General features: G+C 73.1%; 212 protein-coding genes, 1 pseudogene and 1 riboswitch (2 of these 214 running past the window's edge). Of the genes and pseudogenes, 124 read left to right on the top strand and 89 right to left on the bottom strand.

Translation table 11 applies throughout. The annotated features are described in order from the left end of the window. Positions 1-113, top strand: the end of a protein-coding gene (locus AB0J53_RS06790) for an FAD-dependent monooxygenase (protein WP_364169279.1). 1090 nt of this gene lie to the left of the window's left edge; 113 of the gene's 1203 nt are visible here — the last part of the coding sequence; its start codon lies beyond the left edge, outside the window; it ends in the stop codon at positions 111-113. Between the two features lie 4 nt (positions 114-117). On the opposite strand, the gene AB0J53_RS06785 is transcribed toward AB0J53_RS06790, so the two are convergent. The 4 genes from AB0J53_RS06785 to AB0J53_RS06770 form a co-directional block, all read right to left on the bottom strand. Further along, entirely contained in the window at positions 118-717 is a 600-nt protein-coding gene (locus tag AB0J53_RS06785; protein ID WP_219507769.1) for a response regulator transcription factor, read from the bottom strand. Beyond that, positions 714-1835, bottom strand: coding sequence for a histidine kinase (locus AB0J53_RS06780; protein WP_364169274.1), 1122 nt, complete (start codon positions 1833-1835; stop codon positions 714-716). The genes AB0J53_RS06785 and AB0J53_RS06780 overlap by 4 nt, the downstream gene beginning before the upstream one ends. Beyond that, positions 1832-2953 carry a histidine kinase gene (locus AB0J53_RS06775; RefSeq protein WP_364169271.1) on the bottom strand — a complete coding sequence of 374 codons (1122 nt, stop codon included), beginning with the start codon at positions 2951-2953 and terminating at the stop codon, positions 1832-1834. The genes AB0J53_RS06780 and AB0J53_RS06775 overlap by 4 nt, the downstream gene beginning before the upstream one ends. A gap of 74 nt (positions 2954-3027) precedes the next feature. Next, entirely contained in the window at positions 3028-4059 is a 1032-nt protein-coding gene (locus tag AB0J53_RS06770; RefSeq protein ID WP_364169268.1) for a hypothetical protein, read from the bottom strand. A gap of 121 nt (positions 4060-4180) precedes the next feature. Between AB0J53_RS06770 and AB0J53_RS06765 the strand changes: the two genes are divergently transcribed. From AB0J53_RS06765 to AB0J53_RS06745, 5 genes are all read left to right on the top strand, one after another. Continuing rightward, a complete protein-coding gene (locus tag AB0J53_RS06765; protein ID WP_364169265.1) occupies positions 4181-5095 on the top strand; it encodes an LLM class F420-dependent oxidoreductase in 915 nt (304 codons plus the stop codon). Positions 5096-5144: 49 nt separating this feature from the next. After that, entirely contained in the window at positions 5145-6602 is a 1458-nt protein-coding gene (locus tag AB0J53_RS06760; protein WP_364169262.1) for a 3' terminal RNA ribose 2'-O-methyltransferase Hen1, read from the top strand. Continuing rightward, the gene (locus tag AB0J53_RS06755) at positions 6595-9054 is read left to right on the top strand and encodes a polynucleotide kinase-phosphatase (RefSeq protein ID WP_364169259.1); all 2460 of its coding nucleotides are present in this window, start codon (positions 6595-6597) and stop codon (positions 9052-9054) included. Before AB0J53_RS06760 ends, AB0J53_RS06755 begins: the two co-directional genes overlap by 8 nt. Then, positions 9051-9176 carry a hypothetical protein gene (locus AB0J53_RS06750; RefSeq protein ID WP_364169256.1) on the top strand — a complete coding sequence of 42 codons (126 nt, stop codon included), beginning with the start codon at positions 9051-9053 and terminating at the stop codon, positions 9174-9176. The genes AB0J53_RS06755 and AB0J53_RS06750 overlap by 4 nt, the downstream gene beginning before the upstream one ends. Before the next feature lie 64 nt (positions 9177-9240). Beyond that, positions 9241-10641 (top strand): sugar porter family MFS transporter, encoded by a 1401-nt coding sequence (locus AB0J53_RS06745; protein ID WP_364169253.1) that lies wholly within the window; start codon positions 9241-9243, stop codon positions 10639-10641. 6 nt (positions 10642-10647) lie between these two features. Here AB0J53_RS06745 and AB0J53_RS06740 read toward each other — a convergent pair whose 3' ends face one another. Continuing rightward, the gene (locus AB0J53_RS06740; protein ID WP_364169853.1) at positions 10648-11148 is read right to left on the bottom strand and encodes a DUF1707 domain-containing protein; all 501 of its coding nucleotides are present in this window, start codon (positions 11146-11148) and stop codon (positions 10648-10650) included. Positions 11149-11160: 12 nt separating this feature from the next. Then, a complete protein-coding gene (locus tag AB0J53_RS06735) occupies positions 11161-11862 on the bottom strand; it encodes a PadR family transcriptional regulator (protein ID WP_219507785.1) in 702 nt (233 codons plus the stop codon). Between the two features lie 283 nt (positions 11863-12145). On the opposite strand from AB0J53_RS06735, the gene AB0J53_RS06730 reads away from it, so the two are divergent. Both AB0J53_RS06730 and acnA read left to right on the top strand, forming a co-directional pair. Further along, the gene (locus tag AB0J53_RS06730) at positions 12146-12874 is read left to right on the top strand and encodes a metal-dependent hydrolase (protein WP_219507787.1); all 729 of its coding nucleotides are present in this window, start codon (positions 12146-12148) and stop codon (positions 12872-12874) included. Between the two features lie 140 nt (positions 12875-13014). Next, the gene (gene acnA, locus AB0J53_RS06725; protein ID WP_364169249.1) at positions 13015-15753 is read left to right on the top strand and encodes an aconitate hydratase AcnA; all 2739 of its coding nucleotides are present in this window, start codon (positions 13015-13017) and stop codon (positions 15751-15753) included. 213 nt (positions 15754-15966) lie between these two features. Here the strand turns inward: acnA and AB0J53_RS06720 are convergent, their stop codons facing one another. Together AB0J53_RS06720 and AB0J53_RS06715 are read right to left on the bottom strand one after the other, a co-directional pair. Continuing rightward, positions 15967-16722, bottom strand: coding sequence for a neutral zinc metallopeptidase (locus tag AB0J53_RS06720; protein WP_364169246.1), 756 nt, complete (start codon positions 16720-16722; stop codon positions 15967-15969). Positions 16723-16733: 11 nt separating this feature from the next. Continuing rightward, entirely contained in the window at positions 16734-16874 is a 141-nt protein-coding gene (locus AB0J53_RS06715; RefSeq protein WP_364169244.1) for a hypothetical protein, read from the bottom strand. A gap of 67 nt (positions 16875-16941) precedes the next feature. Here AB0J53_RS06715 and AB0J53_RS06710 point away from each other — a divergent pair, with 67 nt between their 5' ends. Beyond that, positions 16942-17667 carry a sulfite exporter TauE/SafE family protein gene (locus tag AB0J53_RS06710; protein WP_364169241.1) on the top strand — a complete coding sequence of 242 codons (726 nt, stop codon included), beginning with the start codon at positions 16942-16944 and terminating at the stop codon, positions 17665-17667. 75 nt (positions 17668-17742) lie between these two features. Here AB0J53_RS06710 and AB0J53_RS06705 read toward each other — a convergent pair whose 3' ends face one another. Continuing rightward, positions 17743-19185 carry a DUF5685 family protein gene (locus tag AB0J53_RS06705; RefSeq protein WP_364169238.1) on the bottom strand — a complete coding sequence of 481 codons (1443 nt, stop codon included), beginning with the start codon at positions 19183-19185 and terminating at the stop codon, positions 17743-17745. 127 nt (positions 19186-19312) lie between these two features. Here AB0J53_RS06705 and AB0J53_RS06700 point away from each other — a divergent pair, with 127 nt between their 5' ends. The 5 genes from AB0J53_RS06700 to AB0J53_RS06680 all read left to right on the top strand — a co-directional run bounded on the left by AB0J53_RS06700 (position 19313) and on the right by AB0J53_RS06680 (position 25225). Then, on the top strand, positions 19313-20647 hold the full coding sequence (locus AB0J53_RS06700; protein ID WP_364169235.1) for an amidase: 1335 nt from the start codon (positions 19313-19315) through the stop codon (positions 20645-20647). A 145-nt stretch (positions 20648-20792) separates the two neighbouring features. Then, a complete protein-coding gene (locus AB0J53_RS06695; RefSeq protein ID WP_219507790.1) occupies positions 20793-21908 on the top strand; it encodes a substrate-binding domain-containing protein in 1116 nt (371 codons plus the stop codon). Positions 21909-21969: 61 nt separating this feature from the next. Further along, entirely contained in the window at positions 21970-22722 is a 753-nt protein-coding gene (locus tag AB0J53_RS06690) for an ATP-binding cassette domain-containing protein (protein ID WP_357591538.1), read from the top strand. Next, positions 22719-23981, top strand: coding sequence for an ABC transporter permease (locus AB0J53_RS06685; RefSeq protein WP_364169231.1), 1263 nt, complete (start codon positions 22719-22721; stop codon positions 23979-23981). The genes AB0J53_RS06690 and AB0J53_RS06685 overlap by 4 nt, the downstream gene beginning before the upstream one ends. 35 nt (positions 23982-24016) lie before the next feature. Further along, the gene (locus AB0J53_RS06680) at positions 24017-25225 is read left to right on the top strand and encodes an ROK family transcriptional regulator (RefSeq protein ID WP_357591535.1); all 1209 of its coding nucleotides are present in this window, start codon (positions 24017-24019) and stop codon (positions 25223-25225) included. Here AB0J53_RS06680 and AB0J53_RS06675 read toward each other — a convergent pair. Continuing rightward, entirely contained in the window at positions 25222-25959 is a 738-nt protein-coding gene (locus AB0J53_RS06675) for a neutral zinc metallopeptidase (protein WP_364169228.1), read from the bottom strand. The two genes, AB0J53_RS06680 and AB0J53_RS06675, sit on opposite strands and share 4 nt — an antisense overlap. 142 nt (positions 25960-26101) lie before the next feature. Continuing rightward, positions 26102-26956: a neutral zinc metallopeptidase gene (locus AB0J53_RS06670; RefSeq protein ID WP_364169225.1), complete on the bottom strand. Its 855-nt coding sequence runs from the start codon at positions 26954-26956 to the stop codon at positions 26102-26104. 147 nt (positions 26957-27103) lie between these two features. Between AB0J53_RS06670 and dxs the strand changes: the two genes are divergently transcribed. After that, positions 27104-28984, top strand: coding sequence for a 1-deoxy-D-xylulose-5-phosphate synthase (gene dxs, locus AB0J53_RS06665; protein ID WP_364169850.1), 1881 nt, complete (start codon positions 27104-27106; stop codon positions 28982-28984). A 40-nt stretch (positions 28985-29024) separates the two neighbouring features. Then, the gene (locus AB0J53_RS06660) at positions 29025-30482 is read left to right on the top strand and encodes an amino acid permease (protein ID WP_364169222.1); all 1458 of its coding nucleotides are present in this window, start codon (positions 29025-29027) and stop codon (positions 30480-30482) included. A 37-nt stretch (positions 30483-30519) separates the two neighbouring features. Here AB0J53_RS06660 and AB0J53_RS06655 read toward each other — a convergent pair whose 3' ends face one another. From AB0J53_RS06655 to AB0J53_RS06640, 4 genes are all read right to left on the bottom strand, one after another. Beyond that, the gene (locus AB0J53_RS06655) at positions 30520-30951 is read right to left on the bottom strand and encodes an SSI family serine proteinase inhibitor (RefSeq protein ID WP_364169220.1); all 432 of its coding nucleotides are present in this window, start codon (positions 30949-30951) and stop codon (positions 30520-30522) included. 92 nt (positions 30952-31043) lie between these two features. After that, positions 31044-33137 (bottom strand): 3-hydroxyacyl-CoA dehydrogenase NAD-binding domain-containing protein, encoded by a 2094-nt coding sequence (locus AB0J53_RS06650; RefSeq protein WP_364169217.1) that lies wholly within the window; start codon positions 33135-33137, stop codon positions 31044-31046. Beyond that, positions 33134-34318: an acetyl-CoA C-acyltransferase gene (locus tag AB0J53_RS06645; protein ID WP_364169214.1), complete on the bottom strand. Its 1185-nt coding sequence runs from the start codon at positions 34316-34318 to the stop codon at positions 33134-33136. Before AB0J53_RS06645 ends, AB0J53_RS06650 begins: the two co-directional genes overlap by 4 nt. Positions 34319-34357: 39 nt before the next feature. Continuing rightward, on the bottom strand, positions 34358-35284 hold the full coding sequence (locus AB0J53_RS06640; protein WP_364169211.1) for a hypothetical protein: 927 nt from the start codon (positions 35282-35284) through the stop codon (positions 34358-34360). Positions 35285-35428: 144 nt separating this feature from the next. On the opposite strand from AB0J53_RS06640, the gene AB0J53_RS06635 reads away from it, so the two are divergent. Further along, positions 35429-36871 (top strand): LCP family protein, encoded by a 1443-nt coding sequence (locus tag AB0J53_RS06635; protein ID WP_364169208.1) that lies wholly within the window; start codon positions 35429-35431, stop codon positions 36869-36871. Here AB0J53_RS06635 and AB0J53_RS06630 read toward each other — a convergent pair whose 3' ends face one another. Continuing rightward, positions 36872-37597 (bottom strand): SDR family oxidoreductase, encoded by a 726-nt coding sequence (locus AB0J53_RS06630; protein ID WP_219517994.1) that lies wholly within the window; start codon positions 37595-37597, stop codon positions 36872-36874. 83 nt (positions 37598-37680) lie between these two features. On the opposite strand from AB0J53_RS06630, the gene AB0J53_RS06625 reads away from it, so the two are divergent. The 6 genes from AB0J53_RS06625 (at position 37681) to AB0J53_RS06600 (ending at position 45513) form a co-directional block, all read left to right on the top strand. Beyond that, the gene (locus tag AB0J53_RS06625; protein WP_219517995.1) at positions 37681-38238 is read left to right on the top strand and encodes a TetR family transcriptional regulator; all 558 of its coding nucleotides are present in this window, start codon (positions 37681-37683) and stop codon (positions 38236-38238) included. Between the two features lie 168 nt (positions 38239-38406). Beyond that, positions 38407-39510 carry a hypothetical protein gene (locus tag AB0J53_RS06620; RefSeq protein WP_364169204.1) on the top strand — a complete coding sequence of 368 codons (1104 nt, stop codon included), beginning with the start codon at positions 38407-38409 and terminating at the stop codon, positions 39508-39510. 100 nt (positions 39511-39610) lie between these two features. Beyond that, entirely contained in the window at positions 39611-40603 is a 993-nt protein-coding gene (locus tag AB0J53_RS06615) for a LacI family DNA-binding transcriptional regulator (RefSeq protein ID WP_364169202.1), read from the top strand. A 557-nt stretch (positions 40604-41160) separates the two neighbouring features. Next, positions 41161-41937 (top strand): TIM barrel protein, encoded by a 777-nt coding sequence (locus AB0J53_RS06610; RefSeq protein ID WP_364169199.1) that lies wholly within the window; start codon positions 41161-41163, stop codon positions 41935-41937. Between the two features lie 8 nt (positions 41938-41945). Next, positions 41946-42866 (top strand): alkaline phosphatase family protein, encoded by a 921-nt coding sequence (locus tag AB0J53_RS06605; protein ID WP_364169196.1) that lies wholly within the window; start codon positions 41946-41948, stop codon positions 42864-42866. A gap of 61 nt (positions 42867-42927) precedes the next feature. Further along, the gene (locus AB0J53_RS06600; RefSeq protein WP_364169193.1) at positions 42928-45513 is read left to right on the top strand and encodes a PEP/pyruvate-binding domain-containing protein; all 2586 of its coding nucleotides are present in this window, start codon (positions 42928-42930) and stop codon (positions 45511-45513) included. Here the strand turns inward: AB0J53_RS06600 and AB0J53_RS06595 are convergent. From AB0J53_RS06595 to AB0J53_RS06570, 6 genes are all read right to left on the bottom strand, one after another. Next, positions 45500-46354, bottom strand: a complete 855-nt coding sequence (locus tag AB0J53_RS06595) for a sugar phosphate isomerase/epimerase (RefSeq protein WP_364169190.1) — start codon at positions 46352-46354, stop codon at positions 45500-45502. The genes AB0J53_RS06600 and AB0J53_RS06595 overlap by 14 nt on opposite strands. Continuing rightward, the gene (locus tag AB0J53_RS06590) at positions 46351-47514 is read right to left on the bottom strand and encodes a dihydrodipicolinate synthase family protein (protein ID WP_364169187.1); all 1164 of its coding nucleotides are present in this window, start codon (positions 47512-47514) and stop codon (positions 46351-46353) included. Before AB0J53_RS06590 ends, AB0J53_RS06595 begins: the two co-directional genes overlap by 4 nt. Beyond that, the gene (locus AB0J53_RS06585) at positions 47511-48656 is read right to left on the bottom strand and encodes a Gfo/Idh/MocA family oxidoreductase (protein WP_364169184.1); all 1146 of its coding nucleotides are present in this window, start codon (positions 48654-48656) and stop codon (positions 47511-47513) included. Before AB0J53_RS06585 ends, AB0J53_RS06590 begins: the two co-directional genes overlap by 4 nt. A 66-nt stretch (positions 48657-48722) precedes the next feature. Continuing rightward, a complete protein-coding gene (locus AB0J53_RS06580) occupies positions 48723-49943 on the bottom strand; it encodes a ribonuclease D (RefSeq protein ID WP_364169181.1) in 1221 nt (406 codons plus the stop codon). Between the two features lie 45 nt (positions 49944-49988). Further along, positions 49989-50585, bottom strand: coding sequence for a DUF3000 domain-containing protein (locus AB0J53_RS06575; protein ID WP_049567020.1), 597 nt, complete (start codon positions 50583-50585; stop codon positions 49989-49991). A 60-nt stretch (positions 50586-50645) separates the two neighbouring features. Further along, positions 50646-50801, bottom strand: a complete 156-nt coding sequence (locus tag AB0J53_RS06570) for a hypothetical protein (RefSeq protein ID WP_219518012.1) — start codon at positions 50799-50801, stop codon at positions 50646-50648. A gap of 467 nt (positions 50802-51268) precedes the next feature. Between AB0J53_RS06570 and hemE the strand changes: the two genes are divergently transcribed. Continuing rightward, positions 51269-52216 carry a uroporphyrinogen decarboxylase gene (hemE, locus tag AB0J53_RS06565; RefSeq protein WP_364169847.1) on the top strand — a complete coding sequence of 316 codons (948 nt, stop codon included), beginning with the start codon at positions 51269-51271 and terminating at the stop codon, positions 52214-52216. Positions 52217-52371: 155 nt separating this feature from the next. Continuing rightward, positions 52372-54555 carry a BTAD domain-containing putative transcriptional regulator gene (locus AB0J53_RS06560; RefSeq protein ID WP_364169176.1) on the top strand — a complete coding sequence of 728 codons (2184 nt, stop codon included), beginning with the start codon at positions 52372-52374 and terminating at the stop codon, positions 54553-54555. Between the two features lie 34 nt (positions 54556-54589). Here the strand turns inward: AB0J53_RS06560 and AB0J53_RS06555 are convergent, their stop codons facing one another. Beyond that, a complete protein-coding gene (locus AB0J53_RS06555; protein WP_364169173.1) occupies positions 54590-55606 on the bottom strand; it encodes a DUF4349 domain-containing protein in 1017 nt (338 codons plus the stop codon). 106 nt (positions 55607-55712) lie between these two features. Between AB0J53_RS06555 and hemG the strand changes: the two genes are divergently transcribed. The 8 genes from hemG to AB0J53_RS06515 all read left to right on the top strand — a co-directional run bounded on the left by hemG (position 55713) and on the right by AB0J53_RS06515 (position 62896). Then, on the top strand, positions 55713-57116 hold the full coding sequence (hemG, locus tag AB0J53_RS06550) for a protoporphyrinogen oxidase (protein ID WP_364169170.1): 1404 nt from the start codon (positions 55713-55715) through the stop codon (positions 57114-57116). Positions 57117-57121: 5 nt separating this feature from the next. Beyond that, positions 57122-57823 (top strand): hydrogen peroxide-dependent heme synthase, encoded by a 702-nt coding sequence (gene hemQ, locus AB0J53_RS06545; RefSeq protein WP_219518729.1) that lies wholly within the window; start codon positions 57122-57124, stop codon positions 57821-57823. Between the two features lie 103 nt (positions 57824-57926). After that, positions 57927-58685: a hypothetical protein gene (locus tag AB0J53_RS06540; RefSeq protein WP_364169166.1), complete on the top strand. Its 759-nt coding sequence runs from the start codon at positions 57927-57929 to the stop codon at positions 58683-58685. 309 nt (positions 58686-58994) lie between these two features. Continuing rightward, positions 58995-59396 (top strand): peptide-methionine (R)-S-oxide reductase MsrB, encoded by a 402-nt coding sequence (msrB, locus tag AB0J53_RS06535; RefSeq protein WP_219518735.1) that lies wholly within the window; start codon positions 58995-58997, stop codon positions 59394-59396. Between the two features lie 208 nt (positions 59397-59604). After that, on the top strand, positions 59605-60600 hold the full coding sequence (ligD, locus tag AB0J53_RS06530; protein ID WP_364169162.1) for a non-homologous end-joining DNA ligase: 996 nt from the start codon (positions 59605-59607) through the stop codon (positions 60598-60600). Positions 60601-60810: 210 nt separating this feature from the next. Beyond that, complete coding sequence (locus AB0J53_RS06525; protein ID WP_219518740.1) at positions 60811-61170, top strand: RNHCP domain-containing protein; 360 nt, start codon at positions 60811-60813, stop codon at positions 61168-61170. A gap of 11 nt (positions 61171-61181) precedes the next feature. Further along, complete coding sequence (locus AB0J53_RS06520; RefSeq protein WP_219518742.1) at positions 61182-61583, top strand: RNHCP domain-containing protein; 402 nt, start codon at positions 61182-61184, stop codon at positions 61581-61583. Positions 61584-61669: 86 nt separating this feature from the next. Then, entirely contained in the window at positions 61670-62896 is a 1227-nt protein-coding gene (locus AB0J53_RS06515; RefSeq protein WP_364169158.1) for a low temperature requirement protein A, read from the top strand. On the opposite strand, the gene AB0J53_RS06510 is transcribed toward AB0J53_RS06515, so the two are convergent. Continuing rightward, complete coding sequence (locus AB0J53_RS06510) at positions 62862-63749, bottom strand: tetratricopeptide repeat protein (RefSeq protein ID WP_364169155.1); 888 nt, start codon at positions 63747-63749, stop codon at positions 62862-62864. The genes AB0J53_RS06515 and AB0J53_RS06510 overlap by 35 nt on opposite strands. A gap of 153 nt (positions 63750-63902) precedes the next feature. On the opposite strand from AB0J53_RS06510, the gene AB0J53_RS06505 reads away from it, so the two are divergent. The 3 genes from AB0J53_RS06505 (at position 63903) to AB0J53_RS06495 (ending at position 66961) form a co-directional block, all read left to right on the top strand. Beyond that, positions 63903-64490: a GNAT family N-acetyltransferase gene (locus AB0J53_RS06505; protein WP_364169152.1), complete on the top strand. Its 588-nt coding sequence runs from the start codon at positions 63903-63905 to the stop codon at positions 64488-64490. 158 nt (positions 64491-64648) lie between these two features. Further along, on the top strand, positions 64649-65353 hold the full coding sequence (gene pgeF, locus AB0J53_RS06500; protein WP_364169149.1) for a peptidoglycan editing factor PgeF: 705 nt from the start codon (positions 64649-64651) through the stop codon (positions 65351-65353). A gap of 387 nt (positions 65354-65740) precedes the next feature. Further along, positions 65741-66961 carry a beta-ketoacyl-ACP synthase II gene (locus tag AB0J53_RS06495; RefSeq protein WP_364169146.1) on the top strand — a complete coding sequence of 407 codons (1221 nt, stop codon included), beginning with the start codon at positions 65741-65743 and terminating at the stop codon, positions 66959-66961. Here the strand turns inward: AB0J53_RS06495 and AB0J53_RS06490 are convergent. Genes AB0J53_RS06490 through AB0J53_RS06475 form a run of 4 tightly spaced genes read right to left on the bottom strand, consistent with a single transcriptional unit; the run spans position 66958 to position 71447 of the window. Further along, a complete protein-coding gene (locus tag AB0J53_RS06490) occupies positions 66958-68121 on the bottom strand; it encodes an ATP-dependent DNA ligase (protein ID WP_364169143.1) in 1164 nt (387 codons plus the stop codon). The two genes, AB0J53_RS06495 and AB0J53_RS06490, sit on opposite strands and share 4 nt — an antisense overlap. Continuing rightward, positions 68118-68837, bottom strand: coding sequence for a pyrimidine reductase family protein (locus tag AB0J53_RS06485; protein WP_364169140.1), 720 nt, complete (start codon positions 68835-68837; stop codon positions 68118-68120). The genes AB0J53_RS06490 and AB0J53_RS06485 overlap by 4 nt, the downstream gene beginning before the upstream one ends. Before the next feature lie 30 nt (positions 68838-68867). Further along, positions 68868-70988, bottom strand: coding sequence for a glycogen debranching protein GlgX (gene glgX / locus AB0J53_RS06480; protein ID WP_357589540.1), 2121 nt, complete (start codon positions 70986-70988; stop codon positions 68868-68870). A 33-nt stretch (positions 70989-71021) separates the two neighbouring features. After that, entirely contained in the window at positions 71022-71447 is a 426-nt protein-coding gene (locus AB0J53_RS06475; RefSeq protein WP_219519331.1) for an OsmC family protein, read from the bottom strand. 169 nt (positions 71448-71616) lie between these two features. Between AB0J53_RS06475 and AB0J53_RS06470 the strand changes: the two genes are divergently transcribed. Next, the gene (locus tag AB0J53_RS06470; protein ID WP_219519328.1) at positions 71617-72174 is read left to right on the top strand and encodes a sigma-70 family RNA polymerase sigma factor; all 558 of its coding nucleotides are present in this window, start codon (positions 71617-71619) and stop codon (positions 72172-72174) included. Next, positions 72174-73067, top strand: coding sequence for a maleylpyruvate isomerase family mycothiol-dependent enzyme (locus tag AB0J53_RS06465; RefSeq protein ID WP_246647068.1), 894 nt, complete (start codon positions 72174-72176; stop codon positions 73065-73067). The genes AB0J53_RS06470 and AB0J53_RS06465 overlap by 1 nt, the downstream gene beginning before the upstream one ends. A gap of 18 nt (positions 73068-73085) precedes the next feature. Here the strand turns inward: AB0J53_RS06465 and AB0J53_RS06460 are convergent, their stop codons facing one another. Further along, positions 73086-74429, bottom strand: a complete 1344-nt coding sequence (locus AB0J53_RS06460) for an ankyrin repeat domain-containing protein (RefSeq protein ID WP_364169135.1) — start codon at positions 74427-74429, stop codon at positions 73086-73088. A 154-nt stretch (positions 74430-74583) separates the two neighbouring features. On the opposite strand from AB0J53_RS06460, the gene AB0J53_RS06455 reads away from it, so the two are divergent. After that, on the top strand, positions 74584-75246 hold the full coding sequence (locus tag AB0J53_RS06455) for a DUF1707 domain-containing protein (RefSeq protein ID WP_219519322.1): 663 nt from the start codon (positions 74584-74586) through the stop codon (positions 75244-75246). Between the two features lie 85 nt (positions 75247-75331). Here AB0J53_RS06455 and AB0J53_RS06450 read toward each other — a convergent pair whose 3' ends face one another. The 6 genes from AB0J53_RS06450 to AB0J53_RS06425 all read right to left on the bottom strand — a co-directional run bounded on the left by AB0J53_RS06450 (position 75332) and on the right by AB0J53_RS06425 (position 79239). After that, entirely contained in the window at positions 75332-76192 is an 861-nt protein-coding gene (locus AB0J53_RS06450; RefSeq protein WP_364169131.1) for a CbiX/SirB N-terminal domain-containing protein, read from the bottom strand. 83 nt (positions 76193-76275) lie between these two features. Next, positions 76276-77004: a phosphoadenylyl-sulfate reductase gene (locus AB0J53_RS06445; protein ID WP_219519602.1), complete on the bottom strand. Its 729-nt coding sequence runs from the start codon at positions 77002-77004 to the stop codon at positions 76276-76278. After that, complete coding sequence (locus AB0J53_RS06440; protein ID WP_219519600.1) at positions 77001-77144, bottom strand: Insertion element protein; 144 nt, start codon at positions 77142-77144, stop codon at positions 77001-77003. Before AB0J53_RS06440 ends, AB0J53_RS06445 begins: the two co-directional genes overlap by 4 nt. After that, the gene (locus tag AB0J53_RS06435; RefSeq protein WP_219519598.1) at positions 77141-78814 is read right to left on the bottom strand and encodes a nitrite/sulfite reductase; all 1674 of its coding nucleotides are present in this window, start codon (positions 78812-78814) and stop codon (positions 77141-77143) included. The genes AB0J53_RS06440 and AB0J53_RS06435 overlap by 4 nt, the downstream gene beginning before the upstream one ends. A gap of 103 nt (positions 78815-78917) precedes the next feature. Beyond that, positions 78918-79001: a putative leader peptide gene (locus AB0J53_RS06430; protein ID WP_311132608.1), complete on the bottom strand. Its 84-nt coding sequence runs from the start codon at positions 78999-79001 to the stop codon at positions 78918-78920. Positions 79002-79110: 109 nt separating this feature from the next. After that, positions 79111-79239, bottom strand: coding sequence for a hypothetical protein (locus AB0J53_RS06425; protein WP_281427552.1), 129 nt, complete (start codon positions 79237-79239; stop codon positions 79111-79113). A 61-nt stretch (positions 79240-79300) separates the two neighbouring features. Between AB0J53_RS06425 and AB0J53_RS06420 the strand changes: the two genes are divergently transcribed. The 4 genes from AB0J53_RS06420 (at position 79301) to glyA (ending at position 83581) form a co-directional block, all read left to right on the top strand. Continuing rightward, positions 79301-79675, top strand: coding sequence for a YccF domain-containing protein (locus AB0J53_RS06420; RefSeq protein WP_364169125.1), 375 nt, complete (start codon positions 79301-79303; stop codon positions 79673-79675). A gap of 60 nt (positions 79676-79735) precedes the next feature. Beyond that, positions 79736-80668 (top strand): YihY/virulence factor BrkB family protein, encoded by a 933-nt coding sequence (locus tag AB0J53_RS06415; protein WP_219519592.1) that lies wholly within the window; start codon positions 79736-79738, stop codon positions 80666-80668. Between the two features lie 25 nt (positions 80669-80693). Then, positions 80694-82199 (top strand): serine/threonine-protein kinase, encoded by a 1506-nt coding sequence (locus AB0J53_RS06410; RefSeq protein WP_364169122.1) that lies wholly within the window; start codon positions 80694-80696, stop codon positions 82197-82199. Positions 82200-82222: 23 nt separating this feature from the next. Next, positions 82223-82305: riboswitch (ZMP/ZTP riboswitch) on the top strand. A gap of 25 nt (positions 82306-82330) precedes the next feature. Continuing rightward, positions 82331-83581, top strand: coding sequence for a serine hydroxymethyltransferase (glyA, locus tag AB0J53_RS06405; protein WP_364169119.1), 1251 nt, complete (start codon positions 82331-82333; stop codon positions 83579-83581). A gap of 273 nt (positions 83582-83854) precedes the next feature. Here the strand turns inward: glyA and AB0J53_RS06400 are convergent, their stop codons facing one another. Together AB0J53_RS06400 and AB0J53_RS06395 are read right to left on the bottom strand one after the other, a co-directional pair. Next, on the bottom strand, positions 83855-84571 hold the full coding sequence (locus AB0J53_RS06400) for a zf-HC2 domain-containing protein (RefSeq protein ID WP_364169116.1): 717 nt from the start codon (positions 84569-84571) through the stop codon (positions 83855-83857). Then, positions 84568-85107, bottom strand: coding sequence for a sigma-70 family RNA polymerase sigma factor (locus AB0J53_RS06395; protein ID WP_246645137.1), 540 nt, complete (start codon positions 85105-85107; stop codon positions 84568-84570). The genes AB0J53_RS06400 and AB0J53_RS06395 overlap by 4 nt, the downstream gene beginning before the upstream one ends. A gap of 298 nt (positions 85108-85405) precedes the next feature. On the opposite strand from AB0J53_RS06395, the gene rsgA reads away from it, so the two are divergent. Together rsgA and AB0J53_RS06385 are read left to right on the top strand one after the other, a co-directional pair. Beyond that, a complete protein-coding gene (gene rsgA, locus AB0J53_RS06390; protein WP_357589526.1) occupies positions 85406-86503 on the top strand; it encodes a ribosome small subunit-dependent GTPase A in 1098 nt (365 codons plus the stop codon). Positions 86504-86838: 335 nt separating this feature from the next. After that, positions 86839-87468 carry a phosphoribosyltransferase family protein gene (locus AB0J53_RS06385; protein ID WP_364169111.1) on the top strand — a complete coding sequence of 210 codons (630 nt, stop codon included), beginning with the start codon at positions 86839-86841 and terminating at the stop codon, positions 87466-87468. An 8-nt stretch (positions 87469-87476) separates the two neighbouring features. Here AB0J53_RS06385 and AB0J53_RS06380 read toward each other — a convergent pair whose 3' ends face one another. After that, positions 87477-87950 carry an ATP-binding protein gene (locus AB0J53_RS06380; RefSeq protein ID WP_219506741.1) on the bottom strand — a complete coding sequence of 158 codons (474 nt, stop codon included), beginning with the start codon at positions 87948-87950 and terminating at the stop codon, positions 87477-87479. A gap of 208 nt (positions 87951-88158) precedes the next feature. On the opposite strand from AB0J53_RS06380, the gene AB0J53_RS06375 reads away from it, so the two are divergent. Beyond that, the gene (locus AB0J53_RS06375) at positions 88159-88989 is read left to right on the top strand and encodes a helix-turn-helix transcriptional regulator (RefSeq protein ID WP_357589524.1); all 831 of its coding nucleotides are present in this window, start codon (positions 88159-88161) and stop codon (positions 88987-88989) included. A gap of 125 nt (positions 88990-89114) precedes the next feature. After that, positions 89115-89348: a DUF397 domain-containing protein gene (locus tag AB0J53_RS06370; protein WP_219506737.1), complete on the top strand. Its 234-nt coding sequence runs from the start codon at positions 89115-89117 to the stop codon at positions 89346-89348. 195 nt (positions 89349-89543) lie between these two features. Here the strand turns inward: AB0J53_RS06370 and AB0J53_RS06365 are convergent, their stop codons facing one another. From AB0J53_RS06365 to AB0J53_RS06350, 4 genes are all read right to left on the bottom strand, one after another. Beyond that, complete coding sequence (locus AB0J53_RS06365) at positions 89544-89855, bottom strand: WhiB family transcriptional regulator (protein ID WP_125634885.1); 312 nt, start codon at positions 89853-89855, stop codon at positions 89544-89546. Positions 89856-89956: 101 nt separating this feature from the next. Continuing rightward, on the bottom strand, positions 89957-90871 hold the full coding sequence (locus AB0J53_RS06360; RefSeq protein ID WP_364169106.1) for a sucrase ferredoxin: 915 nt from the start codon (positions 90869-90871) through the stop codon (positions 89957-89959). A gap of 53 nt (positions 90872-90924) precedes the next feature. Next, positions 90925-92454, bottom strand: a complete 1530-nt coding sequence (locus AB0J53_RS06355) for a glycerol-3-phosphate dehydrogenase/oxidase (protein WP_364169103.1) — start codon at positions 92452-92454, stop codon at positions 90925-90927. Next, positions 92447-92956 (bottom strand): helix-turn-helix domain-containing protein, encoded by a 510-nt coding sequence (locus tag AB0J53_RS06350; protein ID WP_357589520.1) that lies wholly within the window; start codon positions 92954-92956, stop codon positions 92447-92449. The genes AB0J53_RS06355 and AB0J53_RS06350 overlap by 8 nt, the downstream gene beginning before the upstream one ends. A gap of 31 nt (positions 92957-92987) precedes the next feature. On the opposite strand from AB0J53_RS06350, the gene AB0J53_RS06345 reads away from it, so the two are divergent. Next, a complete protein-coding gene (locus tag AB0J53_RS06345; protein WP_364169843.1) occupies positions 92988-94562 on the top strand; it encodes an FAD-binding oxidoreductase in 1575 nt (524 codons plus the stop codon). Here AB0J53_RS06345 and AB0J53_RS06340 read toward each other — a convergent pair. Further along, positions 94559-94966, bottom strand: coding sequence for a hypothetical protein (locus AB0J53_RS06340; protein WP_364169099.1), 408 nt, complete (start codon positions 94964-94966; stop codon positions 94559-94561). The genes AB0J53_RS06345 and AB0J53_RS06340 overlap by 4 nt on opposite strands. A 132-nt stretch (positions 94967-95098) precedes the next feature. On the opposite strand from AB0J53_RS06340, the gene AB0J53_RS06335 reads away from it, so the two are divergent. Together AB0J53_RS06335 and AB0J53_RS06330 are read left to right on the top strand one after the other, a co-directional pair. Then, positions 95099-96583, top strand: a complete 1485-nt coding sequence (locus tag AB0J53_RS06335; protein ID WP_364169096.1) for a metallophosphoesterase — start codon at positions 95099-95101, stop codon at positions 96581-96583. 30 nt (positions 96584-96613) lie between these two features. Continuing rightward, a complete protein-coding gene (locus AB0J53_RS06330) occupies positions 96614-98167 on the top strand; it encodes a bifunctional 3'-5' exonuclease/DNA polymerase (RefSeq protein WP_364169840.1) in 1554 nt (517 codons plus the stop codon). A 6-nt stretch (positions 98168-98173) separates the two neighbouring features. Here AB0J53_RS06330 and AB0J53_RS06325 read toward each other — a convergent pair. Together AB0J53_RS06325 and AB0J53_RS06320 are read right to left on the bottom strand one after the other, a co-directional pair. Then, positions 98174-98371 (bottom strand): annotated as a pseudogene (locus tag AB0J53_RS06325) (transposase); the annotation flags it as partial. Between the two features lie 152 nt (positions 98372-98523). Then, complete coding sequence (locus AB0J53_RS06320; RefSeq protein WP_357589514.1) at positions 98524-99129, bottom strand: hypothetical protein; 606 nt, start codon at positions 99127-99129, stop codon at positions 98524-98526. Positions 99130-99873: 744 nt separating this feature from the next. Between AB0J53_RS06320 and AB0J53_RS06315 the strand changes: the two genes are divergently transcribed. After that, on the top strand, positions 99874-100032 hold the full coding sequence (locus tag AB0J53_RS06315; RefSeq protein ID WP_364169092.1) for a hypothetical protein: 159 nt from the start codon (positions 99874-99876) through the stop codon (positions 100030-100032). A 219-nt stretch (positions 100033-100251) separates the two neighbouring features. Here AB0J53_RS06315 and AB0J53_RS06310 read toward each other — a convergent pair whose 3' ends face one another. Then, on the bottom strand, positions 100252-101211 hold the full coding sequence (locus AB0J53_RS06310; protein ID WP_364169089.1) for a hypothetical protein: 960 nt from the start codon (positions 101209-101211) through the stop codon (positions 100252-100254). A gap of 354 nt (positions 101212-101565) precedes the next feature. Here AB0J53_RS06310 and AB0J53_RS06305 point away from each other — a divergent pair, with 354 nt between their 5' ends. The 3 genes from AB0J53_RS06305 to AB0J53_RS06295 all read left to right on the top strand — a co-directional run bounded on the left by AB0J53_RS06305 (position 101566) and on the right by AB0J53_RS06295 (position 106303). Continuing rightward, positions 101566-103137 carry an FAD-dependent monooxygenase gene (locus tag AB0J53_RS06305; RefSeq protein WP_364169086.1) on the top strand — a complete coding sequence of 524 codons (1572 nt, stop codon included), beginning with the start codon at positions 101566-101568 and terminating at the stop codon, positions 103135-103137. 561 nt (positions 103138-103698) lie between these two features. Next, complete coding sequence (locus tag AB0J53_RS06300; protein ID WP_364169083.1) at positions 103699-105123, top strand: hypothetical protein; 1425 nt, start codon at positions 103699-103701, stop codon at positions 105121-105123. A 925-nt stretch (positions 105124-106048) separates the two neighbouring features. Beyond that, on the top strand, positions 106049-106303 hold the full coding sequence (locus AB0J53_RS06295; RefSeq protein ID WP_364169080.1) for a hypothetical protein: 255 nt from the start codon (positions 106049-106051) through the stop codon (positions 106301-106303). Here the strand turns inward: AB0J53_RS06295 and AB0J53_RS06290 are convergent. The 7 genes from AB0J53_RS06290 to AB0J53_RS06260 form a co-directional block, all read right to left on the bottom strand. Then, entirely contained in the window at positions 106275-107102 is an 828-nt protein-coding gene (locus tag AB0J53_RS06290; RefSeq protein ID WP_364169077.1) for an IS5 family transposase, read from the bottom strand. The two genes, AB0J53_RS06295 and AB0J53_RS06290, sit on opposite strands and share 29 nt — an antisense overlap. A 106-nt stretch (positions 107103-107208) precedes the next feature. Continuing rightward, positions 107209-108492, bottom strand: a complete 1284-nt coding sequence (locus AB0J53_RS06285) for an MFS transporter (RefSeq protein ID WP_364169075.1) — start codon at positions 108490-108492, stop codon at positions 107209-107211. 63 nt (positions 108493-108555) lie between these two features. Beyond that, positions 108556-109368: an MOSC N-terminal beta barrel domain-containing protein gene (locus AB0J53_RS06280; protein ID WP_364169072.1), complete on the bottom strand. Its 813-nt coding sequence runs from the start codon at positions 109366-109368 to the stop codon at positions 108556-108558. Positions 109369-109391: 23 nt separating this feature from the next. Then, positions 109392-111662 carry a protein kinase gene (locus AB0J53_RS06275; RefSeq protein ID WP_364169069.1) on the bottom strand — a complete coding sequence of 757 codons (2271 nt, stop codon included), beginning with the start codon at positions 111660-111662 and terminating at the stop codon, positions 109392-109394. Positions 111663-111790: 128 nt separating this feature from the next. After that, positions 111791-113161 carry a DUF1116 domain-containing protein gene (locus AB0J53_RS06270; protein ID WP_364169837.1) on the bottom strand — a complete coding sequence of 457 codons (1371 nt, stop codon included), beginning with the start codon at positions 113159-113161 and terminating at the stop codon, positions 111791-111793. After that, positions 113161-114771: an FdrA family protein gene (locus AB0J53_RS06265; protein ID WP_364169066.1), complete on the bottom strand. Its 1611-nt coding sequence runs from the start codon at positions 114769-114771 to the stop codon at positions 113161-113163. The genes AB0J53_RS06270 and AB0J53_RS06265 overlap by 1 nt, the downstream gene beginning before the upstream one ends. Positions 114772-114909: 138 nt before the next feature. Then, on the bottom strand, positions 114910-115761 hold the full coding sequence (locus AB0J53_RS06260) for a DUF2877 domain-containing protein (protein ID WP_364169063.1): 852 nt from the start codon (positions 115759-115761) through the stop codon (positions 114910-114912). A gap of 130 nt (positions 115762-115891) precedes the next feature. Between AB0J53_RS06260 and AB0J53_RS06255 the strand changes: the two genes are divergently transcribed. From AB0J53_RS06255 to AB0J53_RS06215, 9 genes are all read left to right on the top strand, one after another. Continuing rightward, positions 115892-117520 (top strand): PucR family transcriptional regulator ligand-binding domain-containing protein, encoded by a 1629-nt coding sequence (locus AB0J53_RS06255; protein ID WP_364169060.1) that lies wholly within the window; start codon positions 115892-115894, stop codon positions 117518-117520. Positions 117521-117531: 11 nt separating this feature from the next. Further along, on the top strand, positions 117532-117741 hold the full coding sequence (locus AB0J53_RS06250) for an RNA-binding S4 domain-containing protein (RefSeq protein ID WP_219506709.1): 210 nt from the start codon (positions 117532-117534) through the stop codon (positions 117739-117741). A gap of 57 nt (positions 117742-117798) precedes the next feature. Then, entirely contained in the window at positions 117799-119118 is a 1320-nt protein-coding gene (locus AB0J53_RS06245) for a solute carrier family 23 protein (RefSeq protein ID WP_219506702.1), read from the top strand. Between the two features lie 108 nt (positions 119119-119226). Next, positions 119227-120585: a solute carrier family 23 protein gene (locus tag AB0J53_RS06240; RefSeq protein ID WP_364169056.1), complete on the top strand. Its 1359-nt coding sequence runs from the start codon at positions 119227-119229 to the stop codon at positions 120583-120585. After that, on the top strand, positions 120582-121418 hold the full coding sequence (locus AB0J53_RS06235; RefSeq protein WP_364169053.1) for an FAD binding domain-containing protein: 837 nt from the start codon (positions 120582-120584) through the stop codon (positions 121416-121418). The genes AB0J53_RS06240 and AB0J53_RS06235 overlap by 4 nt, the downstream gene beginning before the upstream one ends. Continuing rightward, a complete protein-coding gene (locus AB0J53_RS06230) occupies positions 121415-121912 on the top strand; it encodes a (2Fe-2S)-binding protein (protein ID WP_219506696.1) in 498 nt (165 codons plus the stop codon). Before AB0J53_RS06235 ends, AB0J53_RS06230 begins: the two co-directional genes overlap by 4 nt. After that, positions 121909-124263, top strand: a complete 2355-nt coding sequence (cutA, locus tag AB0J53_RS06225) for an aerobic carbon-monoxide dehydrogenase large subunit (protein ID WP_357589484.1) — start codon at positions 121909-121911, stop codon at positions 124261-124263. The genes AB0J53_RS06230 and cutA overlap by 4 nt, the downstream gene beginning before the upstream one ends. Next, positions 124260-125282: a leucine-rich repeat domain-containing protein gene (locus AB0J53_RS06220; RefSeq protein ID WP_364169049.1), complete on the top strand. Its 1023-nt coding sequence runs from the start codon at positions 124260-124262 to the stop codon at positions 125280-125282. Before cutA ends, AB0J53_RS06220 begins: the two co-directional genes overlap by 4 nt. Positions 125283-125329: 47 nt before the next feature. After that, entirely contained in the window at positions 125330-125803 is a 474-nt protein-coding gene (locus AB0J53_RS06215) for a hypothetical protein (RefSeq protein ID WP_364169046.1), read from the top strand. Here AB0J53_RS06215 and cydB read toward each other — a convergent pair. The 3 genes from cydB to AB0J53_RS06200 all read right to left on the bottom strand — a co-directional run bounded on the left by cydB (position 125775) and on the right by AB0J53_RS06200 (position 129063). Next, positions 125775-126680, bottom strand: coding sequence for a cytochrome d ubiquinol oxidase subunit II (gene cydB / locus AB0J53_RS06210; protein WP_219506690.1), 906 nt, complete (start codon positions 126678-126680; stop codon positions 125775-125777). The genes AB0J53_RS06215 and cydB overlap by 29 nt on opposite strands. 10 nt (positions 126681-126690) lie before the next feature. Continuing rightward, complete coding sequence (locus AB0J53_RS06205; protein WP_364169043.1) at positions 126691-128034, bottom strand: cytochrome ubiquinol oxidase subunit I; 1344 nt, start codon at positions 128032-128034, stop codon at positions 126691-126693. Positions 128035-128205: 171 nt separating this feature from the next. Then, positions 128206-129063, bottom strand: a complete 858-nt coding sequence (locus AB0J53_RS06200) for a polysaccharide deacetylase family protein (RefSeq protein WP_364169040.1) — start codon at positions 129061-129063, stop codon at positions 128206-128208. 98 nt (positions 129064-129161) lie between these two features. On the opposite strand from AB0J53_RS06200, the gene AB0J53_RS06195 reads away from it, so the two are divergent. The 3 genes from AB0J53_RS06195 (at position 129162) to AB0J53_RS06185 (ending at position 131591) form a co-directional block, all read left to right on the top strand. Beyond that, positions 129162-129851, top strand: a complete 690-nt coding sequence (locus AB0J53_RS06195; RefSeq protein ID WP_364169037.1) for a carbon monoxide dehydrogenase subunit G — start codon at positions 129162-129164, stop codon at positions 129849-129851. Positions 129852-129964: 113 nt separating this feature from the next. Beyond that, the gene (locus AB0J53_RS06190) at positions 129965-130861 is read left to right on the top strand and encodes a hypothetical protein (RefSeq protein ID WP_364169034.1); all 897 of its coding nucleotides are present in this window, start codon (positions 129965-129967) and stop codon (positions 130859-130861) included. Positions 130862-130919: 58 nt separating this feature from the next. After that, positions 130920-131591 carry a DsbA family oxidoreductase gene (locus tag AB0J53_RS06185; RefSeq protein WP_364169031.1) on the top strand — a complete coding sequence of 224 codons (672 nt, stop codon included), beginning with the start codon at positions 130920-130922 and terminating at the stop codon, positions 131589-131591. On the opposite strand, the gene AB0J53_RS06180 is transcribed toward AB0J53_RS06185, so the two are convergent. Then, on the bottom strand, positions 131576-132208 hold the full coding sequence (locus tag AB0J53_RS06180; RefSeq protein ID WP_364169028.1) for a thymidine kinase: 633 nt from the start codon (positions 132206-132208) through the stop codon (positions 131576-131578). The genes AB0J53_RS06185 and AB0J53_RS06180 overlap by 16 nt on opposite strands. A gap of 126 nt (positions 132209-132334) precedes the next feature. Here AB0J53_RS06180 and AB0J53_RS06175 point away from each other — a divergent pair, with 126 nt between their 5' ends. The 7 genes from AB0J53_RS06175 (at position 132335) to AB0J53_RS06145 (ending at position 140375) form a co-directional block, all read left to right on the top strand. After that, on the top strand, positions 132335-132706 hold the full coding sequence (locus tag AB0J53_RS06175; RefSeq protein WP_219506681.1) for a hypothetical protein: 372 nt from the start codon (positions 132335-132337) through the stop codon (positions 132704-132706). Positions 132707-132713: 7 nt separating this feature from the next. After that, positions 132714-134717 carry a hydantoinase/oxoprolinase family protein gene (locus AB0J53_RS06170; protein ID WP_364169025.1) on the top strand — a complete coding sequence of 668 codons (2004 nt, stop codon included), beginning with the start codon at positions 132714-132716 and terminating at the stop codon, positions 134715-134717. Further along, positions 134710-136515 carry a hydantoinase B/oxoprolinase family protein gene (locus AB0J53_RS06165; protein WP_219506679.1) on the top strand — a complete coding sequence of 602 codons (1806 nt, stop codon included), beginning with the start codon at positions 134710-134712 and terminating at the stop codon, positions 136513-136515. The genes AB0J53_RS06170 and AB0J53_RS06165 overlap by 8 nt, the downstream gene beginning before the upstream one ends. Before the next feature lie 45 nt (positions 136516-136560). Then, positions 136561-137130 carry a hypothetical protein gene (locus tag AB0J53_RS06160; protein WP_364169022.1) on the top strand — a complete coding sequence of 190 codons (570 nt, stop codon included), beginning with the start codon at positions 136561-136563 and terminating at the stop codon, positions 137128-137130. Between the two features lie 174 nt (positions 137131-137304). After that, on the top strand, positions 137305-138189 hold the full coding sequence (locus AB0J53_RS06155) for a Gfo/Idh/MocA family oxidoreductase (RefSeq protein ID WP_364169020.1): 885 nt from the start codon (positions 137305-137307) through the stop codon (positions 138187-138189). An 82-nt stretch (positions 138190-138271) separates the two neighbouring features. After that, entirely contained in the window at positions 138272-139279 is a 1008-nt protein-coding gene (locus tag AB0J53_RS06150; protein WP_219506676.1) for an NAD-dependent epimerase/dehydratase family protein, read from the top strand. Positions 139280-139301: 22 nt separating this feature from the next. Beyond that, entirely contained in the window at positions 139302-140375 is a 1074-nt protein-coding gene (locus AB0J53_RS06145; RefSeq protein WP_364169018.1) for a dihydrodipicolinate synthase family protein, read from the top strand. 7 nt (positions 140376-140382) lie between these two features. Here the strand turns inward: AB0J53_RS06145 and AB0J53_RS06140 are convergent, their stop codons facing one another. Next, positions 140383-141588 (bottom strand): hypothetical protein, encoded by a 1206-nt coding sequence (locus AB0J53_RS06140; protein WP_364169016.1) that lies wholly within the window; start codon positions 141586-141588, stop codon positions 140383-140385. Between the two features lie 74 nt (positions 141589-141662). Between AB0J53_RS06140 and AB0J53_RS06135 the strand changes: the two genes are divergently transcribed. From AB0J53_RS06135 to AB0J53_RS06110, 6 genes are all read left to right on the top strand, one after another. Then, the gene (locus tag AB0J53_RS06135) at positions 141663-142811 is read left to right on the top strand and encodes a DegT/DnrJ/EryC1/StrS family aminotransferase (protein WP_364169014.1); all 1149 of its coding nucleotides are present in this window, start codon (positions 141663-141665) and stop codon (positions 142809-142811) included. A gap of 86 nt (positions 142812-142897) precedes the next feature. Beyond that, positions 142898-144145, top strand: coding sequence for a sugar ABC transporter substrate-binding protein (locus tag AB0J53_RS06130; protein WP_364169012.1), 1248 nt, complete (start codon positions 142898-142900; stop codon positions 144143-144145). A gap of 25 nt (positions 144146-144170) precedes the next feature. Further along, positions 144171-145037: a sugar ABC transporter permease gene (locus AB0J53_RS06125; RefSeq protein WP_219506669.1), complete on the top strand. Its 867-nt coding sequence runs from the start codon at positions 144171-144173 to the stop codon at positions 145035-145037. After that, the gene (locus tag AB0J53_RS06120; protein WP_308125814.1) at positions 145034-145894 is read left to right on the top strand and encodes a carbohydrate ABC transporter permease; all 861 of its coding nucleotides are present in this window, start codon (positions 145034-145036) and stop codon (positions 145892-145894) included. The genes AB0J53_RS06125 and AB0J53_RS06120 overlap by 4 nt, the downstream gene beginning before the upstream one ends. A 10-nt stretch (positions 145895-145904) precedes the next feature. Then, entirely contained in the window at positions 145905-146798 is an 894-nt protein-coding gene (locus AB0J53_RS06115; protein ID WP_364169009.1) for a dihydrodipicolinate synthase family protein, read from the top strand. After that, entirely contained in the window at positions 146791-147345 is a 555-nt protein-coding gene (locus AB0J53_RS06110; RefSeq protein WP_364169007.1) for an NUDIX hydrolase, read from the top strand. Before AB0J53_RS06115 ends, AB0J53_RS06110 begins: the two co-directional genes overlap by 8 nt. Here the strand turns inward: AB0J53_RS06110 and AB0J53_RS06105 are convergent. Genes AB0J53_RS06105 through AB0J53_RS06085 form a run of 5 tightly spaced genes read right to left on the bottom strand, consistent with a single transcriptional unit; the run spans position 147326 to position 152756 of the window. Then, positions 147326-148318 carry a S66 peptidase family protein gene (locus AB0J53_RS06105; RefSeq protein WP_364169005.1) on the bottom strand — a complete coding sequence of 331 codons (993 nt, stop codon included), beginning with the start codon at positions 148316-148318 and terminating at the stop codon, positions 147326-147328. The genes AB0J53_RS06110 and AB0J53_RS06105 overlap by 20 nt on opposite strands. Positions 148319-148359: 41 nt before the next feature. Continuing rightward, positions 148360-149223 carry an NAD(P)-dependent oxidoreductase gene (locus AB0J53_RS06100; RefSeq protein ID WP_364169003.1) on the bottom strand — a complete coding sequence of 288 codons (864 nt, stop codon included), beginning with the start codon at positions 149221-149223 and terminating at the stop codon, positions 148360-148362. A 57-nt stretch (positions 149224-149280) separates the two neighbouring features. Beyond that, complete coding sequence (locus tag AB0J53_RS06095) at positions 149281-151230, bottom strand: hypothetical protein (RefSeq protein WP_364169002.1); 1950 nt, start codon at positions 151228-151230, stop codon at positions 149281-149283. 54 nt (positions 151231-151284) lie between these two features. Then, positions 151285-151995 (bottom strand): amidohydrolase family protein, encoded by a 711-nt coding sequence (locus AB0J53_RS06090; RefSeq protein WP_364169001.1) that lies wholly within the window; start codon positions 151993-151995, stop codon positions 151285-151287. After that, positions 151992-152756: an amidohydrolase family protein gene (locus AB0J53_RS06085; protein WP_364168999.1), complete on the bottom strand. Its 765-nt coding sequence runs from the start codon at positions 152754-152756 to the stop codon at positions 151992-151994. Before AB0J53_RS06085 ends, AB0J53_RS06090 begins: the two co-directional genes overlap by 4 nt. A gap of 86 nt (positions 152757-152842) precedes the next feature. Between AB0J53_RS06085 and AB0J53_RS06080 the strand changes: the two genes are divergently transcribed. The 4 genes from AB0J53_RS06080 to AB0J53_RS06065 are packed head-to-tail and all read left to right on the top strand — an operon-like array spanning position 152843 to position 157455. Next, on the top strand, positions 152843-154813 hold the full coding sequence (locus AB0J53_RS06080) for a PQQ-binding-like beta-propeller repeat protein (RefSeq protein WP_364168997.1): 1971 nt from the start codon (positions 152843-152845) through the stop codon (positions 154811-154813). A 10-nt stretch (positions 154814-154823) separates the two neighbouring features. Beyond that, positions 154824-155588, top strand: a complete 765-nt coding sequence (locus AB0J53_RS06075) for an amidohydrolase family protein (protein WP_364168995.1) — start codon at positions 154824-154826, stop codon at positions 155586-155588. After that, positions 155585-156304, top strand: a complete 720-nt coding sequence (locus AB0J53_RS06070) for an amidohydrolase family protein (RefSeq protein WP_357589457.1) — start codon at positions 155585-155587, stop codon at positions 156302-156304. The genes AB0J53_RS06075 and AB0J53_RS06070 overlap by 4 nt, the downstream gene beginning before the upstream one ends. Next, a complete protein-coding gene (locus AB0J53_RS06065; RefSeq protein ID WP_364168993.1) occupies positions 156301-157455 on the top strand; it encodes a DegT/DnrJ/EryC1/StrS family aminotransferase in 1155 nt (384 codons plus the stop codon). Before AB0J53_RS06070 ends, AB0J53_RS06065 begins: the two co-directional genes overlap by 4 nt. On the opposite strand, the gene AB0J53_RS06060 is transcribed toward AB0J53_RS06065, so the two are convergent. Beyond that, complete coding sequence (locus tag AB0J53_RS06060; RefSeq protein WP_364168991.1) at positions 157452-157646, bottom strand: hypothetical protein; 195 nt, start codon at positions 157644-157646, stop codon at positions 157452-157454. The two genes, AB0J53_RS06065 and AB0J53_RS06060, sit on opposite strands and share 4 nt — an antisense overlap. A 179-nt stretch (positions 157647-157825) precedes the next feature. On the opposite strand from AB0J53_RS06060, the gene AB0J53_RS06055 reads away from it, so the two are divergent. The 3 genes from AB0J53_RS06055 to AB0J53_RS06045 are packed head-to-tail and all read left to right on the top strand — an operon-like array spanning position 157826 to position 160691. Beyond that, on the top strand, positions 157826-159826 hold the full coding sequence (locus AB0J53_RS06055) for a hypothetical protein (RefSeq protein WP_364168989.1): 2001 nt from the start codon (positions 157826-157828) through the stop codon (positions 159824-159826). Positions 159827-159869: 43 nt separating this feature from the next. Then, the gene (locus tag AB0J53_RS06050; protein ID WP_364168987.1) at positions 159870-160004 is read left to right on the top strand and encodes a hypothetical protein; all 135 of its coding nucleotides are present in this window, start codon (positions 159870-159872) and stop codon (positions 160002-160004) included. A gap of 9 nt (positions 160005-160013) precedes the next feature. Beyond that, a complete protein-coding gene (locus AB0J53_RS06045) occupies positions 160014-160691 on the top strand; it encodes a histidine phosphatase family protein (RefSeq protein ID WP_364168985.1) in 678 nt (225 codons plus the stop codon). Positions 160692-160694: 3 nt separating this feature from the next. Here the strand turns inward: AB0J53_RS06045 and AB0J53_RS06040 are convergent, their stop codons facing one another. Beyond that, on the bottom strand, positions 160695-161225 hold the full coding sequence (locus AB0J53_RS06040; RefSeq protein ID WP_364168983.1) for an AAA family ATPase: 531 nt from the start codon (positions 161223-161225) through the stop codon (positions 160695-160697). Positions 161226-161302: 77 nt separating this feature from the next. Between AB0J53_RS06040 and AB0J53_RS06035 the strand changes: the two genes are divergently transcribed. Next, a complete protein-coding gene (locus AB0J53_RS06035; protein WP_364168981.1) occupies positions 161303-162466 on the top strand; it encodes a CoA transferase in 1164 nt (387 codons plus the stop codon). 70 nt (positions 162467-162536) lie between these two features. Beyond that, a complete protein-coding gene (locus tag AB0J53_RS06030; RefSeq protein WP_219506642.1) occupies positions 162537-164027 on the top strand; it encodes a carboxyl transferase domain-containing protein in 1491 nt (496 codons plus the stop codon). Between the two features lies 1 nt (position 164028). Here the strand turns inward: AB0J53_RS06030 and AB0J53_RS06025 are convergent, their stop codons facing one another. Genes AB0J53_RS06025 through AB0J53_RS06010 form a run of 4 tightly spaced genes read right to left on the bottom strand, consistent with a single transcriptional unit; the run spans position 164029 to position 166597 of the window. After that, on the bottom strand, positions 164029-164421 hold the full coding sequence (locus tag AB0J53_RS06025; RefSeq protein ID WP_219506640.1) for a hypothetical protein: 393 nt from the start codon (positions 164419-164421) through the stop codon (positions 164029-164031). Then, positions 164418-164864 (bottom strand): hypothetical protein, encoded by a 447-nt coding sequence (locus AB0J53_RS06020; RefSeq protein ID WP_364168978.1) that lies wholly within the window; start codon positions 164862-164864, stop codon positions 164418-164420. Before AB0J53_RS06020 ends, AB0J53_RS06025 begins: the two co-directional genes overlap by 4 nt. 10 nt (positions 164865-164874) lie before the next feature. Next, positions 164875-165666, bottom strand: a complete 792-nt coding sequence (locus tag AB0J53_RS06015) for a carbon-nitrogen hydrolase family protein (RefSeq protein ID WP_219506638.1) — start codon at positions 165664-165666, stop codon at positions 164875-164877. Continuing rightward, on the bottom strand, positions 165626-166597 hold the full coding sequence (locus AB0J53_RS06010) for a DUF418 domain-containing protein (protein ID WP_364168976.1): 972 nt from the start codon (positions 166595-166597) through the stop codon (positions 165626-165628). The genes AB0J53_RS06015 and AB0J53_RS06010 overlap by 41 nt, the downstream gene beginning before the upstream one ends. A gap of 32 nt (positions 166598-166629) precedes the next feature. Here AB0J53_RS06010 and AB0J53_RS06005 point away from each other — a divergent pair, with 32 nt between their 5' ends. After that, a complete protein-coding gene (locus tag AB0J53_RS06005) occupies positions 166630-167796 on the top strand; it encodes a pyridoxal phosphate-dependent aminotransferase (protein ID WP_219506634.1) in 1167 nt (388 codons plus the stop codon). A gap of 62 nt (positions 167797-167858) precedes the next feature. Here AB0J53_RS06005 and AB0J53_RS06000 read toward each other — a convergent pair whose 3' ends face one another. Continuing rightward, on the bottom strand, positions 167859-168971 hold the full coding sequence (locus AB0J53_RS06000) for a ring-opening amidohydrolase (protein WP_364168974.1): 1113 nt from the start codon (positions 168969-168971) through the stop codon (positions 167859-167861). 100 nt (positions 168972-169071) lie between these two features. Here AB0J53_RS06000 and AB0J53_RS05995 point away from each other — a divergent pair, with 100 nt between their 5' ends. Next, positions 169072-169740, top strand: a complete 669-nt coding sequence (locus tag AB0J53_RS05995) for an alpha/beta fold hydrolase (RefSeq protein ID WP_364168972.1) — start codon at positions 169072-169074, stop codon at positions 169738-169740. Positions 169741-170039: 299 nt separating this feature from the next. On the opposite strand, the gene AB0J53_RS05990 is transcribed toward AB0J53_RS05995, so the two are convergent. Then, entirely contained in the window at positions 170040-170579 is a 540-nt protein-coding gene (locus AB0J53_RS05990; RefSeq protein ID WP_364168970.1) for a TetR family transcriptional regulator, read from the bottom strand. Between the two features lie 122 nt (positions 170580-170701). On the opposite strand from AB0J53_RS05990, the gene AB0J53_RS05985 reads away from it, so the two are divergent. Together AB0J53_RS05985 and AB0J53_RS05980 are read left to right on the top strand one after the other, a co-directional pair. Then, the gene (locus tag AB0J53_RS05985; protein ID WP_219506626.1) at positions 170702-171787 is read left to right on the top strand and encodes an FUSC family protein; all 1086 of its coding nucleotides are present in this window, start codon (positions 170702-170704) and stop codon (positions 171785-171787) included. A 176-nt stretch (positions 171788-171963) separates the two neighbouring features. Then, positions 171964-172497, top strand: a complete 534-nt coding sequence (locus tag AB0J53_RS05980; RefSeq protein ID WP_357589444.1) for an SseB family protein — start codon at positions 171964-171966, stop codon at positions 172495-172497. 37 nt (positions 172498-172534) lie between these two features. Here AB0J53_RS05980 and AB0J53_RS05975 read toward each other — a convergent pair whose 3' ends face one another. After that, a complete protein-coding gene (locus tag AB0J53_RS05975; RefSeq protein ID WP_364168967.1) occupies positions 172535-172687 on the bottom strand; it encodes a hypothetical protein in 153 nt (50 codons plus the stop codon). A gap of 48 nt (positions 172688-172735) precedes the next feature. Between AB0J53_RS05975 and AB0J53_RS05970 the strand changes: the two genes are divergently transcribed. The 5 genes from AB0J53_RS05970 to AB0J53_RS05950 all read left to right on the top strand — a co-directional run bounded on the left by AB0J53_RS05970 (position 172736) and on the right by AB0J53_RS05950 (position 177003). Beyond that, positions 172736-173371, top strand: a complete 636-nt coding sequence (locus tag AB0J53_RS05970; protein ID WP_364168965.1) for an A24 family peptidase — start codon at positions 172736-172738, stop codon at positions 173369-173371. 43 nt (positions 173372-173414) lie between these two features. Further along, entirely contained in the window at positions 173415-174596 is a 1182-nt protein-coding gene (gene aroC / locus AB0J53_RS05965; RefSeq protein ID WP_364168963.1) for a chorismate synthase, read from the top strand. Beyond that, a complete protein-coding gene (locus AB0J53_RS05960; RefSeq protein WP_364168961.1) occupies positions 174593-175093 on the top strand; it encodes a shikimate kinase in 501 nt (166 codons plus the stop codon). Before aroC ends, AB0J53_RS05960 begins: the two co-directional genes overlap by 4 nt. Beyond that, positions 175090-176178, top strand: a complete 1089-nt coding sequence (aroB, locus tag AB0J53_RS05955) for a 3-dehydroquinate synthase (RefSeq protein ID WP_364168959.1) — start codon at positions 175090-175092, stop codon at positions 176176-176178. The genes AB0J53_RS05960 and aroB overlap by 4 nt, the downstream gene beginning before the upstream one ends. Before the next feature lie 69 nt (positions 176179-176247). Continuing rightward, the gene (locus tag AB0J53_RS05950) at positions 176248-177003 is read left to right on the top strand and encodes an SGNH/GDSL hydrolase family protein (protein WP_219506616.1); all 756 of its coding nucleotides are present in this window, start codon (positions 176248-176250) and stop codon (positions 177001-177003) included. A gap of 51 nt (positions 177004-177054) precedes the next feature. Here AB0J53_RS05950 and AB0J53_RS05945 read toward each other — a convergent pair whose 3' ends face one another. Then, the gene (locus AB0J53_RS05945; RefSeq protein ID WP_364168957.1) at positions 177055-179022 is read right to left on the bottom strand and encodes an ATP-dependent DNA helicase; all 1968 of its coding nucleotides are present in this window, start codon (positions 179020-179022) and stop codon (positions 177055-177057) included. Between the two features lie 225 nt (positions 179023-179247). Here AB0J53_RS05945 and AB0J53_RS05940 point away from each other — a divergent pair, with 225 nt between their 5' ends. Further along, entirely contained in the window at positions 179248-180495 is a 1248-nt protein-coding gene (locus AB0J53_RS05940; RefSeq protein WP_364168955.1) for a hypothetical protein, read from the top strand. A gap of 70 nt (positions 180496-180565) precedes the next feature. Then, positions 180566-182134, top strand: a complete 1569-nt coding sequence (locus AB0J53_RS05935) for a Na+/H+ antiporter (protein WP_364168953.1) — start codon at positions 180566-180568, stop codon at positions 182132-182134. Here AB0J53_RS05935 and AB0J53_RS05930 read toward each other — a convergent pair. After that, positions 182131-182388 (bottom strand): UBP-type zinc finger domain-containing protein, encoded by a 258-nt coding sequence (locus AB0J53_RS05930; protein WP_219506612.1) that lies wholly within the window; start codon positions 182386-182388, stop codon positions 182131-182133. The two genes, AB0J53_RS05935 and AB0J53_RS05930, sit on opposite strands and share 4 nt — an antisense overlap. 86 nt (positions 182389-182474) lie before the next feature. Here AB0J53_RS05930 and AB0J53_RS05925 point away from each other — a divergent pair, with 86 nt between their 5' ends. From AB0J53_RS05925 to AB0J53_RS05905, 5 genes are all read left to right on the top strand, one after another. Next, on the top strand, positions 182475-182867 hold the full coding sequence (locus AB0J53_RS05925; RefSeq protein WP_219506611.1) for a hypothetical protein: 393 nt from the start codon (positions 182475-182477) through the stop codon (positions 182865-182867). 46 nt (positions 182868-182913) lie between these two features. Next, the gene (locus AB0J53_RS05920; RefSeq protein WP_219506609.1) at positions 182914-183240 is read left to right on the top strand and encodes a DUF202 domain-containing protein; all 327 of its coding nucleotides are present in this window, start codon (positions 182914-182916) and stop codon (positions 183238-183240) included. Positions 183241-183291: 51 nt separating this feature from the next. Continuing rightward, positions 183292-183621, top strand: a complete 330-nt coding sequence (locus tag AB0J53_RS05915) for a DUF202 domain-containing protein (RefSeq protein WP_364168950.1) — start codon at positions 183292-183294, stop codon at positions 183619-183621. A gap of 57 nt (positions 183622-183678) precedes the next feature. Then, positions 183679-183984: a hypothetical protein gene (locus AB0J53_RS05910; RefSeq protein ID WP_364168948.1), complete on the top strand. Its 306-nt coding sequence runs from the start codon at positions 183679-183681 to the stop codon at positions 183982-183984. Between the two features lie 125 nt (positions 183985-184109). Next, positions 184110-184529 (top strand): hypothetical protein, encoded by a 420-nt coding sequence (locus tag AB0J53_RS05905; RefSeq protein WP_364168946.1) that lies wholly within the window; start codon positions 184110-184112, stop codon positions 184527-184529. Positions 184530-184658: 129 nt separating this feature from the next. On the opposite strand, the gene AB0J53_RS05900 is transcribed toward AB0J53_RS05905, so the two are convergent. Next, positions 184659-186479: an ABC transporter ATP-binding protein gene (locus tag AB0J53_RS05900; RefSeq protein ID WP_364168944.1), complete on the bottom strand. Its 1821-nt coding sequence runs from the start codon at positions 186477-186479 to the stop codon at positions 184659-184661. After that, positions 186476-188197 carry an ABC transporter ATP-binding protein gene (locus tag AB0J53_RS05895; protein WP_219511378.1) on the bottom strand — a complete coding sequence of 574 codons (1722 nt, stop codon included), beginning with the start codon at positions 188195-188197 and terminating at the stop codon, positions 186476-186478. The genes AB0J53_RS05900 and AB0J53_RS05895 overlap by 4 nt, the downstream gene beginning before the upstream one ends. Before the next feature lie 150 nt (positions 188198-188347). On the opposite strand from AB0J53_RS05895, the gene AB0J53_RS05890 reads away from it, so the two are divergent. The 4 genes from AB0J53_RS05890 to AB0J53_RS05875 all read left to right on the top strand — a co-directional run bounded on the left by AB0J53_RS05890 (position 188348) and on the right by AB0J53_RS05875 (position 193928). After that, positions 188348-188827, top strand: coding sequence for a nucleoside deaminase (locus AB0J53_RS05890; RefSeq protein ID WP_357589427.1), 480 nt, complete (start codon positions 188348-188350; stop codon positions 188825-188827). A gap of 173 nt (positions 188828-189000) precedes the next feature. Further along, a complete protein-coding gene (locus AB0J53_RS05885; protein WP_364168942.1) occupies positions 189001-191295 on the top strand; it encodes a tetratricopeptide repeat protein in 2295 nt (764 codons plus the stop codon). 163 nt (positions 191296-191458) lie between these two features. Then, positions 191459-192613 carry an FxsB family cyclophane-forming radical SAM/SPASM peptide maturase gene (locus tag AB0J53_RS05880; RefSeq protein WP_364168940.1) on the top strand — a complete coding sequence of 385 codons (1155 nt, stop codon included), beginning with the start codon at positions 191459-191461 and terminating at the stop codon, positions 192611-192613. Positions 192614-192623: 10 nt separating this feature from the next. Beyond that, positions 192624-193928, top strand: coding sequence for an HEXXH motif domain-containing protein (locus AB0J53_RS05875; protein WP_364168938.1), 1305 nt, complete (start codon positions 192624-192626; stop codon positions 193926-193928). Here the strand turns inward: AB0J53_RS05875 and fxsT are convergent. Beyond that, the gene (gene fxsT, locus AB0J53_RS05870; RefSeq protein WP_219511368.1) at positions 193918-196416 is read right to left on the bottom strand and encodes an FxSxx-COOH system tetratricopeptide repeat protein; all 2499 of its coding nucleotides are present in this window, start codon (positions 196414-196416) and stop codon (positions 193918-193920) included. The genes AB0J53_RS05875 and fxsT overlap by 11 nt on opposite strands. A 192-nt stretch (positions 196417-196608) precedes the next feature. Between fxsT and AB0J53_RS05865 the strand changes: the two genes are divergently transcribed. Both AB0J53_RS05865 and AB0J53_RS05860 read left to right on the top strand, forming a co-directional pair. Then, on the top strand, positions 196609-196761 hold the full coding sequence (locus tag AB0J53_RS05865) for a hypothetical protein (protein WP_219511366.1): 153 nt from the start codon (positions 196609-196611) through the stop codon (positions 196759-196761). Between the two features lie 424 nt (positions 196762-197185). Then, positions 197186-198436 carry an MFS transporter gene (locus tag AB0J53_RS05860; RefSeq protein WP_364168935.1) on the top strand — a complete coding sequence of 417 codons (1251 nt, stop codon included), beginning with the start codon at positions 197186-197188 and terminating at the stop codon, positions 198434-198436. 33 nt (positions 198437-198469) lie between these two features. Here AB0J53_RS05860 and AB0J53_RS05855 read toward each other — a convergent pair whose 3' ends face one another. Then, entirely contained in the window at positions 198470-199585 is a 1116-nt protein-coding gene (locus tag AB0J53_RS05855; protein ID WP_364168933.1) for a ferritin-like domain-containing protein, read from the bottom strand. An 84-nt stretch (positions 199586-199669) separates the two neighbouring features. Here AB0J53_RS05855 and AB0J53_RS05850 point away from each other — a divergent pair, with 84 nt between their 5' ends. Beyond that, on the top strand, positions 199670-200356 hold the full coding sequence (locus AB0J53_RS05850) for a TetR/AcrR family transcriptional regulator C-terminal domain-containing protein (RefSeq protein WP_364168931.1): 687 nt from the start codon (positions 199670-199672) through the stop codon (positions 200354-200356). 2 nt (positions 200357-200358) lie between these two features. Here the strand turns inward: AB0J53_RS05850 and AB0J53_RS05845 are convergent, their stop codons facing one another. Then, entirely contained in the window at positions 200359-200826 is a 468-nt protein-coding gene (locus AB0J53_RS05845) for a transglycosylase SLT domain-containing protein (RefSeq protein WP_219511356.1), read from the bottom strand. Positions 200827-201203: 377 nt separating this feature from the next. Between AB0J53_RS05845 and AB0J53_RS05840 the strand changes: the two genes are divergently transcribed. Continuing rightward, the gene (locus AB0J53_RS05840; RefSeq protein ID WP_364168928.1) at positions 201204-201689 is read left to right on the top strand and encodes a glutathione peroxidase; all 486 of its coding nucleotides are present in this window, start codon (positions 201204-201206) and stop codon (positions 201687-201689) included. An 18-nt stretch (positions 201690-201707) separates the two neighbouring features. Here the strand turns inward: AB0J53_RS05840 and AB0J53_RS05835 are convergent, their stop codons facing one another. Then, a complete protein-coding gene (locus AB0J53_RS05835; RefSeq protein WP_219511352.1) occupies positions 201708-202772 on the bottom strand; it encodes a LacI family DNA-binding transcriptional regulator in 1065 nt (354 codons plus the stop codon). Between the two features lie 177 nt (positions 202773-202949). Between AB0J53_RS05835 and ugpC the strand changes: the two genes are divergently transcribed. After that, complete coding sequence (gene ugpC, locus AB0J53_RS05830; protein ID WP_219511350.1) at positions 202950-204167, top strand: sn-glycerol-3-phosphate ABC transporter ATP-binding protein UgpC; 1218 nt, start codon at positions 202950-202952, stop codon at positions 204165-204167. 126 nt (positions 204168-204293) lie between these two features. Here ugpC and AB0J53_RS05825 read toward each other — a convergent pair whose 3' ends face one another. Beyond that, entirely contained in the window at positions 204294-205043 is a 750-nt protein-coding gene (locus AB0J53_RS05825; protein ID WP_357589413.1) for an SDR family oxidoreductase, read from the bottom strand. A 428-nt stretch (positions 205044-205471) separates the two neighbouring features. Between AB0J53_RS05825 and AB0J53_RS05820 the strand changes: the two genes are divergently transcribed. Next, positions 205472-206527, top strand: coding sequence for a PQQ-dependent sugar dehydrogenase (locus AB0J53_RS05820; RefSeq protein ID WP_364168924.1), 1056 nt, complete (start codon positions 205472-205474; stop codon positions 206525-206527). On the opposite strand, the gene AB0J53_RS05815 is transcribed toward AB0J53_RS05820, so the two are convergent. Then, entirely contained in the window at positions 206487-206813 is a 327-nt protein-coding gene (locus tag AB0J53_RS05815; RefSeq protein WP_219511344.1) for a carboxymuconolactone decarboxylase family protein, read from the bottom strand. The genes AB0J53_RS05820 and AB0J53_RS05815 overlap by 41 nt on opposite strands. A 231-nt stretch (positions 206814-207044) precedes the next feature. Here AB0J53_RS05815 and AB0J53_RS05810 point away from each other — a divergent pair, with 231 nt between their 5' ends. The 3 genes from AB0J53_RS05810 to glnII all read left to right on the top strand — a co-directional run bounded on the left by AB0J53_RS05810 (position 207045) and on the right by glnII (position 211738). After that, positions 207045-207722: a hypothetical protein gene (locus AB0J53_RS05810; protein WP_219511342.1), complete on the top strand. Its 678-nt coding sequence runs from the start codon at positions 207045-207047 to the stop codon at positions 207720-207722. A gap of 10 nt (positions 207723-207732) precedes the next feature. Then, positions 207733-210618, top strand: coding sequence for an AAA family ATPase (locus tag AB0J53_RS05805; protein WP_364168922.1), 2886 nt, complete (start codon positions 207733-207735; stop codon positions 210616-210618). A gap of 100 nt (positions 210619-210718) precedes the next feature. Beyond that, positions 210719-211738, top strand: a complete 1020-nt coding sequence (glnII, locus tag AB0J53_RS05800; RefSeq protein ID WP_219511337.1) for a glutamine synthetase — start codon at positions 210719-210721, stop codon at positions 211736-211738. Between the two features lie 45 nt (positions 211739-211783). Here glnII and AB0J53_RS05795 read toward each other — a convergent pair whose 3' ends face one another. After that, the gene (locus AB0J53_RS05795; RefSeq protein WP_364168919.1) at positions 211784-213319 is read right to left on the bottom strand and encodes an aldehyde dehydrogenase family protein; all 1536 of its coding nucleotides are present in this window, start codon (positions 213317-213319) and stop codon (positions 211784-211786) included. A 34-nt stretch (positions 213320-213353) separates the two neighbouring features. Further along, complete coding sequence (locus AB0J53_RS05790) at positions 213354-214952, bottom strand: ABC-F family ATP-binding cassette domain-containing protein (RefSeq protein ID WP_364168917.1); 1599 nt, start codon at positions 214950-214952, stop codon at positions 213354-213356. Between the two features lie 348 nt (positions 214953-215300). On the opposite strand from AB0J53_RS05790, the gene AB0J53_RS05785 reads away from it, so the two are divergent. Continuing rightward, positions 215301-216908 carry an FAD-binding protein gene (locus tag AB0J53_RS05785; RefSeq protein ID WP_364168915.1) on the top strand — a complete coding sequence of 536 codons (1608 nt, stop codon included), beginning with the start codon at positions 215301-215303 and terminating at the stop codon, positions 216906-216908. Here the strand turns inward: AB0J53_RS05785 and AB0J53_RS05780 are convergent. Further along, positions 216898-217887 (bottom strand): LLM class flavin-dependent oxidoreductase, encoded by a 990-nt coding sequence (locus AB0J53_RS05780; RefSeq protein WP_364168913.1) that lies wholly within the window; start codon positions 217885-217887, stop codon positions 216898-216900. The genes AB0J53_RS05785 and AB0J53_RS05780 overlap by 11 nt on opposite strands. 121 nt (positions 217888-218008) lie before the next feature. Between AB0J53_RS05780 and AB0J53_RS05775 the strand changes: the two genes are divergently transcribed. The 3 genes from AB0J53_RS05775 to AB0J53_RS05765 all read left to right on the top strand — a co-directional run bounded on the left by AB0J53_RS05775 (position 218009) and on the right by AB0J53_RS05765 (position 221118). Beyond that, the gene (locus AB0J53_RS05775; protein ID WP_219511327.1) at positions 218009-218902 is read left to right on the top strand and encodes a sulfotransferase; all 894 of its coding nucleotides are present in this window, start codon (positions 218009-218011) and stop codon (positions 218900-218902) included. Between the two features lie 94 nt (positions 218903-218996). Beyond that, entirely contained in the window at positions 218997-220607 is a 1611-nt protein-coding gene (locus tag AB0J53_RS05770) for an arylsulfatase (RefSeq protein ID WP_364168910.1), read from the top strand. A gap of 25 nt (positions 220608-220632) precedes the next feature. Continuing rightward, positions 220633-221118 (top strand): MarR family transcriptional regulator, encoded by a 486-nt coding sequence (locus AB0J53_RS05765; RefSeq protein ID WP_364168909.1) that lies wholly within the window; start codon positions 220633-220635, stop codon positions 221116-221118. Between the two features lie 3 nt (positions 221119-221121). Here AB0J53_RS05765 and AB0J53_RS05760 read toward each other — a convergent pair whose 3' ends face one another. After that, on the bottom strand, positions 221122-221487 hold the full coding sequence (locus AB0J53_RS05760; RefSeq protein WP_219511320.1) for an STAS domain-containing protein: 366 nt from the start codon (positions 221485-221487) through the stop codon (positions 221122-221124). A 147-nt stretch (positions 221488-221634) separates the two neighbouring features. Here AB0J53_RS05760 and AB0J53_RS05755 point away from each other — a divergent pair, with 147 nt between their 5' ends. Next, the gene (locus tag AB0J53_RS05755) at positions 221635-223107 is read left to right on the top strand and encodes a fatty acid--CoA ligase family protein (protein WP_364168907.1); all 1473 of its coding nucleotides are present in this window, start codon (positions 221635-221637) and stop codon (positions 223105-223107) included. On the opposite strand, the gene AB0J53_RS05750 is transcribed toward AB0J53_RS05755, so the two are convergent. Next, positions 223094-224311: a hypothetical protein gene (locus AB0J53_RS05750; RefSeq protein ID WP_364168905.1), complete on the bottom strand. Its 1218-nt coding sequence runs from the start codon at positions 224309-224311 to the stop codon at positions 223094-223096. The genes AB0J53_RS05755 and AB0J53_RS05750 overlap by 14 nt on opposite strands. A 112-nt stretch (positions 224312-224423) precedes the next feature. On the opposite strand from AB0J53_RS05750, the gene AB0J53_RS05745 reads away from it, so the two are divergent. Further along, entirely contained in the window at positions 224424-225455 is a 1032-nt protein-coding gene (locus tag AB0J53_RS05745) for an alpha-hydroxy acid oxidase (protein WP_219511314.1), read from the top strand. Next, positions 225452-226108: a sulfotransferase family protein gene (locus tag AB0J53_RS05740; protein WP_364168903.1), complete on the top strand. Its 657-nt coding sequence runs from the start codon at positions 225452-225454 to the stop codon at positions 226106-226108. The genes AB0J53_RS05745 and AB0J53_RS05740 overlap by 4 nt, the downstream gene beginning before the upstream one ends. Before the next feature lie 17 nt (positions 226109-226125). Here the strand turns inward: AB0J53_RS05740 and AB0J53_RS05735 are convergent, their stop codons facing one another. Together AB0J53_RS05735 and AB0J53_RS05730 are read right to left on the bottom strand one after the other, a co-directional pair. After that, positions 226126-226644, bottom strand: coding sequence for a sigma-70 family RNA polymerase sigma factor (locus tag AB0J53_RS05735; RefSeq protein WP_364168901.1), 519 nt, complete (start codon positions 226642-226644; stop codon positions 226126-226128). A 136-nt stretch (positions 226645-226780) separates the two neighbouring features. After that, positions 226781-226944, bottom strand: the 3' portion of a protein-coding gene (locus AB0J53_RS05730) for a cupin domain-containing protein (protein WP_308126059.1). The gene runs 382 nt beyond the window's last position; only the last 164 of its 546 coding nucleotides appear in the window; its start codon lies beyond the right edge, outside the window — the gene reads right to left on this strand; its stop codon occupies positions 226781-226783.

Here is a 226944-nt window from a genome sequence, read left to right as displayed (position 1 = left end):
ACCTCATCATGTCGGCCGCGCTGAAGCGGATGGCCCGCCGGGGCGAGGACCCGAGCCGGTGGATCTACGACTACCGCGTCGACTGGGAGGAACCGGTCCGCGCGGACGCCTGACCCGTCACAGCCAGCCCATGCGCTGGGCGGTGCGGATGGCCTCCAGCCGGTTCTGGGCGTTGAGCTTGGTCATGGCGCTCGACAGGTAGTTGCGCACGGTGCCCTCCGTCAGGTGCAGCTCCCCGGCGATCCGGGAGATGGCCATGCCGTCGGCCGCCAGGCGCAGCGCGTCCCGCTCCCGGTCGGTCAGCGGGCTGTCGCCGGCCGCCATCGCCGCCGCCGCCAGCTCGGCGTCCAGGTAGCGCCCGCCCGCCTGCACCTTGCGGATCGCCATCGCCAGCTCCTCCGCCGAGGCGTCCTTGCCCAGGAACCCGCTCACCCCGGCGGCCATCGCGCGGCGCAGGTAACCGGGCCGGCCCAGGCTCGTCAGGATGACGATCTTGCAGTCGGCGCTGATCCGCTCGGCGGCGCTGAGCCCGTCCATGCCGGGCATCTCGATGTCGAGCACCGCCACGTCCGGCCGGTGCTCCGCGACGGCCGCCACGACCTCGTCGCCCCGGCCGACCTGGGCGACGACCTGGATGCCGTCCTCCAGGTCCAGCAGGGCGGCGATGGCGCCGCGGATCAGGTGCTCGTCGTCGGCCAGCAGCACGCGCGTGGTCATGCGGGCACCTCGACCCTGAGCAGGAAGGCGCCGTCGGGGGTGGGCGCGGCCGAGAGCGAGCCGCCGGCGGTCGCGACGCGCTTGGCGAGGCCGCCGAGACCGTTGGGGGCGTGCTCGCCCACGGCCCCGCTGACGCCGTCGTTGGACATCTCGAGGATTCCTTCCCTGATCGTGATCGTGCAGCGTTCGGCCCGGCTGTGCTTGAGGACGTTGGTGGCGCCCTCGCGGACCACGGTGGCCAGCAGCGTACGGGTTTCCGGCGCCAGGCCGGCGGTGTCGCCGGCCTCGACCGTGCAGCGCACGTCGGCGGCCTCCAGCACGGCGCGGACGCTGGCCAGCACCTCGTCGAAGTCGAGTGCCCGGTAGCTCTGCACGGTGGCGCGCACCTCGCGCAGCGCCTGCCGGGCCGTGTCGCGCACCTCGAACATCTCGCGCGCCGCGTCCTCCGGGTCGGCGCGCAGCAGCTCCTGGGCGCCCGCCGCGCGGGCCGCGATGCCGGTCAGGCTCTGGCCGAGCAGGTCGTTCAGGTCGCGGGCGAACCGCAGCCGCTCCTCCGACACCGCCAGCAGCGCCTTGGCCTCCTGCCCCTCGTGCGCCTCCTTGGCGAGGCGCCACAGCCACATGTTGGCCTGCATGCCGGCGCCGAGCGCCACGCTGAGCGCGCTCTGCACGACCAGCGGCAGCGGCTGGAGGTCGCCGGCGATGAGGAGGTTGGCCGTGGTCAGCCCGAGCGTGGCCAGCGTCGCCGCGGCCAGGGTCCGGCGGCGCACGAACGGCGCGATCGTGGCCAGCCACACGGGAGCGGCCCAGATGACCGGGATCACCAGCTGCAGCAGCGTGATCACCCCGCCGGCCACGAGCATGGCGGTCGGACGCCGCTCGCCGCGCACGGCGATCCGGACCGCCCGGCTCGCCATCACGATCAGGGCCAGCTGCAACGCCCCGGAGATCACGGCCACGGGCACCGGGAGGCCGTACTCGAGCACCAGGAGCGCCAGGTGCAGCAGCCCCACCAGGCCGATGAGGAAGCCGATGTCGCCGGAGTAGACGACGATCCAGCGGATCTTGTCCAGCTTGGTGGCCGCGCGCACCCGGCCGGCGCGGGCGGGCCGGCTCATACGGGCACCTCCGCGCGCAGCAGGAACTCCCCGGCGGGCGTGGGCGAGGCGGAGAACGAGCCGCCCGCCGTCGCCATCCGCTCGGCCAGCCCGCGCAGCCCGCTCCCGGCGCCCGCGGGCGCGTCCGGCGGCACCCCGTCGTTGCGCATCTCCAGCACCCCGCGGGCGATGGTGATCTCGCAGCTCGTGGCCTTGCTGTGCTTGAGCACGTTGGTGGCCCCCTCACGCACCGCCCAGGCGAGCAGCGTACGGGCCTCGGGCGACAGGTCGTCGGCCCGGACGTCGGTCACGCAGCGGGCCCCGGCCCCCTCCAGCGCGGCGCGCACGCCCCTCAGCTCCGCGTCCAGGTCCAGCATCCGGTAGCCGTCGACGGCCACCTGCACCTCGACCAGCGACTCACCGGCCAGGCGGCGCACCTCCGCCATCTCGCGCCCGGCCTTGGCGGCGTCCTTGGTGGCGAGCTTGGCGGCCAGCTCGCTCTTCAGCGTGATCACCGACAGGCTGTGGCCGAGCAGGTCGTGCAGGTCGCGGGCGAAGCGCAGCCGCTCCTCGGCCACGGCGAGGCGGGCCTTGGCGGCCTGGCTGTCGTGCGCGTCGCGGATCGTCCGCCACAGCCAGCACCAGATCCAGGTGGCGGCCGGGATGAAGACCGCGCTCAGCGCCTGGCTGCCCAGCACCGCCTGCCAGGGCTGGTCCAGCGCGGCCGAGACGTACACGGTGATCGCGGTGACGAGCGTGGCGCCGGCGCAGACGGTCACCCACAGCGGCATATACAGCGCGACGGAGGAGAGCCACACGTACGTCAGCGTCTCCCAGGTGCCGCTGGCGTCGGGCGGCAGGGGCAGGACCGGCAGCATCGCGGCGGCGGTGAGCAGCCCGCCGGCGACCAGCTTCGCCGTCGGCCGGGGGCGCTCGTCGTAGGCGTCGCGCATCACGAGGGAGTACAGGACCATCACGCCGGCCATGGACAGCAGGCCCACGGCGGTGGTGACGGGGGACTGCCGGCCCTCCGTCGTGGCGTTCACCATCACCGCGACGAGGAAGAAGCCCAGGAGGACGACCATGCCGTCCATCCAGTAGAGCAGGAGCTTCTTCGCGGTCTCCGGCCTGGTGGACACCCGCCCATCCCCCTATCGCCCAAAAGCACCCCGTATCGGGACAACCTTATAGTTTCAGCGGGGGTGCGCCGAGGTCACGCGGAGAAGCCGTGCAGGACGCGGGCCGCCTCCGGGGCGGGCTCGGCGCCCCGTGCGGACAGCCACGGCACGCCGTAGCGGGCGGCGAAGGCGGTGAGCTTGCGGGCGTCGCCCTCGCTCAGGTCGTCCGGGCCGGACAGCACGCAGGTCACCGCCATCCGCCGCCAGGCGTCGTCGGGCTCGGCCGGGCCGTACACCTCGGCGAGCTGGGTGCGGGCGGCGCGCAGCGCCTCGGCGAGCCGCTGCATCCGGCCCTCGGGCGCGCTCTGCGGCTCGATCTCGGCCAGCAGGTTGACGCCGGAGACGTCGGCGCCCGCCCGCCGGGTGAGCCGCAGCGTCTCGACGTCGCGCGCGGCCAGCCCGTACGGCTTGAGCGGCAGCGTGAAGCCGACCCGCAGCCGCCGTTCCTGCTGCAGCGCCCGGATCGCCCGCGCCCGCCGCAGCACCGTGGCCTCCCCGGCGCCCGAGCGCGGGTCGAGGGCGGCGTCGGAGCGCAGGTCGAAGTCGATGTAGGCGGCGTCGAACGCGCCGACGGCCCGCCGGTAGGCGGCGGCGAGCGCGCCCGGCCTGGTGCAGGTGGCGGCGGCCTCCCGCCCGTCGGGGCCGCCGAAGACCAGCCCGGCGTCGCCGCCCCTGGCGCGCAGCCGCCCGATCTTGTTGGCGACCGGGTCGTGGCCGAAGTCGAGCCGCCCGGCCCAGCGCACGCCGCACCCGTCGGGCCCGGCGACCAGGTGGCCGAGCGCGTACCAGCGCACCCCGGTGCGGCGCGAGTCGGCCGGCAGGTCGAAGCCCGGGTCGGCGGCGGTGTCGACGAAGCCGACGTAGCCGCCGGGCACGGGCGGCGGCGTCGGCGAGGGGGACGGGGAGGGCCGCGCGGCCGGGGGCGGCGGGTCGGCCGGCTGGAGCGTGGCGCGGGCGGGCAGCAGCGAGACCGCCACCCCCGTCGCGCCGGTCAGGGCCAGGGCGAACAGGACCGCGAAGGGCCGCGGGAGCGTGCCGGTGGGTCTTCTGCGCCGCGAAGCCGACATGTCGACCACCCTCCGTGTTCGCAAAGCTACAGGGTGCGCTTGAGGGTGGACGTTAGCAAGCGTTCGCGGTGTCGCGGGGGCAATCTCCGGATGACGTCCGTTGTGTGGCGATAATGGCGACATGAAGTTGCGGATCTTCACCGAGCCCCAGCAGGGCGCCACCTACGACGATCTCCTCGCCGTCGCCCAGGCCACCGAGCGCCTCGGCTTCGACGCGTTCTTCCGGTCCGACCACTACCAGCGCATCGGCGCGGGCGACCCGGGCCCCGGCTCGACGGACGCGTGGATCACGCTGGCGGGGCTGGCGCGGGAGACGTCCGGGATCCGGCTGGGCACGCTGGTGACACCCGCGACGTTCCGGCTGCCCGGCCCGCTGGCGATCAGCGTCGCCCAGGTCGACGCCATGAGCGGCGGGCGCGTCGAGCTCGGGCTCGGCACCGGCTGGTTCGACGGCGAGCACGCCGCGTACGGGATCCCGTTCCCGCCGGTGGCGGAGCGGTTCGGCCGCTTCGAGGAGCAGCTGGAGATCGTCCGGGGGCTGTGGGCGGCCGGCAAGTCGTTCTCCTACGACGGCCGCTACTACCGGCTCGTCGACTCGCCCGCGCTGCCCAAGCCGGCGCAGCGGCCCGGCCCGCCGATCATCATCGGCGGCGTCGGCGCCAAGCGCACGCCCCGGCTGGCCGCCACGTTCGCCGACGAGTACAACGTGCCGTTCCACCGGCTCGGCGACACCGGCGCCGCCTTCGACCGGGTCCGGCAGGCGTGCGAGCGGACCGGACGCCAGGTCGTCCTGTCGGCGGCGCAGACCGTGTGCGTCGGGCGCGACCAGGCCGAGCTGGAGCGCCGGGCCGCCGCCATCGAGCAGCCGCTCGAAACGCTGCGCGAGGCCGGGCTCGCCGGGACGCCCGCCGAGGTGCTGGAGAAGATCGGCAAGCTCGGCGAGCTGGGGGCCGAGCGCGTCTACCTCCAGGTGATGGACCTGGCCGACCTGGACCACCTGGAGCTGATCGCGGCCGAGGTGTTGCCGCACGTCTGATCGGATATGCGGTGGCATGTCCCAGCCGGGCTGCGGCACACTTGGCGGGGTGTTGCTGACGATCTCCACCACCGTGTCGCCTGCCACCGACCTGGGCTTCCTGCTGCACAAGCATCCCGACCGGGTGCAACGGTTCGCCCAGTCGTTCGGCGAGGCGACGGTGTTCTACCCCGAGGCGGGCGCGGAACGCTGCACGGCGGCGCTCCTGCTCGACGTCGACCCGGTCAAGCTGGCCCGGTCACGGGGCAAGGGATCGCCCGACTTCAGCCTGTCGCAGTACGTCAACGACCGGCCCTACGCGGCCTCGTCGCTGCTGGCCGTGGCGCTGGCCGACGTGTTCCGCACCGCGCGGGCCGGACGCTGCAACGCCCGGCCGGAGCTGGCCGCCACGCCGCTGCCGCTGCGGATCCGGCTGCCCGCGCTGCCCTGCCGGGGCGGCCCCGAGCTGGCCGGGCGGCTGTTCACGCCGCTCGGCTGGCACGTCACCGCCGAGCCGGTGCTGCTCGACGCGGGCTTCCCCGAGTGGGGCGACTCGCGGTACGTGCGGCTCACGCTCGACGGCACCGCGCGGCTGGCCGACGCGCTCAACCACCTGTACGTGCTGCTGCCGGTGCTGGACGAGGCCAAGCACTACTGGATGGCGCCGGACGAGATCGACAAGCTCGTGCGCGCCGGGGAGGGCTGGCTGCGCGACCACCCGGAACGCGGGCTGATCGTCCGCCGCTACCTGGGGCGGCGCTGGAGCATGGCCCGCGTCGCGCTCGCCCGCCTGGCCGAGCTGGGCGACGACACCGAGGAGCAGCTGGAGCCCGCGGTCGCGGAGGACGCCCCGGCGGGGGAGACCGCCGCCGACGAGGCCGCCGAGGCGGAGGCGGAGGCGGACGGGCTCGGCGAGCGGCCCGCCAGGCGCACGCCGCTCAACACGCGGCGCCGCGAGACCGTGCTGGAGACGCTGGAGGAGCTCGGCGCCGTCAGCGTGATCGACCTGGGCTGCGGCCAGGGCGAGCTGGTCGGGGCGCTGCTGTCCAGGCCGCGCTTCGCCAGGGTCGCCGGCATGGACGTCTCGCCGATGGCGCTGACCATCGCCGCCCGCAAGCTCAAGCTGGAGCGCATGCCCGACGCCAAGCGCGCCCGGCTCACGCTGTTCCAGGGCGCGCTCACCTACACCGACAAGCGCCTGGCCGGCTACGACGCCGCCGTGCTGATGGAGGTGATCGAGCACGTGGACCCGCCCCGGCTGGCCGCGCTCGAACACGTCGTGTTCGGCCACGCCAGGCCCGCGCACGTGCTCGTGACCACGCCCAACGTCGAGTACAACGTCCGCTACGAGTTCCTGACCGGCCTGCGCCACGCCGACCACCGCTTCGAGTGGACCAGGGCCGAGTTCGCCGCCTGGGCCCAGGACGTGGCCTCCCGGCACGGCTACCGGGTCGCGTTCCGGCCCGTGGGCGAGGAGGATCCGGAGGTCGGCCCGCCGACCCAGATGGGGGTGTTCACCCGTGATTAGCGTTCCCGAGCTGTCGCTCGTCGTGCTCGTCGGCGTCTCGGGCAGCGGCAAGTCGACCTTCGCCGCCCGCCACTTCAAGCCGTCGCAGGTCATCTCGTCCGACTTCTGCCGCGGCCTGGTCTCCGACGACGAGAACGACCAGAGCGCCACCCCCGCCGCGTTCGACCTGCTGCACCACATCGTCGGCGTGCGCCTGTCGCGCGGCCTGCTCACCGTGGTCGACGCCACCAACGTGCAGTACGCGGCCCGCAAGAGCCTCATCGACCTCGCCCGGCAGCACGACGTGATGGCCGACGCCATCGTGCTCGACGTGCCGGAGGAGGTCGCCGTCGAGCGCAACGCCGGCCGCCCCGACCGCGACTTCGGCGCCCGCGTGGTGATCCGCCAGCGCAAGGACCTGCGCCGCTCGCTCGGCAAGATCTCCCGCGACGGCTTCCGCAAGGTCCACGTGCTGTGCGGCGTCGAGGAGATCGAGCGGGCGGAGATCACGTACGAGAAGGCGTGGTCCGACCGGCGCGAGCTGACCGGCCCGTTCGACATCATCGGCGACGTCCACGGCTGCCGGGCGGAGCTGGAGGCGCTGCTGGCCGAGCTCGGCTGGCAGGGGCTCACGCACCCCGAGGGCCGCACCGCCGTGTTCGTCGGCGACCTCGTTGACCGGGGCCCCGACACGCCGGGCGTGCTGCGGCTGGTCATGAGCATGGTCGCGGCCGGCACCGCGATCTGCGTGGCCGGCAACCACGAGCAGAAGCTCGTGCGCGCGCTGGCAGGGCGCAACGTCAAGGTGGCCCACGGGCTGCAGGAGTCGCTCGACCAGCTCGCCGCCGAGCCGCCGGAGTTCGTCGAGTCGGCGCGGACGTTCATGGACTCGCTGCTCAGCCACTACGTGCTGGACGAGGGGCGGCTCGTGGTCGCGCACGCCGGGCTCAAGGAGGCCTACCACGGCCGCGCCTCCGGCCGCGTGCGCGCCTTCGCCCTGTACGGCGACACCACCGGCGAGACCGACGAGTACGGGCTGCCCGTGCGCTACCCGTGGGCCGAGGAGTACCGGGGCCGGGCCATGGTCGTCTACGGCCACACGCCGACGGTGCAGCCGGAATGGGTCAACAACACGATCTGCCTCGACACCGGCTGCGTGTTCGGCGGTCACCTGACCGCGCTGCGCTACCCGGAGCGCGAGCTCGTCCGGGTCCCGGCGGAGAAGGTGTGGTACGAGCCGGTCAAGCCGCTGGCCGCCCCGGCGCGTGACGCGGTCATGCTCGACATCGGCGACGTGCAGGGCACCCGCCACGTCGAGACGCGCTTCGCCGGCCGGGTCAAGGTGGCCGAGGAGAACGCCGCCGCGGCGCTGGAGGTCATGAGCCGCTTCGCGGTCGACCCGCGCTGGCTCGTCTACCTGCCGCCGACGATGGCGCCGTCGCAGACGTCCGCGCTCGACGGCTACCTGGAGCACCCGGAGGAGGCGTTCGCGGAGTTCGCCGAGGCCGGGGTGAGCGAGGTCGTGTGCGAGGAGAAGCACATGGGCTCGCGGGCCGTGGCCGTGCTCGCCCGCACGCCCGAGGTGGCGGCGGCGCGGTTCGGCGTCACCGACGGCAGCGCGGGCGCCGTCTACACGCGCACCGGGCGGCCGTTCTTCGACGACCTGACGCCGCTGGTCGACCGGCTGCGGGAGGCGTGCGCGCCGCTGTGGGACGCGCTCGGCTCCGACTGGGTGGTGCTCGACTGCGAGCTGCTGCCCTGGTCGGCGAAGGCGGACGGGCTCATCAGGTCCCAGTACGCGTCCGTGGGCGCCGCCGCCGGGGCCGCGCTGCCGGAGGCGGTCTCGGCGCTGGAGGCCGCCGCCGCGCGCGGGCTGGAGGTGTCGGAGCTGCTGGAGCGCACCCGCCGCCGGGCGGGCAACGCCACGCTGTTCCGCGACGCCTACGCCCGCTACTGCTGGCCGGTCGACGGCCTGGAGGGGGTGCGGCTGGCGCCGTTCCAGATCCTCGCCTGCGAGGGCCGGGCCACGGCGCTGGAGCCGCACGCCTGGCACCTGTCGACGCTGGCGCTGCTCGACGCGCCGATCATCGCGCCGACCCGGCACGTGTTCGTCTCGCTGGACTCGCCGTCCTCCCGCGCCGAGGCGACGGCCTGGTGGGAGGCGATGACGGCGGCGGGCGGCGAGGGCATGGTGGTCAAGCCCGCCGCGCACACCGGCGGCCGGGTCCAGCCGGGCGTCAAGGTCCGGGGCCGCGAGTACCTGCGCATCATCTACGGCCCCGACTACACCGAGTCGCTGGACGTGCTGCGCCGGCGCTTCCTCGGCAAGAAGCGGTCGCTGGCGCTGCGCGAGCACGCGCTCGGCCTGGAGGCGCTGGCGCGGCTGGCCGACGGCGAGCCGGGCTGGCGGGTGCACGAGCCGGTCTTCGCCGTGCTCGCGCTGGAGTCCGAGCCCGTGGACCCGCGCCTGTGACCGCCGACCGGCACCGGCCCGGCTACCTGCGCCGCCGCCTGGGCCGCGCCGTCCTGCTGTACGGCGTCGCCCTGGCGGTGGCGGCCGTGGTGGTGGCGGTCTTCTGGCTCGCCCAAGTTTGAGTAATTGGAGCAGTACGTAACGTAGTAACGGGTATGTCCCTCAGCCAGAGGGGGAAGGACCCGCATGGCTACTCAGCACGCCCATCAGGAGAACCTGGGTCACGTCGTCTTCATCGCGGCGGCGGCGGCCATCGGCGGGTTCCTGTTCGGCTACGACAGTTCGGTCATCAACGGCGCCGTGGTCGGCATCCAGCGCCACTTCGCGGTCGGCGCGGTCGAGACCGGCTTCGTGGTGGCGATCGCGCTGCTCGGCTCGGCCGTCGGCGCCTGGATCGGCGGCCGGCTCGCCGACCGGTGGGGGCGCACCCGGACCATGCAGGTGGCCGCGGTGCTGTTCGCCATCAGCTCGATCGGGCAGATGCTGCCGTTCGCGATCTGGGACCTGGCGCTGTGGCGCGTGCTCGCGGGCGCCGCGATCGGCATGGCCTCGGTGCTCGGGCCCACCTACATCGCCGAGGTGGCGCCGCCCGCCTACCGGGGCAGGCTCGGCTCGTTCCAGCAGCTCGCGATCGTGCTCGGCATCGCCGTCTCCCAGCTCGTCAACTACGTGATCGCCAGGCTGGCGGGCGGCGACGTGAACAACCAGTTGTGGGGGCTGGAGGCGTGGCAGTGGATGCTCGGCGCCTGCGTCGTGCCCGCGCTGCTCTTCCTGCTGTTCGCCTCGACGATCCCCGAGTCGCCGCGCTACCTCATCATGGCGGGCCGCACCCGGCAGGCCCGCGCGGTGCTGGCCGAGGTCGAGGGCGAGGACGTGGACCTGGACGAGCGCGTACGGGAGATCCAGCACGTGCTGAGGTCCGAGGCCAGGCCCACGATGAAGGATCTGCGCGGCCCGGCGCTCGGCCTGCTGCCGATCGTGTGGATCGGCATCGTCCTGTCGGCCTTTCAGCAATTCGTCGGAATCAACGTCATCTTCTACTACTCGTCGGTCCTGTGGCAGTCGGTGGGCATCAACCAGGCCAACTCGCTGCTGATCAGCTTCTCCAGCTCGATCATCAACATCATCGGCACGTTCATCGCCATCTCGCTCGTCGACAAGATCGGGCGCAAGCCGCTGCTCCTCATCGGCTCCGCCGGCATGGCGATCTCGCTGGCCGCCGCCGCCTGGGCGTTCAGCTCCGCCAGGCCCGTCGGCGGCGACGTGTCGCTGCCCGACCCGCAGGGCATGATCGCGCTGATCGCCGCCAACCTGTTCGTGCTGTTCTTCGCGCTGTCGTGGGGAGTGGTGGTCTGGGTGCTGCTCGGCGAGATGTTCCCCAACCGGATCCGCGCCGCCGCGCTCGGCGTCGCCGCCGCCGCGCAGTGGATCGCCAACTGGCTGATCACCGTCACGTTCCCGGCCCTCGCCGAGTGGAACCTGCCGCTCACGTACGCGATGTACGCCCTGTTCGCCCTGCTGTCGTTCGCCTTCGTCCTCAAGTGGGTCAAGGAGACCAAGGGGCGCCGGCTGGAGGAGATGGGCTGAGCCCGCTCACCTCCGGTCGCACGCCCGCTTGACCAGCGAGAACACCATCGCCCCGAGCGCGACGAAGAAGAGCAGCTTGAACAGGCCCGCCCCGCCGGTCACCACCATCGCCACCATGAGCAGGACCAGGATCGGCACGAACCGCCCCGGGCCGTGGCCGTGGCGGCGGCCCGGGTGCCGGGGCCCGCGCAGGTGCTGGCTCATGCCGGGGTGCCGCTGGGCCAGCTCCCGCATGCGGTCGCGCTGCTCGCGCATCGCCGCGTGCCAGGAGTCGACCGTGTGCGGCGGCACCGGCCCGGCCTGGGCGACGGGGCCCTCGCCGGGCAGGTCCTGCGTGATCGTGGCCAGGTCCCGCCGGGTGCGGGCGGCGAGCGTCCGGTCCAGCCGCTCGTCCAGCTCCTCGTGTGTCAGGCGCCCCAGCGCGAAGTGCTCGCGCAGGGAGGCCATCGTCCGCTCGCGCTCGGCGTCACCGATGCGCAGGTCGCCGTGGTCCATGGCGGTCGCCACCCCCTTCAAGGCTCACTCCTCACCCGGGTCGCCGTCGGCCAGAATCTGGTAGAGCCTGCGCCGGGTCTCCACCAGAGTCTTACGCGCTTCGCGGATTTGCGCATCAGTGCCGGTCTGCAGAACCTGCATCAGCGCGAACGCCGACTGGCGCGACAGGTCCCAGAGGTCGGCCGTGCTGTCGTCGATGTCGGGCCGCATCTCGTCCCACGGGGCGCGGACCTCGTCGGCGTGCGCCTCGATGTAGGCGCGGCCGGTGTCGGTGAGCCGGAAGGTCTTGCGGCCCTCGTTCTCCTCGGAGATGACCAGGCCCTCGTCGCTGAGCTGCTGCAACGCCGGGTAGACGGCGCCGGGGCTGGGCTTCCAGCCGCCCTCGCTGCGCTCGGCGATCTCCTGGATGATCTGGTAGCCGTTGCGCGGCTCCTCGGCCAGCAGGGCCAGGATCGCGGCGCGCACGTCGCCCCGCTTGGCCTTGCGCGGCCGGCCGCCCCAGCCCCGGTGTCCGCCGAACGGGCCCTGACCCCACGGCCCCCGGCCCAGGTCGAACGGGAACGCTCCCGGCCCGCGGCGCCCCCGGTGCCGGTGCTCGTGCGGGCCGCCGCGGTGGTGGTGGCCCTGCTCGAAGGCGTCGGCCACGGCCTTGATCGCCTCCTTCGCGGCTTTCTTGAACTCGTGCGCGTCGGGCCACTGGCCCCCGGCCGCCTGAGCGGATGTCATCGTGGTGCCTCCTCGCGATCGTTCTCGATGCTTCAACGATATATCGGAAGAATGTCGCCATCAAGGGTGATGCTCAAGTGAGACAGATCACCAAAAACTTCCGGGAATCCGGGAACAGGATCCGGGAGGCGTCCGTTGTTCACAGCAGACGAGGTCGTTCCGCGTCGGCAGGGCTGGGGGGTGCTGTCGCCGCGGAGACGACCTCGTCTGCGTTTGCGGGACGTTTCGCGGGGTCCGCGCCCGGGCACCGCACACCGGCGCGGATTGCCGTACAGTCCCGATCATGATGGGGCACACGCACGCGCTCACCGGGGTCATCGCCTGGCTGGGGCTGGCGCCGCCGCTCGCGGCGCTGCCGCTGCTCAACGAGTCCTCCCGGTTCATCGACACCGGCATCATGGCCACCGCGCTGAGCCCGGCCGAGCTGATCGCCGGGGCCATCATCTGCGCCGGCGCCGCCATGCTGCCCGACCTCGACCACCCCAGCGCGACGATCGCGCAGACGTTCGGCCCGGTCACCTGGTTACTGAGCAAGGGCGTGTCGTGGATCAGCGGCGGGCACCGGGGGGCCACGCACTCCCTGGCGTTCGCGGTGGCGGTCGGGTTCGGCACGCACTGGCTGGCCAACACCTATCCGATCGGCCGCGACATCATGGTCGTGCTGCTCATCGGGCTGGCCCTGCGTGCCATCGGCATCGGCATCCCGGGTAAGAAGCTCGGCTCGGCCATGGTCAACATCGGCCTGACGGCGGGGCTCTACGCCGTGTTCCTGTCGCTCTCGGTGGGGTACGCCTGGCTGGGGCTGGCCGTGGGGATCGGCTGCCTCATGCACGTGGTGGGCGACTGCATGACCGAACGCGGGTGCCCGGTGCTGTGGCCGCTGTCGATGAAGTTCGTGCTGCCGTGGAAGATCGGCATCAAGACGGGGCGCAAGTTCGAGCAGAAGATCCTCGCTCCGCTGCTGTCGCTGGCCATCGTCGGCCTGCTCTTCTGGCGGCTCGCCCCCGTTTAACTTGATGTCGAGATACTTTTCGAGATATCTTGACATCGAGAGACCTGTGCGGCCGACTTAGGGTGACCTGAGGTCGAGAACGCTTCCCGCGTGCGGCAGGATCTCAAGTGAGCAACTGTCTATGGAGGAGGCGAATCACCGTGTCCGCGAACAGCTTCGGCAGCCGTGACACGCTGCGCGTCGGCGACGCGTCATATGAGATTTTCCGGCTGGACGCTGTCGAAGGCGCTGCCCGCCTCCCGTACAGCCTGAAAATCCTGCTGGAAAACCTCCTCCGCACCGAGGACGGCGCCAACATCACCGCCGACCACATCCGCGCCCTGGGCTCCTGGGACCCCAACGCGGCGCCGAGCGTGGAGATCCAGTTCACCCCCGCCCGCGTCATCATGCAGGACTTCACCGGCGTGCCCTGCGTCGTCGACCTGGCCACCATGCGCGAGGCCGTGCGCGACCTCGGCGGCGACGCCGCCCGCATCAACCCGCTCGCCCCGGCCGAGATGGTCATCGACCACTCCGTCATCGTCGACTACTTCGGCCACCCCGACGCCTTCCAGCGCAACGTCGAGCGCGAGTACGAGCGCAACCGCGAGCGCTACCAGTTCCTGCGCTGGGGCCAGACCGCCTTCGACGAGTTCAAGGTCGTCCCGCCCGGCACCGGCATCGTCCACCAGGTCAACATCGAGCACCTGGCCCGCGTCGTCATGACCCGCGACGGCAAGGCGTACCCCGACACCTGCGTCGGCACCGACTCCCACACCACGATGGAGAACGGCATCGGCGTGCTCGGCTGGGGCGTCGGCGGCATCGAGGCCGAGGCCGCCATGCTCGGCCAGCCGATCTCCATGCTCATCCCGCGCGTCGTCGGCTTCAAGCTCAGCGGCAAGCTGCCCGCCGGAGCCACCGCCACCGACCTGGTGCTCACCATCACCGAGATCCTGCGCAAGCACGGCGTCGTCGGCAAGTTCGTGGAGTTCTACGGCGAGGGCGTCTCCTCCGTGCCGCTGGCCGACCGCGCCACGATCGGCAACATGAGCCCCGAGTTCGGCTCCACCTGCGCCATCTTCCCCATCGACGGCCAGACCGTCGACTACCTGCGCCTGACCGGCCGCTCCGAGGAGCAGATCGCGCTCGTCGAGGCCTACGCCAAGGCCCAGGGCCTGTGGCTCGACCCGCACGACCCCGAGCCCCAGTTCTCCGAGTACATCGAGCTCGACCTGGGCACCGTCGTGCCGTCCATCGCCGGCCCCAAGCGCCCGCAGGACCGCATCGAGCTGTCGGCCGCCAAGGAGACCTGGCGCCGCGACGTGCGCGCCTACGTCGACGACCCCGACGGCGTCGACGAGGCCGTCAAGGAGAGCTTCCCCGCCTCCGACGCGCCCGCCTCCAACGCCGACGCCAACGGCGCCCGCCCGCACAAGCCGGTCGCGGTCACGCTCGCCGACGGCACCTCCTTCGAGATCGACCACGGCATCGTCTCCATCGCCGCGATCACCTCCTGCACCAACACCTCCAACCCGTACGTCATGCTCGGCGCCGCCCTGCTGGCCCGCAACGCCGTGGAGAAGGGCCTGACCCGCAAGCCGTGGGTCAAGACCTCCCTGGCGCCCGGCTCCCAGGTCGTCACCGGCTACTTCGAGCGCTCCGGCCTCCAGCCGTACCTCGACAAGATCGGCTTCAACCTCGTCGGCTACGGCTGCACCACCTGCATCGGCAACTCCGGCCCGCTGCCCGCCGAGATCTCCGAGGCCGTCCAGGCCAACGACCTCGCGGTCACCGCCGTGCTGTCCGGCAACCGCAACTTCGAGGGCCGCATCAACCCCGACGTCAAGATGAACTACCTGGCGTCCCCGCCGCTCGTCGTCGCCTACGCGCTGGCCGGCACCATGGACCTCGACCTCGACACCGAGCCGCTCGGCATCGGCACCGACGGCGAGCCCGTCTACCTGCGCGACATCTGGCCCTCGCCGGAGGAGATCGCCGAGGTCGTCCACTCCTCGATCGGCCGCGACATGTTCGAGCGCGACTACGCCGACGTGTTCAAGGGCGACGACCTGTGGCGCTCGCTGCCGATCCCGACCGGCGACACCTTCGAGTGGGACCCGGCCTCCACCTACGTGCGCAAGGCCCCCTACTTCGACGGCATGCCGCCGGAGCCGGAGCCGGTGACCGACATCGCCGGCGCCCGCGTGCTGGTCAAGGTGGGCGACTCCGTCACCACCGACCACATCTCGCCCGCCGGGTCCATCAAGGTCGGCACCCCCGCCGCCCAGTACCTGCAGGCCAACGGCGTCGAGGTCAAGGACTTCAACTCCTACGGATCGCGGCGCGGCAACCACGAGGTGATGATCCGCGGCACGTTCGCCAACATCCGGCTGCGCAACCAGATCGCGCCCGGCACCGAGGGCGGCTACACCCGCGACTTCACCCAGGCCGACGCGCCCGTGTCGTTCATCTACGACGCCTCGGTCAACTACGCCGCCGCCGGCACCCCGCTGGTCGTCCTGGCCGGCAAGGAGTACGGCTCCGGCTCCTCGCGCGACTGGGCCGCCAAGGGCACCGCGCTGCTCGGCGTCCGCGCCGTCATCGCCGAGTCCTACGAGCGCATCCACCGCTCCAACCTCATCGGCATGGGCGTGCTGCCGCTGCAGTTCCCCGAGGGCGCCACGGCCGAGTCGCTGGGCCTGACCGGCGAGGAGACGTTCGACATCACCGGCGTCGAGGCGCTCAACGACGGCTCCATCCCGCAGACGGTGCACGTCAAGGCGGGCGACGTGGAGTTCGACGCGGTCGTGCGCATCGACACGCCCGGCGAGGCCGACTACTACCGGCACGGCGGCATCATGCAGTACGTGCTGCGCTCGCTGCTCGCCAAGTCCTGACCCGCTCCGCTTCCCCGCCCGCGCCCCGGTCATCAGCCGGTGGCGGGCGGCGGGAGCCCGGCCGCCCTCACGCGGCCGGGCCGGGCGCGCGCACCTCACGCGCCCACCTCGGGGGAACCACCCGACCGTCACGAGCCGCCCGGCGCACCACCCACCGCCGGGCGGCTCTTGGCATTCACGAGGCGCCCGTGCGCCCCGCCGGGCGGGCGGGGCTCAGGCGACGCGGGCGGGCGGGGCCGCCCAGGTGTCGCAGGAGCCGGGCCGCTGCGTGGTGAAGCCGCGCTTGAGCCAGTAGGCGCGGTTGGCGCCCCTGCCGTGGCTGCGCCGCTCGCCGTCGTCATCACCGCTGGCGCGGGTCGCGTCGAGCAGGAGCTCCCAGTCGCCCCGGCCGCGGCCGAGCGAGCCCCACACGCTGCCCAGGAACACCCCCGACAGGCAGTCGGCCTGCAGCTCGTAGCGCCGCCCCAGCTCCGCCTGCCGCGCCCGCCCGGCCCGGGCGGCGGCGCTCTCGTAGTGCTTCCTGATCCCGGTCAGGCTCTGCACGTGATGGCCGTACTCGTGCGCGGCCACCTTGAGGGGATAGAGGTCCGTACGGTCCTCGATCCAGCGGCCCGTCAGCGGGAACACCAGCGTGGCCCGCTCGGTGCAGTAGAAGGCGGCGGCCCCCTCGGGCCAGTCGAGGCCGCACACGCGCGGCGCGGGCTCGTCGTAGAAGCGCACGATGGGCTTGCGGAACGTCCGGCGCGTCCCGGCGAGGTGCTTGGCCCACGACTTGTCCAGACATTTCGTGATCGCGGTGAGGTACTCGCGGGTGCGCGGGATCCCGCCCTGGACGATCTCCGGCTCCGGGCACGCCGCCGCCGCCATCCTGCCGGTCGCCGCCAGCGGATCCACGTACGGCCTCTGGGCCTGGGCGGGCAGCGCGAACCCGGACGACAGGAGGAGCGGGAGGGTGAGAAGCAGACGCACGATCACGCAGCTTAGGCGATCTCCAGCCGGCCCGGCCGCCGGCCCGCTCCGGCCGCTCCGGCCGCCCCGCCCGTCCCGCCCGTCCCGCCCGCCCCGCCCGCCCCGCCCGCCCCGGCCGTCCGCCTGCTCGCCTCGGCGCGCACCCCGTCCACGTGCCCGTACGCCCGCCCCGGTCGTCCGCCTCGGTCTTGGGGAGGTTGTGGTGGTTGACTCCTCTTCGTGACTCATGAGGTGCTGGTCCTGGTCGTCGGCGGGGCGGCGGTGCTCGCCGGGGCGGTGGTGCAGGGCAGCGTCGGGTTCGGGCTGGGGCTGGTGGGCGTGCCCGTGCTCACCATGCTGGACCCGGGCGTCATGCCGGGCGCGATGCAGGTGGTCAACATGACGTTGCCGCTGTTCACGCTCGCCGCCGAGTGGCGGCGGGTCGACTGGCGCGGGCTCGGCTTCGCGCTCCTCGGCCGCCTCCCGGGCAGCGTGGTGGGGGCGTTCATCGTCGTGTACGTGTCCATCCACGCGCTCAGCGTCTTCGTGGCGGTCATGGTGCTGGCCGCCGTGGGGCTCACCGCGCAGGCGTTCAGCGTGCCGCGCAACGGGGCGACGATCACCTCGGCCGGGTTCCTGTCGGGCGTCACCGGCACCGCAACCGGCATCGGCGGGCCGCCCCTCGCCCTCGTCTACCAGAACGCCAGGGGGCCGCAGATCCGGGCCACGCTGGCCATGTTCTTCTTCCTCAGCGCCGCCCAGTCGATCGCCGTGCTCGCCCTGGTCGACCGCCTGCCGATGCGCGCCCTGGCCACCGGGGGCGCGCTCGTCGTGCCGATGATCCTCGGCTTCGCCCTGTCCGGGCCGCTGCGCCGCCACCTCGACCAGGGGCGGGTCCGGGTCGCCGTCCTGGTCGTCGCCGCGGCCTCCGCGCTCGGCCTCCTCGTCGTCACCGCCCTGGCCTGACTCCCGCCGCCGGGCCGGTCGTCTCCGGGCCGGCCATCTCCGGGCCGGTCGCCTTCGGGGCGATCGCGGCCCGGGTCAGTCGCAGCCACAACTGCAGCCGTCGCAGCCGCATCCCCCGTCCTCCGAGCAGCAGCAGCCGCAGTCGCAGTTCGAGCAGCAGTCCCAGCCCGAGCAGTCGCACCGCTGGCAGAACGAGCTCTCGTGCTCCTCGTCCCACTCCGGCCGGTACAGCCCGCACGTACAGCAGGTCAGTGACGCGCACATGAACGACAGCAGGCCGCCCGGATCCTGCCTGCGCCGCCCCGGCGCCTTCGGGTCGTCCACCGGGGACTGCCCGCTGCCGGTGGCGAAGGCGCGGGTGACGGCGCGGCCGGTCTCCCGCACCAGCAGCGCGCGCGCCAGGCCCGGCCGGGGCAGGTCCAGCTCGTCCACCGCCTCCCGCAGGGCGGTGTGCGCGGCGTCGCAGTGGCGGCGCGCCTCGGCGAGACCGGTGCCGGTGGCGTCCAGCGGGTTGTACGCGCCGTTCGCCCGGTCGTCGGCCAAATCCTCCACGGCGTCGAGCAGATGCGCCAGCCGCCCGAACGCCCTTCCCGCCGCCTCCAGTGCATGCTGGTTGCCCGGCCGCCCGGCGAGCACCGCTGTGTGCCCGAACGCGGCGGCCACCGCCTCCTCGGTCGGCCCGGTCACCTCCCGTAACCCCACCGCAGCCAGCACCGGAGCGCCCTCAGGCCGCACGAGGGCCCCGGCCTCCGCGAGCGAACCGCCGCCCGCCCGGGGGACCGGCACCTGCGAGACCACAAGCCCCGCCCGCCCGGCCTGCGGCCCGGAGAGCGGCGCACCGCGCCCCTGCGCCTGCGGCGCGTTGCCCGGCTGCGGCCCGGAGGGCGGCTTGCTGTGTCCCTCCGAAAGGGGTGCGGGTCCCGTGGGCGGCCCGCCGGGTGTCTCCGTCAGCGGTGTGGGGTGCGTCCGGAGGCCGGGGTGGGGCCGGGCTGGCGGGGGCTCGCCGTCCGGGTGGGCGGGAGGCGTGCGGGCCGGGGCCGGGGGGTGTTCGAGGAGGGCCTGGCGGGAGGCGGCGGCGGTGAGGGGGCGGGGGTCGAAGCCGAGGGCGTCGGCCGTGGCGGCGCCCGCGGTGGTCCAGCGGCGCGCCAGGCGGGAGGCGCCCGCGGCGACCAGGGGGCGGGCGTACCGGCCGTCGCCGTCCGCCACGTGGTCGCGCATCTTCCCGGCGGCGAGCAGCAGCGACACCGAGGCCGCCAGCCTGGCCCCTTCGGCGTGGGCCACGGAGGCGCCGGTGAAGCCGCGCAGCGGGCAGGGCCCGGCCTGGCGGCGGGCGGGCGCGCCGGCCGTCTGGGCTTCGGTGAGGACGGACACGAGCAGGCCGTCGTAGTTGGTCACCAGGCGGGACAGGTGCCCGTGCTCGTCGCGGAGCGCCAGGCACAGCCCGCACAGGTGCGCCATCCAGTCCGCGTACAGCCCTTTGCACATGACGTGCCGACACGGGCGGACAATGCCGAACATACGTCCCCTTTGTGCAGTATGGCGGAGCCCACCGTAGCACCGGATCTTCGCCACCAGGAGGGGTTGGTGTTCAGTGGGCTCGTCACCTCAGCACCCAGCTCGTCACCCCCAGCACCGAGAGGACGTCATGCCCGTCACCCCTGGCCCATTCGCCGGCCGTACCGTCTCCGACCTCGCCCTCGACCTGCGCGCGGGCCGCGTCACCGCCGCCGAGCTGGCCCGGCTGGCCCTGGAGGCCGCCGCCCGGCTCGGCCCGGCGCTCAACGCGTTCGTCACCGTCGACGCCGAGGGGGCGCTGGCGGCGGCCCGGACGGCGGACCGCGAGCTGGCCGAGGGCGCCGACCGGGGGCCGCTGCACGGGATACCGGTCGGCGTCAAGGACCTGATCATGGTGGCGGGCATGCCCGCGACGATGGGCTCGCGGCATTTCGCCGGCTACGTCCCCGACGCCGACGCCGCCTGCGTGACGCGGTTGCGGGCGGCGGGCGCGGTGATCGTCGGCAAGACCACGACGCACGAGTTCGCGTACGGGCCGACGGGCGACCGGTCGGCCAACGGGCCCTCGCGCAACCCGTGGGACCCGGAGCGCATGTCGGGCGGCTCCAGCGGCGGCAGCGGCGCGGCCGTGGCGGCGGGCATCGTCCCGCTGGCGCTCGGCACCGACACGGGCGGCTCGGTGCGCATCCCGGCCGCGCTGTGCGGGGTGGCCGGCTTCAAGCCCGCGTACGGGGCGATCCGCGCCGACGGCGTCTTCCCGCTGTCGGTCACGCTCGACCACGTGGGCGTGCTGGCCGGGCGGGCGGAGGACTGCCTGCTGGCGTACGCGTGCCTCGCGGACGAGCGCCCGGCGCAGGACGTCGGGGAGCCGGTTCGGACGGCGTGGCTGGACCCCGCCGGCCTGACCCCGTGCGATCCCCGGGTGGCCGCCCTGGCGCGGGAGGCGGCCGGGGCGCCGGACGTGGTGGAGCTGCCCGAGGGCGTCGGCGCGCGGTTGCGGGAGACGTACACGGTGATCCAGAGCTGTGAGACGGCGGCCGTGCACGCGGAGCGGCTGGCGGGCGCTCCGGGGCTGTTCGACCCGGAGGTGCTGGAACGGCTGCGGGTCGCGGCCGAGGTGCCGGGGTGGCGGTACGTGCGGGCGATGGAGGAGCGGCGGCGGCTCGGCGGCGTGGTCGCCGAGCTCTTCGACGGCGGGCACGACGTGCTCGCGCTGCCCGCCGTGCCGCTCACCGCGCCGCCGCTCCAGCGGCGCGAGGCCGTGCTGGACGGCGGGACCGTCGCCGTCCGCGCCGCGCTGCTCGCGCTGACCAGCCCGTGGAACGTGCTGGGCCTGCCCGCGCTGACCGTGCCCGCCGGGCTGGTGGACGGCCTGCCGGCAGGGCTGCAGCTGGTGTGCCGCCCCGGTGGCGAGCATTTGCTGTTCCAGGTCGCGGAGAAGGCCGGGCGATCCGGGCCGCGGTGATCCGCCCGGCGGGAGGGCGTGTCTGGATTGTTACCGGGAACAACAAACTCCCCCCGTCGCGGGTCTTCCAAAGCAGGCCATCCCGGAATACGTTGCCGCAAACAACATTCATCCGGGCCCCTCCGGAAGAAAGGACCCTGCACCCATGCGCAAGGGGATCCTCAGCTTGACCGCCGCGGCAGCATCGCTCGCTCTCGGTCTCACCGCCTGCGGGGGCGACGGCGGGACGACCACCACGACCTCCTCGGCCCCGGCCGCCTCCTCACCGGCGGCCACGGGCAAGATCGGCGTCATCCTGCCCGACAGCAAGTCGTCGGCCCGCTGGGAGACGGCGGACCGCAAGTACCTGCAGGAGGCGTTCGAGGCCGCGGGCGTGGCCTACGACATCCAGAACGCCCAGAACGACAAGACGGCCTTCCAGACCATCGCCGACCAGATGATCACGAACGGCGCGACCGTCCTCATGATCGTCAACCTGGACAGCGGCACCGGCAAGACCGTCATCGACAAGGCCAAGTCGCAGGGCGTGGCCACCATCGACTACGACCGGCTGACGCTGGGCGGCGGCGCCGCCTACTACGTGAGCTTCGACAACACCAAGGTCGGCACCCTCCAGGGCGAGGGCCTGAGCAAGTGCCTGGCCGACAAGAAGGCCGACAAGCCGATCGTGGCCTACCTGAACGGCTCGCCGACCGACAACAACGCGACCCTGTTCAGGGAGGGCTACGACGGCGTGCTCAAGCCCAAGTTCGACGCGGGCGAGTACGTCAAGGGCCCCGACCAGGCCGTGCCCGACTGGGACAACACCCAGGCCGGCACCATCTTCGAGCAGATGCTCACCAGCGAGCCGAAGATCGCCGGCGTGCTGGCCGCCAACGACGGCCTGGGCAACGCCGCCATCACCGTGCTGAAGAAGAACAAGCTCAACGGCAAGGTGCCGGTGACCGGCCAGGACGCCACCGTGCAGGGCCTGCAGAACATCCTGGCGGGCGACCAGTGCATGACCGTCTACAAGGCCGTCAAGAAGGAGGCCGACGCCGCCGCCAAGCTCGCGGTCGCGCTGGCCAAGGGCGAGAAGCCCGCGGCGAGCGGCAGCGTCAAGGACCCGGAGACCGGCCAGGACGTCCCGGCCGAGCTGATGGAGCCGCAGGCGATCTACTTCGAGAACGTCAAGGACGTGGTGGCGGACGGCTACGTCACCAAGGAGGAGCTGTGCACCGGCGACTTCGCCGACAAGTGCGCCGAGGCGGGAATCCAGTAGTGACGGCACAGGGCACGGCCCGCGCCCGCCGCGCGGGCCGGGCCCGACCCGAGGGAGCCACATGACCCCCCTGCTCGAAGTGCGCGGGATCGACAAGAGTTTCGGGCCCGTGCAGGTCCTGCACGACGTCGCGTTCTCCGCCCATGCGGGCGAGGTCACCGCGCTGGTCGGCGACAACGGCGCCGGCAAGTCGACGCTCGTCAAGTGCGTCGGCGGCATCTATCCGATCGACTCGGGCGAGATCGTCTTCGACGGCCGCCCGGTCCAGGTGCACGGCCCGCGCGACGCGGGCGAGCTCGGCATCGAGATCGTCTACCAGGACCTGGCGCTCTGCGACAACCTCGACATCGTCCAGAACATGTTCCTGGGCCGCGAGCGCCGCCGGGGCCTCGTGCTCGACGAGGCGTCGATGGAGGAGCTGGCCGAGCAGACGCTGAGCAGCCTGTCCGTGCGCACCGTCAAGTCGATCCGCCAGCAGGTCTCCAGCCTGTCCGGCGGCCAGCGGCAGACGGTCGCCATCGCCAAGGCCGTGCTGTGGAACAGCAAGGTCGTCATCCTCGACGAGCCGACCGCCGCGCTCGGCGTCGCCCAGACCGCCCAGGTGCTCGAACTGGTGCGCAGGCTCGCCGACAAGGGCCTGGCCGTCGTGCTCATCTCGCACAACATGAACGACGTGTTCGCCGTCTCCGACCAGATCGCGGCGCTCTACCTCGGCAGGATGGCCGCGCAGGTCAGGACCGCCGACGTGACGCACGCGCAGGTCGTCGAACTGATCACGTCCGGCCGCAGCGGAGACCTGGGGATCGTGTCATGAACAAGGTCAAGGAACTGCCCGGCGAGGCCATCGCCACCGCGGTGCAGGCCCCGTCGATCGGGCACAGCGTGCGCGCCTACGCCGAGCGCGTGCGCGGCGGCGACATGGGCGCGCTGCCGGCCGTGCTCGGCCTGGTCGTGCTCTGTACGGTCTTCGCGATCGCCCGCCCGTCCTTCCTCAGCCCGATCAACTTCGCCAACCTGTTCACGCAGGGCGCCGCGGTCACGGTGATCGCGATGGGCCTGGTGTTCGTGCTGCTGCTGGGCGAGATCGACCTGTCGGCCGGGTTCGCCAGCGGCGTCTGCGCGGCGGTGCTCGCGGTGACGCTCACCTCGCTCGGCCTGCCGTGGTACGTGTGCGTGCTGGCCGCCGTCGCCACCGGGGCGGTCATCGGCGTCGTGCTCGGCTCGCTGGTGGCCAAGGTCGGCATCCCGTCGTTCGTGGTCACGCTGGCCGCCTTCCTCGCCTTCCAGGGCCTGGTGCTGGTGCTGGTCGACGAGGGCAAGAACATCTCGATCAGGGACGAGGTGATCGTCGCGATCGCCGGCCGCAACCTCCCGCCGTGGCTCGGCTGGGGGCTGTACGCGGCGTGCGTGGCGATCTACGCGGCCGTCCAGCTCGTCCGGGCCAGGCGGCGGGCCGGGCGCGGGCTGGTCGCCGACCCGCTGTCGCTGATCGCGGTCCGGGTCGGCTCGCTGGCGGTCATCGCGGGCCTGGCGGTGTACGTGCTCAACCTGGAGCGCAGCCGCAACCCGCTGATCACCTCGCTCACCGGCGTGCCGATCGTCGTCCCGGTGATCCTGGCGCTCCTGGTGCTGTGGACGTTCGTGCTGCGCCGTACCGCGTTCGGGCGGCACATCTACGCGGTCGGCGGCAACGCGGAGGCGGCCCGCAGGGCCGGCATCGCGGTGGACCGGATCAAGGTCAGCGCGTTCGTGATCTGCTCGGCCATGGCGGCGGTCGGCGGCGTCATCGCCGCCTCCCGGGCCAGCTCCGTCGACCCCAACACGGGCGGCAGCTCGGTGCTGCTGTACGCGGTCGGCGCGGCGGTGATCGGCGGCACGAGCCTGTTCGGCGGCAAGGGCCGGGTGGTCGACGCGATCCTCGGCGGCGCGGTCGTCGCGGTGATCGAGAACGGCATGGCCCTGATGGGTTACGGCTCCAGCGTGAAGTATCTGGTGACCGGATGCGTCCTGCTGCTGGCCGCGGGCGTGGACGCGCTGGCGCGCAAACGGGCGGCCTCCGCTGGTCTAAGGTGATCAGCGACTTCCACCCGTTGAAGGAACCTCAGACGATGCGTGCCGGCCCCTCGCAGGAGGACATCAGGCGCCACAATCTCGGCGCGCTGCTTCGCCATGTCCACCTGGGCGGGCCGATCTCGCGGGCCGAGCTGACCTCGCGGATGGGGCTCAACCGCAGCACGATCATGGCGCTCACCTCCGACCTGACGGCCGCCGGGCTGGTGCGCGAGGAGCTGCCGCGCGAGACGGGCCGCGCCGGCCGCCCGTCGCTGGTGGTGCGCCCGGAGTCGTCGCGGGTGTACGTGTTCGCCTTCGACGTGAGCCCCGACCGACTCGCGGTGGCGCGGGTCGGCCTCGGCGGGCTCATCCTGGACCGCCGGGAGGTGGCGCGCGAGCGCGGGTCGCCGGCGCTGGGCGAGCTGGCGGGGGTGCTGGCCGGGTTCGCCCGCCAGATGCGCCGCCGCACCCGCGACGACACGGTCTGCGTGGGAGCCGCCGCCGCGGTGCCGGGCGGGGTGCGCAAGGCCGACGGCGTGGTCGCCTTCGGCCCCAACCTGGGGGTCGAGGAGGCGGTGCCGTTCGGCGAGGAGCTGGGCCGCAGGCTCGGCCTGGGCCTGCCCGTGAGCGTGGGCAACGACGCCAACCTGGCGGCGCTGGCCGAGCACAGCCGCGGGGTCGGCGCCGCCGTCAAGGACCTGATCTACCTGCACGGCGACGTCGGCATCGGCGGCGGCATCATCACCGGCGGCCACCTGCTCGGCGGCCACGACGGCTACGGCGGCGAGGTCGGCCACATCGTGGTCAACCCGGGCGGCCGGGCCTGCGGCTGCGGCTCGTACGGCTGCCTGGAGGCCGAGGTGGGGGAGCGGGCGCTGCTGGAGGCGGCCGGCCGGTTCCGCTCCGGCCAGCACGGCCGCGACGCGGTCCGGGCGGTGGTCGAGGCGGCCGACCGGGGCGACATCGTGGCGCAGGAGGCGCTCAAGCGGGTCGGCGACTGGCTGGGCCTGGGCATCGCCAACCTGGTCAACATCTTCAACCCGGAAATGGTGATCTTCGGCGGGATGCTGCGCGAGGTCTACCTCGGCTCGGCGGCCCAGGTGCGCAGCCGGCTGACCCTGCACGCGATGGCGCCGCAGCGCGAGCGGCTGCGGCTGCGGACCTCGTCCCTGGCCGACGACGCGACGCTCGTGGGCGCGGCCGAGCTGGCCTTCGCCCACGTGCTCGCCGACCCTCTCGAGGTGCTGGCCCGGGCCGGAAGTTAGGCGACGCGGGAGTTCGGCGCCGTCCAGGTGTTGCAGTAGCGGGCCGAGCCGCCGCTGAAGCCGCGGTTCTGCCAGTAGGCGAGGTTGCGCGGCTTGCCGTGGGCCTTGCTCTCGTCGGCCTGCCGGATGGCGTCGACCCACTGGCCCCAGGTGATGCCCGGGTCGACCGAGTCGATCGTGGCGCTGTAGAAGACGCCGGCGAAGCACTCGGCCTGCATCTCCAGGCGGTGGCTGAGCGTCGTGCGGGCCTTGGCGCCGGCCCGCCAGTAGAGCCGGTTCTGCGCGTCCAGGATGCCGGTGAGCTCCTGCACGTGGTGGCCCCACTCGTGGGCGACGGAGTGCGCGATGTTCATCTTGAACGGGTCGCGCAGGTCGCGCTTCTGGATCCGGATCGCGATCGTGCGCTGGGCCGGGCAGTACTGGGCGCCGTTCGTGGTGATCGTGCCGCACACCGAGCGGCTGCCGGAGGTGATGGACACCTTCGGCGGCGAGTAGCGCATCCCGGCGGCCTTGAACCGGGTGGCCCAGAAGCGGTTGGCGCACCTGGCCATGGCCCGGTGGAAGGTCTTGACGGAGGAGGTGCTGCCCTCGCGGATCTCGGGGATCGCGCAGGTCAGGGTGGAGGGGGTGCCCGACCGGTAGATCTTGTTCTTGGTCAGTACGGCCGGCAGCCCCGAGCTCGCGGACTTCGTCTCGGCGCTAGCCGTACCAGATAGGGCCAGACCCGCGATCATGCAGACAGACGCTGCGATAAGGGGAGTACGCACGATCGCGGATACTAGACCAGTTCATGGTGTTTTTGGAGGGTTGTATGTGGCATTTGTCGCCAGAAGGTGCGGCCGCACCGCAGCAGCGCGGCCGCACGGACGGGAAGGATCAGGCGACGTAGCGGGACGAGACCCGCCAGGTGTTGCAGGAGCCCGGGGAGGCGGAGCTGAAGCCGCGCTTCATCCAGAACGCCTGCGACGGGCCCTTGCCGTGGTCGTTCTGCGCCCAGCCCTCGTGGCCGTGGTCGTGGAACCAGTCCACGATCTGCGACCAGCGACCGGAGTCGACGGGCAGGGTGTCGCGCACCGAGCGCATGAAGACCGAGGAGAAGCACTCGGCCTGCAGCTCCGAGCGGCGCGAGAGCTGGAGCCTGGCGGAGCCGCTCGCGCGGTTGTAGGCCGGGCCGTAGTAGTTCCAGATCCCGGAGATCGCCTGCACGTGGTGGCCGTACTCGTGCGCCATCAGGCGGGCGATGCCGATCGGGTCGGGGTTGCGCAGCTGGGTCTTGGTGATGAGCATGTACATCGTGCGGTTGGACGAGCAGTAGTAGCCGTCCGCGCCGCCGACCCAGCGCCCGCAGGGGCTGCTGAGCTTACGGGTGGTGATGCGCAGCCGCGGCTTGCTGAACGACAGGCGGGCCTTGCGGAACTGCGAGGCCCACGACTTGTTCAGGCAGTTGGTGACCCGGCTGAGGAAGCGCTTGTAGGCCGCCGTGCTGCCCCGGGGCAGGCTGCCGGGACGGCAGTTGGACGAGGCCAGCCGGCCCGTCTTGTACAGCGGGTTGTGCGTGGCGGCCGCCTTGCCCCGGGGGACGGCGGTCGTCGTCTGCTGCTGCTGAGCCTGCGTGACCTGTGCGACGTTCTGTGCTGCTGCCTTGGCAGTGTTCGCCTCGGCGACCGCCGTCCCCGCGCCCGCCAGGGAGACGATCACCCCGGCAGCCAGCAGTGACGACAGTTTCTTCATGGGGAGAGTGTTCATAGTGAGGGAAAGACTAGGTCAAGTTCTGACAAATGTGGGCGCATTTGACTCGATGAGGTCAGCGTGTCGTCCGCGAACTAGACTCCTTGCGTCGGCGTACAAGACCAGAGGGGAGTCTGATCCGTGAGCGGGTTGCTGGACTCAGTCAAGGGACCGCACGACGTCAAGAGGCTCGCTGCCGAGGAGCTGCCGCGGCTGGCGGGTGAGGTGCGGGACCTGCTCGTCGACTCGTGCGCGAAGTTCGGCGGGCACCTGGGGCCCAACCTGGGGGTGGTGGAGCTGACCATCGCCATCCACCGCGTCTTCGACTCCCCCCGCGACCCGGTCGTGTGGGACACCGGGCACCAGGGCTACGTGCACAAGCTGCTGACCGGCAGGGCCGCCGGGTTCGACGCGCTCAAGCAGGAGGGCGGCCTGTCGGGCTACCCCAGCCGGGCCGAGTCCGAGCACGACTTCGTCGAGAACTCCCACGCCTCGACCGCGCTGTCCTACGCCGACGGCCTGGCCAAGGCGTTCAAGCTGCGCGGCGAGCACGACCGCACGGTCGTCGCGGTGATCGGCGACGGCGCCCTGACCGGCGGCATGGCCTGGGAGGCGCTCAACAACATCGCCGGGGCCAAGGACCTGCCGATCGTCATCGTCGTCAACGACAACGGCCGCTCCTACTCGCCGACCATCGGCGGGCTCGCCTCCCACCTGTCGTCGCTGCGCGTCAACCGCCGCTACGAGGACATGCTGGAGTACGTCAAGGGCAAGATCGGGAACGTTCCCGTGCTCTACGACGCCCTGCACGGCATCAAGAAGGGCGTCAAGGACGTCATCGCCCCGCAGGCCATGTTCGAGGACCTCGGCCTGAAATACGTCGGCCCCATCGACGGCCACGACGAGCAGGCCATGGAGGCGGCGCTGCGCAAGGCCCGCGGCTTCCGCGGCCCGGTCATCGTGCACGCCCTCACCCAGAAGGGCCGCGGCTACAGCCCCGCCGAGAACCACGACGAGGACCAGTTCCACTCGCCCGGCGCCTTCGACCGCGCCACCGGCGCCGAGAAGCCCAAGGGCCGCATCTGGACCAACGTCTTCAGCGAGGAGCTGGTCCGGCTCGGCCACGAGCGCGACGACCTGGTGGCGATCACCGCGGCGATGCTCCACCCGACCGGCCTGGCCGCCTTCGCCGAGGCGTTCCCCGAGCGCATCTACGACGTCGGCATCGCCGAGCAGCACGCCCTCACCAGCGCCGCCGGCCTGGCCCTCGGCGGCATGCACCCCGTGGTCGCCGTCTACGCCACCTTCCTCAACCGCGCCTTCGACCAGCTCCTGATGGACGTGGCGCTGCACCGGCTCCCGGTCACCGTGGTGCTCGACCGGGCGGGCGTCACCGGCGACGACGGCGCCAGCCACAACGGCATGTGGGACCTGTCGATCCTCCAGGTGGTGCCCGGCCTGCGCGTCGCCGTGCCCCGCGACGGCAGGCGGCTCACCGAGCTGCTGCGCGAGGCGGTGGCCGTCTCCGACGGGCCCACCGCGCTGCGCTTCCCCAAGGGCCCGGTCGCCGAGGCCGTCGAGCCCGTCGGCAGCCTCGGCACGATGGACGTGCTGCGCGAGCCCGCCTCCGGCGAGCCCGACGTGCTCCTGGTCGGCGTCGGCCCGATGACGCAGGCGTGCATGGAGGCGGCGGTCCTGCTCGACGCGCAGGGCATCTCCTCGACCGTGGTCGACCCGCGCTGGGTCAAGCCGCTCGACGAGGCCCTCGTCGGCGCGGCGCAGGCGCACAAGCTCGTCGCCGTCGTCGAGGACAACGGCCGCGTGGGCGCCGTCGGCGACGCCGTCTCGCGCCTGCTGCGCGACGCCGACGTGGACGTGCCGGTGCGCTCCTACGGCATCCCGCAGGAGTTCCTCGACCACGCCAAGCGGGCCGCCATCCTCGGGCGGATCGGGCTCACCGGGCAGGACCTGGCCCGGCAGATCACCGAGGCCGTCGCCCGGCGCGGTTCCCCCGTGGTAAGCCCTTCGTAGCAGGCGGTTGATCATCCGCGGTGGGGGAAGGTCGCTCACCGTGGATATCTTTCGCACCAAGAGTGTCGAGCAGTCGATCCGCGACACCGAAGCCCCCGAGCACCAGCTCCGCAAGCGCCTGAACGCCGTGGACCTGACCGTCTTCGGCATCGGCGTGATCGTGGGCACCGGCATCTTCGTGCTGACCGGCCAGGTGGCCAAGGAGATGGCCGGTCCGGCCGTGGCGATCTCGTTCGTGGTCGCCGCGGTCGTCTGCGGCCTGGCGGCGCTGTGCTACGCCGAGTTCGCCTCCACGATCCCGGTGGCAGGCTCCGCCTACACCTTCGCCTTCGCCACGCTGGGCGAGTTCCCCGCCTGGATCATCGGCTGGGACCTGCTGCTGGAGATGGCCCTGGCCGCGGCCGTGGTCGCCGTCGGCTGGTCAGGCTACTTCGCCTCGCTGATGTCCTCGATCGGGATCCAGCTGCCCGCCTCGATCGCCGGGGACGAGCCGGTGGTCAACCTGCCCGCGATGATCATCGTGCTGATCCTCACCGGCGTCCTGATCGCCGGGATCAAGCTGTCCTCCCGGGTCAACCTGGCCATCGTGGTCATCAAGGTCGCCGTCATCCTGCTGGTGATCGTGGCCGGGCTGTTCTTCGTCAAGGCGGCCAACTACACGCCGTTCATCCCCGCGCCCGAGGCCACCCCGACCGTCGAGGGCGTCCAGGCGCCGCTGATCCAGGTGCTGTTCGGCATCACGCCCGTCGCCTTCGGCGTGCTCGGCGTCTTCTCCGCCGCCGCGATCGTGTTCTTCGCCTTCATCGGCTTCGACATCGTCGCCACCGCCGCCGAGGAGACCATCGAGCCGCAGCGCGACGTGCCGCGCGGCATCATCGGCTCGCTGGCCATCTGCACGATCCTGTACGTCGCGGTCTCGCTCGTCGTGGTGGGCATGCAGCACTACACCGAGCTGAGCAGCAGCGCGCCCCTGGCCGACGCCTTCACCGCCGTCGGCCAGTCGTGGGCGGCCACGCTCATCAGCATCGGCGCGATCGCCGGCCTGACCACCGTGGTGATGATCCTCATGCTCGGCCAGACCCGGGTGCTGTTCGCGATGTGCCGCGACGGGCTGCTGCCCCGCCCGCTGGCCAAGGTCAGCCCCAGGACCGGCACGCCCGCGCTGCTGACGGCGATCGTGGGCGCGGTGGCGGCGGTGCTGGCCGGGTTCATCTCGCTGGGCGCGCTGGCCGAGCTGGTCAACATCGGCACGCTGTTCGCGTTCGTCGTCGTCTCCGCCGGCGTGATCATCCTGCGCCGCACCCGGCCCGAGCTCGAACGCGCCTTCCGCGCGCCGGGCGTGCCGGTGCTGCCGATCCTGGCCGTGCTCGCCTGCCTCTACCTGATGCTCAACCTGCCCGTCGAGACGTGGCTGCGGTTCGTCATCTGGATGGTCATCGGAGCCGTGCTCTACTTCCTGTACGGCAGGCGCCACAGCAGGGCCCGGCAGGGCCTCTGACGGTCCGGGGGCGGGCGGCCACCCCCGGAAGGGGCGGTCAGAGCGTGAAGACCGCCCCGCCCGCCGCGCGCATCAGGCACGCGTTGCTGTAGACGCGGCCGAAGACGACGGGCTTGCCCCGCCACATGCCGGCCACGACGACCGCGTGCGGGCGCAGCTCCTTGGTGCAGACCTGGCCGGGCGAGGCCGCCAGCCTGGCCGGGTCGCCGCCCGCCTTGCGCAGCAGCCGGCAGGCCGCGCGCGGCGACGGGTGGGTGCCGCCGTCACGGTCGCAGGTCAGCGTGACGGCCTTGGTCTCGCCGCCCTTCTCCGCGACCAGGACGCGCAGCGCCGACCGCTGCTCCGGCCGCGGGGCCGATCGCTGGTCCGATCGCTGGTCCGATCGCGGGGCCGGATCCGCGAGCGCCGGAGCCGCCGCGGCGAACAGGAAGGCTCCGCTCAGCGCCAGCGCGCCGACCGCCTTCAACATGGTGTCTCCCTTCGTAGCGAGGGACCACACGCTACGACGGACAGTGACGACCGTTGAGGAGGCCCGCCGGGCGGACCTCCTCAAAGACCAGGTCAAGCCGGGAGAGAGGCCACCCCCGGCGGCAGGAAGCGTGACTGCGAGTGACCGCTGCGGTCCAGGTACGGGGTGATGCCGCCCAGGTGGAACGGCCAGCCCGCGCCCAGGATCATGCACAGGTCGATGTCCTGCGGCGCGGCCACCACGCCCTCCTCCAGCATGAGCCGGATCTCCTCGGACAGCGCGCCGAGCACCCGCTCGCGCACCTGCTCGGCCGTGGACGGGCGGTCGCCGCCCGCGAAGAACGCCACCGCCTCGGGGTCGAGCGAGAAGTCCGCCCCGTACACGCCGGGCTTGCCGGAGGCGACGAGCTTGGCCAGGTTGGCCGAGACGCCGAACCGGTCCGGGAACGCCTCGTGCAGCGTCCCCGCCACGTGCATGCCGACGGCCGGGCCGACGAGCTGCAGCAGCGCGAACGGCGTCATCGGCAGCCCGAGGCCGTCCAGCGCGTGCTCGGCCGTCTCCAGCGGCGTGCCCTCGTCGACGGCGGTGATGACCTCGCCCATGAACCGGGTGAGCAGCCGGTTGACCACGAACGCCGGGGCGTCCTTGACCAGGACCGACGACTTCTTCAGCGACCTGCCGACGGCGAACGCGGTGGCCAGCGTGGCGTCGTCCGTCGCCGCGCCCCGGATGATCTCCAGCAGCGGCATGACCGCGACCGGGTTGAAGAAGTGGAAGCCGACCAGCCGCTCCGGGTGCTTCAGGTCCGCGCCCATCTCGGTCAGCGACAGCGACGAGGTGTTGGTGGCGAGCACGCACTCGGCCGGGACCACGGCCTCCACCTCGGCGAACACCTGCTTCTTGACCGCCAGGTCCTCGAAGACCGCCTCGATGACGAAGTCGGCGTCGGCGAAGGCGTCCTTGGTCAGCGACCCGGTCACCAGCGCCTTGAGCCGGTTGGCCTGGTCGCCGGAGATCCGGCCCTTGGTCAGCAGCTTGTCCACCTCGGCGTGCACGTACCCGACGCCCTTGTCCAGGCGCGCCTGGTCGAGGTCGGTCAGCACGACCGGGACCTCCAGGCGGCGGGCGAACAGCAGCGCCATCTGCGAGGCCATCAGTCCGGCGCCGACGACGCCGACCTTGGTGACCTTGCGCGCCAGCGCCTTGTCGGGCGCGCCGGCCGGGCGCTTGGCCCGCCGCTGCACCAGGTCGAAGGCGTACAGGCCGGCCCGCAGCTCGTCGCTCATCAGCAGGTCGGCCAGCGCCTCGTCCTCGGCCGCGAAGCCCTCGTCGCGGGAGGCCGTACGGGCCAGCGCGATGAGGTCGAGCGCCCGGTAGGGGGCCGAGGAGGCGCCGTGCAGCTTCAGGTCGACCAGGAAGCGGGCGTCGGCGACCGTCTTGTCCCAGTCGCCCGCCGTGTGGTCGGGGCGCGACACCTGCTCGGCGCCCTGGAGCACGCGGGCGGCCCAGCGCAGCGACTCCTCCAGGAAGTCGGCGGGCTCGAACAGCGCGTCGGCCACGCCGAGCTCGTACGCCTGCGCGCCCTTGACCATGCGGTTCTGGCTCAGCGGATTCTCGATGATCAGCTTGATCGCGTTGGCCGGGCCGACCAGGCGGGGGAGCAGCTGCGTGCCGCCCCAGCCCGGCACCAGGCCGAGGAAGCACTCGGGCAGCGCGACCGCCGGGACGCCGGAGGAGATCGTCCGGTAGGTGCAGTGCAGCGCGATCTCCAGGCCGCCGCCCATGGCCGCGCCGTTGACGAACGCGAACGACGGGATGCCCAGCTCGCCCAGCCGCCGGAACACGTGGTGGCCCAGCGCGCCGATGGCCAGCGCCTCCTCGCGGGAGGTCACCTGGGCCGCGCCCTTGAGGTCGGCGCCGACGCCGAAGATGAACGGCTTGCCGGTCACGCCCACCGCGACCAGGTCGGTGCGGGCGGCGATCTCCGACAGCGCGCCGTTGAGCGCGAACAGGCCGTGCGGGCCGAACGTGTTGGGCTTGGTGTGGTCGAAGCCGTTGTCGAGCGTGATGAGGGCCATCGTGCCCGCGCCGCCGGGCAGCTCGACGTCGCGGACGAGGGCCTTGGTCACCACCTCGTCGGCGTTGCGGTCGCTCAGCAGCGCGCGCCAGGTCTCGATGTCGCTCATGCCAGGTTCTCCCAGATCACGGTGCCGCCCATGCCCATGCCGACGCACATGGTGGTGATGCCGTAGCGCACGTCGGGGCGCTCGCCGAACTGGCGGGCGAGCTGCGTCATCAGCCGCACGCCCGAGGAGGCCAGCGGGTGGCCGAAGGCGATCGCGCCGCCGTAGGGGTTGACGCGGGGGTCGTCGTCGGCGATGCCGAAGTGCTCCAGGAACGCGAGGACCTGGACGGCGAACGCCTCGTTGATCTCGAACAGCCCGATATCCGAAATATCCAGACCTGCCAGGCGGAGGGCCCGCTCGGTCGACGGGATCGGGCCGACGCCCATCACCTCCGGGTCCACACCCGCGAACGCGTACGACACCAGCCGCATCTTCGCGCTCAGCCCCAGCTCCGCGGCCACGTCGGCGGCGGCGACCACACAGCCGGTGGCGCCGTCGTTGATGCCCGACGAGTTGCCCGCCGTCACGTTGCCGTGCGGCCGGAACGGCGTCTTCAGCCCGGCCAGCGCCTCCGCCGTGGTGCCCGGCCTGGGCGCCTCGTCCTGGACCGCCAGGCCCCAGCCCTTCTCGGCCGTGCGGATCGCCGTCGTCACCAGGTCAGGCTGGATCTTGCCGTCGGCGTACGCCTTGGCGACCTTCTCCTGCGACAGCACCGCGTAGGCGTCGGCGCGGTCCTTGGTGATCGACGGGTAGCGGTCGTGCAGGTTCTCCGCCGTCATGCCCATGACCAGGGCGCTCGGGTCGACCAGCTTCTCCGACAGGAACCGCGGGTTCGGGTCGACGCCCTCGCCCATCGGGTGACGGCCCATGTGCTCGACGCCGCCCGCGATGGCCACGTCGTAGGCGCCGAACGCGATGCCGCCCGCCACCGTGGTGACCGCGGTCATCGCGCCCGCGCACATGCGGTCGATCGCGTAACCGGGCACCGACTTGGGCAGGCCCGCCAGCACCGCGGCCGAACGGCCGATGGTCAGGCCCTGGTCGCCGATCTGGGTGGTCGCGGCGATCGCGACCTCGTCGACCCGCTCGGGCGGCAGGCCGGGGTTGCGCCGGATGAGCTCGCGGATGACGCGGACGACCAGGTCGTCGGCGCGGGTCTCCGCGTACAGCCCCTTCGGCCCCGACCTGCCGAAAGGCGTGCGCACGCCGTCGACGAACACGACGTCACGAGAGGAAGGCACGGATTCGCTCCTCGTTGCTGGACAGCTTCCTCGCCCATGCTACTCGCCAGTAACTACTCCGCAGACGAGCGTCGCGGCCAGCAGGGCGTACACAGCGGCGACGTGCGGGTCCCACAGGTGCGCGCGGGCGCCGACCAGGGCCACGACCCCCGCGACGGCACAGGCCCACGACACCCGCCCCCACCCTTCCGTACGCGCCCCGCGCCCCGGATCCCACGGATCCCCCGGCACCTTCCCCGCCCACCCGGACGCCGTCCCCCGCCCACCCCGCCCCGCTCCCCCCGAACGCGACGCCACGCCGACGCGGGCGGGCCCCCTGCGGGAAGCCGCCCATCGGGAGGCCCGCCTGATCCGGCCGGGCCTCGCCGCCCGCGTTTCGGTAGGCCCGCTCGGGGTGGCCGACGCCGACGGCGGCACCGCGCCGACGTGAGCAGGCCCGCTGCGGGGAGGCGCCCACGAGGCCGCGCGGCTGGGCGTCCGGGTGGTGGTCCACCAGGCTGCGAGGCAGGCGGTGGCGGTGGTGGCGGCGGTGAGGGGGATGGTCAGGGCGCCGGCGGGGGCGGGGTGGCCGGCGGCGGTGAAGAGCTGGGGCACCGCGCAGCCGAGCAGGACGAGCACCGCCCAGCCGGCCGCCACCGCGAGGCGGCCGAGGGTGAGCCCGGGGGAGGGCGGGGCGGCGTACAGCTCGCTCTCGCGGCGGCGGACGGCGCGGGCCCGCACGCCCCAGACGGCCTGGGTGAGCGCCAGCGCGGGCGGCGCCCCGAGGGTGACGGCCAGCGCGAGCACGGCGAGCGGCAGCGTGTCCTGCCCGGCGGGAGCCCGTTCGGCGATGAGCTGGACGGCGCAGAGCAGCGCGATCGACGAGGTCAGCGCGATGCGGGCGGCCCGCCGTGCGGCGAGCGCCCGCGTGCGGAGGGCGGCCACGGAGGACGCGCCGGGAGGGGGCGCGATCTTGGTCGAGGGCATGGATGTCATGATGCGGGACAACGGTGTGTGACGTCCCGGATTCACCGAGTTCGCATGGAGCCCTAGGTTCATCGGCGATCATTTCGGGCGATGGCCCGTTTCTCAGTATGCTGCCCGATCTGATCATCTTCTGAGGGGCACAGCGTGGGAAACGCGAACTCACGGACCGCCCGGCGGCTGACCCCGGCGGGCTGGGTGGGCGTCGTGCTGACCGGCGTGCTGGTGGTGGTCACGCTGTCGGCGTACGGCTACTACCGCAGCATCTACGGCGAGCTGAAGCAGTCCGACCTCTCCGGTCAGCTCGGCACGGACCGCCCCCGGGAGACCGGCGCGCTGAACGTGCTGCTCATCGGCTCCGACTCGCGTGACGGCGTCAACAAGAAGTACGGGGCGCTGTCGCAGGGCAAGGGCGAGCGCACCGACACGATCATGTTGCTGCACCTCTCGCCCGACCGGGACAAGGCCACCATGATCAGCTTCCCGCGTGACTCGATGGTCATGATGCCGGAGTGCGAGCTGCGCGGCGGCGGCGTCCGCCCGGCGGGGATCGGCCAGATCAACTCCGCGTTCAACGACGGCGGCGTGGCCTGCACGATCAAGACGCTCGAGGCGCTCACCGACATCCACATCAACCACTTCGTGAAGGTCGACTTCACCGGCTTCAAGGGCATCATCGACGCGATCAAGGGCATCGAGATCTGCCTGCCCAAGGCGGTCAACGACCCGCAGGCCAAGTTCGTGCTCGGGCCCGGCAAGCACGTCGTCAACGGCGAGCAGGCGCTCGGCTACGTGCGCACCCGTTACGCGCTCGGCGACGGCAGCGACCTGAGCCGCATCCAGCGCCAGCAGGTGTTCCTCACCAAGGTGATGGAGAAGGTCACCGACGGCGGCCTGCTCACCGACCCGATCGCGCTCGACGCGTTCCTGCGCGCCGGGATCAAGGCGGTGACCGTCGACAGCGAGCTCACGCCCGAGCGCATGCTGGAGATCGCCAACAGCGTCAGCGGCATGACGGCCAAGGAGCTCAAGGGCATCACGGTGCCCACCGAGCCGTACCCGGCGGACAAGAACCGGGTCCAGTTCAGCGAGCCCGCGGCGTCGGACTTCTTCAAGCGGGTACGCGAGGACGTGGAGGTGACGGCGACCAAGGGCCCGGCCGCCCCCAGCTCCGCCCCGAAGGTGAAGAACGAGCAGGTGCGCGTCCAGGTGCTGAACGCCACCGGCGAGCAGGGCAAGGCCGGCGTCGTGGCCGAGGAGCTGGCCGCGCAGGGCTTCGTCGTGACCCACGTCGGCAACGCCGCCCCGGCGGACACCACCACGATCCGCTACGCCAAGAAGGACGCCGCCCAGGGCCCCGCGTACGCCGAGGCGGTGGCCGCCCGGCTGTCGAAGGACAAGCGCACCCCGGTGGCGGGCAAGGTCAGGCCGGTGTCCGCGGAGCCGTACAAGAGCGCCGCCACGCCGCCCCCCGGCCCGTCCGTCCAGCTCGTCATCGGCGCCGACTGGCCCGGCGTCCGGGTCGTGTCGACGATCCCCGACTCGCTCAAGGACAAGGTCGTCGACAGCTCCACGAACCCGTGCCTCTAGTCAGGCGGTGACGCCCGCGTCCACCGCGATCGCCGCCCCCGTGATCGACCGCCCGCCCTCGCCCACCAGGTGGGAGACGGTCGCGGCGATGTCGCCGGGGTCGCAGTAGCGGCCCAGCGCCGTGTAGGAGCGCTCGTCGTCGGCGTCCGGGCCGTCGGCCGGGTTCATCTCGGTGTCGGTGGAACCGGGGTGCACGAGGTTCGCGGTGATGCCGCGCGGGCCCAGGTCGCGGGCCAGGCCCTTGGTGAGCCCGCTGAGTGCCGACTTGCTCATCGCGTAGAGGGTCCAGCCCGGGTACGGGACCCGCTCGGCCAGGCTGCTGCCGATCGTGACGATCCTGCCGCCCTCGGGCAGGTGCTTGGCCGCCGCCTGCGCCAGCACGAACGCCGCCCGCGCGTGCACGGCCAGCGTGCGGTCCACCTCGTCGAGCGTCACGTCCTCCAGGGGTCCGTACGGGGCGATGCCGGCGTTGCTGACCACCACGTCCAGCCTGCCGAACGCGGCCACCGTGTCCTCGACGGCGGCCACCAGGTCCTCGGCGCGCGCCGCCTCGGCCCGCAGGCTCAGGCCGCGCCGCCCGGCCGCCTCCACGTCCGCGACCACCTGCGCGGCCCTGCCGGCGGCCGAGGCGTACGTGATCGCCACGTCGAACCCGTCGGCGGCCAGGCGGCGCGCGATGGCCGCGCCGATGCCTCTGCTGCCACCGGTCACCAGAGCGACTCTCATCACTGCGTCTCCTACTCAGTCAAGCGGAATACGTTCCGCTTCAACAGTAAGCGGAATGCGTTCCGGATGGCAAGTGAGGGAAGATGAGGGGCGTGAGACGTGACGCGGCCCGCAACCGGGAGAGGATCCTCGACGCCGCGGCCGCCATCGTGGCCGCCGAAGGGGTCGCCGGGCTGTCGATGGCGGAGGTCGCCGCCGCCGCCGGGGTCGGGGTCGGCACCCTCTATCGCCGCTTCGGCGACCGGTCCGGGCTGGCGTACGCGCTCATCGACGAGCGCGAGCGGGAGTTTCAGGCGGCCTTCCTCGACGGGCCCCCGCCGCTCGGGCCGGGCGCCGAGCCGCGCGAGCGGGTCCGCGCCTTCCTGGCCGCGCTCGCCGACCGGACCGTGGAGCAGCTCGACCTGCTGGTGATGGCCGAGACCGCCGGCCCGTACGCCCGGTTCGGGGGCGCGTACGACGCCTATCGCGCGCACCTCGCGCTGCTGATCGCGCGGCTGCGTCCCGACGCCGACGTCTACTGCCTGGCCGACGCGTTGCTGGCGCCGCTCGCCGCGCCGCTGCTGGCCCGGCAGGTGCGCGACCAGGGGGTGCCGATCGAGCGGGTCAAGGCCGCTCTGGACGTGCTCGCCGCCGGGCTCTGAGCCGTTCCGCGTCCGTTCCGCGTCCGTACTGCGTGTGGCCGGTGATGTTGCCGGAGTGACCGAAGTTACGCAGCGTAGTTTTAGCGAAACAGGTGAAATTTCCGGACAAGTTGGGGTTGATTCTGTTAAGAAAGGTCGCGGTCCGTATTCGTACTAGAGAGGCTCAGCGTGGCGCGCGACGAGAACGACAAGTCCTATGAGGACGCGCAGGGGCGAGCGTTAAACCCCGAGCTGACCGGCGACGTGCTGTCCCCCCGCTGGAGCACCGAGGACACCGACGAGCAGCCGGCCATCCAGGTCTCGGGCAGCGAGACGTACGTCCTGCACGCCGACGGCGCCTCCGAGCGCATCGGCGGCGACCAGCCGGCGCCCGCCCCGTACGCGGGCGACGCCTTCAGCGACCCCGCGTACGCCGCCGACGCGCTCTACACCGGCGACGCGGCGAGCGGCCCGCACTACACGGGCGACGCCCCCAGCGGCCCCCACTACACCGGCGACGCCGACAGCGGCCCGCACTACACGGGTGACGCGGCGAGCGGCCCGCACTACACCGGCGACGCCGACAGCGGCCCGGTGGACCGCGACGACGCCGACGAGCCCCCGTACCTGCCGCTCGACCGCGGCTACGGCGAGGAGGCCGACGAGCCCAGGCGCGGCTTCCTCGGCTCCGGCTGGACCGACGGCTCCGGCGACGAGCACGACGGCGGCGAGCGCGAGGTGCGCCGCCGCACCCGGGTGCTGCTGGTCGCGGCGGCCGCCGTGGTCCTGGCCGGCGCGGCGGCCGGCTGGATGCTCACCGGCACGTCCTCCGACGACCCGTGCGCGGGCGGCAAGTGCGCCAGCGTCGGCGAGCTCAGCTCGCCCACCGCCCCGCAGGACGCCATTACGGACGTCCCGATCGGCGAAGCCACCGATACGGCCACACCCGAACCCAGCGTCTCCCAGACCGTAACCCCCTCCCAGGAGCCGACCACGGCCCGGGTCCGCCCCACCCGCTCCCCGGCGATGGACGAGGCCCAGCCCACCCGCACCGCCCGGCAGTCGGCCAGGCCCACCACCCGCGCCACCCAGTCCCAGGTGCGCGAGATGAACGAGACCGGCGACGACCAGGTCCGGCCCCAGGTCGAGGAGAAGAAGCCCAAGCCGACCAAGGAGCCGACCCCCGAGGAGCAGCGGACCACCCAGCCCCCCCAGCCCACCGAGCAGCCGCAGCCGCAGCCGTCGGAGAGCAAGAAGGGCGGACTGCTGGACATCCTGTTCCCCTGGGCCTGACCAGCCCCGGCACGCGCGCTGTCATCCGGCGGCGAGGCGTGCGAGGATGCGGAGCCAGATGCCGGTCCGGCATACTGGAAATCGCTTTCCGGGAGGTCTCGTGGTCACGCTGGAGGACGTCGCCAAGCAGGCGGGCGTCTCGCTCGCGACCGCCTCGCGGGTGCTCAACGGCAGCACCCGCCAGGTCGGCGCGGCACTGCGGGCACGCGTCGAACGCGCCGCCGACGAACTGGGCTACCGCGCCAACATCGCCGCCCAGACGCTGGCCCGAGGGGCCGGCAACGTCATCGGCATCGTCGTCCACGACCTGACCGACCCCTACTTCGCCGCCCTCGCCGACGGCGCCATGCGCACCGCCGCCGGCGAACGGCTGCTCGTCATGGTCGGCACCACCCACCGCGACCCCGAGCAGGAGATCGCCTACGTGGCCACCCTGCACGCCCAGCGCGTCCGCGCCGTCCTCCTGGCCGGCTCCCGCGTCGCCGACGAACGCGTGACCGCCCGCCTCGCCGCCGAACTCGCCGCCTACCAGGCGAGCGGCGGCCGCGTCGCCTGCGTCGGCCAGGACCTCCTCGGCGTCGACACCGTCGCCCCCGCCAACCACGACGGCGCCGCCGCGCTCGCCCGCTCACTCGCCGGCCTCGGCCACACCCGCTTCGCCGTCCTCGCCGGGCCGCCGCACCTCATGACCGCCGCCGACCGGTGCGCCGGATTCGTCACCGCCGTCCGCGACCTCGGCCTCCCGGCGCCGCGCGTCGTCCACGGGCCCTTCGACCGCGACGGCGGCTACACCGCCGCCCAGGAGACGGGCGACGCCACCTGCGTCTTCGCCGTCAACGACGTGATGGCCGTCGGCGCCCTGGCCGCCTACCGCGAGCGCGGCATCCGCGTCCCCGACGACGTGTCCGTGGCGGGGTTCGACGATATCGTCACCCTGCGTGACCAGGTCCCCTCGCTCACCACCGTACGGCTGCCGCTCAAGGACATGGGAGCCCGGGCCCTCGAACTGGCCCTGAGCGGCGGGGACTCCCGCGTGGTGGAGAACGTCCCGGGCGAGGTCGTCCTCCGCGAAAGCGTCAAACCCCTCCCTTGACCGAACCCCGTACAGGTGAACGCCCACTTCCCGGAGAGCGCCTCTCCTGGCGCAGGCCCTCCCAGGGGCTGCCGCCGGAGGGGCCGGCCCGTCCCGGGGGTGGGGGGCCTTCGCTGGGGAGGGCTGGCGGCCCGAGGGGGCGCGAACCCCTCCGTGGGACCGCAGCCGGAGGGGCTGGCCCGTGCACGGGGGTGGCCCGTGCGGGAGAGGGCCGTTGCCCTCCCAACCCCCAAGGTCCCCGAAGGGCGGGAGGGACGCCGCCCCCTGGACGGGCGGGAGGACGCCGCCCAGGGGTGGGGGCGCCTTCGCCGCGGAGGGCCAGCGGCCCGAGGGGGCGAGAACCCCTCCGTGGGACCGCAGCGGGAGGGGTCGGCCCGTCCGCCGGAGTGGCCCGTCCATGGGGTGGCCCGTGCGCGGGGGTGGCCCGTGCGGGAGAGGGGCGCTGCCCTCACCACCCGCAAGAGCCCCCGAGGGGCGGGAGGGCCGCCGAAGGAGGGGCGTTCGTCCGGGATGGTCGGGGTGGGATGGGGTCTGGGGTCGTGAGTGAGGGTGAGGAGATGGCGATGCGGTTGGCGGTCAGCACGTTGGGGATGCCGGGGGCCGGGCTGGGGGAGGCGCTGGCGGTGGCGGGGCGGTTCGGGTGTGCGGGGGTGGAGCTGCGGCTGCATGAGGACACCGGGGTGCATGCCGGGCTGGGGCCGGGGGAGCGGCGGGAGGTGAGGCGGCGGGTGGCGGCGGCCGGGCTGGAGGTGTCGGCGCTGGCCGGGTACGTGCGGCTGTGCGAGCCGGGGGACGACGGGCCGGTGGTGGAGGCGCTGCTGAAGGATCTGAGGCTGGCCGCCGAGCTGGGGGCGGGCGGGGTGCGGGTGTTCCCGAGAGGGGACGATCCGGCGGTCGGGGCGCGGCGGCTGCGGGCGGTGGCCGGGGAGGCGGCGGCGCTCGGGGTGAAGGTGCTGGTGGAGACGCACGACCAGATGGCGACCGGGGCGGCCGTGGCGGCGCTGCTGAGGGAGGCCGGGGTGGCGCAGGCGGCGGCGCTGTGGGATCTGCTGCATCCGTGGCGCAACGGGGAGGAGCCGGCGGCGACGCTGGCGGCGCTGGCGCCGTATCTGGAGTACGTGCAGGTCAAGGACGCGGTGTCGGCCGCGGACACGACGCCGGTGGCGATGGGCGAGGGCGGGGTGCCGCTGGAGGAGGCGGGCGGGCTGCTGCGGGCGCACGGCTATCGCGGCTGGGTGTCGCTGGAGTGGGAGCGGACCTGGTATCCGCAGGTGGCCCCGGTGGAGGAGATCCTGCCGGGGGCCGCCGCCTGGGTGCGGCGTTTCGGCGCTTAGATGGGGGGATGTCCGAGCTGAGAAACAAGGTGCTGGTCGTCGGGATGGACGGCCTGCGCTTCGATCGTGTCCTGGCCGTGCGGCCTCCCGTGCTGACCTCGCTGATGGCGTCCGGCGTGTACGGGACGAGCAGGCTTCCGTACGGTGAGCGGGAGGCGCCCCGTACGGAGTCGCCGGGGGAGGTCGTGCCGGAGCCGCACGAGGCGGCGCCGGGGACGATCCGGGCGCGCACCGACTCGGGGCCGGGGTGGTCGTCGATCGCCACCGGCGTGTGGCCCGACAAACATGGCGTCGTGGACAACGGGTTCAGCGGCCAGCAGTTCACGAAATATCCGGACTTCTTGACTCGGGCGCTCCATGCCCGCCCCGGCCTCACCACGGCCGCGCTGTTCTCCTGGGCGGCGCTGGACGAGCACGGCGCGTTCGGCCGCGACATCGGGACGCGGGTGGTGCTCGACGGGTTCGCCATGACGTTCGCCGCCGCCGACCGGGAGATCGCGGCCAAGGCCGAGCGCCTCCTGGCGGACGCCGGGCCTGACCTGACGTTCGTCTACCTGGGCGACACGGACGAGGTCGCCCACGACCTGGGCCCGCACGCCCCCGAGTACACGGCGGCGCTCCTCCTCCAGGACGCCGACCTGGGCCGGTTCCTGGCCGCGGTGCGCGCCCGGCCGGGGTTCGCGGGCGAGCGCTGGACGGTGGTGGTCACCACGGACCACGGCCACGTCGACGAGGGCGGCCACGGCGGCACGTCCGACGAGGAGCGCACGGTCTTCGTCGCCGCCGCCCGGCTGGGCGAGGACCTGGGCGGGGTGGAGCTGCCCGAGGCGCGGCTGGTGGACGTGGCCCCGACGGCGCTGGCGGAGCTGGGCGTCGAGCCGGACCCGGCCTGGGGGCTGGAAGGGCGATCAATTTTCATCACTTGTTGAATTTCCGCCGGGAAAGGGGAACACTCGTCATGACGGCGCGTTGACGGCAGGAGAGCGACCGATGGCGACGGCACTGGACTTTTCCCGGATCGACGGCGGCATGCTGGACGAGGTGGGTGGAAAAGGGGCCAACCTGGGCGAGCTCACCCGGGCCGGGCTGCCCGTCCCGCCCGGCTGGGTGCTCACCACCCGCGCCTACCGGCAGGCCGCCGCCGCGGCGGGCCTCGACGGCGTCATCGCCGCGGGCGGCGACGGGCTGGCGGAGAAGGCCAGGTCACGGCTGCTGGAGACGCCGGTGCCGCCGGGGGTCGCCGAGGCCGTGCTGGCCGCGTACACGCCGGGGCGGGCCGTCGCCGTGCGGTCCTCGGCCACCGCCGAGGACCTGCCGTTCGCCAGCTTCGCCGGCCAGCAGGACACCTACCTCAACGTGGTCGGCGAGCAGGCGCTGCTCGACGCGGTGCGCCGCTGCTGGGCGTCGCTGTGGACCGACCGCGCCGTCGCCTACCGCGAGTCCAACGGCATCGACCACGCCGCCGTCTCGCTGGCCGTCGTCGTCCAGGACATGGTGGACGCGCGGGTCGCCGGGGTGATGTTCACCGCGAACCCGGTGACGGGGCGGCGGCACGAGGCGGTCATCGACGCCAGCCCCGGACTGGGCGAGGCCGTCGTGTCGGGCGCGGTCAACCCCGACCGGTTCGTCGTCCGCGGCACCGCCGTCGAGCGGCACGCCGGGGACAAGCGGGTGGCGATCCGCGCGCTGCCCGGCGGCGGCACCGAACGGGTCGAGACCGGGCACGAGGGCCTGTGCCTGACCGACGCCGAGGTGCGGGAGCTGGCCGCGCTCGGCGCCCGCGTCGAGGAGCACTACGGGGCTCCGCAGGACACCGAGTGGGCCATCGACGCCGCCGGACGGATCTGGCTCACCCAGGCCAGGCCGATCACCACCCTCTACCCGCTGCCGGAGCCGCGCGGCGACGGCCTGCGCGCGTACTTCTCCTTCAACGTGGCCCAGGGCGTCATGGGGCCGATCACGCCGATGGGGATCGCGGCGTTCCGGCTGGTCGGCTCCGGGGCCGCGACCCTGTTCGGGTTCGCGCCCGCCGACCCGCACGACGGGCCGCGCGCCATGACGGAGTCGGGGCAGCGGCTCTGGCTCGACCTCACCACCCCGCTGCGCAGCCGCGCGGGCCGCGTCATCCTGCCGAAGCTGCTGCGCGTCGGCGAGGCGCGCACGGTCGCGCTCGTCGACGGCCTGATGGACGACCCGAGGCTCTCGGTGATCCACCCCGGCCGCCGCCCGTTCGCCCGCGCCGCGCTCCGCTTCGCCCGCCGCGTGCGCGTCCCCGGGCGGGTGTTCGAGGCGCTGACCAGGCCGGAGCGGGCGCTGGCCCGGACCCGGCGGCTGGGGGAGGAGCTGGACCGGCGGCTCGCCCTGCCCGCCGCCGCCACCCCCGCCGAGCGGCTGGCCCACGCCGAGCGGGCGCTGACCGCCACCTTCCCGGCCATCATCTCGATCATGCCGTACGCGCTCACCGGCTACGGCCTGTTCGCGCTGTCGTCGCGGCTCTCCGGCGTGCCGATCGGCGACATGCAGGACGTGCTGCGCAGCGTGCCGAACAACCCGACCACCGAGATGGACCTGGAGCTGTGGGCCCTGGCCACCCGCGTCGAGCCCGAGCCGTTCCGCACGCTGCCGGTGCCCGAGCTGGTCCGCCTCTATCGGGCCGGCGAGCTGCCGCCGCGCGCCCAGCGCGGCATCACGGCCTTCCTGGACACGTACGGGCACCGCGGCGTCGCCGAGATCGACCTGGGCGTCCCGCGCTGGTCCGACGACCCGTCGCACCTGCTCGGCGTGCTGGCCAACTACCTGCGCATGGACGGCGGGCCCGCGCCGGACGAGCTGTTCACCAGGGGCGCCGCCGAGGCGGAGGCGGCCGTGGACCGCGTGGTGGCCGCCGCCCGCCGGCGGGCCCGGTGGCGGGGCGCCGTCGTCCGCTTCGGGCTGCGCCGCACCCGCAGGCTCGCCGGGCTGCGCGAGCTGCCGAAGTTCTACCTGGTCAAGGTGCTCGCGGCGGTGCGGCACAGCATGCTCGCCGTCGGCGCGCACCTGGCGGAACGGGGGGTCCTGGAGGCGGCGGGCGACGTCTACTTCCTGACGTTCAAGGAGGCCCGCGCCGCCCTGGCCGGCGGCGACCCGCGCGACCTGGTGGCCGGGCGGCGGGCGGAGCGCGAACGGGAGGCGCGCCGCCGTCACGTGCCCAGGATGCTGCTGTCCGACGGCGCCGAGCCCGAGGCCCTGGCCACCACCGCCACCACTGCCGCCGCAGCGGACGGCGCCCTCACCGGCACCGCCGCCTCCGCGGGCACGGTGACCGCCACCGCCCGGGTGGTGCTCGACCCGGTCGGCGCGCACCTGGAGCCGGGCGAGATCCTCGTCTGCCCGTCCACCGACCCCGGCTGGACGCCGCTCTTCCTCACGGCGGGCGGCCTGGTGATGGAGATGGGCGGCGCCATGTCGCACGGCGCGGTGGTGGCCCGCGAGTACGGCATCCCGGCCGTCGTCGGCGTGGCCGGGGCCACCCACCGCATCACCACCGGCGACACCGTCACCGTCGACGGCGCCGCCGGGACCGTCACGACGCCATGACCACGTCCGCGTAGCGGGCCTTCATCGTCGCCACCACCTCGTCGGGGTCGGCGGCCCAGACGTCGGCGTTGAAGATCTCCACCTCGACGTCGCCGGTGTAGCCGGCCTCGGCCACGGCCCGGGTGATCGGCGGGAAGCCGATCACCCCGTCGCCCATCATCCCCCGGCCCAGCAGCACGTCCCCCGGGAGCGGGTGCAGGTAGTCGCACACCTGGTAGGAGGCGATCCGGTCGCCCGCGCGGGCGATCTGCTCGTGCAGCGCCGGGTCCCACCACACGTGGAAGGTGTCGACCACCACCCCGACCTGCTCCTGCGGATGGGCGAGCGCGAGGTCGAGCGCCTGGCCGAGCGTCGACAGCACCGCCCGGTCCGGGCAGTAGACCGGGTGCAGCGGCTCCAGCGCCAGCCGCACCCCCCGCTCCCCGGCGTACGGCGCGAGCGCGGCCAGCGCCTCGGCCACCCGCTGCCTGGCCCCGGCCACGTCCCGCGAGAAGCCGGCGGGCGGCGGCTCGCCGGGCGTCACCCCGGGCAGCCCGCCCACCACCATGACCAGGCAGGCGGCCCCCAGCTCGGCGGCCTCGTCCACGGCCCGCCGGTTGTCGTCCAGCGCGGCCCGGCCCCGCTCGCCGGACAGCTCCCCGGCGGTCAGGAAGCCGCCCCGGCACAGCGACGAGACCCGCAGCCCGCTCTCGCGCACCAGCCTGGCGCTGCGCGCGAGCCCGTGCTCGGCCACCTTCTCCCGCCACAGGCCGATCGCCTCCAGGCCGTGCCGGACGCACCCGCCGACGGCCTCGGGCAGCGTCCAGCGGCGGGTCGTCCACTGGTTCAGCGACAGGCTCACAGGCCGTTCACCTCCAGCAGCGCCTTCATCCGGTGCACGGCCAGCTCCTGGTCCGCCAGCAGCCCCGCCTGGTCGGCCAGCCGGAACACCTCCGCCAGGTGCGTGATCGAGCGCGCCGACTGGGCGCCGTTCACCATCGCGAACCCGTCCTGGTGGCCGTTCAGCCAGGCCAGGAAGACGATGCCGGTCTTGTAGTGATAGGTCGGCGTCTCGAAGATCTTGCGCGACAGCGGCACCGTCGGCGCCAGGATCTCCTCGTACTGGGCCAGCAGCCGCTCGCGGCCCGCCTCGTCGCAGGCGGCCTCGGCGGCGTCCAGCACCCGCAGCGCCATCGCGGCGGCGGGCGCGATCGCGTCGAAGATGCCGAGCAGCGCGTGTGAGCCGGACCTGATCAGCGACGGGTAGTTGAAGTCGTCGCCGGTGTAGAGCCTGACCCCGCCGGGCAGCGCGGCCCGCAGCCGCACCTCGTGCTCCTCGTCAAGCAGCGACACCTTCACCCCGTCGACCAGCGGGGCGTGCGCGTGCACCAGCTCCAGGAACGACTCCGTCGCCGCGGCGACGTCGCGCGAGCCCCAGTAGCCGGCGAGCTGCGGGTCGAACATCTCGCCCAGCCAGTGCAGGATCACCGGCCGCCGCACCAGCCCGAACACCTTGCCGTACACCCGGTGGTAGTCGCGCGGCCCGCCCGCCAGCCGGGCGAGCTGCCGCGACGCCATGACGATCACCCCGGCGCCCGTCTCCTGGACGGCCTCCACCTGCTCGGCGTAGGCCGCGGTGACGGCGTCGAGGCCGGCGGCGTCCGGCGCGTGGTCGGTGCCGGCGCCGCACGCCACCAGCTCGGCCGGGTCGCCGAACGCGCGCGCCTCGGCGGCGCTGCGCCGGATCAGCTCCCGCGTCGCCGCCCAGTCCAGCCCCATGTTGCGCTGCGCGGTGTCCATCGCGTCGGCCACCCGCAGCCCGTACGACCACAGGTGGCGGCGGAAGCCCAGCGTCGCTTCCCAGTCGACGGCGGCCGGGGCGCCCGGCGCGTTGCCGCCGCGCGGGTCGGCCACCACGTGCGCGGCCGCGTACGCCACCCGGCTCACGGCGGGCGTGCCGGACACCGGCCAGGTCACGGGCTCCCGCAGCGTGTAGGCGCCGCCCGGCAGGTCGATCCTCACAGCTGCGGCACCTCGATCCTGCGGCCCTCGGCGGACGAGCGCAGCCCCAGCTCGGCGAGCTGCACGCCGCGCGCGCCCGCCGCGAAGTCGTACGGGAACGGCGCGTCCTCCAGCACGTGCCGGACGAACAGCTCCCACTGGATCTTGAACCCGTTGTCGAACTCCCCGTTGTCGGGCACCTCCTGCCAGCCGTCGCGGAAGCGGGCGGTGGCGGGCAGGTCGGGGTTCCAGACGGGCTTGGGCGTGGCGGCGCGGTGCTGGATCCGGCAGCCGCGCAGCCCCGCGACCGCGCTGCCGTGCGTGCCGTCCACCTGGAACTCGACCAGCTCGTCCCGGTTCACCCGGACCGTCCAGGACGAGTTGATCTGCGCGACGATGCCGCCCGCCAGCCCGAACACGCCGTAGGCGGCGTCGTCGGCCGTCGCCTGGTAGGTCTCGCCCCGCTCGTCCACCCGCGCCGGGATGTGCGTGACGGCCTGGGCGTAGACGGACTCGACCCGGCCGAACAGGTTCTCCAGGACGTAGTGCCAGTGCGGGAACATGTCGAGCACGATGCCGCCGCCGTCCTCGGCCCGGTAGTTCCACGACGGCCGCTGGGCCTCCTGCCAGTCGCCCTCGAACACCCAGTAGCCGAACTCGCCGCGCACCGACAGGATCCGCCCGAAGAAGCCGCCGTCGATCAGCCGCTTGAGCTTGAGCAGCCCCGGCAGGAACAGCTTGTCCTGCACGACGCCGTTCTTGACGCCGCGCTCGGCGGCGGCCTCGGCCAGCGCGACCGCCTCCTGCACCGACTCGGCGGTGGGCTTCTCGGCGTAGACGTGCTTGCCCGCCTCGATGGCCTGGAGCACGGCCTTGACCCGGGCGGAGGTGACCTGGGCGTCGAAGTAGACGAGGTTGTCCTCGTCGGCGAGCGCGGACTCCAGGTCGGTGGTGTGGTCGGGGATGCCGTGGCGGGCGGCCAGCGCGGCCAGCTTGTCGGCGTTGCGGCCGACGAGCACGGGCTTCAGCGTGACGCGGCTGCCGTCGGTGAGCGTCACACCGCCCTGCTCGTTGATCGCCAGAACGGAACGGACCAGGTGCTGGCGGTAGCCCATCCGTCCGGTCACGCCGTTCATCACGACGCCGATGGTGCGCACGCTCATGGGATTCCTTTCGAGGAAAGCGCTTTCCCGAACGGTACGGCGGAGCCGCCGGAGGCGTCAAGTGCCTTACTCCCGGGACTCCAGCCTGGCCAGCGCCGCGGCGATGGGACGAGCGGTCAGCCCGAGCTGCCACTCGCGGGCGCCCAGCCCGCGCAGCCTGGCCGTCACGCTCTCGTCGGTGATCTCCTCCGGCGGCTCCCACGTGAGCCTGCGCACCGCGTCGGGCTGCAACAGGTTCTCCGTCGGCATGTGGTGCTCGTCGGCCAGCGCCGACACCACCGCGCGGGCCGCGGCCAGCCGCCTGGCCGCCGCCGGGTCGCGGTCGGGCCACCGGTTGACCGGCGGCGGCCCGTCGCCCGGCGTGCTCGGCTGCGGAAGCTGCCCGTCGGGCAGGGCCCGCGCCCTGGTCACCGCGGCCAGCCAGTCGTTCATGTGCCGGCGCGCGCTGCGCCCGGTGAACGCCGAGATCTCGGTGAGCGCCTTCTTCGTGCGCGGCCCCTCCAGGGCGGCGCTGACGATCGCCGCGTCGGGCAGCACCCGGCCCGGCGCCAGGTCGTTCTCGCGGGCGATCCGGTCGCGCATCGTCCACAGCTCGCGCACGATCGCCAGCGCCCGCACGCTGCGCACCTTGTGGATGCCGGACGTGCGCCGCCACGGGTCGGAGCGCGGCGCGGGCGGCGGTGTGCCGAGCACCGCGGCGAACTCCTCCTGCGCCCACTCCAGCTTGCCGCTCTCGGTCAGCTCCTCGTGCAGCGCGTCACGGAGCTCGACCAGCACCTCCACGTCGAGGGCGGCATAGCGCAGCCAGTCCTCGGGCAGCGGCCTGGTCGACCAGTCGGCGGCCGAATGGCCCTTCTCCAGCCGCAGCCCGAGCACCGTCTCCACCATCGTGCCGAGCCCGACCCGCTCGTAGCCGAGCAGCCGGCCGGCCAGCTCGGTGTCGAACATCCGGCGCGGCCGGAACCCGATCTCCATCAGGCACGGCAGGTCCTGCGAGGCGGCGTGCAGCACGACCTCGGCGCCGGCCAGCGCGGCGTCCAGCTCCGACAGGTCGGGGCAGGCCACCGGGTCGATGAGCGCGGTGCCGGCGCCGGCGCGGCGCAGCTGCACCAGGTAGGCGCGGTTGCCGTAGCGGTAGCCGGAGGCCCGCTCGGCGTCGACGGCGACGGGGCCGGTGCCCGCGCCGAACGCGGCGACGGCACGGGCCAGCGACGCGGCGTCGGCCACGACCGGCGGGATGCCCTCGCGCGGCTCGAGCAGCGGGACCACGGTTCGTTCTTCTGTCATGAGCGCACCGCCCTCACGACCACGCTGCTGTGTTGACTTGTGCCCTCACTTCGTTCGGTCACTCTCCGGATCATCGCGTCGGCGGGGCATGGCGGCCACATCCGGCGGAAGCGGCGGAATCCCGGCGGCCACGCACATGAGATCGCACCAGGCGGCCACATGGCCGGACAGGTCCTCCTCTGCGGGGGACCAGGACGCCCGCAGCTCGAGCTCGGTGGTGACCGGGTCCTCGGCCTTGTTGCCGAAACCCTCGGACACCGCTCTGGTCACGGTACCGCCAGCCGCGGAGTAGTCGGCGTGATGGGCGTCGAGCGCCTCGGTCAGCCAGCTCCACGCGACGGGCCCGAGCAGCGGGTCGGAGGTGATCTCCGGCTCCATGTCGGCCCGCACGTAGGCCACCAGCCGGAACGGGCCGTCCCAGCCGCGCTGGCCGTCGGGGTCGTAGAGCAGGATCAGCCGCCCGACCGCGAGCTCGTCGTCGTCGCGGTAGACCGACGCGCCGATCGCCGCCGAGTGCGGGGCCAGCCGCTGCGGGGCCGGCAGGTCCTCGAGCTCGATCTCCGGCCGGACCTCGGCCGGCCGCAGGCTCTCGACCGCGCGCCTGAAGGCCGCGGGAGCCGGTGGGCGGTCACCGAGGGTCATAGTCGAAGAGTAGGTCGAAGCGGGACGGAAGGGGACCACGGGGGTACTCATCGGTGGCGATCAAACCGCGGCCGTCACCAGCGGCCGGGCGCATTCGGCCAGGCCGAGCCAGATCGCGTGCCCGCACTCGGCGCACGCCCACTCGGGGCACTCGCCGGGCTCGTGCCCGTCGGAGCAGGCCGGGCGCTCGAACAGCCGCTCGCCGGCGCACGTCACGCAGTGTCCAAAACGGTGCTCCCCCTGGAGCACGGAACTCCGCAACGCGGTCATCGCACCAGTCATCGAACCGGGGCCTTTCTTCGGGACGTGGCTTCGACGTTGGCACGAGCCGCCGACATTTCCCCGCAACGCGCTCGGCGTGTCCCGAAAGTGGTCGCTGAATCGATGCCGCGCGGTGGGTTTGCGAAGTTTTGGCCCAGCCGAGACCGCCTCTCTGGTCGCCCATGGGGTGTGCGCGACCCGTGAAGGGTCCCGACGCCGGGCCGGCCGGTAAACATGCATTCCGCTATCTGATCATGAATTGGGGCGCGCCAGGCATATTTTTCCGACACCGCCCTCCGACACCGCCTTCCGGTGACGGGGGCGAGCGCACCTCATGGCACCCTTGAGGGGTGAACCTCGCCGACTCAGCGTTCCTGCGTGCCTGCCGCCGTCAGCCCGTCCCGCACACCCCCGTCTGGTACATGCGGCAGGCCGGTCGTTCGCTGCCCGAATACCTGAAGGTCCGCGAGGGCGTCCCGATGCTGACCGCCTGCGCCACGCCCGACCTCATCGCCGAGATCACCCTGCAGCCGGTCCGCCGCTACGGCGTCGACGCGGCCATCTTCTTCAGCGACATCGTGGTGCCCCTCAAGGCCATCGGCATCGACCTCGACATCAAGCCCGGCGTGGGCCCCGTCGTCGCCGACCCGATCCGCGACGCCAGGGGCCTTCAGGCGCTGCGTCCCCTGGAGCCCGGCGACGTCCCGTACGTGACCGAGGCCATCCAGGCGCTCACCGGCGAGCTCGGCGGCACCCCGCTGATCGGCTTCGCCGGCGCGCCGTTCACGCTCGGCTCCTACCTGATCGAGGGCGGCCCGTCCAAGAACCACGACCGGACCAAGGCCATGATGTACGGCGAGCCCGCGCTGTGGCACGACTTCATGGAGCGGCTGACCGGCATCGTGCTGGAGCACCTGCGCATCCAGGTGGCGGCGGGCGCCTCGGCGATCCAGCTGTTCGACTCCTGGGTGGGCGCGGTGCCGATGGCCGACTACCGCGAGTTCATCCTGCCGCACACCCGCCGCATCTTCGCGGGCCTGCCCGACGTGCCGCGCATCCACTTCGGCGTCGGCACCGGCGAGCTGCTGGGCGTGCTCGGCGAGGCCGGCGCCGACGTGGTGGGCGTCGACTGGCGGGTCCCGCTCTCCGAGGCCGCCCGCCGGGTCGGCCCCGGCAAGGCGCTGCAGGGCAACCTCGACCCGGCGATCCTGCTGGCCCCGTGGGAGGTCGTCGAGCGCAAGGCCCGCGAGGTGCTGCGCGAGGGCGCCGCGGCCGAGGGCCACGTGTTCAACCTGGGCCACGGCGTGCTCCCCAACACCGACCCCGACCAGCTCAAGCGCCTGACCGACCTGGTCCACGAGGCCGTCTAGCCGGTCGCCGGCGCCGTTCCCGCCGCGCCCCGGCTCGCCGAGCCGGGGCGCTTTCGCATGCCCGGTGACGCCGCTCGTGCCCGATCCGCCCGGCTTGGTGCGATGCTTCGGCTTACTGAGTATTGTGGGGGGACCGTCGGGGTTGGGGGGCGCGGATGGAGTTCGGGGTCCTGGGGCGGCTCACGGTCGTGCGTGACGGCGCCGAGGTCGAGCTGACGGCCAAACAGCGCGCCCTGCTGGCGGTGCTCCTGAGCCGCGCGGGCCGGCGCGTCCCCGACGGGGTGCTCGCCGACGCCGTCTGGGGCGCCGCCCGCCCGTCGGGCTCCACCGTCCGCTGGCACGTCCACCAGGTACGGCAGCGCCTCGGCGGCGACCGGATCAGCCGCGACGGCGACGGCTACCTGCTGGCCGCCGGGCCGCACGAGCTCGACGCGCTCCGGTTCGAGGAGCTGTGCTCGCGGGCGGCCCCGGCCGCGGCGGCGGGCGACCACCGGGCGGCGGCCCGGCTCTACGGCGAGGCGCTGGCCTGCTGGCGCGGCGACGCCTACGAGGGCCTGGACGCGCTGCGCGAGGAGGCGGCCAGGCTGGAGCGATCACGTGTCTCGGCGCGCGAGGGCCGCGCCGAGGCGCTGATCGCGCTGGACCGCCCGTCGGAGGCCGCCGCCGAGCTCGCCGCCCTGGTGGCCGCCCATCCCCTGGACGAACGGCTGCGCGCGCTGCACCTGCTCGCGCTGCACCGGTCCGGCCGGCGGGCCGAGGCGCTGACCGCCTACCACGAGGGCCGCGAGCTGCTGGTGGCCGAACTCGGCCTGGAGCCGGGCCACCACCTGCGGGCGGCGCACGCCCGGGTGCTGGGCGACGAGGAACGGGCCGTCGCCACGACGCCGCGCCAGCTCCCGCCCGGCGTCACCGCGTTCACCGGCCGCGCCCGCGAGCTGGCCGCGCTCGACCGCTGCGCCGACGACGGCGCGGTGGCGCTGGTCGTCGGCCCCGGCGGCGTCGGCAAGACCGGGCTGGCCGTGCACTGGGCGCACACGCGGGCCGCGCGCTACCCCGACGGCCAGCTGTACGCGGACCTGCGCGGCCGGGCGCGCCCGCTGCCGCCGGAAGAGGTGCTCGGCCGGTTCCTGCGCGCGCTCGGCGCCGGCGGCGTGCCCGGCTCCCTGGAGGAGCGCGCCGCCCTCTACCGGACGCTGCTGCGCGAACGGCGGATGCTGGTGCTGCTCGACGACGCCGCCGGAGCCGCCCAGGTGCGTCCGCTGCTGCCCGGCTCGGCCGGGTGCGGCGTCGTGGTGACCGGGCGCGGCGCGCTCGACGGGCTGGTCGCCGGGCAGGGCGCCCGGCCCGTCCCGCTCGGCGAGCTGCCGCCCGGCGAGGCCGCCGAGCTGATCGGCCGGGTCGCCGGCGGACCGGCGGGCGTCAGAGGCGGGCCCGCCGAGCTGGCCGAGCTCGCACGGCTCTGCGACGGGCTGCCGCTCGCGCTGCGCATCGCCGGGGCGCGGCTGGCCACCCGGCCCGGCTGGACCGCCGCCGGGCTGGCCGCCCGGCTGCGCCGCGAGTGCGGCAGGCTCGACGAGCTGCGCGCCGGCGACCTGGACGTGCGCGCCGGCCTCGCGCCCGGCCACGGGGCGCTGGGGGAGCGGGAGCGGCTGCTGTTCGGCCTGCTCGGGCTGCTGCCGCCGCTGGCGGACTTCGCCCCGTGGACCGCCGCGGCGCTGCTCGGCGCGCCCGTCGGCGAGGCCGCCCGGCTGCTGGACCGGCTCGCCGACGCCCAGCTCGTCCGGCACCGCCGCGTCGACGCCGCCGGGCAGGAGCGCTACCGCCTCCCCGACCTGACCCGCCTGTACGCCGCCGAGCGCGCGGCCGCGGACGTGCCGGAGGACGAGCGGCGGGCGGCCGTCCCGCGCGCGCTCGCCGCGCTGCTGGCGCTGGCGGGGGAGGCCCTGCGCAGGGTGAGCCCCGGCGGCCGCCCGCCCGGCCGCGACCGAGCGCCGCTCTGGCAGGCGGGGCCGGGCGAGGTGGAGGCGTTGCTGGGCGGCGACCCGCTCGGGTGGCTCCGCTGCGAGCGCGGCACACTGGCGCGCGCGGTGCCGGCGGCGGCCGGGCTGGGGGAGAGCGGCCTGTGCCGGGACCTGGCGCTCGCCGGGGCCCGGCTGTCCGACCTCCTCCGGCACCCCGGCCCGCCGCCGCCCGCGACCGCCACCGGCCGCCGCCGGGTCGCGGGCGGAGCCGGGCAGGACGGCCCCGCCATGCCCGCCGCCGTGCTCCTCGCGGACCGGCCCGCCGACCCGCCCGGCGCCGGCCGCGCCCACGAGGCCCTGCGGCGTCTGCGGGCCTGACCGCCCGGCGCGCTCACCCGGCCGGGAGATCCGGTCAGACAGGGGCCGCGTCCTTCACCGGCGGGGCCGGAGCCGGATCGTCGGATCCGTCCGTGCCGTCCGTGTCGTCGGGGCCGTCCGTGTTGCCGACGCCCCCGGTGCCGCCGCCTCCGGCCCGGCGGCGACGCCGTACCAGGAAGATCGCCAGCGCGAGCGGCGGCACCACCACGACCAGCCACGGCAGGACCGTCCCCAGCACGGTGAGCAGCACCTTCACGAAGGACACCAGCCCGTTCCAGCCGCTCTTCAGCCCGCCGAGGAACCCCGCCGGCTCGTCCGAGGGCTCCTCCACCACCACGACCGGCCCGACCAGCCGCAGCGACAGCGTGGCCATGCCGACCTGCGCGGCCAGCTCCTTCTGCTGCGCCTGGAGCGACTCCAGGTCCGCCTCGCGGCCGGCGATCTCCCGCTCCACGTCCAGCACCTGGCCGATCGTGTCGGCCCGCTTCAGCAGGCTGCGCAGCGACTCCAGGGCCTGCTCCGCCGACTTCAGCCGGCTCTCCACGTCGGCGACCTTCAGCGTGACGTCCTCGGTGCCCTGCTCCAGCCTGAGCTGCCTGCCCAGGTCCTTGCCCAGCGTGGCCAGCACCTCGTTGTAGCGGGCGGGCGGGATCTTGAACTCCAGGAGCGCCGAGGCCCGCGCGTCGTCGGACGAACGGCTCTCCTCCCTGGCCAGGTAGCCGCCCGCCGTGGTGACCGTCTGCTTGGCCTGCTGGACGGCGGCGGCGACGTCCTCGGCCCGTACGGTCATGCTCGCCTTGTAGATCACCTGACGGTTCTGCTGGGTGACCTCGACGCCCGACGCCGCGTTCGCCGGGCGCCTCTGCGCCGGTGTGGGCCGCGCGGTGGCGGCGCTCTCCGGCGCCGTCACGTCCCGCGCGACCGCCTTGGCGGAATCGACCTGCGCCATCGGCACGTCCGCCCCGCCCGTGGCGCTCTCGCCGGCGCCCCCGCACGCGGACAGCAGCAGCGCGGCCAGGACGCCCGTCAGCACGATCTGCGATCTCCTCATGCCCCTAAGACGGACCCCTGTACGCACCGGTTTGAACCGTCGCGTCACGGTACGGTCACACGCCCCGGAAACGGGGCCGCGCCCGCGGGACGGTAGCGTCTGAACCGTGGCAGGCAAACAGGCACACGTGGTCGTCATCGGCGGCGGGATCTCCGGGCTGGCCGCCGCCTGGCACCTCAGGCAGGGCGCGGGCGAGCGGGTCAAGGTGACCGTCCTCGACGCCGCCCCGCGCATCGGCGGCAAGCTGTACGCGTCCGAGGTCGCCGGCGTCAGCGTCGACGCGGGAGCCGAGTCCATGCTGGCCAGACGGCCCGAGGGCAAGGACCTGGCCAGGGCCGTCGGCCTCGGCGACGACCTGGTCGGCCCCGGCTCCGCCGGCTCGGCCGTCTACACCAGGGGCGCGCTGCGCCCGCTGCCCAAGGGCCAGTTCATGGGCGTGCCCGGCGACCTGGCCGAGCTGGCCAGATCCGGCATCGTCTCGCCCGGCGGGCTGCTGCGGGTGCCGCTCGACCAGATCCTGCCCGCCACCCTCGTGCGCACCGACGTGTCCGTCGCCGCCTACATCCGCGCCAGGATGGGTCCCGAGATCGTCGAACGCCTGGTGGAGCCGCTGCTCGGCGGCGTCTACGCGGGCCGCGCCGACAAGCTTTCGCTGGAGGCCACGATGCCGCGGGTGGCCGCCGCCGCCCGCGCCGAACGCTCGCTGCTCGCCGCCGCCCGCCAGATCACCCGCGAGGCGCCCAAGAACGCCGGCCCGGTCTTCACCTCGCTCAGAAACGGCATCGGCAGCCTGCCCGAGGCCGTGGCCAAGGCGTCCGGCGCCGACATCAGGACCGGCGTCACCGTGCGCGAGCTGGCCCGCACCGAGCACGGCTGGCGGCTCGTCACCGGCCCGGTGCCCAGGCCCGAGGTCGTCGAGGCCGACGCCGTCATCGTCGCCGTGCCCGCGGCCCCCGCGAGCCGCCTGCTCAAGGCCGAGGTGCCCAAGGCGGCGAGCGAGCTGGCCAGGATCGAGTACGCCAGCATGGCCGTCGTCACCCTCGCCTACCCGGTGTCCGCCTTCCCAGAGCCGCCCTCGACCAGCGGCTACCTCGTCCCGCCCGTCGACGGCCGGGCCGTCAAGGCCGTCACGTTCAGCTCCGTCAAGTGGCCGCACCTCGCCCGCGACCTGGTGATCCTGCGCTGCTCCATCGGCCGCGTCGGCGAGGAGCACCTGCTCCAGCGCGACGACGAAGACCTGGTCGCGCTCGCCCGCGCCGAGATGGCCGAGGTCATGGGCGTCCGCCAGGAGCCCGCCGACACCCGCGTCACCCGCTGGGGCGGCGGCCTGCCGCAGTACAACGTCGGCCACCTCGACCGGGTCGCCCGCGTCCACGCGGCCGTGGCCGGGCAGCCCTCGCTGGCCGTCTGCGGCGCCGCCTACGACGGGCTCGGCATCCCCGCCTGCGTCGCGACCGCCCGCACGGCGGCCTCCCGGATTCTGGACCACCTGGGCCGAGGAGGAGAATGACAGGCATGACAGAGGGCACGACGCGGCTCAAGGCCCGCGATCTCAACCAGGTGATCCGTTACACGATGTGGTCGGTGTTCAAGGCCGCCGAGCCGGTCCCCGGCAGCCGGGAGAACATCGCCGACGAGGTCGAGGAGCTCCTGGAGCAGGCGGCCGGCAAGGACGTGGTCACCCGCGGCCTCTACGACGTGGCCGGGTTCCGCGCCGACGCCGACTACATGTTCTGGTGGCACGCCCCCACGGCCGAGGACCTCCAGGACGTCTACTCCCGCTTCCGCCGCACCGGCCTGGGCCGCCACAGCACGCCCGTCTGGTCGGCGATGGCGCTGCACCGGCCCGCCGAGTTCAACAAGTCGCACATCCCGGCGTTCCTCGCCGAGGAGGAGCCGCGGGCGTTCGTCAGCGTCTACCCGTTCGTCCGCTCCCTGGAGTGGTATCTGCTGGACGACGCCGAGCGCCGCGCCATGCTCGCCGAGCACGGCCAGATGGCCCGCGGCTACCCCGACGTGCGGGCCAACACGGTGGCGTGCTTCGCGCTCAACGACTACGAGTGGATGCTCGCCTTCGAGGCCGACGAGCTGCACCGCATCGTCGACCTGATGCGTGAGCTGCGCGCCGCCCAGGCCCGCCGCCACACCCGGCTGGAGATCCCCTTCTACACCGGCGTGCGCAAGCCCGTCCAGGAGCTCGTCAACGCCCTTCCCTAGCGAGCCGTCCCGGGCTCCCGGGTTGGCCTGATCGGCTGACGGGACCGCACCCTGTTTGTCACAATCAGGGCAGTTGCCGGGTCCGGCCCCAGGGAGCGCCCACGTGAAGGAGCGCACAGGTCACCACCGCGCCACCACCGCGCGGCCGTCCCTCTTCGTCCGGACCGGGGCCGCGACGCCACGCGCCCGCCGAGGCCGCCGACGGCGCCCCTCGCGCAGGCCGTGGGGCCTTGCGGTGGCGGCGCTCGCCGTGCTCACCGGCGTCCTGCTCACCGGCGCCCTGCTCACCGCCCACGCGCCCCTGTCGACGACCGCCCCGGACGACGCGTACGCCCAGCCACCCGCTCCATCGGAGACGTACCTCCGAGGGGGGACGGGCGCGGAGGGGCCGGGGACCGGCACGGACGGCGGGGACGGGCGCGGGGGCCAGGCTGTGGCGACCGGCTCCGGCGAGCCGGCAGGTCACCCCGGCGCTCCTGGTGAGGCCGTCCCCGGTGAGGGAGCGGGCGGGACCGTCCACGAGCCGGATGGTGCGGAGGGGGATCCGTCCAGGCACACCGATCATGACGCGGTCACGTACTTCCGGAGCCGGTGGGACGACAGGGCGGCGGGCCACGTGAAGGACATCCGCACCATCGGCGGATATCTCCGCATCTACACCACCCTGCCGGAAACAGCGGGCAACTCCCGGCAGGCCCTCACCCTGTGCGAGCGCGGCCTGAGCTACCTCCAGGACACGGGCACCGCTGCCCCGGTGGTCTTCGTGCACGCCAGGTTCGGCGAGAACGGCAACCCGGTGCTCGCCAACATCCTCGGCCCAGGCGACACCACCTGCCGCGTCACGCACCCCGCCCCCGGCTGACGGAGGCGAGGGGCAGATGGGGGCCCGTCCCGGAGCCGCCTCGGTGGCGGGACCGGGGGCTCGACGGGACGGGCTTCACGAGATCACCCGCGGGCCGTTCCGGGCGCTGGCGCGCCACCCGGCCGGCCGGGCCGATCGCCGGCGGCGCCAGCACGGGCGTGGGCTGTGCCGCTCGGGCGATCCTGCGTGTGATCTCACCCCATGGAGGAGGCGATGACACCCCCTTGTCGTCAAAGACGCATTTTCGCCCCAGATTGGATGCTTCCCCCTGCGGAGATCTCCTTTTGCCGTATCTCGTACCCTGGACGTATGGACAAGGTGGTCAAGAGCGAGGCCGAGTGGCGGGTCCAGCTCTCTCCTGAGGAGTTCCGCGTGCTCAGGCAGGCGGGCACCGAGGCGCCGTACACCGGCGAGTACGTCGACACGAAGACCGAGGGCGTCTACACGTGCCGCGCCTGCGGGGCCGAGCTGTTCACCTCCGGCACGAAGTTCGAGTCGCACTGCGGCTGGCCCAGCTTCTACGAGCCGTCGGAGAACGACGCCGTCACGCTGATCGAGGACCGCAGCCACGGCATGGTCCGCACGGAGGTGCGCTGCGCCCGCTGCGACTCGCACCTGGGGCACGTGTTCCGCGGCGAGGGCTATCCGACGCCGACCGACGAGCGCTACTGCATCAACTCGGTGTCGCTCCGGCTCGACCCCTCGGAGTGATCGCCCGGCGACTCCGCGTATCGATCGCCGGGCCAGGGTAAACATTTCCCGTGCGTCCTGTGCACTTTCGTCACCGCTGGGTGACGATCGAGACGATCGGCCGTGTCGTCACCCAGCGGTGCGACGTGTGCGCGAAGACCCGGGTGCGGGTACGGTGAGCCGGCGTCCTTCCGGGGTTCTGTCGGGGGCGCCGGGTAGGTTGTGACGCATGGCATCGCCGTACATCGAGCTTGAGGTGGGGGAGCGGACCGTCAAGGTCACCAACCCCGACAAGGTCTACTTTCCGGAGATCGGCGCGACCAAGCGTGAGCTGGTCGAATACTACGTGAGCGTGGGCGACGGGGTGCTGTGCGCGCTGCGCGACCGGCCGACCAACCTCAAGCGCCACCCCGACGGCGTGCAGAACGACGCCATTTACCAGAAGCGGATGCCGCCCAAGCATCCCGACTGGCTGCGGACGGTCACCGTGACCTTCCCCAGCGGGCGCACCGCCGACTCGCTGCGGGTGACCGAGGTGGCCTCGATCGCCTACTGCGCCAACCTCGGCACCATCGACTTCCACCCGTGGCAGGTGCGCGCGGCCGACGTCGAGCATCCCGACGAGCTGCGCGTCGACCTCGACCCGCAGCCGGGGCTGGAGTTCGGCGCGGTGCGCCGGGCCGCCGCGCTGACCCGCGAGGTGCTCGACGAGCTCGGCATGACCGGCTTCGTCAAGACCTCCGGCAACCGGGGCGCGCACATCGCGGTCCGCATCGAGCCGCGCTGGGACTTCGTCCAGGTGCGCCACGCCGGCATCGCGCTCGCCAGGGCCGTCGAGGCGCGTGATCCGGGCCTGGTGACCACCGCCTGGTGGAAGGAGGAGCGCGGCGACCGCGTCTTCATCGACTTCAACCAGAACGCCCGTGACCGCACCGTCGTCAGCGCCTACTCGGTGCGCGCCCAGCCGCACGCCCCGGTCTCCACGCCGCTCACCTGGGACGAGCTGGCCGACGCCGACCCGCGCGACTTCGACATCCGCACGGTCCCGGCCCGCTTCGCCGAGCTCGGCGACGTGCACGCCGCGATCGACGACCGCGCCCACTCGATCGAGCCGCTGCTGGAGCTCTACGCCAAGGACGAGCGGGGCGACATGCCCTATCCGCCCAACTATCCGAAGATGCCCGGCGAGCCCAAGCGCGTCCAGCCCAGCAAGGCCCGCGAATAATGAATGGCGATCCTCGCATCCCGGGCATTACGCTCGCGGCTGTGTCGAACGACGTCCATACTCCGGCCCTGGGAAGGTGAGTTGATGTTCCGCCCTGCGCCATGCGCGCCTCGTCACTTCGTCATCCGCATCTGCCCCTGACCCGGGGCGAGGCCCGCACGGCGCTTCCTTGCTGCTCGACAAGCACCATTCCGGCAAGGAGAACCCAGGGTGTCCACCAACAAGATCCGTACCGTCACCGACACGTTCGCGTGCGTGCGCTGTGGGCTGACCGTGGCCGCAGCCGGTCCCGACGGGACCCGGCGCAACCACTGTCCGAGCTGCCTGCACTCGCTGCACGTCCTCGACCGTGCCGAGGGCGGCCCGTCCGAGTGCCGGTCGCGCATGACCCCGATCTCGATCGCGGTGCTGCGCAGCGGCGACTGGATGATCATCCACCGCTGCACCCGGTGCGGTGAGCTGACGTCCAACCCGATCTCCGGGGACGACAACCAGCTCATCCTCATGCGCATGGCCGTACGCCCGCTCGCTCAGCCGCCGTTTCCGCTGGAAACGTTCGGCGACCTGTGACGGGAGCGGACATGCCACGCAGGAAACCGGACCCGCGCAGGCCGCAGCGGCGCAAGGACGTCCGTCACGGCGAGCCGGGCGACGCGTTCCGATGCGTCGGCTGCCGCCTCGACGTGCCCGTCCTCGCGCCGGGCACCGCGCACCGCAACCACTGCCCGCACTGTCTGACGAGCCTGCACGTCGACCACCGCGTCCCCGGTGACCGGCGGGCGGGCTGCCGCGGGCGGATGGCGGCGCTGAGCGTGTCCGTGCGGCACGACGGGGAGTGGCTGATCATCCACCACTGCCAGTCGTGCGGCGGGCTCAGCGCCAACCGCATCGCGGGCGACGACAACGCGCTCGCGCTGCTCCGCATCGCGATGCGCCCGCTGTCGGACCGGCGTCTGCCGGTCAACGCGCTGCTCACGCTGTAGCGCGCCGCAGGAAGGCACGGGACCCATGACGAAGGGTTCCGTGCCTTCCGCCTTTCACCGGCCGCTTCACCGGGGAGGGAAGGGGCATGAAGGCACGGGAGATCCGCGTCAGGATGCGCCCCCGGGCGGTCGACGAGCCGCACCGCGCGGCGAGCGAGCTGGAGCTGCTGTTCGACCTCACGTTCGTGGTGGCGATCGCGGCCGCCACCGCGCAGTTCGCCCACGCCGTGGCCGACGGCCACGCGCTGCCCGGGCTGGTCCTGTTCCTCCAGGTGTTCTTCGCGATCTGGTGGGCGTGGATGAACTTCACCTGGTTCGCCTCGGCCTACGACACCGACGACGTGCCCTACCGGCTGCTCACGATGGTGCAGATGGGCGGCGTGCTCGTGCTCGCCGCCGGGGTGCCGGCCGCCGCCGACCACGCCGACTTCGGCGCGGTCACGCTCGGCTACTTCATCATGCGCATCGCGCTGGTCGCCCAGTGGGTGCGCGCCGCCGTCGAGGACCCGGCGGGCCGCCGCACCGCGCTGCGCTACGCGGCGGGCATCACCGTCGTGCAGGCGGGGTGGGTGCTGCGTCTCGTCCTCGTGGAGGCGGGCGCGGTGCCGGATGGGGCGCGGCTGCCGCTGTTCGCCGCGCTGGCCGCCGCCGAGCTGGCGGTGCCGGTCTGGGCCGAACGCGCCGGGCGGACCCACTGGCATCCGCACCACATCGCCGAACGCTACGGGCTGTTCACGATCATCCTGCTCGGTGAGAGCGTCCTGGCCGCGACCCGGGGCGTCGCGGGCGCGCTGGCGGCGGCCCGGACGAGCGCCCCCCTGGTCGTCATGGCCGTATCGGGGCTCGTGCTGCTGTTCGCGCTGTGGTGGATCTACTTCCTCCTGCCCGCGGGCGAGGGGCTGGAGGAACGGCCTCATCTGTCCTATCTGTGGGGGTACGGGCATTACGGCGTGTTCGCCGCGCTGGCCGCGCTCGGCGCCGGGCTGGAGGTGGCCGCCGAGCAGACCGGGCACGACGTCACCGCCACGCCCGTGGCCATCGGCTACGCCGTCGCGATCCCGGCCGCGGTGTTCCTCGTCCTGTTCCGGCTGATCCACGGGACCGTCGTGCGCGCCGGCGTCACCCATCCGGCCGTGATGCCCGGGTACGCCCTGGTCATCCTGCTCCTGCCGCTCGCGGCGCCCCGGGCGGGGGTGTCGGCCGTGGTCGCGGGGATCGCGGCCGCCTGCGTGCTGCTGATCGTCACCGTCGTCGCGATCGGCCGCCGGCCCCCGGCGGTCAGTCGCCGAACTCCAGATGCAGGGCGCGGGTGAAGTCGGCGACGGCCTCCTCGTGCCGGTCGAGGTCCTGAAGGATCTCACCGCGCACCCGGTAGGCCCAGATGTACTCCTCGTCCAGCTCGACGGCCCGGTTCAGGTCCTTCAGCGCCGCCTCGTTGTCGCCCAGCTCGCTCAGCACCGCGCCCCGGCTGCCCAGCGCCCGGTCGTTGTCGGGGTCGAGCTCGACGGCCCGGTTGAGGTCGGCCAGCGCCTCCTCGTAACGGTCGATCATGCGCAGCGCCTCGCCGCGCCTGCTCAGCGCCCGGACGTAGTCGGGGTCGGCCTCCAGGGCGCGGCCGTAGTCGGAGATGGCCTCGGCATACAGGCCCATCCGCTGGTAGAGGTCGCCGCGGGCCAGCCACGAGTAGGCCAGCTCCTCGTTCAGTGCGATGATCTTGGCGTGCTCGTCCAGCGCCTCGTCGAACCGGTCCAGGTCGGCCAGCGCGTCGGCCTTGGCCTCCAGGATCCACAGCGACTCGGGCGAGAGCGTCAGCGCGTGCTCGAAGTCGGCCATGGCCTCCTCCATCCGGCCCAGCGACGCGTACGCCTGGCCCCGCGAGCCCAGCGCGTAGGAGCTGTCGGGCTCCAGCCGCAGCGCCTCGTCGAAGTCGGCCACCGCCGCCTCGAACCGCTCGACGATCCGGTGGCTCTCCCCGCGCAGCCGCCAGGCCCGCGCGTTGCCGGGCACGAGCGCGATCGACTCGGTCAGGTCCGCGATCGCCGCGTCGTGCCGCCCCAGCGCGATGTACGACTCGGCGCGGCTGCGCAGCACCGAGGCCCGCGACTGGGCCGCCGCCTCGGACAACCCCGTCAGCTCCGGCAGCTCCGGCATGATCCCCTCGCTCATGAGCGCAATCTATCGCGCGACATACGGATCACGATCGGCTTTTCCGGGGCTGATCGCGTACGCGGGTGATCACGCCGGTGGCGGGCCGAATCGACCGCTCGCACCCGACCGTAAAGCCGATTACGGCGAAAAATCCCGACATAATGGCCAACTGTGCGCATTGACCTCACCTGGCCGGATTCCGCCGACGAAGAGCTCCAGTCCGCCGTCCACCGCGTGATGCACGCCGTCGCCGGGCTCGGCGGAGCCATCGGCTACCCGGAGCCCCCCGGCCGCGAACAGACCGACCCCTGGCTGGAGGAGGTGCTCAAGGCCGTCAGGGACGGCGACGCCCGCCTCGCCCTGGCCCGCGTGGACGGCACGGTCCAGGCGATGGGCCTGTGGCGGCGCTCCCCGCACGCCGTGTTCACCCGCACCGCCGAGGTCGCCAAGATCATGGCCCACCCGTCGGCGCGCGGCCTGGGCCTCGGCAGGCTCGTCGTCTCCGCGCTCACGGCCAGCGCCCGCGCCGCCGGGCTGGAGACGCTCACGCTCAGCGTGCGCGGCAACAACCACGGCGCCATCGAGCTGTACGAGGAGCTCGGCTTCACCGAGTGGGGCCGCCTGCCGAACGTGGTCGAAGTGGGCCGCGAACGCTACGACGAGGTGCACATGTCGATCGCCCTGGGCCGGACGCCCGACGTGATCCCGCGCGGCTCCGGCCCCGGCGGCCCCGGCTCGTCCCCCCGCCGCCGCCCCTAGCCCACAGCCCGGGCACACCGGGCCGCCGAGACGGGCGCACCGGCCACCCGCGCCGGGCCATGAGCGCGTGCGGGTCGTCCAGGCCCGTCAGGCGCACTCCTCACGCCGGGGAACCCGGCCTTCCGGGCGCGGGCCCGGCGGGTCATAGGATCGGGGGCATGGAGCTGGTCCCCGGCGTGCACGTCGCCGTCACCGACCGCCACGGCGGCGTCAGCGCCGGCCCGCACGGCACCCGCAACCTCGGCGGCGGCACCGGCGACGACCCCGCCGCCGTCCGCGCCAACCGCGCCGGCGTGGCCGCCGAGCTCGGCGTGCGCGCGATCGTGTTCATGCGCCAGGTGCACGGCGCCGAGATCGCGTACGTGAGCGAGCCGTTCGGCGACGACCCGCCACCCGTCGACGGCGTGTTCACCACCGAGCCCGGCCTCGCGCTCGCCTCGCTCGGCGCCGACTGCCCGGCCGTGCTCGTGGCCGACCCGGTCGCGCGCATGGTGGGCGCCGCCCACTCCGGCCGGCCCGGCACCGAGGCGGGCATCGCCGCCGCCCTGGTCGCCGCGATGGCCGGCAAGGGCGCCGTGCCCGCCCGGATGGCCGCGCTGATTGGGCCCGGCGCCTGCGGCCGCTGCTACGAGGTGCCCGCCGAGCTGCGCGACCGCGTCGCCGCCACCGTGCCGCAGATCCACTCCACCACCTCCTGGGGCACCCCGGCGCTCGACCTGCGCGCCGGCATCGAGGCCCAGCTCCGCGAGGCCGGCGTCGCCGACGTCCGCCACGACGACCGCTGCACCATCGAGACCACCGACCTCTACTCCCACCGCCGCCACGACCCCGGCCGCTTCGCCGGCCTCATCTGGCTCACCTGACCCGCCGCTCTCCCACCCCGCCGGAGAGCACCGAGCCTTAACCGCAACACCCCGCGGTCCCCCAGCGAGAGCTTCGGGCGCCCGCCGGACTTCTCCGAGCACCCACCGCGTGCCCCTGAGCGCCCGCTCGGTGCCCGCCCCGAGAGACCGGCGGCGGCCCTATCTGGGCGCTCGCGCGGTGCCCGCCCTGGGTGACCGGCGGCCCTCCCCGAGCGCTCGTCGGGTGCCCGATGGCGGTCAGCCCTCGGCGGGTGCCGTCCCGCGCACGGCCGTGGTGGGCGTCGGTTCGGGGGCGACAAAGACGGCGGGGGTTTTTCGTCGATCTTCACGCCTCCCCGTACGGGCGCGTCCTGGCAGCGTGGACGGCAGGACGAAAGGGGACACCTCGTGCACGACACGTTGACCGCGGGCGCATCCGTCACCGGCCTGGGAGCGACCACCCCGCTGGGTGGTGACGTGGCCTCCACGTGGGCCGCGATGCTGGCGGGGCGCTCCGGCGCCGCGCTGGTCGAGGAGGAGTGGGCGGCCGGCCTGCCGGTGCGGATCGCCGCCCGGATGAGCGTCGACCCGGCCGAGGTGCTGGGCCGGGTGCCGGCCCGGCGGCTGGACCGCTGCCAGCAGGCGGCGCTGGTCGCGGCGCGGGAGGCGTGGGCGGACGCGGGGGCTCCGGAGGTGGAGCCGGAGCGGCTGGCCGTGGTGATCGGCACGGGCGTCGGCGGGGTGCTGACGCTGCTGGCGCAGGACGACCTGATGGAGGCGTCCGGCCCGCGCAAGGTGTCGCCGTACACGGTCCCGATGCTCATGCCCAACGCCGCCGCCGCCGTGGTGAGCATCGAGCTGGGCGCGCGGGCGGGCGCGTACACGCCGGTGAGCGCCTGCGCGTCCGGGGCGGAGGCGATCGCGATGGGCCTGGACCTGATCCGGCTGGGCCGCGCCGACGTGGTGGTCGCGGGCGGCGCGGAGGCGTGCGTGCATCCGCTCACGCTGGCGGGGTTCGCGCAGGCGAGGGCGTTGTCGCGGTTCGACGGCCCGCCGGAGGAGGCGTCGCGGCCGTTCGACGCGGCGCGTGACGGGTTCGTGCTCGGGGAGGGCGCGGCGGTGCTGGTGCTGGAGCGTGAGGGGTTCGCGGCGGGGCGCGGCGCCCGTACGCATGCCACGCTGGCGGGCGCGGGCACCAGCTCCGACGCCCATCACATCACGGCGGGCACGGCGGAGGGCCAGGTGCGCGCGATGCGGCTGGCGCTGGACTCGGCCGGGCTGAGCCCGCTGGACGTCGGCCACGTCAGCGCGCACGCGACCTCCACGCCGACGGGCGACCTGACGGAGAGCGCGTCGATCGCCGAGGCCGTGGGCGTCCACCCGGCCGTCACGGCGGTCAAGTCGATGACCGGTCACCTGTGCGGCGCCTCGGGTTCGCTGGCGGCGATCGCGGCGATCCTGTCGCTGCGCGAGGGCGTGATCCCCGCCGTGCGCAACCTGGCCGACCCGGACCCCGAGGTGAAGCTCGACCTGGTGGCGGGCGCCGCCCGCCGGGGCCGGTGGCGGGCGGCGATGGTCAACTCCTTCGGCTTCGGCGGGCACAACGCCAGCCTGGCCTTCACCGCCTAACGGGCGAGGATGTCGTCCAGGTCGTAGGAGACGGGCCGGTCGAGCTGCTCGTACGTGCACGACTCGGGGGTGCGGTCGGGACGCAGCCGCCGCCACTGGGCGGTGTGGCGGAACCGGTCGCCCTCCATCTGGTCGTAGGCCACCTCGATCACCAGCTCGGGCCGCAGCGGGATGAACGACAGGTCCTTCTTGGCGTTCCACCGCGAGATCGCGCCCGGCACCCGCTGCCCGCCGGTGGCCGGGGTGGCGGCGGGCTGGCCGATGCCGGCGGCGGCCTGCTCGGCCCAGTGGCCCCACGGGTGCTCCGACAGCTCGGCGATGTACGGTCGCAGCTCCTCGACGAGCTCGGCCCGCCGCGCCATGGGGAACGAGGCCGCCACGCCCACGTGGTGCAGGCGGCCGTCGTCGCCGTAGAGGCCGAGCAGGATGGAGCCGACGATCGGGCCGCTCTTGTGCTCGCGGTAGCCGGCGATGACCACGTCGGCGGTGCGCTCGTGCTTGACCTTGAACATGGTCCGCTTGTCGGGGATGTAGGGCTGGTCGCCGGGTTTGACGATGATGCCGTCGAGCCCGGCGCCCTCGAACATGTCGAACCACTCGGCGGCCTGGGCGTCGTCCGTCGTCACCGGAGTGAGCCGGATGGATCCGCCTTTTTCGGGAAATATCTCGACCAGCCGCCGCCGGCGCTCCGCGAACGGCGTCTCCATGAACGACTCGTCACCCAGAGCCAGCAGGTCGAAGGCGACGAACGAGGCGGGCGTCTGCTCCGACAGCATCTTGACCCGCGACGCCGCCGGGTGGATGCGCTGCTGCAGCGCCTCGAAGTCGAGGTGCGACCCGCGCGGCAGCACGATCTCGCCGTCGACCACGCATCGGTCGGGCAGCTCCGCCTTGGCGGCCTCCACCAGCTCCGGGAAGTAGCGGGTGAACGGCCGCTCGTTGCGGCTGCCGAGATAGACCTCGTCGCCGTCGCGGAACACGATGCACCGGAACCCGTCCCACTTCGGCTCGTAGAACAGGTTGCCGTCCTGCTTGGGCATCGCCTTGACCGGCTTGGCCAGCATCGGCGCGACCGGCGGGCGCACGGGCAGGTCGAGGTCCGGGATCGGCTCCGGCTCCTTGGCCGCCTTCTTCCCCCGTGGCGCGGTCGGCTCTGTCATGGGCCAGACTCCTTCGTGTAGCGGCAGAAGAGGACCCCCTCCTCTTCCAGCACCTGGCTGAGCTCAAGCTTGACGTGTGACGGCGCGCCGTTGAGGATGCGCGCCGCGTCGCCGCCGATCAGCATCGGGCTGACGGTCAGGCACAGCTCGTCGACGAGCCCGGCGGCGGCGAGCTGGGCGTTGACCAGCGGCCCGCCCTCGCACAGCACCCGGGTCAGGCCGCGCTCGTGCAGCGCGGCCAGGGCGGCGGCCAGGTCGACGGACTCCTCGCCGGCCACGATGACGTCGGCGACCTCGGCGGCGGCCTTGCGCCGCTCGGCGGGCGCGCTCTCGCAGGTGACGACGATGGTCCGGCTGACGCCGCCGTCGAACAGCGGCCCGGCCAGGTCGAGGCCGAGGCCGCGGGTGATCACCGCGATGGGCGGCGCGGCGGGCCGGCCCGCCCGCATCTCGCGCCACGACTCGCGCGGCCGGACCGCGCCGTAGCCCTCGGCCCGGACGGTGGCGGCGCCCGCCAGGATCACGTCGGCCAGCCCGCGCAGCACCCCGAAGACGCGCCGGTCGCCCTTGCTCGACAGCCCGCCGGACAGCCCCTCGACCCACGCGCCGCCGTCGGCGCTGGCCACCATGTTGAGGCGCAGCCACGGCCGGTCGGGGTAGGCGTAGGCCCGCTCGATGTCGGGATTGTCTTCTATGTCGGGATGGATGCGACGCACCCCTCTACCTTGGCACACGCCTGTGACAAGTCATGGACGCCGGGGCTGGCGCAGCACCTGCAACGACCGGGAGGTGACCGCCACCAGGTCGCCGGGCCGCCACCCCTCGTCGACGAACACGCTCTCCAGCGTCTCGTGGCTGGTGTCGATCTCGGGGATCCAGGTGCCGCCGAACTCCTCGCCCGGCAGCGTGAACGTCATGTCCTCGTGATGGGCGTTGATCAGCAGCAGGAACGAGTCGTCGGTGATCTTCTCCCCGCGCGGCCCCGGCTCGGTGATCGCCTCGCCGTTGAGGTAGACCATGAGCGACTTGGCGTAGCCGATGTGCCAGTCGCCCGCCGTCATCTCCGCCCCGCCGGGCGTCAGCCACACCAGGTCACGTAGGCCGTTGCCCGAATGCCGCCCGTGGAAGAAGCGCCGCCGCTGGAACACCGGGTGCTCCCGCCGCAGCTGAGACAGCCTGCGCACGAACTCCAGCAGGTCCGACTCGGTGTGCAGCATCGACCAGTCGACCCAGGCGATCTCGTTGTCCTGGCAGTAGGCGTTGTTGTTGCCCCGCTGGGTCCGGCCCAGCTCGTCGCCGTGGGAGAGCATCGGCACGCCCTGCGACAGGAACAGCGTGGCCAGGAAGTTGCGCCGCTGCCGGTGCCGCAGCCCGACGATGCGCGGATCCTCGACCGGCCCCTCGGCCCCGCAGTTCCACGACCGGTTGTCGTCGGTGCCGTCGCGGTTGTCCTCGCAGTTGGCCTCGTTGTGCTTGTGGTCGTACGAGACCAGGTCCGTCAGCGTGAAGCCGTCGTGGCAGGTGACGAAGTTGATCGAGGCCACCGGCCGCCGCCCGGACGTCTCGTACAGGTCCGCAGAGCCCGTGAGCCGCGAGGCGAACTCCGGCAGCGCCGAGTGCGTCCCCCGCCAGAAGTCGCGCACGGTGTCGCGGTACTTGCCGTTCCACTCGGTCCACAGCGGCGGGAAGTTGCCCACCTGGTAGCCGCCCGGCCCCACGTCCCACGGCTCGGCGATCAGCTTGACCTGCGAGATCACCGGGTCCTGCTGGATCAGGTCGAAGAACGCGCTCAGCCGGTCGACGTCGTGCAGCTCCCGCGCCAGCGCCGAGGCCAGGTCGAACCGGAACCCGTCGACGTGCATCTCCAGCACCCAGTAGCGCAGCGAGTCCATGATGAGCTGCAGCGCGTGCGGCGAGCGCACGTTGAGCGAGTTGCCGCACCCGGTGTAGTCCAGGTAGTAGCGCCGGTCGCCGTCGTGCAGCCGGTAGTAGGCGGCGTTGTCGATGCCGCGGAAGCCCAGCGTCGGCCCCATGTGGTCGCCCTCGGCGGTGTGGTTGTAGACCACGTCGAGGATCACCTCGATGCCCGCCTCGTGCAGCGCCCGCACCATCGCCTTGAACTCCGGCACCTGCTCGCCCCGCGTGCCGGAGCTGGAGTAGCCGCCGTGCGGCGCCAGGTAGGCCATCGTGTTGTAGCCCCAGTAGTTCGTCAGCCCGCGCGCCACCAGGAAGTGCTCGGGCATGTAGTGGTGCACCGGCATCAGCTCGACCGCCGTCACCCCGAGCGACACCAGGTGGTCGATGATCGCCGGATGCCCCATCCCCGCGTACGTCCCGCGCAGGTCCTCGGGCACGCCGGGATGGCGCATCGTCAGCCCCCGCACGTGCGCCTCGTAGATCACGCTCTGGTGGTACGGGACCCGCGGCGAGCGGTCGTTGCCCCACTCGAAGAACGGGTTGATCACCACGTTCTTCGGCATGTACGGCGCGCTGTCGGCCGAGTTGGGCCGCGACGGATCGGTGAAGTGGTAGGGGAACAGCGCCTCGTTCCACGTCAGCTCGCCGTCGACGGCCTTGGCGTAGGGGTCGAGCAGCAGTTTGGCCGGGTTGCACCGGTAGCCCTGGGCCGGCTGGTAGGGCCCGTGCACCCGGTAGCCGTAGCGCTGCCCCGGCATGATCCCGGGCAGGTAGCCGTGCCAGACGAACCCGTCGACCTCGGGCAGGTCGATCCGCTCCTCGGAGCCGTCGTCGTGGAACAGGCACAGCTCGACCCGCTCGGCCACCTCGGAGAACACCGAGAAACCGGTGCCCACGCCGTCCCAGGTGCCACCGAGTGGATAAGGTTCGCCCGGCCAGACTTCGCGCATGTGACCCGATTGTCGCACGCGATCGCGGTCCCGCTACAGGAGTTCGGCGCGCAAGCTGATCGTGGTGCCCGCGAGCGCCTTGCTGACCGGGCAGTTCGCCTTGGCCGTCTCGGCCGCCTCCTGGAACTGCGCGGCGTCGATCCCCGGCACCCGGCCCTGCACGGTGAGCACGATGCCGGTGATGCCCTCGCCCGGCTGGAAGGTGACGTCGGCGCTGGTCCGCAGCGACTCCGGCGGCGTGCCGGCGCCCGCCAGGGCGTGCGAGAGCGCCATGGAGAAGCACGAGGAGTGCGCGGCGGCGATGAGCTCCTCGGGCGAGGTCCGGCCGGCCGGCGCCTCGGCCCTGGACGGCCAGGACACCTCGAACGTGCCCACCCCGGACGTGTCGAGCGAGACGGTGCCGGACCCGTCGAGCAGGGCTCCCTTCCACTCGGTCGTGGCGGTGCGCGTGGTGGCCATGAATGTGCTCCCTCTGCTTCTGGACGTGCGACGACTCGTGGTGTCTTCTGACACTATCCCGGCCCGGCGGGCGCGCCGGGCTCCGACATCCGTCTGCCCTTTTCCGGCGAATAGTGACATGCTCGGGTCGCGGCACACCCGCCGCCTAGGTCCGGATCACGGGAGTGTGGTGCCAGTGGAGGCACCGTACGACGACCGCCTGCTGCACCAGCGGGTGGTCGGCGGCGACGAGGCCGCGCTCGGGGAGATCTACGATCGGCTCTCCTCGCTGATCTTCGGTCTCTCCCTGCGTGTCACGCGGGACCGGGTGATCGCCGAGGACATCACGCAGGAGGTGTTCCTCATCTTCTGGGAGCGCCCGCTGGCCTACGACCCGGGCCGGGGGACGCTGCGCGCCTGGCTCGCCACGATCGCCCACCGCCGCGCCGTCGACCACGTGCGCGCCGAGGAGCGCCGCCGCGTCTCCACGCTCGGCCCCCGCCTGTTCGAACGGGCGCCCGACCGGCTGGAGGACACGGTGCTCGCCGCCGACCAGGCCGAACGGGTGCGGCAGGCGGTCACGGCGTTACCCGACGCCCTGCGCGAGGCGGTCGAGCTCGCCTACTTCGGCGGCAGGACGTACCGGCAGGTGGGGGAGGAACTGGGCGTGCCCGAGGGCACGGCCAAGTCGCGCATCCGGCTGGCGCTGCGCCGCCTGGCCGGCGCGCTGGCAGAGGAAGAGGTGTGATGGAGCCGCTCGAGCGTCTGTACCTGGACGCGCTGCTCGAGGACCCGGTGGAGCCCACGGGCACGCTGCGTCCGCAACTGCTGGCCGGGGCCAGGGCGCGGCGCCGCCCCGCCGCCCCCACCGCGCCCTGGGCCGAGCCGTACGCCGGCCGCGTGGCCGCCCTGGACGCCCTGCTCGCCTCGGCCGTGGACGACGACTGGTCCCGCGTGATCGTCGAAGGCTGGACGCTCCAGGAACTCGTCGCGCACCTGGCCGCCAAGGACGGCCTGCTCGCCGCCTCCGTCGGCGCGCCCGTCCTGGGGCCCGAGCTCACCGCCGCCGACTCGGCCACCCGCACCGCGCACGTACAGGCGTACGAGCGCTCCCGCGACCCCGAGCAGACCCGCAGGGACTGGCGGGCGCAGGCCGACGCGCTCTGCCGCCACCTCGCGGGCCTGCCCGCCGGCACCCCCGCCACCCTCGACGGCCTGGAGGCGCCCGCCGCCGACCACGTGCTGGCCAGGATGCTGGAGACGTGGGTGCACACCGACGACGCCGCCCGCACCGCCCGCGTCAGCCTGCCGCACCCGCTGCCCGGCCACATCCACCCGGTCGCCGACCTGTGCGCCCGGCTGCTGCCGTGGACGATGCTGCTGTCGGGCCTGGACGCGTCCGGGCGCGGCGTGCGCGTCACCCTCACCGGGCCCGGCGGCGGCGAGTGGAACGTCGCCCTCGGCGTCGAGGACCCCGCCCCGCCCGCCGAGCCCGACGCGGGCATCACGGCGGACGTGGTCGCGTTCTGCTTCCTGCTGGGCGGACGCGGCGACCCGGCGAGCTTCCCCGCCGAGCTGACCGGCGACCGGGCGCTGGCCCGCGACGTCCTCGCCACCGCACCCGCCCTGTCGGGCCCCTGAGGGGCGCTGAGAGGCCGCTCAGGACTCGGTGACCAGCTCCACGGCGTACGGGTCGTCGGACTCCTCCAGCACCCGCTTGGCGCCCTGCTGCGCCCGCTCGTCGCCGCGCGCCCGCAGCCCCCGCGTCGCCTCGGCCACCGTGCGCAGGTCGGCGTCGTCGAGCCGGGCCGCCAGAGCGTCGCGGATCTGCGGCGTGTCGGCGTCCAGCCCGGCCAGCCCCGCCGTGGCCCAGTCACGCACCTCGGTCTCGTCGTCGCGCGTCATGTCGATGAGCAGCGCCAGCCCCTCGGCGTGATCCGGCGGCAGCACGTCGGCCAGCGCGATCGCGTCGGTCATCGTGCGCTTGTGACCCGGACGGCCGATGATGTCGAGCACCTGCGGCAGCGCCCTCGGATCGCCCGTGTGGCCCAGCGCGGCCAGCACCGAGCGCAGCACCTGCGGGTTGCCCTCCGTGGTCGTCATCTTCTGCAGCAGCGGCAGCGTGCGCTCCAGATAGGGCTTGTCCTCGCTCGTCACGCCGAACTGGGCGATCGCGTCGACGCCGAACTCGCGCTCCCTGGCGTCCTCGCTCACGCACAGCTTCGCCAGCGCCTCGTACGTCTCGTCGTCGGCCCGCTTGCCCAGCGTGTCGGCCACCACCCACCACGTCTCGGCGTCCTCGTCCACGTCGCGGTGCGCCAGCGCGCGCGCCACCAGCCGGTCGATCGGCGTGTAGACGCCCGCCGCGTCCTCCAGCAGCGTCGCGATCGCCGCGTGGCCGCGCTGCGCCTGCACCTGCTCGCTCTGCGACCCGTCGGCCGAGCGGCCCGCCACCGTCACCAGCTCGGTGCCGTCCTTGGCGAACTGCCGCGCCACCACGTACTCCCAGTCCTCCTGCCCGATCTGGTCGAGCAGCGCGCTCTCCAGGTGCACGCCCAGCCAGTCGGCCGCGATGTCCAGCGGCGTGTCGCCGTCGCCGTCGTACTTCTCCGGGTCGGCGCCCGCCGCCAGCAGCTCACGCACCACGCCCAGCGCGCCGCGCCGGGCCGCCAGCGACAGCGGCGTGTCGCCGGACTCGTTGACGGCGTCGACGTCGGCGCCCGCCTCGATCAGCACCCGCGCCGTGTCGGCGCTGCCGTTGGCGGCGGCCCACATCAGCGCCGTCCAGCCGCCGCTCTCCCGGCCGTCGGCCTCCGCGCCGGCCGCCAGCAGCGCCCCGGCGGCCTCCACCCGGTCCCAGGCGGCCGCCGCGCACAGCGGCAGCCCGCCCTCCTCGTCCGCGCCCTCGCTGGCCACGTTGGGATCGGCCCCCTGGGCGAGCAGCTCGCCCACCGCCTCGGTCTCGCCGTTCAACGCCGCCCGGTAGAGCTGTTCCTCATGCATGACAGGGACCCTAGCCTGGCCCGGCCGCGCCGCGGGACCAAGCCGGGGCCCGTGTCACCAACTGATACGCACAGGAGGGGGTGAGCGGTTCGGGGGATGGCGATTCCTTCTTCGGGAGGATCGCAAACCCCCGCAAACGCGATATGTTGCGAGTATGACTGACCCTGGGGAGGTACGGGCCTCCGACGCCGAGCGGGAAGCCGTGGTGGAGATGCTGCGGGAGGCCTCCGTCGAAGGACGGCTCACGCTCGCCGAGCTGACCGACCGCACCGAGGCCGCCTACACCGCCACCACGCACGCCGAGCTGGCCCTGCTCACCCAGGACCTGCCCGCGGCCCCGGCCGCCCCCGGTCAGGTCCAGCCGCGCGAGGGCAGGAAGCGGCGCTGGTTCGTGGGCATCATGGGCGACACCAAGCGGCGCGGCACCTGGCGCATCGACCAGGAGCTCGGCGCCGTCGCGGTGATGGGCGACGTGCTGCTCGACCTGCGCGAGGCCGAGGTGCGCACCGATCTGGTGGAGATCACCGCCGTGTCCGTGATGGGCGACGTGAAGATCATCGTGCCGGACGGCGTCAACGTGGACCTCGACGGCGTGGCCATCATGGGCGACAAGCGCGTCGACGTGCAGGAGGCCGCACCCGGCACCAGCGCGCCCGTCGTGCGCGTGCACGCCTACGCGGTGATGGGCGACGTCAAGGTGCTCGGCGACTCGCGGGCCAAGCCGCTCAAGCGGCGCTGGTCGGCCTGGCGCGAGCACTGGCGGGAGCTGCACGGCGACGACTGGAACGAGCGCCGCTCCCTCGACCGGGGCTACTGAGGCCGGGGCTACAGAGATCGGGGCTGCTGAGACCGGGGCTGCTGACGGGCCCGCCGCCCGTTCACGCCGGGCGGCGGGGATCAGCTCATGAGGCCGCCGCGTCCACGGGGGCGCGCAGGGCGGCCTCGTAGCGCCGCAGCACCACCTGGGCCAGCTCCGGGGCCGGGCCGAGCACGTCGGCGACCACGTCGGCGCCGGCGGCCAGCGTGTCGCGCCGCACCTTGTCGGCGAAGTAGCCGGGGGCCAGGAGATAGGGCGCCACCGCCACGCGGGGCGCGCCCGCCCGCCTGAGCAGCGCGACCGCCTCCGCGGGCGTCGGCCCGGCGGCCGACGCGTACGCCACCGTCACCGCCCACCAGCCGCCGCCACCGCTGGCAGGGCCCGTTGCGCGGCCGCTCAAAGGGCCGCTCAAAGGGCCGCTCAAAGGGCCGCTCGTGGGGCCGCTCGTGGGGCCGCTCGTGGGGCCGCTCGTGGGGCCGCTCAAAGGGCCGCTCGCACGGCCGGGGGAGGGGCGCCAGGTGCGGGCCAGGTCCGCGACGACCGCGTTGGCGCGCGCGTCGCTGGAGCCCGCCGAGACGAGCACCACCGCCGTGCCGGGATCGCCCGGCGTCACGCCCGCCTCCGCCAGCCGGCGCTCCAGGACGGACACCAGCAGCGGGTGGGGGCCGAGCGTGTCGCCGTAGTGGACGCGCAGCAGCGGATCGCGGGCACGCGCCTCGTTGAGCGCCGCCGGCAGGTCGACACGGCTGTGGTAGGCCGCCGTCAGCAGCAGCGGCAGCACCACGGCCTCCGCGTGCCCGTGCAGCGCCTGCGCCAGCGTCGGCGCCGAGTGGTCCAGGTACGCGCCGCGCACCGGCAGTCCGGGCCGCGCCCGCCGCACCTCCTCCAGCAGCGCCTCGACCGTCGCGGCGGCCCTCGGGTCGCGCGACCCGTGCGCCACGGCCACCAGCGGCACCCCGCCGGGCGGAGAGCCGGGCGGCCCGCCTTGGCCCGCCCCGTCTGCCAACGGGGCGGGCCGGCGGCCGGGAGTTACAGGTGAATGCCGCATTCGACCTTCCCCAGCCCCGCCCAGCGGCCGCTGCGCGGATCCTCCCCCTCGGCGACCTGGCGCGTGCACGGCGCGCAGCCGATCGAGGGGTAGTTGTCGTAGTGCAACGGGTTGATCAGCACCCCGTTGTCGGCCATGTAGTTGTCGACGTCGTCCTGGGTCCAGGAGGCGATCGGGTTGACCTTGACCATCTGCCGCTTGGCGTCCCATTCGACGACCTTGGTGCCGGTCCGGGTGGCGGACTCGTCGCGGCGGATGCCGGAGATCCACGCCAGGTAGGGCTCCAGGGCACGGTTGAGCGGCTCGACCTTGCGCAGGTAGCAGCACAGGTCGGGGTTGCGGCCGAACAGGCGCGGCCCGAGGTCGCGGTCCTGCTCCTGGACGGTGCGCGACGGCTTGACGTTGATCACGTTCACGTCGTAGACCTGCTGGACCGCGTCGCGGGTGCCCACGGTCTCGGCGAAGTGGTAGCCGGTGTCGATGAAGAGCACGTCCACGCCCGGCTTGACCCGGCTCACCAGGTCGATGAGCAGGGCGTCGCTCATGGAGGAGGTCAGGCAGAGCCGGTCGCCGAACGTCGCCGCCGCCCAGCGGATGATCTCGCGGGCGGGCGCGTCCTCCAGGAAGACGGCGGCCGACTCGACGATGTCCTGCAGGTCCAGCGTGCCGCGTTGCTGCGTCAGCCCGGCCTCGATGTCGACGAGCGTCACAGGTTCACCCCGATTCCGAGAAACTTCAGCTTGAAGGCGCGCGAGCAGGCGCGGCAGTACCAGCCGCCGTCGCCTTCGTACGGTTCGAGGTCCTCATCTCCGCAGTAGGGGCAGTGGAAGGGCACGGCGCGTGCGGTCATTTGAGGTCCGCCTCGTCGGCGCGCTGCACCCAGTCGGCGAACGTCTCGCCTTCCTTCTTCTGCTCGTCGTAGTGCGTCACGACGCGCTCCACGTAATCGGGCAGGCCCTCGACGGTGGTCTTGAGGCCGCGCACCTTGCGCCCGAAGCCGGAGTTGACGCCCAGCGAGCCGCCCAGGTGGATCTGGTAGCCGCCGACCTGGTTGCCGTTCTCGTCCATGACGAGCTGGCCCTTGAGCCCGATGTCGGCGGTCTGGATGCGGGCGCAGGAGTTGGGGCAGCCGTTGACGTTGATGGTCAGCGGCTCGTCGAACGTCGGCAGCCGCCGCTCCAGCTCGTCGATCAGCCGGGAGGCGCTGGCCTTGGTCTCGACGATCGCCAGCTTGCAGAACTCGATGCCGGTGCAGGCCATCGTCTGGCGGCGGAACGTCGAGGGGTTGACCTTGAGGTCGTTGGCCTCCAGCTCGGCGACGATCGAGTCGACCTGGTCGGGGGCGACGTCGAGGATGACCATCTTCTGCTCGACGGTGGTGCGCACCCGGTCGGAGCCGTGGCGCTCGGCGATGTCGGCGATCAGGCGCAGCTTGTCGCCGTCGAGGCGGCCCACGCGGGGCGCGAAGCCGACGTAGAAGTTGCCGTCGTGCTGCGGGTGGACGCCGACGTGGTCGCGCCGGTTGGCGCGGGGCAGCGCGGGGGCGGGGCCGTCGGGCAGCTTCTCCTTGACGTACTCCGTCTCCAGGACCTCGCGGAACTTCTCCACGCCCCAGTCGTTGACCAGGAACTTCAGCCGCGCCCGGTGCCGCAGCCGCCGGTAGCCGTAGTCGCGGAAGATGCCGATCACGCCCGCGTAGACGTCGGCCGCCCGCTCGGGGGCGATGAACACGCCGAGCCGCTTGGCCAGCATCGGGTTGGTCGACAGGCCGCCGCCGACCCACAGGTCGAAGCCCCGCTCGCCCTGCTCGTTGACGACGCCGACGAACGCCACGTCGTTGATCTCGTGCACGGTGCAGTGGGCCGAGCAGCCGCTGAGCGCCGTCTTGAACTTGCGCGGCAGGTTGGAGTAGGCGGGGTTGCCGATGAACTTCTCGTTCAGCTCGCGGATCTGGGCGCTGGCGTCGATCACCTCTTCGGCGTCGATCCCGGCCACCGGGCACCCGATGATCACGCGCGGGGTGTCGCCGCACGCCTCGGTCGTGCTCAGCCCGACGGCCTCAAGCCGCTCCCAGATGTCGGGCACCGACTCGATCTCCACCCAGTGGAGCTGCACGTTCTGCCGGTCGGTGATGTCGGCGGTGCCGCGCGCGTACTCGTTCGACAGGTCGGCGATGACGCGGAGCTGGCGGATGTCGAGCTGGCCGCCGTCGATGCGCACCCGCAGCATGAAGTAGCGGTCGTCGAGCTCCTCCGGGTCGAGGATCGCCGTCTTGCCGCCGTCGATGCCGGGCTTGCGCTGGGTGTAGAGGCCGTACCAGCGGAAGCGGCCGCGCAGGTCGGCGGGGTCGATCGAGTCGAAGCCGCCCTTGGAGTAGATGTCGATGATCCGCTGGCGGACGTTGAGCCCGTCGTCGGCCTTCTTGCTCTCTTCGTTCTTGTTCAGCGGCTCTCGGTAACCGAGGGCCCACTGGCCTTCGCCGCGCGGGCGCTTGTGGTGCCGGCTGGCAGGGGTGCTCATTGCGCGTCCTTTTGGGTTTATGGGCGCGCGCAGCGTTCCTCCTGCCTCGTCATCGAGTGCAGGGGAGAGGAGGTGCGACGCGCTCAGCGGAAGAAATCTGCGGTTACCGGGCGTCGCAACAGATGGCACTGCGGACACGCTGAAGGTCGACGTGGCGTCGGCCGACGAGCATGGGGTCCGCTGGCATGCCTCGAAGATACCCCGGCGACGATCGATGTCCAAGACCGGGTCCAGACTCTGGACTCGCCCGGCCTGCCACCCGCCGGCCGCGCGCCCAACCTCGCAGGTCAGAAAAGCTAGCCCTGGCGCAGCCAGTTGACGACGGGCTCGTCCGGCTCCGGCTCGGGCTCCTGGTGCTGGCAGTCGCACCACGACCCGCCCCGGCACTCGTCGTGACGTCGTTCCTTGCAGCGTTCGCAGATCACCCCTGCATTATCAGGGTGATCCCCGATGTGGGCCGGGTACGCACGGTGACATGCTGTGACCATGCGCACCATCCTCAACGTCATCTGGCTCGTGTTCGCCGGCATCTGGCTCGCCATCGGCTACGCGGTCGCCGGGATCGTCTGCTGCATCCTGATCATCACGATCCCGTTCGGCATCGCCTCGTTCCGGATCGCCGCCTACGCGCTGTGGCCGTTCGGCAGGACCGTGGTGCGCGACCCCGAGGCCGGGGCGCTGACGCTGATCGGCAACGTGATCTGGTTCCTGGTCGCGGGCATCTGGCTGGCGATCGGGCACGTGCTCACGTCCATCCCGCTGTTCGTGTCCGTCATCGGCATCCCGCTGGGCGTGGCCAACATCAAGATGATCCCCGTCTCACTTCTCCCGCTGGGCGCACGCATCGTCGACAACGCCTAGGGCAGGACGAGGGGGACGTAAGCTGTCCCCGAGAGTCACTGCGAAATAGCGTTGGGTGCCATGACGTCCACGGATGCGCCTGGCCGGTCCAAGAGGCGGCTCGCCGCCCAAGCCCGGGCGAGGCTGAGCTGGGTGCGCGACACGAGGTCGTGGGCGACCGCCCGCGCCGCGACCAACGCCGGCGTCAACTACCGGGTCACCGGCCTGGCGGGCGAGGCCGCGTTCTTCGCCCTGCTGTCGCTGCCCCCGTTCGTCCTGGGACTCATCGGCGTGCTGGCCAAGCTCGGCACCTGGCTCGGCAGGCAGCGCGTGCGCGACATCGAGGCGTGGGTGATCGACCAGGCCGGGCTGCTGTTCACCGACGACGCCGTCACCGGCGTCGTCCGCCCCCTGCTGGCCGACGTGCTGCGCGACGACGCGAGCAAGGTGTCGATCATCTCGCTGGGCTTCCTGCTGTCGCTGTGGTCGGGCTCGCGCGCCCTGTACGTGTACGTGGACCTCATCTCCGTCGCCTACGGCCTGGGCGAGGAGCGCGGCATCATCCGCACCCGCCTCATGTCGTTCGGCCTGTACGTGGTCGGGCTGGTCATCGGCATCATCGTGATGCCGATCCTGGTCATCGGGCCGACGCTGCTGCGGGGAGTGCTGCCGGGCCAGTACGGCGTGCTCATCGACGTGCTCTACTGGCCGGTGGTGATCGTCGGCTCGGTGCTCTTCCTGACCGTGCTCTACCACGTGAGCGTTCCCGTGCGCACGAAGTGGTACCGCGAGCTGCCCGGCGCGATCCTCGCGCTCATCCTGTGGATCGTCTGCGCCGCCGTGCTGCGCGGCGTGCTGGCCGCCTGGTTCACGCCCGTCTCGGTGTACGGGTCGCTCGCGGCGCCCATCGCGGTGCTGCTCTGGCTCTACATCACCGCGCTGGCCGTGCTCATCGGGGCCATCCTGAACGCCGAGGTCGACCGGCTCTGGCCCGGCCTCGGCCGTGCGAAATGACCGTCGTTCCGCCATAATCGCCCCGATGGAGGCGCAGCAGAGGGTCGGTCCGTACGTCCTGCTCCGCAAGCTCGGCGAGGGCGGGATGGGCTTCGTCCACCTGGCCCGCGACGGGTCCGGCAGGCAGGTCGCGCTGAAGATGATGCGGCCCGAGCTCGCGGCCCGCGAGGAGTTCCGGCGCAGGTTCGGCAAGGAGGCGGAGGCGGCCCGGCGGGTCGCCCGGTTCTGCACCGCGCCCGTGCTCGACGCCGGGTTCGACGGCGGCACGGCCTACCTCGTCACCGAGTTCGTCGAGGGCCCCGACCTGGCCGGGGTGATCCGGCGGCACGGGCCCATGACGGGCTCCAACCTGGAGGCGCTGGCCGTGGGCGTGGCCACCGCGCTGGCCGCCATCCACCAGGCCGGCGTCGTGCACCGCGACCTCAAGCCGTCGAACGTGCTGCTGAGCCCCGTGGGGCCGCGCGTGATCGACTTCGGCATCGCTCAGCTCGCCGACACCGCCGACCTGCCCTTCACGGTCGCGCAGAGCATGGGCACGCCCGCGTACATGTCGCCCGAGCAGGCCAGGGGCGAGCCCGTCACCCCCGCCGGCGACGTCTTCGCGTGGGGCGCGCTGATGGCGTACGCGGGCACCGGCAGGCCGCCGTTCGGCACCGGGGGCGTCGCCGAGGTCGTCTACCGGGTGGTCAACCACGCGCCCGTGCTCGACGGGCTGGACGAGCGCATCCGGTCGCTGGTCGAGCGCGCCCTGGACAAGGACCCCGCCCGGCGGCCCACCGCCCAGCAGCTCCTCGACCGGCTGCTGGGCCGTACGGAGGTCCAGGTGGACGCCGCCACGCGGGTGGTGTCGGAGACCTGGACGCCCGTTCTGGCGCCGGCCGGCGGCGCGCCCGCGGCGTCCTACCCCGCGAGCTCCTTCCCCGCGAGCGCCTTTCCGGTGGGCCCCGGCGGGGGGAACGGCGGCGGGAACGGTGACGGCCGGCCGGGACCCGGACCGGCCGGGCGGCGCGGCGGGGCGGCCGGGCGCGGGCGGCGGTGGGTGCCCGTGGTGACCGCACTGCTGGCCGCCGCCGTCGGCGCCGGCGTCACCGTGGCCGTCCTGCGCCCCTGGGAACAGGCCGCCGGCGAGCCCGGCACCCCCGCCGCCGCCAGCACGATCGACGCGCTCGGCAGCAGGCTGAGCGTCCAGGTCGACTCCCTCGTCCGGCAGGGCGGCACCGTCCGCCTGCAGTGGACCGTCAAGAACGTCGGCGAGGAGAACGCGCCCCTCGCGGGCAAGCTCGGCCGAGGCGCCCTCGACTCCACCGCCTCGCGGGTCAGCCTGGTCCCGCCCGGCGTCGGCTCGCCGATCTACCCGGCGAGCAAGGACGGCGGCTGCGACTGCACCGACCTGCCCGTCGCCCCCTTCCAGGGCGGCGACCAGGTCCAGCTCTACGCCATCTACGCGAACGTGCCCGAGGACGTCGCCCGCGTCGACGTCGACATGGGCCCGCTCGGCGTCATCAGGAACGTGGCCATCACCCCGAGCTGACAGCCCCCGCGCTTCCGATATCGTCAAGGCGTCGCGACTGGCGCAATCGGTGGGATCGACCACCAGGGAGCGGAAGGAGCGGAGGCCGTGCGCCTGGGTCTTCGCAGGATGTCAATGATGACAGGAGACTCATGAGTTCTCTCGCTAGCGTCGACCCGCAGATCGCCGAGCTCATCAAGGCCGAGGAGCGCCGCCAGGCCGACACGGTCAAGCTCATCGCCTCGGAGAACTACGTGTCCAAGGCGGTGCTCGAGGCGACCGGCACCGTCCTGACCAACAAGTACTCCGAGGGCTACGCCGGCAAGCGCTACTACGAGGGCCAGCAGGTCATCGACCAGATCGAGACCGTGGCCGTCGACCGCGCCAAGGCCCTGTTCGGCGTCAACCACGCCAACGTCCAGCCCTACTCCGGCTCGCCCGCCAACCTGGCCATCTACATGGCGTTCCTGCAGCCGGGCGACACCGTGCTGGGCATGGGCCTGCCGTTCGGCGGCCACCTCACGCACGGCTGGTCGGTCTCGGCCACCGGCAAGTGGTTCAACCCGGTCCGCTACGGCGTCCGCCAGGACACCGGCCGCATCGACCTCGACCAGGTCCGCGAGCTGGCCCTGGAGCACCGGCCCAAGCTCATCTTCTGCGGCGGCACCGCCATCCCGCGCACGATCGACTTCGAGGGCTTCGCCGCGATCGCCCGCGAGGTGGGCGCCGTGCTGGCCGCCGACATCGCGCACATCGCCGGCCTCGTCGCCGGCGGCGCCCACCCGTCGCCGGTCGGCCACGCCGACGTGATCTCCACCACCACCCACAAGACGCTGCGCGGCCCTCGCGGCGCCATGCTCATGGCCACCGCCGACGACCACGCCGCCGCGCTCAACAAGGCCGTCTTCCCCGGCCTGCAGGGCGGCCCGCACAACCACACCACCGCGGCCATCGCCGTCGCCCTGCGCGAGGCGTCCACCGACGACTTCAAGGCCTACGCCCACCAGGTCGTCGCCAACGCCAAGGCGCTGGCCGACGAGCTCGCCTCGCGCGGCTTCGACCTGGTCTCCGGCGGCACCGACAACCACCTGATCCTGCTCGACCTGACGCCCAAGGGCATCGGCGGCAAGCCGGCCGCCCAGGCGCTCGACCGGGCCGGGCTGGAGACCAACTACAACACGGTGCCGTTCGACACGCGCAAGCCGTTCGACCCGTCGGGCATCCGCATCGGCACCCCGTCCGTCACCTCGCGCGGCATGCGCGAGGCCGAGATGCGGCAGATCGGCGCCTGGATGGACGAGGTCGTCACCGCGCTGTCCAAGGGCGACGCCGAGGACGTGATCACCCGCGTGCACCGCGAGGTCAGCGAGCTGACCGCGCAGTTCCCCGCGCCGGGCCTGTAAGCGAGTCCCCCGGGCGACCGGGAACGCCCCGCCGCACGGGCTCTCTCGTGCGGCGGGGCGCCGTCGCTCCCGGGGCGGGCCGGATGCCCCGGAGCGAGGGCCGACCGGCGAGCGGGGAAGGCCGCCGTCGGCCGTGGGTGGTTCGTCCCGGAGGTGACCGGCGTGTCCCCTGATCACGCCGGTCACGTACTCGTCGTACGAAAGCAGTACGGACGGCGGGCGGCCCCGGGTTCAACGGACGACGGGAAATCCTCCGTACCGGGGCCGCCCCCGTCACACCTTCACGGTCAGCAGGGTGGCGCCCTCGGTGGTGACCACCTCGAAGTGGTCGATCCGGTCGAGCGGCAGCGCGCTCGCGCCGTGCACGTACAGCGGCCCGGGAGAGCCCGGCACGCCGTAGCCGGCGGGCGGGACGGCCCAGCCCATCATGATGCGGCGGTCGCCATCGCGCGACACCGCGACCAGCGCGCACTCCAGCGGCCCCTTGACCCCCGCCAGCTTGAGCGCCGCATGCGTGCCCCAGCCCTTCGACTCCAGCACCAGCCCGCCCGTCACGCCGCCGCTGCCGACGCCCTCGACCGGCGTGCCCGCGGCGTAGAACCGCTCGGCCGGGCCGATGCCGTCGTGCGGCGAGGCGACGGGCGCGGCCGGCGACCCGCCGCCGAACTGGGCGCCCGCCACCAGCCCGCCCGCCACCAGCGCCACCGCCGCCGCCACCCCCACCAGGAACGTGCCCCGGCGCGACCGCCGGTCGGCCGCCTGCTTGCGGCGCAGCAGGTCGATCACCTCGGCGGGCTCCTCACCCCGCGTAGGCTCGTCCTCCAGCGGACCCAGCCCGTTCAGCGCCTGCGCCACCCCGGACAGCTCCGACAACTCCGTCACACACGGCCGGCAGTGCGCCAGATGCTCCTCGAACGCCCGCCTGTCGTCGTCCTCCAGCAGGCCCAGGGCGTAGGCGCCGACATCGGTGTGCTCCACACGCGCGGTCATGCCGTCACCCCCCTCTCCTCCAGCGCCACCCGCAGCGCCCGGACCGCGTAGTAGACCCGGGACTTCACGGTGCCCACGGGGATGCCGAGCGCCTCGGCGGCGTCGTTGACCGACCGGTCCCGCAGGATCGTCTCGTTGAGGATCTCGCGATGGGCCGGCGACAGCGCCCGCAGCGCCTCGGACACGACCACCTGGTGCAGCAGCTTCTCCATCTCGTCGGGCACGGGCAGGCTCTCCAGCGGCCCGTCGCCCAGCTCCGCCGGGCGCGACTCCCGCCGCCGCCGGTCATCGATCACGATACGTCTGGCGACGGTCGCGAGCCAGGGCATGAGCGAGGCCGCGTCAGGATCCAGCCGCTCGGCGCTGCGCCAGGCCCGGATCATGGTCTCCTGGACCACGTCCTCCGCCCACTGCCGGTCACCCGCCGTCAGCCGGACCACGAACGCCAGCAGCGGCCGGTGATACTGCCGGTAGAGCGCGGACACGACCACCTCCGGGTCGGGCCGCGCCCGCCTCATCCAGTGCCGTAACCGCATGGGGGCTGCCCCCTCTGCCGAGGGTGGGGGATACGTGCTCAGTCGCATCTTTCCCCTTTCTCGCGTCCGTCGGCAGGGGGTACGGCCCGCGTCCCCGCCCGGGTTCAACCGGGCCGGCCGGGCGGCGTCCGAAAACCGGATTGCGTCCCTCCCGGCGGGTGCCGTAAAGTCGCCACGCGAAACGGATCGAGAAGGAGGTGAGGACCCATGCGGATTGTCTTGTGCTGCGTGCCGTCCGACATCCTCCGGGGACTCCTCTAGTCACCCGGCATTCCTTCTCCGCCAAAGGTGTAATCCGTTGCTTCACGATCTTTCCCTGCTCGGCTGGACCGCGTCCCGCGCCGCCGAGCTGCCCGACGGCGCCGTACCCGGCCGGGTCTCGCGGGTCGACCGCGGCGCCGCCGAGGTCATCGCCGCCGACGGCCAGCACAACGCCCGCTACGGCGCCCGCGTGCGCCGGGCCGCCGCCCAGGACCCCGTCGCGCTGCCGTGCGTCGGCGACTGGGTGGCGCTGCGCGCGCTGCCCGAGGGCCGCTACGAGCTCGACGAGGTGCTGCCCAGGACGACCGCGTTCGTCCGGGGCGGCGTCAGCCGCGACTCGCGCGGCGGCCTGTCCGGCGACGGCCAGGGCCAGGTGCTCGCCGCCAACGTCGACATCGTCTTCGTCGCCGAACCGTCCATGCACTCCACCGACTACGCCGACCTCGGCCGCATCGAACGCCTCGTGGCGCTCGCCTGGGAGTCCGGCGGCACGCCCGTCGTGCTCGTCACCAAGGCCGACCTGTTCGAGCAGGGGCTCGACGAGCTCCTGACCGACGTGCGCGCCGCCGCCCCCGGCGTCGACGTGCACGCCGTCTCCTCGCTGCGCGGCGAGGGAGTCGAGCTCGTACGCGGCTACCTCGACGGCTCCCGCACCGCCGTCATCCTCGGCCCGTCCGGCGCGGGCAAGTCCACGCTCGTCAACGCCCTCGCCGGCGACGGCGTCATGGACACCCAGCAGGTACGCGCCGCCGACGGACGCGGCCGGCACACCACCGTGCACCGGGAGCTCATCCCGCTGCCCGGCGGCGGCCTCGTCATCGACACGCCCGGCATCCGGCGGGTCGGCCTGTACGAGATGAGTGAGGGCGTGGACCTCGTCTTCGCCGACCTGGAGGAGCTCGCGTCCCGCTGCCGCTTCCAGGACTGCGGGCACGACAGCGAGCCCGGATGCGCCGTGCTGGCCGCCGTCGACTCCGGCGAGCTGCCCGAACGGCGCCTGCAGAGCTGGCGCAAGCTCCAGCGGGAGGCCGCCTGGATGGCCGCCCGCACCGACGCCCGCCTCCGCAAGGACCTGCAGAACCGGTGGAAGGTCATCCACAAGGAAATGCGCCGCTCCGGCCGCAACCGCCCCTGACCCCCACCCGGCAAGGGATACGCCCGCGGAGGGGCTGACCGCCCCCGGGCCGGTCGCCCCTGGGAGGTTCGCCCCCCGGGACGGCTGCCCCGGGAGGGCCACGCCCCCAAGGCGGGGCCGTTCTCCGGGAGGCGCTGCCTTCAGGGGGTGCGCTCCCGTCGGAAAGGGGTGATTCCGCCGGGGGCTACCCGAGAGAACGGCTCCTTCCGGCAAGGGGTGTCTCTCTGAAGGGGTGGGTCCTCTGTCAGAGGGGCTTTCGGTGGGCACGGCCCGAAAGGGCGGGCATCCAAAAGGTGGGATCGTGGGAAGTGGGGTGTTGCGGGTACGGGGGACGTATGGAGCGGATGTTCGCCGATCGGGCCGAAGCCGGGAGGTTGCTGGCCGAGCGGCTGGAGGTGCCCGAGCCGGTGGTGCTGGCGCTGCCGCGCGGCGGGGTGACGGTGGCCGAGCCGATCGTGCGGCGGCTGGGCGGGACGCTGGACGTGCTCGTCACCCGTAAGATCGGCTACCCGCCGCAGCCGGAGCTGGGGGTGGGGGCGATCGCCGAGGGCGGTGAGCCGGTGTTCGACGGCGCGCAGCTGGCCCGGCTGGGGCTGACGCCGGGGGCGCTGGCCGAGGTGGTGGAGGCGGAGCGGCGTGAGCTGGCCCGCCGGGTGGCGGCGTACCGGGGGGATCGGCCGCTGCCGGAGCTGGCGGGGCGCGAGGTGGTGGTGGCCGACGACGGGCTGGCGACGGGGGCGACGGCGCGGGCGGCGCTGCGGGCGGTGGCGGCGGCGCGCCCGGCGCGGGTGACGCTGGCGGTGCCGGTGGGGGCGCCGGAGACGGTCGAGGCGATGCGCCGGGAGGCGGACGAGGTGGTGGTGCTGAGCGAGCCGCCCGACTTCCGGGCGGTGGGCCAGTGGTACGCGCACTTCGAGCAGTTGTCCGACGCCGACGTGCTGGACGTGCTGGACCGGAACCGGTGAGGGTGACGTCAGGCGGGCAGGACGGCCCACACGATCTTGCCGGGGCCGCCCGGGGCGACCCAGCCCCAGCCGGAGCAGAGCGCTTCGACGAGCCGCAGCCCGCGCCCGTACTCGGAGAAGATGTCGGCGCCCGCGGGCGACGGCGGCGTGGAGCTGTAGTCGGTGACGACGCACGCCACCTCGCCGCCGTGGCGCAGGAGGCGGAGCTGGATGGCGCCGCCTCCGTGGCGCATGGCGTTGGTCACCAGTTCGGACACGACCAGGGTGGCGTCGAAGGCCGCCCGCTCCGCCCCCCACGAGCCGAGCGTGCGGTCGACGAATCGCCTGGCCATGGCCACGCACCCGGGCTCGAACGAGCTGAGTTCGTGAAAGGGGAAGACCGCGTCGCCGTCGCCGGTGCGGCCGTCCAGCATCGCGGACGTCAGCCACGCCGGCGGCCGGGTAGCGCTGGAGGCTTGCGGCCGGGCGTCGAAAGTCGTCATCCTTGGCCCCCGAGGCGCGGTTTCTGGTGATCCATTCCCCATCTTTACGACCGTGCGGCACAGATGCAAGACTTTTCGATGTTTACCGATGCAGAATGCATCTGCACGTGCAGATGATCTGGGAGCGATGGACGTGAGCGCAGAGAGTGCCGAGAGTGCCGAGGGTCTCGGAAGCACGATCCTGAAGCATTCGACGGGGAGCCCGACGGTGCTGCGGATCCTGCTGGGGACGCAGCTGCGCCGGCTGCGCACCGAGCGTGGCATCTCGCGCGAGGACGCCGGCTATTCGATCCGCGCCTCCCACGCCAAGATCAGCAGGCTGGAGCTGGGCCAGGTCAGCTTCAAGGAGCGCGACGTGGCCGACCTGCTGACGCTGTACGGGGTCACCGACCCGGACGAGCGGGCGCCGCTGATCGCGCTGGCCAAGCAGGCCAACGCGCCGGGCTGGTGGCACAAGTACGGCGATCTGCTGCCGAGCTGGTTCGAGGTGTACATCGGCCTGGAGGGCGCCGCCTCGGCCATCCGCACGTTCGAGAACCAGTTCGTGCCCGGTCTGCTGCAGTCGCCGGCCTACGCCCGGGCGGTGATCGAGCTGGGCAACGAGCGGGCGGCCCCGGACGAGCTGGACCGGCGGGTGCAGTTGCGGGTGGCCCGCCAGCGGCGGCTGACCGGGGACGACCGGCTCAACCTGTGGGCCGTGATCGACGAGGCGGTGCTGCGGCGGGCGCCTGGCGGCCCGGAGGCCATGCGGGAGCAGATCGAGCATCTGCTGGCCATGACGGCGGAGCGCAACGTGACGGTGCAGGTCATGCCGTTCGACCGGGGCGGGCACGCGGCGGCGGGCGGCTCGTTCAGCATCCTGCGCTTCCCGGAGCGCGAGCTGCCGGACGTGGTCTACATGGAGCAGCTCACCAGCGCCCTCTATCTGGACAAGGCGGCCGAGTCCGAACATTACGTCAAGGTGATGGACCGGTTGAGCGTGCAGGCTCAGGAGCCGAAGGAGAGCAGGCGGTTCCTCGAGAGCCTGCTTGACCGGTGAAAACGCGTGTGATCCACGGCATAGCGGATTTTTGGTCATCCCGTATATGGCGATGGGCTCGTCACCGTATTGTCTGCTCGTAAGCACGGATGCACGTGCATCCGTATGGCCGAGGAGCTGCCCCCATGCTTGAGTTCCGCAACGGAACGCCCGCGCGTCGTCTTCCCGTCGTCTGGCGCAAGAGCGCGCGCAGCAATCCCAACGGCAACTGCGTCGAGGTGGCGCCCCTGCCCACGGGCGAGGTGGCGATGCGCAATTCACGCTTCCCGGACGGGCCGGCGCTGGTCTACACCAGGGCAGAGATCACCGCATTCGTCCTCGGGGCCAAGGACGGGGAGTTCGACGACCTGCTGGTCTGAGCCGGTCTGAACGAGGGCATGCGAAAGCCGCCGTCCGGGATTGGACGGCGGCTTCGTCGTGCGCGGGGTGAGCTGCCTGATCAGGCAGTTGTCCCGACCGGGTTCGCCGGAGCCTGAGCGCGGTGTGCCAGGCTCCGGTTCATCGGGACAACTGCGTGATCACGCGATGATCTGCGCGGGGAATGCTGCCGGGTGTCAGGCGGCGGAGATGCCGGCGCTGGCGGCGCGGCGCATGCGACGGCGACGCTCGGAGGCGCGCTCGTCCTCGTTCAGGCCACCCCACGTGCCGTACTTCTCCGGACGGGACAGCGCGTAGTCCAGGCACTCGTTGCGGACCGGGCACCCGGCGCAGATCGCCTTGGCCTTCCGCTCACGTACGTCACGCTCGGGCTGCCGCTCTCCGTCAGGGCCGAAGAAGAGCACGAGGTCCTCACCCCGGCACGCGGCATCATCCTGCCAACCCCAGCTGGGGCGCGGGCGGGCGAGCTGCCGACGTACCTGAGACATGAGAAAACCACCTTCTTGAGAGGTATTTCGGTAATTGAGCCGCATTGGACGCTTTCGGCGTCACTGTTCCAACGCAAAGCGAGACCGTGATGTTCCCTTGGTCAGGTGAGGGCTGGCGTGGCGTACCGCACAGGCGTGAGCCTGTCCAGCGAAACCAGCCGGTAGGTGGTGATCGTCTCGGCGCAACCCGTGCCACACGGCGCTTGGCACGCCGATGGCTTGACCACAACCTGGAACCGGACGTCTCCGCAGCGCACGATGGCTTCGGTGACGTCGCCGTCCGACCTTGAGGATTCCACGGCCACCGCGCCGACGGAGCGCTCTCCCGTATGGGCTCGGGCGAAGTGCTCCACGGCTTGCAATGGCTCAGGGATGCCTGCGCGTCCCCGGAGACGGTCGAGAATGACCTCGCCCGACCGGTACGCGTCTGCCGCTGCGATCGCAGCAGCCTGAGACATGCTGCCGTAGAAAATTCCGTGTGGCAAGCACACAAGGTTGGCGGCGTAGCGATCGCCGCCAACGTGTGACGTTTCCCACACTCTGTCCGGCAGAAAATCCGCCAGCGACCGAGCGAGGGGCAATCCAATGCGGGCGCAGCACGCGTTGCGCTTGGCGTGCGTGCACACCAGAAATACCGGCTCGTCTTCAAGTATGCAGGACTCGGGGACCACTCCGGCCACCAGCGAGTCCAGGTCAAGATCGTCAGGACCTGCGACGACACCGCTGGCCAGCCAGGGCGCGTCTCCGACCCCGTACGCCAATAGCACACGGATGTCCCGGTTCCGTGGGCGGGTGCGGCGTCCGGGACGGCGGATCAGCTGCGGCCTGATACCGCGTTCGAGGGCTCTGGTGACGAGTTTGGCGATGTTCTCAGGAAGTTCTGAGCTTTCCAGGCGGGCCGGCCACGGGCCCTCGTGCTCGACGAGCAGCCACAGCCGGGCCCCCACCGTCGCACTGGCCAGGGTGGGTATGCCACCGGTGTGGCACCCCTCCGCGTGTTCACAGCCCTTCGCCACACCGTCCCCCTTCCGCGAATTAGGTAAGACTAACCTAACGGGATGGCGAGGTGTCAGGCGATCGCCGATTCCGCCGCTCCGGCCGCCGCCTGCCGGTCCTCCGGCACCAGCCCGAGCCGGGTCCGCCGGTCGAGCAGGTCGGCGGCGTCGAGCGCGCCCTCGTGCCGCGCCGACCACAGCAGGTCGCCCGCGCTCAGCCCGAGCCCGACCGGCTCCGGGTGGTCGCGCACGAGCGGCCACACCGCCGCGGCCTCGGCCCCGTAGCGCTCGGTCAGCCGCCGCCACGTGCCCGCCGCCCCCTCCGGCACGGACGACGGCCGCCGCGCCGGCCCGGCGCCCACCAGGGGGAGCGAGGCCGTGCGGCACCGGCCGGCACGCAGCCCCGCCAGCTCCGCGGCGCGGTCCACCGCGTCCTCGGCCATCCGCCGGTACGTCGTCAGCTTGCCGCCGACCACCGTGACCACGCCGTCGCCCGCGAGCACCGCGTGCCGCCGCGACAGGTCGGCCGTCCGCCCGTCGGCCGCCAGGAGCGGCCTCAGGCCCGCGTACGCGCCCGCCACCGCCTCCCGTGTCACCTCAGCCCCGACAACCCCGTTCAGCACCTCCAGGAGCGTCCTGACGTCCTCCTCGGGCGCCTCCGGTACGTCGGGCACCGGCCCGTCCACCGCCACGTCCGTCAGCCCCACGTGCACCCGGCCGTCGGGCTGCGGCAGCACCAGCGCGAACCGGTTGCGCTCGCCCGGGATCGGCACGTGCATCCCGGCGTACATGCCCGGCAGCGTGCCCGGCCGCAGCACCAGGTGCGTCCCGCGCGAGGGCCGCAGCCGCACCGACGGGTCCAGGCCGCCCGCCCACACGCCCGTCGCGTTGATCACGACCCGGGCCCTGATCGCGAACTCGCGCCCGGTCAGCTCGTCGCGCACCCGCGCGCCCGTGCCGGTCAGCTCCAGCGCCCGGCACCGGGTCAGCACCCGCGCGCCCTGCCCGGCCGCCGTCCTGGCCACGGCCACGACCAGCCGGGCGTCGTCCAGCAGCCGCCCGTCCCACGACAGCAGCCCGCCGCGCAGGCCCTCGCCGTCCAGCGCCGGGACCAGCCGCCGCGTGCGCTCCGCCGTCAGCCGCGACGGGCCGGGCAGCAGCCGCCGCGGCGTGCGGGCCGCCGCGCGCAGCCCGTCGCCCAGCCGGTAGCCGGCCATCACCAGCGCCTGCTGCCGCCGCGACACCTCCCGCGTCAGCGGCAGCACGTACGGATGCGCCCGGACCAGGTGCGGGGCCGTGCGCCTGAGCAGGAAGCCGCGCTCGACCGCGCTCTCGTACGCCACCCCGACCTGGCCCTTGGCGAGATAGCGCAGGCCGCCGTGGATCATCTTGGAGCTCCATCTGGACGTGCCGAACGCCAGGTCGTGGGCGTCGATCGCCGCTACGCTGAGCCCCCGGGACGCCGCGTCCAGCGCCGCCCCCGCGCCCGTCGCGCCCAGCCCCACGACGAGCACGTCGACCCGCTCCTCCGCCACGAGCTCCAGCTCGCGGCTCCTCCTGCCGGCGTTCAGCGAGGTGTCCGGCGAGGTGTCCCGCTTAGTCAACGTAACCCTCCAGCAGTGTGCGCAGTTCGGCGTCCAGCTCGTCGAGCGTCACCGGGTCCAGCATCGTCGGCGCCGACAGCAGCCACGCCTGCGCCACCAGCAGCACCGCCCGCGCCTTGCGGGCGTCGCCCAGCGCGGGCTCCAGCGCCGCCAGGGCCGCCTCGTGGCTGGCGCCCCGCCGGTGCAGCAGGTAGGGCAGCAGCAGCTCCGGGTCCGCCTCGACGATCTTGCGCCACAGCGGGTGCTCGCGCAGCCGCCGCACCCCGGTCACCACGGCCGTCACCGGGTCCGACAGGTCCAGCCCGGCGATCGCCGCCACCCACTCGCGCGTCATCAGGTCCGCGACCAGCGAGCGCACGTCCGGCCAGTGGCGGTAGATCGTCATCCGCGACACCCCGGCCCGGCGCGCCACGTCGGTCAGCGTCGTGCGCCGCACCCCGTAGGCCAGCACGCAGTCCCGGGCCGCGTCCAGGACGCCCTCATTGTGACGAATCGACGGCATGTGTCACAGTGTATGCGTGCCAACCGAACCCATGCTCTGGTCAGGGTGGGGCGACCCCGCCAAGGCCCGCGACCTGCCCGAGGAGATCACCCGGCTGCTGGGCGACCTGCTCGGCGTGCGCGCCCCGGCCGAGCCCGCCGCCACCCTGGAGTCCGTACGCCTGCCGCCCGTCTCGCTCGCCCCCCGGCTGCTCACGGCGCTGGCCGGGCTGGTGGGCGCCGCGAACGTCGACACCTCCCGCGAGGCCCGCGTCCGGCACACGCGCGGCAAGTCCACCCCGGACCTGCTGCGCCTGCGCGCCGGCGACGGCGCGGACGCACCCGACGCGGTCGTGCGGCCGGGCGGCCACGACGAGGTGACGGAGGTGCTGCGGCTCTGCTCGGCCGAGCGCGTCGCGGTCATCCCGTTCGGCGGCGGCACCTCGGTCGTCGGCGGCCTGGCGTCCCCGGGCCCCGGGTTCGCCGGCGTGATCAGCCTGGACCTGGGCCGGATGGACCGGCTCACCGGCGTCGACGCCGAGTCGATGATCGCCACGTTCGAGCCGGGCGTGCGCGCGCCCGAGGCCGAGCGGCTGCTGGCCGCGCACGGGCTCACGCTGGGCCACTTCCCGCAGTCCTACGAGTACGCGACGCTCGGCGGGTTCGCGGCGGCGCGCTCCAGCGGACAGGCGTCGGCCGGCTACGGCCGCTTCGACGACATGGTCGCCGGGCTCACCCTCGCCACCCCGGCGGGCACGCTGGAGCTGGGCCGCGCCCCCAAGTCGGCCGCCGGGCCCGACCTGCGCCAGCTCGTCCTCGGCTCGGAGGGCGCGTTCGGCGTCATCACCTCGCTGCGCCTGCGCGTGCGCCGCCTGCCCGCCGCCCGCGGCTTCGAGGGCTGGCGGCTGCCGGACTTCAGCACCGGCGCCGCCGCCCTGCGCGCCCTCGCCCAGGGCGGCGCGCTCCCGGCGGTCCTGCGGCTGTCGGACGAGACCGAGACGATGATCGGCCTGGCCCGCCCCGACGCCATCGGCGGCGGCGACACCGGCTGCCTGCTGATCGCCGGTCACGAGACGCCCGCCGGCGGCTCCGCCGCGCTCGCCGAGGCCCGCCGCGCCGAGGTCGCCGCCGTGCTGGCCGGCCTCGGCGGCGTGCCGCTGGGGGAGGAGCCCGGCGAGTCGTGGGCGCGCGGCCGCTTCGAGGCGCCGTACCTGCGCGACTCGCTGCTCGCCGCCGGGGCCACCGTCGAGACGCTGGAGACGGCCGGCTTCTGGTCCGGCCTGCCCCGGCTGTACGACGCGGTCCGGCTCGCGCTGCTCGGCGCGCTCGGCACGCCGCTGGTCATGTGCCACATCTCCCACGTGTACGAGACCGGCGCGTCGCTCTACTTCACCGTCGTCATCGCCCAGGACGGCGACCCGGTGGCGCAGTGGGAGCGGGCCAAGCGGGCGGCGAACGAGGCCATCGTGACGGCCGGCGGGACGATCTCCCACCACCACGGCGTGGGCCGCGACCACCGTGACGCGCACGCCGCCGAGGTGGGCCCGCTCGGCTCGGCGATCCTGCGCGCGGTGAAGGCCCAGGTGGACCCGGCGGGCGTGCTCAACCCGGGGGCGCTGATCATCTAGGCGGGCGGCGTGTGGCCGTCGGCCTCCGACAGGGCCGCGGCGGCGTCGCCGTAACGCTGGAGCGACTCGTACACCTCCGCCAGGCACGCCAGCGACAGCACCAGCGCGGGGCCGCCCGTCTGGCGGGCCAGCTCGACCGACTCCGCGGCCAGCGGCAGCGCGTCGGCCGGGCGGCGGTGGCCGAGGTGCAGGCGGGCGGCCGTGCGCAGCGCGCGGGCCAGCAGCGGCGTGTGGGCGGGGTTCTCGGCCACGAGGGCGCGGCTCAGCGCGACGGCCCGGTCGGCGCTGCGCAGCCCGCCCCCGCCCCACCTGCGCCGAGTCGTCGCGTAGGCGAGCAGGCCCTCGACGGCCTCGACCCCCGTGGTGCCCCGCCGGAGCGCGTCATCGGAACCGTTCCGGGCCATGGGAGCCCTCCTTGGCGACGACAACCGCTTGCTTGGGGCGATTGAGGTTACACCATGGCGCACCTTCTGTGGCGGGTACGGCACGCTCCGTTTCAGGATGCGCTTCCCGGGCGGCACGGCGAAGATGTGTTCATGGTGGAAATCGCGGCAGAACGGGGGAAGCAGGCGTCCTCCCGGGTGTCCGAAGAGGGCGCCGGCTGGGCCTGCCAGGAGATCGGCACGTACGCCGGACTGAGGCCCGACCGGCAGGGCTTCAGCTGGCTCGACTTACGCACGCTGTGGAGGTCAAGGAACGAGATCCTCGCCGGCCTGTTCGGCGACCCGTCCGGAGAGGTGCGCCGCCGGTGGGTCGCGGCGCAGCGCGCACGCGGCGCCGGCGACAGGTTCGCGATCACGCCGGGACTGGGCGACAGCTTCAGCTTCCTGCTGCTGGGCGACACCGGCGAGGGCGACGCCTCCCAGTACGCGGTCGTCCCCGGGATGCTCAACATCGGCGCGGGCACCGCCTTCGCGGTGATCGCCAGCGACGTCGTCTACCCCGCCGGGTCCGGCAACGAGTACCGCGACAAGTTCTTCCGCCCCTACAAGGACTACGACGCGCCGATCTACGCCATCCCCGGCAACCACGACTGGTACGACGGGCTCGGCGGCTTCATGCGGGTCTTCTGCGACGCGCCCCCGCTCAAGCCCAGACCCGACCGGGGGCTGCGCGGGCTGCTGTGGCGCAAGCCCGAGACCGTCGACGAGAGCGCCCTGGCCGAGGCCCGCGCCCTGCGCGGCAAGCCCACCCAGCAGGCCACCCAGCCCGGCCCGTACTGGGTCATCGAGAGCCCGTCGCTGCTCGTCGTCGGCGTCGACACCGGCATCAGGGGGGCGATCGACGCCGAGCAGGCCGACTGGCTGCGCCGCGTCTCGCTCGACCCGCGCCCCAAGATCCTCGTCACCGGCAAGCCGATCTACACGCGCAACGACTACAAGCCCTCGCCCCTGGAGGGCGGCGGCACGATCGACGACATCGTCCGCGACCCGGCCCACCGCTACGTGGCGGCCATCGGCGGCGACGTGCACAACTACCAGCGCTACCCGGTCAAGGTCGGCGACCGGGTCATCCAGTACATCGTCTCCGGCGGCAGCGGCGCCTTCATGCACGCCACCCACACCATCCGGCGGGTCGACGCCGGCGGCGTGCACGAGGACGACTTCCGCTGCTACCCGCTGCGCGGCGACTCGCTGTCGTTCTACAGCCAGCTCTACGCCAGGCGGCTGCGGATGAAGTGGATCTCCCTGACGCCGGACGAGGCCGCCTGCATCATGTCCGAGCAGATCAAGAACACCCCCGTGCGGCCGCTCGGCCAGGTCACGGTGACGCGGCGGATGCGGTGGGCGGCGCGGCTGCTCGGCTCCTGGCCGTGGCCGTTCCGGCTGCCGGTGGGCCAGGTCTTCCACCGCTACCTGTCGGAGTTCTCCGACTGGGACACCCCGCCGTTCTTCAAGCAGTTCCTGCACCTCTCGGTCACCCCGGACCGGGTGACCATCCGCTGCTTCGCCGCCACCGGATGCCGCAAGCAGGAGGAGGACCCGCCGCTGGAGGACGAGGTGAGCATCGCTTTGTCGTAGCCGCCTGGCACTCTGGGGGGCGTGTACGCGGTGGTGGCGGGAGAGACGGTCCTGCGGATCGGCGAGGCGCCCCTGCCGGGCCCGCCGGCCCGGGCCGTGCGCGAGCTGGAGCGGGAGCGGCCGCGCTGGGTGTGGGCCGACACGCGCGAGTCCTACCCGCCGCTGCTCACGGCCGGGGTGCGGGTCTCGCGCTGCCACGACCTCGCCCTCACCGAGGGCCTGCTGCTCGCGTACGAGGGCCGCTACGGCGAGCCCCGGTCGGCCAGGGCCGCCCACGCCAGGCTGCGCGGGCTGCCCGTGCCCGACGACCAGCCGAGCGTGCCCGGCACCCTGTTCGAGCCCGAGCCGCTGCCCGCCGAGGCGGTCGCCGAGGTGCTCGGCGACCAGCTCCGCCGGATCGAGGCGCTGCCCGACCCCGGGCGGTTCCGGCTGCTGGTGGCCGCCGAGTCCGCGGGGGCGCTGATCGCCGCCGAGATGGGCCACGACGGCATGCCGTGGCGGCGCGACGTGCACGACGCCCTGCTCACCGAGCTGCTCGGGCCGCGCCCGGTCCACGGCATGCGCCCGGCCCGGCTGCAGGCGCTGGCCGACGAGGTGGCGGCGGCGTTCGGCCACCCGGTCAACCCCGACTCCGTGCAGCAGCTCGTCAAGGCGTTCAAGGGCGCGGGCGTGGCGCTCAAGACGACCCGCTCGTGGGAGCTCAAGAAGGTCGACCACCCGGCCGTCGCGCCGCTGCTGGCCTACAAGGAGCTGGCCCGGCTGTTCAGCTTCCACGGCTGGGCATGGGCCGACCAGTGGGTGCGCGGCGGGCGCTTCCGGCCCGAGTACGTGGTGGGCGGCGTCGTGTCGGGCCGCTGGGCGACCAGCGGCGGCGGCGCCCTGCAGATCCCCAAGGTGATGCGGCGCGTGGTGATGGCCGACGACGGCTGGACCCTCGTCGTCGCCGACGCCGCCCAGCTGGAGCCCCGGGTGCTGGCCGCGATGGCCGGGGACGCCGGGCTGGCCAGGGCCGCCGGGGAGATCGACCTCTACGCGGCCCTCGCCCAGGCGTTCGGCGGCGAGCGCGACCACGCCAAGATCGCGATGCTGTCGGCCATGTACGGCGGCACCAGCGGCGACGCCGCCAAGCTGCTGGCCGTGATGCGCCAGCGCTTCCCCCGGGCCTACCAGTTCGTCGAGGACGCGGCCAAGGCGGGCGAGGACGGGCGGGTGGTGCGGTCCTGGCTCGGGCGCACCAGCCCGCCGCCGTCCGGCCGCTGGCGGGAGCTGGTGTCCGGGCCCGAGGGCGGCCGGGCGGCCCGCGACCGGGGCCGCTTCACCCGCAACTTCGTCGTGCAGGCCACCGCTGCCGAGTGGGCGCTGGCCCTCATGGCGGTGCTGCGCGGGATGCTGCCCGACCCGGCCAGGCTGGTGTTCTTCCAGCACGACGAGGTCATCGTGCACTGCCCGCTCGACCGGGCCGGCGAGGTCATGGCCGCGGTGTCGGCCGCCGCGGCGGAGGCGAGCCGGCTGCTGTTCGGGCCGACCCCGGTCCGCTTCCCGATGGAGACCGTCGCGGTGAGCTGCTACGCCGACGCGAAGTAGCCGGTCCTAGGCCGTGTCTCGAAGGATCGTGAGCCAGTCGTTGATGGCAGCGATGTGGACGGCGGCTTCGTAACGGACGGCGAGTTTGCCGTACCGGGTGGCGATGCTGCGATGGCGTTTGAGCCGATTGATGCCGCACTCGACAGCTGAGCGGGCGCGGTAGTCGGCCGGCTCGGGAATGGTGCACCGGATCTTGCGAGCGCGCGCGACCCACTGACCCCTGAACGGTCATGTCCCGTCTCATTCGGGTTGAGGCATGACGTCTCTCTTACCTGCGGTGCCTCATGATCAATGAGACAACTCCGCAGTTGGCTGTCTCGCTGATCCTGAGGCAAATCGATGGAACTGAGCTGAGATCACTCACACATGGTCAGGAGGCGGCTGATGCTCTCCGCAGGCTCTTCTCCCTCGGTGTAGAGGACTGTCGTCGCAAGAACGCGGTTTCCCGGATCGTGCACCCACTGGAAGAGGAAGTCGTGCCCGTCTCCGCTGATCCAGTCGGTGCCCTTCGAAGCGAGGCTGCGCCGGCGCAGAACCTGAACGGATCGTTCATGGTCAGGGGAGGGCAGCACAAGCACCACATGGCCGACAGGGCGAAGCGCGGCGAGAACGCGCTGGAACAACTCGGACTGCGTGTAGTGGCTGTGGCCGGCCCCCAGGGAAATGATCGCGCCTGGGTAGTCGGCCACGATGCGTTCCACGGCATGAGCGCGCGCGGGTTCCCACTCCTGCTCGGCTGCGACTCTGCCCACGGCCTGGATTCGAGTACGCAGCTTGTCCATGCTCCATCCCACCTCGGCGTAATAGCTCTCACCGAGTGCGTCCACGTCGACAAAGCTTCTTCCTGTTGCTAAGGCCAGTCCGTTGCCCAGGGTGCTCTTGCCTGCCGCGGCCGGACCAATGAGGATCATCCACGGGGTTGTGTGCATCCGTACATTCTCATCCTGCGGGTCGATCCGCACACTTTCGTGATCATGCCTCGGATGCGTGAGACGAACGGCTGGATGCCTCACCCTCAACGAGACAGGACAGGTCAGCGCCCGGGTTGTGTACGCGGGAAACGATCATTTTCTGCTCGGGAAGCGATCTTCTCAGACCCTCTTGCACCCCAGGCCAGCCGTGTTCGTGAACACCCCTTGAGGAAGGCCTCGTGCAGTCAGCGCGGCCCTTCCCGCGGTTGCGCAGGCGTCGGAAGGCGAGCAGCAGAGCGAAGGTCTGTTCGACGACCTCAGCGGCGACCCAGCGATGGGGTACCCGGCGTCACTCTTCCTGCTGCCGGGATTGAGTTCGTCACCCGGGACCCCGACAGCGCCGGAGTGCTACATCACGGTCACGCCGATCCGGCTCAGCGATCCTGAGCACGCCGCCCGCGGCTGGGCCCTGGTCGTCGCGATTCAGGCACCCTCCACCGACCGCTCCTGATCGTTCCTGGAGACAGCGCGCCCCCACTCCCTTACCTCTACGCTAGCCGCGTCAACGCAGGGCCGTGCCCTCAGATGGCATCGACACGTGCCTGACTCGCCCGAGCACAGACCCGCCGCTGCGACCCCCATGCATCTGCACGGCCACTCCTTTGAACCTGAGGCGGAGTAGTTGTTATCTTGGGTGACTCTCTGCGGTTAGGCATGTTGGTCATGCCTGGCGCGCTGAAGCAGCCGTACCGAGTTGGGCGAGCGGAGGCCGCTGTCGGGGCGGTGTGGTGGGTCGTGGTCGATGAGGAATTCGCCCTGCATGTCGAGGCGTCGGCGTATCTGGCGGGGTTACGGGCGTCGGGCCGGGCGTTCAACACCGAGAAGACCTACGCGGGCCGGATCGCCCTGTACCTGTCGTACTGCCTGGGGCACGGTGTCGACCTGCCCGGCTAGGTCCACTGGCTGGAGCAGGCCCCCCTCACCGGGTGGCGGGCACGGCAGCCGATGAACTTCGGTCAGGAGTCGGCCGAGCAGGCGCAGCGTGTCGCGGCGCGGGACGTGGCCGTCCTCGGCCAGGTCGTGCAGGGTCGGCGCGAGATCACGCATGATCAGCGCTGTGACGTCCGCTCCGGGAACGGGGCCGCCGGCCAGCGCGTCCCCGGAGCGGTTCAGTCACGGACTCCATGTCATGGTGGCGTACACCCGATCGAAGCGTCCCGCCTCCAGGTCCTGCCGAGCGATCGACCAAGAATATTCGGCCCATTCCATGCCGCGGATGTAATGCCACCACTGGGCGAGGCACACCCAGTCCTCGGGGCCTATGCCCGTCTCGGATTGCGGCAGCTCGCCTGGCGCCTTCGCCTGCGTTGCCTCCCGTCCCGCCTTTACGGCGGGGTCCTCGTCGTGGTACTCGTCCCTGGCGTATCCACCCAGCTGAAGCCCCGGATGGAAGACGTCGTTCGCCTCCAGCCAGACGTCAACCAGTTCGGCGGCACAGGGATGCCCCGGGATCCGCTTGCGAGCGGTAGCAGACCCTGGGTCGTGGACCTCCGAGTGGCAGGGAAGGGAGATGTCGCTGCTCAAGCGCAGCTGACCCGACGGGTACTCCGCCACGCCGTGGTACTCGTAGACCGGATCCCAGCGGATGTGCACCTGGCGTTCCTCGACGGGCGTACCGGCAGGGACGTAGAGCGCACTGCCCAGCGTCTCCTCGCCCATCATGTCAGGGTCGGGGCAGGCGAACAGCAGCAGGTGGCCGTCGGGCGGCAGCGGAAGGTCTGTCGCCTCCTCAGGCAGCGCGGCGAGATCGACGGTGGCGGCGAGTTTGCACCAAGGATCGGGGACATCGGCGGGGAGCAACAGGGCACCGCCGAGCCGGCCCACCACCGGCCCGTCACCTCCCACCGATCTCAGTGTCGCGCACGGTCGCGCGGTGCCCGTCCACCGTTCGACATCGTCCAGAGGGATGCCCTTCGCCAAGGCTCTTTCACGGAACCGGCCGAGCTTGTCCAGCATCTCAGGGGTCATGCGAATCTCCATGAGGTCAAGGCCCGGCTGCGCGGCGTGCTTCGTGTCGGTCGAGCGTACTGGGTAGTTAGGTCCCATCAGCTCCGACGTGACGTCACCCTCCATGCCTGGAGACCGATCAGCACGGGTTCGAAGGTTCCTGACACCACCACCAGGCGCGGGCCGATGCATTGCTCGAGCTGATCGACGCGCTGTTGTGTGCCGAGGCCGGTGTGCTCACCGGTCGATCTGACCTTGTCGCCGGAGTACCGGCGTGGGCACGGCGCCTTGTATGGCGGGCTCAACCACGGCCGTCTCGCCTGCTCGGCCGAGCGGTTGTTCTGCCACGTCCACGGCCGGCCCCAGAGCGACGCTCTTCTGCGGCCGGGCTGGGTGGTGACGCGGTTGACGAGTGGGCGCTTGCCCACTATGAATGGGCAAGCGGTCACTTCAGCGCCGCCATGAAGGGAGAGCCTGTCCATGGACACTTCGGAAATGATGGATGTCGTCATCGTCGGCGCGGGGCCGGTAGGACTCACGCTGGCCTGCGAACTTGCCCGTCGCGACGTGCGTGTGCGGATCATCGATCGTGCCGACACCTACCCGGCCGGAACGCGGGCCCGCGGCGTCCGGGCCCGTACACAGGAGGTGTTCGAGGACATCGGCGTGCTCGGCCGCCTGATCGAACGGGCCGAGCCGCCTCGCCCCACCCGCTTCTACGACGCGCAGGGCGCCGTGGTCCGCGAGGCGGTGATGTACGACGCGCCCGCGGTGCCCGGCGCGCCCTACCCGGGCAGCCTCATGGTGGGGCAGCAGTTCACCGAAGCGGCCCTGCGCGAGCTGCTGGCGTCGCTCGGCGCCCGGGTGGAGCTCGGCGGCGAACTGGTCGGGCTCGCACAGGATCGCGACCACGTCACGGCATCGGTCCGGTTCGACGGGCAGCGCCATCACATCCGGTCGCGCTACCTCGTCGGATGCGACGGAGGCGGCAGCACCGTACGCAAGCAGGCCGGCATCGACTTCCTCGGGGAGACGCTGGAGCGGCAGCGGATGCTGTTCGGCAATCTCAGCGTCGACGGACTGGACGACTCGGTCGCGCACATGTGGGCCACCGGCCCGGGCGGCATGCTGACCCTGGCCCCGATGCCCCGCAGCGGGACCTGGTTCTTCACCGCGCCGCTGCCGCCGGACGGCCAGGAGCCGTCCTCGGTCTCGCTGGAGACCTTCGCCGACATCTTCGCGCAGCGGGTCGGGCTGCCCGGCGTGCGCTTCCGCGACGCGGTCTACCTCTCGGTGTACCAGGTCAACATCCGCATGGTGGACCGGTATCGGAAGGGCCGCGTCTTCCTGGCGGGAGACGCTGCCCACGTGCACACACCCGCCGGCGGCCAGGGCATGAACACCGGCGTTCAGGACGCCTACAACCTCGGCTGGAAGCTCGCGCACGTCCTGCGCGGAGCGCCCGAACCGCTGCTCGACACGTACGAGGAGGAGCGTCTGCCGATCGCCGCGCACGTCCTGGCCTCGACCACCGCCCGGGGCAGGTTCTGGGCCGGCGGCGACGCCGGACGCGTGTCGGAGCGCATCGTTGGCGCGTTCCAGGGCCAGGACCCGTTCAGCGACGTCAGCCAGCTGAGCATCACCTACCGGGGCGGCAGCCTGGCACGTGACCTGGACGAGGCGATCGGCATCCGCGCCGGCGATCGCGCCCCGGACGCCCACTGCGCCGAGCCCGCGACCGGCGAGCGGGTGAGGCTGTTCGACCTGTTCCGCGGCACGCACTTCACGCTGCTCGTCTTCGGCCCCAAGCCCGCCCCCCGGGTGGGACGCGCCGATGTGCACACCTATCGCATCGTCCGCCCGGGCCTCCCTCACGGCGACGGCGAACGCGTGCTCCTCGACCCGGAGGGACAGGCCCACGACCTCTACGGGGTCGACGGCGACGGCCTCGTGCTGATCCGCCCTGACGGCTATGTCACCCTCGCAGGAGGCGACTGGGACGGCCGATCAGTGTCCGGCCACCTCGAACGCACGATGGCGTCTCCGGCCTGATCACGCAGGTCAGCAGGGTCCGCTCCACTCGCTGACGCGTCGCAGCAGGGTTGCCGCGACGGGGAACGCGGTCGCGTGGAAGGCATGGACATACCGTCATGGATGTCGAGCCGGCAGCTCGCTCCCGCGGCCGACGCGGCCCGTGCGAGTAGCTGCGCGTCGTCGAGGACGATCTCGATCCCCGAGGTGCCCCCGGTCACGAACGCCCGCCGCCCCGCGAACTCCCCGCTCATGTACGCCGCTCCTCAGGTCGTGCCATCAACGTCGATCCGCTCCAGTCCGCGCGGCAGCGCCTCACATCCGTCGCCTGCGACGCGCTCCGGCGGGACGGTGGAGGGCCCGGCGGAGGCTTTCGTCGTTTCGATTGCCGGAAGTGAATCTCGGAGGGGGCGGCGGCGTCTTTCCCCCCGGGAGACCGGGTTGCTTGCATTCCGGACGCCAGGGCTACCGGGCTCTGCGACCCTGGTCGCAGAGCGGTCGCGAGGGTCATACCGAGGTCGCGCACGGCTCTCCGCATTGCGGCCGTTGCCCGGCTGGGATCGCTCCGAAACGATGATCAACATGACCGTGTTCTTCGGCCTGTCCTTTGCGGAGCTCTCGGCCTTGGCGGCCGCCGTCGTGCTGGTGCTGGCCCGCTGGCTGCCGCCCGGCGCGCGCCGGGCCTCGGCGTGGGCCGGCGCGGCGGCGTTCGCGGCGGCCGCGATCGTGCTGGCCGTGCTCGGGATCCGCTGGCAGCTCGTACCCGTCCTCGCGGGCGGGGGCACCGCGCTGACGTTCGCCGCCTTCTCCGTGCTGAGGCGGCGTGCCGGGCGGCCCGTACGGCGGGCCCGGTGGTGGCTGGCCCTGCCGGGGACGGCGGCGTGCCTGGCTCTGATTCTCGCCGGCGCGGTGGCGGCGTGGGCGCTCCCCCGGCCCGTCTTCCCCGAGCCGTCGGGCGCACATGCCGTCGGCACCACCGTCGTGCAGTGGACCGACCCCGATCGAACGGAAACCGCCACGTCCCGAACCGAGGACCAGCGAACGGTCGTCGTCCAGCTCTGGTATCCCGCGCAGCGCGATCCTGCTGCCCGGCGGGCACGGTACCTGGGCCGTACGCCGCAGGAGGCGCAGCTCGTCGCCCAAGGCCAGGCCGGCTACCTCGGCCTTCCAGGCTTCATTCTCGACGAGGCGGCACGCGCCCACACGCGCTCGGCGCCCAATGCCCCGGTGGCCGCCGGGGGCGGCCGGTTCCCCGTGGTGCTGTTCTCGCCCGGGCTCGGCGGCGTCCGCACCCAGAGCACCGCCTGGGCCGAGGAACTGGCCAGCCGCGGCTACGTCGTGGCCGCCCTCGACCACCCCTACGACTCAGCGGTCGTCACCCTCACCGACGGCCGTACGATCCGCACCCGGGTCGCGGCCACCGGCGACCAGACGGAGGACAACAGGCGCGCGGCCGGGTGGACAGCGGTCAGGGCCGCCGACCTCAGCTTCGTCCTCACCCAGCTCGGCCGCCTGGACCACGGGGAGATACCGGGCCTCCTGACCGGGCGGCTCGACATCCGCCGGGCCGCGGCGACCGGCCACTCCCTCGGAGGCGCCGCCGCCCTGCAAGCCGCCCGCCAGGACCCCCGGTTCGCAGCCGTCATCGACATGGACGGGTTCCCACGAGACCCCACGCCGCAACCGTTCGACCAGCCCGTGCTCGCGCTCACCCACGACGTGAAGCCGGGCGAGGAGCCAGGCTACCTCCCCCGCCTAACGCAGATGCTCCAGCTCAGCACGGCGACAAGCTACCGGCTCACCGTCCCCGGTTCGGCGCACCTCACCTTCACCGACGCTCCGCTCTTCCTGCCGCCGTTGCCCGCGCTCGTCGGCTCCCTCGGCCGGACCGCCGGGCCGCGCATCACCGCGGCGGCCACCGCCGCCTTCCTCGACGCGGCACTGCGCGGCAAGCCCGGCGACCTGGCCGCGACCCTGTCCGGGTACGGCCACCTGACCGTTCTTTAGGCATCGTGGTCATGCAGCCCATGGCCTTCGCGGCCGTGGCGGCGCTTGGGGCCTTTGGGAAGCCCTACGCTCCGCTGCACTGACAGGTTTTGCCCTGAAGACTGCTAGGAGGAGTTGCAGACACCTTCTTGGTTGAATCTCATCATGCTGCCGGAAGAAGAGCGGCGAAATGCGAGGTGCGGGCCGGTGCCAGCGGCGTTCCTATAAGCGATGCGTCATGCACTGGTGAGGGACATCGCCGCGGCGATGAGAAGGTGCCGGAGGTGGTCTTGGCGGTCCCGCGAGGAGCGTGGAGCGCTGATCCAGGCCATCGAGCGCGCGGACCGGGATCCGGACCCGGTGCCCCCACCCGCCGCCCGGGATCCCCGGCCCGCGCCCGTGGGAGCAGGCCACGAGGCTCTGAGCGAGTTGCGCGCCCAGCTCGACCGGCAGCGGGACGACCTGATGGCCCGCATCCGCCGGCAGTGCGGGCTCCAGGACTTCCTCCTTCCGCCACCGACGCCCGGCTGCGGCGGCAGGCGGCCGAGGGGCCGATCGCCTGCGTCGTGGCGCACCCCCGGCCATGGCAGCGCGCTGATCGTCGCCGACGGCCAGGACGCGCCGCTGATCGCCGTGGACCTGCCCCTGCCCACCCAGCAGGCGGTGGACGAACGCGTCGAGGCCCTGAGGGAAGCTCGGCTCGCCGCGATCATGCCGGGCTTGGTCCGCGTGCGGCAGCAGGCCCAGCAGGACATGTTCGGCATCCTCGCCTCGCTGTGGGAGGCCGTAGCCGCACCGGTCCTCGACGCCGCCTGGGCAGACGTCGCGCGGGAGAGCTCGTCAGCCGCCGCCACCAGCGGGATCGGTGGCGAGTGCATCCTGATGTACCTGCCTGGGGTTCCACCGGGCGCGGCGCCGGCTTCTGCCCGTCCGAGGCTGCCCGCCCGTGGAGATCATCACCGCAGCCGGACACGAGGTGGACATCGTGGCGTGGCGGGCGGCACGCCGCCGCACGATGGCGCGGAGCCGGGCCGATCCGGCGCAGGGCCGCTTCCTCAACACGCTCGGTGTGACACCTCCAGTGGCCGGCGCGGACGCCTCCGCCTACGACGCGAGCTTCTTCGCCGCCCGATCGCCTTGCGCTGTCGGCGGATCACTCGGGCGAACGCACTTCAGCGTTGAACGCCACGCCTGCGTTTGAGCCGGTTGATGCCGCACTCGACGGCTGAGCGGGCGCGGTAGTCGGCCGTGTCGAAGGACGGTGGGCGGCCACCGTGGCTGCCGCGCCGTTGGCGGGCGGCGATGCGGTCGGCGGGTTCGGGGATGGTGCATCGGATCTTGCGAGTGCGCAAGTGCTGACGGATGGCGCGGGAGGAGTACGCCTTGTCGGCGCGGACGATCTCGGGTCGGATGCGTGGGCGGCCGGGCCCGAGCCGGGGCGCCTTGATGGCGGCCAGGACCGCAGGGAACTGGGGCGCGTCGCCGCGCTGCCCGGCCGTCATCACCAGGGCGAGCAGGCGCTGGCCCTGCTCGCAGGCCAGGTGCAGTTTGGTCGACAGGCCGCCCCGGGAGCGTCCGAGTGCGTGATCGGCGGGTTCCGATCGCAGTCCGCCGGGAGGTTCGTTCTGGCGCTCGCCGTATCGGGCTGCGCCGGCCGCGTGCTGATGGGCTCGGCAGACGGTGGAGTCCACCCCGACCTGCCAGCCGATCAGACCTCTGTCGTCAGCCAGGGACTGCAGCCGGGTAAGGATCTGCTGCCAGACACCGGTACGTTGCCGCCGGCGGAAGAGGCTGTAGACCGCCTGCCAGGAGCCGTAACACTCGGGTACGTCCCGCCACGGCGCGCCCACTCGTACCCGCCAGCGGATGCCGTCGATCAGCTGGCGCTTGCTCCACCGCGATGGCCGACCTGGTCTTTTGGGCACCGGCAGCAGCGGTTCCAGCCGCGCCCACTGTGCATCGGTAAGGTCGAATCGCCGCGTCACCGCCAAGGTGGCCACGAGGTCTCCGGGGTATGAGGTTCTTCTTGGTCGTTGAACCCTTTACCGGAGACCTCCCTGCGTATCTGGCTACGACACGCCGTTGATCAACACTTCGAGACAGGCCCTAGGCGGGCGCCGCGTCTTCGGCGCGCCGCCGGACGACCACCAGCCAGAGCCCGGCCGCGGTCACCATCACCCCGACCACGAGCCCGAGCACCCCGTACGACAGGCCGCCGACGATCGCCCCGGCGATGATCGTGCCGGTGGCGCCGCACACGTTCATGAGCAGGTCCGACAGGCCCTGCACGGCGGGCCGCGCCTCCAGCGCGACCGACTCGCTGACCAGCGCCGACCCTGCCACCAGCCCGCACGACCAGCCGAGCCCGAGCAGGAACAGCGCCAGCGTCACCTGCCACACCCGGTGCCCGGCCGTGCCCGCCAGCGCCGCCGAGGCCAGCAGCAGCCCCATGCCGAGCATCAGCACCGGCACCCGGCCCGCCTTGTCGGCCAGCCAGCCGACCACCGGCGACATCATGTACATGCCGGCGATGTGCAGGCTGATCACGATGCCGATCACGTCCAGGGACGAGCCGTCGTGGTGCAGCTTCACCGGCGTCATCGACATGATCGAGACCATCGCCGTGTGGCTGACCGCGATCATCACCAGCGCGTTGCGGACCATCGGCGTCGTACGCAGCGTGCGCCAGGCGGTGCGGACGGTCCGCTTGCCGCCCCGGCCCGCCGACTGCGTGCCGTCGAGCTCGCGGGCCAGCCGGAGCGGGTCGGGGCGCAGGCCCGCCAGGATGATCACCAGCGCGACCGCGAACGCCAGCGCCGCGAACGCGAACGGCCCGGCCTTCTCCACCAGCCCCAGGCTCTCCATGCCGATCCGGTCGGCGGGCTCGGCCAGGTTCGGGCCCGCCACCGAGCCGAACGTGGCCGCCCAGACGACCAGCGACAGATGCCTGGCCGCGTGGCCGGGCGGCGACAGGTCCGTGGCCGAGTAGCGGGCCGCCAGGTTCCCGGCGCTGCCGCCGCCCACCAGCACCAGGCCGGCCAGCAGCAGCGGCCAGTTGCCGATGCTGATGGCCGCCACCGAGATCACGCAGCCGAGCAGTGCCGCCAGGTAGGCCAGCGCCAGCCCGGCCCGCCGTCCGCTGCGGCCCGCGGCCTTGGCGGTGGGCAGCGCCAGCAGCGCCGCGCCGAGCACGGTGGCGGTTCCGGCGAAGCCGCTGATCACCGTCGAGCCGGACAGGTCGTCGACGACCACCGAGCTGAGGGCCAGCCCGACGGCGACGCCCACCCCGCCCACGATCTGCGCCGCCGACAGCACGACGAGGATGCGGCGCTGGATGCCACGGATCCGGCCAGGGGGCGAAATTTCAGCATTCGGGGGGGCGCTGGTCACCCGTGAAGTCTCGCATAACCCCAGAGATGGCCCCAAACAGGACAGTCGGCCGTCCCGATGCGCTCAGAGCACCGTCACCCGGTCGCCCTGGCGGATCGTGCCCGTGCCGTCGGGGATGAGGTTGAGCCCGAACCAGGTCTTGCCGTCCCACCGACGGTGCCGGGCCAGCGTGCGGATCGGCTCCTTGCCCTTGGTCCACGTGTCGGGGTCGACCGTCGTCAGCACGCACCGGTCGCACAGCTTGACGCCCCTGAACTCCACCTCGCCGATCCGGACCCGCTTCCACGCGTCCTCGGCGAATGGCTCGGACCCGGAGACCACCACGCTCGGCCGGAACCGGCGCATCGACAGCGGCCGCGGCACCGGCTCGCCCAACTCGGCGGCCGTGGCCGCCACCCAGGTGTTGAGCTGCTCCAGCGACGCCGTCGTGGTCAGCAGCAGCGGGTAGGCGTCGGCCAGGCTCACCCGGTCGTCCGCGCGGCCGTAGGCGGGGTTCACCGGACGCCGGGTCGGGTCGTCCAGCCAGGCCAGCCGCGCCGGCCGGCCGATCAGCGCCGTAAGCCAGGCCGCCGCGTCGTCGCCGCAGTCGGTCACCTCCACCGGCGTCCCCCACACGCTCACCATGACCCGCGCCGCCGTGGGCGTGACCCGCAACGGGGCGGCGCCCGGGGCCGTCAGCGTGATCGTGCCGCCGTCCGGCCGCGCCACGCACGACAGCATCACCGGGAACTCGCGCGCCGTCAGCGGCTCGCCGGCCTCGTCCACGACCAGGTAGCGCCGGTCGCCGGCCAGCCCCCACGGCTCTACCTCGGCACTGCGCAGCTCGTGACCGGTGGTGGACTTGACCGGATAGAAGTAGATGTTCGCCAGCTCCATGCCGCGACCGTAACAGGGGGCGATCAGGTGGTCTCGCGGAAGGTGTCCAGGAAGACCTTGCGGGTGTCCGCCTCGTCGTCCCAGCGCAGCTCGGGCATCGTGAACGCGATCGTGTACGCGGTCCGCTCGTCGATCGTGACGTGCCTGGTCAGGGCGTGCATGGGGACGCCGTTGCCGGTGGTGTAGGTGTACTCCCAGTCGGCCGCCTTCCAGCCGCGGTACTTCACCGCCTGGAGCTGGACCTGGATGTAGGCGTCGACGCCGCCGTCGGCCTCGCGCCGGGTCAGCTCCGACAGACCGCCGTCGGCCTGCGGCGTCGCCTGCTCCACCTCGATCGTCAGGCCCGAGTCCTTCGGGCCGGTGAACGTGGCCTCGTCGCCCGATGACGTCAGCTTCCAGCTGTCCGGCAGCGCCGCCGTGAAGCCGGGCGGCGTGTGCTCCCGGTAGCCGTCGGGGACCGGCGAGGGGGCGGCGTCGGCGGCGCTCGCCGTCGGGGACGCGCTCGCCGCCGGCTCCGTCGTGCCGCCGGTGGAGAGCAGCACCAGCGCCGCCACGACGGCGACCACGGCGGCCACGGCCGTGAGGAGCAGCAGCGGCGTCGGCCTGCCGCCGCGCACCCAGGCGTTGCCCGAGTCGTCCGGCCTGCGCCTGCTCCTGGTCTGGCGGTGCGCCACGCCCGGCAGCGTGGCCAGGCGGCTGTGCGGCATCTCGCGCGACAGGTCCCTGGACTGGTCGCGCAGGTCGTCGGGGGAGGCCAGCGGCCACGGCGCGGACCTGCCGGCGGTCCGGCTGTCGCTGGTCAGCGGCAGGATCGGCGGCGCGGACGGCTCGTCGTCGTCCACGTTCGGGTAGCCGCCCAGCGGCGGGTTCGACGGGCCGTCGAGCAGGCCGCGCGCCACGAACGGCGCCTCCTGCGGGCCGGGCGTCTCCTCCGGCATCCGCTGCGGCCCGGACGTGTCGTGCAGGCCGGACATGTCGGGGATGCGGTGCGAGCCCGACGCAGGGTCGGGCAGCGGGTGCGAGCCCGACGCAGGGTCGGGCAGCGGGTACGAACCGGACGAAGGGTCGGGCAGCGGGTGCGAACCGGACGAGGGGCCGGGTAGCGGGTGCGAACCCGACGAGGCTTCGGGTACGCGGTGCGGGCCGGAGCGGCTGCCGAACGCGTCGAAGCCGTCCGCCGCCGGCGGCCTGAGCTGGTCGGTCGGGTGCCCGCCGGCCGGGCCCGCCACCGCGTACCCGCCGGACGAGCTGCCCAGCGGATCGTACGGGACCCGTACCGGACCCGACGGGGTCTCCACGATCCGCGACGGCAGCGGCCCGGACGGCGGCCCCGGCAGTGGCCCGGACGGCGGCTCGCCCGTGCCGAAGTCCGGGTCGGGCGGCAGCGGCGGGGGCGGCGGCACGTCCGGGACGCGCGGGCGGGCCGAGCCGTGCGCGCGCAGCACCCGCTCCAGCTGCTCCACCACCTGGTCGGAGGTCAGCCGCTCGGCCGGGTTCTTGCGCAGCAGCCCGTCGATGACCGGCCGCAGCGCGCCCGCCCGCTGCGGCGGGTTCGGCTCCTGCGTGAGGACCGTGCCGAGCACCGCGATCGCGTCCGGCCCCTCGTACGGCGGCCGCCCCTCGACCGCCGCGTACAGCGTCGCGCCGAACGACCACAGGTCGGCCGCCTGGGTCAGCGGCTGGCCCGACAGCCGCTCCGGCGGGATGTAGGCGGGCGAGCCCATGAGCAGGCCGGTCTGCGTGATCGTCACGTCGCCCTCGATCGCGGCGATGCCGAAGTCCGTCAGCACCACCCGGTCGGCGGTGAGCAGCACGTTGCCCGGCTTGATGTCACGGTGAAGGATCCCGGCCGAGTGCGCGTGCCGCAGCGCGTCGAGCACTCGGATGCCGATCTCGGCCGCCTGGACCACCGGGAGCGGGCCGCCCTGCCGCACCGCCTGCTCCAGCGACCAGGCGCGGACCAGCTCCATGACGATCCACGGGCGGCCGTCCTCCTCGACGACGTCGTGCACGGTGATGATGCCCGGGTGCGTGAGCCGGGCCGCCGAGCGCGCCTCGCGCAGCATCCGCCGGTGCGCCACCTGCTTGCCCGCGTGGTCCAGGCCGAACGGCAGGATGAGCTCCTTGACCGCCACGTCCCGCGCGAGCAGGACGTCGTGGGCGTGCCACACCATGCCCATGCCGCCCCGGCCCACCGGCGACATCAGGCGGTAACGGCGGCCGATCAGGCGGCCCTGGCTCTGTGAGGCGCCGCCCTCGGCGCCGGGGCCGCTGAGTACGCGGTCGGCTGCCATGTCACGCCCCCATCTGTTACCTGCGTCGCGGCATACGTTCCAGATTAATGAGATTCGCCACGATATAGGCAGGCCATTCCGGGTGTGAAGCCAAACCTTCCTTACAGAAGCCCTGACCTGCCGATACGTCAGCCTGCAAGGGCCGCGAGCGCGCTGGTGAACGCCTCGGCGGGCGGGCTCACCAGCCCCGCCCCCACCTGCCCGGTGCCCGCGACACGCCCGGCGATGCCCGTGTTGACCACGGGCAGCAGCCCGGTCCTGGCGACCAGCGCCACGTCGATCCCCACCGGCGTCCCCCGGAAGCCCAGCGCCGGGATCTGGTAGGCCGGATGCTCCGCCAGCGTGATCTCGTACATGGACCGGGTCGCCGCCACCGCGTCCGCCACCTCGCCGCCCACGAACCGCACGATCGCCGGGGCCGCCGCCATCGCGAACCCGCCCAGGCCCGATGTCTCCGTGATCGTGGAATCGCCGATGTCCGGGTTCGCGTCGCCCGGCCCGTACGCGCCCAGGAACAGCCCGTCCGGCACCCCCGCCGGGCCGGTGAACCAGCGCGACCCCAGCCCCGACACCTGCACGCCGAAGTCCGTGCCGTTGCGCGCCATCGCCACCACCAGCGACGAGCCCGGCACGTCCCGCGCCGCGTCGGTGCTCACCTTGGCCGCCGCCATCGCCGCGTTCAGGAAGAAATGGTCGTTGCCCGCGATGAACCGCAGCACGTCCGACGCGTTCGCCGGAGCCGCGTCGACCACCGCCGGAGCCAGCTCCCGCAACAGCAGCGAGGTGGCCGCCCGGTTGCGGTTGTGCAGCTCGTCGCCCATCTGCAACGCCTGCGCGATCATCGCCCGCAGGTCGATCGGGCCCGCCAGCTCCACCGCCGCCGACAGCACCGGGCCCAGCACCGTGTCCATCCAGCGCAGCCGCTCCAGCACCTCCGGCCCGTACGCGCCGTACCGCAGCACCTTGCCCAGGCCCTCGTTGAGCGAGCAGTACGCGACGCCGCCGTGCTCGTCGTCCCGCACCTCGAACAGCCACATCGACGGGCTGACCACCCCCGCCATCGGCCCCACCGCGCCGTGCCCGTGACACGGCTCCAGCAGGACGTCACCCGAGGCCAGCGCCTGCTCGGCGGCCCGCTCGTCCGGCGCGTACCGCTCCAGCAGCATCGCGCCGATCAGCGCCCCGCGCAGCGGCCCCGACGCCCGCCGCCACGTGATCGGCGGGCCCGCGTGCAGGAACATGCCCCTGGGCAGCCGCAACAGCTCCGACGCCCGCCGCACCCCCGCCAGGTACGGGCGGGCACCGGTCATCCGGCGCACCGCCAGCTCGTTGGCCGCCCGCCTGCGCGGATCCGCCAGCACCCGCGTCAGCGCCTCGGCCGTCCCCGCCATCGGCGGCCGCCACGCCACGGTCACGGTGTCGGCGGCCTGCTCCCGCAACGCCTCCGCCAGCGGTTCGGCCCCCACGGTGATCACCCTCGGCGGCCCGTCCAGCACCATCACGACACCTCCGTAACCGATCCCGGCCGAACCCCTCCAGGCGCGGACCCGGAGCCAGGACCGGACCCAGGGCCGTGAGCGGCGGCCCCGGGAGTACCGGGACCGGGACCGGCGTCGAGGCGAGTGGCCCCGGGCGCTCCGAGGACCGGAGCGGCGGCCCCGGGAGCTTCGGGAGCTCCGGGACCGGAACCGGGGGCGGGGGATGGGGGGCGGCTTGCGGTGGTGGCGGCGAAGCGGGCGGCGCGGGCGTTGGAGGCGAAGACGGCGGCCCCGGCGGCCCGGAGGGTCTCGGCCTGCCGCCGGAGCCCCTGGGGGTCGCCCTCGGTGCCGACCAGCGCGACCACGACCGTGGCCCGGGACGCCGCGATCGCCGGGGCCAGCGCGGCTGCCGGGTCGGGGTCGGCCCCGTGCCCGAGCACCACGTCCATCAGCACCACCGCGTCCGGCGGCACCTTCCGCAACGCCTCCAGCCGCAGCGTCGGGTCGATCATCGGATGCGCACGCCCCCGCGTGTAAGCGTCGTCCCCGTAGTCGGTGAACTCCCCCCGGCCCGCGACCGCCGCCGCCTCCGCGCACAACGTGCCCCCGGAGTACACGCCGACCAGCGCCCGGCCGCCGCCGGCCCCGCCACCGGTCCCGCCACCGGTCCCGCCACCGGTCCCGCCACCGGTCCCGTCCCCGCCGGACGCCGCGACGTCGCCAGCGGCCGTCCACGACGGCCAGCCGGGCACCGGCACGCCCAGCGCCCGCAGGGCCTCCTCAGCCGCCGACGTCAGGTCGGCGTCCGCGCCGAGGACGGCCGTCACGACCGGCGTGCGCAGCGCCCCCGCCACCTCCCGTACGGCCGCCGCCACCTCGGGCGACGGCGGCTTGGAGATCAGCACGATCAGCTCGGTCGCCGGGTCGTCGTCCAGCATGCGCAGCGCCCGCACGGTGGACCGGCCGCCGATCTCCGCCGACAGGTCCCGCCCGCCGACGCCCAGCACATGGCTGACCCCCACCCCGGCCAGGTCGAGCAGGCACGTCACCTGCTGCGCCCCGGTGCCCGACGCGGCGACCACGCCCACCGGGCCGGGCCGCAGCACGTTGGCGAAGCCCAGCCCGACGCCGCCGATCACGGCGGTGCCGCAGTCGGGGCCCATGACCAGGACCCCGCGCTCGTCCGCCCGCTCCTTGAGCAGCCGCTCCTGCTCGACGGGCACCCCGTCACTGAAGATCATCACCGGCAGCCCGGCCTCCACGGCGTCCAGCGCCTCGGCGAACGCGTGCTCGCCCGGCACCGACACCAGCACCAGGTCGGCGGGCGACCTGGCGGCCGACCGGGTGGTGCGCGGCGGCTGCTCCGCCTCCCGGCCCGGCGGGGCCCGTTCGGTGAGCCGGCGGTCCAGCTCCTCGGCGGCCCCGGCCACGTCGTCGCCCCGCAAGGCCACCAGCAGGTCGCCCGGGTCCGCCGCGGGCACGTCGAAGCCCAGGTCGCGGGCCAGGCCGAGGTTCAGCTGCGTGGCCATCGCCACCACCGCCACCTCGGCCCCCGGCAGGCCCGTACCGGCCCGCATGAGCGTCACCGAGTCGTGGTAGACGCCCCGGCGCACGAACACCGCATCACCCATGCCGACCCCCAGGACCGGTGACCCCGTACGGAAACCCGGGGGACGGCGGCCCCCCGAGCGGGCGGGACGCCCCTCCGGCGCGGCGCCCGGGGACGGGACGCCGGTCCCGCGTGGAAGGGCGCCCGCCCAGGGGGCGGGTCATCGGCGGCCGCCCAGGGCGAGGACGGCGTCGAGGCCGATGGCGATGCCCTGGGCGAGGTCGGCGCCGGAGGTGTGGCCGAGGGCGTGGAGGCGGCGCAGGGCCGGTTCGAGCGCCTGGCGTCCGGCGAGGGCGCGCAGGACGGCGACGACCTCGGGCCCGGCCTGGCCGCGCGCCGCGCAGTGCAGGAGCGTCGCGGAGATCGGCGTGGTGCGGGTGCGGGCGTCGTAGGTGACGGCGGCGGCGAGCCAGCCGGCGAGCTTGACCGCCTGCCCGGCGCCGGTCGCGGCGCCGAGGTGGCGCAGCGTCACCAGCAGCCCGGCCAGCACGTCGTCGCCGCTCGGGGTGAGCCCCGGCCCGAGGCCGACGAGCTGCTCGGCGGCGGTGACCGCGCCGACCAGCCGCCCGGACGCGCAGCTCACGGCCAGCAGATCGACGGCCGGGTGCCCGGCGAGCGCGGGCCCCGCGGGCGGAGGCGGCAGCGTCACGGCGGCGAGGCGGGCCGGGTCGACGGGGCCGAGGGGCGGGGCGGGGTCCCACCAGCGGCGGGCGCGCAGGCTGAGCCGGCCGAGCTCGACGGACCCGTCGCCGACGTGGGCGTCGTCGCCCACGGTGACGTGCGGCAGGGGAGCGGAGAGGAGGACGGAGTTGGGCAGCCGGGACGCCCCGCCCGTGATGACCGCGATCACCGACGGCTCCAGATCGGTCCTGACCTCCAGGTAGATCCCGGCGGCGAAGGCGGCCAGCACCCGGGCGGGCCGCCGGGGCGCCTCCAGGACGGGCCGCACGGCCGCGCTGGCGGCGCCCGTGACGTGGGCGCGTACGCGCCCCGCGTGAGTGCCGACCGTCACCGGACCTCCCTATCGACCTTGGACCTGACCGTAGAACGCGCCGGGCAACCCTCCGTACGGAGAAATTTGCCAACAGTCAGCGGGAAGGTTGGCTCTTCCTGCCAGACGTTTCTCGGGTCACAATCACCCCATGGAGCCCCCGGTCCGTCTCGCCAGCACCGGAACGATCATTCACGGCGTGTCCGTCGGGGAGGTGCTGGGCGTGTCGACGCTCGCGGGCGCCCGGCTGATCGCGGGGGAGCGCGGGCTGGGCCGCATCGTGCAGCGCCTCAACGTCATGGAGGTGCCCGACATCCTGGCCTGGGTCAAGCCGCACGAGCTGCTGCTGACGACGGGCTACCCGCTGCGCAACACGCCGCAGTCGCTCGGCCGCCTGGTCGCCGACCTGGACGAGCGCGGGCTGGCGGCGCTGGGGATCAAGCTGGGTCGCTACGTGGACGAGCTGCCCGCGGAGATGGCCGAGCAGGCGGAGCGGCTGGGCTTCCCGCTGATCCTGCTGCCGAACGACGTCGGCTTCGACGACATCCTCAACCAGGTGCTGACCGACATCCTCAACCGGCAGGCGGCGGTGCTGGTGCGGGCGGAGGAGGCGCACCGGGCGCTGGTGCAGGTGGTGCTGGCGGGCGGCGGGCTGGACGAGGTGACCGCCGAGGTGGCGGCCCTGCTGGACGTGGCGGTGGCGGCGGTCGACGGGCGCGGCCGGGTGCTGGCGGCGGCGGGCCCGCGGGAGCACGTGGCGGCGCTGCGCGAGTCGGCCGCCCACGACGGCCTCCCGGCCTCGGCCAGCCAGGGTCAGCCGGGTCAGCCGGGAGCGGGGCCGCGCGGGCGGGTGATGGCGTCGGTGCCGGTGACGGCGGGCGGGCACCACCACGGCCGGATCGTCGCCTACAGCCCCGCCGGGGCGATCCGCGACAGCGACGTCGGCATCCTGGAACGGGCCGCGACGGTCGCGGCGCTGGCCGTCACCCGCCAGGAGGCCGTCCACGCCGTCGAGTCGAAGTACCGGGCCGACTTCCTGCGCGACGTGCTCACCGGCCGGGCCGGCACGGCCGAGCGGGTGGCGGCGCGGGCGCGGGCGTTCGGCTGGGACCTGGAGCGGCCCGTCACGGTGCTGGTGGCCGAGCTCGACCCCGACAGCGACGAGCGCACCGCCCAGGACCGCCTGGTCACCTGCTGGACGGCCGCGCTGCGCCGCCACGACCCCGGCGGCGCGGTCGCGGGCTTCTCGCACGAGGCGGTGGCCGTGGTGGGCGCGGAGGTGGACGCGTCCAGGCTCGCCAGGGACGCCGCCGCCGGGTTCGCCGACGTGCCGCCGGCGACGTTCTCCACCGGCACCTCCCGCCCGAGCCCGGGGGTGGCGACGCTGCCCGAGGCGTACACGCAGGCGCTCAAGGCGGCGCGCGTCGGCCGCCAGCTGCACGGCCCCGGCGCGGTCGCGCACTTCGACCAGCTCGGCGTCTACCGGCTGCTGTCGCTGGTCAGCGACACCGACGAGCTGCACGCGTTCGTGAAGGAGACACTCGGCCCGCTGTCGTCCGACGCCGACGCCGAGAACGCCGACCTGCGCCGCACCCTCCAGGTCCTGCTGGAGACGAACCTCAACGTGGCCGAGACCGCCCGGCGGCTGCACTTCCACTACAACACGCTGCGCTACCGCATCGGCAAGCTGGAGCGCCTGCTGGGCAACTTCACCGACGACCCCCACCTGCGCCTCAACCTGACGCTGGCCCTGCACGTGCTGCGCATGCGCGGCATCTAGGCTTGCTCTCCGTGGACCTGGAATTCGAGCTGCGCGACGACTTCATCCCGCTGTGCGACCTGCTGAAATACTGCGGCGTCACCGAGACGGGCGGCATGGCCAAGCATCTGATCGCCGAGGGCCTGGTGCTGGTCGACGGCGAGGTGGAGCTCAGGAAGACGTGCAAGATCCGCTCCGGCCAGGTGGTCAGCGGCGACGGTTTCGAGATCCACGTGAACTGACATCGCAGGTCACCCCCTATTGTGCTCTCCGGAACTACGGAGAGGACGGGCACGCGGATGGCGCTCGGGTGGAAACTGCACGGCGACGGCAAGAGGCTGACGCCGGGCGAGGTGGTCAAGCCGGACGAGCGGCTGTCGTGGCCCAGGACGGCCGGGATCGGGGCGCAGCACGTCATCGCCATGTTCGGCGCGACGTTCGTGTTCCCGCTGCTCATGGGCCTGGACGCGAACCTGGCCGTGATGATGTCGGGCGTCGCGACGATCATCTTCCTGCTGGTCGTGCAGGGCAAGGTGCCGAGCTACGTCGGGTCGAGCGCGTCGTTCGTGGGCGCGGTGGTGGCGATCCGGGCGGGCGGCGGCGACAGCGCGACCGTGACGGGCGCGCTGCTGGTGGTGGGCGTCGTGCTGGCGGCGGCCGGGCTGGCGATCCACCTGCTGGGGGTGCGGATCATCCACCGGGTGTTCCCGCCGGTGGTGACCGGCGGCGTGGTGATGCTCATCGGGTTCGGCATGGCGTACGTGGCGGCCGACAACTACTGGCCGCGCGATCCGTGGGTGGCGCTGCTGACGATGGTGGCGACGCTGGTGTTCGTCGGCCTGTTCCGCGGCTTCGTCGGCCGGATCGGCGTGCTGCTGGGCCTGGTGTTCGGGTTCGCGCTGTCGTACGTGTGGGACCTGGTCGGCGGGAAGATCGCCACGCCCGACGCGAGCGGCGCGACGACCGAGCGCTACCGGGTGGACCTGTCGAAGGTCGCCGAGGCCGACTGGTTCGGGCTGCCGGAGCTGCACGGTCCCGCGTTCGAGGTGTCGGCCGTCGTGCTGGTGCTGCCGGTGGTGATCGCGCTCATCGCCGAGAACGTCGGCCACGTCAAGGCCGTCGGCGAGATGACGAGGACCGACGTCGACGCCTACATGGGCCGGGCGGTGCTGGCCGACGGCGTCGGCACGGTGGTCGCCACGTCGGTGGGCGGCCCGGCCACCACCACCTACGCCGAGAACATCGGCGTCATGGCCGCCACCCGCGTCTACTCCACGGCCGCCTACTACATCGCCGCCGTGATCGCGATCCTGTTCGGGCTGTGCCCCAAGTTCGGCGCGCTCATCGCCGCCACCCCCGACGGGGTGCTCGGCGGCGTCACGACCATCCTGTACGGGATGATCGGGCTGCTCGGCGCGCGGATCTGGATGGAGAACAAGGTCGACCTGGCCGAGCCGGTCAACCTGCTGCCCACCGGGGCGGGCATCATCTGCGCGATCGGCCCGGTCGCCTTCCCGGTCACCGACACGTTCGCGCTGAGCGGCATCGCGCTGGGCACGATCGTGCTGCTGGCCGGCTACCACCTGCTTCACCTGGCCCGGCCGCGCCGGGAAGCCTGATCTCTGGTCAGCCGCGCAGTTTTGGCAGATCATGCCCGTGTACGTGCGCGCGGGCGGGCCTAATGTGCCCGCAACGCGGCAAGGCGGTCCGGGCGAAGAGGGGCTCGCATGGCTCTGAGATGGACCAGACACGGCGACGGCAGACACCTGGCTCCCGGCGAGGTCGTACGGCCTGACGAGCGGCTGAGCTGGCCCCGCATGGCCGGGTTCGGGGCCCAGCACGTGGTGGCGATGTTCGGGGCGACGTTCGTCTTCCCGCTCGTCATGGGGCTCGACCCGAACGTGGCGATCATGATGTCCGGGGTCGCGACGATCCTGTTCCTGCTGATCGTGAAGGGGAAGGTGCCCAGCTACCTGGGCACCAGCGCGTCGTTCGTGGGCGGGGTGCTGGCCGTGCGGGCGCTGTTCGGCGGCGACACGGCCGGGGCCGACGCGATCGTCACCGGGGCGATCCTGGTGGCCGGGCTCGTGCTGGCGCTGGTGGGGCTGGCGGTGCACTTCCTCGGCGTCCGGGTGATCAACCGGGTGTTCCCGCCGGTGGTCACCGGGGCGGTGGTCATGCTCATCGGGTTCGGCCTGGCGTACGTGGTGGCCGACGTCTACTGGCCGCAGGACCAGTGGATGGCGCTGGTCACGATGCTGATCACGTTCGTGGTCGTGGTGGCGTTCAAGGGGTTCCTCGGCCGGATCGGCATCCTCGTCGGGCTCGTGGCGGGCTTCGTGCTCTCGTGGGCGGCCGACCGGCTGTTCGGCATGGTGCCCGCCTACGACGACGGCGCCGTCCAGGTCGCGGCGCACTTCCGCGTCGACCTCGGCAAGGTGGCGCAGGCGCCGTGGTTCGGCTGGCCGGACTTCCACTGGCCCGGTTTCGAGGCCTCGGCCGTCCTGCTGGTGCTGCCCGCGGTCATCGCGCTCGTCGCCGAGAACATCGGCCACGTCAAGGCCGTCGGCGAGATGACGGGCACCGACGTCGACCCGTACGTGGGCCGCGCCGTCGCCGCCGACGGCCTCGCCACCGTGGTCACCAGCGCCGTCGGCGGCTCGCCCACCACCACCTACGCCGAGAACATCGGCGTCATGGCCGCCACCAAGGTCTACTCCACGGCCGCCTACTACATCGCGGGCCTCATCGCGATCGCGTTCGGGCTGGTGCCCAAGTTCGGGGCGCTGGTCTCCGCGACGCCCGCGGGCGTGCTCGGCGGCGTCACCGTGATCCTCTACGGCATGATCGGGCTGCTCGGGGCGAAGATCTGGATCGAGAACCGGGTCGATTTCGCGGACCCGGTCAACATGGTCCCGATCGGCGCGGGAATCATCCTGGCGATCGGACCGGTGAAGCACATGATCAGCGGCGACTTCAGGCTGGAGGGCATCGCGCTCGGCACCATCGTGGTGGTGGGCGGCTGGCACCTGCTGCGCGTCATCGCCCGCCGCACCCCCGCGGCTGCCGGGAGCGAAGCCGGGTGAAGCCGCCCCCGTTCGTCCACCACGCGCCCCGCGACGTCGGCGAGACCCTGGAGATCCTGGCCGAGGCGGGGCCGCGCGGCAAGGTGCTCGCCGGCGGCCAGAGCCTCATCCCGATGCTCAACATGCGCCTGGCCGCCCCCGAGCACGTCATCGACATCAACCGCCTCACCGAGCTCGACACGGTCGAGGCCGGGCCGGACGGCGTCACCGTCGGCGCGCTGGCCCGCCACGCCCGGGTGGCGCGGGCCGGCGTCCACCCGCTGCTCGGCCAGGCACTGCGCCTGGTCGCCCATCCGGTGATCCGCAACCGGGGCACCGTCGTGGGCAGCCTCGCGCACGCCGACCCGGCCGCCGAGCTGCCCGCGGTCCTGGCCGTGCTCGGCGGCTCGGTGCGGGTGGCCCGCGCCGGCGCCGCCCCCAGGGACGTGCCCGCCGCCGAGTTCTTCACCGGCCCGATGGAGTCGGCGCTGCGGCCCGGCGAGCTGGCCGTGTCGGCGCACTTCCCGGCGCTGCCGCCGCGCACCGGCACCGCCTTCGCCGAGGTCTCCCGCAGGCACGGCGACTACGCGCTGGCCGGCGTCTGCGCCGTCGTCACGCTGGACGGCGACCTGCGCGTCGCCTCGGCACGGCTGGCCTGCATCGGCGTCGGCCCCGTGTCGCTCGTGGTGGACCTGGGCGCCGACTGGAAGAGCGCCGCCGACGCCGTGCGCGAGCGGGCGGAGCCGGACGGCGACGTGCACGCCAGCGCCGCGTACCGGCTGCATCTCGTCGGCGTGCTGGCGCGGCAGGCGGCCGAGCGGGCCGAACGGACGGCGAGAGAGGCGGCGGCATGACCGACGGGCGAGCAGCGTCCCCGCACGAGATCACGCTGGTGGTGAACGGCGTCGCACGCCGCGCCCGGGTGCCCGGCAGGCGGCTGCTGTCCGACTGCCTGCGCCACGACCTGGGCCTGACCGGCACCCACGTCGGCTGCGAGCACGGCGTGTGCGGCTGCTGCACGGTGCTGCTCGACGGCGAGCCCGTCCGCTCCTGCCTGACGCTCGCGGTCACCGTCGACGGCCGCGACATCACCACCGTCGAGGGGCTGGCAGGACCCGGCGGGCTCTCGCCCGTCCAGCGGGCCTTCGCCGAGTGCCACGCGCTCCAGTGCGGCTTCTGCACCCCCGGCTTCCTGTGTACGGTGACCGCGCTGCTGCGCGAGCACCCGACGCCCACCGACGAACAGGTCACCGAGGGCATCTCGGGCAACCTGTGCCGCTGCACCGGCTACCGCAACATCGTCAAGGCCGTGCACCGCGCGGCCGAGCTCATGGCGGAGGAGTCATGAGCACCCGGCTGTTCGGCGAGCCGATGCCGCGCAGGGAGGACCCCAGGCTGCTCACCGGGCAGGGCCGCTACCTCGACGACCTCGGCCCCGGCGCGCTCGCCGCCGCGTTCGTCCGCTCGCCGCACGCGCACGCCCGCATCCGCGACATCGACGTCAGCGGCGCCCTCGACGTCGACGGCCTCGTCGCCGTCTACACCTGGGAGGACCTGCCCGAGCGGATCGGCAGGCCGCTGCCGCTGCTCATCCCGCACCCGGCGCTCACCCACGGCCGCACCGCCCGCCCGCTGGCCCGCGACGTCGTCCGCCACGTCGGCGAGCCCGTCGTCATGGTCGTCGCCGAGGACCGCTACCTGGCCGAGGACGCCTGCGCGCTCATCGAGGTCGACTACGAGGTGCTCGAACCCGTCGCCGGGCTGGAGGAGGCCGCGCGCGGCGACCGGCTCGTGCACGCCGACGTGCCCGGCAACGTCGGCGCCCACCTGGTGCAGGAGGTGCCGTCGGCCGGCGGCCGGAGCGCCGCCGACGCGATCGCCGCGGCCCCGCACACGCTCTCCTTCCGGCTCGACATCGAGCGCAGCGCGAGCATGCCGCTCGAAGGCCGCGGCGTCTACGCCCGCTGGGACGGCGCCGACCTGCGCGTCTACTCCAGCACCCAGACCTCCACCAGCGTCCGCATGGCCATCGCCGCCGCGCTGGAGCTGCCGCTGCCGCACGTCGAGGTCATCGCCCCCGACGTGGGCGGCGGGTTCGGCGTCAAGATCGTGCACCCGTGGCCGGAGGAGCTGCTGGTGCCGTGGGCGGCCATGCTGCTCGGCCGGGAGGTCAAGTGGGCCGAGGACCGGCGCGAGCACTTCGTCGCCGCCGCCCACGAGCGCGGCCAGGTGCACCGGGTGCGGGTCGGGTTCGACGACGAGGGACGGGTGCTCGGCCTGGACGTGTCGATCCTGCACGACCACGGCGCCTACACGCCGTACGGGATCATCGTGCCGATCGTCACGTCCACGCAGCTTCTCGGGCCCTACCGGATCGGGGCGTACCGGGTCGAGTTCACCGCCGTCTACACCAACACCGTCCAGGTCACGCCGTACCGGGGGGCGGGGCGGCCGCAGGGCGTGTTCTGCATGGAACGGACCATGGACAAGATCGCCCGGTATCTGGGCAAGGACCGGACCGAGGTGCGGGCGGCCAACCTGATCCGGCCGGAGGAGTTCCCGTACGACCAGGGCCTGACCTTCCAGGACGGCCGCCCCCTCGTCTACGACAGCGGCGACTACCCCGAGATGCTGCGCATGATCAAGGAGCTGATCGGCTGGGACTCCTTCGAGCGGGCGCCCGGCCGGGGCATCGGCATCGGCTGCTACGTCGAGGGCACCGGCGTCGGCCCGTACGAGGGCGGCCACGTGCAGATCACCTCCGACGGCCGGGTGCACGTCTCCACCGGGCTCACCTCGCAGGGGCAGGGCCACGAGACCGCGTTCGCCCAGATCGCCGCGACCGAGCTGGGGGTGCCCGTCGAGCGGGTCTCCGTCGTCACCGGCGACACCCGCCGCTTCGGCTACGCCGTCGGCACGTTCGCCTCGCGCGCCGCCGTGATGAGCGGCAACGCGATCGCGCTGGCCTGCGCCGAGGTGCGCGCCAAGGCGCTGCGCGTCGCCGCCGCCGCGCTGGAGGCCGACCCGGCCGACCTGACCGTCACCGACGGGCTCGTGCACGTCGTGGGCGCGCCGTCGGCGTCGATCCCGCTGGCCACGGTGGCGGTGCTGGCCAACCCGCTGCGCTACGCCTTCGACGAGGAGACGGCCCGCGCCACCCAGTTCGCCGGGGCCGCCTCGCCCGACCGGCCGCCGGTCGAGCCGGGCGAGGAGCCGGGGCTGGAGGGGCGCGGCTACTACTCGCCGATCCGGTCCACGTTCGCCGCCGGCATGCACGCGGCCGTCGTCGAGACCGACCCGGAGACCGCCGAGATCAAGGTCGTGCGCTACGCCGTCGTGCACGACTGCGGGCGGCTGATCAACCCGATGATCGTCGAGGGGCAGATCCACGGGGGAGTGGCGCAGGGCATCGGCGGCGCCCTGTACGAGCGGATGGCCTACGACGGCGACGGGCAGCTGCTCAACGCCTCGTTCATGGACTTCCTCATGCCGTACGCGACCGAGATCCCGCCCATCGAGACCGGCCACCTGGAGACGCCGTCGCCGCTCAACCCGCTCGGCATCAAGGGCGCGGGCGAGGCGGGCGTCATCCCGGTGTCGGCGGTGATCGCCTCGGCGGTCGAGGACGCCGAAGGCATTAGCATCGACCGCATGCCGCTTTCCCCGTCCGACCTGTTCCACCTGCGCGAGGGCGCGTGAGCGAACTGCGCGCGCCCGCCGCGGGCCTGACCGCGCCACCCGCCCTGCCCGCCGGCGCCCGCGTCGTCGACCTGGCCTGGAACGAGCTGACCGAGCTGCCCGCGAGCGTGACCGGGCTGACCGCGCTGGAGGAGCTGCGGCTCGACGGCAACCGGCTGCGCTCGCTGCCCGACCTGTCGGGGCTCGCCGCGCTGCGCGAGCTCCACCTCGACGGCAACGCGCTCACCGCGTTCCCCGCCTGCCCGCCGGGGCTGGAGAGCCTCTTCCTGTACGGCAACGCCGTCGAGGCCATCCCCGACCGGCTCCCTCCGGGCCTGCGCCACCTGGCCGTCGGCGGCAACCGGCTGAGCGCCGTGCCCGGCGCCGTGTGGGAGCTGACCCGGCTCGAATCGCTCAACCTGGCCGAGAACGCGCTGACGTCGATCCCGCCCGCCGTCGCCCGCCTGACCCGGCTGCGCATGCTCGACCTGGGCCACAACCGGCTCACCGCGCTGCCGCCCGAGCTGGGCGAGCTGCCCCTCACCGACTACCTGTACGCCAGCGACAACGGCCTCACCGAGGTCCCCGACACCCTCGGCAGGCTCGACCGGCTGGGCTACCTCAACCTGACCGGCAACCGGCTCACCCGGCTCCCCGCCACGATCGGCCGGATGGCGTCGCTGGTGGAGCTGCGGCTCTACGACAACCAGCTGACGGAGCTGCCCGGGAGCATCGGCGGCCTGACCCGGCTGCGCGAGCTGCACCTGCGCGGCAACCGGCTGACCGCGCTGCCCGCCTCCGTCGGCGAGCTGGCCGAGCTGCGGACGCTCGACCTGCGCGACAACCACCTGCGCGCCGTGCCCGCCGAGCTGGCCAAGCTGGACCGGCTCAGCCACCTCGACCTGCGCAACAACCGGCTGCGCGACCTCCCGGAGCGCCTGCCGTACGTGGACAAGCTGGACCTGCGCTGGAACAAGCTCGACGGCGACCCGCCGGTGCTGCGCGAGCTGGCCGCCCGGGGCTGCGTCATCCTGCGCTGAACCATCGCGCGCTGAACCGGGCCGCCCGCCTGTGCGTACCTCCGCACATGAAGACTCGTCCACGTCTGGCCGCCGTCGCGCTGCTGGCCGGGCTCGCCGCCGCGTGCGCGCCCGGCGCCGAGGGCGGCGGCGTCCCGAACCCCGAGCCCGCCGCCCCCCTCACCGTGGAGCAGCTCGCCGCCAAGGTCGGCTGCACGCCCCGCATGCAGGTCGACGCCGCCGACATCCGCACCGGCTACTGCAAGACCGAGGCCGGCCGCTTCTTCGTCAGCACGTTCGTCACCGAGGAGGGCAAGAACGCCTGGATGGACACCGCCCCCGAGTACAAGCCGCACCTGGTGGGGCCGCTGTGGACGGTGCTGGCCGACCTCAAGGTCCTGCGCAAGCTGCAGGAACCGCTCGACGGCGACCTGCACCTGTCGGACCACCGTGTCACACAGTCGCCCGCGGCGGGCGACCGTGTCACACAGTCGCCCGCGGCGGACGACCGTGTCACACAGTCGCCCGCGGCGGGCTACTGACCACCGGGAGCGTGACGCGCTTCCTGAACACCCAGTACGTCCACCCCTGGTAGCCGAGCACGAACGGCAGCGCGATCAGCCCGATCCAGCTCAGCATCGTCAGCGTGTAGGGCCCGGAGGCCGCCTCGGCCAGCGTCAGGCCCGGCAGCGGCGCGCCCCTCAGCTCGGTGAACACCGCCACCGACACCAGCACCAGCGCCGCCGCCATCGCGGTGAACGCCCAGCCCTCGCGGCGCCGCCACACCAGCGCCGTCGCCGCCGCCACGGCCCCCATCGCGGCCAGCGCCGGGATCGTGCCCACCGCCGACAGCGCGACCACGGCCACCGGGACCACCACGACGCTGACGGCCAGCGCGGCGGTCCTGGCGCGCCGCCGCACCGGCCCGTCGGTGCGCAGCGCCAGGAACACCGCGCCGTGCAGCAGGCACACCGCCAGCGAGAACACGCCGCCCATCAGCGCCGCCGTCGCGCTGCCGAACAGCAGGTCGGCGAAGACCGTGCCCCACACGAACGCGGGCAGCGCGCTGCCGACCGTGATGCCCAGGTCGCACCAGAACGGCTTGGCCACCTTGCCGCGCCACTCCAGGCCCACCCCGCGCACGATCAGCCCGAGCAGCACCAGCATGACCGGGATGTAGAAGCCGCTGAACATGCCCGCGTACCAGGCGGGGAAGGCGGCGAACATGGCGCCGACGGCGGTGATCAGCCACACCTCGTTGCCGTCCCACACCGGGCCGATCGTCTGCAGGGCCTGCCGCTGCTCGGCCGGCGTCCGGCTGACGAACGGGGCCAGCAGGCCCACGCCGAAGTCGAAGCCCTCCAGGACGAAGTAGCCCGTCCAGAGGAAGGCGATGATGACGAACCACAGATCGATCATGACCAGCTCCTCAGTACATCAGGGACGGTTCGCGCCGCTCGGCGGCCGGGACGGGCTCGTGCTCGTCCGGGCCCTTGCGCACGTGCCTGGCCAGCAGCACGATCTCGGCCACGGTCAGCACCCCGTACACCAGCGTGAAGATCGCCAGTGAGGTCGCGACCTCGGCGAGCGAGACGCCGGGGGAGACGCTGGAGGCGGTCAGCAGCTCGCCCGCGACCGTCCACGGCTGGCGGCCCACCTCGCTGAGCAGCCATCCGGCGGTCACCGCCAGCAGCGGCAGCGGCAGCGCCCACAGCAGCGCCCTGGCCAGCCAGCGCGGCATCTCCCGCCTGCGCCGCATCAGCCACAGCCCCAGCACCGACAGGCCGACCGTCGCCATCCCGAACACGATCATCACCCGGAACGACCAGAACACGACGGTCTGGTCGGGGCGGTAGTCGCCGGGGCCGAACTCCTTCTCGAAGCGCGCCTGCAGGTCCTCGGTGCCCTGGACGACGGCGTCCGGGTCGTTGGTGGACAGGAAGCTCAGCACCTTGGGGATCTCGATCCCCGGCGCGATCGAGAACGGCGCCCCGGCCGTGTCGCGCTCCAGGCCCTCGGCCGCGGCCAGCTTCATCGGCTGCTGCTCGTACATGAGCTTGGCGGACGTGTCGCCCGTGAGGGCCACGACCGCGCCCGCGATCGCCGTCATGACCAGCGCGGCGCGCGCCGCGCTGCGCCACATGTCCTCCTTGGTGCGCAGCAGCCAGTAGCCGCACACCGCCAGCACGAACCCGCCGGCCACCACGAACGCCGCCCCGACCACGTGCGGCACCTGCGCCAGCGCGGTGGAGTTGGTCAGCACCGCCCACAGGTCGGTCATCCTGGCCTTGCCGTCGACGACCTCGTAGCCGACCGGGTGCTTCATCCACGCGTTGGCCGCCAGGATGAAGTAGGCGGAGATGTTCGAGCCGATCGCCGCCGCCCAGATCGTCGCCAGGTGCACCCGCTTGGGCAGCCGGTCCCAGCCGAAGATCCACAGGCCCAGGAACGTCGACTCCATGAAGAACGCCAGCAGCGCCTCCATCGCCAGCGGCGCCCCGAACACGTCGCCGACGAACACCGAGTACTCCGACCAGTTCATGCCGAACTGGAACTCCTGCACGATGCCGGTGACCACGCCCATCGCGAAGTTGATCAGGAACAGCTTCCCGAAGAACTTCGTCAGCCGCAGGTACTGCTCCTTGCCGGTGCGATGCCACGCGGTCTGCAGTCCGGCCACGAAGACGCCCAGGCCGATCGTCAGCGGCACGAACAGAAAGTGGTAGACGGTGGTCACCCCGAACTGCCACCGTGCGAGATCCAGTGCGTCCATTTCCCCTCACCGCGTCCGTTAGCTCTACAGCCTGTAGTGCGTCTACTTGAAGTAGTACTACAAGCCGTAGAGCAATGCGATGCGATCTTCGTCACAACGCGCCCCCATCAGGCCGTTCAACGATGCCGGAGCGCCCCCGCCGGGCGCGTCACCCGCGCGGCGGACCGCCCGCTACGCCCCGGGGCGGACGGCGGCGTCCAGGTACGCCCGCAGGTCGCCCAGCTCGTAGCCGCGGCGCTTGATCTTCTTGACCAGGATCCGGAAGTCCCTGGCCAGATTGGGGCGGAAGTGCATCAGCAGGATGTCGCCCGGGCGCAGCCGCTTGTCGGGCACCTGGTAGGCGATCTTGCCGCCCGGCTGGACGGTCGCGGTCCACAGCAGCACGGCGTCGATGCCGCAACTCCCGGCCGCGCGCAGGGTGCCGGAGTTGTACGCGCCGAACGGCGGCCTGAACAGGGTCGGCCGGGCGCCGGTCTGCTTGCGGATCAGCGCGGAGGCGCCGCAGATCTCCCGGCGCTGGGCGTCGTAGCCCATCCGGCTGAGGTCGGGGTGGGTGAGCGTGTGGTTCTCGATCGGGACGCCCGCGTCACGCAACTGCCGGAAATATCCCCACTTGCCCGCGCCGACGAAGCGCGCCTCGCCGCCCGACTGGTCCGGCGTCCCCTCCGCCTCCACCGCGTCCCGCATCGCGAACGCGGTCATCGGGATCCGCTCCTCCCGGATCTGCCTCACGAACCCCGGATCCTGCTCCCAGCCGTCGTCGATCGTCAGGAACACGACCTTGCGCCTGGTCGGGATCGAGCTCACCACCGGCGGCAGCCCGCCCGACGCCCGGATCCGCCCCACCTCGCCCGGCCTCGGCGCCACCCCCTGCGGGCCCGGCGTCCTCGTGTCGGCCGTCGCCGGCTCGCGTGCCGCGCCGCTCTCCCGCGCCGCGCCGCCGTCCTGCCGCGCCGGCTCCGCCGCGCACCCCGCCATCAGCAGCACCGCGGCGATCGCCGCGCCCCGCCGCGCCCGTCCCCCGTACATGCCGCACCATCCTGCCAGCCCTGATCACCACGTACGCAATCCGCGTTGGTCAGGTGTTGCCCTTATCGCCGGGGCCGGCGGCTTTCTAGAGTGGCGGTGTGAAAGTCGCAGGCAGCGCCGTGATCGGCGTCGACAGAGACCGCGTGTGGGCCGCCCTGCAGGATCCGGCGGTGCTCGTGCGCACCATCCCGGGCTGCGAGCGCCTGGAGGAGACCGGGCCCGACACGTACCGGATGACCGTCAACGCCGGGGTCGCCTCGCTCAAGGGCGTCTACCGGGGCGAGGTCGCGCTCGCCGACCCCTCGCCGCCCGAGACCTTCGTCCTGCGCGCCCGTGGCCAGGGCGCCCCCGGCACGGTCGACGCCACCGTCCGCGTACGCCTCAGCGAGGTGGACGGCGGCACCCGCGTCGACTACGACGCGGACGCGGTCGTCGGCGGCATGATCGGCGGCGTCGGGCAGCGCATGCTCGGCTCCGTCGCCCGCCGCACCGCCGGCGACTTCTTCACCGCCGTCGACCGGCACCTCCGTGCCGGAGGGGCCCCGGACGCCCCCGCACCCGAGGCCGTGGCCCCCGGCGAACTCCCGTCCCCCAACGGCGCCCAACCCCCGGCCCCCGCTCCGGCCTCCGCCCCGGCGCCCCCCATCGCGCCCGCCGTCTACGAACGTCCCGCCAGACAGCCCGCCGAGACGCGGCCCTGGGTGATGCTGGCCGCGTTCGGCATGGGCGCGGGCGTCGCGCTCGGCAGCGCCGCCATCGGCTGGCTCTTCGGCCGCGCCCGCCGCTGACCCCGGACCCGCGGGGGCCGCCGACCCTCGGGCCCGCGGTGGCGGGGTGACCGGTGGGTTTGTGTGCAGGGTGGACTCTCGCGGAAAAGGATCTCCGGGCGTAGCGTGGCGGTATGCGGCAGGCACACGCTGAAGACGCCAGGACCGAGGCCAGACGAGTGATCCGCAACCTGCTGGGCGACGACCGCCCGACCGCCGGGTCGCTGGTGGCCGAGGCGCGTCCGGTGGTCGGCGAGGAGCGGTGCGAGCGGTGTCTCGGGCTGGTCCTGGGCGCGTCGCTGACGCGGCGGTCGGCGGAGCTGGCGGCGATCGCCGCGCTGCTGGTCGGCACGCGGGAGCTGGGCGTGGAGTGGTGGACGCGCCCCCGGGGCGGGAAGCTGCCCGCGCCGGACGAGGTGTTGCGCACGGCCGTGGCGATCGAGCCGTGGACCGACCTGACGGCGCTGGAGATGCTGGCCGCGTGGGCGTCCGACGACGCCGCCGACGCGCTGTGGGGCAAGCCGGTCGCCGAGGTGGACCTGAACTCCTGGCATGCCGAGGACCGTTTCGCGCTGCCGGACGGGGTGCGGCCGGGGCAGCGGCTGGTGGTGCACTTCGACGCCGGGGGCAGGCTGGACGCGGTCGTCACGCGGCGTCCTGACGAGGAGCTGGGCTCCAACCTGGACTTCCACTCGCTGCGCTATTCGCGGCCCGCCGAGGCGCAGTGGAGCTGGGGGGTGGCGGCCGGGCTCGGGCCGCACCGGCTGCCGGGCGAGGAGCCGGACCCGTACGCGCGGCCGGTCGAGGCGGAGGCGGTGCGGATCCTGCGCGACTGGGCGCTGCGGCACGGCGCGACGGCGGCGCAGCTCGGGGAGCGGTGGGAGAGCGTCGGCGACGTGGTGGCGGCGATCGAGCGGGTCGACTGGATGTGGCGCAGCGGCGAGTGGTTCGGCTGGTGGCGCGGCGCGTCGGCGCTCGTCGACGGCTCGGCCTACCTGCCGTACCGCCTGGAGGAGCTCGCCTCCGGCTGACACCGCCGGTCCGGGCGGGGCTGGAATCAGCGGGGCGGGGGTGTGGTTGTGGTTGGGCGTGAAGGTTGAGATTTTCTCTGACATCGTCTGCCCCTGGTGCTATATCGGGCACACCCGGTTCGCCCGTGCCGCTGAGGCGTTCCGGGCCAAGGGCGGGGTCATCGACGTGACGATGCGCCCGTACCAGCTCAACCCGGACGCCCCGGCCGAGGGCGAGCCGCTGATTCCCGCGCTGGAGCGCAAGTTCGGTCCGAACGTGGCGCAGATGACCTCCAGGGTCACCGCCGCCGGCGCCGAGGACGGCCTCGACATGCGCTTCGACCAGGCGATCAGCGCCAACACGTTCGAGGCGCACCGGCTCGTCGAGGTCGCCACCGGGCAGGGCCTGGGGGAGGAGATGACCGGGCGGCTGTTCCGGGCGCACTTCACCGACGGGCTGAACGTCGGCGACCCGGAGGTGCTGGCGAAACTGGCCGCCGAGACGGGCGTGCGCGACACCGGCGAGGGCGCGGACGCGGTGCGCGAGCAGGTGGCGCGGGCCGCGCGGCTCGGGATCACGGGCGTGCCGCTGTTCCTGTTCGAGGAGCAGTTCGCGGTGTCGGGGGCGCAGCCCGTGGAGACGTTCGCGGCCGCCGTCGACGAGGTGGCGGCGCGTACCGGGCAGACCCCGATCACGCAGCTCGCCACCCCCGGCGACGGGTGCGACGACGACGGCTACTGCGCCGTCTGACCGGCGGCAGCGGGGGCGGGGGCGGGGGCGGGGGCCGTGGTGCCCTCGCCGAGCAGGCCGGCGCGGTGGTGACGGCGGCACAGCACCTGGTAGCGCACCGGGGAGGCGTCGGTGTCGCCGATGACGACCTGCTCGCCGGTGCGCGCCAGCTCGCCGCCCACGACGCGGGCGTTGAGCAGGCCGGGCCTGCCGCACCAGCACAGCACCTCGACCTGCAGCCGGCACACCTCGTCGGCCAGCTCGAACAGCCGCTGCGCCGCCGGGAACATCACCGACCGGAAGTCCGAGGCGAGCCCGAACGCGTACACGTCGATCCCGTGCTCGTCGACCAGGTCGGCGAGCTGCTCGATCTGCTCGACGGTGTAGAAGCACGCCTCGTCGCAGATCAGATAGTCGATCTTGTCGTGCGCGCCGACCAGCGCCACCAGGTCGAGCGAGTCGTCCACCTCGATCGCCTCCAGGCCGAGCCCGATGCGGCTGGTGACGCGCGGCCCGCCGGACCGGTCGTGCTTGGTGAGCACCAGGCCGCGCCTGCCCTGGCGGCCGTGGTTGTAGTTCATCTGCAGCGCCAGCGTGGACTTGCCGCAGTCCATCGGCCCGAAATAGAACTTCAGCACGGCATCACGGGCACCCGGCGGCACAGGAGACAGGGCAGACGATTCAGTCACGGGGTGCCACCTTAGCGGCTTGGCTTGTTCCATGACCTCGTGGGACATTTCTCCTCTGGAGTATCAGGAGGAACCGTGGTCCATGACAAACCCCCGTCGCTCGACGCGATGATGACCCCCGACGAGGTCACCGCCGCGCAGGCTGACGCCGCCCGGTGGCGGTACGGCTTCTTCGTGGTCGTGACCGGCATCGTGGCCGTCCTCGTCGCGTTCGGCGCCGCCGTGTTCGCCACCGGGGAGCTCGCCGCGCTGTTCGCCGGGGTGGCCGGGGTGATCGGCACCATCATCGGCGCCTACTTCGGCGTGCAGGCGGGCCAGTCGGGGAAGGCCAGGGTCGAGGCCGAGCTGTCCAAGGCACAGGAGATGGTCGTCCGGCTCGCCGCCTACGTCGGCACCGAGAACGCGCCCAAGGTCATCGACGAAGTGCTCGGCCGTCGCCGAAGCTAGAGGAGCCATGCGCAGCGTCCGTATCGGAGTCGACACCGGCGGGACGTTCACCGATGTGGTGGCGGTGGACGAGCAGACCGGTGAGATCGTCACGACCAAGACCCCCTCCACCCCCGCCAACCCGGCAGACGGCTTCCTCACGGGCGTCGCCAGGCTGGGCGAGCTCGACGTCGCCTCGATCGTGCACGGCACCACCGTGGCGACGAACCAGCTCCTGGAAGACCGGATCGCCAACCTGGGCCTGATCACGACGGAGGGCTTCGAGTTCCTCCTGGAGATCGGCCGGCAGAGCGTTCCCGACGGCTACGGCAACTCGTACTTCTGGGTCAAGCCTCCCCGGATCGTCCCCGTGCACCTGGTGAAGACCGTCGGCGGCCGGCTCGACCACCGGGGCGCCGAGGTGCGGCCGTTCTCGGAGGAGCAGGCCGCCGAGGTGGCGCGCTGGTTCCGGGCCCGGGGCGTGACCGCGATCGGCGTGTGCTTCCTGCACTCCTACGCCAACCCGGCCCACGAGCGGCGCATGCGCGAGGTGCTGGCCCGCGAGCACCCCGAGGCCGTGGTGTCGCTGTCCAGCGACGTGCTGCGTGAATACCGCGAGTACGAGCGCGCCGTCACCACGCTGGTCGACGCGGCGGTCAAACCGGCCATGCGCGCCTACATCGCCAACCTGTCGAGCCGCCTGGGCAAGCCGTTCTCGGTGATGAAGTCCAACGGCGGCGTGCTGTCGGCGCGCGAGGTCGTCCATCAGCCGGTCACCACGGTCCTGTCCGGGCCGGCGGCGGGCGCGCTCGGCGCGAGCCTGATCGCCGCCAACGCCGGGCACCCGTCCGTGATCACGCTGGACGGCGGCGGCACCTCGACCGACGTGGCCGTGGTGATCGACGGCGAGCCGTCCGTCACCACCGAGGGCTCCGTCGGCCGCTACCCGTGCAAGGTCCCGATGATCGACATCGTGACCGTCGGCGCGGGGGGCGGCTCGATCGCCTGGATCTCGCCCGAGGGCACGCTCAAGGTCGGCCCCCGCTCGGCCGGCGCCGACCCGGGCCCGCTCTGCTACCGCCGGGGCGGCACCGAGGTGACGGTCACCGACGCGCACGTCTACCTGCGCCGCATCCCGCCGCACCTGCTCGGCGGCGAGATCCCGCTCGACTACGACGCCGCCCGGATGGGCGTCGAGGCGCTGGCCGACAAGCTCGGGCTCACCCCCGAGCGCACGGCGACGGGCATCCTGGAGATCAGCGCGTTCAACCAGAGCAACGCGATCCGGCAGCTCACCGTCAAGCGCGGCCTCGACGTGCGCGACTTCCCGCTGGTGACGTTCGGCGGCTCGGGGCCGCTGCTGGCCTGCCGGCTCATCGACATCCTCGGCCTGCCCGCCGTCATCGTCCCGCCCGAGCCGGGCAACGTCTCGGCGTTCGGCCTGCTCACCGTCGACGTCAAGAACGACTACGTGCGCACCTGCGTCACCCGCGACCTCGACCTGGCCACGGCCGCCAGGATCTTCGGTGAGCTGGAGGGCGAGGCCGCCGAGGCGCTCGACCGCGAGGGCTTCGACGAGCCCGTCCACGTCCGCAGCGCCGACCTGCGCTACTACGGCCAGGCCTACGAGGTGCGCGTCCCCGCCCCGGCCGGGCCGCTGGACGAGCAGTGGCGCGAGCAGGTCGTGGCCCGCTTCCACGACGCCCACGAGAAGCTGTACGGCTACGCCTACCGCGACGACGCGCGCCACGGCGTCGAATGGGTCAACCTGCGCGTCTCCGGCATCGGCCCCATCACCCGCCCGGTCATCCGGCGCGACCCGTACCGGCGGATCGAGCCCGTCGAGGCGAGCAGGAGCGTCCACTTCGAGGAGGCGCACGACACCCCGGTCCACCAGCGCGCCGCGCTGGAGGCTGGCACGGTCGTCCCCGGGCCCGCCGTCATCGAGGAGTACGGGTCCACCATCCCGATCCACCCCGGCTTCTCCGCGAAGGTGGACGAATACGGCAACCTGGAGGTGCGGCGTGACTGACCCGATCCTCGTGGAGATCGTCGAGGGCACGCTCGCCTCCGTGGAGAAGGAGGTCGAGACCGCCATCGCGCGCACGGCCCGCTCGCCGATGATCCGCGACGCGCACGACTTCCGCGCCGGCATCCACGACGTACGGCTGCGCAAGCTCACCGGCCGCTCCTACAGCGCGCTCGTCCAGCCGGTCGTCCGCGACTTCCCCGTCGAGACGATGAAGCCCGGCGACGTGTACTTCCACAACGACGTCTACCTGTCCGAAGGCGGCATCGGCCACCTGCCCGACCTGTGCGTCACCGTGCCCGTCTTCCACGACGGCGAGGTGGTGGCGTTCGTGCAGGCGTTCGGCCACCACGACGACATCGGCGGCTCGGTGCCCGGCTCCATGCCCTCGCACGCCCGCTCGGTGTACGAGGAGGGGCTGATGGTCCCGCCGATCAAGCTGTGGGACCAGGGCGTGCCGAACGAGGCCGCGCTGCGCATCATGACGCGCAACTCCCGCATGCCCGACTCGCTGGCCGGCGACCTCGACGCCGAGTGCTCGGCCTGCCTCATGGGCGCCCGCCGCCTCGCCGAGCTGTTCGGGCGCTACGGCAGGCAGGCGGTCGAGGAGTGCTTCGACGCCATCATCGGCAAGACGACCGAGACGTTCCGCCGCGAACTCCTGGCCAAGATCCCCGAAGGCACCTACACCTGGGAGGACTACGCCGAGCACGACGGCGTCGACGAGCCGCGCCTGCACGCCCAGCGCATCACGCTGACCGTCGACCACGCCGCCGAGGCGCCGCTCACCATCGACTTCACCGGCACCTCACCCCAGGCCAAGGGCCCGATCAACCACGCGGGCGACTACGCCGACGGCGTCTTCCTGAAGAAGTGGCTCGCGCCCGTGCTGCGCAACCTGGCCGACACGCCCGAGCGCATGGCCGAGCTGGACGTCAACGAGGGCGTCGTCCCCCTCATCAAGATGATCTTCCCGGAGAAGGGCACGCTGCTCACCCCGGTCTTCCCCGCGCCCACCAACGCCCGCACGTTCGTCATCCTGCGGCTGCTCGGCGTCCTGGCCGGGGTGCTCGCCAAGGCCACCGGCGGACGCATGCCCGCCGACCAGGAGACCATCCGCTACACCGGCGTGCACGGCATCGGCGACGACGGCCCCTACCTCATGCGCGAGGTGCTCGGCGGCGGCTCCGGCGGACGCTGGTACGCCGACGGCGAGGACACCATCCACGTCGTGCCCGACTCGCGCAACATCCCCGTCGAGTTCGCCGAGGCGCGCTGGCCGTTCCGGGTGGAGCGGCTCGGGCTGGCCTGCGACTCCGGCGGGCCCGGCATGTTCCGCGGCGGCCTCGGCTACGACAAGCACATCCGGATGCTGCGCGACGCCTCCTACATGTCCATCGCCGACCGGTCCATCCTGTCCTGCTGGGGCGTCAACGGCGGCCTCGCCGGGCGCCCCTTCCGCGTCGAGATCGCCGGCAAGGAGATGGAGGGGCTGGTCGACGACCACCCGGTGCAGGCCGGCGAGCTCATCCGCATCCGCACCACCGGAGGCGGCGGCTGGGGCTCCCCCTACGACCGCGACCCGCGCGCCGTCGCCGCCGACGTCCGCGACGGCAAGGTGTCGATCGCCGGCGCCCTCGGCGACTACGGCGTCGTCCTCGACGGCGACCGCATCGACGAGCAGGGCACCGCCGAGCTCCGCGCCCGCCTGCGGCCCCCGTCCGACCGCTTCTTCGACCGCGGCCCCGGCTACCCCCGCCTCTCGGGCGGGCGCACGTTCGCGGAGGTCGACGAACTGTAGGGAGATCGTCACGTTACGTGAGGGGCGGGGCTAGCATGAGCGCTCGTGAACCCCCCGTTCTCCGCGTACATCGACGAGTCGATGCTGCTCGCCCGTGGCCTCTACCTCATGGCGGCGGTGCTCGTCCGGCCCGCGCACGCCGACCGATGCCGCGCGGACCTGCGCGCCCTGCTCCTGCGCTGTCAGCGCCGCCTGCACTGGCGGGACGAGAACGACAAGCGCCGCGCCCAGATCATCGAGGCGGTGGCGGCCCTGCGCCCCGCCGGGGTCGTGGTCGTGGGCGCCGGGCTGGACCCGAAGCGGCAGGAGCGGGCTCGCCGCAAGTGCATGGAGCACCTGCTCTGGGAGCTGGGCGGCCACCATGTCGCCGACGTGGTGTTCGAGCGCCGTCACAGTGAGCTCGACCTTCGCGATCACGAGCTGGTGGCGGTGCTGCAGGGCCGTCACTCCATGCCGCCGAGGCTGCGGCTGTCCTGGTCCGACCCGTCGGCCGAGCCCCTGCTGTGGCTGCCGGACATCGTCGCGGGCGCGCTCTCCCGCGCCGAGCGGGGCGATCACCGCTTCTGGAGTCAGGTGGACGCCGAGCTGCTCGTGCGGCGCATCGACGCGCGCTGAGACAGCGCGAAGCCCGGGCTTCCGTCGTCCGGCGGTCCACCCGGGCTCACTTCCGATCCCCCCGTAGGAGGTGGCTGCCCCAAGCGTACCCGTCCGCGTACGCAGTGTCACCTGGGTTGCCGGGCTGTCATGATGGGCTGCGTTTCGTACCCTCTGACACTCTTGGAGCACGCCGTGCGCATCACTCTCGCCGGGCTCGCCACCAGCCATCCCTACACCGATGCCCGCACGCTGGCCCGGCATGCCGAGCTGGTGGTGTGGGAGCCGGACGCCGAGCGGTTGCGGCGCTTCACGGAGGAGCACCCGGGGGCGCGGGTGGCGGGGAGCCTGGCGGAGGCGCTGGAGCACGGCCCTGACGGGGTGGTGCTGACGGTGCCGAACCCGCAGGTGCCCGAGGCGCTGGCGGCGGTGCTGGAGACCGGGGCGGCGTGTTTCGTGAACAAGCCGGCGGCGGCGACGCGGGAGCAGCTCGACCGGCTGGACCGGCTGCCGATCCACGACCGGGTGATGTCGGGTTCGGTGCTCCGGTTCGCGCCGGCGTTCGCCGGGGTGAAGGCGGACGGGGACGACGTGCTGTCGGTGCGCGCGACCGTACGGCATGACGTGGGCCTGTGGGCGACCGGCTACAACGCCTGGCAGGACACCCCGTCGGAGGGCGGCGGGACGCTGGTGACGATGGGCGTGCACGGGGTGGAGCTGCTGGTGGCGCTGCTCGGGCCGGGGGTCCGGCTGGCGGGGGCGGCGGCTGCGACGCGGCACTACGGGACGCTGCGGTCGGAGGACACCGGGGTGATGGCGCTGCGGTGGGACAGCGGGGTGACCGGCGTGGTGGAGGTGATCGGGGTGAGTGACGAGGAGCGCTATGGCGTGACCGTGCACCGCCGGGGCGGCGACGAGCACGTGGTGATCGAGGCGGGGGACGATCCGGTGCGGGGGCTCGGCTACGCGGGGACGATCGAGGCGTTCCTGGAGATGGCGGGCGGCGCGCCGAGCCCGGTGCCGTGGGCGGAGACGCGGGCGATCCTCGGTGTTCTGGTGGCGGCGCGCGAGAGCGTCTGACGTCGCGGCGCCGCCCGTTGACAGGCGGACTCCCTCACGGTTACGGTCTGGACCGTAAATAACGGACAGAGGGGGACCCCGCGTGCGGACGACAGCGGAACTCGAGGAGCGCCTGGCGCGCCCCAGCGCCGGCCTCGTGGAGGATCTCGGCAAGCTCGACGGCGACATCATGATCCTCGGCGCGGGCGGAAAGCTGGGCCCGAGCCTGGTGCGGCTGGCGCTGAACGCCACCCGGGGCGAGAAGCGCGTCATCGCCGTGTCGCGCTTCTCCGAGCCCGGCCTGGCCGACGCGCTCGCCGCCGAGGGCGCCACCGTGGTGAGCGCCGACGTGGCCGACGAGCGGGCGCTGGCCGGCCTGCCGGAAGCGCCGAACGTGGTGTTCCTGGTCGGGGCCAAGTTCGGCACGCAGGGGCGCGAGCACGCCACCTGGTTCACCAACACGTACCTGCCGGGCCGGATCGCCGAGCGCTTCCGTGACAGCCGCATCGCGGCGCTGTCCACCGGCAACGTCTACCCGCTCGTCCCCGTCACCGGCGGCGGCAGCGTCGAGGACGACCGGCCCGGGCCCGTCGGCGACTACGCGATGAGCTGCCTGGGCCGCGAGCGGGTGCTGACGCACTTCTCGGAGCTGCACGGCACCCCGATGGCGCTGATCCGCCTCAACTACGCCGTCGAGCTGCGCTACGGCGTGCTCGTCGACCTGGCGCAGAAGGTGCTCGCCCGCGAGCCCGTCGACCTGACGACCGGTCAGGTCAACGTCGTGTGGCAGGGCTACGCCAACGAGGTCACCCTCCGCTCGCTGCTGCACGCCGGCACCCCGCCGTACGTGCTCAACGTCACGGGCCCGGAGCTGATCTCCGTACGGCGGGCCGCGCTGGAGCTGGGCGCGCGGCTGGGCGTGGAGCCGGTGTTCACCGGTGAGGAGGCCCCGACGGCGCTGCTGTCGAACGCCTCGCGCTGCCACCGGCTGTTCGGCTACCCGGAGATCACGCCGCTGGAGCTGATCGACCACATCGCCCGCTGGGTGGCGGACGGCGGCCCGCTGCTGGGCAAGCCCACGAAGTTCGAACGCCGTGACGGCCGTTTCTAGCGCCGGCGGGACCACATCTTCCATGACAAGGGGGACAAACGTGCTCAGCACGGCTCCAGAGGCGCAGACGTCGGTGCGTGACCTGTTCAGGCGCGGGCTGGTGATCCCGGCGCACCCGCTCGCGCTCACGCCCGGCAGGACGCTCGACGAGCGCCGCCAGCGCGCCCTGACCCGCTACTACATCGAGGCCGGCGCGGGCGGCCTGGCGGTCGGCGTGCACACCACGCAGTTCGCCCTGCACGGCACGGACCTGCTGCCGCCGGTGCTGGAGCTGGCCGCGCGCACCGCGGGCGAGTTCGAGCGCGAGGTGGTGCTGGTGGCGGGCACGACCGGGCCCACCGCCCAGGCCGTGGCCGAGGCCGAGCTGGCCAGGTCGCTCGGCTACCACATGGCCCTGCTGAGCCCGTACGCCGAGCTCGACGAGGACGCGCTGGTGGAGCGGGCGCGGGCGGTGGGCGAGGTGCTGCCGGTGATCGGCTTCTACCTGCAGCCCGCCGTGGGCGGACGGCCGCTGTCGCGCGACTTCTGGACGCGGCTGGCCTCGATCGAGTCGGTCGTCGGCATCAAGGTCGCCCCGTTCGACCGCTACCGCACGCTCGACGTGCTGCACGGCGTCGTGCGGGCCGGGCGCGCCGGCGAGGTCGCGCTCTACACCGGCAACGACGACCACATCCTGGCCGACCTCATCACCCCGCACCGGGTGGTGGTGGACGGGCGCGAGGTGGAGGTCGAGTTCGTCGGCGGGCTGCTCGGCCAGTGGGCCGTGTGGGTGCGGCGGGCGGTGGAGCTGCTGGAGGAGGCCGGGCGGGCCCGCGCGGGCGACGACGCGGCCACGCGCCGCCTGCTCACGCTCGACGGCCACCTCACCGACGCCAACGCTGCCATCTTCGACACGGCCAACGGCTTCCACGGCTGCATCCCGGGCATCCACGAGATCCTGCGCCGCCAGGGCCTGCTGGCGGGCCGCTGGTGCCTGGACCCGGCCGAGGAGCTGTCGCCGGGCCAGCTCGCCGAGATTGACCGGGTGTGGGCGGCCTACCCGTGGCTGCGCGACGACGACTTCGTCGCCGAGGGACTCGCCCGCTGGCTCGCCTGAAGCCGTGTCAGAGCGTCAGCCGGTAGAGGGTCAGCGGCCGCCCGCTGGAGCCGCTGGTCAGGTTGCCGGTGCGCTCGGCGAGACCGGCGAGCTCCAGCCGGTGCAGCATGCGGCGGGCGGTGCGCTGCTGGACCGCGAGCCGGTCGGCGATCTCCCGCGTGGTCAGCGGCTCGTCGCCGGCGGCGTCGCGGGCCTCCAGGAGCTTCTCCAGCGTGGGCACCGACAGGCCGACGCGGCGGGCGATGACCGACAGGTTCTGCTCGCCGGCGGGGCCTGTCGGCACCGACTCCAGCACGATGTCGGTGTCGGCGCGCAGCGACAGCACGGCGGCGACGTCGCCGATGCGGCGGGCGCGGGCCAGGGCGCGGCGGGCCAGGCTCTCGGCCTCGGCGGCGCTGCGGCCCAGGCCGAAGCCGACCCGCACCACCTGGTTCTGGCCGGCCAGGCGGGCCAGCAGCGGCAGCCCGGTGAAGCCCACGGTGGCGTCGTGCAGCGGCCCCCGGGTGGTGACGAGCAGGTGGGTGCCGCCCCGGAAGGCGGCGACGGTGCCGCCCAGGGCGGCGGCCTCGCGCAGCAGCCCCTCGTCGTTCTCCACCTCGATGAGGCCGAGCGCGATCTGCGCGTCCTCCTGCGCCTGCCCTTCGGCGGTGAGCAGGAGCTGGCGCAGCGCGACCCGCACCGAGTGCGTGGAGGGGGCCAGCCGCAGCACGTGCGGGTCGTCGCGCAGCGCCTCGTAGACGGAGCTCAGGCAGGTGATCACCGGGTGGGCGGGGCCGCGCCGGTGGAAGGCGATGGCCTTCTTCGACGTCACCTCCGGCCGGTAGGGCAGCGTGCGGAGCTGCTCGGTGGGCAGCCCCGCCTCGGCGAACGTGGCCGTCACGTCGGCCGCCGACAGCGTGTCGATGGACAGCCGGGTCACGTCCACGCCCTGGTGCTGGAGCCGGACGAGGGCGCTGAGCAGCGTCGCGCCGGTGTAGTCGACGAACGCGGCGGGGCGGGTGAGCGCGTCGGCGTCGCGGGAGAGCATGTACGGCACGATGCCGGTGAACAGCCAGCCCTCGACGGAGGTGGCGTGCGCCTCCACGATCGCGGGCGCCTGCGACTCGTGGTCGTAGTCGAGCCGCAGGGCGCTCAGGCCCGGCTGCTCCTCGCAGGTGGCCGCGACCTGGTCGACCAGATCATGCGGACCGACGACACCGATGACGATCGCCACCCACGTCTCCCTCTCGCTATTAACGGTCAAGACCGCAATCGTATCCTGTGAGGTGCTCTGTGAAGTTCCCGTCCATGGCAGAGGCGGCCGGCCGCACGCTCGGTGACGAGGAGGTGGCGGCCGTCGAGCGGGTGATCCGTTCGGGCATGCTCAACTCCGTCTGGGGCACCGAGGCGCGGGCGCTCGAACGCGAGATCGCCGACATGCACGGCGTGCGCCACGCGATCGCGTGCAGCTCGGGCACCGCCGCCCTCCATCTCGCGGTCGTGGCCGCAGCGCCGGATCCCGGCGACGAGATCATCACGACGCCGATCACGGACTTCGGGACTGTGGCCCCCATCTTGGCGCAGAACGCCGTTCCTGTCTTCGCCGACGTCGATCCCGCCGACGGCAATCTCGACCCGGACGCCGTCGCGCGCCTCATCGGGCCGCGGACCAGGGCGATCATGGCCGTGCACCTGTTCGGCGCCCCGGCCCGGGTGGACGAGCTGCGCGCGCTGGCGGACGCGCACGGGCTCGCGCTGATCGAGGACTGCGCCCAGGCGTGGCTGACCGAGCTGCCCGCAGGACCGGGGGAGAGGCGGCCTGCCGGGACCGTGGGCGACGTGGCCTGCCTGAGCCTGCAGCAGTGGAAGCACATCACCTGCGGCGACGGCGGGCTCACGCTGACCGATGACGACGAGCTGGCCCGGCGCATGCGGCTGTTCTCCGACAAGGGCTGGGACCGGTCGGCGGGCCGCTCGCACGCCGCGTTCGGCCTGAACTACCGCATGAGCGAGCTCCAGGCCGCCGTGGCGCGCGCCCAGCTCGCCAAGCTGCCCCGGGTGGTGGCCGACCGCCGCGCGACGGCCCTGCGGCTGCTGGAGGCCCTGGAGGGCCTGGAAGGGGTACGGCTGCCGCGCCCGGAGGGCCACGCCTGGTGGCTCTTCCCCGTCGTGCTGCCCGGCGGCGGCGCGCCTGAGCTGGCCGCCCGGCTGCGGGAGGCCGGGATACCGGCGCGGGCCGGATACCTGGACGAGCCGCTCAACCGCGCGCCCGTATGGCAAGGGCCGATATACGGGTCGTCTCGCTACCCTTTGGAGGGGTACGTCCCCCGCACGTGCCCCGAGGCCGAGCGGTTGGTCGCCGAGACGCTGCTGGTCATCGACTGGAACGAGAACTACACCCCCGATCACGTCGCCCTCATCGCCCAGGAAATGCTGAAATTTCGGCCCGCCCCGTAGTCACGGTCAGGTATCAGGGATTGACCGCGCCGAGTACGCGTTACTAGGTTTCGGTCAGGACCGGTATTAACGAAAGGATGCCGCCGATGAGGAAGACAACGGCCCTGGGCGTCGCGCTCGCGCTGAGCGTCGCCGCCGCCGGGTGCGGATCGTCGTCCGACGGGTCGGACAAGAGCACGGTGACCCTCTGGATGTACCCCGTCATCGGCGACCAGGCCAAGAGCCAGGCGTTCTGGGCGAAGGTCGAGAAGGACTTCGAGGCGAAGAACCCGGCGATCGACGTCACCGTCGACCAGCAGCCGTGGGAGGGCCGCCAGGAGAAGGTCACCACCGCTCTCGTCTCCAAGAAGGGCTTCGACCTGGTCGTCCTCGGGCCCGACCAGATCCCGCAGTACGCCCAGCAGGGCACCATCGAGCCCGTCGACGACGTGGTGGCCGCCGACAAGGCCGCCTACCTGCCCAACTCGCTCAGCGCCCTGACCGTCGACGGCAAGCTCTACGGCGTGCCGATCTACCAGACGATCACCGCGCCCATCTACAACAAGAAGCTGTTCGCCGAGGCGGGCGTCGAGAAGGTCCCTGAGACGCTGGACGAGCTCAAGGTCGCCGCGCCCAAGCTGGCCGCCAAGAAGGTCGCCGTCCTCGACTACCCCGGCAAGCCCGAGGTCAGCCTGAACCAGAGCTTCTACCCCATCCTGTGGGCCAACGGCGGCACCGTCTTCGCCGCCGACGGCAAGAGCGTCGCCTTCAACGGCCCGGAGGGCGTGGCGAGCCTGCAGCTCCTGCTCGACCTCAAGGCCGCCGGCGGCCTGCCGGAGAACGCCGCCAGCAAGGGCAACGACATCGAGGGCGGCGCGCTGGCGTCCGGCAAGTCCGCCATGTACCACGCGGCCACCGCGCTGCAGGCCGTCCAGCTCGGCACCGCCATCGGCGAGGAGAACGTCGGCATCGGCCTGCCCCTGGAAGGCAGCAAGCGGGTCGCCTTCGGCATCCCCGGCGGCGTCGTGCTCGCCAAGCACACCGAGAACAAGGACGCCGCCAAGAAGCTCGCCGGCTACCTGGCCTCGCCCGAGGTCGCCGCCGAGCTGGCCAAGGAGTCGGGCTTCTTCCCCGCCCGCACCGACGTCACCGTGCCCGGCCAGTCGGAGTCGGCCAAGGAGTTCGCCAAGTCCCTGGAGTACGCCTTCCCCGGCGACACCCACCCGCAGGCCCGCCAGGTCATGGGCCTCATCGCGCCGCACATCCAGGCCGCGCTGCTCGGCCAGGAGGACGCCAAGACGGCACTGGACAAGGCCGCCGAGGAAGCCGACGCGCTGCTGAGCAGCGGCGGCTGAAGCGGCTGAACGAGAAAGGAACGCCGTGCGACATCGCTTGCGTGACCCGGTCACCGGACTGCTGTTCGTCCTGCCCGTGCTCGTGCTCTTCCTGATCTTCCGGATCTTCCCCTCGCTCGGGGCCGTGGGCATGAGCCTGACGAACTGGAACGTCAGCGGCGACTGGAGTCTCATCGGCGCGGACAACTACGCCAGGCTGTTCGAGGACGTCAACTTCTGGCGCAGTCTGCGGGTCACGCTCGTGTACGCGGCCGTCTACGTGCCGCTCACCCTCGTGGTGGCGCTCGGCACGGCGTTGCTGCTCAACCGGGTGGTGTTCATGCGCGGCCTGTTCCGCGGCATGCTCTTCCTGCCGTACGTGACCAGCTTCGTGCTCGCGGGCGTGCTGTGGCGCTGGATCTACGAGTTCGACGGGCTGATCAACGGCCTGATCGGCAAGCTGGACCTCGGCCCGGTGGCCTTCCTGGAGGAGGCGTCGCTGGTGCTGCCCGCGCTGGCCGTCGTGTCGGTGTGGAAGGGGTTCGGCTACTCGATGCTGATCCTGCTGGCCGGGCTCAAGTCCATCCCGGCCAGCTACCTGGAGGCGGCCACCGTCGACGGGGCGGGCTCCTGGCAGAAGTTCCGCCGCATCACGCTGCCGCTGCTCAAGCCGACGCTCTTCTTCGTCCTGATCATCGAGACGATCAGCGCCTTCCAGGTGTTCGACACCATCTACGTGATGACCGGCGGCGGCCCGGCGCGGGCCAGCTACACGCTCATCTACGGCATCTACGACCACGGCTTCCGCTTCTTCGACTTCGGGTACGCGGCCACGTGGGGCGTGGTGCTGTTCGCGATCGTGCTGGTCGTGTCGCTGATCCAGCGCCGCTTCCTGGACCGGGGGAACACGTGACCATCACCGCCACCAGGCCGCTCACCCGCGAACGGGCCGCCGGACGGCCGCCCAGGCGCCGGGCGAGGTGGCCGCTCGCCGCCCTGCTGGCCGTGCTGTCGCTGCTGACGGTCGCGCCGTTCCTGGCCATGTTCGTCGTCGCGCTGTCGCCGGCCGGGCGGCCCACGCTGCCCGCCCAGTGGCCCGAGTCGCTGACGCTGGACAACCTGACCGCGGTGCTGTCGGCGTCCGGGTTCGTGGAGTGGACGGTCAACTCGATCGTCTACTCCGTCGTGTCGGTCGTGATCATCCTGCTCACCGCGTCGATGGCCGGCTACGCGTTCGCCAAGAAGCGCTTCCCGGGCCGCGACGCGATGTTCTGGACGTTCCTGGCGACGATGATGGTGCCGTTCCAGGCGACGCTCATCCCCACGTTCGTGCTGGTCAACAGCCTGGACGGGGTGGACACGTTCTGGGGGCTGATCGTCCCGACGCTGGCCAACTCCCAGGCCGTCTTCCTCATGCGGCAGTTCATCATGGGGCTGCCGGACGAGCTGTTCGACGCCGCCAAGGTCGACGGCGCCTCCGAGCTGCGCGTCTACCTGACGATCGTGGTGCCGCTGACCAAGCCGATCATGGCCACGCTGGGCGTGTTCGTGTTCCTGTGGCACTGGAACGACTTCCTGTGGCCGCTGGTCGTCGGCCAGAGCGACGCCACCCGGACGCTGACCGTCGGCCTGGCGGGGCTGCGTACCGAGGAGATGCAGCTGACGATGCTCATGTCGTCGGCGACGATCTCGGTGATCCCGTGCCTGCTGGTGTTCTTCCTGTTGCAGCGGTACCTGGTGAACAGCATCGCGATGACCGGATTCAAATAGGCTCCCTTCCGTGGATGAAACGGCACAAGCGCTTCGGGATCGGCTCCACGGCACCCTCATCGCCGCCGCGGCCACCCCCATGACGGCGACCGGCGAGGTGGACCCGGACGTCGTGACCCGCTACCTCGCGGGCCTGGTCGAGGACGGCGCGGGGGCCCTGGCGGTCCTCGCCCACACGGGCCGCGGCCCGTACCTCCCCCCGGCCACCCGCGCCACCGTGATCGAACGCGCGGTCGCCACCGGCGTCCCCGTCCTGGTCGGCGTGGGCGGCGGGCCGGCGCGCGACGACCCGGGGGAGCAGGCGCGCGTCGCGGCGGCGCTGGGCGCGGCCGGCGTGCTGGTGTTCCCCGAGGAGGGGGACCGGCTCGCCCGGCACGAGCACGTCTGGCGGGCGGCCCGGCTGCCCATGATCGCCTTCGACCTCTACACCCGCCCCTGCCCGCCCGAGACGCTGCGCGACCTGCTCGCCCACCCGGGCGTGGCGGGGCTCAAGACGGCCCTGCTGTCCGACGCCATGGGCTGCCAGCTCGCCATCGCGCTCACCAGGGACGCCGACCGGCTCGCGATCACCGGCGAGGACCGCATGTTCGGCCCCTCGCTCCTGTGGGGCGCCCAGGCGGCCCTGGTCGGCATCGCCGCCGCCCACGTCGGCCTGACGGCCGCCGTCCTGCGCGCGTTCGAGGGCACCGACCTGCGCGCCTTCCACGAGGCGTCCGCCCGGCTCGACCGGCTCGCGGCGGCCACGTTCACCGCCCCGATGGAGGGTTACGTGCAGCGCATGCTCTGGCTGGCCGCCGCCGAGGGCCGCATCCCCGCCGCCCACGCCGCCGACCCCTACGGCCCGCCGCTGCCCGGCGGCGAACGCGCCGCCGTGCTGGGCGCCCTGGCGGCCGGCCGTGCCTGACCCCCGGCCGGACACGATCCGGCAGCTGTCCAGCAAGGTCGTCTACGACAACCCGTGGATGACGGTCCGCGAGGACCAGGTCGAGCGCCCCGACGGCACCCGGGGCATGTACGCCTACGTCGACAAGCCCGACTTCGTGCTGGTCGTCCCGATGGAGGACGACGGGTTCCACCTGGTCGAGGAGTACCGCTACCCGATGCGCCGCCGCTCCTGGAGCTTCCCCCAGGGCACGGCGACGGCCGCCAGCCGGGAGGAGGAGGCCAGGATCGAGCTGGCGGAGGAGACCGGGCTGCGCGCCGCGAGCTGGACCCTCCTCGGCGCGCTCGACAACGCCCACGGCCTGGTCAACCAGCAGCTGTACGTCTACCTCGCCACGGAGCTGCGACGCGGCCCGGTCAACCGGGAGCACACCGAGCAGGACATGCTGCACCGGTGGGTGAGCCGCGCCGAGTTCGAGCGGATGATCCGCGCCGGCGAGATCAGCGACTCCGGCTCGGTCGCCGCCTACACCCTGCTGAGGATGGGGCTCACGCCAGGGTCTGGGTGACCTCGTCGCGCTCGGCGGTGTGGGTGACGACCGCCCGCGCGCCGTTGACCAGCGGCAGGTATGGCGGCACGTGGCCGCACTCGACGTCGGCCACGATGGGCACGCCGAGGCCGCCGAGCGCGTCGAGCACCGCCTCGTGCTGGGTGAGCGTGCGCAGCCCGGGAGCGCGGGTGCGGCCGACGAGGATCGCGGTGGCGCCGTCGAAGAAGCCGGCCAGCCGCATCCCGTGCAGGTTGCGGCAGATGGTGCCCGCGTCGTGCTCGCACGCCTCCACGTACACGATCAGCCCGTCGCCGGCCAGCGGCGCGGTGTCGAGGTAGGGCGTCCCGGCGAGGTTGCAGAGCATCTCGACGCAGCCGCCGATCAGCCGTCCCTCCGCCCGGACGTCGCCGTCGCCGTCCAGGCGGGTCCACCGGCCGGGCGTGTCGAGGGTGAACTCGTCGGAGCCGGGCGCGTTCTGCCAGTCGTCGAAGCCCTGCGCCCGGTAGCGGCCCGGCGGAGTCTGCGTGAACGTCGCGCCGGGCGGCATCGCCACGATGTCCAGCCAGCTCGCCAGCCCGTCGGGCACCCGGTAGGGCGTGTCCATCAAATTGTTGCCGTGGACGGTCGCGACGCCGGTCAGCAGCGTCAGCGGGGTCAGGATCGTGGTGTTGTCGGAGTAGCCCACCAGCCAGGTCGGCTCGGCCTCGCGCAGCGCGTCCCAGTCGAGCAGCGGCAGCAGGTCGATGCAGGTGTCGCCGCCCCACGGCGGCACGATCGCCCTGATCGACGGGTCGGTGAGCATGTCCGTCAGCTCGCGGGCCCGCTCGGGGGCGGGCGCGCTGACGTGACCGGAGCCGTCCATGCAGGCGCCGACGACCACCTCGTAGCCGCGCGCCTCGACGGCGTGGATCGCGACCTGGAGGCGGTCGTTCAGGCTCTTGTCGACGCCGCTGGACGGTGAGGTGACCCCGACCCGGTCACCGGGGCGCAAGGGAGACGGATATCGCATCTCCGTTAACTAGCACGTACAAATCAGTCGAAACTAGCGAAATACGTGGCGGACATGTCCTCGTCGCCGTGGCCCTGGGCGTCGGCGCGGCGGAAACGCTCGCGGGCGGCGGCCACCACGTCCAGCCGGACGCCGGCCTCCCGGCCCGCCTCGACGATCAGGCCGGTGTCCTTCTCGGCGTTGCGCACGGTGAAGCTCGGCTCGAAGGAGCCGTCGAGGATCGCCCGCGACTTGACCTGGAAGTAGGCGCTGTCCATCGGCCCGCCCACGATCACCTCGCGGACCAGCTCGGGGTCCACGCCGAGGCCCCGGGCCAGGGCCAGCGACTCGGCGACGACGGCCGTCAGCGAGATGCCGAAGCTCACCGTGGCCATCTTCAGCCGCGACCCGGCCCCGGAGGCGCCGTCCTCGTCCAGCCAGAGCGTGCGCTGCCCGAGGGCGGCGAAGACCGGTTCGAGCGCCTGCCTGGCCTGTCCCGGCCCGGCGGCCAGGATGATCAGCGTGCCCTGCTCGGCCGGCTGCCTGGTGCCCTGCACGGGCGCGTCGACGAACGTCAGCCCGTGGGCCGCGGCCAGCTCCGCCAGCCGGGTCACGCCGCCGACGCCGACCGTGCTCATCTGCGCCCACACCTGCCCGGCGCGCAGCCCAGGGGCGGCGGCGGACACGGCGTCGTGGACGGCTCCGGCGTCGCTCAGCATCGTGATCACGACGTCGGCGCCGTCCACGGCCTCGGCCGGCGTGCCGGCGACCACCGCGCCCGCCGCCTCCAGCGGCTGCGCCTTCTCCCGCGTGCGGTTCCACACGCGGACGGGCAGGCCCGCCGCGAGCAGGTTGGCCGCCATGGGCGCACCCATGATCCCCGTTCCGAGCACTGCGACGCCGGTCATGTTCTCCCCCAGATCACGACTTCACCTCTACGGTAACCGGGCCCGGAACGGCGCTGGTCAGCGGCTGCCGTCGATGGCGATCCGCACCAGGTTGCGGCCCTTGACCCCGTACAGGGCGAGCCGGGACGGGTCGAGCGCCAGCTTGGGCTCGCCGCCGAACCACTGCCCCGCCAGCCCCTCCACGATCGGCTTCGCGGTGAAGGCGCGCAGGTCGACCTTGTAGACCTTCTCGCCGTCGGTGCAGTACGCCACCCGGCCCACCACGTGCAGGTCGCCGCCCTTCGAGCCGGTCTTGAGCGTCCGGGTGACCTTCCGGGCGCGCAGGTCCCACTCGAAGACGACGCCCGTGTTCGTCATCCCGTACAGGTGGCGGGGGCCGAGCGCGAGCGCGGAGATGTAGCGGGCGCCCGGGACGGGCTCGGCCTCCCACAGCAGCTCGCGCGCCGCCAGGTCGTAGGCGGCCAGGCGGGCGGTGGTCGTGACCGGCGGCAGGCCCAGCCCCTCCTGGGTGAGCGTGCCGAGGTAGGCGGTGCCGCGCCGGGTGACGACCGAGTAGACGGTCTGGCGCTCGACGGCGGGCCGCTGCGTCGTGTACGCGCCGGTGCGCGGCGCGTAGAAGGACAGGGCGCCGTTCATGTGGCCGGGCTCCGGCTGGGTCGGCATGACGAGCAGGCCGGTCCTGGCGTCCCAGGCCAGGTCGCGCGGGCGGTCCTGCTGGTTGCCGGTGCGCGCCAGCAGGGTCGCCTCGGCGTCGCCGGCCCGGTGGGAGTAGAGCGCGGCCTGGGTGTAGACGCCGATGTAGGTGGTGCCGTGGACGGTGATCATGGTCTTGGGCTCGCCGGGGATGGCCAGCCGGGTGGTCTCGCCGGTGGCCAGGTCGTGGATGTCGGCGCCGCTCTTGCCGCCCACGTAGACGCGCTCGCCGTCGGAGTGGACCGACATCGGCTCCTCGGCGGCGGCCCGGAAGCCGCGCTGCACCAGGTTGCGGTAGTCCAGCGAGCCCGTCGCCGGGTCGTAGACGAACACCGCGTTGTCCTGGACCCCGTAGACGCGGCCCTCGTGGGCCAGGATGCGGTGGGTGGCGGCCTCGAAGTACGGCACGCCCAGCACCTCCAGCTCGCCGGTGTCGAGCCGGGCCCGGTAGAAGGTGCCGGTGGGGCGGCCGGCGAAGTAGGCGTAGCCGTCGTGGATCAGCACCGAGACGATGTACTTCTCGCCCGGGGCGGTGGCCTTGACGACCTTGTAGTCGGACGGGTCCGCCTTGTTCAGGATGACCAGCTCGGCGAGCGAGTTCATGCCGCCGGCGATGTGAGTGGCGGAGACGCTCAGGCTCGACACCCAGTCGCGGTCGGCCAGCTCGGGTGGCAGCAGGTCGCGCCGCTCCCCGCTGGCCCGGTCGATCGCGATCAGGTGGGCGTTGGCGCCGACGCCCGCGTAGACGTGGGTCTCGTCGGCCTGGATGCCGCGCACGTACGCCTCACCGGGAGCCGCCTCGCCCAGGTCGCGGCCGGCGCCGGTGGCCGGGTCGTACTCCTTGACCTTGCCCGGCTCGGAGGTGCCCAGGTAGACCTTGCCGTCGGGGGAGGCGGCCAGGGTCCAGATGAAGTGGTCCGGGTAGGAGGCGACCTTGGTGACGGTGCCCGCGACGGTGTCGAGCTTGTAGAGGTCGGACCTGGAGTGGGTGCCCACGTACACGTCGGTGCCGACCCGGCACATCGCCCAGACGCCGATGCCGGTGGGGATGTCGAAATGGGCGGTGACCGAATCCTGGGCGAGGTCGTAGGCGCCGACCACGTTGGGTGACAGGCCGCGCGAGCCGGCGTAGAGCACGCCGCCGACGATCTCGGCGTTGCCCAGCGGGCTGGCGACGCTGGCGGGGCCCAGGTCGGTGAGGGTTCCTTCGGGAGGTGCGGCGGCGTGGGCGGCGGTCGCTGGCGTCAGGGCGGGCAGCGCGGCGGCCGCCGTGGACGCGGCGGCCACCTGCAGGAAACGACGGCGGGGGATCATGTGCGGCTCCTGGGAAGGTTTGGCCGCACGCTATAACGGGCTGGTCCGTAATGTCTAGATCGAGAACAGCTCCGCCGCGTTGCGCCACGCGACCCGCTCGGCCGTCAGGCCCGTGAGCCCCGCCGCCGCGACCGCGCCGAAGGCCGAGGACGGGTCGATCAGCGTGGCGTCCGTGCCGAACAGCAGCTGCCGGTCGTCCACCGCCGCCACCACCTCGGCGATCCGGCCCGCCGGGGCGTGCGACCAGCACGGCTCCAGGTAGAGCCGGTCGCAGCCGCGCGCCGCCTCGATCGCGTAGCGGTGGCCGTCGGCGCCCATGTGCCCGGCGATGACCCGCAGGCCCGGGATGTCCAGGCACACCTGGGCCAGGTCGAGCACCGAGGGCCCCCACGTGTGCACGAGCGCCGGCCGCCCCGCCTCGGCGGCCAGCTCCAGCGCGGCCCGCATGCGCGGCGAGGTCACCGGCGAGCCCGTGTAGTCCGTGTGGATCTTGACGCCGACCCACGGCCCGGTCAGGCCCCGCAGGTCCTCGGCCGCCTCGCGCAGCCGCCGCGGGTTGACCGTGACGTACCCGAGGAGCCGGTCCTGCCCCTCCAGCACCTTCGCCAGCGCCCGGTTGCCCGCCTGCGCGTCGTAGATGACCGCCTCGGTGGCCGACACGATCGCCTTGCCGATGCCGTAGCGGTCCATGGTGGCCAGGCTCGCCCCGGCCACGTCCATGGTGAAGAACCACGGCCCCCAGTGCGCGTGCACGTCGATGATCATGCCAGCAGCCTCCTCGCGTTGCCTCCGGCCACGGCCTCGACCTGGGCCGGGTCCAGTCCGCTCGTCGCCAGCCTGAGCAGCGGCACGATCGGCTCGTAGTGCGGCGCGCGGGTGCCGTGCAGCAGCCGCTCCACGCCCAGCTCGGCGGCGACGGTCTCCAGCGCGTCGGGGGAGTTGAGCAGCCGCGTCGAGGTGTGGAACCCGGGCTCCTCCAGCGCGGCCACCAGGAAGTCGCCCAGGTGATAGAAGTGCGTGTCGAGGAAGACGACCCGGGCGCCGATCCCGGCGAACGGCTGCCAGAAGCGGCGCACGTCGCCGCCGGTCAGCACCACCAGCCGGAGCTCCGCCGCCCGGCGGGCGACGTGGCGCACCGACGGGAACGACGCGTCCACGCCCTGCTCGTCCGGGAACAGCCGCACCGCCCGCACCCCGGCCCCGGCCAGCCGGTCGAGCTCGCGCCCGGCGCCGAGCGCGTCACGCAGGTCCACGGCGCCCACGGGCAGCCACCGCGACTCGGCGGCCAGGGCCAGCACCTCGTCGTTGCCCTGCCGTACGTCGAACAGGGCGGCCCGCAGGCTCGCGACCGCGCCGGCGCGGGTGCGGTGGCCGGCCAGGAGCCCGCCCACCGACTCCGGCGTGCCGGGCGGGCCGTCGCGGTCGGGGAAGGCCCCGACGAGCACGTCCACGTCGAGCGTCACCTCCAGGCCGCCGATCAGGCTCCAGGCGTCGAACGGTATTGCGGGCTGTTCCTCAATCGTCATGCGCGTCATCATGCCATTGACTAACCGCGCTCATATAGTTACGGTCTGGGCCAAAATCAGTCACAAATGAACGTGAGGTGGCCGGCGTGCTCCGATCCCTGCTCGTCGTGGTGGCGGGCCTGTTACCCGCGCTCGTCTCTCCCGGGGCCGCATCCGCCGCCCCCTCCCGCTGCGGCTACCCCGCCGTCACCACCTACGGCCCGGCCTCCGTCACCGCCGCCATCGTCGGCGCCGCCGTGCACGAGGGCCGCGCCTACGTCGTCAGTCGCGGCCCCAAGCCGCCCGTGATCGCCGAGATCGACCTGGCCACCCGCAAGGTCGTCAGGAGCGCCACGCTGCCCGACGGCCCCGCCGACGGCGAGCCCGAGGGCGGCTGGGCCGTCGCCGTGTCCGGCGGCAAGGTCTACGTCGGCACCTACCCCGTCCCCGACCTCTACAGCTTCGACATCGCCACCGGCGAGGTGGCCCACCTGCACTCCTTCGGCAAGGTCGGCGGCTTCGTGTGGAGCCTGGCCGCGGCCCCCGACGGCACGCTGTACGCCGGCACCTCCTCCGACGGGCGGGTCTGGGAGTACGTCCCCGGCACCGGCGCCGTCCGCCGCTACGGCGTGCTGGCCCAGGGCGAGCACTACGTGCGCGCCGTGGCCGCCGACGACCGCTACGTCTACGCGGGCCTGCTGGAGAAGAAGCTGCTCGTGCGGGTCGACCGCGTCAGCGGCGAGGTCACCCGGCTCGCCGAGGCGGGCGCCGCCTTCGGTGTCGTCACCCTCAACGGCGACCGCGTGGTGGCCGCCGCCGGACCCGAGCTGATCGACGTCCGCAAGGACGGCACCGACCTGCGGCGGGTCACCGTCGAGACCGGGCTGCTCGACGCGCTCACCCCGGCCGCCGACGGCTCCGTCTACGCCGCCTCCCGCCCCGACGGCGCCGTCCACCGCTACCGCACCGGCGACAGCGCGCTCACCCGGGTCGCCGCCCCGCCCTCCTACGGCGACGAGACCCGCCTGCTCCACGTGACCGGCGAGAACGCGGTGCTGTCGTTCGCCGGCAGCGGCGGCCTGTGGGCGCTGGACAGCGGCACCGGCGCGGCCGAGTTCACCGACCTCATCGACGCGGGCATGCCGGCCGGCGCCGAGCGCACCCAGAGCATGGTGCTCGTCCCCGGCCGCGCCGTCTACGCCGGCGGCCACTTCGCCCTCGACATCCGCGACCTGCGCACCGGCGAGCAGCGCCGGATCCGGGTCCCCGGCGAGCCCAAGGCCATGGTCAGGGCGGGGGACAAGGTCTACGCCGCCATGTACCCCACCGGCGAGATCGTCTCCGTCGACGTGCGCACCGACGAGGTCCGCAGCCTCGGCTACCTCGGCCACGACCAGAAGCGGCCCTGGGACATCGAGTACGACCCGCGCACCGGCAAGCTCCTGGTCGCCACCTCGTCGCTGTCGGCGAGCGTCCCCGGCGCGCTGTCGGTCGTCGACCCGCGGACCGGCGCCAAGGACGTGTACGCCGGCGTCATCCCCGGCCAGAACCTCATGAGCCTGGCCCTCGACGAGGAGCGGGGCGTCGTCTACCTGGCCGGCGACGTGTTCGGCACCAGCACGCCGACCGCCTCCGTCGCCGCCTTCGACCTGGCCCGCCGCACCGTCCTCTGGCAGGCCGACCCGATGCCGGGCCACCGCACCTTCCAGGACGTCAAGCTGCACAAGGGCCTGCTGTACGCGTCGTTCAAGCGCGAGTCGGGCGCCTGGATGGCGATGGACCCCGAGACGCGGCAGGTCGTGCGGCAGGGCACGATCTCCGGCTACGGTGAGCTGACCACGCACCGGGGCCGCCTGTTCGCCTCGGTCTTCCGGGGCGGCGGCAACGCCTACGAGCTCGACGCCGGGCGCGGGGCCACGCTGCTGGCCACCGGGCTGGGCGACGAGTGGCACACCAATCCGCAGCTCCACTTCGAGCCCGGCTCCTGGAACGCCTGGGCGATCGTGGGGCGTGACCTGGCCCGCGTCCGGCTCGACCCGCGCTGCCCGCCCTTGACGCTCCCCGCCGGCACGTCGTAGGTTTCGGTCTGTGCCGAAATTGATCGTGGATGCCCACCGGCTGGCCGGTCCCGTGCCGTTCGACGACCTGCCGGTGGACCCGCGGCCCGACCTGGACCGCCTGGGCATCGACCGGGCCCTCGTGACCCACACCCTCAGCCTCTACTCCGACGCCGAGGCGGGCAACGACGCCCTCTTCGCGCTGTCGGACCCCCGGCTCGAACCGGTGCCCGTCGTGGTGCCGGCCGTGCCGGGGGCGTGCACCCCCGCCACGCCCGCCGCCGTGAGGGCGTGGGGGGCGCGCATGGTGCGGCTCTGCCCCGAACGGCACCGGTTCGACCTCACCGGCCCGATCGCGCTCCGCTGGCTCGCCGCCCTCCGCGACGCCGCCCTCCGCGACGGCGCTACGGGGAGTGACGCCGGTCCGGGACGGCCGCCCGTCATCGCCGTCGACCTCGACGAGACCAGCCCCGCCCAGCTCCGCACCCTTGCCGACCGGCTGCCCGGCCAGCGGATCCTCGTGCTGAACCCCGGCTACCGCCGCCTGCGCGCGCTGGCCGAGCTCATGGCCGAGGCGCCGGACGTCTGGGTGGAGATCGGCACCGTCAACACCCAGGGCGGCGTGGAATGGCTGGCCGAACGGTTCGGCGCCGAGCGGCTGGTGTTCGGCACCGGCGCCCCGGTCGCCGACGACTGCGGCCCGCGCTTCCTGCTCGACCACCTCGACCTCACGCCGCGCGAGACCGACCTGATCGCCGCCGGGTCCCTCGCCGCGCTGCTCGGAGACCGCCGATGATCCTCGACGCGCACGGCCACGTCGGCACCTGGCCCGACTTCCTCATCCCCGACCCCACCGCCGAGGGCCTGGTCGCCACCATGGACCGGCTCGGCGTCACCGCCGTGGGCATCAGCCACCTGCTCGCCGTCGGCCCCGACGCCGAACGCGGCAACCGGCTCGCCCAGGAGGTCGCCGCCCGCCACCCCGGCCGGTTCGGCGTCTGGCAGGTCTACAACCCCCACCACCGCACCCCGCTGGTCACCGACGGCGTGTGGGGCGTCAAGCTGCACCCCGACGTCCACCAGTGCCGCCTCGACGACCCCCGCTACGAGCCCGTCTGGCGGCTCGGCCTGCCGGTGCTCGCCCACGGCCAGACCGACTCGCCGTGGAGCGACCCCGCCCAGTTCGCCACCGTCGCGGCCCGGCACCCGGACGTGCCGCTCCTCATGGGCCACACCGGGCTGTGGCCGAACGGCTTCGCCCGCGCCGCCCGCCTGGTGGCGGACCATCCCAGCGTCCACCTGGAGGTGTGCGGCTCCAAGTCGACCGGCCGCTGGATCGCCCGCCTGGTGGAGCTGGCCGGGGCCGGACGTGTCGTGTTCGGCACCGACGCCTGCTTCCTCGACATGCGCCTCGGCTTCGGCCGCCTGGCGCTCGCCCCGCTGTCCGACGCCGACCGCGCCCTCGTCCAGGGCGGCAACCTGGCCCGCCTGCTCGGGAAGGGACTCCCATGACACTCGCCCTGCACGGCGGCACCCCCGTGCGCGCCACCCCGTGGCCCGCCTGGCCGCCGCCCCTCGACGCCGCCCAGCGCGAGCTCGTGACCGGCGTGCTGGACAGCGGCCTGTGGGGCGCCACCCAGGGCGGCTCCCTCGTCGCCGACCTCACCGCCGCGTTCGCCCGCGCCGCCCGCGTCCCGTACGGGGTCGCCGTCGGCAACGCGACGCTGGGCCTGTTCGCCGCGCTCAAGGGCCTGGGCGTGGGCCGGGGCGACGAGGTGATCGTGCCCGCCTACACGTTCGTCGCCTCGGCCACGGCGGTGCTGCTCGCGGGCGCCGTCCCGGTGATCGCGGACGTCGACCCGGAGCACCTGCACCTGTGCCCGCGCGCCGTGGCCGGGGCCGTCACGCCGCGCACCGCCGCCGTCATGCCCGTCCACCTGGCCGGCAGCCCCGCCGACATGGACGAGCTCGCCGCCGTGGCCGCCCGCCACGGCCTCGCGGTCGTCGAGGACGCCGCCCAGGCCCACGGCGCCGCCTACCGTGGCCGCCCGGTCGGCGGGCTCGGCGACGCCGGCGTCTTCAGCTTCCAGTCCAGCAAGGCGATGACCGCGGGGGAGGGCGGGATGATCGTCTGCCGGGACGAGAGCACGTACGAGGCCGTCTGGTCGGTGTGCAACGTCGGCCGCCGGCTCGGCGGCCAGTGGTACGGCCACCCGTCGGTGGGCTGGAACCTGCGGCTCACCGAGATCCAGGCCGCGCTCCTGCTGCCGTGGCTGGACCGCCTCGACGGCGAGCTGGCCCGCCGCGACGCGTTCTGCGCGGCGCTCACGGCCGAGCTGGCGCACCTGCCGGTGAGCGCCGTGCCCGCGCCGGAGGGGACCACGCGCGACTCGCGGCACCTGCTCATGCTGCGCGTCGAGGCCCCGGTGGACCGGGACTTCCTGCTGGCCGCCATGGCCGCCGAAGGGGTGCCGCTGGACGCCGGCTACCCGCCGCTGGGCGGCATGGACGCGCTCACCGCCGAGGGGGCGCGCGCCGAGCCCTGCCCGGCCGCCGAGCAGGCCGCCCGCGACGTGGTGTGGGTGCGCCAGTCGATGCTCATGGACGATCCGGCCCGCGCCTCCGACATCGCCGAGGCGCTGGCCAAGGTGCTGTCGGCCTAGATCCGCCGCAGGAGCTCGGCCGCTTCACGGATGTGGCGGTCGCCTCCGACGGGCGCCGCAAGCCGTACCGGATCACCGGGGACGGCCGCGACGCGCTGCGCGAGGAGGTCGCCGACCTGGTCCGCTCCCGGCCCGCGCGGCCGCGCACGGTGCTCGACCTGGCGCGAGGCGCGGCCGGCGCGTGGGCGCACCGCCGCCTGCCCGGCGCCGCGCCCCCGCGCGTTCGCGGCGGCGGTGCCGGCCGGCGCGCTGGTGGCGGTGAGCGCGCTCGGGCACCGCCGGGCCGTGCCGGAGCTCCAGGAGATCTATATTCGGCCCCAACCGTAACCGGACTATTGACGGGAAAACCGTTCCTTCCTAGGTTTCGGTCATGACCTTAATCAAGCGAGCGTTCGCCGCCGCCGTGGCCGCCGTGGTGCTGGCCGCGCCGGCCGCCCCCGCGCACGCCGATGACCGGCTCACCGACCTGGGGGTGCCGCTGCAGGACGTGCTGCTCCTCGGCGGCACCGTCGCCCCCGGACCCGGCGGCACGCCCGTGCTCTGGGCCGCCTCCTCCGGGGCCCCGGCCCACCTCAACGCCGTCGACCCCGCCACCGGCGCCGAGGTGACCCGGCTCGACCTGCCCGGCGCCGCCGGAGCCTGGGCGGTGGACGCCACGCCCGACGGCAGCGTCTACGCCGGCACCTACGGCGACGGCCGCCTCTACCGCTGGACCCCCGGCGGCGGCGTCACCGACCTGGGCCGCCCGATCGCCTCGGAGAACTTCATCTGGTCCGTGGCCGCCGGCGAGGGCGCCACCGTCTACGGCGGCACCTACCCGGGCGGCCGCCTGTTCGCCTACGACCCGGCCACCGGCGTGCGCGACTACGGCAAGCTGTCGCCGTCCCACTCCTACGTCCGCAGCGTCTCCTACGCCGACGGCAAGATCTACGCGGGCACCGAGAACCCCGCCGCCCTGTTCGAGGTCGACGCCGCCTCCGGCGCGGTCCGCCGGCTGCCGGCCCCGCCCGGCATCGACCTGACGGACCGGTGGGCGTACGACGTCGACGTGGAGGCCGGCTACCTGTACGTCCGGCTCGGCAGCGCGTTCCCGGCGCCGCTGCACGTGTGGGACATCGCGGCCGGCGCCTGGGTGGACGCGCTGGAGACGGCCCACGGCCTCGACGTGTCGCCGCCCGACGACGAAGGCAGGGTCTACTTTGTAAAGGCGGGCGAGCTGGTCAGGTACGACCCGCGTACCAAGGTCGTCACGCCGACGGGGATGCCGTTCGTCGGCCGGGTGGCCAACACGCGCGGCATCGGCTGGGCCGAGCTGGGCCTGCCCGACTACCCGGGCAAGAGCCTGGTGGGCCTGCTGTGGCGCGGCATGATGTTCCGCTACAACCCGCAGACCGGGGCCAAGTCGTTCGTCCAGTCCGGCATCAAGGGCGAGCCGATCGACGTCACCGCCATCGCCGACGGCCCCGACGGGCGCGTCTACACCGGCGGCTTCCTCAACGGCGGCTTCGCCGCCCTGGACCCCGGCACCGGCGAGAGGGAGGAGTTCCACACCTTCTCCCAGACCGAGGCGCTGGCGACGCACCGGGGCAAGCTCTACGTCGGCGCCTACCCGGACGCCCGCCTCTACGCCTACGACCCGGCGCTGCCCTGGAACAGCCCCGAGTACTCGCCCAGCCCCGAGCCCGGCCCGGCGCCGAACCCGGCCAGGCTCGCGGACTTCGCCGCCGACAAGCAGATCAGGCCCCGCGCCCTGACCTCCGCCGGTAAGTACCTGGCCGCAGGCACCATGCCCGACCTGGGGCACCTCGGCGGCGTCCTGGCCCTGTGGGACCCGGAGACCGGCGCGCTCAAGCACGCCGAGCGCAACGTGGTCAAGGACCAGAGCATCGTCTCGCTCGCCTACCGCGACGGCGTCCTGTACGGCGGCACCTCCATCTACAGCGGCCAGTCGGCGACCGAGCCCACCCAGCCGGAGGCCAAGCTGTTCGCCTGGTCGGTCAGGCACGACAAGCTGCTGTGGGAGATCGTCCCGGCCCCCGGCAAGCCCGCGATCCCGGCACTGACCTTCGACGACCGCGGCCGCCTGTGGGGCATCGCGGGCGGCGAGGTGTTCGGCGTGAACGTCCACGCGCGCAAGGTGGTCGACCGCCTCACGCTCTCCGCCAGCTCCAGCTCCGGCGGCCAGCTCGCCTTCAACGCCGCGGACAAGCTCCTGTACGGGGCGCACGCGGGCAAGGAGGCGTTCACCCTCGACCCGAGGACGCTGGCGCGGGCCGTGATCAAGCAGGGGCCGGTGCACCACCTGGCGGTGCACCGGTCGGGAGACGTGTACTTCGCCGAGGGTCCGAAGCTGTTCCGCTACCGGCCCTGAGCCTAGGATCGATCCCGGACCCAGCCTGCCGGGAGAACCGCCGTTGGACGTCGTCCCCTTCGACAGCGCGCCGGCCGAGCCCGCCGCCCGGCTGCTCGCCGGCGCGCACCCGGGCGAGCCGGGGCGCGGCGGGCTCGACCTAGCGGCGGCGCGGCGCCGCCGCTTCCGGACGGGATGAGGAGGCGCGATGCACGCCACGGGACCGTCGCGGATCATCGCGGTGCGGCACGGCGAGAGCGAGGCCAACCTGGCCTACCGGGAGGCCGGTGACGAGCCGCTGGTCTACGGGCGGGGCGACGACGAGGTCACGCTGACGCCGCTCGGCAGGGAGCAGGCCGCGTCGCTCGGCGCGCTGCTGGCCGCGCTGCCGGAGGAGGAGGCGCCCGACCTGGTCCGCTGCTCGCCCTTCCGGCGGGCGCTCGACACCTGGGCGATCGCGCGGCAGGTGTGGGGCGCCGATCCGCCGATGACGGTGGATGAGCGGCTGCGCGACCGCGGCAGGGGAGAGCTGGGCCGCTACAACGAGGCGGCGATCGCGCTGCGCCGCCCGGAGGAGCTGGCCCGGCTGCGGGCCGAGGGCGAATACCGCTACCGGCCGCCCGGCGGGGAGTCGTTCGGCGACGTGGCCGCCCGCGTCCGTGACTTCCTGGCGGGCCTGCGCGGGCGGGCCGACGGGCGGCGGGTGCTGATCGTGGCGCACGACGCGGTGGTGCTGGCGCTGCGCCACGTCATCGCCGAGGCGCCCGACGCCGATCTGGCGGAGCTGGACGCGTTCACGCCGATCCGCAACGGCTCGGTCTCCACCTGGCACACGGTCGGCGGCCGGCTGACGCTGCTTGACTTCAACGCCGGGGGCCACCTGTAGGGGTCAGGTGGTGACGATCTCGTCGGCGCGCGCCCGGGTGCCGTCGGCGGCGAACCACGCCTCCTCCTTGGCGAACCACGTCCGCCAGCTCGGCTCCAGGTGGGCGCCGTCGCGCGTCAGCACCCGGCGCAGCCGGACGTCCTCGTCGGCCTCGACCCAGACGGTGAAGGCGAGCAGGTGGGCGGCCGACGCCCTGGCGGTGCCGACGCCCTCGATGATCAGCGTGGGGGCGACCGGCACCACGATCCGCCCGGCGTAGGCGGCCCGTACCCAGTCGTAGCGCCGGAAGGCGCCGGGGCGGCCCTGGCCGAGCGGGCGCAGGACCTGCTCGTCGAGGGCGGCGAACCAGGTTTCGGGGCCGTCGTCCCAGTGCACGGGGAAGTCGTCGCTGTGCACCACCTGGCAGCCGAGCGCGGCGGCGAGCGCGCCGGCGAACGTGGTCTTGCCGGAGCCGGCCGGACCGTCGACGGCGACGACGCGGACCGGGCCGCACGACGGTGGGCGTTCGAGGACGCGCCGGGCCAGGGATTCCACGCACTCAGGGTAGGAGGAGACTGGAGTGCGGAGGCGAGGAGATATGCTTCCGCTTCCGAACCGGCTGGAGGTTGATCTTGCGCGGACCCCTGGGTGACATCGTCGTGCTCGACCTTTCCAGGGCCCTAGCGGGCCCGCACGCCGCGCAGATGCTCGGCGACCTGGGCGCCAGGGTCATCAAGGTGGAGCACCCCGACGGGGGAGACGAGTCGCGGGGGTGGGGACCGCCCTTCGTCGGCCCGGACGAGGAAATTTCGACATATTTCCTGGCGGCGAATCGTAACAAGCAGTCCATCGCCGTGGATTTGAAGTCCGACGCGGGCAGAGACCTCGTCGAACGGCTGGTCCGCCGCAGCGACGTGCTGGTGGAGAACTTCCGCACCGGGGTGCTCGACCGGCTGGGCCTGCCGGTCGAGCGGCTGCACGAGCTCAACCCTCGCCTGGTCGTCCTGTCCATCACCGGGTTCGGGCACGACGGCCCCGAGGGCGGCCGGCCGGGATACGACCAGATCGCGCAGGGGGAGGCTGGGCTGATGTCGCTGACCGGGCCGCCCGGGGAGCCCCACCGCGTGGGCGCCTCGATGGCCGACCTGCTGGCGGGCATCCACGGCGCGTACGGGGTGGTCGCCGCCCTGTACGAGCGCGAGCGCACCGGCCGGGGCCGGGTCGTGCGGACGTCGCTGCTGGCGGCGGTCACCGGCGTGCACTCCTACCACGGCACCGCCTGGACCGTCGGCGGGCGGGTGCCCGCGGCGGGCGGCAACCACCACGCCACGATCGCCCCCTACGGAGCCTTCCGCTGCGCCGACGGCATGCTGCAGATCGCCGCGGCGAACGACGGCCAGTGGAAGAAGGTCGCCGCGCTACTCGACATTGACCCTGATATGGCGAAATATGCGACCAACAGGGACCGATTCGCGCACCGGGATGAGCTGATCGCCGACATGGAGAAGGCCCTGGCCGCCCACGACCGCGCCCACTGGCTGGCCAGGCTGGGAGAGGCCGGCGTGCCCGCGGGCGCGATCCGGTCCATCGACGAGGTCTACGCCTGGGAGCAGACCCGCTCGCAGGGCCTCGTGGTGGAGGTCGACCACCCGGTGCTCGGCCCCATCGAGCTGCCGGGGCCGCCGCTGCGCTTCGACGGCCTCGACGGCGTGAGACACACGCCGCCCCCGGCCCTCGGCCAGGACGGCGACGCGGTGCTGCGCTGGCTCACGGAGCTCGAAGAGCGGGAGCGATGACGGCGATCCGGCGGCACCGCACGAGGAGCTCGTGCGTCAACCTTGCATCACCGGCTGACGAGAGGGAGCGATGGTGAGCCGTCCGGACGCGCGCACACTGATCGACACGGTCCTCGACGGGGGCTCGTGGAAGTCGTGGGACGCGCCTCCCGCCGACCCGGCCGAGCCGGGCTCCTCCTACGCCGAGGAGCTGGCCGCGGCCCGGGTCAAATCCGGCTACGACGAGGCCGTGCTGACCGGCGAAGGGCTGCTCGGCGGGCGCCGCGTGGCCGTCGTGGCGTCGGAGTTCTCGTTCATGGCCGGGTCGATCGGCGTGGCGGCCGCCGAGCGGATCGTCGCCGCCGTCGAGCGGGCCACCCGCGAACGGCTGCCGCTGCTGGCCGCGCCCGCCTCGGGCGGCACCCGCATGCAGGAGGGCGCGACCGCGTTCGTCCAGATGGTCAAGATCACCGCGGCGGTGCAGCAGTTGCGCGCGGCGGGCCTGCCGTTCGTCGTCTACCTGCGCCACCCGACGACCGGCGGCGTGTTCGCCTCCTGGGGTTCGCTCGGGCACGTGACGGCGGCCGAGCCGGGCGCGCTCATCGGGTTCCTCGGGCCGAGGGTGTTCGAGTCGCTGCACGGCTACCCGTTCCCGGCGGGCGTGCAGGTGGCGGAGAACCTGTTCGAGCACGGCCTCATCGACGCCGTCGTCGCCGCCGAGGACGCCCGCGAGATCGCGATCAGGGCGCTGTCGGTGCTGTCGGCCGAGCGCCGCGGCCTCGACCCCGGCCCCGCCCCCGAGGAGGACCTGCGGCCCGTCGAGGCGTGGGAGGCCATCACCCGCTCCCGCCGCGACGACCGGCCCGGCGTGCGGGCGCTGCTCAAGCTCGCCGCCACCGATGTGACCCCGCTCAGCGGCAGCGGCGAGGGCGAGAACGAGCCCGGCCTGGTGCTGGCCCTGGCCAGGTTCGGCGACGCCCCGGTCGTGCTGCTCGGCCAGGACCGCCAGCACCAGCGCGCCCGCTCACCCCTCGGCCCCGCCGGGCTGCGGGTCGCCAGGCGCGGCATGCGGCTGGCCGCCGAGCTGGGGCTGCCCCTGGTCACCGTCATCGACACGGCCGGCGCGGCGCTGTCGAAGTCCGCCGAGGAAGGCGGCCTGTCCGGCGAGATCGCCCGCTGCCTGGCCGAGCTGGTCATGCTCGACGCGCCCACGGTCTGCCTGCTGCTCGGCGAGGGCGCCGGCGGCGCCGCGCTGGCCCTGCTGCCCGCCGACCGGGTGCTGTGCGCGCAGCACGCCTGGCTGTCGCCGCTGCCGCCCGAGGGCGCCTCGGCCATCCTCTACCGCAGCGTCGACTTCGCCCCTGAGATCGCCCAGGCGCAGCGGGTGCGCGCCACCGACCTGCGCCGCGACGGCATCGTCGACCGCGTCGTCCCCGAGCTGCCCGACGCCGCCTACGAGCCGCGCGCCTTCTGCGAGCGCGTCGGCCGCGCGCTGGAGCACGAGATCGCCGGCCTGCTCGCCCAGCCACCCGCCGACCGGCTCGCCGCCCGGCTGGCCCGCTACCGCCACCTGGGCGGCTGAGTCACGGCACCGGGACGCGCTCGACGCGGATGGAGACGACCTCCTCGCGCGGCACCACGACCTCGTAGGCGCCGTGGTCGACCATCCAGTAGCCCAGCGCCTCGGCCTTCATCCCGCTGTGGCCGGTGTAGGCGATGTGCAGGCCGTCCTCGTCCTCGTCCAGGACGATGCACGGCTCGCCGCCGAACGCGCCCACGGTGCGCACCAGCACCAGCCACTCCAGCTCCGTACGCGCCACCGTGCGCCGCCAGTAGCCGGAGGCCGCCTCGAACCCGTCGAGCTCCTCCTCGCTGAACAGCACCACCTGCTCGTCCGGACCCAGCGCGGCAGGCAGCGTGCGCTCGCCGAAGCGGGCCACGAACCCGGAGGCGACAGGGATCAGCTCGTCGTTCATGCGGCCGGCCGCCACGTGAGACCGTCGTACTCGGCGAAGGGCCGTTCGCCCTCGGGGGTGACGTGCACGATGCTCGCGCCCGCCGGGATTGGCATCGGCGTCGTGTGGAACTGCGGCACCACGTGCTCGCGCGAGGTGGTGAACCCGTTGCCGGCGAACGGCGGCGCGTCACTCCAGTCGCCGCCCATGTGCGGGCCGTAGGGCACCGCGTAGGTGTCGACGTCGCGTGCCTGCCAGCGCATCACGTAGAGCTCGGGCACGCCGGCCGTCAGCTCCGAGCCGTCGAACGACAGGTCGAGGCCGTAGTAGAGCTGCTCGGGCGTGGTCAGCCTGGCGCAGTCCTGCACCCGGTAGACGAAGCCGGAGATGACCGTGCGCTTGCCCGCCAGATAGGGCACCAGCAGACGCGGCGGGACCACCTTCTGCATCTGCGTTCCGCTCATGATGACCACTTTACGGTCGCTCGACCCCGAGCACCCGATGTTCAAGGCATGGCAAGGTCGCGCGGGCGGCCGCGGTGGCCTCCGGATCGAGCTCCACGACCTGCACGCCCGGCGGCGTCCCCAGGTCGGCGCGGACCACGCCCAGCGGGTCGACCAGCATGCTGCGCCCCACGCCGTAGCCGTCGCCGGACTCGGCGGGGTTGGGCGCCTGGCCTACGGCGGCGGTCCACATGGTGTTCTCCAGCGCGCGGGCGCGCACCAGCGTGACCCAGTGGTCCTCCTTGAGCGGCCCCGACCCCCACGCGGCGATCACCGCGAACAGCTCGGCGCCCCGGTCGACCAGCGCCCTGGTCAGCTCGGGGAAGCGGATGTCGTAACAGGTGACGAGCCCCACGCGGAGCCCGGCGAGCTCGACGACCACCGGCTCGGCGCCCGGCGCGACCAGCTCCGACTCCTTGGCGCCGAACGAGTCGAACAGATGGATCTTGCGGTAGGCGGCGCGGATCCCGCCGTCGGCGCCGATCGCGACGGCGGTGTTGCGCACCCGGCCGTCGCCCGGCTCGAACACCCCGGCGATCACCGCGAGGCCGTGCCGCCGCGCCGCCTCGGCCAGGCCGGTCACGAACGGCCCGTCGAGCGGCTCGGCCAGCTCGGTGATCCGCCTGCCGTAGCGGGTGAGCGTGGCCTCGGGGAAGATCGCCAGGTCGGCGCCCTCCGCCTTGGCGAGGGCGTCGCGGACTCGTGTCAGGTTGGCCGCCGGGTCAGGAGACACCGGGATCTGGCAGAGGGCGATTCTCGTCACGGCCCGACTCTAACTTGTTGGGCACGTACCGGAACCAGGTGAGGCACCGCCAGATCCACTCCAGCGGCCCGTAGCGGAAGCGGGCCAGCCACCACCGGCTGAACAGCCCCTGGACGAGCAGCGTCACCGCCGTCAGCCCGAGCACCGACCAGCGGGTCGGGTCGGCCGCGAGCAGCGGCGCGGCCAGCACGATCACCACCGTGCCGCTCACGTAGTTGGTCAGCGCCATCTTGCCCAGCGGCTCCAGCGCCGCCGACAGCCACGGCCGCAGCACCAGCAGCAGCCCCGTCACGTACGCCGACGTCCCGGCGACCGCGCCCGCCAGGTAGAGCGACCAGTCGCCGGTGGAGTTCCAGGCGGCGGTCAGGAACACGACGGCGAGCACGCTCACCACGAACCCCGGCGCCAGCAGCCGCCGCGACGGCCGCAGCCGCATCAGCCCCATGCCGATCAGGAACGCCGCCGGGATCAGCAGCGGCCCGTTGGAGACGAACGGCGGCGCGTCCTCGATGCCCAGGTAGCCGCCGCCCGACATGACGCTCCACGCCAGCAGCGCCACCCCGAGCAGCAGCGGGAGCAGCCCGCCCGGCAGGAACGAGGCGGGCAGCAGCACCAGCGCCCCGAAGAACGCGTAGTCGGTCAGCACCTCGCCCGGGTACCACAGGTGCTGGACCAGCCCGAACCCCATCAGCCACGCCAGCCGCCTGGCCAGCGCCCACCGGTCGGACCCGCGCAGGAACAGCACGAAGCTGATGCCGAACAGCAGCGAGAAGATCGGGTAGAAGCGGCTCTGGAAGAACGTGTCGACCACCTGGTCGATGCCCGTCTGCGGCTCGTGCGGCGCGTGCTGCCAGGTGTTGACCAGCATGATCCCGCCCACCGCGAACCCGCGGAGGGCGTCGAGCTCACGGATGCGTGCGACGCTGCCCAAGTGAATCACCCTACGGGTAATAGTGTGAGGCTGTGACGGAACCACTTGTCTCCCGGATGCGCTCCTTCGGCACGACGATCTTCGCGGAAATGAGCGCGCTCGCCACCCGCACCGGCGCGATCAACCTGGGCCAGGGCTTCCCCGACACCGACGGCCCGGCCGCCATGCTCGACCGGGCCGTGCACGCGATCCGCTCGGGCGCCAACCAGTACCCGCCGGGCCCCGGCGTGATGGAGCTGCGCCAGGCCGTCTCCGAGCACCGCCGCGAGCACTACGGCCTGTCCTACGACCCGGCCGGCGAGGTGCTCGTCACCGTCGGCGCCACCGAGGCGATCGCCGCCGCCGTCCTGGCGCTGTGCGAGCCCGGCGACGAGGTCATCGCGTTCGAGCCGTACTACGACTCCTACGCGGCCTCGATCGCGCTCGCCCAGGCCCGCCTCGTCGGCGTCACGCTGCGGCCCGTGGCCGGCCGCTTCACGTTCGACCCCGCCGAACTGCGCGCCGCCGTCACCTCCCGCACCCGGGCGATCCTCGTCAACTCCCCGCACAACCCCACCGGCACCGTGCTCACCCGCGACGAGCTGACCGTCATCGCCGATCTGTGCCGCGAGCACGACCTGATCGCCATCACCGACGAGGTGTACGAGCACCTCACGTTCGACGGCGTCGAGCACGTGCCCCTGGCCACGCTGCCCGGCATGCGCGAGCGCACCGTGATGATCTCCTCGGCGGGCAAGACGTTCTCCGTCACCGGCTGGAAGACCGGCTGGGTGTGCGCGCCCGCGCCGCTCGTGACCGCCGTGCAGTCGGTCAAGCAGTTCCTCACCTTCACCGCGAGCGCGCCCTGGCAGGTCGCCGTCGCCTACGGGCTGCGGCACGAGGGCGCCTGGGTGGCCGCGCTGCGCGACTCCCTCCAGGACAAGCGCGACCGGCTGATGGAGGGCCTGGCGGCGGCCGGGTTCGAGGTGTTCGGGCCGGCCGGGACGTACTTCGTGCAGACCGACATCCGGCCGCTCGGCTTCACCGACGGGCTCGCCTTCACCCAGCGGCTGCCCGAGCTCGCCGGCGTGGTCGCCATCCCCACGCAGGTCTTCTACGAGCACCCCGAACGCGGCCGGCACTTCGTCAGGTTCGCCTTCTGCAAGAAGGACGAGGTCATCGACGAGGCCGTGACCCGGCTCAAGCGCCTGTCGGCCTGAGCCGGGCCGGCCCCGGCCGGTCTCCTCAGCCCCGGTCGACGTCGTCGACCTCGTCGACCTCGTCAGCCCTGGTCGTCCGCCGCCAGGTCCACGATCGCCGCCACCGGCCCGCCGCCCGACGGGCCCTGGTGCACGGCCGCCACCGACACGAACACCGCCGGATCGCCCGTGACGGCCGCGGCCACCCCGCCCACCGCGGCCTTGATCTGGCGGTGCCAGTGCACGTCGGAGTCGTCCAGCATGATGTTGCGCCGCCCCCGCACCCGCCCCGACGGGTCGGCCTCGCACTTCATGAACACGTTCACCAGCCGCCCGCCCAGGTCGGAGTGGTGCGGCCGGTCCGGCAGCGCCAGGCCGGCGTCGCGGATCGCCGCCCAGATGCCGTCGGCGTCCAGCGCATCGCGCATCACCGCGTGTCCCGCCCGATAGCGCCCGCCGATGCCGCGCACGTTGCCCACCAGCACGATCTGCGCCCGGTCCAGCTCCACCCCCGACGAGCACGACGCCACCGACGAGTAGAGCGACAGGTCCTTGTGGATCTGCTCCGCCGACGGCATCGCGATCTCCCCGAGCGCCACCGCCACCCCCAGCGCCGTGGTCGAGTTGGACAGGTCCATCGACGGGCCCGTCTCCTCGATCGCGGTGTCCTGGCCACGCTCCCGCGCCTCGGTGATCGTCGCCAGCGTCAGCAGCGGCGTCTTCGTCTGCACGTAGTGGACGTCACGCGGGTCGTCGATGCCGGCGAGCTTCATCGCCTCGCGCACCCCCGCGGCCACCTTCTCCACCATGGCCGGCCTGCCGATGTCCTCCGGCAGGATCACCTCGCTCATCGCCACCCCGACCGACACGCGCGGCTCGTCCGACGGCACCGCCCGCGCCGGGTCGAGCGTCGCGAAGATCGTGGCGTGCGGGCTCAGCACCCCGTCGGTGCCGCCCGACCACACCAGCGGCACGCTCTCCGGCGCCGGATGCCCCCGCGACGCCAGCACCTCACGGAAGGCGCGGTCGGCCAGGATGCGCGTGTAGTCGTTCACGCCGCCGTTGCCCTCGGTCTTGCCCACCACGGCCAGCACCCGGTGCGCCTCGATCACCCCGTCGTCGATGAGCCGCGCCAGCCCCGACGCGTCGGTCACGCTCTCGATCGGCACCTTGCGCACTTCGATCGGATCCGGCATCCGCCCGCCCCTTCCCGCCACGTCGATCGGCATACCCAGCCTGACGCTAGTGACGCCGCCGCACGGCCACACCGGCAATGTGTGCCAGTAGGGTCCAGGTGTGATTCGTGAAACCGTCGCCAACGGGATCAAGCTGACGTACCGCGAAGAAGGCGACCCGGCCGCGCCGGCGCTCGTGCTCCTGCACGGGCGGACCGCCGACCACAACGACTGGAACGGCATCACCCAGCACCTCGCCCGGCGCCACCACGTGCTCGTACCCGACCTGCGCGGCCACGGCGCCAGCGACCGGCCCGGCACGTACGCCATCCCCGACATGGCCGAGGACGTCGCCGGCCTCCTCGACGCCCTCGGCATCGACCGCGCCGTCGTCGTCGGCCACTCCCTCGGCGGCATGGTCGCCTACCACCTGGCCATGAACCACCCCGGCCGCGTCACCCGCCTCGTCATCGAGGACTCCGCCGCCCCCGAGCCCATGCACGGCCGCGCGCCGCTCGTGGAGGACGACTCCACCGGCTTCGACTGGCGCATGATGCACGACACCGAACGGCAGTTCGTCGACCCCGACCCGGCCTGGCTCGCCGGGCTCGCCCGGATCACCGCCCCGACGCTCGTCATCTCCGGCGGCGCCGCCAGCCCCTTCCGCGCCGACAGCCTCGCCGCCCGCATCCCCGGCGCCGCCCTCGTCACCATCGAAGCCGGCCACCTCGTCCACGTCACCAACCCCAAAGCCTTCAAAACGGCCCTGGACACCTTCCTCTCTGCCTGACCCCCGCCCTACGAGCGCCCACCCCGTCGCCTGGCCCTCCAGCCCACCCCGACCCCGGGCCCGTACGCACCACCGGCCTACCGAACGCCCCGCCGCTCACCCCGGGGGAGTACTGCACCGCCCCCTTGGGGGCGCGCCTTCGGACTGGCGCGGCGGCTCCACAGGCGTGCGGCGGCGGCTCCGGGGTCGCGGAAGTGGCGCTCGGGCAGTGCCACGGACGGCGGCCCCCGGCAGGCGCTCCCTTTTCGAGGTCAGCCCGGCGTGCTGCGGAGGGGCGGTGCCGTGGAGGCGGTACGGGGTCAGGTGAGGCAGGCGCGGAAGACGGCGGTGAGCCGTTGGACGACCTTGTCGCGGGGCGTCGTCGTGGCCGGGCCGAAGAGCTGGCGGAACTGGCCGCTGCCCATGACGATCGCCGTGGCGATCGTGGCGCGCAGCTCGGCGTCCTCGCCCGGCAGGCGGTCGACGAGCGGCTCCAGGATGGCGGTGCGGACCCGGTCCTTGGTGATGCTGCGGATCTCGGGGCTGGACCCGGACCGGGTGAGGGTGGCGAGCACCGGGCTGTCGGCCTCGCAGCCGAGCCGGTCGGCGACGTACTCGGCGAGCCGCACGGCCAGGTCGTCGCCTTCGTCGAGCACGCCGGGGAAGCGCCCCTGCTGGGCCAGCACCTCGGCGAACAGCTCCCGCTTCGACCCGAAATATCGGTTGATGAGCGCGACGTTGGCGTTCGCCTCGGCGGCGAGCATGCGCATGGTCACCTCGTCGTAGCCGTGCTCGGCGAACAACCGGCGGGCCGCGTCGAGGATGCGCCGCCGGGTGCCCTCCCGGCTCCTTGGTTCCACGATGACGACAATAGGGGGCCCGCCAAGCGCCCCAGGCCAACGCGACGCGGGAATACTGGCCGTTATCGCCCGCCTTGGACTGTGTGACCGTAATGTCATAAAGATCCGTCAGGGTGGGAAGGGTGGGTACGAAGCTCGGCGATCACATGCGGGAGCGGCTGCGGACGTTCGGGCTGACGGCTCCCTCGATCGCGCAGTCCGCCGTGGGCTCGGCCGTGGCGTGGATGATCGCCACGCAGTTCCTCGGGCACACGCGTCCCTTCTTCGCCCCGATCGCGGTGCTCATCAGCGTCGGCATCGGCCTCGGCCAGCGGCTGCGCCGGGTGGCCGAACTCGTCGTGGGCGTCAGCCTCGGCGTCGGCGTCGGCGACCTGCTGGTGGCCTGGATCGGCTCCGGCCCCTGGCAGATCGCCCTCGTGGTGGCGCTGGCCATGGCGACCGCCGTCCTGCTCGACAGCGGCGCGCTGTTCGCCGCGCAGGCCGCCTCCTCGGCCGTGCTCGTCGCGGCGGTGGTGCCCGGCGACGACATGGGCGGCTTCGACCGCATGCTCGACGCGCTCACCGGCGGCGTCGTCGGCCTGGCCGCCGTGGCGCTCATGCCCGCCAGCCCGCTGACGATCGCAGCCAAACACGCCTCCGGGGTGCTCGACGCGCTGTCCACGGCGCTGGAGCAGGCGGCGGTGGCGATCGAGAAGCGCGACGCCGACCTGGCCGCCGAGGCGCTGGAGGAGGCGCGCGGCACCCAGGCGGCGGTGGAGGAGTTCGAGCAGGCGCTGCAGACCAGCAAGGAGATCATCATGATCTCCCCGATGCACTGGCACCGCCGCGCCAGGCTCGCCCGGTACGAGACCGCCGCCGAGCCCGTCGACCACGCGCTCAGGAACGCCCGCGTGCTGGCCCGCCGCACCCTGGCCGCGCTCGGCGAGTACCCGCCGCCCCCGCCCGCGCTGGCCGACTCGCTCCGTGAGGTGTCGGAGGCGGCGCTGCTGCTGCAACTGGAGCTGGGCGCGGGCCGCGAGCCCGTGCTGGCCAGGCAGGCGCTGCTGGCCGTCGCCACCCGCCAGCGCCCCGAACGCCTGGGCTTCTCCGCCGACGTGATCGTGGCCCAGCTCCGCTCGATCGTGGTCGACCTGCTCCGGGCGACGGGCACCGGCGAGGAGGAGTCGACGGCCGCCCTGCCCCCCGTGAACGTCCCACCCCGCCCCTGACCCTCCCGTCCCTCGCTGCCCCGTCTGCCCACTGACCATCCCTCCCGGGCCGTCCCTCTCTGACCCGTCCGGCCCTGACCCCGTCTCACGGCCGCACGCCATGGAGTCGTCGTACGGGATCGGCGGCGTGAGCCTGGTGGGCGGGGCGGGAGGGGGCGCGGGTAGTCTCGGACGCTGTGCCGAGCATTCCGCAACCCCTGGACCCCGACGACGACGGCGGCGTCGCGCCCGCCGTGGCCGCCGCGCTGGACGACTACCAGCGGGGTGCGGCGGGCCCCGACCGGGTGCTCAACGCGCTCACCGGCGCCCGCCTCCTGGTGCCCGTCGTGGCCCTGCTCACCGAGTCCGAGGTGGGCGAGCACGGCCTGCGGCAGGAGAAGGAGAGCGAGATGGCCCTGCCCAAGCTCGTCGGCAAGGACGGCAGGCAGGCGGTGCTGGCGTTCACCGGCACGGAGGCGCTGATCAGGTGGCGTCCCGACGCCCGGCCGATCCAGGCGAGCACGCTGCAGGTGTGCCGGGCGGCCGTGGGGGAGGAGGCGGCGGCGGTGGTCGTGGACGTGGCGGGCCCGGTGACGTTCGTGATCGAGGGTGACGTGCTGCGGGCGCTGGCCGCCGTCGAGTCCGGCACGCTCGACCAGCTCCCCGGCGTGACCGTCGCCCGCGTCGAGCCGGTCGCCCGACGCCGCTGGTTCCGCCGCCGCACGAACTGAGCCCGCACGAACTGAGCCCGCGCGGACGGGACGCGGGTCAGGAGCCCGACTCCGACCACTCCTGCTCCTCCTGGTCGACCATGGACACGCGACTGCCCTCGATGTACCGGGCGAGGGGCTCCAGCAGGACGGGCACCAGCACGAAGGTCGAGAGGACGACGGCGATCCTGGTGAATTCGTCCCCGCCCATCTGGAAATCCTCCGACGGCCGGGCCCGCGCCCGCAATAGTGTCGGGCCGTGCTCGCACTGCTGGGGGTGCTCGGCCTCGTCGCCGGTCGCTACGTCAGGACCCTGGCCGGCGCCTTCGCCCCCGACCCCGCCGACCATCGGGCCGAGGCCCGCGCCGCGCTGCGCGCCCTCGTGCGCACCGTCCCGGTCCCGGCCTGGCCGCCCCTGCCCGAGGTGGTCACCGCGGTCGTGACCGTGCTCGTGGCCTGGCGGGCCGGCCTGCCGTACGTGTACGCGGCGGTGGCGGGGACGGCGCTGGCCTTCGTCGACTGGCGCACCAGCCGCCTGCCGGACGTGATCACGCTGCCGTCGTACCCGATCCTGGCGCTGACGCTGCTGCCCACCGGGGAGCTGCCCAGGGCGCTGCTCGGCGGGCTCGCGCTGGCCGCCGCGTACGGCGTGCTCTGGTTCGTCAGGCCGGCCGACCTGGGGCTGGGTGACGTCAAGCTGGCCGGGCTGATCGGCCTGGCGTGCGGGGCGCTCGGCTGGCAGGCGTGGGCCGTCGCGGCGCTGGGCGGGCAGTTCCTGGGCGCCCTGTACGCGGTCGTCCTGCTGGCCACCCGGCGCGCGACACGCGCGACCCAGTTCCCGTTCGGGCCGTTCATGCTGCTCGGCGCCCTGGCCGGGCTCTGTCTCGGTGGATGAACGCCGGACATCCCACTGGGCCGCGCATGGAAGACTTGGAGGCATGTTGCGCTGGTTGACTGCCGGAGAGTCTCACGGCCCCGAGCTCGTTGCCGTTCTGGAAGGCCTGCCCGCCGGGGTCGAGGTGACCACGGCCGCCATCGACGAGGCGCTGCGCCGGCGCCGCCTCGGCTACGGGCGCGGCGCCCGCATGAAGTTCGAGCAGGACGAGGTGACGATCGTGGGCGGGGTGCGGCACGGCCGCACCATGGGCAGCCCCGTCGCCGTCCGCATCGGCAACACCGAGTGGCCCAAATGGGAGAAGGTCATGTCGGCCGACCCGGTCGACCCGGCGGAGCTGGAGGGCCTGGCGCGCAACGCGCCGCGCTCGCGGCCCCGGCCGGGCCACGCCGACCTGGCCGGCATGCAGAAGTACGGGTTCGACGACGCCCGCCAGGTGCTCGACCGGGCCAGCGCCCGCGAGACGGCGGCCCGCGTCGCGCTCGGCGAGGTGGCCAGGCGCTTCCTCAAGCAGGCGCTCGGCGTCGACATCGTCAGCCACGTCACCTCGATCGGCGACGCCGTCACGCCGGCCGACGAGCTGCCCGGCCCCCATGACCTGGCTCGCGTCGACGCCGACCCGGTCCGCTGCGCCGACCCGGCGGGCAGCGCCGCCATGGTCGAGGTGATCGACCGGGCGCACAAGGACGGCGACACGCTCGGCGGCGTCGTCGAGGTGCTGGCCTACGGCCTGCCGCCCGGCCTGGGCAGCTACACGCACTGGGACCGGCGCCTCGACTCGCGGCTGGCCGGCGCGCTCATGGGCATCCAGGCGATCAAGGGCGTGGCCGTCGGCGACGGCTTCGAGACCGCCCGCAGGCCCGGCTCGCGGGCCCACGACGAGATCGCCTACACCACGGGCGACGGCGTGCGGCGCGTCACCAACCGGGCGGGCGGCGTCGAGGGCGGCATGACCAACGGCGAGATCCTGCGCGTCAGCGCCGCGATGAAGCCCATCTCGACCGTGCCCAGGGCGCTGGCCACGATCGACGTCAAGACGGGCGAGGCCGCCAAGGCCCACCACGAGCGCTCCGACGTGTGCGCGGTCCCGGCGGCGGGCATCGTCGCCGAGGCGATGGTGGCGCTGGTGCTGGCCGACGCCGCGTTGGAGAAGTTCGGCGGCGACTCCGTGGAGGAAGTCGCCCGCAACCTGTCCGGCTACCTCTCATCCATGGTGATCAAATGACCAAGGCCGTGCTGATCGGCCCGCCCGGGTCGGGCAAGACCACTCTCGGCCGCCTTCTCGCCGAGCGGCTCGGCGTCGCCTTCCGCGACACCGACGCCGACGTCGAGGCCGTCGCGGGCAAGCCCGTCAGCGAGATCTTCATCGACGACGGCGAGGAGCGCTTCCGCGAGCTGGAGCACGAGGCGGTGCGGCGGGCGCTGGCCGAGCACGACGGCGTCCTGGCGCTCGGCGGCGGCGCCGTGCTGCACGAGGAGACGCAGGCCCTGCTCGCCGGCCACCCGGTCGTCTACCTTCAGGTCGGCCTGGCCGACGCGGTGCAGCGGGTCGGCCTCGCCTCGGCCAGGCCGCTGCTCGTGCTCAACCCGCGCAGCCAGCTCAAGCGGCTGATGGAGGAGCGCCGGCCCGTCTACGAGCGCCTGGCCGTGCTGACCGTCGACACCGGCGGGCGTGAGCCCGACGAGCTGGCCGACGAGATCCTGAAGGGCCTGGGGGCATGAGCGTGACGCGGATCGCCGTGCGCGGCGACAGCCCGTACGAGGTCGTCGTCGGCACGGGCGTGCTCGGCGAGCTGCCGGGGCTGTTCAGGCCCGGGGTGCGCACGGTGGCGGTGATCCACCCGGAGAGCCTGCCGGAGATCTCGCGGCCGGTGTGCGCGGCGCTGTCCGACGCCGGGTTCGACGTGGTCGCGCTGCCGGTGCCCGATGGCGAGCAGGCCAAGACCGTCGAGGTGGCCGCTCAGCTCTGGTCGGCGCTCGGCCGCCACGGCGTCACCCGCTCCGACGCGGTCGTCGGCGTGGGCGGCGGCGCGACCACCGACCTGGCCGGGTTCGTGGCCGGGACGTGGCTGCGCGGCGTGCAGGTCGTGCTCGTCCCCACCACGCTGCTGGCGATGGTCGACGCGGCCGTCGGCGGCAAGAACGGCATCGACACCCCCGAGGGCAAGAACCTGGTCGGCACCTTCCTGCCTCCGGCGGGCGTGCTGTGCGACCTGGCGACGCTGCCCAGCATGCCGCGCGCAGACTACGTGGCCGGCCTCGCCGAGATCATCAAGGGCGGCTTCATCGCCGACCCGCGGATTCTCGAGCTCGTCGAGGACGACCCCGACGCCGCCACCAGGCCCGAGGGCCGCCACACCCGCGAGCTGATCGAGCGCAAGATCCAGGTCAAGGCCGACGTGGTCGGCGCCGACCTGCGCGAGGCCGGGCTGCGCGAGATCCTCAACTACGGCCACACGCTCGCCCACGCGATCGAGCGCGCGGAGAGCTACCGGATGCGCCACGGCGAGGCGGTCGCCATCGGCATGGTGTTCGCCGCCGAGCTGTCCCGGCTCGACGGCCGCGTCGGGCCCGACCTGGTCGAGCGCACCCGCGCCATCCTGACGTCGGTCGGTCTGCCCACCGCCTACCCGGCCGACGCCTGGCCGAGGCTGCGCGACCACATGCGCCTCGACAAGAAGAACCGCGGCGCCAAGCAGCGCTTCGTCGTGCTCGACGGCCTGGCCCGGCCCGGCCGGCTGGAGGACCCGCCCGAGGAGCTTTTGGAAGCCGCCTACCGTGCCGTCGCGCGTGTCACCGGGCATTAACGTGTGTGGGCCACTACAGTCGTGGCCCACGCCGCGGCACGACGAAAAAGCGGAGATGAACAGCAGGTCATGAGGCATTACGGCTCCTTCGTGGCGCTCGGTGACAGTTTCACCGAGGGCTTGAACGACCCCGGTACCAACGGCCACTACCGAGGCTGGGCCGACCGGGTCGCAGAACGGCTCGCACAGGACGATCCGTCGTTCCGCTACGCCAACCTGGCGGTGCGCGGCAGACTGCTTGACCAGATCGTCACCGAGCAGGTCCCCGCGGCCGTGCAGATGGCTCCTGACCTGGTCAGCCTCTGCGCCGGCGGCAACGACCTGCTGCGGCCGGGCAGCGACCCCGACGTGATGGCCAAGCGGCTGGCGGGAGCGGTGCGCGAGCTGCGCTCCTGCGGCGCCGACGTGCTGCTGTTCACCGGCGTCGACCCGCGTGACATGCCGCTGATGCGGCGGCTGCGCGGCCGGTTCGCCGTCTTCTACCTGCACGTGCGCTCGATCGCCGACCTCTACGGCTGCCACCTGGTGGACCAGTGGTCGATGCAGGGCCTGCGCGACTGGCGGGCGTGGAGCGAGGACCGCCTCCACATGAACGCCGACGGTCACCGGTTGGTGGCCGCCCGCGTGCTCGACATCCTCGGCGTCCCGTTCGACGACTGGCACAAGTCGTGGCCGGAGCGGGCCGTGGATCCGCGCGCCCGCCGCAAGGAGGACGCCCAGTGGATGCGCGAGCACCTGGTGCCGTGGGTGTCGCGCCGCCTGCGCGGCGTCTCCTCGGGCGACGGGCTCGCGCCCAAGCGGCCGGAGCTGTCGGTCTGGTCCTGACCGCCCGCCCGCTCACCTGACGATCCCGTACGGCATCCGTACGGGATCGTGTCATTCGGCGGCGAGCCGCTTGAGGGCGGCGCGCGGGACGGCCGGGTCGGTCGTGCGCCAGAACGGCGGGAGCGAGCCCAGCAGGAAGCCGCTGTAGCGGGCGGTGGCCAGCCGGGGGTCGAGGACGGCGATGACGCCCTTGTCGTCCTGGGAGCGCAGCAGGCGGCCGGTGCCCTGGGCGAGCAGGAGCGCGGCGTGGGTGGCGGCCACGGTCATGAAGCCGTTGCCGCCGCGGGCGGCCACGTGGCGCTGCCGGGCCGAGGTGAGCGGGTCGTCGGGGCGCGGGAACGGGACGCGGTCGATGATGACCAGCCGCAGCGACGGGCCGGGCACGTCGACGCCCTGCCAGAGCGACAGCGTGCCGAACAGGCAGGTCTTCTCGTTCTCGGCGAACTGCTTGACCAGCAGCATGGTCGAGTCGTCGCCCTGGCACAGCAGCGGCACGTCCAGGCGCTCGCGCAGCGCCTCGGTGGCGGCCTTGGCGGCCCGCATGGAGGAGAACAGGCCGAGCGTGCGCCCGCCCGCGGCCTCGATCAGCTCGGTGATCTCGTCGAGGTAGGCCTGGGGGAGGCCGTCGCGGCCGGGCTGGGGCAGGTGCTTGGCGACGTAGAGGATGCCGGCGCGCGGGTGGTCGAACGGCGAGCCGACGTCCATGCCCTGCCAGCCCTTGTCGCCCAGCCCCCACTGCCGGGCCATGCCGTCGAACGTGCCGCCGAGCGCCAGCGTGGCGGAGGTGAGCACCACGGTGCGGTCGCCGAACAGCTTGTCGCGCAGCATGCCGCCCACGTTGAGCGGGGCGACGCGCAGCATCGGCGGGCGGCGGTCGGTGCCGGCCTCCAGCCACACGACCTCGGCCCGGTCGGCCTCGGAGGCGTGGCCGTAGGCCTCCAGCATGCGCACGGCGGTGTCGTGGACCTCGTCGAGCGCGGTGAAGGCGGCCTTGCGCTGCCCGGCGCGGTCGGGGTCGTCCTTGTCGCCGCCGCGCGGGCCGAGCGCGGTCAGGCAGCGGGCGGCGCTGTCGCGCACCAGCGCGAGCGTCAGGCCGAGCACCTCGGGCAGCTCGTCCACGCGGCCGGGCGGGGCGGCGGCCAGCAGCGCCTTGAGGTCTTCGCCGGCCTCCAGGAGCTGGTCGGCGATGGGCTGCTCGATGAGGCGGCCCACCCGGCGCACGGCCAGCGACACCGAGCTCTCCGACAGCTCGCTCGTCACCACCGAGGTGACCCGGTCGACCAGCTCGTGCGCCTCGTCGACGACGACGAGGTCGTGCTCGGGCAGCACCGGCAGGTCGCCCATGGCGTCGATGGCCAGCAGCGCGTGGTTGGTGACGACGACGTCGACCTCGCCGGCCCGCGCCCTGGCCAGCTCGGCGAAGCACTCGGCGCCGCTGGGGCAGCGGGTGGCGCCCAGGCACTCCTGGGCGCTGACGGAGAACTGCCGCCAGGCCTGCTCGCTCACGCCGGGCACCAGCTCGTCACGGTCGCCGGTCTCGGTCTCGTCGGCCCACTCCTGGATGCGCTGGACCATGCGGCCGGTCGCGCTGACCTCGCGCGGGTCGAACAGCTGGTCCTGCTCGTCGTCCTCGGGCCAGCCGGCGGTGGCCTTGTAGCGGCACAGGTAGTTGCGGCGGCCCTTGAGGATGGCGAACGTCGGCTCGTGCGGCAGCTCCTTGGCCAGCGCCTCGGCCAGCCGGGGCAGGTCGCGGTCGACGAGCTGGCGCTGCAGCGCGATCGTGGCCGTGGAGACGACCACGGGGGTGTCGGTGTCCATGGCGTGCCGGATCGAGGGCACCAGGTAGGCCAGGGACTTGCCGGTGCCGGTGCCCGCCTGGACGGCCAGGTGCTCCTCGGCCTCGATGGCCTGTTGCACGGCCTTGACCATGCTGATCTGGCCGTGGCGTTCGCTCCCTCCGAGAGCGTCGACCGCGATGCTGAGCAGTGAGTCCGCTGACGGGAGATGGGAGTCCGGCACGGCAGTAAACGCTACCCGCATTCCGAGGTCGCCGCGCCGAACGCGGTGTGATCGGCCATACGCATCCCGGCGTTCGCGGGCCCGTCCGCCGTCGCCCGTGGCACACTGGCCGTCGGTGCTCCAACTGGTCGTGGAGTGACCTGCGGGGGTGTCGGTGGAGATGGTTTTGTAGGCTTCTCCGGGGTTGAGTGGACGTATTAGGGCTGGATGTGCAGGATGTCTGCCATGTCGGAAGTTGTCCCGTTGCCGTCGTTCGGCGAAGTGTTCTTCGATGCCCGAGGCCAGGAGCGGTGTCTCCGTGTCACCTGGCACGAGGGCACGCTGGTGCTCAGCCTGTGGCGGGGGGAGATGTGCACGGCGAGCTTCCGCATGCCGATGGACGACGTCGGCCGGCTGCTCGACACCCTCGACGACGGTTTCGCCGAGGCCACCGGTGAGCAGCCCGCCGTGCCCGCCCAGGACCCCGGGACCGAGGTGATCCCCGGCACCGGGACCTACCACCGGCCGCCGCAGACCGGCCAGCACCAGCCGGCCCCGGACGACCGGCCCGCGGCCTCGCTGTCGCCCAACGACGTGCTCGTGGCCCGGGGCAACCCGGCCCACCAGGACAAGCTCGTCGCCTCCTACGGCGACACCCGCGAGCAGCAGCGCCAGCCCTTCTCCGGCCCGCAGTACAGCGACCCGCTGACCGGCCCGGCCCCCGCCGAGCCGTTCACCGGCCCGCAGTACACCGACAGCGGCTACAGCGACCCGCTGTCCGGCCCCCACTTCACGCAGGACCAGCAGCCCTTCACCGGCCCCCAGTACGCCGAGGAGTCGCCCACCGCCTCCACCGGGCCCGTCTACCAGCTGCCCGGCGACCGCCCGCCGCCCCTGTCGACCGACCCGCTCGGCTTCCCGTCCCAGGCCAGTACTCCGTACCAGAGCGACTCGTACCAGGCCGACTCCTATCAGGCCGGGTCCTACCAGAACGAGCCGTACCACTCGGGTGAGACCTACCGGCAGCCCGACCCGTACCCGCAGCACCAGGCCGACCCCTACGCGGGCCGGCAGGCCCCCAGCCGCCCCCAGCCGCCCGTACAGGCCGCCGCCGGGCTCGGCACCCCGATGCACGGCATCCCGGGCGCGGGCCGCCGCCAGGACCCCTTCCAGGACCGCGCGTACGGCCAGGAGCCGTCCTACGGCCAGGACCCGGGCTACGGGCAGAGCGGCGGTTACGGGCAGGACCCCGGTTACGGCCAGGATCCCGGCTACGGGCAGGGCGGCGGTTACGGGCAGGACCGGGCCGACGGGCGCACGCCGCCCAATCCGGTCGACCCGCTGCTCGCCCTCGGCAAGCAGGCCGAGCCGTACCACCCGCAGGACTCCGACATGACCCGCCCGTACGTCGGCGACCCGATGTTCTCCACCGGCGAGCGGCTGCGCCCCGAGCAGCAGCCGTACGACGATCGCGGCGAACGTCGCGAATGGTGATCGCCACCCACTAGCGGCGTTTCCTACACTTGGCCCGACAAATTGGGCGCCATATGTGGAGGAGCCGCCGGTGAACCCGTCGACTGGCCTGCAACTGCTGCTGCTGGCCGGAGGCGCCGTCGCGCTCGCGGCCGTGGCCCGGCGCAAGGGCTGGCCCGCGCCGCTGCTGCTGGTCGCGGCCGGGCTGCTCGTGTCGCCGCTGGTCCCGGCGGTGCGGCTGGACCCGGAGCTGGTGCTCTACGTGTTCCTGCCGCCGCTGCTCTACTCGGCCGCGTTCGACAGCTCCTACCTGCGGCTGCGTGACGCCCGGGGCCCGGTGGCGCTGCTGTCGGTCGGCCTCGTGCTGTTCACCACGGTCGTGGTGGGCCTGGTCGTGCACCTCATGCTGCCCGCCGTGCCGCTGGCGGCGGCGTTCGCGCTCGGCGCCGTCATCGCGCCGCCCGACGCGGTCGCCGCCGTGGCCGTCGGCAGGCGGCTCGGGCTGCCGCGCCGGACGCTGACCATCCTCATCGGCGAGAGCCTGTTCAACGACGCCACCGCGCTGACCGCCTACCGGGTGGCGATCGCGGCGGCCGTCGGCGGCAGCATCGACCTGCTGGAGGGCGGCTGGCAGTTCCTCGTGGCCGCCGCCGGGGGCGTGCTGATCGGGCTGGCGCTGGCGTACGCGTTCGCCTGGCTGTTCCGCCACACGCGCGACTCGCTGGTCGAGAACACGCTGATGCTGCTCATCCCGTTCGCCGCCTACCTGGCGGCCGAGAGCGTGCACGCCTCCGGGGTGATCGCCGTCGTGATCGTGGGGCTCCATCTGGGCAACCAGATGCACCTGCGCGGGTTCGGCACCCGGCTGGTGTCGGACTCGGTGTGGAAGGTCAGCGACTTCTTCCTGGAGACGATCGTCTTCGCGCTGATCGGGCTGCAGCTCGTCACCGTGGTCGAGGGCATCGTCGGCTACAGCCCGTGGGAGGTCGCGCTCTACGCGCTCGTGGTGTTCCTGGTGACGGTCGCGGTGCGGTTCGCCTGGGTGTTCGCCGCCGCCCACCTGCCGCGCCTGTTCAGGCGGGGGTACGAGGCGCCCTCGCCGCAGCAGCTCACGATCGTCGGCTGGGCGGGCATGCGGGGCGTGGTCTCGCTGGCCGCCGCGCTGCTCATCCCCGACATCCCGGACCGCGAGATCCTGCTCTTCCTCACCTTCACCACCGTGATCAGCACGCTGCTCGTCCAGGGCCTGACGTTCCCGGCCCTGATCAGGCGGCTGCGCGTGTCGAGCGAGCAGGAGCTGTACGAGGACCGCCTCGCCGAGGCGTCGGCCCAGCAGGCGGCGCTGGAGGCCGGCCTGGCCGAGCTGGACCGCCTGGTCGCCGCCGAGGGCGAGCCGGACGAGATCCAGCGGCAGGTCATCGACCAGCTCAGGGAGAAGTCCTGGCGGCGCTCCCTGTCGGCCTGGGAGCGCCTGGGCGGCGGCACCGGCCACGGCGGCGCCGAGACGCCCAGCGCCCTCTACAGGCGGCTGCGCCGCGACATGCTCCAGGCCGAGCGGCAGGTGTTCGTCCGGCTGCGCGACGAGCGGCGGCTGGACGACGAGGTGCTGCGCGAGGTGATGGCCCAGCTCGACTTCGAGGAGGCCATCCTGGAGCGTTAGCCCATCGAGCTGTCGACGAAGCACCACCGCCACTTCTCGTTCGGCTCGAACGACTGCACCACCGGGTGGCCGGTGCCGTGGAAGTGCGCGGTCGCGTGCTTGCCGGGCGAGGAGTCGCAGCAGCCCACGTGGCCGCACTCCAGGCAGCGCCGCAGGTGCACCCAGCGGCCACCGGAGGCCAGGCACTCCTCGCAGCCCTCAGGAGTGCGCGCCTGCGGGTCGTCAGCCTGGGAAAGATGCTCACACATAGCCATGAACCGATCCTATTTCGGGCCGGACGGCCGCCGGATGCCGGGCGCCGTGCCGCCCCAACCGGCGGCCTGTTGGGTAGGGTCGAGATATGTCTCGCCCACGCAGCCGCTTCGTGCCCCTGCTCGCCTTCTCCGCGTTCGTGTTCGCCGCCGGATGCGGTGAGGTGAACGACACGATCGACCGGGCCCAGGCCTGTCTCGAAGCTCCCAAGATCGTCGGAGAGCTGACCGCGCAGCTCACCTCCCTGGCCAACGACCCGCAGGCCATGGAGAAGGCCCTCGACAGCACCGCCACCAAGCTCGGCGAGGTCGCCGACGGCGCGGCCAACACCACGCTCAAGGAAGCCACCGACAAGCTGGCCGGCACGCTGGCCGGCATCAACGTCCAGAACGCCAACGACGCGGTCGACGCCGTCCAGAAGGTCGGCACCGACACGGCCGCCTATCTGGAGAAGGTCGCCACGGCCTGCACCGGAGGCTGAATCCCGGTTTCTCTAGGGAGAATAGGTACGAACTACCGTTTTTCTCATGGAGCCCGACCCGCGTTTCACCCTCGCCAACGAACGCACGTTTCTCACCTGGCTGAGCACCGCCCTGGCGCTGAGCGCGGGCGGCGTGGCCATCGCGGCGGTGCCCGCCGACGTGTTCGTCCCCTGGCTGCGCACGGTGCTCGCGGTCGTGCTCGTCACCCTGTCGGCGCTGGCCGCGGGCCTGGCCTACCCGCGCTGGCGCAACATCCAGCGCGCCCTGCGCGCCGAGGCGCCGCTCCCGCCGCCCGCGCTGGCCGCGGTCTTCGGCTACGGCGTCGCCGCCGTGGCCGTGCTCGCCCTCGTCCTCATCCTGCTCGCCGCGTGAGGGCCAAATCGCGCATGCCGTCCCGTCCGGCGTCGCGGGCAGGGAGGTGAGATGTCGGAGGAGATCTGGGACCGGGGGCTGCAGAGCGAGCGGACGCGCCTGGCCTGGGTGCGCACCGCCGTGACGCTGGCCACCGGCGGCCTGGGCGCCACCGGTCTGGCCGCCCGCGCCGGGCTGCCCCTGCCCGCCCTGGCCGCCTTCGCGCTCGCCGCGCTGTGCGGGGCCGTCCTGCTCATCAGGACCGGCGTCCGCTTCCGGCGCGTCCAGCAGGCGCTGCACGGCGGCCGCCCGCTCGACAACGGCGCCGACGCGCTGCTCGCCTGGCTCGGCACCCTCGCCGTCGTCGCCGGCGCCCTGACCTTCGTCATCGCCGTTCGCTGACCCCGCTTGCGGGTACTCCGTCGGCAGGCGGACACTCGAAGTGAGGAGGTGACCTCCATGGACGAAGAGCGCAGGATCGTGCCCTTCGAGTGCCGGAGCTGCTGGCATGTCTGGGAAGAGGACTACCTCGTCCGGCACGTGCCGGGGCGGCACGGAGCCGAGAGCGAGGTGTGGATGCGCGGGGGAGTGGCGGTGCCGCCGCCCGCGCCGAGCGGCGTCGTCTGCCCGCGCTGTGGCTGCCAGGGGGCTGTCATGTTCCCCGACGGCTACCTCGCCCACCATCCGGAGCTGGTCGAGTCCGGCGAACCCGCGCCGCCCGACCCCACCCCGCTGCTGAGCCCGGTGCCCAAACGGTTCTATTGACTCCCTAACATGACGGAGGGTGAGCTTTCCCTAACGGAAGGTGTCACAAGGCCCATCTTGCCGGTGGTGTGAGCCGGGCGGACACTCGGTGCGGATGGCGGTCCGTTACCGGGGGGGTGGTCCTGGTGCACGATGGTTTCGACACTCATCAGCTGTGGCCCTACGAGTGCCTGCGGTGCTGGCACGTATGGGAAGCGCGCTACACGGTCAGGCGGCTCGACGACGGGCACGGTCACACCGTCGAGGTGTGGCTGAGCAACGGCGTCCCCGTGCAGCCTCCCTGGGCCGGGGCGTGCTGTCCCGGCTGTGGAGCGTTCCACGTGACCTCGTTCCCGCCGGGCTACCTCAGCCGGCACCCCGAGCTGGTCCCGGCGCCCGAACCGGCGCCGGTTCCGGCGCCCCCGCCCGTCGAGCCGCTGCCCGCGGTCACGTCCGCGCCCGCGATGCGGCCCAGGCGGCTGCTCCTCGGGCTCGGCGTGCCGGTGCTGCTGATCGCCGGGTACGAGCTCTACCGGGTGGTTCTCGCGGTCGCACACACCAACTAGCGGCCGTGCCGACCAACTGGCGGCGTACGCCGGCCGGCCGGTGCGCGGCCGGCCGGCGTACGCCTGCCGGGAGGGGCGGGCCGCCTCAACGGGGAGGCGGCCCGGCGGAACGGAGAGGCCGCGCGGTGCTCAGCTGAGGCTGTCGAGCCAGGCGCGGTGCAGGCTCGCGAACCGGCCGGAGGCGGCCACGAGCTGGTCGGGCGCGCCGTCCTCGACGATCTCGCCCCGCTCCATGACCAGGACCCGGTCGGCGATCTCCACCGTCGACAGCCGGTGCGCGATGATCAGCGCCGTGCGGTCGGCCAGGATCGTGCGCAGCGCCCGCTGGACGAGCCGCTCGCTCGGCACGTCCAGGCTGGACGTCGCCTCGTCCAGGATCAGCACGGCCGGATCGGCCAGGAACGCCCGCGCGAACGCGACGAGCTGCCGCTGCCCCGCCGACATGCGCCCGCCGCGCTTGCCGACCTCGGTCTCGTACCCGTCGGGCAGCGCCGAGATGAACTCGTGCGCCCCGATCGCCATGGCGGCCTCGCGCGCCTCACGGTCGGACGCGTCCGGCCTGCCGAACCTGATGTTCTCCATCACCGTGCCGCTGAACAGGAAGTTCTCCTGCGTCACCATGACCACGGCCCTGCGCAGCGTGGCCTCGTCCAGCGTGCGCAGGTCGACGCCGTCGAGCAGCACCCGCCCGGCCGTCGGGTCGTAGAAGCGGGAGATCAGCTTGGCCAGCGTGGTCTTGCCGGCCCCGGTCGAGCCGACCAGCGCCACGCTCTGCCCGGCGGGGATGGTCAGGTCGAGCCCCGGCAGGATCGGCATCTCCTCCACGTAGGCGAACCGGACCCCCTCGAAGCGCACCGCGCCCCGCGCCTCGGCCAGCGCGTGCGGCTCGCGCGGCTCGGGCACCGCGGGCTCCTCCTCCAGCACGCCGGACAGCTTCTCCAGCGCCGCGCTCGCCGACTGCAGCGTGTTGTAGAACTGGCTGATCTCCTGCATCGGCTCGTAGAAGCCGCGCAGGTAGAGCAGGAACGCGGTGAGCACGCCGACCGTCACCTCGCCGTGGAAGGCCAGGTAGCCGCCGTAGAACAGCACCACCGCCACGGTCACGTTGCCGATCAGCTTGATCCCCGGCATGAAGATCGCGATGAGCTTCATGGCCCGGACGTTGGCCTGCCGGTAGTCGTCGTTGAGCTGCTGGAAGATCTCCTGGTTGCGCGGCTCGCGGCGGAACGCCTGCACGGCGCGGATGCCGGTCATCGACTCCACGAAGTGCACGATGACCAGCGCCACCGTCTCGCGGGTGCGCCGGTAGACGAGCGCCGACTGCCGCCGGAACCAGCGGGTGAACAGCAGCAGCAGCGGCAGCGGCACCAGCGCCACCAGCCCGAGGTGCACGTCCAGGACCAGCAGCAGCGCCGCCGTGCCGAACATCGTCAGCACCGCCGTCACCAGCCCGTCGAAGCCCGACTGCAGCAGCTCGGCGATGGCCTCGATGTCGGAGGTGAGCCGGGAGATGACCCGCCCCGAGGTGTACTTCTCGTGGAAGCTCAGCGACAGCCGCTGGAAGTGGTCGAACACCCGGCGGCGCAGCTCCAGCAGGATGTCCTGGCCGATGCGGCCCGACAGCTTGAGGAACCACTGCCGGGTCACCGCCTGCGTGGCCGCCGCCGCCAGGATCACGCCGACGACGGTCAGCAGCGTGCCCGGCCCGGTGCCGCGCAGCATCGGCGGGATGCCCGCGTCGATGCCGACCTTCACCAGGTACGGGATCGCCAGCCCCGCCGCGTTCGACACGACGATCACCGCGGTGAGCAGCGCGATCGCCTTGTGGTGGGGTTTCAGCAGGTCACCGAGGAGCTTGCGGGAGCGTGCCCGCAGCAGCCCGCTGACCTTGTCCGTCAGCTCGTCCTGGTCCTCCGAGGCGACCCCGCGCCAGGTCGTCGTCGCGGTCATCGCAGCGCTCCTTCGGACGGGTCGAGGTCGGCGTCCTGGGCCAGCAGCTCGCGGTAGGCCGGGACCTCGTTGAGCAGGTCCTGGTGACGGCCCACGTGCGTGATCGTGCCGCCGGACAGCAGCGCGACCTTGTCGGCCAGCAGCACCGTGGAGGCCCGGTGCGCGACCACGATGCCGGTCGCCTCGCGCAGCACCTCCCGCAGCGCCTCCTCCACCAGCGCCTCGGTCTCCACGTCGAGCGCGGACAGCGTGTCGTCCAGCACCAGGATGCGCGGCCTGCTCAGCACGGCCCGCGCCAGGGCCAGCCGCTGCCGCTGCCCGCCGGACAGCGACAGGCCCTGCTCGCCGATCCGCGTGTCGAGGCCCCACGGCAGGTCGTACACGAACATCGCCTGCGCGGTGCGGATCGCGGCGGCGAGCTCCTCCTCGGTGGCGTCGTGGCGGCCGAGCGTCAGGTTCTCGCGCACGCTCATCGAGAACAGCGTCGGCTCCTCGAACGCCGTGGCGACGATCGAGCGCAGCTCGGGCAGCGCCAGCTCGCGTACGTCGCGGCCGTCGATGGTGACCCGCCCGGCCGTGACGTCGAGCAGCCGCGGCACGAGCGCCGTCAGCGTCGTCTTGCCCGACCCGGTCGCGCCCACGATCGCGACGGTCTCGCCGGGCCGCACGTCCAGCCAGACGTCCCGCAGCACCGGCCGGTCCGCGCCGGGGAAGCGGAACTCCACGCCCTCCAGCCGGAGGTGGCCGCGCGGCCGTTCGATCGCCGCCTGCCCGCCCACGATGTCCGGGACGGTGTCCATGACCTCCAGCACCCGGTCGGCGGCGGTCATCGACTCCTGCGCCATCGCCAGGATGAAGCCGAGGCTCGCGATCGGCCACACGAGCTGCAGCACCAGCGTGGTGAACGCGAGCAGCGCGCCCAGCGTCAGCGCGCCCTGGCCGACCGCCAGCGCGCCCAGCAGCAGCACCAGCGCCAGCGTGAAGTTCGGGATCATCTCCAGGAACGTGAAGAACCGCGCCGACAGCCGCACCTTGCCCATCGAGGTGGCGTGCAGCTTGCGCGCGGACTCGTCGAACGTCTCGTACACGTGGTGGCGGCGGCCGAACGCCTTGATCGTCCGGACGCCGATCGCCGCCTCCTCGACGAACGTGGCCAGATCGCCCTGCTCGTCCTGCACCTGCCGGGAGATCTTGATGTAGCGCTTCTCGAACCGCAGCGACAGCAGCACGATCGGCACCGCCGAGCCGGCCACGAGCAGCCCCAGCGGCCAGTAGAGGTTGAGCAGCAGTACGGTCACGGTCACGAGCTGCAGGATGTTCATGACCAGGAACAGCATGCCGAAGCCGAGGAAGCGGCGGATCGTCGACAGGTCCGTGGTCACCCGTGACAGCAGCTGACCCGACTGCCACTCGCCGTGGAAGCTCATCGGCAGCCGCTGCAGGTGCGCGTACACGTCGTCGCGGATGCTCGTCTCCAGGCCGAGCACCGGCCCGGTCTGCGTCCACCGGCGCAGGAACGTGAGAAGCGCTTCGACGACGCCGAGCCCGAGCGCGATCAGCCCGAGCGTGAGCAGCGCGCCGGAGTCACCGGTGCGCACGGGTCCGTCGACGACCCGCTCGCCGACGAGGGGCAGCGTGATGCTGACGCCGATGCCGGCGATCGCGGTCAGCCAGATGAAGATCAGCTTGCCGACATAGGGGCGGAGATAGTGCCTCATCCGCCAGAGGGAGATGGATTCGAGCAGGGGACGGCCAGGGGAGCTCGTATCTGGAGGCATTCCTCCAAGGCTAGTACGGCCGATCAACCCATTTTCGGGCGGTGAGGAGGTCGTGGCGGGCATGGCAGGGTGGCGTGGCAGGGTGGTCCCATGAACGAGACAGACCTTCGTCACCTGCGCCGATGCGCCGAACTCGCCGCCGAGGCGCTGGCCGCCGGCGATGAGCCGTTCGGCTCCCTGCTCGTCTCGGCCGACGGCGCCGTCCTGCTGGAGGACCACAATCACGTGGTGGCCACCGGCGACCACACCCGCCACCCCGAGTTCGAGATCGCCCGCTGGGCGGCCGCCCACCTCACCCCCGCCGAACGCGCCGCCGCCACCGTCTACACCTCCGGCGAGCACTGCCCGATGTGCGCGGCCGCGCACGGCTGGGTGGGCCTGGGCCGGATCGTGTACGCGTCCTCGTCGGAGCAGCTCGGGCAGTGGCTCGCCGAGATGGGCGTCGCCGGGCCGCCGGTCCGGCCGCTCGGCATCCGGGAGGTCGTCCCGGACGCGGTGGTGGACGGCCCGGCCCCGGACCTGGCTCCCCAGATCCGCACCCTCCACCGCCGCTTCCACGGCCTGACTTGACCGGACAGTTTGCAGTAATCGGAGCGGGAAGTTCGAAATGTCCGGGAGGGAATGGCGGAGTGTCAATTATCCGCGAGCGCGCCGATGATATCCGCGCGGTGAGGATACGGTTACGGGCCTGCCATCCTCGGTGAATTTCCTCTTTATGGTAAATGTCCTCATAGCGTAGAGGCATGGAGTTGGTGGCGACGATCGCCGGTGTGATCGCTGCTCTGCTCGCGGTGCCCGCGGCGCTGATCGCGGTGCCGCCGATGGTGGGCCTGTGGCGGGACCGTCGCCGCAGGCGCGCCACCCTGGCCAGGGGAGTTTCCGGTCACCGCCCCACCGTGCGGGCCGACGCCCCCGACGTCCCGGGCGTGATCGGCTCGGTCGAGGCGCCCATCGGCCGCCTGCCGGACTCCGTCCGCGGCCGCGAGGACCTGATGCGGCGGCTACGGCAGGCGGCCGCGGTGCCGGGCGCGCCGGTGCAGGTCCTCGGCGGCATGGGCGGCCTGGGCAAGACGACGATCGCGCTCAAGCTCGCCGAGGAGTTCCGCCAGCAGCAGCGGGTGGTCTGGTGGGTCGAGGCCACCAGCCGCGGCCAGGTGGAGACGCTGCTCCTGCAGGTGGCGCAGGACGACCTCGGGGTCCCGCCGGAGAACGTCCAGGACGCGCTGGCCGGCCGCCGCAACGCCGCCGACGTCTTCTGGGGCGCGGTCCGGCGCACCGGCAAGATCGGCGGGTTCGCGCTGATCCTCGACAACGCCGACGACCCGCACGCCGTGCTGGCCCCGCCCGGAGGCGCCGCCGGCGAGGGCAACGGGTGGATCCGCACCAGCCGGATGTGCGTGACCGTGGTGACCTCCCGCGACCGCGACCCCCGGACCTGGGGGCCGCTGTGCGAGGTGCACGCGATCGAGCCGATCGACGAGGGGGCCGCGGCGCAGATGCTGCGCGACCTGGCCCCCGAAGCGCCCGACACGGACCGCGCCGTCGCGCTCGCCCGCAGGCTGCAATGCCTGCCCCTCGCGCTGCACCTGGCCGGAACCCTCATCGCGTGGCCGCACAGCGCCTTCCGCACCTTCGCCGCCTACCAGCAGGCTCTCGAAGGGGACATGGTGGGCATCCTGGACCTGCGCCCCGACACCTCCCAGCCGCCGCCGGACCGGCAGGTGGTGGCCAGGACCTGGCAGCTGTCGTTGCGCACGCTCCGGGACCAGCAGGTGAAGGAGGCCGCCACCATCGCCCTGGTGATGGCCCAGCTCGCCGACGCGCACACCATCCCCTCGGGCCTGCTGCACCCGGGCCGGCTCGGCGCGCTCATCGGAGCCACCTCCAACCAGGTCGCCGTCGCGATCGAGGCCCTGGCCAGGGTCGGTCTCACCGACCCGACCTCCGACGGCGACATCCCCGGCTTCCGGCTGCACCCGCTGGTGGCCGAGACGCTGCGGGTGGCCAGGCCGCCGCGGCTGCGCATCCCGCCCCAGCGCAGCGACGTCCAGCAGCGGGCCTGGGCGATCGCCCTGCACCTGCTGCACGCCGAGCTGGGCGAGCTCGACCCCGCGCAGCCGTACGACTGGCCGATGGGGGTCCTGCTGGAAGCCCATCTGCGCGCCCTCATCGGCCGCTGCCCCGGCAACCCTCCGCGCGACCTCCTGCGCGGGCTGGCCTCCAGCACGTCGACCGTCATCGACGTGCTGCGCGAGTACGGCTCCTATCCCGACGCCTCGCAGCTCGCCGACGAGGCCGTCCGCGTCACCGGGACGCTGTCGGCCCGTGACCCGGCCCTGCTCCAGCTCCGGCACAGCCTGGCCATCCTGCTGCACAAACGGGGCAGCTTCCGGCAGGCGGAGGACGAGCTGCGCAAGGTGCTGGCCGACCGGGAGCGGGTGCTCGGCCCCGACCATCCCGACACGCTGCTCACGCGGCACAACCTGGCCGCCAACCTGCACCGGCAGGGCAACCTCCGCGAGGCGGAGAAGTACTACCGCGAGGTCCTGGACGACCGCAGGCGCGTCCTCGGCGCCGACCATCCGGACACGCTGCTCACCGGGCACCACCTCGGCCGGGCGCTGCAGTCCCGCGAGGAGTTCCGCAAGGCGGCGGAGTCGTACCGGGACACGCTGGACAACCAGCGGCGCGTCCTCGGCCCGGACCACCCGCAGACCCTGAACACGCGGCACAACCTGGCCACCGTCCTGGCCGACCTGGAGATGTACCAGGAGGCGGAGACGGACCTGCGGCAGGTGCTGGCCGACCGGCAGCGGGTCCTCGGCGAGGAGCACCCCGACACGCTGCTCACCCTGTACGACCTCGCCACCACCCTGCACAAGAGGGGCAGGTTCGAGGACGCGAAGGAGGCGTACGAGCGGGTGCTGGCCCACCGGGAACGGGTGCTGGGCGCCGACCACCCCGACACCTCGCTCGCCCGGCACGGCCTGGCCCTCGTGCTCATCGATTTCATGGAATTCCGCGACGATCCACCGTGATTAATGGCCGCGCTTTTATGGGCGTTAAGGCTGGTCTCCTCAATCGGCCGGGACTCGGCTAGCATTGCGGATTACACAAGTTCCCGGGGCAGGCACGGGGTGTTGCGCGGTGACATTCCTAGAACCAGCACGAGAGTGGCCCGCCACCCTCGATGTGCCCCAAATGCTGCAGGACGGCTGGGAGCCCCGGCCCTTCCGGCAATTTCTCCTGAAAGTGCACAGCCGGTGCAATCTGGCGTGCGACTACTGCTACGTCTACACCCTGGCCGACCAGAGCTGGCGATCACGCCCCAAGATCATGGCGCCCGAGCTCATCACCACCGCCGCCGCCCGCATCACCGAGCACGCCGAACGCCACCAGGTCGACTCCGTCCGGCTCATCCTGCACGGCGGCGAGCCGCTCCTGGTCGGCCACGCCTACCTGCGCGACGCCGTGGAGACCATCAGAGCCCACGCCGGTCCGGGCCTGCGCGTCGACGCGGCGGTGCAGACCAACGGCGTCCTCCTCGACGACGACGCGCTGCGCTGCTTCGCCGACCTCGACGTCAAGGTAGGCGTGAGCCTCGACGGCAGCCCACGCGGCAACGACCGTAACCGCCGCTTCTCCGACGGCCGCGGCAGCTACGAGCCGGTCGCCAAGGCGCTCCGGCTGCTGACGCGCCCGCCCTTCCAACACCTCTACAGCGGCCTGCTGTGCACGGTCGACCTGGCCAACCACCCCGTCGAGACCTACGAGGCGCTCCTGGAGTTCAGGCCGCCGATGATCGACTTCCTGCTGCCGCACGGCACCTGGGAGTCACCGCCGCCCGGCCGCTCTCCCGACCCCAAGAAGACGCCCTACGGCGACTGGCTCGTCGCCGTCTTCGACCGCTGGTACGGCTCCAGCGGCGAGACCGTCGTCCGCCTCTTCGAGGAGATCATCCACATGCTTCTGGGCGGCAAGTCCGCCAGCGAATCGGTGGGCCTGACCCCGACGAGCCTCGTGGTGATCGAGACCGACGGCACGATCGAGCAGACCGACGCGCTCAAGGTGGTGCAGCACGGCGCGCCCGCCACCGGCCTCAACATCGTCGACCATCCCTTCGACCTGGCTCTGGAGCATCCCGGCATGGTCGCCAGGCAGCTCGGCTGGGAAGCGCTGAGCGACACCTGCAAATCGTGCCGGTTCGGCAGGGTGTGCGGCGCCGGCCTTTACCCGCACCGCTACCGGCCGGGCACCGGGTTCCGCAATCCCTCGGTCTACTGCTACGACCTCTACCGGCTGATCGGGCACATCCACTCGCGTCTCGTCAGAGACCTGCGGCGATCCTCCACGTGAAGGGAACTCCATGGAACCACGCTCCCACCGCTTGCCCGGCGAGGTGCTGTCCCGGCTGGCGGCCGGCGGGGGCGGGGCCGCGGCCATGCGCCACCTCGTCGCAGCCGAGCGCAGCAAGCACCGCCTGCTGGTGCTCGGCGTCGCGCGGCTGGCCGGGGCGAAGGCGGTGGAGCACGCGTACGACGTGCTCGCGGGCATCGAGAAGAAGCGCCCGGACGCCGTCGACGCCGTGCTCGGCCACCCCGCCGTCGGCGGCTGGGCCGCGCACACCGTACAAGCCCTGACCCGTGGGGACGGGGCACCGCCGGACGATCCCGCGTCCGGCCCGTACGGCGGGGCCGCGCAGCTCGGAGCGGTGGCCGCGGCGGCGGCCGTGCGGGCCGGGGTCGCGTGCCGGACGGAGGCGCCCGCGCCGCGCGGCCGGGTCACGCTGCCCTCGCTCGGACAGCTCGTCCTCCCCGCCGCCGCCGACCTGGTCGAGCTGCGCGTGCACGCCGACGGCGTGGTCGAGGCCGGCGGGCGGCGCGTCCTGGCCGGAGAACGGGAGCAGCCCGGCTGGGAGCCGCTGGCCCGGATCCGGACCGGCGACGAAGGACTCGGCCTGCTCGTCGACGACCTCGACCCGCACCGGTGGACCAGCGAGACGGTCATCGACGGCCGCCTGCCCGCAGCCGAGCTCCGTGCCTGGCAGGCGTGCCTGGACGCGTCATGGCGGATGCTCCTGCGGCACCACTGGACCATCGCCCAGGAGCTCGGCGCGATCATCACCGTGCTCACCCCGATCCGGCCCCCGGCCCAGGGCATGAACAGCGCATCGGCGGCCGGCCGGTTCGGCGCGATCGCGATGTCCACCCCGCCCGACGGCCGCTGGCTGGCCTCCACCTTCGCCCACGAGGTGCAGCACGCCAAGCTCGGCGCCGTCCTGGACGTCATGGACCTGCTGGAACCGGACGACGGCCGCCGCTACTACGCCCCCTGGCGGCCCGACCCGCGCCCGCTGTCCGGCCTGATCCAGGGCGCGTACGCGTATCTGGGCGTGTCGGGGTTCTGGCGGCGGCAGCGGGCGCACGAGACCGACCTGCGCCCGCACATCGAGTTCGGCCGGTGGCGCGAGTCGGCGCACGAGGTGACGGGGACCCTGCTCGACAGCGGACGGCTCAACGCGGCCGGCAAGCAGTTCGTCACCGCCATGCGCACCACCCTGTCGGCCTGGCTCACCGAGCCGGTGCCCGCCGAGGCCCTGGCCGCGGCCAGGGCGGAGGCCGGCGGGCACCGCGAGGCCTGGATCGCCAGGAACGGGCGCGTCACAGCGTGAGCGGGTCGAAGTCCCAGTTGAAGCGCTCACCGGTCGTGGCGTGGAGCCGTTCGGGATGGTCCTTCGGGAACTCCCTGTAGCGCGCCAGGGTGGTCTCGTACAGGTCTTCGGCCTCGGCGACGCTGCCCGAGGCGCGCAGGTCCATGGCCAGGTTGACGGCCGCCGACAGCGTCAGCGGATGCCGGTCGCCGAAGAAGTCGTGCACCTGCTGGTAGGTCCGCCTGCCCAGCTCGCGCGCCCCGGCGACGTCGCCGAGGGCGGCCAGGTCGCTGGCCAGGTTGACGGAGCCCGCGAAGGTGTAGCGGTGGCGCTCGCCGAGCACCTCCCGCAGCCCGTCGCGCGCCTCGCGGTCGAGCTCGCCGGCCCTGCGGACGTCGCCGCGCAGACGGTAGAGCAGGGCCAGGTTGATCTGGCAGCCGTAGGTGAAGGGGTGCTGCGGGCCGAAGACCTCCTGGTAGCGGGGGAGCACCGTCCGCGCCAGCGCCATCGCCTCCTCCTCGCGCCCGCTCTGGCGCAGCGTGTTGCTCAGGGCGACCATCGCGGCCATGGTCTCGGGATGCTGGGAGCCGAAGAGCTTGACCAGCCGCGCGTGCGTCTCCTCGATCAGCTCCAGCGCCCCGGCGACGTCGCCGATCCGCCGGCGGGCGATGGACAGGTCACGCGCCGTCATGAGCGTGAGCTGGTGCTCGACCTGCAGCTCGCGGCAGCCGTGCGCGTAGGCCTCCTCGCCGAAGTCGCACGCCTGCGCGTGGTCGCCGCAGGCCCGCACCACCCGGGCCAGGCCGTTCCAGTACATCTGCACGTCCCACTTGCTCACGTCCGCGCGCGTGCTCGACAGCTCCAGGAAGGCCAGCTGCTGGAGCCTGCGGGCGGTCTCGTACTCGCTGAGCAGGGCGTGGTCGAGCGCGAGGTTGTTGATCACGCGCAGGGTGGCCGGGTCGGTGGCGCCGAACACCCTCTCGTAGGCGTCCAGCGTGGCGGTGTCCTGCTGGAACGCCTCACGGAACTTGCCCTGGGCGCGCAGGTTGGCGCCGAAGGTGAGGGCGACGCCGAGCGTCTCCGGATGCTCCGGGCCGAACTCCTCCCGCATCAGCTCGAGCGTCTCCTCGTTCAGCCTGCGGGACTCGTCGTAGCGGCCGATCTGCCACAGCACGTTGCCCAGCTGCCTGCGGATGCGCAGCACGTTGTGGTCTCGCGGGCCGCCCCGCCGCGACCAGCTTTCGAGGAACTCCTCGGCGAAGGCCTGCGCCGAGTTGTAGCTGGCCACCCGGTAGAGGTAGCGGACGATGTTGATCGCGAAGTCCTGCACGGCCTCGTGCGTGCTCGTGGCGATGCCGACCGGCCTCAGGTGCGGCACCAGGTCGTAGAAGGCCGGCCACTGCGTGGTGTCCTCGGGGTTCGTCGGCGCCCCGCCGGCCAGCAGCTGGTGCACCTCGTGCCGGATGGCCTCGCGCTCGTCCTCGGCGAGCGAGTCGCGCAGGAGCGCCTGGACGAGCCGGTGGACCTGGACAGTGCCGGCCTCCTGCTCGATCTTCACCAGGGCGAAACGGTTGAGCTCGGCCAGAGCCTGGCTGAGCATCAGCGGGTTGGCCAGGATGGGACCCATCCGCGGGGTGCCGGTCTTGTTGGCCCGCCGGAAGATGTCGCGCGGGATCGGATCGGGGCCGAAGAAGGCCAGGCAGCGCAGCACCTCGGCCGCCTCGGGCAGCCGGGCCTCGATCTCCTGGACCGACAGCTGCCAGGCCGCGGTCATGGAGAGCGGGTACTCGGTGGACTTGCCGAGCCCGAGCACGGCCCGGGTCTGGCGGGCGAGCTGCTCGATGTACTCGTCGGTGGTCATGCCGGTCATGACCTGCAGGGCCGCCGCCTGCTCCAGCGCCAGCGGAAGGTCGCCCAGCTCGGTGGCCAGGTGCTCGGCCTCGTCCTGCTCGATGGCGCGCTGGAGGCGCTTGCGCAGGAAGTCGACGCTCTCGCCCTTGGTGAAGACGTCGACGGGCACCGTCTCGGCGACCCCGCTCCAGCGGCTGTTGCGCGAGGTGATCAGCACGTGGCCGGGCCCGCCCTCGGGGATCAGGTCCCTGATGCCCTCGGGGTCGTCGGCGTTGTCGAAGATCAGGAGCCACTTGTCGACCGGGTCGCCGCGCTGGAGGGCGTCGCGCACGGACGCGGCGGCCTCGTCGATGCCGACGCTGCTGGGGGAGCGCAGCTTGAGATCGTCGGTGAGCGCCGCCAGCGTGCTGGGGACCAGCATCGGCTGGTCGGCCGGCACCCACCACACGAGGTCGTAGTGGCCGCGGTAGCGCCAGGCGTACTCGATGGCGAGCTGGGTCTTGCCCACGCCGCCGAGCCCCTGCAGGGCCTGGGGGAGTGGGACGACGGCGGCCTTGGTGGAGGTGGTGATGCTCTCCCGCAACTGGGCGAGCAGGCTTTCGCGCCCGGTGAAATTCTTGTTGCGACCCGGGATCTTCTTACCCCAGATTGCGGGCATCCGTGCCGGTTCCGGCGTGCTGACCTGCTCGTCCACGGCGCCTCAGCCCCTCTCGTCTTCCCCTTATTTTCGCTCCTGAGATTGATTCTGGCGAGAAGCGGTCACAGAATCACATAGAGGAAACCAGGGGTGCGCTCAGGGTGCAATTCACCGCATTTGCGGGCGGCCGTAACCAGGCTCAGGGAGGGCCGTATGGAGGATGCGAACGGGTCCGGGCTCATCGATGTCAGCGACATCGACCTGGAAGATCTCAAGAGCTTGGCGATACCCGCCCTGGACCGGGCGTGGCGTAGGTGCGCGGGCCAGGAAGGCGGGACGGTGGCCGGCTTCTCGTCGGCGCTGTGAACACAGGACCGACCGGCGTGGCGTGAGACGGTCCCGTGGCGACCGCGCACCATGACGAGATGACGGCCACGTACGTTCCGCGGTGAGCGTACGTGGGCGTGCGCCTGTTCCGCCCAGATGGCGATGCCGGGCGCACGGATGTGCGATGACATCGTATTTGCTCGAAATCGGGCTTTATTGGATTAAATCCGGAGTCGCGTGAATTGCCGCCCTATCCTGTGGGCTGGCGTATACCCTCTATGATGCGACAGGCGCGGCATTGCTGCCTGTCGCAAAGGTCTCTCGTTTGACGTGATTTGACCGAGTATGAGCGCATTGCCGCTGTGTGACGTGTTGTCTTGCTGATCTCCGGAGAATGTGTCGCGACTGATGTCATACGCAGCTGGGCGGAAGCGTGCTTAAGTTTGTTCACATCATGCCCTTTTTGGCAGATTCGCCTGGATTCAAGGGTGTTTTATGGGCGTCGGGCAGCTCTCTCCTCAGCACGCGCACGCTGAACGTCACCTATCCGCTGCTGGCGGTCGCGCTGACCGACTCCCCGGTGTGGGTCGGCTGGGTGATGTGCGCCTCGACCGTCCCCGGCCTGTTCTTTCACCTGCCGGCCGGTGCGCTCGTCGACCGGTGGGGCGCCCGCAGGGTGCTGGTGTGGAGTGAGACGGCGCGGATGGTCCTCATCGCCTGCCTGTGCGCCGTCATGCTCGGCGATGCGCTGAGCCTGTGGCACCTCATGCTCGTCGCCCTGGTCGAAGGCGTGCTGTGCGTGATCTCCAATGTGGCCGAGACGACGCTGGTCCCCACCACGGTGAGCTCGGACCGGGTGGACACCGCGCTGTCCACGCACGAGGCCATGACGCATGCCACCGTTCTGCTGGGGCGGCCGCTCGGCGGACTGCTGCACGGCATCGGCGTCCTGGTGCCCTTCCTGGCGAACGCCGCCATGTTCGCCGTGGCCGCGATCATGCTCCATCGGCTGCCCGACCGGCACCATGAGCGCACGCGGAAGTCCCCGGCGCAGCTCGGCGCCGGGCTGGCCGAGCTCTGGCGGAACCGGTTCCTGAGGTCGGCGACCCTCGTGACCGCCTGCACGAACCTCATGGTCCAGTGCCTGATCGTGGTGCTCCTGATCACCGCGTCGAGAGAGCGCCTTCCTCCGCTGTACGTCGGCGCGGTCCTCGCCTGCCCGGGGCTCGGCGGCATGGTCGGCGCGTTCATGGCGCCGAGGCGGCACGCCATCTCGCAGTGCATCGGCGCGTGGACGGGCGAGGGCCGCATGTCGCGGCTGTTCGCCCGGGCCGGGCTGCTGGGGGACGGCCGGTCCACGATGCTGCTGCTCGTCTGGGCGTGCGCGGCGGGGGTCCTGCTCACCCTCGTGTTCCGGCAGAGCTTCCTCTCCTTCGCCGGAGCGCTGGTCGTCGTCGGGCTGGCGGGCGGGCTCAGCAACGTCACCGTGCGGACCGCGCTCAGCCGGGAGCCCGCCCGCGTGACCGCCGCCTCGCGGCTGGGCAGCTACAGCGCCGTCGTGCTCGGGCCGGTCCTGGGCAGTCTCCTCCTCATGCACGTCGAGCCGGCCGTCGTCCTGACGATCCTCGCCTGCGGCATGCTCATCCTCGCCGGCCTGTTCACGGCGGTGCCCACGTTCAGGAGAAGCCTTTCCCCCCGGGAGGCCGGGCGCTGAACGACGCCCCGGCCCACGGGCGCATCCCTTCGCTCAGTCGTGAGAGCCGAGGGTGATGGTGTCGGCGACCTCGGCGTGGCGTTCGGCCTCCTCCTCGGCGAAGCGGGCCGCGTCCAGCTTCTCGGCGATCTCCTCGTCCTGCCGCATCAGCGCCTCCAGCGACTGGCCGGCCATCTCCAGCACGCCCATGTCCGCGTACGCCTGCTGCAGCCGGGGGCTCCACAGGCCGATGTCCTTGACGCACGGCACGATGCGGCTGAACAGCAGTGAGCGGAACAGCCGCAGGTACTCCGACTCGTCGACCGCCCGCATGGCCTCGTCCACCTCGGCCTTCGTCAGGCCGAGGTTCTCCCACGTCTCGCGGCCGCGCAGCCGGTCGCGCATGAGGTAGCAGCCCTCGATGACGAAGTCCTCGCGCTCGCGCAGCTCCGCTTCCGAGAGCTGGCGGTAGTAGTCGCGCAGCGCCATCCGGCCGAAGGCGACGTGCCGGGCCTCGTCCTGCATGACGTAGGCGAGGATCTGCTTGGGCAGCGGCTTGGTGGTGATGTCGCGCATGACGCCGAACGCCGCCAGCGCCAGGCCCTCGATGAGCACCTGCATGCCCAGGTACGGCATGTCCCAGCGGGAGTCGGTCAGCGTGCTGTCGAGCAGCGCCTTGAGGTGTTCGTTGATCGGGTAGGCGAGGCCGACCTTCTCCTGGAGGAAGCGGGCGTAGGTCTCGGCGTGGCGGGCCTCGTCCATCGTCTGGGTGGCGGCGTAGAACTTGGAGTCGAGGTCGGGCACCGATTCGACGATCCGCGCCGAGCAGATCATCGCGCCCTGCTCACCGTGCAGGAACTGGGAGAACTGCCAGGCGGCGCCGTGCAGCCTGACCTCCTGCCGCTGGCGTTCGTCCATCCGGTCCCACAGCGGGGTGCCGTGGATGGCGATGGTGTGGTCGGGGATGCCGAGCACGTCGTACGGGTCCACTTCCAGGCCCCAGTCGATGCGCTTGACGGAGTCCCACTGCTTGTCCTTGCCCTTCTGGTAGAGGGCCAGCATCCTGTCCCGGCCGTCGTCGTACTCCCAGGTGAACTTGCTGGTTCCGGCCATGTCCACGTTCCACGTGGAGAGCCCGGCGGGGATGGTGTAGAGATCGTGGGTCGACATGGGGACCTCCGGGGGGGTCACGTACACCGTACGTCCGTAATCGGAGCTTGCACGTACGGTGTACGTACGTCAATAGAATGAGCTATGAGCACCGAGCCTCTGTCGAGGGCGCGCATCGTGGCCGCGGCCATCGAGCTGATCGAGCGGGAGGGCGCCGACGCGGTCTCCATGCGGCGCATCGCGGCCGAGCTGGGCGTCGGCGTGATGTCCCTCTACAACCACGTGCCCAACAAGGACGCGCTGCTCAGCGGCGTGGCCGAGGCCGTGCTGAGCGAGATCGAGTTCACCGACGACCCGGGCGCCGACTGGACCGACCGGGTGCGCGTGCAGGCCCGCGCCTTCCGGCAGATCGCCCACCACTATCCCCGCTGCACGATGCTCGTCGTCAGCCGGCAGGTCCACTCGCCGGCCGGGATGCTGCCGGTGGAGCGGGCGCTGGCGACGCTGCGCAGCGCGGGGTTCGACGGGGCCGACGCGGTGCGGGTGCTGCGGGTGTTCATCGCGTTCGTCGTCGGGTCGCTGCTGCGGGAGGTCGGGGTGACGCCCGCGTTCGCGCCGCCGCGTGAGGGCGCGGCCGATCCCGGCGTGGTCGACCCGGCGCTGTTCCCCGAGGTGCACGCGCTGTCGGCGCTGCTGGGCGGCTGCGACCACGAGGGCGACTTCGAGTTCGGCGTCGAGCTGATGATCCGGGCGATCGCCGTGCACCCGGCACGGCGGGAGGGCACCCGCACAGCCGCGGATGCCCTCGGGAAAGCCGACGTCGACACCTGACGTCAATACCAGTTGTGCGACCGGAAGTGCCCCCAGGCGCCGCACGGCTTGCCGTACCTCCCCTTGATGTAGGCCAGGCCCCACCGGATCTGCGTCTCCGGATTGTGACGCCAGTCCCTGCCCGCTCCCCGCATCTTTCCTCCGGGGAGCGCCTGCGGGATGCCGTAGGCGCCTGACGATCTGTTGTATGCGCGGTGGTTCCAGTTGCTCTCCCTGGTCCACAGGTTGTCCAGGCAGTGGAACTCGCGCAGCGGCCACGACCGCTGCACCACCTGGTTCAGGGCGAAACCCTTGCTCCTGCTCTTCGCGTTCCCGGCGACGACCTTCGGCTCGGCGGAGGTCCGCCAGACCCCGGTCCTGACGACCGGGGCGTCCCCGGTCTCGGCCCAGGCGACCGTCGGCGTACCGCTGAACGCGGTGAGGCCGGCGACGGCGGCGAGAGTGATCTGTAGCGTGCGCTTGCTGTCCAATTCAGTCCTCGCGGTCGGGTCGCGTGCGGACGGGCGCTCTCGCTTCCCCGGCGCCCCTGCCGGTCCGCGTCCGTGGCTCGCACGCGGAGGGTCCGCGCGGCCCTCCGGGATCCTTGGTTCCGTCCGATCACGCTGGACGGCCCGGAGGGCGCCACGACATGTCCTCTTAGCCGGTTGTAGTACGCGGCCCGACCGGGCTCCGGGACCTGGGACACGCCCCGGACAGGTGTTTGCCGGACGGTGGCCGACAATCGGCGCTCCCGTTGGGCCGGGTTGGCGCGGCCCGGGGCGCGGATGGCCCGCCCTTGCCGCGAAACGGGCGCGCACCTGGGGTTTGAACCGCTCTCGAAGGTGGGATGGCGAGTAGGGTCGGGCGCATGAGTGTTCGAGAGATCCCGGTCCGCACCCTGGCGGACGTGCCCACCACCCTCGCGGGCCTGGCGGGCGACGCCGCCCTCCTCATCGTGAACGTGGCCTCCCGCTGCGGGCTGACCCCGCAGTACGCCGGCCTCGTCGAGCTGCACAAGCAGTACGGGCCGCGCGGGTTCAGCGTGGTCGGCGTGCCGTGCAACCAGTTCATGGGGCAGGAGCCGGGCAGCGCCGAGGAGATCCAGGAGTTCTGCTCGGCCACCTACGGCGTCGACTTCCCGCTGCTGGAGAAGGCCGAGGTCAACGGCCCCGGCAGGCACCCGCTGTACGAGAGCCTGACGGGCGTCCCGGACGCCGACGGCGAGGCCGGCGACGTGCAGTGGAACTTCGAGAAGTTCCTCGTGGCCCGCGACGGCACGGTGGCGGCGCGGTTCCGTCCCGGCACCGCGCCGGACGACCCGGCGATCGCCGCGGCCATCGAGAAGGTGCTGTAGGGCCGCGGGAAGCCGGCCTCAGCGGTGCGGACCGCAGCTGCCCCGGACGATGAGCTCGGTCGGCAGCACGACCGTGCGCGGACGCCGGGCGGCGCCGGTGCGCAGGACCAGCTCGGCGGCGCGATAGCCGATGTCGCGGCCGGGCTGGGCGATCACGGTCAGCGGCGGCGCGCACAGCTCGGCCCACGGCACGTCGTCGTACATGACCAGCGACACGTCACGGGGCACCCGCAGGTCGAGCTCGCGGGCGGCCAGCACGGCCGCCTCGCCCAGCACGTTGCCCGCCGCGACCACCGCCGACAGGTCCGGGCGACTCTGGAACAGCCCGGAGGCTGCGGCGTAGGCGGCGTCGCGGCTGCCCGTGGCGAAGACGACCAGCTCCTCGTCCACCGGGTCGCCGACCGCCTCGCGGAAGGCGGCCACCCGCCGGTCGTGGCCCGGGCCGCCGAGGAAGGCGATGCGCCGGTGGCCCAGCCCGCGCAGGTAGCGGACCGCCGTACGGATGCCGGACCGGTCGTCGGCCAGGACGGCGGGCACGTCGACGGGGCGGGCGGGCGGCGCGGCCGGGGCGGGCACGCCGTCCAGGAGCATGAGGTCGCTGACGGCGGAGGAGCCGGCCTGCTCGGCGGCGTCGGCCGGCAGCCGGTCGGCGAAGACGACCGCCATGCCCGCGCGGATCGCCGGCCGCCAGGTGTCGGCGCCGCCCGACGGCACCGCGATCACCCGGTCGACGCCCTGCTCCAGCAGCATGCCGATCATCTCGGCCTCCTGCTCGGGGTCGTCGGCGGTGGAGGCGAGCACGACCGGTTCGCCCGCCGAGCGGCCGCAGGCGAGCACGCCCTCGGCGAGCCGGCCGAAGAACGGGTCGGTGAGGTCGGGCACGAGCAGCCCCATGCCGCCGGTGCGGCGCTGGCGCAGGTTGCGGCCCAGCGCGCTGGGCCGGTAGTCGAGCTGGGCGGCGACGGCGAGCACCCGCTCACGGGTGCGCGGGCTGGCCGAGCCGCCGGACAGCACCCGCGACACGGTGGCCACGCCCACGCCGGCCGCCTCGGCCACGTCCTTGATGGTCGCCCGCTTTTCCATGGAAACGATTCCATCATGCTTTCCGGAATCCGGGAAGTCCCCAAGGAACAGCAGGGCTGGTCACGCCCAAACCCTTGACACCGATGTCCGTTTCGGGTGAGATGCTTGAAAACGTATCCACGAAAGTGGAAACTCCGCACAACATCGGGGTCAAGCCCTGGAGCGCGAAGGACAGTCATGGCATCCATCGTTCTGACCAACGTCGACAAGATCTACGCCGGTGGCGTGAAGGCCGTGAACGGGCTCAACCTTGAGATCAAGGATGGCGAGTTCATGGTGCTGGTCGGCCCCTCCGGTTGCGGCAAGTCGACCGCGCTCCGGATGATCGCCGGCCTCGAGGACATCAGCGGCGGCGAGATCGCCATCGGCGACAAGGTGGTCAACCACCTGCCGCCGAAGGACCGCGACATCGCGATGGTGTTCCAGAACTACGCGCTCTACCCCCACATGACGGTCGAGGAGAACCTTGCCTTCGGCCTCAAGCTCCGCAAGATGCCCAAGGCCGAGATCCAGCAGCGCGTCAACGACGCCGCCAAGATGCTGGGCCTGGAGACCTACCTCAAGCGCAAGCCGGCCGCCCTGTCCGGTGGTCAGCGCCAGCGTGTCGCCATGGGCCGCGCCATCGTCCGCGAGCCGCAGGCCTTCCTCATGGACGAGCCGCTGTCCAACCTGGACGCCAAGCTCCGCGTCTCCATGCGCGCCTCGCTCAACCAGATGCACGAGCGCCTCGGCGTCACCACCGTCTACGTCACGCACGACCAGGTCGAGGCCATGACCCTCGGCGACCGCGTCTGCGTGCTCCGCGACGGCCTCCTCCAGCAGGTCGACACGCCGCAGAACCTGTTCGACAAGCCGGTCAACCTGTTCGTCGCCGGCTTCATGGGCTCGCCGTCGATGAACTTCGTCACCGCCGAGCTGGTCCGCGACGGCGGCGCCGCCGTCACCTTCGCCGGCATCAAGCTGCCGATCCCCGACTCCACCTTCACCGAGAAGCCGGGCCTCGACCAGTACATCGGCAAGAAGATCATCCTCGGCATCCGCCCGTCGGACTTCGAGGACGCCGCCTCCGCCGGCAACCACGCCAACGGCTGGGCCACGCTGCCCGTCAAGGCGGAGGTCACCGAGGAGCTCGGCTCCGAGATCAACGTCCTGTTCCTCATCGACGCCCCGCCCGTCGAGCACAAGGACACCGTCGCCGCCGCCGACAAGGGCGACGAGGAAGAGGCCACGCTGCCGCTGGCCGGCGACAAGTCGCTGTGGACCGCCCGCGTCAACGCCCGCAGCCACGCGCGCCCCGGCCAGAACATCGACCTGGTCCTCGACACGCACAACCTGCACTTCTTCGACACCAACTCCGGCCTGGCGATCGGCCACCCGGCCAACGTCGGCCGCTAGTCACCGACCGCCGATTCCCGGCCGCGAGCCCGCTCGCGGCCGTCCCGGGCCCTCACCGCGACCCCCTCCCGCGGCGAGGGCCCACCCTCTTTTCCGGTACGGGGACTTCGGTGTCGTGCCGCGCGGTCAGCGGCCGATGCGGGCGGAGATCCGGGCCGCGATGCCGTGGGGGACGAGCCGGCCGGCGTTGAGGATGACCTTGTAGCGCAGCGACGGCACCGAGACCCGCTTGCCCAGCGCCAGGTCGCGCATCGCCGTACGGGCCACGTCGTCGGCCTTCAGCCACAGGATGTCGGGCATCCCCGACATGTCCATCGAGGCCCGCTGGTGGAACTCCGTCCGCACGAACCCCGGGCACAACGCCATCACCCTGACCCGCGCGCTGCCCGCCTCGGCCGCCACCGACTCGCTGAAGTTGACCACCCACGCCTTGCTCGCGCTGTAGGTGCCCCGGGTGAAGAACGCCGCCACCGACGCCACGTTGATCACGCCGCCCCGGTCGCGCTCCCGCATCCCCGGCAGCGCCGCCAGCGTCAGCCGCAGCACCGCCTCACAGTGGACCTTGAGCATCACCAGCTCGTCCTCCACCGGCGTCTGCAGGAAAGCGCCCTTGTGGCCGAACCCGGCGTTGTTCACCAGCAGGTCGACGCCCTCCCGGCAGCGGGCCTCGGCACGCGCCAGGCCCTCCTCGGTCGCCAGGTCGGCGGGCAGCACCTCCACCGGGACGCCATAGCGCAGGCGCAGCCGCCCCGCCTCCTCGGCCAGCCGGCCCTCGTCGCGGGCCACCAGGACCAGCGAGAAACCGTCGGCGGCCAGCCGCCGTGCGAAAGCGGCGCCGATGCCGGCGGTGGCGCCCGTGATCAGTGCGGTAGGCATGCCAGAACCCTAACGCCCCCACCCCACCCCTCCGCGAACCCCCGGCCCCACCGGAAAGGCCCGCCGCGTGCTGGGGCAGACGCCCGCTTCGGGAGGGGGCGGGCCGCCCGCGTCGCGACGCCCCTGGGGGAGCAGCCGCCGTCCGTGCCAACCCTTTGGGACGGTCGGGAGGGGGCCGCCGCCCGCGTGGTGCGGTGCTCTCTGGAGGGAACGGGTGCGGTGTGCGTGTCCGCCCCAGCCCCCGCCCTCGCACCCGTGTGCGGGGGGTTCGTTCCGAGAAGGGGGCCGCCTGCTCCCTGGGGGCGGGGTGGGGGTGGGCGTGGCAGGATGGCGGGGTGGGTCTTGTGCGGGCTGTGCCGGTCGCCTTACTGGGCGTCGTTCTGGTGGCTTGTTCGGCGGGTGTGCCGGAGCGTACGCCCGAGAGGGCCGTGACGACGGCGGAGGCCGGGCCGTCCGGCACCGGCGGTGCGGCGGCGGCGGGGAAGGTGCGGCTGACGCGGGTCGCCGAGCTGGAGCGGCCCGTGGCCTTCGCCGTGCGCGAAGGGGACGACCGGCTGTACGTGGCCGAGCAGGGCGGGAAGCTGCGCACCACCGACGGCGCGACGGTCGTGGACCTGTCGGGCGAGGTGAGCGACGGCAACGAGCAGGGCCTGCTGGGCGTGGCGTTCCATCCGTCGGGCCGCTGGCTCTACCTCGACTGGACCGACGCCGACGGCACCACGCACGTGACCGAGTGGGCCTACGACGGCACCAAGGCCACGGCCCGGCGCGACGTGCTGACGCAGAAGCAGCCGTACGCCAATCACAACGGCGGCCAGCTCGCCTTCGGCCCCGACGGCCACCTCTACGTCGCGCTGGGCGACGGCGGCAGCGGCGGCGACCCGGAGGGCAACGGCCAGGATCTCGGCACCCTGCTCGGCAAGATCCTGCGCATCGACCCGCGCGGCAACCCGTACAAGATCCCCGAAGGCAACCCGTTCGCGGACCGGGAGGGGGCGCGGCCGGAGATCTGGGCGTACGGGCTGCGTAATCCGTGGCGGTTCGGGTTCGACCGGGAGAGCGGCGATCTGTGGATCGGCGACGTGGGCCAGAACGCCTGGGAGGAGGTCGACCGCCAGCCGGCCGGCTCGGGCGGGGGCGAGAACTACGGCTGGAACCTGCGCGAGGGCAAGGCCGGGTTCGGCGCGGGCGGGCAGGCGAAGGACCTGGTCGACCCGGTGATCGTCTATCCGCTGGGCGAGGGCGGCGCCTGTTCGGTCATCGCCGGCTACGTCTACCGCGGCTCGAAGATCGACTGGTTGCGTGGCCGGTTCCTGTACGGCGACTTCTGCGCGGGCTGGATCAGGGCGACCCCGGCGGACAGGCCGGGCGAGGGCGAGGAGATCGGGCGGGTGGATCAGCTGTCGTCGTTCGGCCAGGGCCACGACGGCGAGCTGTACGCGCTCAGCCTCCAGGGCCCGGTCTATCGGATCGATCCCGCCTGACCCGGTCGATCAGGTCCTCGACCTGGCCGTTGAGCCGGGCACCGCGTGACCAGCCGGCGTAGTGGGTGAGCAGCACGACGACCTCGCGCAGTTCGCTCTCGTTCAGGTCGCCGGTGCGCAGGGCGGCGTCGAGCTGTTCGGCCACCTGGTCGTCGAGGCCCTGCCCGACGAGGAGCCCGAGCAGGACGAGGCGGCGCTCCCGGTCGGAGAGCGCGTCGCGCGACCACACCTCGGCGAAGGCGCGCTCGGCGGCCATGCCGTAGGAGTCGACGGCCGGTTCTGTCATGGCTGGCTCCGGTCGTGCGTGAGGGGAACCTCCATCTTCGGCTACTTCTCGCCGCGCACCAATGCAGGCGCGCCAAAGCCGCGGTTTCCTGTTGATCTGTAACAAGTAAGGCCGGTGTACGGCCAAGATTTGGTCAAGATTTCTCATCGTGCACCGGGCTCACCGGATCCGAAAACGGGCACAACAACGTCGGTGCCTCGTCATTGGAGGTAGGACCCCAGTGAAGATCCGGTGAGGAAGACACGGGCGTGGGTCGCGCTGACGGCCGCGATCCTGTTGCCGGTTGCGTGCGGGCAGCCGGAGTTCACCTACGTGCGCGACAGGGACGGCACCACCTACTTCAAGGTGCCCGCCTCGTTCGCCAGGATCGACGCCTACCCGCTGGAGCTCGTGTTCAGCGGCGACAGGCCGGGCTCGCAGGCGGCGCTGGAGCGCAGGCGGCGGGTCTGGTCGGCGGCCTTCGACCAGGCGCGGGAGCCGGACGTGGACCACCTGTTCGGCTCGCGGGAGCCGTTCGTGTACGCGGCCGTGCACCGGCTGACCGGACCGCAACGCGACGTGGTGTCGCTCGACCGGCTGCGCGACTTCGTCCTGCCGGTGACCGAGGAGTCGCGCACCGCCTACCTGGGCCGGGTGCTGGAGTCGGGGCGGCCGCCGCTGTTCAGCGGGTTCGAGCGGCTCAGCGACGAGCCCGTCCGGCTGGACGACGGCGCCCGGGGCGTACGGGTCCGCTACAGCTACCGGATCGGCGCCGGACACCAGACCTTCGACCAGACCGCCATCCTCGACGGCTCCGGCTCCACCGTCTCGGTCATGCTCATCGCCTGCCGGCCGGACTGCCACGTGGCCCGCCGGGCGGAGTTCGACGAGATCGCGCGTTCGTTCAAGCTGCTGCGGCTGCCCGGATGAGGAGCACCCCGTGAAGAGCACACGCCAGGCAGGGCTGCGCGCGCCCGGCAGCGGGCCCGCCGTGCCCGCCACCGCCACGCGGCCGAGGATGCGCCTGTGGGACCGCAGCAGGCTCCTGCTCGGCCTCGCGGTCGCGTACGCCGTCCTGACGTGGAAGGTGATGGCCGACTTCCCGGGCATCGTCCCGTACGGCGAGGCCATGCTGGTGATCGCGCGGCAGCATCAGTGGATCTTCTGGCTGCTCGGCGCGGAGGCGGTCCGGCAGGCGCACTTCCTGGTCAGCGAGGTGTCGCCGGGCTACCACCGGTTCTGGGCCGGGCGGGTGTCCGGCGGGTTCGAGCGGTGGTCGCACCGGCGTTTCGACGACTGGGCCCGGTTCCGGTTCGCCCGGCTGCTGAAGGCGGCGTTCTGGGTCGCGCTGGCGGCGCTGGTGCTGGGCGCGGTGCTCGGCAGCAGCCCGTTCCTGGCGGTGTTCCAGGCGGCGGCGCTGGTCTTCGCGGCGCTGCCGTCGGTGCTGCGGGCCGTCCTGGCGGCCTGCGCGGTCGTCGTGCCGGTCGCGGGCGCGCTCTGGCTGCTGTCCAGGGGCGGCGTGGAGACGTACTTCCCGGGCGACGTCGAGACGCGCCTGGCCGACGTGTGGGGGCAGGACCACGTCGTCGAGCGGGTCCGCGAGGCCGTCGTCTTCCTGGAGCGGCCCGGCGAGATCGAGGAGCGCGGCGGCTACGTGCCCGGCGGCCTGCTGCTGTGGGGGCCGCCGGGCACCGGCAAGACGCTGCTGGCCGAGGCCGTCGCGGGGGAGACCGGCAAGCCGTACGTGCTCGTCGAGCCGGGCGCGTTCGCGAACCTGCTCCCGGGCGTCGGCGTCCTCAAGATGAAGGCGCTCTTCCGGAGGCTGCGCAGGCTCGCGCTCCGCCACGGCGGGGTGGTCGTCCACTTCGACGAGGCCGACGCGCTCGGCAGGCGCGGCAGGCCCGCCCACCAGGGCGCGGGCGGCCCGGCCCCCTGCCACGGCATGACGTACCTGTCGGAGGAGAGCCGGATGGCCCTCGCCTTCCGCGACCCCGGCAACGGGCTGCTCGCCGCGGGCCGCGCGGCCCACGGCGAACCCGGCACCCTCCAGGCCCTGCTCGCCGAGCTGTCCGGGCTGAAGAAGCCGCGCGGCCTGTTCAACCGGCTGGTCCGGCGGGCGCTCGGCATGCGGCCCAAGCCGCCGCCCGGCTACCGCGTCCTCGTCATGATGGCCACCAGCCGCCCCGACGCCGTCGACGAGGCGCTGCTGCGGCCCGGCCGCATCGACCGCGTCTACAAGGTCGGCCACCCGACCAGGGCCGGACGGGTGGCCACCTACCAGGGCTACTTCGGCAAGGTCGCGCACCGGCTCACCGCCGAGCAGATCGACAGGCTCGCCACCCTCACCCCGTACGCGACCGGCGCCACCATCAAGGACCTGGTCAACGAGTCGCTCATCGCCGCCGTCCGCGCCGGGCGCGACGTCATCACCTGGGCGGACGTGCTGCACGCCAAGCGGCTCAAGCAGCTCGGCCCGCCCGGCGGCGCCGAGTACGCCGGCCGGGAGCGGCACGCCGTGGCCGTGCACGAGGCCTGCCACGCGGTCGTCGCGTACGTGGCCCGCTTCCACCTGGAGATCGACGTCGCCACCATCGAGAAGGGCGCCGACCACCTCGGGCTGGTGGCCTCCATCGAGCCGGGCGACCAGTTCACCCGGTGGAAGTCGGAGTACGAGGCGGACATCATGGTCGCGCTCGCCTCGCTGGCCGGGGAGCGGATGTTCTTCGGCGAGGACAGCTCCTCCGGCGTCGCCGGCGACCTGCACGCGGCGACCTTCCTGGCGGCGCTCATGGAGTCGCACTGGGGGATGGGCTCCGGCGTCACCTCGCTGCCCGCGCTGCGGGAGCTGGAGATCACGGGCGGCAAGGCGCACCGCCGCGGGCCGCGCCGCTCCGCCCGGGCGCGGCCCGGACCGGCGCCGGACGTGCTGGGGGAGCGGATCGAGGACCACCTCGTGCGGCTGCTGGAGAAGACCGAGCGCCTGCTGGAGGAGCACCGCAGGGACGTGCTGTCGCTGGCGCACGCCCTGGAGTCGCACCGCACGCTCAACGGGGACGACGTGGTCGCGGTCATCGAACGGGCCGCGGGGCCGCTGGTCGACGGCGCCGTGTACGCCTCGGACGACTTCTACCGGGAGCTGGAGGACTACCACCGGGAGGCGGTCCGCGCCCACCGTGAGCACGGCCGCATCGGGCGCGACCTGCCCGGCGCGAGCGCCCCTCCCGAGGAGGTGATCGAGCCCCGCACGATCGTCCCCCCGGCGGCGGTTCGTCCGGCGGCGGTCCCGCCGGACGACGGGCCCGGGGTGGTGGCCGTGCCCGGGGCGCAGGGGTCCCGGCCGGAGTTCGTGCCGTGGGCCGCCGAGCCGGCGCCGGCGTACGAGCCCGTCCCCGCGCGTGGCGCCGCGTCCTTCTCCGCTCCCGTCCCCGCGTCTGGTGCGGGGCCCTTCTCCGCTCCCGTCCCCGCGTCTGGTGTGAGGCGGCGGTGGTGGCTGGCCGGGGGGAGCCTGCTCGCGCTGGTGACGGTGGCCGTCGTCTGCGGGCTGGCCGTGAGCGGCGCGCTCGCCGGCGCGGCCGGGCCGGAGCCCGGCGGCGGGATCGTCTCGCCGGGCCTGCTCGCGGTGCTGTTCCTCGTCGTGGTCGCCGCCGTCGTGGGCGCCGGGCTGGCCGCCGTCGCGGTCAGGGGCCTGCGCGCCGCCCAGGCCAAGGCCGAACGCGAACGCGACCAGGCGCACGCCCGCGCCCAGCTCCTGGCCGCGGCGCTCGACCCGGACACCGCCATGCGCCTGCTCGGCTACGACGGACAGGCCAGGCGGGAGGGCGCCTGATCCGGCACCGGCTTAACACGCCGTTCACATTCGGGCAAAAACGTGGAAACGGCTGTCCTTAAGACTCGGCGTGGCTGAGAGAAACCGTGAAAGGACCGCCGTGAGCTACAAGGCTGAGTACATCTGGATCGACGGCACCGAGCCCACGGCGCTGATGCGCTCCAAGACCAGGATCCTCGCCGACGGGGCAGAGCCGCCGCTGTGGGGCTTCGACGGTTCCAGCACCAACCAGGCCGAGGGCCACTCGTCGGACCGCGTGCTCCGCCCCGTGTTCACCTGCCCGGACCCGATCCGCGGCGGCGACAGCGTGCTGGTCCTGTGCGAGGTGGAGGAGACCGACGGCACCTCGCACAAGAGCAACACCCGTGCGCTGCTGCGCCCGATCGCCGAGCGTTACGCGGCTCAGGAGTCGTGGTTCGGCATCGAGCAGGAGTACACGTTCTTCAAGGGCAGCCGCCCGCTCGGCTTCCCCGAGGGCGGCTTCCCCGCCCCGCAGGGCCACTACTACTGCGGCGTGGGCGCCGAGGCCGTGTTCGGCCGCGAGATCGTCGAGCTGCACCTGGACCGCTGCCTGGCCGCCGGCCTGGCCATCTCCGGCATCAACGCCGAGGTCATGCCCGGCCAGTGGGAGTTCCAGGTAGGCCCGGCGGGCCCCCTCGAGGTCGCCGACCACCTGTGGATCGCCCGCTGGCTGCTCTACCGCACCGCCGAGGAGTTCGGCGTGGAGGCGACGCTCGACGCCAAGCCCGCCCGCGGCGACTGGAACGGCGCCGGCGCGCACACGAACTTCTCCACCAAGGCCATGCGCGAGGGCTACGACGCCATCATCACCGCCTGCGAGGCGCTCGGCGAGGGCGACAAGCCGATGGAGCACGTCTCCCAGTACGGCGCCGACATCGAGAGCCGCCTGACCGGCGCGCACGAGACCGCCCCGTGGAACCGCTACACCTACGGCGTCTCCGACCGCGGCGCGTCCGTGCGCATCCCGTGGCAGGTCGAGGTGGACAAGAAGGGCTACATCGAGGACCGGCGTCCCAACGCCAACGTCGACCCGTACGTGGTCACCCGCCTGCTCGTGAACACCTGCTGCGCCGCGCTGGAGAAGGCCGGCCAGGTCTGACCGGCGGACGGCGGGACGCGGACGCCGCGTCCCGCCGCCGTGCGCTCAGAGCCGGAAGTCGCGGTCCGGCGTGATGTCGGCGACGTCCATCTGGGCCTTCTGCAGCCGCCCGGAGTGGTCCCAGTTCATCGCCTGCCAGCGGGTGAACTGGTCGAGCACCCACATCCCCGACTGCCGGCTGCCGTTGCCCGACTTGCCGTTGCCGCCGAACGGCAGGTGCGCCTCGGCCCCCGAGGTGGAGTTGTTGACGCTGACCATGCCCGCCGAGACGCCCTCGCGGAAGCGGAAGGCGTGCTTGGCGTCGGTGGTGTAGATGGAGCTGGACAGCCCGTAGCCGGGCCGGTTGGCGAGCTCGACGGCCTCCTCCAGCGTGGCGAACGAGGTGACGCCGACGATCGGCCCGAACGTCTCCTCCAGGAACAGCCGGTCGTCCGGCCGCACGCCGTCGACGACGACCGGGTGGTAGTAGAGGCCGCCCTCGCCGGTGAAGCCGCCGTGCGGGCTCTCGGCGGTGATGCGGCCGGTCGCGCCGGTGACGACCCGGTGGTGGGGCTGGATCCAGGTCAGGTATTCCTCGTAGCGGTCGGCGAACTTGCGGTCCAGCAGCGGTCCGGCCAGCACGTCCTGCTCGGGGTCGCCGATCCTGGCCTCCCGTACGGCGCGGGCGAAGCGGTCGGTGAACTCGCGGTGGATCGACTCGTGCACGATGACCGTGCCCAGGCTGGTGCAGCGCTGCCCGGCGGTGCCGAAGCCGGAGAACAGCGCGCCCTCCACCGCCAGGTCCAGGTCGGCGTCCGGCATGATGACCATCGGGTTCTTGCCGCCGAGCTCCAGGCAGGCCGACTGCAGGTGCCGGCCGGCCAGCTCGCCGATCTTCCGGCCGACCTCGCTGGAGCCGGTGAAGCCGACCTTGTCGACGTTCCCGGCGTCCAGGGCGCGCTCCAGCCCGGCGAACGTCTGCCCGCCGTCGGCGAAGACGATGTTCAGCACGCCGTCGGGCAGCCCCGCCGCCGCGAACAGCCGGTAGAGGGCGTGCGCGGAGGCGGCGGCGTACTCGGCGGGCTTCCACACGACCGCGTTGCCGCACAGCAGCGCCGGCACCAGGTACCAGGACGGGACGGCCACCGGGAAGTTGCCCGCGGTGATCACCGCCGCGACGCCGACCGGGTTGCGGAAGGTGAACAGGTTCTTGTCGGGCATCTCCGACGGCACCGTCTGCCCGTAGAGCCTGCGGCCCTCGCCGAGGAAGAAGTCGCACGTGTCGACGATCTCCCGCACCTCGCCCAGCGCCTCACCGTAGGGCTTGCCGATCTCCTGGGTGACGATCCTGGCCAGCGTCTCGGTGTTGGCCTCGACGAGCCGCCCGATGGAGGCGATCACCCGTCCCCGCACGGGAGCGGGCACCCTGGCCCACTCCCGCTGCGCCTCCTTCGCCGTCGCCGCGGCGACGGCGAAGGTCTCGGCGTCGGCCAGCCCCACCTCGGCGACGACCTCGGCGGTGCGGGCGGGGTTCGTCGATGCGTACGTCTCGATCGCGGCGGCGTCCTTGCCTCCGACGACGGAGGAAATCTTGCGGCTCACAGGTGCCCTCCTCACAGGTTCTCCGGACACACAATCATCCCTCCGGATGCTTGGCCAGCCAGCGGGTGATGCCGAGCGTCTCCAGGAACGGCAGGTCGTGGCTGACCACGAGCAGCGCGCCCCGGTAGGCCGACAGCGCCTCGGACAGCCGGCGGACGCTGGCCATGTCCAGGTTGTTCGTCGGCTCGTCCAGGAGCAGCAGCTGGGGCGGCGGCTCGGCGGAGAGCAGGGCGGCCAGGACGGCGCGGAACCGCTCGCCGCCCGACAGCGTCGCGGCAGGCTGCTCGGCCCGTGCCCCCCGGAACAGGAAGCGGGCCAGCCGCGCCCGCAGCTCGCCCACGGGGACGGCCGGGGCGAACCGCCGGACGTTGTCGAGCACGCTGAGCGAGCCGTCCAGCAGGTCGAGCCGCTGCGGCAGGTAGCGCACGGGCACCCCGGGACAGGCCCCGGGAGCGCCTGAGACGATCGCGCGCAGCAGCGTCGTCTTGCCCGACCCGTTGGGGCCGGTCAGCGCGACCCGCTCGGGGCCGCGCAGCACCAGCTCGGTCACGGGCTCGCCGCCGGCGTCGGGGCCGCCGCGCAGCTCGCTCAGCCCCGGCACGCCCGTCAGCGTCAGGACCGTGCGCCCGGCCGGGACCTCGGTGCGCGGCAGCGACACGCGGATCTCGGCGTCCTCGCGGACGGCCTGCTCGGCCTCGGTGAGGCGGTCGCGGGCCTGCTCCAGCTTCTCGGCGTGCATGGTGCGGTGCTTGCCCGCCGCCACCTGGGCCTGCCGTTTGCGCGCGTTCATGATGATCTTCGGCTCGCGCTTGGTCGCGTACATCTTGTCTCCGTAACGGGTCCGGCGGCTCAGCTTGACCAGGGCGTCGGCCATCTCCTGCTTCTGCTTCCTGAGGTCGCCCTCGGCGACCCGGACCATGCGCTCGGCCGCCTCCCGCTCGGCCGCGAGCGCCTGCTCGTAGGCCGTCAGGTTGCCGCCGAACACGCGCACCGCCCCGTCGCGCAGGTCGGCGATCTGGTCCACCAGGTCGAGCAGGACGCGGTCGTGGCTGACCACCACCAGCACCCCCGTCCAGGAGCGCACGGCCGCGTTCAGACGGCGGCGGGCGTCCAGGTCGAGGTTGTTGGTGGGCTCGTCGAGCAGCAGCACGCCGGGCCTGCGCATGAGCAGCGCCGCCAGGCCGGTCATCACGACCTCGCCGCCGGACAGGGTGCCGGCGGGCCGGTCCAGGCCGAGGTGGCCGAGGCCGAGCCGGTCCAGCTCGGCGTGCGCCCGCTCCTCGACGTCCCAGTCGTCGCCGATGGCCGTGAAGTGCTCGGGGGAGGCGTCGCCGCCCTCGATGGCGTGCAGCGCGGCCCGCTGCCGTTCGATGCCGAGCAGCCCGGCGACGGTGGCGCCGGTGGCCAGGGGCAGGTCCTGCGGCAGGTAGCCGACGTCGCCGGCGACGCTGACCGAGCCGGCCGTCGGCCGCAGCTCGCCGGCGATCAGCTTGAGCAGCGTGGACTTGCCGGAGCCGTTGACGCCCATGAGCCCGGTGCGCCCGGCGCCGAAGGCGACGTCGAGGCCGTCGAGGACGGGGGTGCCGTCGGCGTGCTCGTAGGAGAGGCCGTCACAGACGATGGAGAATGACATAAGGGGTGGCTCCTCACCGTGTCAGGAAATTTCGGGACACGTGGAGACACCGCGGAAAGGCCGCCCGGAAACGCGGAACAGAGGCGTCGAAGGATCACCTGAGGTCGGGCGGGCGCACACCACGGACGTGGGCGCGGCGTCTCGGCCTCAGAGCTTCAACAGATCACCTCGGATGTCGGCGGCAGGACCCGCACACTGTACGCGACCGAAAAGGTGGGGGCAAGGGGATGCCGGTGGTGCATCTTCCTCCACCCCGGCTGTGCAGCTGGCCTCCTGTCCGCCTCCCGCCCCCGCCCGTAGCGTCGGAGCCGCAGAGCAACGCGCAGGCCATCCGACGAGAGGACGATCATGAGCGAGGTCACGCGCAGGGGCTTCATCGGCGGGACAGCGGCGCTCGGCGGCGGGCTCGCCGCGGGCGCCGGGTTACCCGGCGAGCCCGCCGGGTCCGGCGCCCCGCCGCTCGGGCCGGTCGTGGTGCGCCCGTCCGACCCCCGCTACGAGGACCTGGCGGTCCGGCGCACCAACCAGCGCTTCCGCGCCGAGCCCGACTACTTCTATCTGGCCGGGACGACCGAGCAGGTGGTCCAGGCCGTCGGCCGGGCGGTGCGCGAGAACCGGCGGCTGACCGTGCGCAGCGGCGGCCACTGCTACGAGAACTTCGTCGGCGACGGCGCCGAGGTGGTGCTCGACCTGTGCGAGATGTCGGAGGTCTACTTCGACGAGGAGCGTCGCGCGTTCGCGATCGAGGCGGGGGCCACGCTCATGCAGGCCTACCGGCGGCTCTACCTCGGCTGGGGCGTCACGATCCCCGGCGGCCAGTGCGGGGGCGTGGCCGCCGGGGGGCACATCGCGGGCGGCGGCTACGGGCCGCTGTCACGGCGCGACGGCCTGACCGTCGACCACCTGCACGCCGTCGAGGTCGTGGTCGTCGACCGGCACGGCCGCGCCCGCGCCGTCGTGGCCACCCGCGACCCGCGCGACCCCAACCACGACCTGTGGTGGGCCCACACCGGAGGCGGCGGCGGCAACTTCGGCGTCGTCACCCGCTACTGGATGCGCGACCCGCGGGCGCGCGGGGACGACCCCGGCACCCTGCTGCCCAGGCCGCCCGCCTCCGTCGTGTCGGGCATCGCGATCTGGTCGTGGAAGGACATGACGCGCGAGTCGTTCCAGCGGCTGCTGCGCAACTACGGCGAGTGGCACGAGCGCAACAGCGAGCCCGGCACCCCGTACGCCTCGCTGTGGGGGTCGCTGCTGATCCCCGGCCGCCAGGGCGACGACGCGCCGGGCGACATGATCCTGCCGGCGCAGATCGACGCGGGCGTGCCCGGCGCCGAGAAGCTGCTGGCCGGCTTCCTCGCCGCCGTAGGCGAGGGCGTCACGCCGCCGGCGACGGTGCCGCCGTTCCTGCGCCAGCCGTGGTTCCAGGCCGTGCGGTCGCTCTCGCTCGGCGAGGCGACCGAGGCGGGCCACTACAAGGGCAAGTCCGCCTACCTGCGCAGCCGCTTCACCGACGAGCAGGCGGGCATCGCCTACGACAGCCTGACCGCGGGCGGACCGGCGCGGACCGGCGTGCTGTGGCTGCTGTCGTACGGGGGCCGCGTCAACACGGTCGCGCCGGAGGCGACCGCCACCGTCGAGCGCCGGTCGATCCTCAAGGTGCTCCACCTGGCCACCTGGGACCCGGCCGGCGACGGCGCGGCCGAGCTGGCCTGGGTGCGCGGCCTGCACCGCAGGACGTTCGCGGCGACCGGGGGCGTGCCGGTGCCGGGCGGCAACCTCGGCGGCGCCTACATCAACTACCCCGACACCGACCACGCCGACCCGGCCTGGAACACCTCCGGGGTGCCCTGGCCGGCCCTCTACTACGGGGACAACTACGCGCGCCTGCAGCGGGTCAAGGCGCGCTGGGACCCGCGCGGCGTCTTCGGCCACGCCCTGTCGATCAGGCCGTGACCAGGCCGCTCACCTGGGCCAGCAGCTCCAGCGAGCGCAGCCAGGCCGCCCGCTCCGGCGCCGCCGACACCACGATCAGCTCGTCGGCGCGGGCGTGCTCGGCGAACCTGTCGAGCTCGGCGGCGACGTCTCCCGGTGTGCCGACGGCCGAGTAGCGCGTCATCTGCAGGATCTGCTGCCCGGCGGGGGATTCGAGGACAGCGTCGGCCTCCTCCGGCGTGAACGCGCGGCCCCGGCCGAGCAGCAGGCTCACCCGCTTGCGCTTGGCCGACAGGAACTGCGCCTGCGCCTCCTCGGCCGTGTCGGCGGCGATCACGTTCACCCCCGCGATCACGTACGGCTCCGCGAGCTGGGCCGACGGCCGGAAGTCACGCCGGTAGAGCTCGACCGCCTCCTCCAGCGCGGCCGGCGCGAAGTGGGAGGCGAACGCGTACGGCAGCCCAAGCATGGCGGCGAGCTGGGCGCCGAACAGGGACGAGCCGAGGATGTACAGCGGCACGTCGGTGCCCTTGCCCGGCGTCGCCTCCACGCCGGGGATGCGCGACTCGCCGGTCAGGTAGCCCTGCAGCTCCAGCACGTCCTGCGGGAACTCGTCGGCGGCGGCCGGGTTGCGGCGCATCGCCCGCATCGTCTGCTGGTCGCTGCCCGGCGCCCGGCCCAGCCCCAGGTCGATGCGGCCCGGGTGGAGCGTGGCCAGCGTGCCGTACTGCTCGGCGATCGTCAGCGGGGCGTGGTTGGGCAGCATGACGCCGCCCGCGCCGAGGCGGATCGTGCGGGTGTGCGCGGCCACGTGGGCGATCAGCACGCTCGTGGCGGACGAGGCGATCGTGGGCATGTTGTGGTGCTCGGCGTACCAGATCCGCCGGTAACCCCACTCCTCGGCGCGCTGCGCCATCGTGACGCTGGCGGCCAGGCTGTCGGCGGCCGTCTCCCCTTCGCCGATGTGCGCCAGATCGAGTATGGAGAGCGGGAGAGCCATGGAGAACATGCCTTTCGCTGTGAAAGATCCGGGAGCACGTGGTGTAACCACCGGGACGTCCGGGTTATTTCACAGGGCCGGTTAACCGGGGGTTCACCGGTGGTGTCTACGTTGACGGGCCATGAGCTGGAAGTACACGGTCAACGCGACGCTCGAAGGACTCACCGGCTACACGCTGACCCGGGCCCGCGCGGTCAGGCCGGCGCCCGCGCCGAAGCCCGTCCCCAAGCCGCCGCTCGAACTGCAGCGGCTGCCCGGCGACGAGGTGCGCCCGCCGGCCGACCCGGCGCACGACCGGCTGCTGCGGGCCCCGGTCTTCCTGCTCTCCTCGGTGCGCTCCGGCTCGACGCTCATGCGCGTCATGCTCAACAGCCACTCCCAGGTGCACTCGCCCATCGAGACGCACTTCCGGCGGATCACCGTCGGGCTGACCACCGAGCCGGTCCGGCAGGCGATGGAGCTGCTCGGCCACACCCACAGCGACATCGAGCACATCGTGTGGGACCGGATGCTCCACCGCGAGCTGGCCCGCAGCGGCAAGCCGGTCCTGGTGGAGAAGACGCCCTCCAACGTGTTCGCCTGGCGGCGGATCGCCGCGTGCTGGCCGGACGCGCGGTTCCTGTTCCTGCTGAGGCACCCGATGTCGATCGTGCAGTCCTGGCACGAGGCCGACCCGGTCAAGCGGCCCATGGAGGAGGCGGTGCCGCGCACGCTCAGCTACATGACCTACCTCCAGGAGGCCCGCACCCACCTGGAGGGGCTGACCGTCCGCTACGAGGACGTGGTCGCCGACCCCGAGGCCGAGCTGCGGCGGGTGTGCGCCTTCCTCGGGGTGGAGTGGGAGCCGTCGATGCTCAACTACGGCGAGCGCGACCACGGCGGCTTCGTGAAAGGCGTCGGCGACTGGCGCGACAAGATCCGTAGCGGTACGGTCGTCGCTGGCCGCCCGTTGCCGACAGACGACGAGCTGCCGCCCGAGCTCAGGGAGATCTGCGGGCTGTGGGACTACTGCTGAGCTCGGCGCTTGCGAACCAAGGCTCCGGCAGAGTTCGCCTGCCGTTCTCCGGTGGTTCTCCTGCCGATCTTTCGTTGCCTTGAAGGTGTCCTGCATGATCGCCGCGCCGTCGCGCCGCACCCTGCTCACGGGTGCCCTGGCCAGCTTGACCGTCTCCGCCTCGGCGGCCCCGGCGCGGGCCGCGTTCCCCCGGCGGCCCAACTTCGTCGTCATCCTGGCCGACGACCTGGGCTGGGGGGAGATCGGCAGTCAGGGGCAGCGGCTGATCGCGACACCGCACCTGGACCGGATGGCGCGCGAGGGGGTGCGGTTCGAGACCGCCTACTCGGGGGCGCCGCTGTGCGCCCCGTCGCGCTGCTCGCTGCTGACCGGCATGCACGCGGGGCACGGCACCGTACGGGAGAACCCGGAGGGCGGGCCGCAGCGGTCGCTGAGCGAGGCCGACCTGACCTTCGGCGAGTTACTCCAGCTCGCGGGCTATCGCACGGCGTGCATCGGCAAGTGGGGGTTCGGCCCCGAGCAGGCCGGTCAGCCGTCGCACCCGAACGAGCGCGGGTTCGGCGAGTTCTTCGGCTACATCGGCCACCGCCACGCCCACCAGTACTACCCGGAGTATCTGTGGCACAACGCCGGCCGGGTGGCGCTCGGCCGCAAGGAGTACGCGCCCGACCTGCTCCTGCGGCGGGCCGTCGACTTCGTCCGGCAGCCGTCGGACGACCCGTTCCTGCTGTACTTCGCCACGAACCTGCCGCACGCCCCCAGCGTCGTCCCCGGCGACGCCGGCCGCTACGAGGACAAGCCCTGGACCAGGGCCAACCGGCGGCACGCCGCGCAGGTCGGGCGGCTGGACGCGCACGTGGCCACGCTGCTGCGGGCGCTGCGCGAGGCGGGCGTGGCCGACGACACGGTGGTGCTGTTCACCAGCGACAACGGGCCGCACCGGGAGAAGGGCGTGACGCCCTGGCTGTTCGACTCCAACGGCCCCTACCGGGCCGACAAGCGCGACCTGTACGAGGGCGGCATCCGGGTGCCGTTGATCGCCTGGTCGCCGAAGATGCGCGGCCGGGTGGTGCGCGAGCCGGTCACGCTCTACGACGTGCTGCCGACGCTGGCGGACCTGGCGGAGGTGCCCGCGCCGGCCGAGCTCGACGGCAAGTCGTTCAGGAAGCTGCTCAACGGCGGCCGCCGCGAGGGCCACAGCCACCTGGTCTGGAACCGCCCGCGCAAGGCGCAGGCGATCCGCCGGGGCCGCTGGAAGGCCATCAGGTTCGAGCCCGGCATCGCGGGCGCGGGCCCGGAAGGGCGCGTCGAGCTGTACGACCTGGCCACGGATCTCGGGGAGACCCGCGACCTGGCGTCACGCAGGCCGGAGCTGGCGGCCGAGCTGATGGAGCTGCTCGACCAGTCGATCGGCCCCGACCCGCGCACCCCGTACGGGCTGCGCGTGCGGAGCGCGGGCGAGCAGGTCACGGTGGCGCTGGTGAACGGCTCGAAGGTGCCGTGGCGGCGGGTCACGCTGGCGCTGACGACGGCCGGGGGCAGGCGGATGGCCGGGCGGCGGGAGGTGACGCTGCTGCCGGGCGAGGAGGTCTCCGAGGTGTTCACGGTCGGGGGCCGGGGCCCGGTCACCGCCTCTGCGGGCTTCGGGGCGGGCGGCAGGCGGCACACCTTCCGGCGCGCGCACCGGCTCCGTACACTGACGTGAGGCTTTCTCGGAAACCGGGTCGTGTATGTCAGAGCGCCACGACGATCTTTCGGCGGCCGTCTCGGCCGTGCTGACCGGGACGCGGCTGCTCGTCGGCATCGCGGCCCGCTCCCTCGGCTCGGTCGGCGACCGGGTGACGCTGCCGCAGTTCCGGATGCTCGTGGCGCTGGCCGGGCACGGCGAGACCAAGCTCGTCACGCTGGCCGTGATGCTCGGCGTCAACTCCTCCACCGCGCTGCGGATGGCCGACCGGCTGGCGGCGGCGGAGCTGATCGTGCGCGAGGTCAACCCGCACAACCGCAGGGAGAGCCTGATCCGCCTGACCGGCGAGGGACGCCGGATCGTCGAGGAGGTCTCCGCGCGCCGCCGCGCGGAGATCGGCGCGATCGTCGAGCGGCTGTCGCCGGCGCAGCGTCACGCGCTGGTCGAGGCGATGACCGCCTTCACCGAGGCGGGCGGCGAGCCGCCGCCGGAGCACGCCGCGCACCCGCTCGGCTGGCCCGGGGCCTGACCGTCAGGAGGCCACCGTGCGGGGCAGTGCCGCCACCGCCTCGGTCACCGTGTCGTAGGTCTGGAAGCGCCGGTGCAGCCCGGTGACGTTGAGCACCCGCTTGAGCCGCTGGTGCAGCTCGCACAGCACGAGCACACCGCCCGCGGCCTCGGCCTCGCTCAGCCCGGACAGCAGGACGCTCAGCCCCGAGGAGTCGCAGAAGTTCACGCCCTTGAGGTCGACCACCACCCGGGGCGGCTCCGCGCTCGCGATCGCCTCCGCCATGCACTGCCGCAGCTCGGCCGCCACGGCGATGTCGAGCTCGCCGGACAGGCTGAGGACCGCTGCGCCGTTGTGCGGGGTGATGATCCAGGAGAAGCCCGCCTGCACGTTTCCGCCCTCCAGCGGTGAAAGTGTGCCATTTCACCTATGACCATCATTGCATAGTGCAATGAACTGGTGCAGTACCCAGCAATCAGCTGATACATGCGCCGAGTTCCGCGAATCTCTCCACCGCGCGGCACCCGTACTACTGTCGTGAACCTGTTCCCCCGGCCGGTGCTCGACGCCCTGGCCGCCGACCCCGGCCGGACCGCCTTCCAGCACGGCACGCGGGCCGTCAGCGCGGACGAGCTGCTCGGCCTCACCGGCCGCGTCGAGCGGCGCCTGCGCGAGGCCGGGCTCGGCCCCGGCAGCGGCGTGGCCGTCGCCGCCGCCACCTCGCCCGAGACGTACGCCGCCCACCTCGCCGCGCACGCGCTCGGCTGCCGGGTGGCGGCGCTGCGGCCCGGCTGGAGCGCCGCCCAGCTCGCGCACGTGCTGCGCGAGCCCGCGGACGCGCTGATCGCCGACGCCGCGACGATGACGCCCGAGCTCGCCGGGGCGGGCGCCCGGCTGCTGTCGCTCGGGCCGCTGCCCGGCGCGGCCGACCTGCTGCGCCCCGGCCCCGCCGCGCCGCCCGAGGTGCTGGCCCGGCCGGACGACGTCGCCAGGCTCACCTTCACCAGCGGCAGCACCGGCCTGCCCAAGGCGTGCGCGCAGACCTACCGCGCCCACAGCCTCGCCTACCAGGACTGGCCGCCGGTCCTGGCCGAGCTGATGACCCGCTTCGAACGCTGCCTCGTGCACGGGACCCTGGCCAGCCCGGTGATGATGACGTACGCGGGCCGCTGCCTGGTGGCGGGCGGCACCGTCGTCGTGCCGGGGCCCGGCGAGGACCTGGCCGCCGCGCTCGGCCGCCACGCCGTCACCGCGGCCATGATGCCGCCGCCCCGGCTGGGCGCCCTGCTCTCCGCCCTCGGCGCCGGCGGGCCGCCCGGGCTGCGGGCGCTCGTCCTCGGCGGCGCCCCCGCGGGCCCCAGCCTGCTCGCCGCCGCCGCGGAACGCCTCGGCCCGGTCATCTGGCAGGGGTACGGCCAGGCCGAGGCGGGCGTGATCACCATGCTCACGCCCGCCGACGTGGCCGCCGGGCGGCTGACGTCCGTCGGCAGGCCGCTGCCGGGCGTCCGGCTCAGCCTGCGTGACCGCGACGAGCGCCCCGTGGGCCCCGGCAAGGTCGGCGAGGTCTGGGTACGCAGCCCGCACCGGATGGCCGGCTACTGGCGCGACCCCGAAGGGACCCGCGAGGTGCTGCGCGACGACGGCTGGCTGCGCACCCGCGACCTGGGCCGGCTGGACGGCGACGGGATGCTGCACCTGACCGGCCGCACCCGGGATGTGATCATCGTCAACGCCGAGGTCTGCTACGCCGGGGCCGTGGAGGCCGTGCTCGCCGGGCATCCGGCCGTCGAGCAGGCGTTCGTCGTCGGCGCGCCCGACCCGGTGACCGGCGAGGCCGTGCACGCCTACGTCGTCCCCGCCGGGCGCGCCCGGGTCTCCCGCGACGACCTGGCCGCGCTCGTACGTGACGCGCTGGGCGAGGCGGCCGTCCCCAGGACGGTCACCACGCTGGCCGAGGCGCCGGTCAACGAGGCCGGCAAACCGGACAAGTCCCGGCTCAAGCCCGGTTGAAGTGGTTCTCGCACAGGCGCAGGCGGCGGGCCTGCCACACCATGTAGGTGCCGAGCACGAGCTGCACCAGGCTGCGCCACACGTCCTCCCACAGGTCGCGCACCCGCAGGAACGCCAGCACCGCCCCCCGCAGGCGCGGCTCGCGCCCGCGCGGCGTCATCACGCACGGGCCCCGGTTCGGCAGCGCCCGCTCGTGCCCGGCCGAGGTGCGGAACGTGTAGCCCGCGTCCAGCTCCCCGACCACGGCCCGGATGGTGACCGGGGCCAGCCGCCAGGCCGGGCACGGCCGGTTCGCGGCCACCCCGAACGGGATCCGCCCCCCGGACCGGTGGAACTCCGGATAGCTGAAGCAGAGCACCGACCCCGCCGGGATCGTTGCCCCGCTCCGCAGCTCGATCTCGCCGGAGGTGATCCGGTGCGCGATCCCGAACAGCGGATAACGGCGCAACGTCTCCGCGATCACCTCGTCCAGCGGCCCCTGCGCGCCCTCGGCCAGCGCCATGAGCACGTGCGCCGTCGCCTCCGAGCTCTGCACGATCGCCGTGTTGAAGAACGCCCCCTGCAGGTAGAGCGCCCGCTCGCGCGGGCCCAGCGAGTCCGGCAGCGGATGCGCCACCCGGTCCTGCACGCTCTCCAGGTACGCGGTCAGCCGCAGCCGCCGGTCCATGTGCCGCAGCCCGCAGCACTTCAGCGCCGTCACCACGTCGTCGGCGCTGGCCACGATCAGCTCCCGCACCCCCGGCGGGCACGGCGTCCCGAACACCAGCCGGTGGTAGAACTCCGCCCACACCGGCATCACCAGATCGCGCAGCCGCACCAGCCCCCGCCCGGCCGGCAGCGCGTCACGCAGGCTCTCCACCGCCAGCCGCTCCGCCTCCCGCGTGCTCGTCGTCAGCACGCGCCGGGTGCACCGGGCCACCTCCGTGTAGAGCGGCCCCGGCTCCAGATGCTCCTGGTGCAGCTCCGGGCCGGGGGACAGCCAGTACCAGAACAGGTCCGACAGCGCCGCGCCCCGGCTGCGCCCGTCGGCCGCCGGATGCCCGTACACCTCCAGGAACTCGGGGACGCCGACCAGCTCGCCCGGCACCGCGACGCCCTCCGTGCCGTTGATCCGCGCGAACAGCCACATCCGCAGCCCCGTCACCACCCGGGGCAGCCAGAACGGCAGCGAGAGCACGAACAGCACCAGCAACAGGACAGTCATGACGGTTGTACGAAATTGAACACACCTCTGGATTCACCGGAATCCATGAGAGAGATTCGGTTCGTACGACCTCGTGATCGTTGCCCGCCCGCCGACAGCCCGGGGAGACGTCGTGAACCTCTTCAACGTGCGTGACTTCGAGGACGTGGCCAGGGAGAAGCTCGACCCGGTCTACTACGACTACTTCGCCGGCGGCGCCCAGGACGAGGTCACCGTCCGCGCCAACGAGGCGGCCTTCCGGCGGCTCTGCCTGGTGCCCCGGGTGCTGCGGGGCGTCGAACGGCCCACGCTCGAGGTGAACCTGCTCGGCCAGCCCGCCTCCATGCCCGTGCTGCTCGCCCCCACCGCCTTCCACCGGCTCGCGCACCCCGCCGGGGAGGCCGAGACCGGGCGGGCCGCCGCCCAGGCCGGCGTGATCATGATGGCGGCCATGCTGTCCACCGTGCCCGTCGAGGAGGTCGCCGCCACCGGTGCCACGCTCTGGTTCCAGCTCTACATCCAGCCCGACCTGGGGTTCACCGCCTCGCTCGTGCGCCGGGCCGAGGCCGCCGGGTGCAAGGCCATCGTCGTCACCGTCGACTCGCCCGCGCTGGGCAGGGGCGAGCGCGGCGACCGCAACAACTTCCACGACCTGCCGCCCGGCCTGCACTGCGCGAACCTGCGCGGCGACGGCAACGTCCGCCAGGTCGTGCTGTCCCCCGAGATCTCCTGGAAGCACGTCGACTGGTTACGGTCGATCACCTCGCTGCCGATCGTCCTCAAGGGCATCCTGCACCCCGCCGACGCCGTGCTCGCCGTCGAGCACGGCGCCGCCGCGATCATCGTGTCCAACCACGGCGGCCGCCAGCTCGACACCAGCCCGGCCAGCATCGACCGCCTCCCGCTGATCGCCGACGCCGTCGACGGCAGGGTGCCGCTGCTGCTCGACGGCGGTGTACGGCGCGGCACCGACGTGATCAAGGCTCTGGCGCTCGGCGCGCGGGCGGTGGCGATCGGCCGGCCCGTCATGTGGGGCCTGTCCGTGGCCGGGGCCGAAGGCGTCGCCAAGGTGCTGACGCTGCTGCGCACCGAGCTGCTCAACGCGCTCACCCTGTGCGGCGTCGCCGGGCCCGGCGAGCTGACCAGGGAACTGGTGGTCGCGTGAAGGTCATCGGAGCGGGCGTCGGCCGCACCGGCACGCTGTCGCTCAAGGCCGCGCTCGAACGGCTCGGCTACGGGCCGTGCTTCCACGGCCGCCACGTGCTCGACCACCCCGACCGGCTGCCGCTGTGGCGCGACGCCGCCGCCGGGCGGCCCGTCCCCTGGGAGACCGTCTTCGACGGCTACGCCGCCAGCGTCGACTGGCCCGGCGCGGCCTTCTGGCGCGACCTGCTCGCCGCCTTCCCGTCCGCCCGGGTGATCCTCACCGTCCGCGACCCCGATTCCTGGTACGAGAGCGTGCGCGCCACCGTCTACCGCATGTTCGGCGACGGGCCCGCCGAGCCCCGGGTGGCCGAGGCGCGGCGGATCGTGCCCGGACTGGACGTGTTCACCGCCTTCCACCGGCAGATGATCTGGGACGGCTTCTTCGGCGGGCGCTTCGCCGACCGCGACCACGCCATCGCCGTCTACCGGGAGCACAACGACGCCGTCCGCCGCGAGGTCCCGGCCGACCGGCTCCTCGTCGTCGAGCCGGGCGCCGGCTGGGGGCCGCTCTGCGCCTTCCTGGGGGTGCCGGAGCCGGGGGAGCCGTACCCGCACCTGAACGACCCGGCCAGGTTCTGGGCGCGGGTGGCGGCCCGGGTGGCGGAGTCCTGATCGTGGGCTGACCTCGGCTATGGGACGGCGGCGGCCTGTCGCAGCCGGGCCAGGCCGCGCCGGATCCGTGTCTTGACCGTGCCCAGCGGCAGGCCCTCCCGGCTGGCGATCTCGGCGGCCGTCAGCCCGTAGCAGACCGACAGCAAGATCGGCCGGCTCAGCTCGGCGGGCAGCACCCGCAGCTCGTCACGCACCCGCTCCACCTCGCCCAGCGCCTCCCGGCCGTCGTCCCCGCCGTCGCCCCGGCCGTCGCGCGGGCTCGGCAGCCAGGCGGGGTCCACCGGCTGGTCACGGCGCAGCCGCAGCGCGTCCACGGCCAGGTTACGGGTGATCGTCAGCAGCCAGCTCGCGACCCTGCCGCGCCCGGGATCGTAGCGGGCGGCGTGGCGCCAGGCCCGGACGAAGGCGTCCTGCGCCACCTCCTCGGCCAGCCCCGGGTCACCCACCACGCTGAGCGCCAGGCCGTACACCCTCGCCTGGTAGCGCCGTACGAACGCGACCGTCGCCTCGGCCTCGCCGGCGGCGATGGCGGCCATGAGCGACTCATCCGAGAGAGACCACACCGTCCATCACACGCGCAACCCGGCCCCCACTTCAACAAACCGCGCATTTCGGTCATTTGTGACGGGCATCCGGGCCGGGCCGCTTCCCTTCCGGCGGGGGCGGCCCCGCTCAGGCGGTGAAGTCGGCGAAGTCGAACCCCGGCGAGACGACGCAACTCACCAGCACCTCCCGATCCCCGGCAGGACGCGCCGACTGCCACACCCCGCCCGGCACGACCGCCTGCGGCACCTGCCCCTCCTCCACCAGCGGGCCCAGCACCACGGTCGCGTCGC

This window comes from Nonomuraea sp. NPDC049725 (assembly GCF_040674795.1).
Classification (GTDB): domain Bacteria; phylum Actinomycetota; class Actinomycetes; order Streptosporangiales; family Streptosporangiaceae; genus Nonomuraea; species Nonomuraea ceibae.
The sequence above is the reverse complement of the archived record's forward strand: the minus strand, read 5'-3'. Positions and strand labels throughout refer to the sequence as shown.

Coding starts and splice junctions, on each gene's coding strand:
- AB0J53_RS06350 (WP_357589520.1), bottom strand. CDS start 92,956: ATGCCGTCGATTCGTCACAATGAGGGCGTCCTGGACGCGGCCCGGGAC.
- AB0J53_RS06625 (WP_219517995.1), top strand. CDS start 37,681: ATGAGGGGCGTGAGACGTGACGCGGCCCGCAACCGGGAGAGGATCCTC.
- AB0J53_RS05850 (WP_364168931.1), top strand. CDS start 199,670: ATGAGCACCGAGCCTCTGTCGAGGGCGCGCATCGTGGCCGCGGCCATC.
- AB0J53_RS05735 (WP_364168901.1), bottom strand. CDS start 226,644: ATGGCCGCCATCGCCGCCGGCGAGGCCGAGGCGACGGTCGCGTTCGTA.
- fxsT (WP_219511368.1), bottom strand. CDS start 196,416: ATGCCCGCAATCTGGGGTAAGAAGATCCCGGGTCGCAACAAGAATTTC.
- AB0J53_RS06560 (WP_364169176.1), top strand. CDS start 52,372: ATGGAGTTCGGGGTCCTGGGGCGGCTCACGGTCGTGCGTGACGGCGCC.
- AB0J53_RS06735 (WP_219507785.1), bottom strand. CDS start 11,862: ATGACATCCGCTCAGGCGGCCGGGGGCCAGTGGCCCGACGCGCACGAG.
- AB0J53_RS06340 (WP_364169099.1), bottom strand. CDS start 94,966: ATGGCCCGGAACGGTTCCGATGACGCGCTCCGGCGGGGCACCACGGGG.
- AB0J53_RS06695 (WP_219507790.1), top strand. CDS start 20,793: ATGCGCAAGGGGATCCTCAGCTTGACCGCCGCGGCAGCATCGCTCGCT.
- AB0J53_RS06475 (WP_219519331.1), bottom strand. CDS start 71,447: ATGGCCACCACGCGCACCGCCACGACCGAGTGGAAGGGAGCCCTGCTC.
- AB0J53_RS06765 (WP_364169265.1), top strand. CDS start 4,181: ATGAAGTTGCGGATCTTCACCGAGCCCCAGCAGGGCGCCACCTACGAC.
- AB0J53_RS05750 (WP_364168905.1), bottom strand. CDS start 224,311: ATGACTGTCCTGTTGCTGGTGCTGTTCGTGCTCTCGCTGCCGTTCTGG.
- AB0J53_RS05880 (WP_364168940.1), top strand. CDS start 191,459: ATGCTGCAGGACGGCTGGGAGCCCCGGCCCTTCCGGCAATTTCTCCTG.
- AB0J53_RS06215 (WP_364169046.1), top strand. CDS start 125,330: ATGAAGACTCGTCCACGTCTGGCCGCCGTCGCGCTGCTGGCCGGGCTC.
- AB0J53_RS06095 (WP_364169002.1), bottom strand. CDS start 151,230: ATGATCCCCCGCCGTCGTTTCCTGCAGGTGGCCGCCGCGTCCACGGCG.
- AB0J53_RS06230 (WP_219506696.1), top strand. CDS start 121,415: ATGACCGACGGGCGAGCAGCGTCCCCGCACGAGATCACGCTGGTGGTG.
- ligD (WP_364169162.1), top strand. CDS start 59,605: ATGGCATCGCCGTACATCGAGCTTGAGGTGGGGGAGCGGACCGTCAAG.
- AB0J53_RS06465 (WP_246647068.1), top strand. CDS start 72,174: ATGGAGCCGCTCGAGCGTCTGTACCTGGACGCGCTGCTCGAGGACCCG.
- AB0J53_RS05875 (WP_364168938.1), top strand. CDS start 192,624: ATGGAACCACGCTCCCACCGCTTGCCCGGCGAGGTGCTGTCCCGGCTG.
- AB0J53_RS06745 (WP_364169253.1), top strand. CDS start 9,241: ATGGCTACTCAGCACGCCCATCAGGAGAACCTGGGTCACGTCGTCTTC.
- AB0J53_RS06305 (WP_364169086.1), top strand. CDS start 101,566: ATGGACACTTCGGAAATGATGGATGTCGTCATCGTCGGCGCGGGGCCG.
- AB0J53_RS05835 (WP_219511352.1), bottom strand. CDS start 202,772: ATGGAAAAGCGGGCGACCATCAAGGACGTGGCCGAGGCGGCCGGCGTG.
- AB0J53_RS06410 (WP_364169122.1), top strand. CDS start 80,694: ATGGAGGCGCAGCAGAGGGTCGGTCCGTACGTCCTGCTCCGCAAGCTC.
- AB0J53_RS06335 (WP_364169096.1), top strand. CDS start 95,099: ATGGTGGAAATCGCGGCAGAACGGGGGAAGCAGGCGTCCTCCCGGGTG.
- AB0J53_RS05780 (WP_364168913.1), bottom strand. CDS start 217,887: ATGGCTCTCCCGCTCTCCATACTCGATCTGGCGCACATCGGCGAAGGG.
- AB0J53_RS06680 (WP_357591535.1), top strand. CDS start 24,017: ATGCGTGCCGGCCCCTCGCAGGAGGACATCAGGCGCCACAATCTCGGC.
- AB0J53_RS05925 (WP_219506611.1), top strand. CDS start 182,475: ATGTCTCGCCCACGCAGCCGCTTCGTGCCCCTGCTCGCCTTCTCCGCG.
- AB0J53_RS06100 (WP_364169003.1), bottom strand. CDS start 149,223: ATGACCGGCGTCGCAGTGCTCGGAACGGGGATCATGGGTGCGCCCATG.
- AB0J53_RS06130 (WP_364169012.1), top strand. CDS start 142,898: ATGAGGAAGACAACGGCCCTGGGCGTCGCGCTCGCGCTGAGCGTCGCC.
- AB0J53_RS05910 (WP_364168948.1), top strand. CDS start 183,679: ATGGACGAAGAGCGCAGGATCGTGCCCTTCGAGTGCCGGAGCTGCTGG.
- AB0J53_RS06600 (WP_364169193.1), top strand. CDS start 42,928: ATGGCGACGGCACTGGACTTTTCCCGGATCGACGGCGGCATGCTGGAC.
- AB0J53_RS06380 (WP_219506741.1), bottom strand. CDS start 87,950: ATGACGACTTTCGACGCCCGGCCGCAAGCCTCCAGCGCTACCCGGCCG.
- AB0J53_RS05940 (WP_364168955.1), top strand. CDS start 179,248: ATGTCGGAAGTTGTCCCGTTGCCGTCGTTCGGCGAAGTGTTCTTCGAT.
- AB0J53_RS06070 (WP_357589457.1), top strand. CDS start 155,585: ATGATCCTCGACGCGCACGGCCACGTCGGCACCTGGCCCGACTTCCTC.
- AB0J53_RS06460 (WP_364169135.1), bottom strand. CDS start 74,429: ATGCATGAGGAACAGCTCTACCGGGCGGCGTTGAACGGCGAGACCGAG.
- AB0J53_RS06370 (WP_219506737.1), top strand. CDS start 89,115: ATGCTTGAGTTCCGCAACGGAACGCCCGCGCGTCGTCTTCCCGTCGTC.
- AB0J53_RS06000 (WP_364168974.1), bottom strand. CDS start 168,971: ATGCCGGATCCGATCGAAGTGCGCAAGGTGCCGATCGAGAGCGTGACC.
- AB0J53_RS06730 (WP_219507787.1), top strand. CDS start 12,146: ATGATGGGGCACACGCACGCGCTCACCGGGGTCATCGCCTGGCTGGGG.
- AB0J53_RS06435 (WP_219519598.1), bottom strand. CDS start 78,814: ATGAGCACCCCTGCCAGCCGGCACCACAAGCGCCCGCGCGGCGAAGGC.
- AB0J53_RS06170 (WP_364169025.1), top strand. CDS start 132,714: ATGCGCAGCGTCCGTATCGGAGTCGACACCGGCGGGACGTTCACCGAT.
- AB0J53_RS06610 (WP_364169199.1), top strand. CDS start 41,161: ATGGCGATGCGGTTGGCGGTCAGCACGTTGGGGATGCCGGGGGCCGGG.
- AB0J53_RS06310 (WP_364169089.1), bottom strand. CDS start 101,211: ATGGAGGGTGACGTCACGTCGGAGCTGATGGGACCTAACTACCCAGTA.
- AB0J53_RS06655 (WP_364169220.1), bottom strand. CDS start 30,951: ATGTTGAAGGCGGTCGGCGCGCTGGCGCTGAGCGGAGCCTTCCTGTTC.
- AB0J53_RS06510 (WP_364169155.1), bottom strand. CDS start 63,749: ATGAGCGAGGGGATCATGCCGGAGCTGCCGGAGCTGACGGGGTTGTCC.
- AB0J53_RS06245 (WP_219506702.1), top strand. CDS start 117,799: ATGGCGCTCGGGTGGAAACTGCACGGCGACGGCAAGAGGCTGACGCCG.
- AB0J53_RS06300 (WP_364169083.1), top strand. CDS start 103,699: ATGACCGTGTTCTTCGGCCTGTCCTTTGCGGAGCTCTCGGCCTTGGCG.
- AB0J53_RS05770 (WP_364168910.1), top strand. CDS start 218,997: ATGATCGCCGCGCCGTCGCGCCGCACCCTGCTCACGGGTGCCCTGGCC.
- AB0J53_RS06200 (WP_364169040.1), bottom strand. CDS start 129,063: ATGTACGGGGGACGGGCGCGGCGGGGCGCGGCGATCGCCGCGGTGCTG.
- AB0J53_RS05785 (WP_364168915.1), top strand. CDS start 215,301: ATGAGCGAGGTCACGCGCAGGGGCTTCATCGGCGGGACAGCGGCGCTC.
- AB0J53_RS06585 (WP_364169184.1), bottom strand. CDS start 48,656: ATGAGCGTGCGCACCATCGGCGTCGTGATGAACGGCGTGACCGGACGG.
- AB0J53_RS06065 (WP_364168993.1), top strand. CDS start 156,301: ATGACACTCGCCCTGCACGGCGGCACCCCCGTGCGCGCCACCCCGTGG.
- AB0J53_RS05885 (WP_364168942.1), top strand. CDS start 189,001: ATGGAGTTGGTGGCGACGATCGCCGGTGTGATCGCTGCTCTGCTCGCG.
- AB0J53_RS06705 (WP_364169238.1), bottom strand. CDS start 19,185: ATGTTCGGCATTGTCCGCCCGTGTCGGCACGTCATGTGCAAAGGGCTG.
- AB0J53_RS06580 (WP_364169181.1), bottom strand. CDS start 49,943: ATGACAGAAGAACGAACCGTGGTCCCGCTGCTCGAGCCGCGCGAGGGC.
- AB0J53_RS06650 (WP_364169217.1), bottom strand. CDS start 33,137: ATGAGCGACATCGAGACCTGGCGCGCGCTGCTGAGCGACCGCAACGCC.
- AB0J53_RS06605 (WP_364169196.1), top strand. CDS start 41,946: ATGTCCGAGCTGAGAAACAAGGTGCTGGTCGTCGGGATGGACGGCCTG.
- AB0J53_RS05765 (WP_364168909.1), top strand. CDS start 220,633: ATGTCAGAGCGCCACGACGATCTTTCGGCGGCCGTCTCGGCCGTGCTG.
- AB0J53_RS06420 (WP_364169125.1), top strand. CDS start 79,301: ATGCGCACCATCCTCAACGTCATCTGGCTCGTGTTCGCCGGCATCTGG.
- AB0J53_RS06575 (WP_049567020.1), bottom strand. CDS start 50,585: ATGACCCTCGGTGACCGCCCACCGGCTCCCGCGGCCTTCAGGCGCGCG.
- AB0J53_RS06690 (WP_357591538.1), top strand. CDS start 21,970: ATGACCCCCCTGCTCGAAGTGCGCGGGATCGACAAGAGTTTCGGGCCC.
- AB0J53_RS06640 (WP_364169211.1), bottom strand. CDS start 35,284: ATGCCCTCGACCAAGATCGCGCCCCCTCCCGGCGCGTCCTCCGTGGCC.
- AB0J53_RS06630 (WP_219517994.1), bottom strand. CDS start 37,597: ATGAGAGTCGCTCTGGTGACCGGTGGCAGCAGAGGCATCGGCGCGGCC.
- AB0J53_RS05900 (WP_364168944.1), bottom strand. CDS start 186,479: ATGACCGCGACGACGACCTGGCGCGGGGTCGCCTCGGAGGACCAGGAC.
- AB0J53_RS05825 (WP_357589413.1), bottom strand. CDS start 205,043: ATGCCTACCGCACTGATCACGGGCGCCACCGCCGGCATCGGCGCCGCT.
- hemQ (WP_219518729.1), top strand. CDS start 57,122: ATGACAGAGGGCACGACGCGGCTCAAGGCCCGCGATCTCAACCAGGTG.
- AB0J53_RS05930 (WP_219506612.1), bottom strand. CDS start 182,388: ATGGCTATGTGTGAGCATCTTTCCCAGGCTGACGACCCGCAGGCGCGC.
- AB0J53_RS06045 (WP_364168985.1), top strand. CDS start 160,014: ATGCACGCCACGGGACCGTCGCGGATCATCGCGGTGCGGCACGGCGAG.
- AB0J53_RS05960 (WP_364168961.1), top strand. CDS start 174,593: ATGACCAAGGCCGTGCTGATCGGCCCGCCCGGGTCGGGCAAGACCACT.
- AB0J53_RS05920 (WP_219506609.1), top strand. CDS start 182,914: ATGGAGCCCGACCCGCGTTTCACCCTCGCCAACGAACGCACGTTTCTC.
- AB0J53_RS06770 (WP_364169268.1), bottom strand. CDS start 4,059: ATGTCGGCTTCGCGGCGCAGAAGACCCACCGGCACGCTCCCGCGGCCC.
- AB0J53_RS06520 (WP_219518742.1), top strand. CDS start 61,182: ATGCCACGCAGGAAACCGGACCCGCGCAGGCCGCAGCGGCGCAAGGAC.
- AB0J53_RS06395 (WP_246645137.1), bottom strand. CDS start 85,107: ATGCGGTTACGGCACTGGATGAGGCGGGCGCGGCCCGACCCGGAGGTG.
- AB0J53_RS06400 (WP_364169116.1), bottom strand. CDS start 84,571: ATGACCGCGCGTGTGGAGCACACCGATGTCGGCGCCTACGCCCTGGGC.
- msrB (WP_219518735.1), top strand. CDS start 58,995: ATGGACAAGGTGGTCAAGAGCGAGGCCGAGTGGCGGGTCCAGCTCTCT.
- AB0J53_RS06205 (WP_364169043.1), bottom strand. CDS start 128,034: ATGGACGCACTGGATCTCGCACGGTGGCAGTTCGGGGTGACCACCGTC.
- AB0J53_RS06240 (WP_364169056.1), top strand. CDS start 119,227: ATGGCTCTGAGATGGACCAGACACGGCGACGGCAGACACCTGGCTCCC.
- AB0J53_RS06255 (WP_364169060.1), top strand. CDS start 115,892: ATGGAGCCCCCGGTCCGTCTCGCCAGCACCGGAACGATCATTCACGGC.
- AB0J53_RS06280 (WP_364169072.1), bottom strand. CDS start 109,368: ATGGAGCTGGCGAACATCTACTTCTATCCGGTCAAGTCCACCACCGGT.
- AB0J53_RS06190 (WP_364169034.1), top strand. CDS start 129,965: ATGCGGCAGGCACACGCTGAAGACGCCAGGACCGAGGCCAGACGAGTG.
- aroC (WP_364168963.1), top strand. CDS start 173,415: ATGTTGCGCTGGTTGACTGCCGGAGAGTCTCACGGCCCCGAGCTCGTT.
- AB0J53_RS06030 (WP_219506642.1), top strand. CDS start 162,537: ATGGTGAGCCGTCCGGACGCGCGCACACTGATCGACACGGTCCTCGAC.
- AB0J53_RS06415 (WP_219519592.1), top strand. CDS start 79,736: ATGACGTCCACGGATGCGCCTGGCCGGTCCAAGAGGCGGCTCGCCGCC.
- AB0J53_RS06785 (WP_219507769.1), bottom strand. CDS start 717: ATGACCACGCGCGTGCTGCTGGCCGACGACGAGCACCTGATCCGCGGC.
- AB0J53_RS05950 (WP_219506616.1), top strand. CDS start 176,248: ATGAGGCATTACGGCTCCTTCGTGGCGCTCGGTGACAGTTTCACCGAG.
- AB0J53_RS06685 (WP_364169231.1), top strand. CDS start 22,719: ATGAACAAGGTCAAGGAACTGCCCGGCGAGGCCATCGCCACCGCGGTG.
- glyA (WP_364169119.1), top strand. CDS start 82,331: ATGAGTTCTCTCGCTAGCGTCGACCCGCAGATCGCCGAGCTCATCAAG.
- AB0J53_RS06025 (WP_219506640.1), bottom strand. CDS start 164,421: ATGAACGACGAGCTGATCCCTGTCGCCTCCGGGTTCGTGGCCCGCTTC.
- AB0J53_RS06455 (WP_219519322.1), top strand. CDS start 74,584: ATGACTGACCCTGGGGAGGTACGGGCCTCCGACGCCGAGCGGGAAGCC.
- AB0J53_RS05775 (WP_219511327.1), top strand. CDS start 218,009: ATGAGCTGGAAGTACACGGTCAACGCGACGCTCGAAGGACTCACCGGC.
- AB0J53_RS06275 (WP_364169069.1), bottom strand. CDS start 111,662: ATGGCAGCCGACCGCGTACTCAGCGGCCCCGGCGCCGAGGGCGGCGCC.
- glgX (WP_357589540.1), bottom strand. CDS start 70,988: ATGCGCGAAGTCTGGCCGGGCGAACCTTATCCACTCGGTGGCACCTGG.
- AB0J53_RS06700 (WP_364169235.1), top strand. CDS start 19,313: ATGCCCGTCACCCCTGGCCCATTCGCCGGCCGTACCGTCTCCGACCTC.
- AB0J53_RS06515 (WP_364169158.1), top strand. CDS start 61,670: ATGAAGGCACGGGAGATCCGCGTCAGGATGCGCCCCCGGGCGGTCGAC.
- AB0J53_RS05815 (WP_219511344.1), bottom strand. CDS start 206,813: ATGACAGAACCGGCCGTCGACTCCTACGGCATGGCCGCCGAGCGCGCC.
- aroB (WP_364168959.1), top strand. CDS start 175,090: ATGAGCGTGACGCGGATCGCCGTGCGCGGCGACAGCCCGTACGAGGTC.
- AB0J53_RS05895 (WP_219511378.1), bottom strand. CDS start 188,197: ATGAGGCACTATCTCCGCCCCTATGTCGGCAAGCTGATCTTCATCTGG.
- AB0J53_RS05890 (WP_357589427.1), top strand. CDS start 188,348: ATGAACGAGACAGACCTTCGTCACCTGCGCCGATGCGCCGAACTCGCC.
- AB0J53_RS05855 (WP_364168933.1), bottom strand. CDS start 199,585: ATGTCGACCCACGATCTCTACACCATCCCCGCCGGGCTCTCCACGTGG.
- AB0J53_RS05975 (WP_364168967.1), bottom strand. CDS start 172,687: ATGGGCGGGGACGAATTCACCAGGATCGCCGTCGTCCTCTCGACCTTC.
- AB0J53_RS06055 (WP_364168989.1), top strand. CDS start 157,826: ATGACCTTAATCAAGCGAGCGTTCGCCGCCGCCGTGGCCGCCGTGGTG.
- AB0J53_RS06085 (WP_364168999.1), bottom strand. CDS start 152,756: ATGACGATTGAGGAACAGCCCGCAATACCGTTCGACGCCTGGAGCCTG.
- AB0J53_RS06345 (WP_364169843.1), top strand. CDS start 92,988: ATGCTCTGGTCAGGGTGGGGCGACCCCGCCAAGGCCCGCGACCTGCCC.
- AB0J53_RS06430 (WP_311132608.1), bottom strand. CDS start 79,001: ATGCCAGCGGACCCCATGCTCGTCGGCCGACGCCACGTCGACCTTCAG.
- pgeF (WP_364169149.1), top strand. CDS start 64,649: ATGGAGCTGGTCCCCGGCGTGCACGTCGCCGTCACCGACCGCCACGGC.
- AB0J53_RS06090 (WP_364169001.1), bottom strand. CDS start 151,995: ATGATCATCGACGTGCACGCGCACTGGGGGCCGTGGTTCTTCACCATG.
- AB0J53_RS05915 (WP_364168950.1), top strand. CDS start 183,292: ATGTCGGAGGAGATCTGGGACCGGGGGCTGCAGAGCGAGCGGACGCGC.
- AB0J53_RS06265 (WP_364169066.1), bottom strand. CDS start 114,771: ATGGGTGATGCGGTGTTCGTGCGCCGGGGCGTCTACCACGACTCGGTG.
- AB0J53_RS06365 (WP_125634885.1), bottom strand. CDS start 89,855: ATGTCTCAGGTACGTCGGCAGCTCGCCCGCCCGCGCCCCAGCTGGGGT.
- AB0J53_RS06440 (WP_219519600.1), bottom strand. CDS start 77,144: ATGACCGCACGCGCCGTGCCCTTCCACTGCCCCTACTGCGGAGATGAG.
- AB0J53_RS06670 (WP_364169225.1), bottom strand. CDS start 26,956: ATGAAGAAACTGTCGTCACTGCTGGCTGCCGGGGTGATCGTCTCCCTG.
- AB0J53_RS06780 (WP_364169274.1), bottom strand. CDS start 1,835: ATGAGCCGGCCCGCCCGCGCCGGCCGGGTGCGCGCGGCCACCAAGCTG.
- AB0J53_RS06270 (WP_364169837.1), bottom strand. CDS start 113,161: ATGGTGCTGGACGGGCCGCCGAGGGTGATCACCGTGGGGGCCGAACCG.
- ugpC (WP_219511350.1), top strand. CDS start 202,950: ATGGCATCCATCGTTCTGACCAACGTCGACAAGATCTACGCCGGTGGC.
- AB0J53_RS06020 (WP_364168978.1), bottom strand. CDS start 164,864: ATGAGCGGAACGCAGATGCAGAAGGTGGTCCCGCCGCGTCTGCTGGTG.
- AB0J53_RS05840 (WP_364168928.1), top strand. CDS start 201,204: ATGAGTGTTCGAGAGATCCCGGTCCGCACCCTGGCGGACGTGCCCACC.
- AB0J53_RS06675 (WP_364169228.1), bottom strand. CDS start 25,959: ATGATCGCGGGTCTGGCCCTATCTGGTACGGCTAGCGCCGAGACGAAG.
- AB0J53_RS06490 (WP_364169143.1), bottom strand. CDS start 68,121: ATGACAGAGCCGACCGCGCCACGGGGGAAGAAGGCGGCCAAGGAGCCG.
- AB0J53_RS06145 (WP_364169018.1), top strand. CDS start 139,302: ATGACAAGGGGGACAAACGTGCTCAGCACGGCTCCAGAGGCGCAGACG.
- cutA (WP_357589484.1), top strand. CDS start 121,909: ATGAGCACCCGGCTGTTCGGCGAGCCGATGCCGCGCAGGGAGGACCCC.
- AB0J53_RS06385 (WP_364169111.1), top strand. CDS start 86,839: ATGGAGCGGATGTTCGCCGATCGGGCCGAAGCCGGGAGGTTGCTGGCC.
- cydB (WP_219506690.1), bottom strand. CDS start 126,680: ATGATCGATCTGTGGTTCGTCATCATCGCCTTCCTCTGGACGGGCTAC.
- AB0J53_RS05790 (WP_364168917.1), bottom strand. CDS start 214,952: ATGTCATTCTCCATCGTCTGTGACGGCCTCTCCTACGAGCACGCCGAC.
- hemE (WP_364169847.1), top strand. CDS start 51,269: ATGCGGCAGGCCGGTCGTTCGCTGCCCGAATACCTGAAGGTCCGCGAG.
- AB0J53_RS05865 (WP_219511366.1), top strand. CDS start 196,609: ATGGAGGATGCGAACGGGTCCGGGCTCATCGATGTCAGCGACATCGAC.
- AB0J53_RS06135 (WP_364169014.1), top strand. CDS start 141,663: ATGGCAGAGGCGGCCGGCCGCACGCTCGGTGACGAGGAGGTGGCGGCC.
- AB0J53_RS06555 (WP_364169173.1), bottom strand. CDS start 55,606: ATGAGGAGATCGCAGATCGTGCTGACGGGCGTCCTGGCCGCGCTGCTG.